The sequence below is a fragment of the Bacillus sp. 3103sda1 genome, assembly GCF_024159135.1.
GTDB classification, from domain to species: domain Bacteria; phylum Bacillota; class Bacilli; order Bacillales; family Bacillaceae_G; genus Bacillus_A; species Bacillus_A rhizoplanae.
The window spans coordinates 1261715-1492400 of the sequence record NZ_JAMYWS010000001.1 but is presented as its reverse complement, the minus strand read 5'-3'; the positions used below and the strand labels follow the sequence as shown (position 1 = coordinate 1492400).

The 230686-nt window shown below is 36.3% G+C and carries 231 protein-coding genes, 6 pseudogenes, 6 riboswitches and 2 other annotated features (1 of these 245 only partly in view); of the genes and pseudogenes, 58 read left to right on the top strand and 179 right to left on the bottom strand.

Annotated features, from left to right (window positions below):
• The 26 genes from NKR74_RS07510 to NKR74_RS07385 all read right to left on the bottom strand — a co-directional run.
• Nucleotides 1–347, bottom strand: partial view of a menaquinol-cytochrome c reductase cytochrome b/c subunit gene (locus tag NKR74_RS07510; RefSeq protein WP_098309398.1) — the 5' portion only. It extends 421 nt beyond the left edge of the window; 347 of the gene's 768 nt are visible here — the first part of the coding sequence; the start codon lies at nt 345–347; the stop codon falls past the left edge of the window.
• A 47-nt stretch (nt 348–394) separates the two neighbouring features.
• A complete protein-coding gene (qcrB, locus tag NKR74_RS07505) occupies nt 395–1069 on the bottom strand; it encodes a menaquinol-cytochrome c reductase cytochrome b subunit (protein ID WP_098309399.1) in 675 nt (224 codons plus the stop codon).
• On the bottom strand, nt 1070–1582 hold the full coding sequence (gene qcrA, locus NKR74_RS07500) for a menaquinol-cytochrome c reductase iron-sulfur subunit (protein ID WP_098309400.1): 513 nt from the start codon (nt 1580–1582) through the stop codon (nt 1070–1072).
• Nucleotides 1583–1723: 141 nt separating this feature from the next.
• Nucleotides 1724–2182: a YpiF family protein gene (locus tag NKR74_RS07495; RefSeq protein WP_098309401.1), complete on the bottom strand. Its 459-nt coding sequence runs from the start codon at nt 2180–2182 to the stop codon at nt 1724–1726.
• Nucleotides 2183–2780: 598 nt separating this feature from the next.
• Nucleotides 2781–3317 carry a ReoY family proteolytic degradation factor gene (locus NKR74_RS07490; RefSeq protein WP_098309402.1) on the bottom strand — a complete coding sequence of 179 codons (537 nt, stop codon included), beginning with the start codon at nt 3315–3317 and terminating at the stop codon, nt 2781–2783.
• Between the two features lie 72 nt (nt 3318–3389).
• Nucleotides 3390–4652: a tetratricopeptide repeat protein gene (locus NKR74_RS07485; protein ID WP_253629120.1), complete on the bottom strand. Its 1263-nt coding sequence runs from the start codon at nt 4650–4652 to the stop codon at nt 3390–3392.
• 109 nt (nt 4653–4761) lie between these two features.
• On the bottom strand, nt 4762–6045 hold the full coding sequence (aroA, locus tag NKR74_RS07480; RefSeq protein ID WP_309247626.1) for a 3-phosphoshikimate 1-carboxyvinyltransferase: 1284 nt from the start codon (nt 6043–6045) through the stop codon (nt 4762–4764).
• Between the two features lie 209 nt (nt 6046–6254).
• Entirely contained in the window at nt 6255–7367 is a 1113-nt protein-coding gene (hisC, locus tag NKR74_RS07475; RefSeq protein WP_098309405.1) for a histidinol-phosphate transaminase, read from the bottom strand.
• 14 nt (nt 7368–7381) lie between these two features.
• On the bottom strand, nt 7382–7744 hold the full coding sequence (aroH, locus tag NKR74_RS07470; RefSeq protein WP_098309406.1) for a chorismate mutase: 363 nt from the start codon (nt 7742–7744) through the stop codon (nt 7382–7384).
• Nucleotides 7741–8832 (bottom strand): 3-dehydroquinate synthase, encoded by a 1092-nt coding sequence (gene aroB / locus NKR74_RS07465; protein ID WP_253629119.1) that lies wholly within the window; start codon nt 8830–8832, stop codon nt 7741–7743. Before aroB ends, aroH begins: the two co-directional genes overlap by 4 nt.
• The gene (gene aroC / locus NKR74_RS07460; RefSeq protein ID WP_253629118.1) at nt 8832–10004 is read right to left on the bottom strand and encodes a chorismate synthase; all 1173 of its coding nucleotides are present in this window, start codon (nt 10002–10004) and stop codon (nt 8832–8834) included. Before aroC ends, aroB begins: the two co-directional genes overlap by 1 nt.
• A gap of 167 nt (nt 10005–10171) precedes the next feature.
• Complete coding sequence (gene ndk / locus NKR74_RS07455) at nt 10172–10618, bottom strand: nucleoside-diphosphate kinase (RefSeq protein ID WP_253629117.1); 447 nt, start codon at nt 10616–10618, stop codon at nt 10172–10174.
• Nucleotides 10619–10740: 122 nt separating this feature from the next.
• Nucleotides 10741–11703 carry a heptaprenyl diphosphate synthase component II gene (gene hepT, locus NKR74_RS07450; protein ID WP_253629116.1) on the bottom strand — a complete coding sequence of 321 codons (963 nt, stop codon included), beginning with the start codon at nt 11701–11703 and terminating at the stop codon, nt 10741–10743.
• A 178-nt stretch (nt 11704–11881) separates the two neighbouring features.
• On the bottom strand, nt 11882–12589 hold the full coding sequence (locus NKR74_RS07445) for a demethylmenaquinone methyltransferase (protein ID WP_253629115.1): 708 nt from the start codon (nt 12587–12589) through the stop codon (nt 11882–11884).
• Nucleotides 12590–12626: 37 nt separating this feature from the next.
• Entirely contained in the window at nt 12627–13370 is a 744-nt protein-coding gene (locus NKR74_RS07440) for a heptaprenyl diphosphate synthase component 1 (protein WP_253629114.1), read from the bottom strand.
• 319 nt (nt 13371–13689) lie between these two features.
• Nucleotides 13690–14259, bottom strand: a complete 570-nt coding sequence (gene folE, locus NKR74_RS07435; RefSeq protein ID WP_098309413.1) for a GTP cyclohydrolase I FolE — start codon at nt 14257–14259, stop codon at nt 13690–13692.
• 122 nt (nt 14260–14381) lie between these two features.
• On the bottom strand, nt 14382–14654 hold the full coding sequence (locus NKR74_RS07430) for an HU family DNA-binding protein (RefSeq protein WP_001043860.1): 273 nt from the start codon (nt 14652–14654) through the stop codon (nt 14382–14384).
• 288 nt (nt 14655–14942) lie between these two features.
• On the bottom strand, nt 14943–16421 hold the full coding sequence (spoIVA, locus tag NKR74_RS07425; protein ID WP_098309414.1) for a stage IV sporulation protein A: 1479 nt from the start codon (nt 16419–16421) through the stop codon (nt 14943–14945).
• A gap of 191 nt (nt 16422–16612) precedes the next feature.
• Entirely contained in the window at nt 16613–17323 is a 711-nt protein-coding gene (locus tag NKR74_RS07420; protein WP_253629113.1) for a hypothetical protein, read from the bottom strand.
• Nucleotides 17324–17344: 21 nt separating this feature from the next.
• Complete coding sequence (locus tag NKR74_RS07415; protein WP_098309416.1) at nt 17345–17548, bottom strand: DUF2768 domain-containing protein; 204 nt, start codon at nt 17546–17548, stop codon at nt 17345–17347.
• Between the two features lie 277 nt (nt 17549–17825).
• Nucleotides 17826–18077: a stage VI sporulation protein F gene (locus tag NKR74_RS07410; protein WP_141525043.1), complete on the bottom strand. Its 252-nt coding sequence runs from the start codon at nt 18075–18077 to the stop codon at nt 17826–17828.
• Between the two features lie 117 nt (nt 18078–18194).
• Complete coding sequence (locus NKR74_RS07405; protein WP_253629112.1) at nt 18195–19217, bottom strand: NAD(P)H-dependent glycerol-3-phosphate dehydrogenase; 1023 nt, start codon at nt 19215–19217, stop codon at nt 18195–18197.
• A gap of 18 nt (nt 19218–19235) precedes the next feature.
• Nucleotides 19236–20546, bottom strand: coding sequence for a ribosome biogenesis GTPase Der (gene der, locus NKR74_RS07400; protein ID WP_098309419.1), 1311 nt, complete (start codon nt 20544–20546; stop codon nt 19236–19238).
• Nucleotides 20547–20666: 120 nt separating this feature from the next.
• Complete coding sequence (locus tag NKR74_RS07395) at nt 20667–20855, bottom strand: capping complex subunit for YIEGIA (protein WP_098309420.1); 189 nt, start codon at nt 20853–20855, stop codon at nt 20667–20669.
• Nucleotides 20852–21745 carry a YIEGIA family protein gene (locus NKR74_RS07390; protein WP_253629111.1) on the bottom strand — a complete coding sequence of 298 codons (894 nt, stop codon included), beginning with the start codon at nt 21743–21745 and terminating at the stop codon, nt 20852–20854. The genes NKR74_RS07395 and NKR74_RS07390 overlap by 4 nt, the downstream gene beginning before the upstream one ends.
• Before the next feature lie 3 nt (nt 21746–21748).
• On the bottom strand, nt 21749–22348 hold the full coding sequence (locus NKR74_RS07385) for a YphA family membrane protein (protein WP_098309422.1): 600 nt from the start codon (nt 22346–22348) through the stop codon (nt 21749–21751).
• A gap of 116 nt (nt 22349–22464) precedes the next feature.
• Between NKR74_RS07385 and NKR74_RS07380 the strand changes: the two genes are divergently transcribed.
• A complete protein-coding gene (locus tag NKR74_RS07380) occupies nt 22465–22599 on the top strand; it encodes a YpzI family protein (RefSeq protein WP_098309423.1) in 135 nt (44 codons plus the stop codon).
• 388 nt (nt 22600–22987) lie between these two features.
• Here NKR74_RS07380 and fni read toward each other — a convergent pair whose 3' ends face one another.
• The 4 genes from fni to NKR74_RS07360 all read right to left on the bottom strand — a co-directional run bounded on the left by fni (nt 22988) and on the right by NKR74_RS07360 (nt 26491).
• The gene (fni, locus tag NKR74_RS07375) at nt 22988–24037 is read right to left on the bottom strand and encodes a type 2 isopentenyl-diphosphate Delta-isomerase (protein ID WP_253629110.1); all 1050 of its coding nucleotides are present in this window, start codon (nt 24035–24037) and stop codon (nt 22988–22990) included.
• Nucleotides 24038–24049: 12 nt separating this feature from the next.
• Nucleotides 24050–25198 carry a 30S ribosomal protein S1 gene (gene rpsA, locus NKR74_RS07370; RefSeq protein WP_098309425.1) on the bottom strand — a complete coding sequence of 383 codons (1149 nt, stop codon included), beginning with the start codon at nt 25196–25198 and terminating at the stop codon, nt 24050–24052.
• A 217-nt stretch (nt 25199–25415) separates the two neighbouring features.
• On the bottom strand, nt 25416–26093 hold the full coding sequence (gene cmk / locus NKR74_RS07365; protein ID WP_098309577.1) for a (d)CMP kinase: 678 nt from the start codon (nt 26091–26093) through the stop codon (nt 25416–25418).
• A gap of 224 nt (nt 26094–26317) precedes the next feature.
• Nucleotides 26318–26491, bottom strand: coding sequence for a DUF5359 family protein (locus NKR74_RS07360; RefSeq protein WP_098309426.1), 174 nt, complete (start codon nt 26489–26491; stop codon nt 26318–26320).
• Between the two features lie 281 nt (nt 26492–26772).
• On the opposite strand from NKR74_RS07360, the gene NKR74_RS07355 reads away from it, so the two are divergent.
• The gene (locus NKR74_RS07355) at nt 26773–27744 is read left to right on the top strand and encodes an asparaginase (RefSeq protein WP_098309427.1); all 972 of its coding nucleotides are present in this window, start codon (nt 26773–26775) and stop codon (nt 27742–27744) included.
• A 99-nt stretch (nt 27745–27843) separates the two neighbouring features.
• Here the strand turns inward: NKR74_RS07355 and NKR74_RS07350 are convergent, their stop codons facing one another.
• The 11 genes from NKR74_RS07350 to NKR74_RS07300 all read right to left on the bottom strand — a co-directional run bounded on the left by NKR74_RS07350 (nt 27844) and on the right by NKR74_RS07300 (nt 37798).
• Nucleotides 27844–28824, bottom strand: coding sequence for a YpdA family putative bacillithiol disulfide reductase (locus NKR74_RS07350; protein ID WP_098309428.1), 981 nt, complete (start codon nt 28822–28824; stop codon nt 27844–27846).
• 118 nt (nt 28825–28942) lie between these two features.
• Entirely contained in the window at nt 28943–29473 is a 531-nt protein-coding gene (locus NKR74_RS07345; protein WP_098309429.1) for a peptidoglycan recognition protein family protein, read from the bottom strand.
• 79 nt (nt 29474–29552) lie between these two features.
• Complete coding sequence (locus NKR74_RS07340) at nt 29553–29786, bottom strand: DUF3961 domain-containing protein (protein WP_253629109.1); 234 nt, start codon at nt 29784–29786, stop codon at nt 29553–29555.
• Nucleotides 29787–30072: 286 nt separating this feature from the next.
• Entirely contained in the window at nt 30073–31362 is a 1290-nt protein-coding gene (gene gudB / locus NKR74_RS07335; RefSeq protein ID WP_098309431.1) for an NAD-specific glutamate dehydrogenase, read from the bottom strand.
• 243 nt (nt 31363–31605) lie between these two features.
• Nucleotides 31606–32211: a genetic competence negative regulator gene (locus NKR74_RS07330; RefSeq protein WP_098309432.1), complete on the bottom strand. Its 606-nt coding sequence runs from the start codon at nt 32209–32211 to the stop codon at nt 31606–31608.
• A 77-nt stretch (nt 32212–32288) separates the two neighbouring features.
• Nucleotides 32289–33188: a MerR family transcriptional regulator gene (locus tag NKR74_RS07325; RefSeq protein ID WP_253629108.1), complete on the bottom strand. Its 900-nt coding sequence runs from the start codon at nt 33186–33188 to the stop codon at nt 32289–32291.
• A 27-nt stretch (nt 33189–33215) separates the two neighbouring features.
• Nucleotides 33216–33992, bottom strand: a complete 777-nt coding sequence (locus tag NKR74_RS07320) for a metallophosphoesterase (protein WP_253629107.1) — start codon at nt 33990–33992, stop codon at nt 33216–33218.
• A gap of 151 nt (nt 33993–34143) precedes the next feature.
• Nucleotides 34144–34635, bottom strand: coding sequence for a LysM peptidoglycan-binding domain-containing protein (locus tag NKR74_RS07315; protein WP_098309435.1), 492 nt, complete (start codon nt 34633–34635; stop codon nt 34144–34146).
• Nucleotides 34610–35224 (bottom strand): CPBP family intramembrane glutamic endopeptidase, encoded by a 615-nt coding sequence (locus NKR74_RS07310; RefSeq protein WP_375337656.1) that lies wholly within the window; start codon nt 35222–35224, stop codon nt 34610–34612. Before NKR74_RS07310 ends, NKR74_RS07315 begins: the two co-directional genes overlap by 26 nt.
• Entirely contained in the window at nt 35221–36747 is a 1527-nt protein-coding gene (locus tag NKR74_RS07305) for a RecQ family ATP-dependent DNA helicase (protein ID WP_253629106.1), read from the bottom strand. Before NKR74_RS07305 ends, NKR74_RS07310 begins: the two co-directional genes overlap by 4 nt.
• The gene (locus NKR74_RS07300; RefSeq protein ID WP_098309578.1) at nt 36737–37798 is read right to left on the bottom strand and encodes a YpbB family protein; all 1062 of its coding nucleotides are present in this window, start codon (nt 37796–37798) and stop codon (nt 36737–36739) included. The genes NKR74_RS07305 and NKR74_RS07300 overlap by 11 nt, the downstream gene beginning before the upstream one ends.
• A 233-nt stretch (nt 37799–38031) precedes the next feature.
• Between NKR74_RS07300 and NKR74_RS07295 the strand changes: the two genes are divergently transcribed.
• Nucleotides 38032–38280, top strand: a complete 249-nt coding sequence (locus NKR74_RS07295) for a ferredoxin (protein ID WP_098309437.1) — start codon at nt 38032–38034, stop codon at nt 38278–38280.
• Between the two features lie 302 nt (nt 38281–38582).
• Here the strand turns inward: NKR74_RS07295 and NKR74_RS07290 are convergent, their stop codons facing one another.
• A complete protein-coding gene (locus NKR74_RS07290) occupies nt 38583–39161 on the bottom strand; it encodes an ECF transporter S component (RefSeq protein ID WP_253629105.1) in 579 nt (192 codons plus the stop codon).
• Nucleotides 39162–39327: 166 nt separating this feature from the next.
• Nucleotides 39328–39464, bottom strand: a riboswitch (FMN riboswitch).
• 363 nt (nt 39465–39827) lie between these two features.
• On the opposite strand from NKR74_RS07290, the gene NKR74_RS07285 reads away from it, so the two are divergent.
• A complete protein-coding gene (locus tag NKR74_RS07285) occupies nt 39828–40511 on the top strand; it encodes a hypothetical protein (protein WP_253629104.1) in 684 nt (227 codons plus the stop codon).
• Between the two features lie 32 nt (nt 40512–40543).
• On the opposite strand, the gene NKR74_RS07280 is transcribed toward NKR74_RS07285, so the two are convergent.
• From NKR74_RS07280 to NKR74_RS07220, 13 genes are all read right to left on the bottom strand, one after another.
• Nucleotides 40544–41158, bottom strand: a complete 615-nt coding sequence (locus tag NKR74_RS07280; protein ID WP_098309440.1) for a peptidoglycan DD-metalloendopeptidase family protein — start codon at nt 41156–41158, stop codon at nt 40544–40546.
• 86 nt (nt 41159–41244) lie between these two features.
• Entirely contained in the window at nt 41245–41826 is a 582-nt protein-coding gene (locus NKR74_RS07275) for a cob(I)yrinic acid a,c-diamide adenosyltransferase (protein ID WP_098309441.1), read from the bottom strand.
• A gap of 119 nt (nt 41827–41945) precedes the next feature.
• Entirely contained in the window at nt 41946–43676 is a 1731-nt protein-coding gene (locus tag NKR74_RS07270) for an ATP-binding protein (RefSeq protein WP_301287781.1), read from the bottom strand.
• A 32-nt stretch (nt 43677–43708) separates the two neighbouring features.
• A complete protein-coding gene (resD, locus tag NKR74_RS07265) occupies nt 43709–44425 on the bottom strand; it encodes a DNA-binding response regulator ResD (RefSeq protein WP_253629103.1) in 717 nt (238 codons plus the stop codon).
• Between the two features lie 654 nt (nt 44426–45079).
• Entirely contained in the window at nt 45080–46237 is a 1158-nt protein-coding gene (ccsB, locus tag NKR74_RS07260; RefSeq protein WP_253629102.1) for a c-type cytochrome biogenesis protein CcsB, read from the bottom strand.
• 14 nt (nt 46238–46251) lie between these two features.
• Entirely contained in the window at nt 46252–47874 is a 1623-nt protein-coding gene (gene resB, locus NKR74_RS07255) for a cytochrome c biogenesis protein ResB (RefSeq protein WP_098309445.1), read from the bottom strand.
• Nucleotides 47875–48026: 152 nt separating this feature from the next.
• Nucleotides 48027–48548, bottom strand: coding sequence for a thiol-disulfide oxidoreductase ResA (resA, locus tag NKR74_RS07250; RefSeq protein WP_098309446.1), 522 nt, complete (start codon nt 48546–48548; stop codon nt 48027–48029).
• A 120-nt stretch (nt 48549–48668) separates the two neighbouring features.
• On the bottom strand, nt 48669–49397 hold the full coding sequence (gene rluB, locus NKR74_RS07245) for a 23S rRNA pseudouridine(2605) synthase RluB (protein WP_253629101.1): 729 nt from the start codon (nt 49395–49397) through the stop codon (nt 48669–48671).
• Between the two features lie 290 nt (nt 49398–49687).
• The gene (gene spmB / locus NKR74_RS07240; protein ID WP_253629100.1) at nt 49688–50218 is read right to left on the bottom strand and encodes a spore maturation protein SpmB; all 531 of its coding nucleotides are present in this window, start codon (nt 50216–50218) and stop codon (nt 49688–49690) included.
• Entirely contained in the window at nt 50215–50811 is a 597-nt protein-coding gene (locus tag NKR74_RS07235; protein WP_253629099.1) for a nucleoside recognition domain-containing protein, read from the bottom strand. Before NKR74_RS07235 ends, spmB begins: the two co-directional genes overlap by 4 nt.
• On the bottom strand, nt 50804–51925 hold the full coding sequence (locus tag NKR74_RS07230; protein ID WP_253629098.1) for a D-alanyl-D-alanine carboxypeptidase family protein: 1122 nt from the start codon (nt 51923–51925) through the stop codon (nt 50804–50806). Before NKR74_RS07230 ends, NKR74_RS07235 begins: the two co-directional genes overlap by 8 nt.
• Nucleotides 51926–52156: 231 nt before the next feature.
• On the bottom strand, nt 52157–53071 hold the full coding sequence (locus NKR74_RS07225; RefSeq protein ID WP_253629097.1) for a superoxide dismutase: 915 nt from the start codon (nt 53069–53071) through the stop codon (nt 52157–52159).
• Between the two features lie 108 nt (nt 53072–53179).
• A complete protein-coding gene (locus NKR74_RS07220; protein ID WP_098309452.1) occupies nt 53180–53671 on the bottom strand; it encodes a DUF3907 family protein in 492 nt (163 codons plus the stop codon).
• 465 nt (nt 53672–54136) lie between these two features.
• On the opposite strand from NKR74_RS07220, the gene mprF reads away from it, so the two are divergent.
• The gene (gene mprF, locus NKR74_RS07215) at nt 54137–56713 is read left to right on the top strand and encodes a bifunctional lysylphosphatidylglycerol flippase/synthetase MprF (protein ID WP_253629096.1); all 2577 of its coding nucleotides are present in this window, start codon (nt 54137–54139) and stop codon (nt 56711–56713) included.
• Nucleotides 56714–56718: 5 nt separating this feature from the next.
• Here mprF and NKR74_RS07210 read toward each other — a convergent pair whose 3' ends face one another.
• Nucleotides 56719–57489 carry a hypothetical protein gene (locus NKR74_RS07210; RefSeq protein WP_253629095.1) on the bottom strand — a complete coding sequence of 257 codons (771 nt, stop codon included), beginning with the start codon at nt 57487–57489 and terminating at the stop codon, nt 56719–56721.
• A gap of 307 nt (nt 57490–57796) precedes the next feature.
• On the opposite strand from NKR74_RS07210, the gene deoD reads away from it, so the two are divergent.
• From deoD to NKR74_RS07190, 4 genes are all read left to right on the top strand, one after another.
• Nucleotides 57797–58504, top strand: a complete 708-nt coding sequence (gene deoD / locus NKR74_RS07205) for a purine-nucleoside phosphorylase (protein WP_253629094.1) — start codon at nt 57797–57799, stop codon at nt 58502–58504.
• A gap of 309 nt (nt 58505–58813) precedes the next feature.
• Nucleotides 58814–60631, top strand: coding sequence for a HAMP domain-containing sensor histidine kinase (locus tag NKR74_RS07200; RefSeq protein ID WP_253629093.1), 1818 nt, complete (start codon nt 58814–58816; stop codon nt 60629–60631).
• Between the two features lie 106 nt (nt 60632–60737).
• A complete protein-coding gene (locus tag NKR74_RS07195) occupies nt 60738–61268 on the top strand; it encodes a tyrosine-type recombinase/integrase (RefSeq protein WP_098309457.1) in 531 nt (176 codons plus the stop codon).
• Nucleotides 61269–61431: 163 nt separating this feature from the next.
• Complete coding sequence (locus NKR74_RS07190; protein ID WP_098309458.1) at nt 61432–61626, top strand: DUF3924 family protein; 195 nt, start codon at nt 61432–61434, stop codon at nt 61624–61626.
• Nucleotides 61627–61769: 143 nt separating this feature from the next.
• On the opposite strand, the gene NKR74_RS07185 is transcribed toward NKR74_RS07190, so the two are convergent.
• The 3 genes from NKR74_RS07185 to NKR74_RS07175 all read right to left on the bottom strand — a co-directional run bounded on the left by NKR74_RS07185 (nt 61770) and on the right by NKR74_RS07175 (nt 67118).
• The gene (locus tag NKR74_RS07185; RefSeq protein ID WP_253629092.1) at nt 61770–63728 is read right to left on the bottom strand and encodes a beta-propeller fold lactonase family protein; all 1959 of its coding nucleotides are present in this window, start codon (nt 63726–63728) and stop codon (nt 61770–61772) included.
• A 140-nt stretch (nt 63729–63868) separates the two neighbouring features.
• On the bottom strand, nt 63869–65932 hold the full coding sequence (locus NKR74_RS07180; RefSeq protein ID WP_253629091.1) for a hypothetical protein: 2064 nt from the start codon (nt 65930–65932) through the stop codon (nt 63869–63871).
• 340 nt (nt 65933–66272) lie between these two features.
• Entirely contained in the window at nt 66273–67118 is an 846-nt protein-coding gene (locus tag NKR74_RS07175) for a DUF72 domain-containing protein (protein ID WP_098309461.1), read from the bottom strand.
• Nucleotides 67119–67466: 348 nt separating this feature from the next.
• Between NKR74_RS07175 and NKR74_RS07170 the strand changes: the two genes are divergently transcribed.
• Together NKR74_RS07170 and NKR74_RS07165 are read left to right on the top strand one after the other, a co-directional pair.
• Nucleotides 67467–67922, top strand: coding sequence for a hypothetical protein (locus tag NKR74_RS07170; protein ID WP_098309462.1), 456 nt, complete (start codon nt 67467–67469; stop codon nt 67920–67922).
• Nucleotides 67923–68063: 141 nt separating this feature from the next.
• Complete coding sequence (locus tag NKR74_RS07165; protein WP_098309463.1) at nt 68064–68681, top strand: hypothetical protein; 618 nt, start codon at nt 68064–68066, stop codon at nt 68679–68681.
• Nucleotides 68682–68761: 80 nt separating this feature from the next.
• On the opposite strand, the gene NKR74_RS07160 is transcribed toward NKR74_RS07165, so the two are convergent.
• The gene (locus NKR74_RS07160; RefSeq protein WP_098309464.1) at nt 68762–70801 is read right to left on the bottom strand and encodes a transglycosylase domain-containing protein; all 2040 of its coding nucleotides are present in this window, start codon (nt 70799–70801) and stop codon (nt 68762–68764) included.
• 306 nt (nt 70802–71107) lie between these two features.
• Between NKR74_RS07160 and NKR74_RS07155 the strand changes: the two genes are divergently transcribed.
• The 3 genes from NKR74_RS07155 (at nt 71108) to NKR74_RS07145 (ending at nt 73651) form a co-directional block, all read left to right on the top strand.
• Nucleotides 71108–71728 carry a DUF47 domain-containing protein gene (locus NKR74_RS07155; RefSeq protein WP_098309465.1) on the top strand — a complete coding sequence of 207 codons (621 nt, stop codon included), beginning with the start codon at nt 71108–71110 and terminating at the stop codon, nt 71726–71728.
• Between the two features lie 11 nt (nt 71729–71739).
• Nucleotides 71740–72738, top strand: a complete 999-nt coding sequence (locus tag NKR74_RS07150; protein ID WP_253629090.1) for an inorganic phosphate transporter — start codon at nt 71740–71742, stop codon at nt 72736–72738.
• A gap of 112 nt (nt 72739–72850) precedes the next feature.
• Nucleotides 72851–73651 carry a sulfite exporter TauE/SafE family protein gene (locus NKR74_RS07145; RefSeq protein ID WP_253629089.1) on the top strand — a complete coding sequence of 267 codons (801 nt, stop codon included), beginning with the start codon at nt 72851–72853 and terminating at the stop codon, nt 73649–73651.
• A gap of 465 nt (nt 73652–74116) precedes the next feature.
• On the opposite strand, the gene NKR74_RS07140 is transcribed toward NKR74_RS07145, so the two are convergent.
• Entirely contained in the window at nt 74117–74341 is a 225-nt protein-coding gene (locus NKR74_RS07140; RefSeq protein WP_098309467.1) for a hypothetical protein, read from the bottom strand.
• A 233-nt stretch (nt 74342–74574) separates the two neighbouring features.
• Between NKR74_RS07140 and NKR74_RS07135 the strand changes: the two genes are divergently transcribed.
• Nucleotides 74575–75087 (top strand): Crp/Fnr family transcriptional regulator, encoded by a 513-nt coding sequence (locus tag NKR74_RS07135; RefSeq protein ID WP_098309468.1) that lies wholly within the window; start codon nt 74575–74577, stop codon nt 75085–75087.
• Nucleotides 75088–75103: 16 nt separating this feature from the next.
• On the opposite strand, the gene hmpA is transcribed toward NKR74_RS07135, so the two are convergent.
• The 3 genes from hmpA to NKR74_RS07120 all read right to left on the bottom strand — a co-directional run bounded on the left by hmpA (nt 75104) and on the right by NKR74_RS07120 (nt 78508).
• On the bottom strand, nt 75104–76312 hold the full coding sequence (hmpA, locus tag NKR74_RS07130; protein ID WP_253629088.1) for an NO-inducible flavohemoprotein: 1209 nt from the start codon (nt 76310–76312) through the stop codon (nt 75104–75106).
• Between the two features lie 455 nt (nt 76313–76767).
• Entirely contained in the window at nt 76768–77286 is a 519-nt protein-coding gene (locus NKR74_RS07125; RefSeq protein ID WP_253629087.1) for a hypothetical protein, read from the bottom strand.
• A 124-nt stretch (nt 77287–77410) separates the two neighbouring features.
• Complete coding sequence (locus NKR74_RS07120; RefSeq protein ID WP_253629086.1) at nt 77411–78508, bottom strand: site-2 protease family protein; 1098 nt, start codon at nt 78506–78508, stop codon at nt 77411–77413.
• A 121-nt stretch (nt 78509–78629) separates the two neighbouring features.
• Between NKR74_RS07120 and NKR74_RS07115 the strand changes: the two genes are divergently transcribed.
• Nucleotides 78630–78827, top strand: coding sequence for a hypothetical protein (locus tag NKR74_RS07115; RefSeq protein WP_098309474.1), 198 nt, complete (start codon nt 78630–78632; stop codon nt 78825–78827).
• Nucleotides 78828–78879: 52 nt separating this feature from the next.
• Here NKR74_RS07115 and NKR74_RS07110 read toward each other — a convergent pair whose 3' ends face one another.
• Nucleotides 78880–79746: a YhfM domain-containing protein gene (locus NKR74_RS07110; RefSeq protein WP_098309475.1), complete on the bottom strand. Its 867-nt coding sequence runs from the start codon at nt 79744–79746 to the stop codon at nt 78880–78882.
• A gap of 111 nt (nt 79747–79857) precedes the next feature.
• Between NKR74_RS07110 and NKR74_RS07105 the strand changes: the two genes are divergently transcribed.
• Nucleotides 79858–80634: a class I SAM-dependent methyltransferase gene (locus NKR74_RS07105; RefSeq protein ID WP_253629085.1), complete on the top strand. Its 777-nt coding sequence runs from the start codon at nt 79858–79860 to the stop codon at nt 80632–80634.
• 33 nt (nt 80635–80667) lie between these two features.
• On the opposite strand, the gene NKR74_RS07100 is transcribed toward NKR74_RS07105, so the two are convergent.
• The gene (locus NKR74_RS07100; RefSeq protein WP_230573956.1) at nt 80668–80877 is read right to left on the bottom strand and encodes a hypothetical protein; all 210 of its coding nucleotides are present in this window, start codon (nt 80875–80877) and stop codon (nt 80668–80670) included.
• Nucleotides 80878–80962: 85 nt separating this feature from the next.
• On the bottom strand, nt 80963–81244 hold the full coding sequence (locus NKR74_RS07095; protein ID WP_253631211.1) for a hypothetical protein: 282 nt from the start codon (nt 81242–81244) through the stop codon (nt 80963–80965).
• Between NKR74_RS07095 and NKR74_RS07090 the strand changes: the two genes are divergently transcribed.
• Nucleotides 81180–82721, top strand: a complete 1542-nt coding sequence (locus NKR74_RS07090; RefSeq protein ID WP_253629084.1) for a bifunctional metallophosphatase/5'-nucleotidase — start codon at nt 81180–81182, stop codon at nt 82719–82721. The two genes, NKR74_RS07095 and NKR74_RS07090, sit on opposite strands and share 65 nt — an antisense overlap.
• A 153-nt stretch (nt 82722–82874) precedes the next feature.
• On the opposite strand, the gene NKR74_RS07085 is transcribed toward NKR74_RS07090, so the two are convergent.
• From NKR74_RS07085 to gltP, 7 genes are all read right to left on the bottom strand, one after another.
• On the bottom strand, nt 82875–83507 hold the full coding sequence (locus tag NKR74_RS07085) for a response regulator (RefSeq protein ID WP_098309479.1): 633 nt from the start codon (nt 83505–83507) through the stop codon (nt 82875–82877).
• Complete coding sequence (locus tag NKR74_RS07080) at nt 83500–84561, bottom strand: sensor histidine kinase (protein WP_098309480.1); 1062 nt, start codon at nt 84559–84561, stop codon at nt 83500–83502. Before NKR74_RS07080 ends, NKR74_RS07085 begins: the two co-directional genes overlap by 8 nt.
• Complete coding sequence (gene liaF / locus NKR74_RS07075; protein WP_098309481.1) at nt 84561–85301, bottom strand: cell wall-active antibiotics response protein LiaF; 741 nt, start codon at nt 85299–85301, stop codon at nt 84561–84563. The genes NKR74_RS07080 and liaF overlap by 1 nt, the downstream gene beginning before the upstream one ends.
• A 257-nt stretch (nt 85302–85558) precedes the next feature.
• Nucleotides 85559–86221: a PspA/IM30 family protein gene (locus tag NKR74_RS07070; RefSeq protein ID WP_098309482.1), complete on the bottom strand. Its 663-nt coding sequence runs from the start codon at nt 86219–86221 to the stop codon at nt 85559–85561.
• Between the two features lie 45 nt (nt 86222–86266).
• A complete protein-coding gene (locus NKR74_RS07065) occupies nt 86267–86623 on the bottom strand; it encodes a lmo0954 family membrane protein (RefSeq protein WP_098309483.1) in 357 nt (118 codons plus the stop codon).
• Between the two features lie 193 nt (nt 86624–86816).
• A complete protein-coding gene (locus tag NKR74_RS07060) occupies nt 86817–88133 on the bottom strand; it encodes a Na+/H+ antiporter NhaC family protein (RefSeq protein ID WP_253629083.1) in 1317 nt (438 codons plus the stop codon).
• 97 nt (nt 88134–88230) lie between these two features.
• Nucleotides 88231–88335, bottom strand: a riboswitch (SAM riboswitch).
• 495 nt (nt 88336–88830) lie between these two features.
• Nucleotides 88831–90102 (bottom strand): glutamate/aspartate:proton symporter GltP, encoded by a 1272-nt coding sequence (gene gltP / locus NKR74_RS07055; protein WP_098309485.1) that lies wholly within the window; start codon nt 90100–90102, stop codon nt 88831–88833.
• Between the two features lie 426 nt (nt 90103–90528).
• On the opposite strand from gltP, the gene NKR74_RS07050 reads away from it, so the two are divergent.
• Both NKR74_RS07050 and NKR74_RS07045 read left to right on the top strand, forming a co-directional pair.
• Complete coding sequence (locus NKR74_RS07050; protein ID WP_253629082.1) at nt 90529–91830, top strand: murein hydrolase activator EnvC family protein; 1302 nt, start codon at nt 90529–90531, stop codon at nt 91828–91830.
• Nucleotides 91831–91979: 149 nt separating this feature from the next.
• On the top strand, nt 91980–92147 hold the full coding sequence (locus tag NKR74_RS07045; protein WP_176524617.1) for a hypothetical protein: 168 nt from the start codon (nt 91980–91982) through the stop codon (nt 92145–92147).
• A 178-nt stretch (nt 92148–92325) separates the two neighbouring features.
• Here the strand turns inward: NKR74_RS07045 and NKR74_RS07040 are convergent, their stop codons facing one another.
• The 13 genes from NKR74_RS07040 to NKR74_RS06980 all read right to left on the bottom strand — a co-directional run bounded on the left by NKR74_RS07040 (nt 92326) and on the right by NKR74_RS06980 (nt 104009).
• Nucleotides 92326–93669 (bottom strand): sodium-dependent transporter, encoded by a 1344-nt coding sequence (locus NKR74_RS07040; protein ID WP_253629081.1) that lies wholly within the window; start codon nt 93667–93669, stop codon nt 92326–92328.
• A gap of 111 nt (nt 93670–93780) precedes the next feature.
• Nucleotides 93781–94025 (bottom strand) — a binding site (T-box leader).
• A 54-nt stretch (nt 94026–94079) separates the two neighbouring features.
• On the bottom strand, nt 94080–94544 hold the full coding sequence (locus NKR74_RS07035) for an NUDIX domain-containing protein (RefSeq protein ID WP_098309487.1): 465 nt from the start codon (nt 94542–94544) through the stop codon (nt 94080–94082).
• A 67-nt stretch (nt 94545–94611) separates the two neighbouring features.
• Entirely contained in the window at nt 94612–95226 is a 615-nt protein-coding gene (locus NKR74_RS07030) for an NAD(P)-binding protein (RefSeq protein WP_253629080.1), read from the bottom strand.
• Complete coding sequence (locus tag NKR74_RS07025; RefSeq protein WP_253629079.1) at nt 95195–95953, bottom strand: sirohydrochlorin chelatase; 759 nt, start codon at nt 95951–95953, stop codon at nt 95195–95197. Before NKR74_RS07025 ends, NKR74_RS07030 begins: the two co-directional genes overlap by 32 nt.
• Before the next feature lie 2 nt (nt 95954–95955).
• Nucleotides 95956–96732, bottom strand: coding sequence for a uroporphyrinogen-III C-methyltransferase (cobA, locus tag NKR74_RS07020; RefSeq protein WP_098309490.1), 777 nt, complete (start codon nt 96730–96732; stop codon nt 95956–95958).
• Between the two features lie 218 nt (nt 96733–96950).
• Entirely contained in the window at nt 96951–97163 is a 213-nt protein-coding gene (locus NKR74_RS07015; RefSeq protein ID WP_098309491.1) for a DUF3906 family protein, read from the bottom strand.
• Nucleotides 97164–97175: 12 nt separating this feature from the next.
• Nucleotides 97176–98798, bottom strand: coding sequence for a nitrite/sulfite reductase (locus tag NKR74_RS07010; protein ID WP_253631098.1), 1623 nt, complete (start codon nt 98796–98798; stop codon nt 97176–97178).
• Between the two features lie 13 nt (nt 98799–98811).
• Nucleotides 98812–99405 carry an adenylyl-sulfate kinase gene (gene cysC / locus NKR74_RS07005; RefSeq protein WP_253629078.1) on the bottom strand — a complete coding sequence of 198 codons (594 nt, stop codon included), beginning with the start codon at nt 99403–99405 and terminating at the stop codon, nt 98812–98814.
• 12 nt (nt 99406–99417) lie between these two features.
• A complete protein-coding gene (sat, locus tag NKR74_RS07000; protein WP_253629077.1) occupies nt 99418–100554 on the bottom strand; it encodes a sulfate adenylyltransferase in 1137 nt (378 codons plus the stop codon).
• A 44-nt stretch (nt 100555–100598) separates the two neighbouring features.
• The gene (locus NKR74_RS06995; RefSeq protein WP_253629076.1) at nt 100599–101303 is read right to left on the bottom strand and encodes a phosphoadenylyl-sulfate reductase; all 705 of its coding nucleotides are present in this window, start codon (nt 101301–101303) and stop codon (nt 100599–100601) included.
• A gap of 91 nt (nt 101304–101394) precedes the next feature.
• Entirely contained in the window at nt 101395–101538 is a 144-nt protein-coding gene (locus NKR74_RS06990) for a YezD family protein (RefSeq protein WP_098309583.1), read from the bottom strand.
• A gap of 69 nt (nt 101539–101607) precedes the next feature.
• Nucleotides 101608–101716, bottom strand: a riboswitch (SAM riboswitch).
• Nucleotides 101717–101842: 126 nt separating this feature from the next.
• Nucleotides 101843–103159 carry a diaminopimelate decarboxylase gene (lysA, locus tag NKR74_RS06985; RefSeq protein WP_253629075.1) on the bottom strand — a complete coding sequence of 439 codons (1317 nt, stop codon included), beginning with the start codon at nt 103157–103159 and terminating at the stop codon, nt 101843–101845.
• A gap of 181 nt (nt 103160–103340) precedes the next feature.
• Nucleotides 103341–103523, bottom strand: a riboswitch (Lysine riboswitch).
• A gap of 90 nt (nt 103524–103613) precedes the next feature.
• The gene (locus NKR74_RS06980; RefSeq protein ID WP_098309496.1) at nt 103614–104009 is read right to left on the bottom strand and encodes a DUF3888 domain-containing protein; all 396 of its coding nucleotides are present in this window, start codon (nt 104007–104009) and stop codon (nt 103614–103616) included.
• Between the two features lie 191 nt (nt 104010–104200).
• On the opposite strand from NKR74_RS06980, the gene NKR74_RS06975 reads away from it, so the two are divergent.
• Nucleotides 104201–106087: an LTA synthase family protein gene (locus NKR74_RS06975; protein ID WP_253629074.1), complete on the top strand. Its 1887-nt coding sequence runs from the start codon at nt 104201–104203 to the stop codon at nt 106085–106087.
• Nucleotides 106088–106473: 386 nt separating this feature from the next.
• Nucleotides 106474–107175, top strand: coding sequence for a CDP-diacylglycerol--serine O-phosphatidyltransferase (pssA, locus tag NKR74_RS06970; RefSeq protein WP_253629073.1), 702 nt, complete (start codon nt 106474–106476; stop codon nt 107173–107175).
• A gap of 299 nt (nt 107176–107474) precedes the next feature.
• Here pssA and NKR74_RS06965 read toward each other — a convergent pair.
• The 24 genes and pseudogenes from NKR74_RS06965 to ilvE all read right to left on the bottom strand — a co-directional run.
• Nucleotides 107475–107753 (bottom strand): annotated as a pseudogene (locus NKR74_RS06965) (DUF4256 domain-containing protein); the annotation flags it as partial.
• Entirely contained in the window at nt 107747–109153 is a 1407-nt protein-coding gene (locus NKR74_RS06960) for a DJ-1/PfpI family protein (RefSeq protein ID WP_253629072.1), read from the bottom strand. The gene NKR74_RS06960 and the pseudogene NKR74_RS06965, both read right to left, overlap by 7 nt.
• 37 nt (nt 109154–109190) lie before the next feature.
• A pseudogene (locus tag NKR74_RS23905) lies at nt 109191–109389 on the bottom strand (ATP-binding cassette domain-containing protein); the annotation flags it as partial.
• Nucleotides 109390–109976: 587 nt separating this feature from the next.
• Nucleotides 109977–110948, bottom strand: a complete 972-nt coding sequence (locus NKR74_RS06955) for an NAD(P)-dependent oxidoreductase (protein WP_253629071.1) — start codon at nt 110946–110948, stop codon at nt 109977–109979.
• Nucleotides 110949–111370: 422 nt separating this feature from the next.
• Nucleotides 111371–111529: a DUF4025 domain-containing protein gene (locus NKR74_RS06950; protein WP_253629070.1), complete on the bottom strand. Its 159-nt coding sequence runs from the start codon at nt 111527–111529 to the stop codon at nt 111371–111373.
• Nucleotides 111530–111726: 197 nt separating this feature from the next.
• Nucleotides 111727–112746 carry a histidinol phosphate phosphatase domain-containing protein gene (locus NKR74_RS06945; RefSeq protein ID WP_253629069.1) on the bottom strand — a complete coding sequence of 340 codons (1020 nt, stop codon included), beginning with the start codon at nt 112744–112746 and terminating at the stop codon, nt 111727–111729.
• 12 nt (nt 112747–112758) lie between these two features.
• Nucleotides 112759–113082, bottom strand: coding sequence for a phosphoribosyl-ATP diphosphatase (locus NKR74_RS06940; protein ID WP_253629068.1), 324 nt, complete (start codon nt 113080–113082; stop codon nt 112759–112761).
• 12 nt (nt 113083–113094) lie between these two features.
• Nucleotides 113095–113400, bottom strand: a complete 306-nt coding sequence (gene hisI / locus NKR74_RS06935; RefSeq protein WP_253629067.1) for a phosphoribosyl-AMP cyclohydrolase — start codon at nt 113398–113400, stop codon at nt 113095–113097.
• A complete protein-coding gene (gene hisF, locus NKR74_RS06930) occupies nt 113397–114155 on the bottom strand; it encodes an imidazole glycerol phosphate synthase subunit HisF (protein ID WP_253629066.1) in 759 nt (252 codons plus the stop codon). The genes hisI and hisF overlap by 4 nt, the downstream gene beginning before the upstream one ends.
• Nucleotides 114149–114868: a 1-(5-phosphoribosyl)-5-[(5-phosphoribosylamino)methylideneamino]imidazole-4-carboxamide isomerase gene (hisA, locus tag NKR74_RS06925; RefSeq protein ID WP_253629065.1), complete on the bottom strand. Its 720-nt coding sequence runs from the start codon at nt 114866–114868 to the stop codon at nt 114149–114151. The genes hisF and hisA overlap by 7 nt, the downstream gene beginning before the upstream one ends.
• The gene (gene hisH / locus NKR74_RS06920; protein WP_253629064.1) at nt 114841–115470 is read right to left on the bottom strand and encodes an imidazole glycerol phosphate synthase subunit HisH; all 630 of its coding nucleotides are present in this window, start codon (nt 115468–115470) and stop codon (nt 114841–114843) included. The genes hisA and hisH overlap by 28 nt, the downstream gene beginning before the upstream one ends.
• A 1-nt stretch (nt 115471) precedes the next feature.
• Nucleotides 115472–116056, bottom strand: coding sequence for an imidazoleglycerol-phosphate dehydratase HisB (hisB, locus tag NKR74_RS06915; RefSeq protein WP_098309508.1), 585 nt, complete (start codon nt 116054–116056; stop codon nt 115472–115474).
• Nucleotides 116056–117348 carry a histidinol dehydrogenase gene (hisD, locus tag NKR74_RS06910; RefSeq protein ID WP_253629063.1) on the bottom strand — a complete coding sequence of 431 codons (1293 nt, stop codon included), beginning with the start codon at nt 117346–117348 and terminating at the stop codon, nt 116056–116058. The genes hisB and hisD overlap by 1 nt, the downstream gene beginning before the upstream one ends.
• Before the next feature lie 12 nt (nt 117349–117360).
• Nucleotides 117361–117996 carry an ATP phosphoribosyltransferase gene (hisG, locus tag NKR74_RS06905; RefSeq protein WP_253629062.1) on the bottom strand — a complete coding sequence of 212 codons (636 nt, stop codon included), beginning with the start codon at nt 117994–117996 and terminating at the stop codon, nt 117361–117363.
• Nucleotides 117972–119234 carry an ATP phosphoribosyltransferase regulatory subunit gene (gene hisZ, locus NKR74_RS06900; protein ID WP_253629061.1) on the bottom strand — a complete coding sequence of 421 codons (1263 nt, stop codon included), beginning with the start codon at nt 119232–119234 and terminating at the stop codon, nt 117972–117974. The genes hisG and hisZ overlap by 25 nt, the downstream gene beginning before the upstream one ends.
• A 696-nt stretch (nt 119235–119930) precedes the next feature.
• Nucleotides 119931–120509, bottom strand: coding sequence for a 3-isopropylmalate dehydratase small subunit (gene leuD / locus NKR74_RS06895; RefSeq protein ID WP_253629060.1), 579 nt, complete (start codon nt 120507–120509; stop codon nt 119931–119933).
• A complete protein-coding gene (leuC, locus tag NKR74_RS06890) occupies nt 120487–121881 on the bottom strand; it encodes a 3-isopropylmalate dehydratase large subunit (RefSeq protein WP_253629059.1) in 1395 nt (464 codons plus the stop codon). Before leuC ends, leuD begins: the two co-directional genes overlap by 23 nt.
• Complete coding sequence (gene leuB, locus NKR74_RS06885; RefSeq protein ID WP_098309514.1) at nt 121881–122945, bottom strand: 3-isopropylmalate dehydrogenase; 1065 nt, start codon at nt 122943–122945, stop codon at nt 121881–121883. Before leuB ends, leuC begins: the two co-directional genes overlap by 1 nt.
• Before the next feature lie 14 nt (nt 122946–122959).
• Entirely contained in the window at nt 122960–124483 is a 1524-nt protein-coding gene (locus NKR74_RS06880) for a 2-isopropylmalate synthase (RefSeq protein ID WP_098309515.1), read from the bottom strand.
• Between the two features lies 1 nt (nt 124484).
• A complete protein-coding gene (gene ilvC, locus NKR74_RS06875; protein WP_098309516.1) occupies nt 124485–125495 on the bottom strand; it encodes a ketol-acid reductoisomerase in 1011 nt (336 codons plus the stop codon).
• A gap of 27 nt (nt 125496–125522) precedes the next feature.
• Nucleotides 125523–126038 carry an acetolactate synthase small subunit gene (gene ilvN / locus NKR74_RS06870; RefSeq protein WP_098309517.1) on the bottom strand — a complete coding sequence of 172 codons (516 nt, stop codon included), beginning with the start codon at nt 126036–126038 and terminating at the stop codon, nt 125523–125525.
• The gene (gene ilvB / locus NKR74_RS06865; RefSeq protein ID WP_098309518.1) at nt 126035–127732 is read right to left on the bottom strand and encodes an acetolactate synthase large subunit; all 1698 of its coding nucleotides are present in this window, start codon (nt 127730–127732) and stop codon (nt 126035–126037) included. Before ilvB ends, ilvN begins: the two co-directional genes overlap by 4 nt.
• A 73-nt stretch (nt 127733–127805) precedes the next feature.
• Nucleotides 127806–128033 (bottom strand) — a binding site (T-box leader).
• Between the two features lie 23 nt (nt 128034–128056).
• Nucleotides 128057–129724, bottom strand: a complete 1668-nt coding sequence (ilvD, locus tag NKR74_RS06860; RefSeq protein WP_098309519.1) for a dihydroxy-acid dehydratase — start codon at nt 129722–129724, stop codon at nt 128057–128059.
• 14 nt (nt 129725–129738) lie between these two features.
• Nucleotides 129739–130635, bottom strand: coding sequence for a branched-chain-amino-acid transaminase (ilvE, locus tag NKR74_RS06855; RefSeq protein ID WP_098309520.1), 897 nt, complete (start codon nt 130633–130635; stop codon nt 129739–129741).
• A gap of 408 nt (nt 130636–131043) precedes the next feature.
• On the opposite strand from ilvE, the gene NKR74_RS06850 reads away from it, so the two are divergent.
• Both NKR74_RS06850 and NKR74_RS06845 read left to right on the top strand, forming a co-directional pair.
• Nucleotides 131044–131298 carry a DUF3911 family protein gene (locus tag NKR74_RS06850; RefSeq protein WP_098309521.1) on the top strand — a complete coding sequence of 85 codons (255 nt, stop codon included), beginning with the start codon at nt 131044–131046 and terminating at the stop codon, nt 131296–131298.
• Between the two features lie 99 nt (nt 131299–131397).
• A complete protein-coding gene (locus NKR74_RS06845; protein WP_098309522.1) occupies nt 131398–131640 on the top strand; it encodes a YkuS family protein in 243 nt (80 codons plus the stop codon).
• 623 nt (nt 131641–132263) lie between these two features.
• Here NKR74_RS06845 and NKR74_RS06840 read toward each other — a convergent pair.
• Together NKR74_RS06840 and ytfJ are read right to left on the bottom strand one after the other, a co-directional pair.
• The gene (locus NKR74_RS06840; protein WP_098309523.1) at nt 132264–132353 is read right to left on the bottom strand and encodes a phosphoribosyl-ATP pyrophosphatase; all 90 of its coding nucleotides are present in this window, start codon (nt 132351–132353) and stop codon (nt 132264–132266) included.
• 124 nt (nt 132354–132477) lie between these two features.
• A complete protein-coding gene (gene ytfJ, locus NKR74_RS06835; RefSeq protein WP_098309524.1) occupies nt 132478–132852 on the bottom strand; it encodes a GerW family sporulation protein in 375 nt (124 codons plus the stop codon).
• A 299-nt stretch (nt 132853–133151) separates the two neighbouring features.
• Between ytfJ and NKR74_RS06830 the strand changes: the two genes are divergently transcribed.
• Nucleotides 133152–133499, top strand: coding sequence for an imidazole glycerol phosphate synthase (locus NKR74_RS06830; RefSeq protein ID WP_098309525.1), 348 nt, complete (start codon nt 133152–133154; stop codon nt 133497–133499).
• Between the two features lie 232 nt (nt 133500–133731).
• Here NKR74_RS06830 and NKR74_RS06825 read toward each other — a convergent pair whose 3' ends face one another.
• From NKR74_RS06825 to NKR74_RS06815, 3 genes are all read right to left on the bottom strand, one after another.
• Entirely contained in the window at nt 133732–135075 is a 1344-nt protein-coding gene (locus NKR74_RS06825; protein WP_098309526.1) for a TrkH family potassium uptake protein, read from the bottom strand.
• A 429-nt stretch (nt 135076–135504) separates the two neighbouring features.
• The gene (locus NKR74_RS06820) at nt 135505–135660 is read right to left on the bottom strand and encodes an imidazoleglycerol-phosphate dehydratase (RefSeq protein ID WP_098309527.1); all 156 of its coding nucleotides are present in this window, start codon (nt 135658–135660) and stop codon (nt 135505–135507) included.
• 310 nt (nt 135661–135970) lie between these two features.
• The gene (locus NKR74_RS06815; RefSeq protein ID WP_141525048.1) at nt 135971–136390 is read right to left on the bottom strand and encodes a MarR family winged helix-turn-helix transcriptional regulator; all 420 of its coding nucleotides are present in this window, start codon (nt 136388–136390) and stop codon (nt 135971–135973) included.
• A gap of 483 nt (nt 136391–136873) precedes the next feature.
• Between NKR74_RS06815 and NKR74_RS06810 the strand changes: the two genes are divergently transcribed.
• Entirely contained in the window at nt 136874–137428 is a 555-nt protein-coding gene (locus tag NKR74_RS06810; RefSeq protein WP_098309528.1) for a thioredoxin family protein, read from the top strand.
• Nucleotides 137429–137455: 27 nt separating this feature from the next.
• Here NKR74_RS06810 and bacA read toward each other — a convergent pair whose 3' ends face one another.
• Nucleotides 137456–138247 carry an undecaprenyl-diphosphate phosphatase gene (gene bacA / locus NKR74_RS06805; protein ID WP_098309529.1) on the bottom strand — a complete coding sequence of 264 codons (792 nt, stop codon included), beginning with the start codon at nt 138245–138247 and terminating at the stop codon, nt 137456–137458.
• 194 nt (nt 138248–138441) lie between these two features.
• On the opposite strand from bacA, the gene NKR74_RS06800 reads away from it, so the two are divergent.
• From NKR74_RS06800 to NKR74_RS06775, 6 genes are all read left to right on the top strand, one after another.
• Nucleotides 138442–139800 carry an MATE family efflux transporter gene (locus tag NKR74_RS06800; RefSeq protein WP_253629058.1) on the top strand — a complete coding sequence of 453 codons (1359 nt, stop codon included), beginning with the start codon at nt 138442–138444 and terminating at the stop codon, nt 139798–139800.
• 116 nt (nt 139801–139916) lie between these two features.
• Nucleotides 139917–140435, top strand: coding sequence for a L,D-transpeptidase (locus tag NKR74_RS06795; protein WP_098309531.1), 519 nt, complete (start codon nt 139917–139919; stop codon nt 140433–140435).
• A 214-nt stretch (nt 140436–140649) separates the two neighbouring features.
• On the top strand, nt 140650–141045 hold the full coding sequence (locus NKR74_RS06790; protein ID WP_098309532.1) for a DUF350 domain-containing protein: 396 nt from the start codon (nt 140650–140652) through the stop codon (nt 141043–141045).
• 179 nt (nt 141046–141224) lie between these two features.
• Complete coding sequence (locus NKR74_RS06785) at nt 141225–141401, top strand: 2-isopropylmalate synthase (RefSeq protein WP_098309585.1); 177 nt, start codon at nt 141225–141227, stop codon at nt 141399–141401.
• An 18-nt stretch (nt 141402–141419) separates the two neighbouring features.
• A complete protein-coding gene (locus NKR74_RS06780; RefSeq protein WP_195933936.1) occupies nt 141420–141569 on the top strand; it encodes a hypothetical protein in 150 nt (49 codons plus the stop codon).
• A gap of 194 nt (nt 141570–141763) precedes the next feature.
• Nucleotides 141764–142684 carry an aminoglycoside phosphotransferase family protein gene (locus NKR74_RS06775; RefSeq protein ID WP_253629057.1) on the top strand — a complete coding sequence of 307 codons (921 nt, stop codon included), beginning with the start codon at nt 141764–141766 and terminating at the stop codon, nt 142682–142684.
• Between the two features lie 34 nt (nt 142685–142718).
• On the opposite strand, the gene NKR74_RS06770 is transcribed toward NKR74_RS06775, so the two are convergent.
• Together NKR74_RS06770 and NKR74_RS06765 are read right to left on the bottom strand one after the other, a co-directional pair.
• Entirely contained in the window at nt 142719–143165 is a 447-nt protein-coding gene (locus tag NKR74_RS06770) for a flavodoxin (protein ID WP_098309535.1), read from the bottom strand.
• 322 nt (nt 143166–143487) lie between these two features.
• On the bottom strand, nt 143488–144666 hold the full coding sequence (locus NKR74_RS06765; RefSeq protein ID WP_253629056.1) for a M20 metallopeptidase family protein: 1179 nt from the start codon (nt 144664–144666) through the stop codon (nt 143488–143490).
• 319 nt (nt 144667–144985) lie between these two features.
• Between NKR74_RS06765 and NKR74_RS06760 the strand changes: the two genes are divergently transcribed.
• Genes NKR74_RS06760 through dltD form a run of 5 tightly spaced genes read left to right on the top strand, consistent with a single transcriptional unit; the run spans nt 144986 to nt 149316 of the window.
• The gene (locus NKR74_RS06760) at nt 144986–145132 is read left to right on the top strand and encodes a teichoic acid D-Ala incorporation-associated protein DltX (RefSeq protein ID WP_098309537.1); all 147 of its coding nucleotides are present in this window, start codon (nt 144986–144988) and stop codon (nt 145130–145132) included.
• A gap of 12 nt (nt 145133–145144) precedes the next feature.
• A complete protein-coding gene (gene dltA / locus NKR74_RS06755; protein WP_098309538.1) occupies nt 145145–146659 on the top strand; it encodes a D-alanine--poly(phosphoribitol) ligase subunit DltA in 1515 nt (504 codons plus the stop codon).
• Nucleotides 146656–147846 carry a D-alanyl-lipoteichoic acid biosynthesis protein DltB gene (dltB, locus tag NKR74_RS06750; protein ID WP_253629055.1) on the top strand — a complete coding sequence of 397 codons (1191 nt, stop codon included), beginning with the start codon at nt 146656–146658 and terminating at the stop codon, nt 147844–147846. Before dltA ends, dltB begins: the two co-directional genes overlap by 4 nt.
• A gap of 58 nt (nt 147847–147904) precedes the next feature.
• The gene (gene dltC / locus NKR74_RS06745; RefSeq protein ID WP_098309540.1) at nt 147905–148144 is read left to right on the top strand and encodes a D-alanine--poly(phosphoribitol) ligase subunit DltC; all 240 of its coding nucleotides are present in this window, start codon (nt 147905–147907) and stop codon (nt 148142–148144) included.
• Entirely contained in the window at nt 148141–149316 is a 1176-nt protein-coding gene (dltD, locus tag NKR74_RS06740; protein ID WP_098309541.1) for a D-alanyl-lipoteichoic acid biosynthesis protein DltD, read from the top strand. The genes dltC and dltD overlap by 4 nt, the downstream gene beginning before the upstream one ends.
• Nucleotides 149317–149348: 32 nt before the next feature.
• Here dltD and NKR74_RS06735 read toward each other — a convergent pair whose 3' ends face one another.
• Nucleotides 149349–150434 (bottom strand): NAD(P)H-dependent flavin oxidoreductase, encoded by a 1086-nt coding sequence (locus tag NKR74_RS06735; RefSeq protein WP_253629054.1) that lies wholly within the window; start codon nt 150432–150434, stop codon nt 149349–149351.
• 118 nt (nt 150435–150552) lie between these two features.
• On the opposite strand from NKR74_RS06735, the gene NKR74_RS06730 reads away from it, so the two are divergent.
• Both NKR74_RS06730 and NKR74_RS06725 read left to right on the top strand, forming a co-directional pair.
• Nucleotides 150553–151455, top strand: coding sequence for a S66 peptidase family protein (locus NKR74_RS06730; RefSeq protein WP_253631097.1), 903 nt, complete (start codon nt 150553–150555; stop codon nt 151453–151455).
• A gap of 101 nt (nt 151456–151556) precedes the next feature.
• Nucleotides 151557–151853 carry a hypothetical protein gene (locus tag NKR74_RS06725; protein ID WP_253629053.1) on the top strand — a complete coding sequence of 99 codons (297 nt, stop codon included), beginning with the start codon at nt 151557–151559 and terminating at the stop codon, nt 151851–151853.
• A 26-nt stretch (nt 151854–151879) separates the two neighbouring features.
• Here the strand turns inward: NKR74_RS06725 and NKR74_RS06720 are convergent, their stop codons facing one another.
• A complete protein-coding gene (locus NKR74_RS06720) occupies nt 151880–152278 on the bottom strand; it encodes an SseB family protein (RefSeq protein ID WP_098309544.1) in 399 nt (132 codons plus the stop codon).
• A gap of 338 nt (nt 152279–152616) precedes the next feature.
• Here NKR74_RS06720 and NKR74_RS06715 point away from each other — a divergent pair, with 338 nt between their 5' ends.
• Nucleotides 152617–152799: a DUF3913 family protein gene (locus NKR74_RS06715; protein WP_098309545.1), complete on the top strand. Its 183-nt coding sequence runs from the start codon at nt 152617–152619 to the stop codon at nt 152797–152799.
• Between the two features lie 24 nt (nt 152800–152823).
• Here the strand turns inward: NKR74_RS06715 and NKR74_RS06710 are convergent, their stop codons facing one another.
• The 3 genes and pseudogenes from NKR74_RS06710 to pdxR form a co-directional block, all read right to left on the bottom strand.
• Nucleotides 152824–153852 (bottom strand): CPBP family intramembrane glutamic endopeptidase, encoded by a 1029-nt coding sequence (locus NKR74_RS06710; protein WP_253631096.1) that lies wholly within the window; start codon nt 153850–153852, stop codon nt 152824–152826.
• A 158-nt stretch (nt 153853–154010) separates the two neighbouring features.
• Nucleotides 154011–154139, bottom strand: a pseudogene (locus tag NKR74_RS24000) (ABC transporter permease); the annotation flags it as partial.
• A gap of 150 nt (nt 154140–154289) precedes the next feature.
• Nucleotides 154290–155735, bottom strand: coding sequence for a MocR-like pyridoxine biosynthesis transcription factor PdxR (pdxR, locus tag NKR74_RS06705; protein WP_098309546.1), 1446 nt, complete (start codon nt 155733–155735; stop codon nt 154290–154292).
• 252 nt (nt 155736–155987) lie between these two features.
• Here pdxR and NKR74_RS06700 point away from each other — a divergent pair, with 252 nt between their 5' ends.
• Complete coding sequence (locus tag NKR74_RS06700; RefSeq protein ID WP_253629051.1) at nt 155988–156899, top strand: DMT family transporter; 912 nt, start codon at nt 155988–155990, stop codon at nt 156897–156899.
• Between the two features lie 77 nt (nt 156900–156976).
• Here NKR74_RS06700 and NKR74_RS06695 read toward each other — a convergent pair.
• From NKR74_RS06695 to NKR74_RS06620, 16 genes and pseudogenes are all read right to left on the bottom strand, one after another.
• Nucleotides 156977–157096, bottom strand: a pseudogene (locus tag NKR74_RS06695) (class 1b ribonucleoside-diphosphate reductase subunit beta); the annotation flags it as partial.
• Nucleotides 157097–157499: 403 nt separating this feature from the next.
• Nucleotides 157500–158717: an acyl-CoA dehydrogenase family protein gene (locus NKR74_RS06690; protein ID WP_098309548.1), complete on the bottom strand. Its 1218-nt coding sequence runs from the start codon at nt 158715–158717 to the stop codon at nt 157500–157502.
• Between the two features lie 12 nt (nt 158718–158729).
• A complete protein-coding gene (locus NKR74_RS06685; RefSeq protein ID WP_253629050.1) occupies nt 158730–159917 on the bottom strand; it encodes a CaiB/BaiF CoA transferase family protein in 1188 nt (395 codons plus the stop codon).
• Between the two features lie 100 nt (nt 159918–160017).
• Complete coding sequence (locus NKR74_RS06680) at nt 160018–161400, bottom strand: putrescine aminotransferase (RefSeq protein WP_098309550.1); 1383 nt, start codon at nt 161398–161400, stop codon at nt 160018–160020.
• Nucleotides 161401–162894 carry an aldehyde dehydrogenase family protein gene (locus tag NKR74_RS06675; protein ID WP_098309551.1) on the bottom strand — a complete coding sequence of 498 codons (1494 nt, stop codon included), beginning with the start codon at nt 162892–162894 and terminating at the stop codon, nt 161401–161403.
• Nucleotides 162895–163250: 356 nt separating this feature from the next.
• Entirely contained in the window at nt 163251–165380 is a 2130-nt protein-coding gene (locus NKR74_RS06670) for a sigma 54-interacting transcriptional regulator (protein WP_253629049.1), read from the bottom strand.
• Between the two features lie 144 nt (nt 165381–165524).
• Nucleotides 165525–165773, bottom strand: coding sequence for a biotin/lipoyl attachment domain-containing protein (locus NKR74_RS06665; RefSeq protein WP_253629048.1), 249 nt, complete (start codon nt 165771–165773; stop codon nt 165525–165527).
• 108 nt (nt 165774–165881) lie between these two features.
• On the bottom strand, nt 165882–166172 hold the full coding sequence (locus NKR74_RS06660; protein ID WP_098309554.1) for an SAV0927 family protein: 291 nt from the start codon (nt 166170–166172) through the stop codon (nt 165882–165884).
• Nucleotides 166173–166196: 24 nt separating this feature from the next.
• Nucleotides 166197–167492, bottom strand: coding sequence for a Glu/Leu/Phe/Val family dehydrogenase (locus NKR74_RS06655; protein ID WP_375337655.1), 1296 nt, complete (start codon nt 167490–167492; stop codon nt 166197–166199).
• Nucleotides 167493–167711: 219 nt separating this feature from the next.
• Complete coding sequence (locus NKR74_RS06650; protein ID WP_098309555.1) at nt 167712–169061, bottom strand: APC family permease; 1350 nt, start codon at nt 169059–169061, stop codon at nt 167712–167714.
• 510 nt (nt 169062–169571) lie between these two features.
• Nucleotides 169572–170540: a class 1b ribonucleoside-diphosphate reductase subunit beta gene (gene nrdF / locus NKR74_RS06645; RefSeq protein WP_253629047.1), complete on the bottom strand. Its 969-nt coding sequence runs from the start codon at nt 170538–170540 to the stop codon at nt 169572–169574.
• 198 nt (nt 170541–170738) lie between these two features.
• Nucleotides 170739–172124 (bottom strand): annotated as a pseudogene (locus NKR74_RS06640) (ribonucleoside-diphosphate reductase subunit alpha); the annotation flags it as partial.
• 330 nt (nt 172125–172454) lie between these two features.
• Nucleotides 172455–173153, bottom strand: a pseudogene (locus NKR74_RS06635) (ribonucleotide reductase N-terminal alpha domain-containing protein); the annotation flags it as partial.
• Nucleotides 173140–173499, bottom strand: a complete 360-nt coding sequence (gene nrdI / locus NKR74_RS06630) for a class Ib ribonucleoside-diphosphate reductase assembly flavoprotein NrdI (protein WP_242217049.1) — start codon at nt 173497–173499, stop codon at nt 173140–173142. The gene nrdI and the pseudogene NKR74_RS06635, both read right to left, overlap by 14 nt.
• A gap of 605 nt (nt 173500–174104) precedes the next feature.
• A complete protein-coding gene (locus NKR74_RS06625) occupies nt 174105–174422 on the bottom strand; it encodes a hypothetical protein (RefSeq protein WP_253629046.1) in 318 nt (105 codons plus the stop codon).
• A gap of 148 nt (nt 174423–174570) precedes the next feature.
• Nucleotides 174571–174765 carry an abortive phage infection protein gene (locus NKR74_RS06620; RefSeq protein WP_253629045.1) on the bottom strand — a complete coding sequence of 65 codons (195 nt, stop codon included), beginning with the start codon at nt 174763–174765 and terminating at the stop codon, nt 174571–174573.
• Nucleotides 174766–175041: 276 nt separating this feature from the next.
• Here NKR74_RS06620 and NKR74_RS06615 point away from each other — a divergent pair, with 276 nt between their 5' ends.
• A complete protein-coding gene (locus tag NKR74_RS06615) occupies nt 175042–175599 on the top strand; it encodes a GNAT family N-acetyltransferase (protein WP_253629044.1) in 558 nt (185 codons plus the stop codon).
• A 70-nt stretch (nt 175600–175669) separates the two neighbouring features.
• Here the strand turns inward: NKR74_RS06615 and NKR74_RS06610 are convergent, their stop codons facing one another.
• Nucleotides 175670–176269, bottom strand: a complete 600-nt coding sequence (locus NKR74_RS06610) for a histidine phosphatase family protein (RefSeq protein ID WP_253629043.1) — start codon at nt 176267–176269, stop codon at nt 175670–175672.
• A gap of 58 nt (nt 176270–176327) precedes the next feature.
• Nucleotides 176328–176486 carry a hypothetical protein gene (locus NKR74_RS06605; protein ID WP_098309562.1) on the bottom strand — a complete coding sequence of 53 codons (159 nt, stop codon included), beginning with the start codon at nt 176484–176486 and terminating at the stop codon, nt 176328–176330.
• Nucleotides 176487–176737: 251 nt separating this feature from the next.
• On the opposite strand from NKR74_RS06605, the gene NKR74_RS06600 reads away from it, so the two are divergent.
• Nucleotides 176738–176923, top strand: a complete 186-nt coding sequence (locus NKR74_RS06600) for a YkvS family protein (RefSeq protein ID WP_098309563.1) — start codon at nt 176738–176740, stop codon at nt 176921–176923.
• Between the two features lie 45 nt (nt 176924–176968).
• On the opposite strand, the gene queF is transcribed toward NKR74_RS06600, so the two are convergent.
• The 4 genes from queF to queC are packed head-to-tail and all read right to left on the bottom strand — an operon-like array spanning nt 176969 to nt 179361.
• Complete coding sequence (gene queF / locus NKR74_RS06595) at nt 176969–177466, bottom strand: preQ(1) synthase (protein WP_098309564.1); 498 nt, start codon at nt 177464–177466, stop codon at nt 176969–176971.
• 29 nt (nt 177467–177495) lie between these two features.
• Complete coding sequence (gene queE / locus NKR74_RS06590; RefSeq protein WP_253629042.1) at nt 177496–178212, bottom strand: 7-carboxy-7-deazaguanine synthase QueE; 717 nt, start codon at nt 178210–178212, stop codon at nt 177496–177498.
• Entirely contained in the window at nt 178205–178699 is a 495-nt protein-coding gene (gene queD, locus NKR74_RS06585; RefSeq protein ID WP_098309566.1) for a 6-carboxytetrahydropterin synthase QueD, read from the bottom strand. The genes queE and queD overlap by 8 nt, the downstream gene beginning before the upstream one ends.
• Nucleotides 178699–179361 (bottom strand): 7-cyano-7-deazaguanine synthase QueC, encoded by a 663-nt coding sequence (gene queC / locus NKR74_RS06580; RefSeq protein ID WP_098309567.1) that lies wholly within the window; start codon nt 179359–179361, stop codon nt 178699–178701. Before queC ends, queD begins: the two co-directional genes overlap by 1 nt.
• A 94-nt stretch (nt 179362–179455) precedes the next feature.
• Nucleotides 179456–179499: riboswitch (PreQ1 riboswitch) on the bottom strand.
• A 234-nt stretch (nt 179500–179733) separates the two neighbouring features.
• Here queC and NKR74_RS06575 point away from each other — a divergent pair.
• Nucleotides 179734–180942, top strand: a complete 1209-nt coding sequence (locus NKR74_RS06575; RefSeq protein WP_098309589.1) for an ATP-binding protein — start codon at nt 179734–179736, stop codon at nt 180940–180942.
• A 10-nt stretch (nt 180943–180952) separates the two neighbouring features.
• Here the strand turns inward: NKR74_RS06575 and NKR74_RS06570 are convergent, their stop codons facing one another.
• The 4 genes from NKR74_RS06570 to NKR74_RS06555 all read right to left on the bottom strand — a co-directional run bounded on the left by NKR74_RS06570 (nt 180953) and on the right by NKR74_RS06555 (nt 184266).
• Nucleotides 180953–181069 (bottom strand): DUF6254 family protein, encoded by a 117-nt coding sequence (locus tag NKR74_RS06570; protein WP_098309568.1) that lies wholly within the window; start codon nt 181067–181069, stop codon nt 180953–180955.
• A gap of 179 nt (nt 181070–181248) precedes the next feature.
• Nucleotides 181249–181782, bottom strand: a complete 534-nt coding sequence (locus NKR74_RS06565; RefSeq protein WP_253629041.1) for a DinB family protein — start codon at nt 181780–181782, stop codon at nt 181249–181251.
• Between the two features lie 140 nt (nt 181783–181922).
• Nucleotides 181923–183617 (bottom strand): M3 family oligoendopeptidase, encoded by a 1695-nt coding sequence (locus NKR74_RS06560; protein WP_253629040.1) that lies wholly within the window; start codon nt 183615–183617, stop codon nt 181923–181925.
• Between the two features lie 202 nt (nt 183618–183819).
• Nucleotides 183820–184266, bottom strand: a complete 447-nt coding sequence (locus NKR74_RS06555) for a MarR family winged helix-turn-helix transcriptional regulator (protein WP_253629039.1) — start codon at nt 184264–184266, stop codon at nt 183820–183822.
• A gap of 172 nt (nt 184267–184438) precedes the next feature.
• On the opposite strand from NKR74_RS06555, the gene NKR74_RS06550 reads away from it, so the two are divergent.
• Nucleotides 184439–185935: an ATP-binding protein gene (locus NKR74_RS06550; RefSeq protein WP_253629038.1), complete on the top strand. Its 1497-nt coding sequence runs from the start codon at nt 184439–184441 to the stop codon at nt 185933–185935.
• Nucleotides 185936–185961: 26 nt separating this feature from the next.
• On the opposite strand, the gene NKR74_RS06545 is transcribed toward NKR74_RS06550, so the two are convergent.
• Entirely contained in the window at nt 185962–186243 is a 282-nt protein-coding gene (locus NKR74_RS06545) for an aspartyl-phosphate phosphatase Spo0E family protein (protein ID WP_253629037.1), read from the bottom strand.
• A 495-nt stretch (nt 186244–186738) separates the two neighbouring features.
• Between NKR74_RS06545 and NKR74_RS06540 the strand changes: the two genes are divergently transcribed.
• Nucleotides 186739–187512, top strand: coding sequence for a divergent polysaccharide deacetylase family protein (locus NKR74_RS06540; protein ID WP_253629036.1), 774 nt, complete (start codon nt 186739–186741; stop codon nt 187510–187512).
• A gap of 26 nt (nt 187513–187538) precedes the next feature.
• Here the strand turns inward: NKR74_RS06540 and cbpA are convergent, their stop codons facing one another.
• Nucleotides 187539–188165: a cyclic di-AMP binding protein CbpA gene (gene cbpA, locus NKR74_RS06535; RefSeq protein ID WP_253629035.1), complete on the bottom strand. Its 627-nt coding sequence runs from the start codon at nt 188163–188165 to the stop codon at nt 187539–187541.
• A 160-nt stretch (nt 188166–188325) separates the two neighbouring features.
• The gene (locus NKR74_RS06530; protein ID WP_098309576.1) at nt 188326–188955 is read right to left on the bottom strand and encodes a class II aldolase/adducin family protein; all 630 of its coding nucleotides are present in this window, start codon (nt 188953–188955) and stop codon (nt 188326–188328) included.
• Between the two features lie 835 nt (nt 188956–189790).
• On the opposite strand from NKR74_RS06530, the gene NKR74_RS06525 reads away from it, so the two are divergent.
• On the top strand, nt 189791–191539 hold the full coding sequence (locus tag NKR74_RS06525) for a B12-binding domain-containing radical SAM protein (protein WP_253629034.1): 1749 nt from the start codon (nt 189791–189793) through the stop codon (nt 191537–191539).
• Between the two features lie 66 nt (nt 191540–191605).
• Here the strand turns inward: NKR74_RS06525 and NKR74_RS06520 are convergent, their stop codons facing one another.
• Together NKR74_RS06520 and NKR74_RS06515 are read right to left on the bottom strand one after the other, a co-directional pair.
• Nucleotides 191606–192388, bottom strand: a complete 783-nt coding sequence (locus tag NKR74_RS06520; protein ID WP_253629033.1) for a DeoR/GlpR family DNA-binding transcription regulator — start codon at nt 192386–192388, stop codon at nt 191606–191608.
• Nucleotides 192389–193004: 616 nt separating this feature from the next.
• The gene (locus tag NKR74_RS06515) at nt 193005–193157 is read right to left on the bottom strand and encodes a hypothetical protein (RefSeq protein WP_176524721.1); all 153 of its coding nucleotides are present in this window, start codon (nt 193155–193157) and stop codon (nt 193005–193007) included.
• Between the two features lie 141 nt (nt 193158–193298).
• On the opposite strand from NKR74_RS06515, the gene NKR74_RS06510 reads away from it, so the two are divergent.
• Nucleotides 193299–193670, top strand: a complete 372-nt coding sequence (locus NKR74_RS06510; protein ID WP_301287664.1) for a DUF3905 domain-containing protein — start codon at nt 193299–193301, stop codon at nt 193668–193670.
• Nucleotides 193671–193712: 42 nt separating this feature from the next.
• Here the strand turns inward: NKR74_RS06510 and NKR74_RS06505 are convergent, their stop codons facing one another.
• The 5 genes from NKR74_RS06505 to phaR all read right to left on the bottom strand — a co-directional run bounded on the left by NKR74_RS06505 (nt 193713) and on the right by phaR (nt 199026).
• Nucleotides 193713–195062 carry a TrkH family potassium uptake protein gene (locus tag NKR74_RS06505; protein WP_098310900.1) on the bottom strand — a complete coding sequence of 450 codons (1350 nt, stop codon included), beginning with the start codon at nt 195060–195062 and terminating at the stop codon, nt 193713–193715.
• Nucleotides 195059–196276 carry an NAD(P)/FAD-dependent oxidoreductase gene (locus NKR74_RS06500; protein ID WP_098310901.1) on the bottom strand — a complete coding sequence of 406 codons (1218 nt, stop codon included), beginning with the start codon at nt 196274–196276 and terminating at the stop codon, nt 195059–195061. Before NKR74_RS06500 ends, NKR74_RS06505 begins: the two co-directional genes overlap by 4 nt.
• 200 nt (nt 196277–196476) lie before the next feature.
• A complete protein-coding gene (phaC, locus tag NKR74_RS06495) occupies nt 196477–197562 on the bottom strand; it encodes a class III poly(R)-hydroxyalkanoic acid synthase subunit PhaC (RefSeq protein WP_098310902.1) in 1086 nt (361 codons plus the stop codon).
• Between the two features lie 82 nt (nt 197563–197644).
• On the bottom strand, nt 197645–198388 hold the full coding sequence (gene phbB / locus NKR74_RS06490; RefSeq protein WP_098310903.1) for an acetoacetyl-CoA reductase: 744 nt from the start codon (nt 198386–198388) through the stop codon (nt 197645–197647).
• Between the two features lie 152 nt (nt 198389–198540).
• On the bottom strand, nt 198541–199026 hold the full coding sequence (gene phaR / locus NKR74_RS06485; RefSeq protein WP_098310904.1) for a polyhydroxyalkanoic acid synthase subunit PhaR: 486 nt from the start codon (nt 199024–199026) through the stop codon (nt 198541–198543).
• Between the two features lie 194 nt (nt 199027–199220).
• Here phaR and phaQ point away from each other — a divergent pair, with 194 nt between their 5' ends.
• From phaQ to NKR74_RS06455, 6 genes are all read left to right on the top strand, one after another.
• Nucleotides 199221–199670, top strand: coding sequence for a poly-beta-hydroxybutyrate-responsive repressor (gene phaQ / locus NKR74_RS06480; RefSeq protein WP_098310905.1), 450 nt, complete (start codon nt 199221–199223; stop codon nt 199668–199670).
• A gap of 43 nt (nt 199671–199713) precedes the next feature.
• A complete protein-coding gene (gene phaP / locus NKR74_RS06475; protein WP_253629032.1) occupies nt 199714–200238 on the top strand; it encodes a polyhydroxyalkanoic acid inclusion protein PhaP in 525 nt (174 codons plus the stop codon).
• A 101-nt stretch (nt 200239–200339) separates the two neighbouring features.
• A complete protein-coding gene (locus tag NKR74_RS06470) occupies nt 200340–200783 on the top strand; it encodes a MaoC family dehydratase (RefSeq protein WP_098310907.1) in 444 nt (147 codons plus the stop codon).
• Between the two features lie 135 nt (nt 200784–200918).
• Entirely contained in the window at nt 200919–201104 is a 186-nt protein-coding gene (locus NKR74_RS06465; RefSeq protein WP_020061915.1) for an alpha/beta-type small acid-soluble spore protein, read from the top strand.
• A gap of 213 nt (nt 201105–201317) precedes the next feature.
• Nucleotides 201318–201490, top strand: a riboswitch (yybP-ykoY riboswitch).
• A gap of 86 nt (nt 201491–201576) precedes the next feature.
• Nucleotides 201577–202383 carry a TerC family protein gene (locus NKR74_RS06460; RefSeq protein ID WP_253629031.1) on the top strand — a complete coding sequence of 269 codons (807 nt, stop codon included), beginning with the start codon at nt 201577–201579 and terminating at the stop codon, nt 202381–202383.
• 214 nt (nt 202384–202597) lie between these two features.
• Nucleotides 202598–203446 (top strand): formate/nitrite transporter family protein, encoded by an 849-nt coding sequence (locus NKR74_RS06455; protein ID WP_098310909.1) that lies wholly within the window; start codon nt 202598–202600, stop codon nt 203444–203446.
• Between the two features lie 172 nt (nt 203447–203618).
• Here the strand turns inward: NKR74_RS06455 and NKR74_RS06450 are convergent, their stop codons facing one another.
• From NKR74_RS06450 to NKR74_RS06410, 9 genes are all read right to left on the bottom strand, one after another.
• Entirely contained in the window at nt 203619–203933 is a 315-nt protein-coding gene (locus NKR74_RS06450) for a cyclic-phosphate processing receiver domain-containing protein (RefSeq protein ID WP_098310910.1), read from the bottom strand.
• A 12-nt stretch (nt 203934–203945) separates the two neighbouring features.
• A complete protein-coding gene (locus NKR74_RS06445) occupies nt 203946–204662 on the bottom strand; it encodes a prepilin peptidase (protein WP_253629030.1) in 717 nt (238 codons plus the stop codon).
• Between the two features lie 111 nt (nt 204663–204773).
• Nucleotides 204774–205484, bottom strand: coding sequence for a LutC/YkgG family protein (locus NKR74_RS06440; protein WP_253629029.1), 711 nt, complete (start codon nt 205482–205484; stop codon nt 204774–204776).
• Entirely contained in the window at nt 205484–206905 is a 1422-nt protein-coding gene (locus NKR74_RS06435) for a LutB/LldF family L-lactate oxidation iron-sulfur protein (RefSeq protein WP_098310913.1), read from the bottom strand. Before NKR74_RS06435 ends, NKR74_RS06440 begins: the two co-directional genes overlap by 1 nt.
• 18 nt (nt 206906–206923) lie before the next feature.
• On the bottom strand, nt 206924–207640 hold the full coding sequence (locus NKR74_RS06430; protein WP_098310914.1) for a (Fe-S)-binding protein: 717 nt from the start codon (nt 207638–207640) through the stop codon (nt 206924–206926).
• Between the two features lie 174 nt (nt 207641–207814).
• Entirely contained in the window at nt 207815–208504 is a 690-nt protein-coding gene (locus tag NKR74_RS06425) for a FadR/GntR family transcriptional regulator (protein ID WP_255258176.1), read from the bottom strand.
• A 306-nt stretch (nt 208505–208810) separates the two neighbouring features.
• Complete coding sequence (locus NKR74_RS06420) at nt 208811–210202, bottom strand: sensor histidine kinase (protein ID WP_253629028.1); 1392 nt, start codon at nt 210200–210202, stop codon at nt 208811–208813.
• 1 nt (nt 210203) lies between these two features.
• A complete protein-coding gene (locus NKR74_RS06415) occupies nt 210204–210875 on the bottom strand; it encodes a response regulator transcription factor (RefSeq protein WP_098310917.1) in 672 nt (223 codons plus the stop codon).
• Nucleotides 210872–211843, bottom strand: coding sequence for a YncE family protein (locus NKR74_RS06410; protein ID WP_253629027.1), 972 nt, complete (start codon nt 211841–211843; stop codon nt 210872–210874). Before NKR74_RS06410 ends, NKR74_RS06415 begins: the two co-directional genes overlap by 4 nt.
• A gap of 138 nt (nt 211844–211981) precedes the next feature.
• On the opposite strand from NKR74_RS06410, the gene NKR74_RS06405 reads away from it, so the two are divergent.
• The 4 genes from NKR74_RS06405 (at nt 211982) to NKR74_RS06390 (ending at nt 217353) form a co-directional block, all read left to right on the top strand.
• The gene (locus NKR74_RS06405; RefSeq protein WP_253629026.1) at nt 211982–213097 is read left to right on the top strand and encodes a CdaR family transcriptional regulator; all 1116 of its coding nucleotides are present in this window, start codon (nt 211982–211984) and stop codon (nt 213095–213097) included.
• Between the two features lie 121 nt (nt 213098–213218).
• On the top strand, nt 213219–214631 hold the full coding sequence (glcD, locus tag NKR74_RS06400) for a glycolate oxidase subunit GlcD (protein WP_253629025.1): 1413 nt from the start codon (nt 213219–213221) through the stop codon (nt 214629–214631).
• The gene (locus NKR74_RS06395) at nt 214628–215959 is read left to right on the top strand and encodes a (Fe-S)-binding protein (protein WP_253629024.1); all 1332 of its coding nucleotides are present in this window, start codon (nt 214628–214630) and stop codon (nt 215957–215959) included. Before glcD ends, NKR74_RS06395 begins: the two co-directional genes overlap by 4 nt.
• Before the next feature lie 452 nt (nt 215960–216411).
• Entirely contained in the window at nt 216412–217353 is a 942-nt protein-coding gene (locus NKR74_RS06390) for a CAP domain-containing protein (protein WP_253629023.1), read from the top strand.
• A gap of 167 nt (nt 217354–217520) precedes the next feature.
• Here NKR74_RS06390 and NKR74_RS06385 read toward each other — a convergent pair whose 3' ends face one another.
• The 10 genes from NKR74_RS06385 to NKR74_RS06340 all read right to left on the bottom strand — a co-directional run bounded on the left by NKR74_RS06385 (nt 217521) and on the right by NKR74_RS06340 (nt 230474).
• Nucleotides 217521–218441 (bottom strand): RluA family pseudouridine synthase, encoded by a 921-nt coding sequence (locus NKR74_RS06385; RefSeq protein WP_253629022.1) that lies wholly within the window; start codon nt 218439–218441, stop codon nt 217521–217523.
• Nucleotides 218442–218722: 281 nt separating this feature from the next.
• A complete protein-coding gene (locus NKR74_RS06380; RefSeq protein ID WP_098310924.1) occupies nt 218723–219139 on the bottom strand; it encodes a histidinol dehydrogenase in 417 nt (138 codons plus the stop codon).
• A 108-nt stretch (nt 219140–219247) separates the two neighbouring features.
• A complete protein-coding gene (locus NKR74_RS06375; RefSeq protein WP_253629021.1) occupies nt 219248–221443 on the bottom strand; it encodes an MMPL family transporter in 2196 nt (731 codons plus the stop codon).
• Between the two features lie 209 nt (nt 221444–221652).
• On the bottom strand, nt 221653–222300 hold the full coding sequence (locus NKR74_RS06370) for a phosphatase PAP2 family protein (protein ID WP_253629020.1): 648 nt from the start codon (nt 222298–222300) through the stop codon (nt 221653–221655).
• Nucleotides 222301–222359: 59 nt separating this feature from the next.
• Entirely contained in the window at nt 222360–223412 is a 1053-nt protein-coding gene (locus NKR74_RS06365) for a polyamine ABC transporter substrate-binding protein (protein WP_098310927.1), read from the bottom strand.
• Nucleotides 223413–223467: 55 nt separating this feature from the next.
• On the bottom strand, nt 223468–224268 hold the full coding sequence (locus NKR74_RS06360) for an ABC transporter permease (protein ID WP_098310928.1): 801 nt from the start codon (nt 224266–224268) through the stop codon (nt 223468–223470).
• A gap of 6 nt (nt 224269–224274) precedes the next feature.
• A complete protein-coding gene (locus tag NKR74_RS06355) occupies nt 224275–225120 on the bottom strand; it encodes an ABC transporter permease (RefSeq protein ID WP_098310929.1) in 846 nt (281 codons plus the stop codon).
• Nucleotides 225117–226100: an ABC transporter ATP-binding protein gene (locus NKR74_RS06350; protein ID WP_253629019.1), complete on the bottom strand. Its 984-nt coding sequence runs from the start codon at nt 226098–226100 to the stop codon at nt 225117–225119. The genes NKR74_RS06355 and NKR74_RS06350 overlap by 4 nt, the downstream gene beginning before the upstream one ends.
• Before the next feature lie 303 nt (nt 226101–226403).
• Nucleotides 226404–227771 carry an aldehyde dehydrogenase gene (locus NKR74_RS06345; protein ID WP_253629018.1) on the bottom strand — a complete coding sequence of 456 codons (1368 nt, stop codon included), beginning with the start codon at nt 227769–227771 and terminating at the stop codon, nt 226404–226406.
• Between the two features lie 312 nt (nt 227772–228083).
• Nucleotides 228084–230474, bottom strand: coding sequence for an immune inhibitor A domain-containing protein (locus NKR74_RS06340; RefSeq protein ID WP_253629017.1), 2391 nt, complete (start codon nt 230472–230474; stop codon nt 228084–228086).
• Nucleotides 230475–230686: the final 212 nt, after the last annotated feature.

Sequence of the window (230686 nt, the reverse complement as noted above, 5' to 3'; positions counted from 1 at the left end):
CCAAATGCGATACCTGGCATAATAAATGCTCCTATGACAGTATATGGGCCAGATGCATAAGAATACTTTAACAATTGATACAGAAATAAGAAGTACCAGTCTGGAAGTGGGATATACCCTGTATCTGTAGGATCTGCAATTCTTTCAAGTGGTGATGGATGTGCCACTGTCAAACAAAGATAGCCAATTAAAAAGACTGCACCAACCATCCACTCTTTTAATAAAAAGTTTGGCCAAAATGCTTCTGTTTTCCCTGGATATTCGGAGTAATCTTTCGGAATATTCGGTTTTCTAACAGCGGGTACTCGCGAATCTCCGACAAACTTCATCCCTTTGCCACGATGCATAATCTCCCTCCTTTAATTATGTTCTTCCCTTATAATCTAGTAACATCTTATAGCGGACCGGAAATACCTTGTTTGCGAATCATGATGAAGTGAACTGCCATTAATCCGAGAAGTGCGGCTGGCAAGAAGAATACGTGAATAGCAAAGAAGCGAGTTAGTGTTTGGGCACCGACAATTTCGGAGTGGCCGGCAAGCAACGTTTTTAAATAAGATCCAATAAGCGGTGTTTGCTCCGCGATTTGAAGCCCTACTTTTGTTGCAAATAATGCTTTCATATCCCATGGTAATAAATATCCTGTAAAACCTAATCCTAGCATAACAAAGAAAATAAGTACTCCAACAATCCAGTTTAATTCACGAGGCTTTTTATAAGCACCTTGGAAGAAAACTCGAAGTGTATGTAAAAACATCATAACGATAACAAGACTTGCACCCCAGTGATGCATACCGCGAACAATTTGTCCATATGCCACTTCATTTTGTAAGTAATAGACAGATTCCCACGCATTTTTAATATCTGGTACATAGTACATTGTTAAAAACATACCTGACAAAATTTGAATAACTGTAACAAAAAACGTAAGTCCTCCAAAACAGTACACGAAAGCTGAAAAGTGATGCGCTGGATTTACATGTTCCGGTACTTCATGATCGGCAATATCGCGCCATAAAGGGGTAATATCTAACCGTTCATCTACCCAATCGTAAATTTTATTTAACATCTATTTCGCACCCCCTCTTGGCTTCGCTTTACCTAAATAAAGCGTTCCATCTTTCACCTGTGATTGAAACACATCAAGCGGAGCAAGAGGCGGTGTTCCTTTTACATTTATACCATCTTTTGTATAACGTCCTCCATGACACGGACAATAGAATTGATTTGGATGTGACTTGTCCGAATTCCAGTTCACCGTACACCCTAAATGTTTACAAATTGGAGAGAATGCTACAATGTCTCCGCTTTCATCTTTGTGAACCCACGCTGACTTTGGTTCTTCTGATTTATACCAGCCGTCAACTTGTTTTACTTTAAAGTCGAAACGCTTCGGTTCAGTCGTAATATCCTTTACCTGTGCAACTGCAACCATCTCTCCCCCTGCTTCTTTCCTTAAAACTGGATCAAGCGCAAAGCGCGTCATTGGCATTAGAATACCAGCTGCCATAAATCCCCCTACACCTGTAAGAGTGTAGTTTAAAAACTGTCTTCTTGACACCTTGTGTTCTTTCTCACTCACGAAAATTTCCCCCCTCTATCAGAAATTGTCCCCCGTGAAAAACTAATATATAAGATAAAAAACTAGGACACTATCATGATATAATACCCTACTACATTGGTCAATATCATACTAATCACAATTGTTAAAACTATCAATTTATTATTTATTTTCCCACTTTTCAGTTAATTTTTCCATAACATTTTTTATTTGCGCTTGAATTATTTCTCTTTTCGCTTGATCACTAAGCTGTTCTAGCGGTAGTGCTGGTAAACAAAATAGTTTTTCTGTCAATTCATGTTCACTTTCTTTCCAAGAAAAATCACTTGTGATCAACGCAATATGCCGCAAACCCTGTTCTTTCAAATAGTTCGTCCATTCTTGCAAACGATGCTTCTCACTTACATATGCCCCTTCTACATATGTAAATGGGGGTAATAAAAATACTCTACCTTTATACTCCCTCTCTAACTCTCTTGTTAAAGCAGAAATAAATTCTCCTTCTACAGCAGCCTCTTTCATCCCCTTTTCAAGCGAAATTGAAAGAAGTGGTATAATTCCTGTATCAATATATTCTCTAGCTTGTTCGTATTGCAATACATCTGCTACAGCCCATTTCACACTTAATAGCCCCCTTTTCCCCTTATTCCCACTCTAATGGACAGTATGACCTTCCTCCCCATACTACTTACCCATAAGAGCTTAATTAATTTAAATTATTTCTGAAAGAAGTCTCCATCTTCAAGCGCGTGAAGGGCAATAGCCCAGCGGTAAGATGGGGATGAAATCCGGTTAGGCACAGCCTAAAGTAACTCTTGGCAAATACACGCATGTTTTGCCCATCCATATAAGGATGTAGTTTCCCTTCGCCAATGTTTGTAGGTGTTGGCAGCTTCTTACGAAAGAGGGCCCTACCTTCCCAATCAGAACTGTTACAGAGCCACCATAGAGCCAAGAACTAGGGAATCATTCTTGGGTATGCAGCCTATGAACGGAGTCCACATAGGACTAAGGCTAGACAACCAAAGCTTTTTACAAGCCCTCACTTCAAAACGCATTAACATTTAAGTGGTCGGTAGTTGACCCAATCATAAAGAAAGTTTCACTCTATTTCTATTAAACCATACAGATAAAGGTAAAAAAAGAAAAACCATCTATAAAAGATGGTTTTTCTTCGTAATAGTCTAAAAATTTTCATAATTACTTTTCACAGATAAGTTTATAAGCATTTTAACTCGTCTGTTAACTTGCGGAACGTTTCTTCATCATGAGTATCAAGCGCTTCGTCAATTAATTTCAAAAGTCGTTCTTTTCGAAACGAATATACGCTTTCTTCTAAAAATCGCTCTGCTAATAAACGATCTTTTTCATTTACTTCGATATTCTTCGGTAAATATGGATTTTCTTCTAGCACTGCCACATAATTCGCATTTTGGAAAGATGATTTAAAATTGAGCTGAATATAAATATCTTCATCTCTGTTTAAGCGAATATCATGAAATGATTTTTCCGCATCAGTCGTCATTACATTTTGTTTATAAAAATGAAACGGTAAATCTTTCACGCAATTCGCTGACATTACCAACCCACGCGGACAATATTTCGCATGCTCTACAAAATGCACCTTATCCATTAATTGGTCATGACTCATTAAATAATTTAAAATCCAAACACATTCTCGCTGTTTCAGTTGATAATTATTTAAAAACCATTTTACAAAATCTTTCTTTTCATTCACAGAAACAGGGGTATTCATAGCGCTTGATCCCTCCTCTGTCCTTCTTTTTTCTTTTTACATTCAAGAAGTAGTATTCAGTTTCCTTCCAACTTATGAAAAATCCTCTAAATTATATAATAATTCTTCAATATGAGTTTGTGTCGGATCTAGCTGTAATAAACGTGTAAATACTTCTTTCGCCTCTTTTCGCAATCCCTCTTCTAACAAGAAGTAACCGTACTCCTCCAAGAAATCTGGATGATTCTTAAAAGAAGTATATGCGCTTTGGTAATGTTTTAATGCTTCCGAATACAATTCTAATTGTTTTTTCGCATGTGCAATATCCCAAAGTAATTGCGTGTCCGTTTCCCCATTATCAATGGCTTTTTCTACAACAGCAATCACCTCTTCATACCTTTCTTCTTCCTTTAAGATGTATGAATACTTTAAGGTAGCCCCTAAATGCGACGGATCAAGCTCTAATGCTTTCTTAAGAGAATCTTCTGCTTCATTTCTTTTCCCTAGCTTCGCTGCAACATTAGCAAGCTCTACATAAAATGGTATCGATAGTTCGTCAATTTTTATTCCTTCTTGAAGCGTTTCATAACTTTCTTGAAGCATACCTTCTTTTTCGTAGCATTTCGCCAAATACATATATAAAGATGCATATTCTGGATCTAACTCTTTTAATTCTTCCCATACACTGATTGCTCTTTGGTACTGTTCTCCTTGATACAACGTAAACGCAAATCCAAATAAAGAATGAATATCCTTCTGCTCCTCTAAACCTTCCTCATAATAAGAAATTGCTTCAGTCCATTGCCCAAGTGCGCTTAAATTTTCAGCCAATCGAAGCGGAACAACAACACCGCCCATCACTTTATGTTCTGGAAGTAATGATTCATAATATGGAATTGCTTTACTATCTTCTCCTTTACTGCTATACAATTCCCCAAGCCCGAAAGCAATTACCGGCTCATCTGGCATCATCGCTTTCGCTTTTAATAATTTTTGCTCTGCTACTTCGTCAAAACCTTGCATTTGATATAAATCAGATGCAAGGAGGAGAGATTGAACATATAATTCATCATTCTCTTGAATGTCGTGAAGTACTTCAATTGCTTCATCTTCTTTGTCTACATCAATATATAACTCTGCTAAAAATAACGTGAATTCACTTTCTTCTGGGTATAGCAACCGTAAATCTTCTACTATTTCTAGCGCCTGATCTACAAACCCTAGTGTATAATAATAACGAGCAACTTCATACTTTTCTTCATCCGTACCTTGTTTTACTTGCTCTGCTAATAGTTGTAATCCTTTCTCTGTTTCTCCGCTTTCAATATATGTAACAGCTTGTTCAAACTTTTGCATAACTAGCTCCTTTATATAAATACTTATGTAAATTCCATAATAAACAACTGTTTCCGTGTAAGCAACAGTGTGAAGAAGAAAAGAACCTTCTCAAAAAGAAAAGATTCTTTTAGTTTTGCAGCATATGTAACTGTTCAAAGAAGTTCGGATATGACACAGCTACTGCCTCGCTATTTTCAATCATAACTTCTCCATCTGCTATACACGATGCAATCCCTAACATCATACCAATACGATGATCACCATGACTATTTACCACATTTCCATCTAATTGCGTTTTACCATGCACAATCATACCATCTTCTGTTGCTTCAATATGTGCTCCTAGTTTTTTCAATTCATTTACAACTGTATCAATACGATTCGTTTCTTTTACTTTTAATTCTTCCGCATTTTTAATCACAGTTGTCCCTTCTGCTTGCGTTGCTAACAGTGCTAAAATTGGAATTTCATCAATTAATTTTGGGATGAGCGCACCGCTAATTTCTATTCCTCTTAATTGTGAGGTTTCAATTGTAATATCACCGCTTGGCTCAAATTCTTCATTGCGAATATTCTCTATTGACAAATTCGCACCCATTTGTGATAACACATCAAGAATTCCAGTTCTTGTCGGATTCAACCCAACGTTTTTTAATACAACTTTACTATTTGGTACAATTGCACCTGCAACTAAGAAAAAGGCAGCTGAAGAGATATCTCCTGGCACCTCAATATTCGCCGCAGAAAGCTTTTGTCCACCTTCTAATGAGACAGTTAATCCATCAACAGTAACACAGCACCCAAATGCACGTAACATACGCTCTGTATGATCACGAGACTGTAATGGTTCTGTCACAGTTGTCACGCCTTCTCCTTGTAGCCCTGCAAGTAAAACAGCTGATTTCACCTGTGCACTTGCCACGGGAGAACGATAATGTATGCCTTTCATATTTCCCCCTCGAATAGAAAGAGGCGTATATTGTCCATCTTCTCTTCCATCAATTTTAGCACCCATTTGACGAAGAGGTTCTGTAACACGTTTCATCGGACGCTTTCCAATTGAAGAATCTCCGATAACTGTACAATGAAACGATGCATTTGCTAGTATACCAAGCATTAACCGAATTGTCGTTCCTGAGTTTCCAACATCTAATACTTCCGTCGGTTCTACTAGTCTTTGTAATCCTTTTCCATATACAGTGACATCGTTACCCTTTTGCTCAATCTTAATTCCTAACTTTTGAAAACAAGCAATCGTACTTAAACAATCTTCACCCTGAAGAAAATTTGTAATCTTCGTTGTTCCTTCTGCAATTGCCCCAAACATAACTGCGCGGTGCGAAATAGACTTATCTCCAGGAACAAAAATCGTTCCGTTTAATCCATTCTTAAGCTTTGTTAATCGGTTCACCTCTATCACCTCTATTAATGTTCACGTATGTATTCTTTCTTTATCTCGCTATTTTTGGACAGTAAGAGCCCGATTGGTAAAATTCCCCCATTAGTGAGAGATGAAAAAAATTCAATGACGGTAGTTTCACTTTATTGTACTTCTTTCCTTCTTCTTTACGCAAATAGGATGAAAAGAAACGACTCCTAATAATGGAGCCGTTTCTTTTCTTATAAATATGTCTCTTCTTTTTTCAAATTCTCTTCTACAAGTTCAGTAAGCACCGCAATAATCTCCGCGTTCTCTTCTTTCGTTCCAACTGTAATCCGAATACCGTTCGGTAAACCAAGTGGACCACCGGAACGAACGATGTATCCTTTTTGTAGTAGCCTTTCAAATACTTCATCTCCTGGAAGACCAAGCTCTAAAAAGATAAAATTCGCCTGTGATGGATAATAAAACACTTGATACTTCTCACAAAAATCATAATATTGCTGTAATCCTTTATTATTCACGTTCACACACTCTTGTAAAAACGCTTGATCTTCTACCGCGGCTTGCGCAACTACTTGTGCAATTGATGACGTATTAAATGGTAATCTTGCTACCTCTAACGAACACATTAAGCTTTCATTTCCTACCGCATAACCAATACGAAATGATGCTAATCCGTATGCTTTTGAAAATGTACGTAATACCATAAGATTTTCATACTTCTCTAGAAGTGGTAATGTTTGCGGATAATCTTTAGCCCCAGCATACTCATAGTATGCTTCATCCATAATAACAAGTGTTGTTTTCGGAACTGCCTCTAAGAATGAAAGTAACCGCTCCATTGAAACGTACGTTCCTGTTGGATTATTAGGATTACAAATCCATACGATACGTGTATGCTCATCAACTTGTGCAAGCATTGCCTCTAAATCATGTGTCCCCTCTTTTAAAGGTACTTCACGTACTTCTGCTTTTTCAATTACTGCATGATGACGATATTGTGAAAATGTCGGCTTTGCCATGACAACATTTGTTCCTTCTTGTAACAGAGAACGGCTAATCATTTGAATCACTTCATCTAAGCCGCTACCAAATAAAATTTGTTCCTTTTTTACATGAAGGTGATCTGCTAATTTTTCACGAAGAGCATACGCTGCACCGTCTGGATAGAGCGCATATTGCCCATCTAACGATGCCAAAGCTTCAGCTACACGTTTTGAACATCCAAATGGATTTTCATTTGATGCTAGCTTTACAATTTTAGATAACCCATATTGTCTCTTTACTTCTTCAATATTTCTACCTGGCACATACGCTTTTAACGACAATAATTGCTCTTTTACTTTCACTGGAATTCCCCCTATTATTTTTGTAAATCGGGCCTTAGCTGCACCGCTTTTTCTAAATAGATATGATGAATTTCATGCTGTAGTTTATTGGTCATAACCGTCATCATAACGCGAATACATTTCTCAAGAGCATTTGGCACTTCTATTTCTTGCATGCACATGACCGGTACATAAGACCAACCCTCAATACGCCTTAATGCAGCTGCCGGAAAACATGCATTTATATCTGCTGTTGTGGAAATTAATACAGATACAATATCAACAGGAGAAACGCTATTATTACTTGCCATTTCTTTCACTAAACGCTCTGTTGCAGTCAATATTTCCTCTATTTCATTACAATTGACTGTAGTTGCGCCGCGAATCGCGCGAATCAAATAGACTCCTCCTCTCTTAGAAATGCTTCTAAAGCCGTTCGGACGGTCTCATCTGAAATAGATACGACATCCACTACCCCAATCTCCTGCATAACGACCATACGAATTGTTCCACCATTCGCTTTTTTATCTTGTTTCATCACTTGAACGAGGCGATTCACATCAAGTTTACTTGGCATGCTCGGATAGCCATATGCAGCAAACCACCGTTTAATCTCCTTATATTGAAGGTCTTTTTCATATATTTGTTCACTTAAAAAGATGGCAAATAACATGCCGATTGCAACACCATCACCATGTGTTATGTTTCCATATCCCATCTCTTTTTCCAGAGCATGTCCAAGTGTATGCCCAAAATTTAAGTGAGCACGAACACCTTTTTCAGTTTCATCCTCTGCAACAATTTTTGCTTTTACTGGAATCGCACGCTGCAGTGTATAAATTAACTTATCATCTCTTAAATCAGTTAACGTTTTCACTTCTTCGCGCAGCCAATGATATAATTCTATATCTCCGATAAACGAATGTTTAATTACTTCTGCAAAACCAGAGCGCCATTCTTTTTCTGGAAGAGAATTTAAAAACGGAGTATGGTAAATAACCGCCTCTGGCTGATGAAATGCACCAATCATATTTTTCCCAAGCGGATGATTGATTGCAACCTTACCTCCAACTGCACTATCATGCGCAAGTAACGTTGTTGGTACCTGTACAAAGCGAATACCTCTCATAAACGTCGCCGCAACAAATCCCGCTAAATCTCCAATCATTCCACCGCCAAGTGCAATAATAAGCGAATGGCGATCTAAACCTTTTTCAAGCGCAAACGTTTGAACCGCATAATAATTTTCAAACGATTTTTCCTTTTCACCACTCGGAATCACAAATGAAAATACATCTTTTTCTAATTGCAAAGTATCTTTCACTTCATCTAGATGAAATGAAGCTACCGTTTCATCAGAAATCAGTAGAATACTTGAAACGGCTGGTTTCATATTTTCTATAATCTTTGATAATTGTAACAATGCCTGGGTTCCAACATACACATTATATTGTTTGGAACCTGTTTGAATTTGTATTGTCCTCATCAAAATTCCCTCGCATATTCGTTATATTTCTCAATATTTTCACGAATTAAATCAATGCGATCCGTCCCAAATTGTTCAATCACGGCTGTAGCCAGTTCCCAAGCTACAACAGCTTCCGCTACAACACTTGCTGCTGGTACAGCACAGCTATCAGAACGCTCAATACTTGCTTGAAACGCTTCTTTCGTATCAATATCAATACTTTGCAGCGGTTTATATAAAGTTGGAATTGGTTTCATGACTCCGCGAACAACAACTGGCATACCTGTCGTCATACCGCCCTCTAATCCACCTGCATTGTTTGTACGTCTCGTATACCCATTAACTTTATCCCATAAAATCTCGTCATGAACAAGACTTCCTGGCTTACGAGCTACCTCAAAACCAATCCCAATTTCCACACCTTTAAATGCATTAATACTCATGATTGCAGCCGCAAGTTTTGCATCTAATTTACGATCATAATGCACATAACTTCCAACACCAACTGGCATACCCTCTACAACAACTTCGACGATCCCTCCGATAGAATCTCCGTTTGTTTTTGCATCATCAATTGCTTGCATCATTTTCTGCGCTGCTTCTTCATCTAAACAACGAACAGGAGATGCCTCTGTAATCGTTTGTAACTCTTCAATAGAGTTATACGACTGCTTCTCCGCTTTCACTCCTCCAATTTCAATTACATGCCCTGCTACTTTTATACCCAGTTCTTCTAAAATGCGCTTTGCAACAGCTCCAGCAGCTACACGAACCGTTGTTTCTCTAGCTGAAGAACGCTCTAATACATTGCGCATATCGCGATGACCATATTTAATCGCACCATTTAAATCTGCATGTCCTGGACGAGGTCGTGTAATTTGTCGTTTCATCTCTTTTGATTCTTCCTCTGTTAACGGCTCTGCTCCCATAATTTTTGTCCAATGTGTAAAATCACGATTTTCGACAACGAGCGTAATTGGTGCACCAATTGTATATCCATGACGCACACCACTTAAAATTTGAACTTGATCTTTTTCAATTTGCATGCGGCGTCCACGGCCATGCCCTTTTTGTCTTCTTGCTAATTCTGTATTAATATCATCCGCTACTAAAGGTAAACCTGCCGGAATCCCCTCTAATATTGTCGTTAGTTGTGGTCCGTGAGATTCACCAGCTGTTATATATCGCATCGGTTACTCCCCTTTACTTCAGTATTTATGTAACACTATATCATAACCTCTATTGTTTCGTAACTAATACGAAACAAAAAAGCGCAAGAAGGAATTTAAACATCCTTTCTTGCGCTTTTTCACTATAATCATTATTTTTAAAGCGTTTACAAATTATTTCGAAATAATTAGTAAATCCACTCATTCATTGATCTAGAATACTCAACTAGCTCTTCTTTGTTAAAGAAAATACCAATTTCACGTTCTGCACTTTCAAGAGAATCTGAACCGTGAATGATGTTTTTCGCAACAGTTACTCCAAAGTCACCGCGAATTGTACCAGGTGCAGCTTCATTTGGTCTTGTTTTCCCCATCATGTTACGAGCTGTCTCAACAACACCTTCACCTTGCCATACCATTGCAAAAACAGGTCCAGATGTAATGAAATCTACTAATTCACCGAAGAAAGGTCTCTCTTTATGTTCAGCATAATGCTGTCCAGCAATCTCTGGTGTTACTTGCATAAGCTTAGCACCAACTAATTGAAAGCCCTTTTTTTCAAATCTAGCAACAATCTCCCCAATGACTGCACGCTGTACACCATCTGGTTTTACCATTAAAAACGTTTTTTCCATAATAAATCTCTCCACTTCATATTATGTATGTAATTGTACATCCCCAAACACATAGTATCACCGTTATCAAAATTGTGCAACAGTTTTGAAATGGAGAGATTATTATTTTCCTCGAAAAACATTTAAAATTTACGTTTCCCTATATACTTTGCAACATTGTGCAATGCTAATTTCGCCTGTCCACGAGGCAATGGCTTAATAACTTCTAATGCTTTATGTAAATATCTTTCACTAAATGCAAAGGCTTGATCAATTGCATTACTGTTTTTGACCGCTTCAATAATTTCTTTCATTTCATTTGAAGGCGTATTTTCATTAACTTGAACAATTCTCTCGCGAAGTTTAGGATCTTCCATCGCATATAAAGCAGGAAGTGTAATATTACCTTGTAATAAATCTCCCCCTGCCGGTTTTCCAAGCTTTTCTTCTGTTGACACAAAATCTAAAATATCATCAATAATTTGATATGACATACCAACAAAGTAACCATACCAAAACAAACGATTGACTGTATCACGACATGCACCAGATGCAATTGCCCCTAATTGACAACTCGCAGCAATTAAAAGTGCTGTTTTTCGTTTAATACGACGTAAATACGTTCGTAAATTTTGTCCAAAATCATACTTATCTTTAATTTGTTCAATTTCTCCTTTGCACACTTCAAGAATTGTATATGATAATGCTTTATGCACTTCTGGACTTTCTAAATTTGTAATGCATTCTAGAGACTTTGCAAATAAATAATCACCTGTATACATTGCAATACGATCACCCCAGTTTGCATTTACAGTCGCACTCCCTCTTCTCAAAAGAGCAGCATCAATTACATCATCATGCACAAGAGAAGCCATATGAATAAGCTCTAATGCAACGGCAACATGTTTAATTACATCGAGCTTATAATCTCCAAATTTCCCCGCAAGCAGAACGAAAACAGGTCGGATTCGTTTTCCACCGGCCTCAATCAGTTGCAACGCAGCTTCTTCAAGCAATTGTTGCTCAGAAGCAACAACTACTTTTAGTTGTTTCTCAATTTTATCAATATCCGATCGTAAAAAAGAATACATAAGTTGTAACTTCATATCGTTCACCTTAACCTAAAACTTCTTTTCTATTTTTATCCCGCTTTAACGGGAAGTAAGACTCCTACCTCAAGATTATGAGGAAACAAAAAATAGAGATAGGCAGGAGAGAACCGCCTGTTTGAGCCCGATTGGCGATACCTTTCCATTAACAGTTCCTACTAATGATAATTTCACTTTATTCCGGCTTATAACCTAAGTGCATTGCTGCTACTCCAAAAGTAAACGGCTTTACTCTTACTTGTTCTAGTCCAGCTTTTTCAAACATACGAGCCAATTCTTTCATTCCTGGAAATGTGCTTGCTGATTCTTGTAACCACGAATATTCTTTAAAACTTTTAGCAAATAGCTTTCCGAATAAAGGCATAATGTATTTAAAATATAAAAGATAACCTTGTCGAATTCCAAACATTGTCGGCTGCGATGTTTCTAAGCAAATAACCTTCCCACCCGGTTTTACAACACGAGTCATCTCTTTTAACACTTGCATATAATCTGGAACATTTCGGAGTCCAAATCCAATTGTGACATAATCAAACGTATTATCCTCAAAAGGTAGTTCCATGGCGTTACCATGAATTAATTCTACTTGATCCAATTGTAAAGCTTCCACTTTCTCTTTTCCAACCGAAAGCATATTTTTACTAAAATCTAATCCATATACTTTTCCATTTGAACCGACCGCATCAGCAAGCGCAATTGTCCAGTCAGCCGTTCCACAACATACATCAAGCGCTTTGCTGCTAGGTTGAACATCCATAATTCGCATCGTTTCTTTGCGCCATGCTTTATGTCTTTGAAAGCTAATAACTGAATTCATTACATCGTATTTATTGTATATCTTCTCAAATACGTCATGTACTCTTTCTTCTTTTGATTGTTGCATGCTTTTACCCTTCTTCCAACTGTAAAATTCAAAATACTCAAGTCGCCTCTTTCAATGTGGAAAAAAATGTTTCAATCCCTGTATCATCTTGCATCAAAGTATCAATTTGACTTCGTATCTTTTTTATCGATTCGTTGTATACGTTTTCCACTTTCATTTTATCATCAGAAGATAAAATCCTTTGAAATGCCGTAAATACTGGCGACGATTCTTTCTTCAAGAATATTTGATACTCAGTTTGCAAACGAGCTATTGCAAATATATTGTTAATTGTTGACTTTACATGTTTCACTTGAAAATGATCACACGTTTTTTGTAAAAGAGCCGATTCAATTATTCCTACACTGCTTAACATTTCTTCTATCGTTTCATATGTTTGCTGATATAACATAATTTTGTGTTCATTAATCTCTTTAATACCTTCTGCCAACGCACGAATCAATACGATATCATGATTCATTGAAAGTAAATAATAATATAGCCCACTATAATAATCCCCTGCTAATACTGTTAGTTGGCGCCGCTTATGAGACCCATCCGTCTCCTCTTTACTTGATACTTTCTCATGTGTATCTAAAGCAATTTGTACAAGCATAATGGTTACTACGTAATGTTCAATTTGCTCTCTATGTAAGTTTGCACTTTTTAAAATGGAATATAAGAACGCTAATTTTTTTTCATCAACAACTGGTTCTTCAATGTATTTTATAAAATAAGGATGGCGTAGTTTTTTATATAGCTGCTCCTTTATATCCGTAAACCCTCCGTAGATGTTACCCACAAAAATCACCCTTGTTTTCTAATTCATAAAACTTATTATAACACATTCATTCATTTTTCTATAAAGAAAACTTGACGAAACGAAACAAAGTAAGAATTGATCTTTATTCACCCTTATCCTGGCCGTTAGATTGGCATAAAGTGAAACTTCCATCAGTAGTTTTTTTCATCCCCAACTGATGGTTAGTTGAACCAATCGGGCACACGCCAGCAGTTATCCTCCACCTATCTTCCTCGCTTCTCTCTGAATCTTGAGATGAGGGGTCTTACTGCCCACGAATAGCAGGATAAAAAAAGAAAAGCAGTTTCCTGCTTTCCTACTAATTCGTCTTAATAAAAGATAGAATCTCCGCACGTGCTGGTGCGTCTGTTTCTAACACACCACGCACTGCAGTTGTTACAGTTTTTGCACCAGGTTTTTTCACACCGCGCATTGTCATACACATATGCTCTGCTTCTACAACAACCATTACACCATGCGGCTCCAACACTTCCATAATAGAATCTGCTACTGTTGATGTAATTCGTTCTTGTAATTGTGGTCGACGCGCAACTGTATCTACTGTACGTGCCAATTTACTTAACCCTGTTACTTTTCCACCTCGTGGAATATATGCAACATGAGCAACGCCATAAAACGGAACGAGATGATGCTCACACATAGAAAAGAACGGAATATCTTTTACCAATACAAGTTCTTCATGATCTTCACCAAACACTTTATGTAAATGTTCTTTTGGATCTTCATGCATACCAGAAAATACTTCTGCATACATCTTCGCAACACGTTTTGGTGTATCTAATACTCCCTCACGATTTGGATCGTCCCCAATTGCTTCTAAAATAAGACGTACTGCATGTTCGATCTGTTCTAAGTTTACATTTGCCATCCGCTAGCCCTCCCGAATAAAACCTAAAAATACTACGAACACATTCTAGCATATATATGTTTTTAAAAGCAAAAAGAAGAGTTTCCGATAAGGAAACTCTTCTTCCCCGTAATATGTAAGGATTATTTAACCGCATCTTTTAGCGCTTTACCAGGTTTGAATGCAGGTACTTTGCTTGCCGCGATTTCAATTTCCTCACCAGTTTGTGGGTTGCGTCCTTTACGAGCCGCACGCTCACGAACTTCGAAGTTACCAAATCCGATAAGTTGTACTTTATCACCTTGCTTTAAAGCTTCTAAGATGGAATCAAAAACAGCGTCAACTGCTTTTGTTGCGTCCTTTTTAGAAAGGGAACTTGCTTCTGCAACAGCATTGATTAAATCTGTCTTGTTCATGCCATTCACCTCCTCCCAAAGATACGACTGTATAATGATCATAAAATGAGTCTTACCTTCATTTGTAGGCAATTTTTACAAATTCTATACTACAAAGATGTAGATAAAATCATTATCAAGGCCTATATTATACGATTCTCCTTTATAATTCAATATTTTTAAAGAAAATGTTACCACGAAAATGTGAAAAACTGATGAAACTTGACAATCAACTATAAAGTATTAGATAATGACATTTTGTTTTTCTATGAAAAACAAAAAAAGACTCCCCAATAAGGAGTCTTTCAATTATAAAATAATTGCTATTAAGCCGCCAGATCCTTCATTTATAATTCGTTCTAGCGTTTCTTTTAATTTATAACGAGCATTTTCTGGCATTAATGATAATTTTGCCTGAATCCCTTCTCGAACGATAGAGCTAAGTGATCGCCCAAAAATGTCCGAATTCCAAATTGAAAGTGGGTCATCTTCAAAATCTTGCATTAAATAGCGAACAAGCTCTTCACTTTGCTTTTCTGTTCCAATAATTGGTTCAAATGTTGATTCCACATCAACCTTAATCATATGAATAGATGGGGCAACAGCTTTTAATTTCACACCAAAGCGCGATCCATGTCGAATAATTTCCGGCTCATCTAAGCTCATATCTGCTAGTGCCGGCGCTGCAACACCATATCCTGTTTGTTTTACCATTTTTAGTGCATCTGCAACTTGATCATATTCCGTTTTCGCATGAGCAAAGTCAAGCATTAACTTTAACAAATGATCTCTACCACGAATTTCAACGCCTACCACTTCTTTTAAAATTTGATCGTACAATTCATCTGGTGCATATAAGTCTATCTCAGCAACACCCTGCCCCATATCAATTCCTGCCAGACTTGCACGATCGATAAATTCATATTGACTAAATTGCCATACAACGCGATCAACATCGCGAAGACGCTTAATATCTTTTACTGTTTCTTGGACAGCCTCTTGATAGCTTTGACGAAGCCAGTGGTTGTCATTTAACACCATTACCCAACTCGGAAGATTTACATTCACTTCTAAAACCGGGAACTCGTATAGTGCCTCGCGCAGTACATTATATACATCCCCTTCTCTTAACCCTTCTACGCTCATTGCTAACACTGGAATATCATATTCTTCTACTAAACTTTGACGAAGTTGTTCTGTATCAGGATGATATGGCTGTACTGTATTAATAATCATAATGAAAGGTTTTCCTACTTCTTTTAATTCATTTACGACCCGGCCTTCCGCTTCAATGTAATCACGGCGGGGGATTTCTCCAATTGTTCCATCGGTTGTAATAACTACACCGATTGTAGAATGTTCTTGAATTACTTTCCGTGTCCCAATTTCCGCTGCTTCATGAAATGGAATCGGTTCTTCATACCATGGTGTATTAATCATACGTGGTCCATTTTCATCTTCATATCCTTTCGCTCCTGGGACAGTGTAACCTACACAATCTACTAAGCGGATATTCACATCGAGTCCATCATCAACATGGATAGAAACCGCTTGGTTTGGAACAAATTTGGGCTCTGTTGTCATTATTGTACGTCCTGCTGCACTTTGCGGCAGTTCGTCTTGTGCGCGCTGACGATCCGAATCGTTTTCGATATTAGGAATAACGACTAGCTCCATAAACTTCTTAATAAAAGTAGATTTTCCCGTTCGAACAGCTCCTACAACCCCTAGATAAATATCACCGCCTGTACGCTCAGCGATATCTTTAAAAATATCAACCTTTTCCAAGTGATTCCCTCCCTCAACATTTTTGGGAATAAATCATGATTATTCTTGTAGTTTGGACTGTACAGCATATGATTTTGTCCCAATTTCATATGACTATTTAAAAAGAACTTTTTGTATACGATGCAAATGTTTCAAGAAGTAAAAAACCCTTCTTCTAGAACTTATTCGTTAGAAGAAAGGTTCATGACTTATCACTTAAAAAAAATTGGTTCTTTGTTCTTTACTGTATACGGTAAGGAATACACCGGTACAAATGGAGTATGTTTCACAAGCAACTGGCGAATATCTTCTCCTTCTTTCACTTCATCACCATATTTTTGTAGCATGTCGTATAAGTCAACGCGATAATCAATATATACTTCACCTTTCTCATCAATAACAAAAGGTAGATTCTTACCAGAATATGGACTTTCCACTTGAGGAATTTCTTTATATCCCATTTTTTTATAATCAAGCTCATACACACCATCTGTAATTATTTTTTTAAACGGTGGATATTTATGCTCATCACGATAGATTTGTAGTTTCAACTTTAAATTTTGAATCTGTTCAGCCGTTCGAACATCAATTAATTTCACAGTTGGATTTGTTTCTACATCAACTAATACATACTGATAAATGCCTCCGCTTTCAAAAGCATTTCCAGGTGGTTCTTGCATAAGCCCAGGCGTAAGCTTTTGAAAATCAATTGGATATTTTTGATAGATTGGTGTATTCATATCGCGTGTTTTAATAGGCAATATATTACCATTTTGTTCTCTATATGTATTAACTGCTGTTTGCACCGCTTGTAATTGATCTTCATATGGTACTACATTTTGTTGTACCTTTTCTTTCGGATATAGACACCCAGATAGCATGCTGGTGCAACACAATACGAAAATTATTAGTGTTTTCTTCATCAGAACTCCGTCCTTTAGTTTCTATTGTTCAATTGGCCCACTAAATACAACAAGAAAAATAATAAGTCCAGATACAATCATACATGCATATGCAAACAAAGCTGTAAACCCTTTCAAAAACGTATTCTTTATTTTATGGCGACTTAACAAAATAAAAATAACAGCAATAAACATGAGAGCCATCGCTCCCAAAGAAAACCACATCTTTATAAGTCCAACAGACATATATACACCCCTTTATTTTAGCATATTTTCCTACTATTTTAACAAATTATAACTTTTAAACAAATAGAAACAATCTATTTATTCCATTCAAACTGAAAATAAAACGAAACTTCGCTACTGAAGGACTAACGGTATACATTCACATATAATGAAACCAATAAAAAACCGAAGCGAACGAGACTTCTTCGCTTCGGTTGACCAAATACTCCCACAAACAGCTCATATTCATTCCTTCATCATATCGTATGCAATATATATAACAATGGTTTCTCGTACTTTATTTTTTAAACATTTTACTTAATGAGCTAAAATCGGTTGGCATGTTATTATTAATAATCGCATTTACAATTTGATCTTCTTTCTCTTTTGATACATCTCTTCCTGCCATCGTTGCAACTTGATGAATTAACTGACGTAACACTTGCTCATCTCGCAAATTTGCATTTTGGACAGAAGAAGCTAATTTAAAAATATCATCTTTATTTACTTTCGATTCCTTTTCAATATTGTTGAATAAATTATTATCCACCTTGTTCACCCTCTCTTGTAATCTACACTTCATCGTATGCAGAAAAAAAAGAATGGTGAAAAGACCCAAAATAAGAAAAAGCTGTACAAATGTATCTTTACACTTGTACAGCTTTTCTTACAACAAATCTGGAATTTCTTCTACTTCGTGTTTACGCACACGCCCCATCAGCGTTCCTACAGCATCTTTTACATTTTTCTCATTAAATAATACATCATATAAGGCAGCTGTAATTGGCATTTCTACATTCATTTTTTTTGCCATCTCATGTGCAGCTTTTGTTGTCCGCACACCTTCAACAACCATCCCCATATTATCTAACACTTCGTTTAACGAGCAACCTTTACCAAGCAAGTTACCAGCACGCCAATTTCGGCTATGGACACTCGTACACGTTACAATTAAATCTCCCATACCTGTCAAGCCAGCAAACGTTAAGGGATTACCACCCATTTTACGACCCAAACGAGCAATTTCTGTTAAACCACGCGTCATAAGTGCCGCCTTTGCATTATCACCTAAACCAAGTCCATCAGTAATACCAGCAGCAAGGGCAATAATATTTTTTAACGCTCCGCCAAGTTCAACTCCAACAATATCTGGGTTTGTATATACACGAAAATAACTATTCATAAATAAGTCCTGAACTTCTTCCGCTGCTTCCATACGCTTTGCAGCTGATGTAACTGTTGTAGCTTGACGCAATCCAACTTCTTCTGCATGACTCGGTCCCGATAAGACAACAACATCTCGAATGAGATGTGCCGGAATTTCTTCTTCAATCACTTCCGAAATACGCTTTGAAGTTCCTGGTTCAATTCCTTTACTCGCATGAATCCATGTAATTGGCTGCGAAACAAGTTCTTTCATATTTTGCAATACTTCTCTGTATGCTTTTGTAGGTACAACGAGAAGTACTGTATCTACCCCCGCTAATGCTTCTTCTAAGGAAGAATAGGCAACGATACTGGCTGGCAATGTAATCCCCGGTAGATAACGACTATTTTCATGTTTTTCATTAATTTCATTCATGAGTTCTACTCGGTTTCCCCAAAGACGTACATCATGGCCGTTGTCAGCTAATACCATTGCTAACGCCGTTCCCCAGCTACCTGCTCCTACTACTGTGATTTTTTTCATAAAATCACACCCTCTCCATTAGTCTCGTGCTCTTGCAATAACTTTAATCGGCGTTCCTACGAAACCAAACGCATCACGCAGACGATTTTTCAAGAAACGCTCATATGAGAAGTGCAGTAACTCTGGATCATTTACGAATACAACAAATGTCGGTGGTTTCACCGCGACTTGTGTTGCGTAGAAGATTTTCAAACGTTGTCCATTATGTGTTGGTGTTGGATTCATTGCAACAGCATCCATAATTACGTCGTTTAATACGTTTGTTTGTACACGAATACTATGACTTGCATTTACCTCATTAATAACAGGAAGCAATGTATGTGTACGTTTTCTCGTTTTTGCAGATAAAAATACGATTGGTGCATAATCTAAAAATTGGAAGTGAGCACGAATATTCTCTTCGAATTCCTTCATCGTTTTCTCATCTTTTTCAACCGCATCCCATTTATTTACAACGATAATAACAGCACGACCTGAATCATGCGCATATCCAGCGATTTTTTTATCTTGTTCAATAATTCCTTCTTCACCATCTAAAACAACTAAAACAACGTCAGAGCGTTCAATTGCTCGAAGTGCGCGAAGTACACTATATTTTTCAGTACTTTCATATACTTTTCCTTTTTTACGCATTCCTGCAGTATCAATGATAACGTAATCTTGTCCATCTTTACTGTACGGAGTATCAACTGCATCACGTGTTGTACCTGCTACATTACTAACGATTACACGTTCTTGACCAAGCAATGCATTTACCATTGATGATTTCCCAACATTCGGACGGCCAATTAAACAGAATTTAATTGTTTCATCATCGTATGCTTCTTCTTCAATTTTCGGGAAATGTTTTGCTGCTTCATCTAATAAGTCCCCTAGCCCTAAACCATGTGTACCAGAAATCGGAAATGGTTCTCCAAATCCTAACGCATAAAAATCATAAATATCGCTGCGCATCTCTGGGTTATCTATTTTGTTGACCGCTAATACAACCGGCTTTTTAGAACGATATAAAATCTTTGCAACCTCTTCATCCGCAGCTGTTACACCGTCGCGACCATTCGTCATAAAAATAATAACATCAGCTTCATCAATCGCAACTTCTGCTTGTTGACGAATTTGTGTCAAAAATGGCTCGTCCCCAATATCAATTCCACCTGTATCAATAATGTTAAACTCATGATTTAACCATTCTCCTGCACTATAAATACGATCTCGTGTTACACCAGGAATATCTTCTACAATCGACACTCTTTCCCCAACAATTCTATTGAAAATAGTAGATTTTCCAACGTTTGGGCGTCCTACTATTGCCACTACCGGTTTTGGCATATACTTTCATCCTTTCTATTTGCTTCTGTTATTATGTAAAAAACCCTTCTTTGTGCAAGAAGGGATTTGCATTCCAGAATATTTCTCTTTATATCAAAACATCTCATATTATAGCACATTTCAAGAATGTTTCACAATAATATATAGGTTCTCTTGTAAGCGGTGTGCAATTCCATCTAAAATCGCTTCTAAATTATTAGCAACAAATTCCATTTCTTCCACTGTCTCACATACAAATAATGGAGCGCCGCCAGCGAATTTTTCTGGAATTGTTGTAATGACAGCAAGAATACATTTTTCTAATATCACCCTTTATCTCCCCTTCCGTTAGGAGCCTCAGAAGCCATATGAACAGCACTTTCTAACGTCGGAACATTTCCAATGACTTGAATAGCTTTCTTCACATCTTGATCTTGCGGTAAAACAAACACGCCTATTCTTCCATCATTTAAATCTCGTTTTGCAAGCGGTACAAGTGCTGGTGTTCCAGAATCTCGATAAACACCAAGCGAAACAGACACTTCATGTAAAATGGCTTGCCTTTGACCTAAATTCGCTAATGTTATTCGTGCATCAATAGACTTCGGTTTCAAAATAAACCCCATGCCATACTTCATAATTTCTTTTTGTCTCGCTGGTAAACCAATATTCATAATATAAATATTATCTACATAAAGACCAGCGCCTTCAAAATGTGGTGGCACATGTTCAATTTCCACAAGATCACGCAGTCGTTTACCGGACATTAACATTTTCGCAACAAAGAAACTTATTATTCCAGCAAAAATACCGGCATACCAAGATTTAAACCCTAAATACGCAAAGCTGGTTACAAAAGATGTTAACATCGCTAAATAGTTACGGCTCTCAAACACAAGTGCAATTCCTTCAATATATGTATTCCCCCGCGGGACAAGCTCATATCCATCTAATTGCTGCAGTGTATTACGCTCCATATTACGCACATCACGAAATTGCGATGCCGCTAATGTCAAAAATGTAATAGCGGAGAAATCTTTCTTCATAATAGATGGGATCGCAACTGCCCCAAGAGCAGACGCAGTAATTCCCATTGCAATATGAATAATCTTGCCATGCAAGCGAGTTGGATACTGCCTTGTATCAGTTTGAAGCATTAAAATTCGTGTAACTGTCCCCACAATTACCCCAAGTAAAATCGCTGATGTATATGAATTCATAAACTACCCTTGCCCCTCCTTCACTTGTTTTTGCTTAAATTGCCCTGTGTATGTCATTATTTTTCCAACGCTATATAGAAGGCTAAAGAACATTGTGGACACAGCAACCATATTAAAAAACTGCAAGCTACCGAGTTGATACGGAAAATTGAAGCTCTTTAAGACAAAAGCTACAAACAACTCACCTTGCAAAGCCCCTACATATAATCCCCATATACGTAATAGACGGTCTCGATGCAATAAAATAGATATATAAACGAGAATACCACTCAGCATCCATGTACGATTTATGACAATCCAAATCGGATCGTATAATTCTATTAAAGAAAAACTTGTATATAGCATTGCGATTATAAGCGCACAAAGTAAAGTATAGATTTTTTTCCATACTGAATATGCTGCAATTCCAACAAATGAAATTCCGCCCAGCAAAAGAGCATTTACTGAGATTGTGAAAGAAGAAATTGAAATCACTGTTTGCGAACAACTAATAAATAATAAAATGGCAGCACTAACACAAAGTCTAAACGTATCTTTTTTCAAAAAAAACGTTGCAATAATCCATCCCATCCACGCTAAAAAATAAAAATAACTTCCTTCCACGTTATCACCTCCTATTATTTCCATTATGGGGATTTTTCATGAAAAATAATCCTGTTCTACAGCTGCATATTTTTAAAAATAACAGCAACACTTTGTACTAAGGAGGTGGGGACACTATGGGTAAAGATCGTCAAGAAAAAAAATTGAAACAATCGCGACGTGTGGAATCTGATCGCAGTCAGTCACTACAATATCCGGGCGCAACAGGATTCGATACACCGGAGCAAGCGCGAAAACAAAATCAACATTAAAACAAAAACAGCCAACGTGTCGTTGGCTGTTACTTTGTTACTCGGTATTAATAAGCAGTAAGATTTCTGCCTCGAAATTCCAAGATGTATCTTAATAAACAAAAAAACAACCGAACGGTTGATTTTTTCCTTGCTCTATCAAACAATAAAATGAAACTCCCATCAGTGGATGTTTTCTTCATCCCCCACTGATGGAAAGCCCGCTTGAGCGGGCTTTTATGGACAGTAAGACCCCCACGCCTCAAAGATAGGTGGGGGTCTTACTATCCGTTAATGCGGGATAAAAAACCAATTAACAGAGCTGACTACCAGTGCAGAATGCAACAAATACAGCGTTAAGGATTCACTTTAGTTTTACTTCGCCAAAAACCCCCTAGATAGAGTTCGTTCAGCGCTTGCCATATATTGTTGTATCAATCCCACGCTGGATAAGCCAATGGTATGTATCACCATTAATAACAATCGGCACTCGTTGAAGCTCCGCGATTGTTCGCGCCCCCAGCGCTGTCATTATAAACTGCAAATCTCTATGTAGTAATTCTATTTCTTCCATTAATTTCTCAATACCTTCATTTATCAGTATTCGTAAAAAATGGCCAGCAAACGCCGCAGCCGATGCTCCTAATGCTAATGCTTTCGCTACATCAAGGGCTGTTTGAATACCACCCGATGCAATAATAGAGAGGTTTTTTTGTATAGAGGATGCTTCAATTAAAGACGAAACAGTCGGAATGCCCCACTCATTGAAATAAGGAAGCACTCTCTGCCTTCTTTCATTTTCAACCGCAGCAAAGTTTGTGCCGCCATAACCGCCAATATCTATAATAGAAACACCAACATTGGCTAAATTCTCTACCGTTTCTTTACTCATACCAAAACCAACTTCTTTTACTATAACAGGAACAGAAGAATATTTTACAATTTGTTCAATTCTCTCTAGTGCACCTGTAAAATCTCTATCGCCTTCTGGCATTGTCAACTCTTGAATGACGTTCAAATGAATTTGCAATGCGTTTGCTTCAAGCATATCAACAGCTCGCTGTGCTTGTTCTACTGTTGCTTCGCTTCCTAAGTTTGCAATAACAATTCCATTCGGATTCGTTTTTCTCACAATTTTATAAGATGCAGCTTCTTGAGGATCTTTTAACGCTGCCATTTGCGAACCGACAGCCATCGCAAGCTGATGCTGATGCGCTGCCCAGGCTAGTTGTTCGTTAATATGTAGTGTATGCTCTCCGCCCCCACCAGTCATCGCATTGATAAAAATCGGCGAACTTAAAGAAAGTTCGCCGATTCCTGTTTGAAATGATATACTTTCATAACTTATATTTGGTAAGCTTTGATGAACAAAGACAATGTCACGAAAGCCATGTGTACGAGACTGTCCGATAGAAAGAGCATACTCAATATGTTCTAATTTACGCTTTGCTCTTACCACACATATCCCTCATTATTTCTTTAATTTTTTTAGCTGTTCTCCAATAATATCACTTAATTGGAATGTAGCAGAATCAGAAGATGGTTCATATTTACTGTAATCTTCTGTTACATTATTTTCTTCAAGCGCTTCTTTTATACTTAAGGAAATACGTTTTTCTTCTGAATGAACTTCTAACACCTTTACTTTTACGTCTTGTCCGATTTCTAATACTTCATTCGGATTTTTCACATGACGATTTGCAATTTGAGAGACATGTACAAGTCCTTCTACACCAGGAAGAATCTCAACGAATGCCCCGAAAGTAACAAGACGTTTTACTTTCCCATCTAATATATCGCCTGCTTTTACTTGATTTGCAACATTTCCCCAAGGTCCTGGCTGTGCTGCTTTAATAGATAAAGAAATACGCTGTGTATCAGCATCAACAGATAAAACTTTTACTTTTACAGTTTCTCCCTGTGATAATACATCAGATGGTTGTTCTACACGATCGTGAGAGATTTGTGAAATATGAACTAAACCATCCACACCACCAACATTTACAAATGCTCCAAAATCAGTTAAACGTTGTACTGTTCCTTCTACAATATCACCTTCTTTTAAAGAAGAAACAGCTGCTTTTTTCTTCGTTTCCAACTCTTGTTCTACAACTGCCTTATGAGAAAGAATAACACGATTTTTCTCACGATCTAATTCTACAATTTTTACTGCTAATGTTTTCCCTTTATAATCAGTAAAATCTTCGACGTAATGCACTTCTACAAGTGAAGCAGGAATAAAACCACGCACACCAAGGTCAACTACTAGACCTCCGTTAACGATATCTTTGATTGTTACATCAAATACTTCACCTGATGTAAATTTCCCTTGTAATACTTCCCATGCTTTTTCTGCATCTACAGCACGTTTAGATAACACTAGATCATCATCTTCTAATTTAATTACTTTTAATTCAAGAGTTTGTTCTACTTCTACAACATCGCCCGCTTTTTCAATATGGACATTCGCCAATTCACTAATTGGAATGACACCATCAGTTTTGTACCCAACATTCACAAATACTTGCTTTTCTTCGACTTTTGTTACTTTACCTGTAACAATGTCACCTACTTGTAATGCCTTTGTGTCGACAACTTCTTCATTCATTTTTTCTACCATGGAAATACCTCCCTACTGAAATGGCAAAGCATCTTTATGTATATACGAAATGGAAACAATAGCTTCCATTTGCATGTATGTAAAATATTTAGAAAATACCCTCTTTTACTAACTTCTAACAAATCGACGGATTTGTCAAGGAAATTGTCTCATTAATTAACAGGAAGAATCGTATGTTTCAAGAAACAAAAATAAGGAAAGAGGCTAACCTCTTCCCTTATTCTGCGAACGTTACCGATACAATATCCATAATCTTTTGAACTACTTCTTCAATAGATAAAGATGTTGTATCTAATTCAACTGCATCCTCGGCTTTCTTTAACGGAGACACTTCACGTTCAGAATCTAATTTATCACGGCGCGCAATTTCTTCTTTTAGTTGTTCTAAATTAGATGGAAATCCTTTTTGAGTATTTTCTAAATGTCTTCTCTCTGCTCGTTCCTCAACAGAAGCTAACATGAAAATTTTCACTTCCGCATTCGGCAATACGTGCGTTCCAATATCGCGGCCATCCATAACAACGCCGCCTTTTTCTGCTAACCCTTGCTGACGGCGTACCATTTCTTCACGAACGAGACGATGTCTTGCCACAATTGATACACGATTTGTTACTTCTGGTGTGCGAATCACTTCTGACACATCTTGTCCATTTAAAAAAACAAGTTGTACATTTTCTCTATGTTGAAATTTAATATCTATATTTTTTATGACTTCCATTAACTTTTCTTCATTTTCAATATCAACACTTTGCTGCAGCGCCGCATACGTTACTGCGCGATACATTGCACCCGTATCAATATAAACATAAGAAAGTTTTTTAGCAACAATTTTGGCAACCGTACTTTTCCCTGCAGCTGCAGGGCCATCAATTGCAATCGAAATTCGTTTATCCATTGTAACACCCCATTTTTCACTTATAAAAACAGAAGGAAAAGCAGGTACGTCCCCCCTGCTTCTCTCATGATTGTTTCACTTTGCATTAACAGGCAGTAAGAGCCTGATTAATTAAATTACGATCGACGTGGAGAAAAATTCTCCTACTAATAATCGTTTCACTTTATTCCGTTTCAAGTCCTCAACTATTGTAGCATAATCCTTCTTAGAAGCAAATGAAAAAGCTATTGATTAACCTCTAAAATATTCGTCATAACCCCTTTTGTTACTCCTTCATAATATACAACTTTTGATACATATTTCGCTATATGCTCTTGGGTTAAAAGTAATTGGACAATACATAGACAAAGACATTGTCCAATAAGTAAACGAATTAAAATCTTCTCTATTTTCTTCAAACTCCACATCTCCTTTTACTTATTACCTCGCTACTTTTTGTCAGTAAAACTCCCGCTTCAAGATTCTGAGGAAACAAAGCAGATAAATTGTAAATAACTGTTGGCATGCGTCCGATTGGTTCAACTAACCTACAGTGAGGATGAAGCCCCCACTGTTGGAAGTTTCACTTTATTTTCATTGTGATAATCTCTTATAAGTTTTATACTTTTTCATTGTCGAATCCAGGCAAATCATGTTATGTTCTTAATGTATTTTCATTGATTGGAGAGGGGTAAAGGCATTGAAAAAAATTCTTGTTTTACACACAGGTGGAACAATTGCGATGGAAGAAGATAAAGAAACTGGGGTTGTTCAACCTGGCGCGCAAAATCCACTTTTAAAATTCATTCCAAATTTAGAAGAAGATATCGATTTAATTGTTGAAGATGTCTTTCATCTTCCATCTCCTCACATGACACCAAATGAAATGCTGCAATTGCAAGTCATGATTGATGAGAAGGTTAAGAACGATAACGTGCAAGGAATTGTTATTACACACGGAACAGACACGTTGGAAGAAACAGCTTATTTCCTTGACTTAACTGTACAAGCTGATGTACCAATTGTTGTGACAGGAGCAATGCGCTCAAGTAATGAGTTAGGTGCTGATGGTTTATATAACTTTTTGTCAGCTGTTAAAGTTGCTAGTAGTGAAGAAGCAAAAGGAAAAGGTGTCCTTGTTGTATTAAACGATGAAATTCACTGTGCAACGAATGTAACAAAAACACATACAAGTAACGTAGCAACATTCCAAAGTCCGCAATATGGTCCAGTTGGAATGGTAACGAAGCGCGGCGTTGTCTTTCACCAAGCATTAGTGCATCACGAAAAATATGCCGTTACACAAATTACAAAAAATGTTGTCGTATTAAAGGCATATGCAGGTATGGACGATACATTATTAGCTGCAATTGAACAACTACCGGTTGATGGAATTATCATCGAAGCACTTGGACAAGGCAACTTACCGCCACGCACACTTCCTGCACTGCAACGTTTAATAGATAAAGATATTCCAGTTGTTCTTGTTTCTCGCTGCTTCAACGGTATTGTTCAAGATGTATATTCTTATGAGGGCGGCGGCAAACAATTGAAAAACATGGGCGTTATCTTCACATATGGTTTAAATGCTCAAAAAGCACGTATTAAGCTGCTTGTTGGGCTAGAAGTAACAAAAGAACAAATAGAGATTCAAGCTATGTTTAAACATTAATATACGATTGTAACAAAAAAACACCTCCTTAATTCGCATTTCTAAAGCTACGAATTAGACGGAGGTGTTTTTCATTTGTCACCATTCATTAATAAATTTTTATTGTTCTCGCTCTGCAATGGTTTTCGCAATTGCGTCTCCATGAAATCTACCATTTTCTATAAAAATTTCATTCGCATTATTACCAGCAGCAATTACACCAGCAATAAAAATCCCTTCCACATTCGTTTCCATCGTTTCCTCTTTATACAGTGGTCTTCCTGTTTCAGAATCAATTTCTACGCCCATTTTCGTTAAAAAACCATGATCTGGATGATAGCCTGTCATGGCAAAGACATAATCATTTGAAATTGTATACTCTTCGTTTCCTACTGTATACGTGGCTGTATGTTCTGTAATTTCTTTTACATGTGCACCAAATTCCATTTTTATCGTACCTTGACGAACTAACGCTTCAAATTCTGGCAAAATCCATGGTTTAATACTTGGAGAATATACTTGTCCTCGATATAAAACCGTCACACGCGCTCCGCATTTTACAAGTTCTAATGCCGCATCTACACTTGAGTTCTTTCCTCCGATTACCACAACATCACGATCAAAATACGGATGACCTTCTTTGAAATAATGCGCAACCTTTTCTAACTCTTCTCCCGGAACATTCATATAATTAGGGTTATCATAATACCCAGTTGCAATAATAATGTATTTTGCTTTATATTTCTCTTGTTTCCCGTCATTCTTTACTGTTTGAACAAGAAAAAAATCCTCTTCTTGCTGTACTTTTTCCACTCGTTCAAAAGCGTTTACACGTACATGCTTCCGTTTCACTACTTCTCGATAATATGCTAATGCTTGATTCCGAACAGGCTTACGGTTTTCTGTAATAAAAGCAACTCCACCAATCTCTAGTTTTTCACTAGAAGAAAAAAATGTTTGGTGTGTTGGATAATTATAAATTGCATTAACAATATTTCCTTTTTCAATGACAAGTGGATTAATCCCGACATTTTGCATTGCAATCGCTGCTGCTAATCCGCATGGTCCGCCTCCGATAATAATCGCTGTTTCTTTTTGCATGTAAAACTCATCTCCTAGTCTTCTGCTCTCTATTCAAATAAAAAAATTACAAAACAAGAAAAAACCTACTTTCAGCAGTAGGCACCTATCTTTATTGTATTCATTTTTCATATATTTGTCATCTATACGATACGTACATGCGATAGACGTCCGCTAAAAATTGTCGAAAAGGTATACCTTGATTATTTAATACATGTTCCGGATCAATTTTACGAGCAGGATCAAGCTTTTTATGCGAGACAATAGCTTTCTTTGGATTTAAACCAAATTTGTGACACAAATACGCATGATACCAAGTAAAACGTGTATATGCATCCCAAAAATTTATATTCCCACCGTAGCAAAGTTCAACACCGATCGCTGCGCTGTTAGCATTGTGACCAAATATTTCATTATCTGTCGGAACGTTGTACCGAACATGGTAGGCTACCTCATTGATTGGAATAATCTCTAATATAGTTTTATCATCAATAAATGTATGAGCTGAAGCTTTTGGTTGCACTTCATTAAAATAATCTCGATTCCCAACCGCATTGCTGCCGGGATTTCCAGTATCATGACTGACAATAAAACGAACTTTTGAAAGTCGAATTCCAGATCGAGAGCCTCCGTGTTTAATATAATTTCGCTGTATAGGAAACTTCGCCATTCACATCATCTCCGCTCTTATAAAATTACCTTCCTAATCTTATATGTATTCAGACGATGTGTCTCTAACGCAAACATTATTATGAAAGCAGAAAATCCATCATATTCGAAGCAAATATCATAAACAATAACACACTTACTGCCACCGTATAAAAACCATAAAACCAAATTTCATCTTGCTTCGTTTCTAATCCAAAAAAACAATTCACTGTATGTAGGAAGGAAGAGCGTTGCACATGCTTTTTGCGTAAATTTTCAACTCGTTCCATTACATGTGTTGGCATCATAAAACGTTGTTCTGCAGTCGTTTTCATTAGAATCTCTCCTTTATAATTGGTGAATACTTCCCATCAGTGAGTACTGAACAAACTCCTTACCAATGGAATTTTCACTTTATTTCCGTTTTTCTATCTAAGGAGAGTATAGCACAAATGTTCTATTAGAACAAGTGTTCTTTTTTGTTTTTTACTAATTCATATAACTCATAAGCCATACAACTAATGCCCATGCAACTGCAATAACCGACCCAACAATATTATTACAACAAAAAACCGCAACTCCCTTTACAGGAAATTGCGGTTTGCATAATCAATAAGCGGTTTATACCCAACCTCTGAAGCGGCTTGCTTCTGCCATTTTACGAACACCAACCATATAAGCTGCTAAACGCATATTCACTTTGCGAACTTGCGCCGTTTCGTAAATAGAATTAAATGAGCTTACCATTACTTTTTCTAAACGAGCTTCTACTTCTTCTTCTGTCCAATAGTAACCTTGGTTATTTTGTACCCATTCAAAGTAAGAAACTGTTACGCCACCAGCACTCGCTAATACGTCTGGAACAAGTAAAATACCACGTTCTGTTAAAATTTTTGTTGCTTCTAACGTTGTAGGGCCATTCGCTGCCTCTACAACAATTTTCGCTTTAATATCCGCTGCATTTTCTTCTGTAATTTGATTTTCAATTGCAGCTGGTACTAGAATATCACATTCTAGTTCTAATAATTCTTTATTTGAAATTGTATTATTAAACAATTTCGTTACTGTACCAAAGCTATCGCGACGGTCTAATAAGTAATCAATATCTAAGCCGTTTGGATCATGAAGTGCACCGTAAGCATCGGAAATCGCAATTACTTTTGCTCCCGCATCGTGCATAAACTTCGCTAAGAAACTACCTGCATTTCCGAAGCCTTGTACAACAACTCGTGCACCTTTAATGTCAATACCACGTTTTTTCGCCGCTTCACCAATACAGATTGTTACGCCTTTTGCAGTTGCTGTCTCACGGCCATGAGACCCACCTAATACAAGCGGCTTACCTGTAATAAATCCAGGTGAGTTAAATTCGTCAATACGGCTATATTCATCCATCATCCATGCCATAATTTGTGAATTTGTAAATACATCTGGAGCTGGAATATCTTTCGTTGGACCTACGATTTGGCTAATTGCTCTTACATAGCCACGGCTTAATCTTTCTAGCTCACGGAAAGACATTTCACGTGGGTCACAAATGATACCACCTTTACCTCCACCATACGGCAGATCAACAATACCACATTTTAAACTCATCCAAATCGAAAGTGCCTTTACTTCGTTTTCCGTTACATTTGGATGGAAGCGGATACCGCCTTTTGTTGGACCAACAGCATCATTATGCTGAGCACGATATCCTGTAAATATTTTAACAGTTCCATCATCCATACGAACTGGAATCTTTACTGTCATCATACGAATCGGTTCTTTAAGTAACTCATATACCTCGTTTGGATAACCCAATTTCTCTAGGGCTTCTTTAATAACAATTTGTGTCGAATTCAACAGTTCGAAGTGTTGTTCTCTTTGTTGTGTTTGTGTTTGTGTTTGAGCTCCCTTTTCGGCTACCATAGTAAGTAAACCCCCTGTAATTTCACTTGTTTAGTAAACCTTCATTGCCTAGTATACACTCTTAAAATAGGAATGCAAGAGAAAACGCTAACAAATATATACAAACCTTTTTATTTTTTGCAAACGTTTTCAATATCATTATAGTCTTTTTATTCTTTTTAGAAAAGCGAAATACGTTAAAAACTAATATTTTTTATATAATGATTAAATATTTCACATAAAGAAAAACCTCAACTGTATCACTTAGCTGAGGTTTTCTTTTGTGATAAAATACTTATATATTTGCTCAATTGCTTCATTCGCCATAAGTTCTTTTCCATATTCCATCATTCGATAAATTGTAATTGTAGAAGAGTTACCAAACTCTGCTAAAATGGCAATCATATCTTCTTTCAATAACATAGTAGAATCTTCTTCTAACCATAGATAAAAACGATTTTGCCACGCATAAAGCTTTCCACCTGTTACTCCAAGATTATATAAACGACCTGCTAATGCAATTACATCCTCCAATGAAGCAAATTCGTATAGTATATGTTCGCTCTCATCAAGAGTAACTTGCATTTCAATATATTCATCTTGAAATTCTTCTTCCGTATCTGACTCTTGATTTTCTTTCGTAACAATAACAACCATACCTTGTGCTTGCAACGAAAACACCTCTACCGCAATTGGACCATCCGCTTCAAAGCCGAGCTCTTTATTCGCTTCTTGCATCATATCTCGAAACAGTTGTTGTACTTTCGGCGCATTTTTCCATAAATCTTCTTTTGTAAGTCCACGTTCTGACAAATCGTCGAACGTCAGAAAGATTTTAATTTTATTGTAATTTAAACGCTCCAACCTCATCCCGTAACCTCCTTACGCAACCGTTGCATCTAATTTTTATTATATGAAACAGAAAATAGATGGTTCTTTCCGAACAACTATTCTGACATTTTTAACCATTCATCCCATTCTTCTTTCGTATCCCCAACAAACCAGTTACGAGTCTCTTCGTTTTCTTCATCAGAAGTAAACTCAAAGGCAAAACCGCTAAGCCCAACACAAAGGTTTGCATATTGTTCATGTAATCTCTTTGCAAGCTGAACACTTGTCATTACATTTTCTTTTATTGTACAAGAAATAAACAAGATTTTAGGATTTACTTGTTTGATTACATCATCAATATCAGCTTCTTCTATGCCTGTCCCAATATAGATTACTGGATAACCTTTTCGACGCAAATATGTTGTAAAAATAAATAATCCAAGTTCACATAATTCCCCTGGAGCGCATATAGAAAGCACCTTTGGTAGTCCTGTATTAATAGGCATACTATGATGCATCATTCCGATACGCGAGCGTAAAAACGAAGTCGCATACCGTTCTTCTGCACTTGTTATTTTTTCATTCAAGCGCATATCTTTTAACCTTACAAGCAATTTTATTAACACATCTGCAATTACTTTATCTATAGAAAAAATACTAAAAGCTTCATCCAGTAACTCGAGAGCTTGCATTTCATCAAATTTTAACAAAGAAGAAAGGATATCGTCTACTAAAAGTTCTACTTTATTATATTCTATTTCTGATAAATTGTGATTTTGTAATTGATTATTTTCTAATAAACTAACCGCTTGTCCAATGGTAAACCCTTGATTCACTTTGTTAATAAGCCACTTTAATATTTGAACATGTTCTTCTGTATATAATCGATGTCCAGCATTATTACGCTTCGGTGCAATGATTTGATACCGTCTTTCCCAAGCTCGCAATGTTCCTGGATGTATACCGAGCATATTTGACACCACTTTAATATTATATTTACCTATTGAACTTGGCATATCTCTTCCCACCTTAAAAAAACAACGTCAATCTTTTCTTTGTAATGTAATCAAATGTGTTTGTGCAGGAGCACGAAAACGCAATGGTACAAGTGTTGTTCCATAACCATTACTTACAAACAAAGTCGTATGTGGATATTCATAAATTCCACCTTTCAAAAAACGTGTAAAATGAAATAACCGAATTTGTCCACCATGCGTGTGACCACTTAATACACAGGAGATATTTTCCGTTCCATTTAATTTATATACGATATCAGGATTATGACTCACAAGGATACGAAATCCCTCTTCTTCACAATCTGCTAGTGCTAAATCTAAACGATCACGTTTCAAACTTACATCGTCAACACCTAGTAACCATATCTTTTCTCCAAACTCTGATTCAAATAAGGTCCCTGTATTGTCTAAAATTTTCACTCCATTTTGAAGAAGCAACGCGTCTAATTCGTGAAAATCAATTTCATAGTCATTATTCCCCCAAACAAAATACACTTGTCCCATTTCATTTAACCGTTTAATATTATCAACTACTCGTGTTAGCGGTACCCCTTGTTCAGCTAAATCTCCACCTATAATAACGAGATCTACTTTCCCTTTCACTTGCTGTATTAAAGTTTGAGAAATCGTTCTTCTGTGAATATCCGAAATAAAAAAAATTCGTACTTCTCCAAAACTAATTGGAAACTCCGCAAACGATACGGTGTGTTCTAACAATGTATCACGCATCGCTTCTCTATACATCATAACAAAGCAAACAATCACAACGCATAATATGAAACAACCTAGTAATCCCCATGTCATACACTTTCCTCATCTTTCCTCTTAACAAAATCTAACCACATAATAACACATCACCCCAGCAAGTGAAGAAAAACCCTCTACTTCTGTAGAAGGTTTTTCTTCATCTCGTCATTCGCGGGCAGTAAGGTCTCCCGCTGACGGAAGGTTCACTTTATTTTTTCGGTTCTGGTTCTGACTTCTTCGGAATTTTTAACACTTGCCCTGGTTCTAAGTCTTCTGCTACTTCATTATATTTCTTTATAATCGCTATCCCATCTTCATTCGGAAAATATTTCTTTGCAATATCTTCGAGCGTTTCTCCCTCTTGTACTGTATGAAACTGAAATGTCTCTGATGGTGATGACTTTGATTCATTATCGGTTTTCTTTTTTGAATCAAAAAAAATAACTTCAAATGCACTTTTTTCAGAATTGGCACTCGATTCCGCCGCTTGCTTCTCCTCCATGTAACGCTCTGTATACCATAAAATACTTATTGGAAGAAGAATAAATAATAATGTTAAAATCCGAACAAAAAAGTGCTTTATTTTAAATTTTGATTTTTTCTTGTCTTTATGGACTTCACTACGAGGCGGTAAACCCTCTCCTTCTTTTTCCGTTGACTCTTTCATGTTCTCTTCAAACTCTGTTGTCTGCTTCGCCATATCGGTCACCACCATCTTCCGTTTGCTTTCTTAATTGCAATCCCATTATGAAATCGACTAAAAAATGCGCAAAAATCGTGATCAGTAAATTACCAGTCCATTGAAATACAAAACCAAATACACTACTAATCATCAATACAAAACAAAATAAAAACGGCTTAGTAATATAACGAATATGTAAAACTGCAAATACAACACTCGCAAAAATTAAGCCAAAATACGTTTGTATCACGCCACGAAATAAAAACTCTTCTGCTATTCCAATTAAAAGGGTAACAGCGAACACGCGGAAAACAGACATTCCTTGAAACATACGATCATTAATCCCGCCATCATCAAACCACGATTCAGGAAAAAAATGCATCGCAATATAATCAAATAAAACAATCACACAAGCTACTCCGCCACCTATTAGAAAAATAGATGAAAAATCCCATTTCCACAAAGCTAGAAATGCGTCCATACTCGGAAATAATATATACGCTAACAAGATTCCAATACATATAATGATCGCTTGCGTAATATATAAATTAAGTCGGATTTCTTTTAGACTCATGTCTTCAATACTTGTCTTGCGTATATCCATCATTCCTCCATTCTGAATCCGAAGAGCAATTGTAACTCTGTTTCCCAATTATAGTCGAAAACAGGTTGCCTTGCTTGTCTTTTTTTATAATCTTCTATATGAATCCCGCAATAGTCACAGCAATTTTCCGGCTGCGTTTCCTTTACATATCCAAACTGGGAAAGAATCGCTTCTCTTTTACAATCCGTTCGTCGCATCCATTCTTTCATCGTTTCTAGTTGACCGTATTTATTATAAAGCCGAGTTTTCACTTCTGCAATTAACTTCCGCTCTGCTTCATCTGACAAGGATTCAATCATCAATTCTCTATGTTGTATGATTTTCATCTTTTCAAAATGATACCGAATAAATCGCCAATGTTGTTCACTCAATCCTGCTGTATTGTAGCAAATTTCTTCTACACCTTCTAACGGTAATACTTGGGCTTGAAACATTGTTTCTCGTAATAAAGAAAATAAAAAGCGTATTTGTTGTTCATTTGGTAATTCTTCTTCAATAATGGAGATTGGCAACTCATGATCAAGGGGACTACATAACAAAATGGCAATGCTTGGCTTTCCATCTCTACCTGCCCGTCCAATCTCTTGCAAATAAGACTCTATATTTGTCGGATAATGAAAATGAATAATATAGCGTGTGTTTTGCTTATTTACTCCCATACCAAATGCACTTGTACACACAACGAGCTGGAGTTGATTATTCATAAATTGTTGCTGAATTAACATCCGTTCTTCATGTTCCATCCCACCATGATAATGCGCAACATCTTCAATCCCTTCACTTCTTAAATACGCTGCAAGACGTTCAGTCCAAGCTCTACTCGAACAATAAATAATGCCAGGACTTTGTAAATATTTCACATGAGATAACAGCACTTCTTTTTTCTCTTGAATGGTTTGTACAAATTCTACTTTCATAGCAATATTAGGGCGATCAATCGAATATAAATGCTGCCTCACATCTTTCAAATTTAAACTTTCAATAATATCTTGTAATACTTCTTTCGTAGCAGTAGCTGTTAAAGCAAGAACCTTAGGATAGCCCATCGATGCAATAACTTGATCTAGCTTTTTATAATCTGTTCGAAAATCATATCCCCATTGAGAAATACAATGTGCTTCGTCCACAACAAATAAAGAGATATGAATTTTCCTTAATTCTTTTAGCAACACATCTGATTGCAGCATTTCAGGAGACACGAATACAAATTTATAGGAATGCAACCGCCGCATAGCTTCTTTTTTCTCTGCCATTGTTCGAAAGCTGTTAAAAGCAATAACTTGATTTTTCACAATGTATTTTAACTGTGTAACTTGATCTTCCATTAATGACAATAGCGGTGAAACAATGAGTACCGTTCCATCTTGTATAAATCCTGGAAGCTGATAACAGAGCGATTTCCCCCCTCCAGTCGGCAGCATCGCTACAACAGAATTTCCATTTAATAAGTCTGCAATAACTTCCTTTTGTCCTGGCCGAAATGTCCGGTACCCAAACCACTGATATAAAATATCTTCAAGTTTCATGTAATCCCCCTACTCGCGCTAATACAAGCCGAATTTCAAAATAGGAAACATGCTCTCCAGCAGCTTGTTTCAAGACTCGCAGCTTCCGCGTTTGTAACTTCTCAATCATTTTCTGTATTTGTTTCATTTTTTCTTTTTCTACAAATTGCTCCACCTGAAATTCTTTTTCACGCAATGCAATTTCCACAATATGATCCTCAATTGTCGCCACTTTTAATTTTCTTATCCTAGCAATTTCCTCCATAGTTCGTCCTTGCTTCCATAGTTGATATGTTTTTTGTGTTGATATACTAAATAAATCTGCTTTTTCATTCGGATACGCAATAATTTGTGCCAATAACGGAAAATTCTGCTGATGATTTTGTACATGTTGAATGATGAAATGAGTCGTTCCCCAAAATAAAAGATATACTCGAAACGCATCTTGCTTCATCATATTTCCAAGTTGATCTGTTGTATAACCAATACGATGGTATCCTGTTAGACGATATACGAAAATGGTTGCTTCTAGAGAGGTAACATACACTAATATTGAATTTATTTCTTTATATAACTGTTCCGCTAATTGTCCTCTTGAAACAGGAGAGTTCATAATAAATTGTTTTACCCACATCGTGATTTCTGTATCTTGCTGAATTGGAAGGAATTTCACATATTTTTGTTGCAAATTAGATACAGTTTGCACAATTAAGGATAACCTTTTCCAAAAGCTCTCTCCAAGTTCGCCGTATTGCAAACCGTGTAAATATTTCGGGAAAGAAAAGAATTTTTCCCATTCGTTTACTTGTTTCTCTCCCATTTCAGATAAAATGTAAGTATTTTCATGCACACATGTAATAAGTTGCTTGTTTAATAATGCTTCAATCTGTTTATCATAATCATGACGTCTTAAAGATTTATATACACTAAACAAAAAGGAAAGATGAAACATATTCCCATCTTGCAATGTTTGTGAAGAACGTTTCCCTTTTAAAAGGTGATAAATAGAAGAAACCGTTCGTTCACCTTTTAATTGTTTCAAACAGTATAGTACGGTATATTGTAGCTGCAACGCTTCTTCCACCCTTTCAGTCTACTTCTACTTTCATTGTAACAAAATGCATCTTATTTAGATATTTTTAAAATTTTATGTACAACTATAGAAATTAGTTGACACACTCAATTGATAAGAATTATCATTATAATTTTATATTGAAAAGTTTCAAAAACCGTTTTACAATAAGGTTATAATTTTTCATCAGTGTTCTTATATACATATACATATTATTTAGGGGGTATACAAAAATGGCAAAATATACAATCGTTGACAAAGATACTTGCATTGCATGCGGAGCTTGCGGAGCAGCTGCACCGGACATTTATGATTACGATGATGAAGGCATTGCATTCGTAACACTTGACGATAACCAAGGTATCGTTGAAATTCCAGATGTATTAATCGATGATATGATGGATGCATTCGAAGGTTGCCCAACTGACTCTATTAAAGTGGCAGAGGAAGCATTCGACGGTGACGCATTAAAATTTGAATAGTCTTATTGTTGACTTCAAAAAATACCCCTCAAATAATGAGGGGTATTTTTTTACACTTTATTTTCTTCTATGAAGCACAACTTTCACTAGTCACTCATCCTAAATTTAGTGGTCAGCCCCATCAAACAGACTCTTACTACTCCTTACGCGAGATAAAGTGAAACTTCCATCAGTGGTTTTTTTCATCCCCTACCTATCTCCTTCGAGTTCCTCACAATCTTGAAGCGGAGGGCTTACTGCCTGTTAATGCGGGATAAAAAACATCAGCAGAAAAAACTTCCACTGATGCAAAACCTTCTATATTATGCATTTTTCATTTTCGCAAATACCCATACTTTTAATCGAGAAAATAAAGGAACAAAAATAATTGTTACTATAATCCCTTTAATTATATTAAAAGGTAAAATTCCCGCTACAATTATTTGACGCATTGCATCGTTAGACATAGCAGGTTGACCTAAGAACCAAGTGTAAGCTGGAAAAATGATGAAATAATTTAATACACTCATAATTACTGTCATCATAATTGTTCCGAACATTAATCCTGTTGTTAAACTTTTTACTGTGCGATGTTTACGGAATAAAAGAGATGCCGGAAGAATAAAGAGACATCCAGCAACAAAATTCGCCACTTCTCCTACAGGTACGCCCGTTAAATCGCCTTGAATACCATAATACAGGACATTTTTTATCCCTTCTACAATTACACCTGAAATTGGTCCAAAAGTAATGGCTGCAATTAATGCTGGGACATCACTAAAATCAATTTGCAAAAACGGTGGCAGCCCTGGAAGTGGAAAATCCAGCATCATTAATAAATACGCAATGCTGCTTAGCATCGCAACGCTCATCATTTGTACTACACTCTTCTGTTGTTTCATGTTTCTCTCTCCTTTTCCATCGATCATCTCATGGAAAGTGGAAAGGCTCTGCTATGCCTAAATATATTCCTGCATGAAAAAACCCTTCGCGTCCGAAACGCAAAGGGAGAAATTTTAGGCACATCAAACAAACGTTCAAACATATATCTTTTTTGAACGCTCGAACCTCCATCTTCTCCCATCCAGACTGTACTGTCGGCTTTGGAATCGCACCAAATCCTGCCTTAACGGCTCGCGGGCTTAGAACAAAAATACACGTTCATCACCGCCGGTCGGGATTTTCACCCTGCCCCGAAGATAGACCGATATTCTATTTTCCTCATCATTATACAACAATTTTAAAACAATGTGAATGAAAATGCTTCTTTTTCACTCACATTGTACAACACCTTCCTATACTTAGCAGTCCCCCACCTCAAGATGCAGAGAAAAGCGAAGAAGATAGGCCGGGGATAAAGAAAACTTCCACTGAGGGAAATTTTCTTTATCCAGTCACATCCTCATAATTGCATGCTATTCTAACAATAAGTAAATAATACGACAAAAAGGAACAAATTTTCGTGTTTGTTCTTTTTTGTCCACAATTCTCTAGCCATTTATACGTGAAAGTGATAAGATATGATATTGTTAAGAAAAACAGCATTTTCTTACAATGGAGGAAATGTCATGAGTAAAGAAAAGAAACAGCCTATTCGAGAAATTATGAAAAAAAATCTTCGCAAAGAATACTTTTATTTAAAAAAGGAATTGCTGTTCTATTGTCCTCTTGACTCAGGTAACTTTTCAAGAGATACATATTATGTTGCTTTTGATGAAGATGGCATTAGTGTATATCAATATGATAAAAATTCAGACAGTAAACTAAAACTTCGCGAACGACATCCATGGAAAAGCTGGAGAAAAGTCAAAATTGATCATTATTTAACAAAAACTCATTTTGTCTTTCAAGGAGAACGAAATTGGATTCTTTCTCTTTTTCATCAAGGAAAAAAGGCAGAAAAAATCATTCAAACTTATACATCCTTAGAAACAGAAATTGTTTCCAGATCATTTTTTAAAAAACTGCCTGGTTATCGATCTAATACAACATTGAACGTGTATATTGGGAGTATTTGCTATACTGTACTTATTGCATTTTTATTAAAATTGATTCTCCCATCTCAAATTCAAATTGCTTTGTATTCGCTGTCTCTCGGCTGTATGCTGCTCGGTCTTCTTTGTTTCGTTATCGGTCTTATTGAACCTACTCTTGTCTTATTTAGAACAGAAGAAAAAACACGAGCTAAAGTGTTTTATTATTATAGCTATTTAATAATTGCTGGATTTGTATGTATCTTTATTTTTTGGTAACAAGAAAAAGAGCTAGTCTTCCTAGCTCTTTTTCAATTAATATGTAATTTTTGTGACGGATAAATAGTATCTTTTTGCAAATAATTTTTCACTTTTAATTCTTCAACAGTTGTACCGAACTTCCTAGCAATACTGACCAATGTATCACCTTTTTGCACGACATATACAGAAGCAGATGCTACCGTATTAGGCTTTTCTTGAATCATTTGCAGCGGATTTACTGCATTTGTTTTCGCTATCGTCCAAGCCCCTTTATGAATTTCTAAATGTAAGTGAGCACCATTCGATTGTCCTGTATTTCCCACTTGACCAATTTTTTGCCCTTTTAAAACTGCATCTCCCTCTCTCACAAGTCGTTTATTCATATGAGCATATACAGCTTCATAATCTTCATGTTTAATAAACACAACATGCCCGTAACTATCAGAAAAATAAGATCTTGTTACAACACCATCTTGCATAGCTGCTATTGAAGTGCCGATCGGTGCAGCAATATCAATCCCAAAATGTTTTCCATTTCTCGTTCCAAAATAATCGCTAATTCTCCCCTCTACCGGCCATGCCCACCGCTTTTCTTCAGCAGCACCTTCTGTTTGTGCTATAAAAAAAACACAAAAGAAAAGCAAAATGATTTTTAAAGCTTTCATTATAAATCCTCCGTTTTCTAAATAACAATCACACTTTCTCTATTTTGGTTGATTATAGCAAAAAGTATACCAAAAAAAGAAAGAGCCTATTTCTCTTTCTTCTCCTCCTTATCTCGAAATACAATCGCGCTTCTTTCATATTCTATATCTTTCACATTAGAACGAGCATTCACAACTCTTGCAACTGCAAATAAATAATCCGATAAGCGATTTACGTATTGCAAAACATATTCATTAATCTCATCTTGTTTCTTTAAAGCAACAATACAACGTTCTGCTCTTCGTGTAACAGTACGAGCAATGTGAATAATAGCCGCCCCTTGACTTCCTCCTGGTAAAATAAAGCGCTCAAGCGGCGGTGCTTCTTGTATATATACATCAATCCTTTCCTCTAGAAAAGTAATGATGTCTTCTGTTACTTTATACGGAATTTTTCTCTTCACAATCGCTAAATCCCCGCCACAATCAAACAACTCATGCTGAATTTTTTCAAGTTCTTGATAAATATCTTGAAACAATTCCCCCTCTAGCAATGTCATCGCATGTCCAATAAACGAATTCGCCTCATCAATTGTTCCATATGCCTCTACACGCAAATTGTCTTTATCTACGCGTCCTCCAATAAGACTTGTTTGTCCCTTATCTCCTGTTTTTGTATATAGCTTCATGTTTTCCCTCCTTATTTCTCTTTTTCATTCTTCTCTTATACTAACATTCCTTTTCTTTTTCAAAAAAAAAAGCTTATCAAAAAGATAAGCTTAAAAATTCGCATATAATTTCATCATACTTATGTTGGCAAATATACAGAGAATGTCGTCCCCTTATCTACTACACTCGACACTGTAATCTTACCATCATGTCCTCGCACAATATTTTTTGCAATCGCAAGTCCTAACCCTGTACCACCTGTTTTCCCACGTGTACGAGCCTTATCCGCTTTATAAAAACGTTCAAATAAGAATGGAATATCATCCTCTGGAATACCAACCCCAGAATCTTCAACTTCGAATACAATTCCATTATTTTTCTCATCGATAATAAGCGATACTCTACCACCCGCATTTGTATGTCTTAAAGCATTATCAATTAAATTTGTTAACACTTGTTCCATACGATCTGGATCAAAAGAATGCTGCTCTATGGAAGTGCGAAAATCAACTACTAACTGCACTTCTTTTTCCTTTGCTATCCCTTGGAATTTTCGTGCAATCTTTTCAACAAATGGAACAATATCTACTTCTGATATATGTAATTCTACGTGACCGCTCTCCATTCGAGCTAAATCTAACAATTCATTCACAAGACGACCTAAGCGTACAGATTCATCATAGATAATTTGCACAAATTCATGCACTTCTTCTTTCGTTTGAACAATGTCATCTAAAATTGCTTCACTATATCCTTGCAGCATAACCATTGGTGTACGTAATTCATGCGATACGTTTGCAATAAAATCTTTACGCATTTTTTCAAGACGGCGTTCTTCCGTCATATCACGAAGTACCGCAACAGCACCACGAATCTTCGTCTGATTGTACAGCGGTGTCATCAGTACAACATAATTACCTTTTTCTAAATTAACTTCTATAACTTGTTGCTGTTCACTTTCTACAACGAGATGAAACAGTTCAACAAGCTCCGATGGCAAACTCACACTTAACTCTATCTCTTTTTCTTCATACCATACTTGTAAGAAACGTTCTGCTGGCGGATTAATTACAACAACTTCTCCTTCTTGATTTAACGTAATAACACCATCAGCCATACTACTTAAAATACTAGAAAGCTGTTCTTTCTCTTGTTGCAGCGCATTAATATTAAACTTCAATTGTTTTCCCATTTGATTTAAAGCTGTTGCAAGTTCACCAATCTCATCTTGCGAAACCGCTGGTACCTTCGCATCAAATTTCCCGCGTGCTACTTCAAAAGCTACTTCGCGCATTTTACGAAGTGGGGCTGTAATTCGAGTTGATAAGAAAAAGGCAAAGAACGTTGTTAAAATAATCGCAATCCCCGCAGATAAAAAGATAAAATCTGTCGATTTTTCTATTCCTTGTTTTGGTACTTGTAACGATTGATATACAAAGACCGCACCATCTTTTGACGACTTTAACGGAACACCGACAATCATAATATCATTGTCAGGATTTTTCTTATTGTTTTCATCTGGGACGGTCTTAATTTTTTGTACCTTTTTACGTTCTGTAAATACCGCTTGTAACTCTTTGTCATTTTTCAAATCAGTTAGTGTTAGCGTTGCCAATCCTTGTTGTGCCGGAGAAGCAGATATTTCATTATTATCTTTCACAATAATAATACGCGAAAGGGGGTCAGCGAATTTATATGCGATATGTTCTATCGTCTGCTCATCCGTCCCCTCTTCTATTAATTCAGAAACACTCGTTGCAACATTCGTAAGCCTTGTTTCTCCCATTGTTACATAATAATTATCAAAAAACTGCGAAAGTAAAATGGCAACAAAACCAAGCACGAAGGAAACAAGGAGTAGAATCGTCATCCATAATTTCCCTACTACACTTTTCCAAAGCATTAATCGTTCACAACCTCAAACTTGTAACCAACACCCCATACAGTTACAATCATTTTCGCTGCATCTGCTGACTTTTTACTTAACTTCTCACGCAGGCGCTTTACATGTGTATCAACTGTGCGTAAATCACCGAAAAATTCATACTGCCATACTTCTTTTAATAACTGCTCTCGGTCAAATACTTTATCAGGTGCCTTCGCTAAAAATAGTAATAATTCATATTCTTTTGGTGTTAAATTCACTTCTTCTCCATCAGCTGTAACACGATGTGCGTCATTATCAATTGTGAGATGAGGAAATACAATAACATCTTTTGTTGTCGTATCTTGCGTAAAGAATGTCGTTGTTACTGAGCGACGTAAAACAGCTTTTACACGTAGCACAACCTCGCGTGGGCTAAACGGTTTTACAATATAATCATCTGTACCAACTTCAAATCCTTGTACGCGATTCACTTCTTCTCCCTTTGCCGTTAGCATAATAATCGGTGTGGCTTTTTTCTCACGAATACCTTTACACACTTCAATGCCATCTTTTCCAGGCATCATAATATCTAAAAGAATTAGATCATAATCATTTTGCAACGCTTTTTCTAACGCCGTCTCACCGTTGTCAGCCTCATCAATAATGTACTGCTCTCTCTCTAAATACATTTTTAACAAACGACGAATACGATCTTCATCATCTACAATTAAAATCTTTAATTCATTTTCCATCGCAACCCGCTGTACATGTAAATGTCACAACGGTTCACACCTACCTTTCTCCAATAAAGTAAAACTTTCCTCAAATTTGGTTTCCACTGAGGGTTCGTTGAACTACTCAAGTGCATATTAGTAGTTATCTCCCACTTGCCTTCTATTCCTCTGAATCTAGTGAGGGGGATATCCTAATTACTAATTAGAACAGAATAGAGCCCTAAACTTACCCTTATCTCATTTTCATAGACAAAACCTTTCATGATTGAAAGTTCACCTTTGCATTATGTTTCACAAAAAAAATAAAATTTGTTCATAGTTTTTCCAAAAATATGTATGTTTCCTGAACAATATAATTTGTCCTCGACATCATTTTACAAAATTCTCTTATGCTTTGTCATGTTTTTCTCAAAAAAGAAAAGAAATTGACAAAAATAAAATAGGAAAGTGACGGTTACCTTCCTATTTTATCCCGCATTAATGGGCAGTAAGCCCTCCACCTCAAGATTGTGAAGAATCCGAAGAAGATAGGTGGGGGGTAACTGCCCGTAAAAGCCCGATTGGTGAGAGCTTTCCATCAGTGGGAGATGAAAAAACTCTCCACTGATGGAAGTTTCACTTTATCCTGCAATAATGAATCGTACGACTTGACTCGTTGAACTTCAATTATTGTTATGCATATGAATGCAGGCCTGCAATTACTAAGTTTACCACAACAAAGTTAAACATAATAATTGCAAATCCGATTACTGCAAGCCATGCTGATTTTTCACCGTGCCACCCTTTAGACAAGCGTAAATGTAAAAAGGCTGCATAAAAGAGCCAGGTAATGAGTGCCCAAACCTCTTTTGGATCCCATCCCCAAAAACGTGTCCATGCAATTTGCGCCCAAATCATCGCAAAGATTAATGCACCTAACGTAAAGACTGGGAATCCAATTGCAACAGAGCGATATCCAATTTCATCAAGCAAATCACTATCCACTTTTTGTACTACTGGTTGAATCGCCGCTGCCACTCGTTTACGTAAAATCAATCTTAATAAGATATACAGTCCTGTTCCTATAAATATCGACCAAATCACTGTATTTAATTTTTTCGCATTAATAATAGCAGGTGTTTCTATAACAGGCTCAAGTTTGTCAGTTGTGACTAACTTTCCTTCATGAGGTCCTACTAAAGCAGGTAGATTGTACACCATTTCTGCTTGCTGCTCATTTTTATCAATCCATTGGAATTTCGCTTCATACTTTACACTTGAAAAAGCAGTTGTCGCTGCTATAAATCCAATTACACAAACAAGCGAAAAAATAACTGCTTCCAGCCAAAATGTTTGCTTACTTTTTTTTGACTGATCCACATTTTTCAGTAAATATATAACCCCCGCAATAAAACTAATTGCTAAAATAGCTTGGCCAGCAGCTGCTGTTGTTACATGAATCTGTAGCCAGTAACTTTTTAATGAAGGGATAAGCGGTGTAATTTCCCTCGGAAACATACTTGCATAGGCAATGAGTAAAATAGCAACTGGAAGTGCAAATAAACCAAGGATGCTTGTCTTATATATAAAATACATAATAATAAATGCACCAACCATCATCATGCCGAAAAATGTCCCAAATTCAAAAAAATTACTAACTGGTGCATGTCCTGATGCAATCCATCTCGTAACAAAGTATACCGATTGCGCAGCAAAACCTAGAATAGTAATACTTATCCCAATGTTTGCCCACTTCCGCCCTTTTTCTTTAATCGCACCTCCAAAAAACAACGTTGCAATTAAATACAATACGAAAGCAGCAAATAAGAAATTACTACTTATTTCTACCATACTCTCTCCCCACCTTAACTAATTTTCTTCTCATTGACTTTATCATTTGGCTGTGGAATGCTTGTCCCTTCTAAGACTTTTTCTATCTCTTTTCGCAAACCATACCAATTTTTATTTGTATGCCCAGCAATCCACCATTCATTGTTAACACGTTGTATCCAAATGCGTCGATGATTCCAATACATACCTTGAATAACACCGACCATGAAAATAAAGCCTCCCAGAGCTATAATCCAAAGTGTCAAATCTTTTCGTACAGTAAGCGCTGTAACGTTACGCGTTTCTACACCTGCAAAAGACATTTTGTATAAATTGTTTCCTTCTGGCTCTATATTTTGTCGAATTCCAACAAAGCTCACTTCTCCCTTTGGTGTTTCGGGTGTAAACATTTTAAAAACAAACGCTGGATTATTAGGTAGCTTCGTTTTTGTATTCGGTTTTCCACTTTCATCAAAGTAAAAATCCGGAAAATAACTTAACAACTGCAGAGAGTATCCATTTCCTAAATCGTATGTTTCTTTTGGATTTGCTAGGTCAACTGTAATTGGGCCCCATTTTTGGCCACTTTCTTTCTTTTGTAAAGCAAAAGACATTTTACTAAATTCGCCCTCTTTAAAATCTACTTGATAAAGAGCATAATGATCAAATTTAAGAGGTTCATTCACTCGAATGTTATACTCTTCCACTTTCTCAAGCTTTGGCTTTTGACCAGCAATATTTTTTCCAACCGCTTTATATAATACGGCATTTGTTTGATAGTTTTTCGGAATTACCTTATTCCCAACTCGATCAATCGCATCATCAAAGACTTCATTTTCTTTTCCTTTATCATAGACTTCTTTAATGAATTTTTCATTCTTCAAATAATACTTTCCGTCTGTTCCTGGGATTTCTTTCATTTCACCTTCACGAAGCCAAAGCGATTCATCTACATACATACCAGGGACAAAACGCAGCATCGTTCCAAATAAGAAAATAATAAGACCAATATGATTGACATATGGACCCCAACGAGAAAAACGTCCTTTTTCTGCTAGAATGTTATCATTTTCCACTCGTACATTGTATTTTCTCTTTTTCAAGTTTTCCTTAACACATTCAATTTCTTCTTTTGTTGCTAGTGCTACTCCGTATAATCGCTGCCTCTTTAAAAAACTCGGATGCCTTGTTACTCCTTGTTTTTTCAGCGCTTTATACAAAGGAACAACTCGGTCTAAACTACATATAACGAGAGAAATCCCGATAGATGCAATTAACATCATATACCACCAAGAGCTATATAGATTGTCAAATCCTAATTGGTAATACAATTTTCCAAGAAAACCATACTGCTGTTCATAGTATTCCCCCGGCGTGACATTTGGTGGGAGATACATTTCTTGTGGAAAAATCGTCCCCACTCCAGATGCGATAAGTGTAATAACAATGAGCCATACTCCAACTTTTACGGAAGAGAAAAAACTCCAAATTTTATCCACAACTGTTTTTGTATGTGTAAGAGACCGCCGTGCACTTCCTTCATATCGCATATCTAATAATTTCGTATCTTTCTCATCTTCAAAAGGCTTTCCGCAAGCTTCGCAAAAGATTGTACCAATTGGGTTTACATGACCGCAAACACACTTTATTTGTTCCAAATCCCTCACCGCCGTTTCTTTTCTCTATGTATCTATGTTTCATAACACTTTCACTGAATAATCAGAATTTTATTGTTAGGTACTGAAATTACAAACAGTACCTCAATTGACCAATACTACCTGTACAAATATATTTTCTATACATTTCTCATTTATGGAGTAATTTTCTTTAAATATTCTTCCATTTGTTCTTTAGATTGTGTACCTGTAATTTTTTCGACAATCTTTCCGTCCTTATCAATTAAAAACGTTGTTGGTAACGGTCCTACATCATATGTATTTAAAATTTCTTGTCCTTTATCAATCGCTACTGGAAATTTCAGTCCATATTGATTCACAAAGTTTTTCACAGCAAGTTCTGTTTCATCTGCATCTAATGCCACTATTTCGACACCTTTTTCTTTATATTTCGGATATAATTCATTCATATATGGCATTTCTTTCTCACAAGGTCCACACCATGTTCCCCAGAAATTTAAGAAAACACCTTTTCCTTTTAAATCTTTTAACGTAATTTTGTTACCTTCTAAATCAGTAGCAACAAAGTTTGGCGCTTCCTTTCCAACTTGCGCTTTCTCCTTATCAACAAAAAAGTTTTGATATAACGTAAACCCTACTGCCCCTCCTAATATGAGCAAAATGATTACACGAAATAACAGCCTATTTTTCTTCACGGTGTCTCTCCTCTCTTAACGAAATAAATAAGTTTAGCACATACTAAACTTTTCTATGTATTCACTTCTATCAGTAAAGATTTCTTTACTGATAGAAGCTTTTATTCCTGTTACTAAATACTATCTTGGTTTCGTTGAAGCAAGGGCACGAAGTTGCTTTACTTCATGAGGAGAAAGTTCTCTTGCATCTCCTGGGCGTAAATTACCTAGCTCTAAAAAGGCGTAACGCTCGCGCTTTAATTTCATAACTTTACAGCCAATTGCTTCAAACATTCTGCGTACTTGGCGATTTCTTCCTTCATGAATTGTCAATTGTACAATTGCAACCTCTTTACGTTTATCCCAAGAAAGGATTTTCACATGCGCAGGCGCTGTTTTCCCTTCTTCAAGCATAACACCTTTTTCTAACATACGGATTTTTTCACCAGTTAACGGACCTTTTACCTTTGCCACATATGTTTTTTCAACCTTATACTTTGGATGCATTAAAATATTCGCAAAGTCTCCGTCATTTGTCATCAATATTAAACCAGATGTATCATAATCTAAGCGACCGATTGGAAAAAGGCGCTGTGGAATTTCTGGAAAGAAATCTGTGACCACTTTTCTTCCTTTATCATCCGTTACACTCGAAATAACGCCAGTTGGTTTATATAATAAAAAGTAAGCAGGTGTTTCTTTTTCAAGAGGAATGTTGTTTACTTCAACTTTATCTTGCGCACTCACTTTCGTTCCTAGTTCGGTCACGACTTTTCCGTTAACCTTAACTTTCCCTTGTTGAATAAGTTCCTCTGCTTTTCTTCTTGATGCGATACCTGCTTGTGCTATTACCTTTTGTAATCGTTCCATTTCGTTTCTTCACCTCAAATTCATCTTACCTTCATTAGAAGGACTTGGCAACTGTCTAACCTACTCGACAATTCCCCTTACTTACCATAAACAACATTGCCAACTTTGTAAGCTAATAAAGGAATGCGGTATGATTCTCTTCTTTATTATGGTCCACATCCTTCCATTTGCTTACGGCAAATGTTCACGTTTTTGTCAAAAACAATCCATAAAAAAGCCACTATTAAGCGCATTCTTAATAGTGGCTGTATTCGTATTATAGTCCAATTTGAATGAAAAATGAATCATTATTACTGAAACATAAGTGAAACAAATACAATTGAACACACGATACCAATTAAATCAGCAAATAAACCAACTTTTAATGCATCGCCCATTTTCCGAATCCCAACCGCCCCAAAATAAACTGTTAAAATATAAAAAGTCGTATCTGTACTTCCCTGCATCGTGGAAGCAAGTCTCCCAATAAACGAATCTGGTCCGTATGTGGCAATTAAGTCCGTTGTAATACTTAACCCTGCTGATCCAGAAATAGGACGAATAAGTGCAAGCGGAACAATTTCTGCTGGCACATGAATCATATCTAGCATTGGTTTTATCACATGAATCATTGCATCTAGCGCTCCTGAAGCTCGAAAAATGGCAATAGAAACGAGCATACCAACCATAAATGGTAAAATGGATACAGCAATTTGAATCCCTTCTTTTCCCCCTTCTACAAACGACTCATATGTCGGTACTTTTTTTATCGTCCCATATAATAGAATAAATCCAATCACGCATGGAATCACCCATAGAGAAATCATATTGACGATACTCATTTTTTCTTCCCCTTTCTACTTCTTCTTCGGTAAAAATAACGGTCAATCCAAATGGCACCAATCATAGATAGTACTTGGGCGATAAACGTTACCCCTACAATTTCAGTAGGGTTTGCAGAATGATATGTCATCCGAATTGAAATAACCGTAGTGGGAATAAGCGTGATAGCCGATGTATTTAAGGCAAGAAATGTTATCATAGAACGACTCGCAAAGTCTTTTCCCCCATTTAACTCTTTTAAATGTTCCATTGCTTTAATCCCAAGTGGTGTAGCTGCATTTCCTAAACCGAAAAAATTTGCCCACATATTGGATAAAATGAAACCCATCGCTGGATGATCCTTCGGAACTTCTGGAAATAATTTTTTTACAACAGGCATACACAATGCAACAAGCTTCTTTAATAGTCCCGCTTCTTCTGCAATTTTCATTAAACCAAGCCAAAAAACAAGAACACTAATAAGTCCAATACAAATAGTTACAGCACTTTTTGAACCTTCAAAAACCGCTTTATTCACTTCTTCCATCGTTCCGTTAAACATTGCATACACAATACCAATTAACGCCATCGCAGCCCAGACAAGATTAACCATCTGTTTTCACACCTAACATTTGTGAAAATACTTCTTTAAAATCACTCCAAAACAAACCTGTTGTCGCAATAAGCTTTCGTTTACTATAAAATAAATTACGCTCTCCAATCTCTTCTCCATTTAGATAAGCAATGGCGCGACCTACTTTCTCTCCATCTGTTACCTTGGCTGTTTTATCAAATTCAATGTTTAATGTGACCTTTTTTAACTCCTCTTTTGTTAGCGGCACTAGCAAATCATTTTTCGTATATATATGATTTGTATACTTTTTGTCTTGAATTTCCGAAAGTACTCCCTTTTTTAGTACTGTAGTTGGTATATACTGTTTAAAACCTTCATTAAATAAATACTTATGGTCATCCCAATCACTCGAAGCCTGCAATGTTACAACAATCAAATCTAGCCCATCTTTTGAGGCAGTTGTTACAAGTGTTCGTCCTGCCTTTTTCGTAAATCCAGTTTTTCCTCCTGTTGCATACTCGTACATAGAGGTAACAAGCTTATGTTTATTTTTCCATGGATAATCCCACGCTTGTGATTGATACGTTTTCGTTCCAAAAATTTTACGAAATGTCTCATTGTTCATGGCGTACCGTGTTAACTGTGCCATATCATATGCTGAAGAATAATGTGTCCCATCCCCATCTAAACCGTGCGGATTAGAAAAATGTGTATCCTTCATTCCAATTTGGGCGGCCTTTTCATTCATTAAATAGACGAACCCATCCGTACTTCCACCAACATATTCTGCAATTGCCTGAGCTGCATCATTTCCAGAACGCAGCATTAAACCGTATACTAAATCTTCTAACGGTACTTTTTGTCCTGGCTTTAAATAAATAGCCGATCCTTCTACACGAACAGCCGTATTGCTAATTGATACCTTTTCTTTCATTTTTCCTGATTCAATTGCCAAAAGCGCGGTCATAATTTTTGTAATGCTTGCAATTTTTTCAGATTCATGCTCTAACTTTCCATATAATACCCGCCCCGAATGCTGCTCCATCAACACGGCATTACGAGCACTAACATTATTCATTTGTGCATATGTATCATTTGGTAACATACTTGCACATATTATAATAAGTGCAATCATGATCCATCTCCCTCGCATACATTCACGTCCTTTTTGGCACTTTTTGTACAAGTGTATGCTTGGACTTTTAAAATATGAATGGAAGTTGAGGTAGAGGACTTACTGCCCGCAAATAGCGGGATAAAGTGAAACTTCCATCAGTGGGATTTTTTTATCTCCCACCTATCTTCCTCGCTTCTCTCTAAATCTTGAGATGGGAATTTTACTACCCACAAATAACGGGACAAAAAAAGACGCATCACGATGCGTCTAATATGGTATCCACTGAAGTTCTTTTACACTTTCAAATCTTTTCTCTACATCACCCCAGTTGACAATATTCCACCAATTCTTAATATATTCTTCCTTTCGGTTTTGATATTGTAAATAATACGCATGTTCCCATACATCAAGTACTAATAGAGGGATTGTGTCCCATTGCGTAAATAATTGATGAAGTGTACTTTGTAAAATTTCTAATCGCCCGGAACGAGGTGCCCAAACGAGAATCGCCCATCCAGAACCTTCCACCTTTGCTCCTGCTTCTGTAAAATGTTTTTGAAAACGTAAAAAGCTCCCGAAATCTTTTTCAATTTGCCTCGATAAGTCTCCATGTGGGCTACCACCACCATCTTTTTTCATATTGTTCCAAAAAATAGTGTGTAAGTAATGTCCGGAACCATGGAAAGCAGCTTCTCTCTCCCAATGCTTTATTAAATCAAATTGATTTGTTTTTCGTGCTTCTGCCATCATTTTCTCTGCTTTATTCAATCCTTCTACATAACTACGATGATGCTTATCATGATGAAGCATCATAATTTCCCTTGAAATATACGGTTCAAGTGCATTATACGGATATGGAAGTGGCGGAAGAGTATGTCCCCCAATCGGTACAGAAGTTTCTACATAATTTCTTTCGTATAATACATATTGTTCTGAATCAGACATTAACGCCTCTTGTAAGTAGTGTTGAATATGTTCAACATCATCACTAATTTCATAAACAAACTCCGCATCATAATCATATTCATTTTCTTTAATACGATCTAATAACATTTGAATTTTATATGCAAGCATATGGACATCATACACTTCCGTTGCCCGGTTATCTAATACGTGGAGAACACTTTCGCACCAACTTTCAACTTCATGAAAGTAATCGGTAAACACTTCTTGCTGACTCATATGTCACCTCCATCAATGCTATCCTTTTTAAATGTATTCGAAAGTATGAGCGTATATGACGTTTCAAAAAGCAAAAGAAGCTAGGGATCACCTAGCTTCTTTCAGTAGTTAATATTTTTGTATCATTTTCGTTTGATAGTCTGTCTCATAATATTCTAGTTCTTCACGCAACATTTGAAATTTCCCTTCTAACTCTTGCATCATTCGTTCAATAGAAAAAGGAGGTTGTTTTTGAAAGGCAATTGAATTCTTCCCTGTATAAGCTGATCGGCTATTTTCATACCAATAATCATTTTTCGGTGAAAAAAACTCTGCAATCACTTGATGATAGATTTTATATAACGTTCTTTGCGCTGCATTTTTTCGAAACGGCTCATTATTCATTACTACGCAGCAAGCATCTAACCCTTCTTCACAAAATACAAGTAAACGTCGAATTGAAGCTAACAATCCAGCAAAATACTGTTCATCGCCTTCAGGTGTTTCTTCTAATAATAAAGGTAATGTGTGATTATTTACATATTTTGTGATCACTTCAATTACTTCTTCCAAAAAAACAGTTACTTGCCGCGTTTGATTTTCAACCATTAAATTCGACATGCTAGTTTCTCCCCTCACCATTTTAACGGATTTTCGAAAATTACTTATGCTGCTATTATTGTTTCTTCATCAAAATATACGCGATATTCTTCTATCGTATTAATATGAAAACGCTCTAGCTGTTTCTATTTTTATCACATAAGCTAGCGCAACATATATGTTTTGATTTTCGATTTTAAAAAGCAGATTTCCTTCAAAAGGAGTAAATTCTTGCAAAATTTCTTCAAAATAAAGTGAAACTTCCATCAGTGGGGGTCTTACTGCCCGTTAATGCGGGATAAAACATGAAGCTTCTTTTCTATTCTATCTTATATATTAATTCTTAAATGTAAAAAAATTTGTAATATGCTAAATTACATTTTTTAGTTTATAGCTTTTGTAACTGAATTTTCCTTTTTATTTTCACTGAAGTTTGTCATAATAAAAATATTGCCTCAGTTTTCTTATATAAGGAGAGTTGTCTTTATGTCGTTTTCATGGAAACGTATGCTACAAATCGGAAAATTTATTTTCCCCTTTGTCATACTAACAATTGTGTTTTTTCAAGCACGAAAAGAACTATCAGGTATCTCATTTCGAGAAGCAGTTGAAACGATTAAAAACATTCCATCTGGTGGTTTTTTCTTAGCCGTTACACTTGGCGCATTGGCTATTGCTACAATGTTCTTTTATGACTTTGTAATGCTGCGGCATTTGCAAGCTGATATACCAGTTAAAAAGATTTTCCGCATTTCTTGGATTGCTAATACATTAAATGGATTTATAGGATTTGGTGGTCTTATGGGGGCAGGTATACGTACAATGTTATATCGTCCTTATGTACAGGAGAACGGTAAACTTCTTAAAAGTATCGCTTGGATGACAACGGCTTTTATTAATGGGTTAGCATTACTATCCTTTCTTGGCCTCATCGGCGTATTAGATACAAGATTTATTTTACAAGAAAAACCTTGGCTATGGCCAGTTCTCATCTTTTTCGCCCTTTTTGTCCCATTATACATAGGTGTTTCAAAAATAAAAAATCGCAAGCGAAAAACAGAAGAAGCAGAACAAGTAGAACAAAATCCAACTGTCCTCTATTCACTTGTTTCATTATTAGAATGGGTATCGGCAAGTATTGTTATGTATGTCATCCTACTTCTATTTGGGATTGAAGTAGATTTCCGTCAATTTCTCGGTGTATATGTCATTGCAGCCCTGGCTGGCGTTGTTAGCCTTGTACCAGGAGGACTTGGCTCCTTTGACCTTGTTTTCTTAACAGGACTAGAACAGTATGGATTTGATACAAGCGTATTGCTTCCTGCTATGTTATTATATCGCTTTGTATATTATATTTTACCATTTGGACTCGGATTGGTTTTTGCAGCGATTGAAATGACAGGAGCTGCTCTAAAGAAATTTGAAGATAAACCATTTATTGCACCTGCCCTCGAAACAACTGGAGTCCTTTGGACGTTGCAACGTGATTTTCTAAGAAAGCTCGGTTCTTGGGCATCTGCTGCGTTAACAAGCTTTGCAGGAATCATGGTGATTTTCTCCACTATCTTTCCAACAAGTATTGAACGCGCCCATGTACTTCATATTTTAGTCCCTAAATACCTAGTACAGATTTCTTTTAGTTTATCGCTAACATTTGGTATTTTGCTCGTTATTTTATCAAGCGGCATTTATCATGGAACGAAGCGATCCTACTATATGACGATTGCAACCCTAATCGGAGCCGCGATTTTTAATACATTAAAAGGAATTGATTTAGAAGAAACCTTTATCTTACTCATTGTACTCGCTGTACTATATATGATTCGTAAACGATTTATACGTGAAAAAGTGGAGGTTTTATTCTCAGATGTAGTAAAAGTATTCCTTTTTTTACTTATTACATTGTATCTATACAAAAACTTAGGGGTACTATTTGCGGAAGCAAAGGAAGTGTTTAAACCTGATTTTGTTGTTCGTAATATTAAACAAGTACAACGAAGTGCATTTGCCGCAGCCTTTTTTGTACCAAGCTTTTTACTAATTGGTTCCATTATCGCAAATCGCTATCGAAGTAAATTTCCCGGGCAACCTTTCAATCCGAAACGGCTGCAACATTTTTTAGATGAACATGGTGGGAACGTGTTAAGCCATCTTGGTTTTTTAGGAGATAAGCAGTTCTTTTTCAGTAGCGATGGCAAAGCGATGATTCAGTTTTCTCCTACAGGTAAACGTCTTATTGTACTCGGGGATCCAATCGGACAGCAATCTTCTTTTCGTAAAGTATTAGAAGAATTTCTAACAGAAGCGGATCGTTTCGGATATATTTGCGTATTTTATCAAATTGAAAGTAAATGGATGAGTTTATATCATGATTTCGGTTACAACTTCTTCAAACTGGGTGAAGAAGCGGTTGTCGATTTAAACACTTTTACAATATCCGGAAAAAAAAGAGCTGGATTGCGTGCAACTTTTAATCGTTTCGAACGAGAAGGTTATACCTTTGCGATTCACGAACCTCCATTTGCAGATGAATTGTATGATGAACTCAAAAAAGTATCAGATGCATGGCTTGGTGGAAAAAAGGAAAAGGGCTTCTCTCTTGGCTATTTAGATCGTGATTATGTGAACCGTGCGCCGGTTGCAACACTTTCTGATGCTGATGGTCAAATCATTGCCTTCACAACATTGATGCCTGTATATCAAGATGGTGAGTTATCTGTTGATTTAATGCGTTATTACCCTAATGCACCAGGTGGAATTATGGATGCTATTTTCATTCATTTATTCCAATGGGCAAAAGAAAATGGCTATCACTGCTTTAATATCGGAATGGCTCCCCTTTCTAACGTTGGGTTATCGGCACAATCATTTTGGTCAGAGCGCGTCGCAGCAGCCATTTTCAACAATGTTCGCTATACATATAGCTTTAGCGGCCTGAGACATTTCAAAGAGAAATATAAACCAGCATGGAGCGGGAAGTATTTAGCATTTCGGAAAAATCATTCATTGCCAATTACGATGCTCGCTGTAACAAAATTAATCGGAAAACGAAAAGACAGCTAAACTTCTTAGCTGTCTTTTCGTTTCTGAACTTGTAATACAAACTGCTCCTCATATTTCTCTCCGTTTATATAAAAAGTACCCCATATTTTATAAATCCCTTCACTCGGAAACGTAACGCGAAATTGCAATTGTCCTTCATCATTAACAGGAACAACGTACAAGAAATGTTGTTTTTTTTCATCTACTATGCGCAGTGCAGCACGTTCTCCTGTATTTGAGCGAAATTTTAGTTTTTTCCCTTTTTCTATTTGAAATTGAAACGTTAATGTTTCCTCTTCATTCGGATGTAACGTACGAAATAAAAGCGATGTTTTGTAAGTACCAATATTTTTTGTTAATACACTATCTACAGCAATTGGCTTTTGTTTTTTTTCTTCTTTATTGCCTACTATAATATTTTTTTCAGCAAACTGTTTTGTTGTCTCTCCTATTTCTTCATATAAGAAAATTGTATATTCCCCTGCTTTTTTAAATTGATACGTGGCTTTATATGAACCATTACCAGTAAACATTGGTCTCACCTGATACGACTGCGCTAACTGCTTGTCCACAATAAATAATCGAATGTGGTCGTTTACACCATGAATCTCATTCCCTTTTTTATCTTGTAATTGAAATGTAATATGTGCATTTTTATTTACATCGATATCATCAAGTTGCCACTTCACTTGTTGTACTTGTCCCGTTGTTTCTTCGCTGCTTTTGTATTTTTTCATATAAAATCCGCCAAGAACAATAAGAAGCAAAGCGATAATTCCTATTATAAGATTTTTCACGAAATCACCTATCTACTTTTTGATAAATTGTAACACAATTCAGACTATTTTATATATAAAAACATCTAATCTATATTCTTTTTTGTGCAATTATTTTATCTTACACTCTCTCCACCTACCTTCCTTGTCTTTTCATAATCTTGAGGTGGGATTTTACCGCCCATAAATAGCAATATAAATAGAAACACACGTTTGAAAACACACTATTGAAAACGCTCTACTTCGTGTATACTACAAAGAGAAAACTGCTTAATCGATATTATAATCACTATATAATATCGATTGCTACATAACGAGGAGGATATATATGAGCGTTCATATCGGAGCCAAAGAAGGCGAAATTGCTGAATCTATTTTATTACCCGGAGACCCTTTACGTGCAAAGTATATTGCAGAAAATTTTTTAGAAGATGTAACATGCTACAACAATGTACGAGGTATGCTAGGATTTACAGGAACATATAAAGGCAAACGTGTCTCTGTTCAAGGAACAGGTATGGGCGTTCCTTCTATTTCTATTTATGTAAACGAATTGATTCAAAGTTATGGTGTAAAAAACTTGATTCGTGTAGGGACATGCGGTGCGATTCAAAAAGACGTAAAAGTACGTGATATTATTATTGCAATGACTGCTTGTACCGATTCTAACATCAATCGTTTGACATTCCCTGGATTTGATTTTGCGCCGTGTGCAGACTTTGAGTTATTAAAGAAAGCATATGATGCTGGTGTAGAAAAAGGTTTACATATTCGCGTTGGTAACATACTAACAGCTGATGTATTTTACCGTGAAAGTATGGACATGGTGAAAAAACTTGGCGATTACGGTGTTTTAGCTGTTGAAATGGAAACAACTGCACTATATACATTAGCAGCAAAATACGGTGTAAATGCATTATCTGTTTTAACAGTAAGTGACCATATCTTTACCGGTGAAGAAACCACAGCTGAAGAGCGTCAAACGACATTTAATGAGATGATTGAAATTGCATTAGATGCAGCAATTCAATCGTAATTTTCACAAGAACTTGTCATACGTCTGGCGAGTTCTTTTTTATCCCGCATTAACGGGCAGTAAGCCCCCCACCTCAAGATTGAGAGAGAAACAAATAAGATAGGTTTGGGATAACTGCTGGCATGCGCCCGATTGATTCAACTAACCATCAGGGGGGATGAAAAAATCCCCACTGATGGAAGTTTCACTTTATATGACTTTTTGAAAAAAAACTGTCTCAACAAGCGACAGATTTCCTCTCCTACTCTCTTTATTCGTTTGCTATAATAAGAAGACTACTATGGAATTTACAATTTATGAGGTGAAGAAGTGAAAAAAAGAAGCATTGTGTTTAAGCTTTTTCTATTAACATCAGCATTGTTTACTGCTACATTTTTACTCTTTTTCCTTGGACAATCACTGTTTTTAGAAAAATTTTATATAAAGAAAAAAATTCATACGGTCCAAACATCTTTCGAAAAATTTGTAAGTAAATATGAAAAAAGCGATCAGTCAGTTGAAGAACTTTCAAAGTTAAAACAAGAGTTTTATGAAAAAACAAATGCTGAACTCGTCTTACTAGATCGTAATGGCATTATTCAGGATGACAAAAATTATCACATTGAACTTGTTGATAAGTCTAATAAAACATTTTTTATTCCACTCAATAACATTTTCACAAACGATGAATATTCTTCGTTTATAAAATTAGGATTAAACCTTAATGATCCAATCCGTGTACAAGGGATCTTAAAACAAGATATGATTATTCCTATTACAATTACTACTGCCGACAACAGGATATGGCAAAATGATAATATCATTTCAGACTTGAAGCAATTTGGTATACAACTTCAAGACGTGAAAAAAACTTTATATACAAAGGATTTCGGTGTTGGTGTTAGTACATTTGACGGTACTATTTCAAAACTGCACATTCCTTCCTCAAGTGATATTCGTCTTGCAAATAAAGATACATTAATCCAGGGCATTCAGCACTGGGAGCTTTCTGTCGCATTAGGAAAAACAAATACAAATGAAATGACGACGTATACAATGGGCGGGGAAAATGAAGTGAAATATCAGATTTTTGTTAAACCCGTTGTTAAAAATGGTGAAATAAAAGAATTTGCATTTGCAATGACATCACTGCAGCCCGTTGATGAAGCTATGCTTGTTTTGAAAGATTATTATGTTTATGCATTAATTATCGTCTTTATTGTCATTATTTTATTGTCATTCTATTACTCAAAAATTATTGCAAAGCCGCTTATTAAAATGAATCGTGTTACAAAGAAAATGGCGAACTTTGATTTTTCTGAAAAACTTCCAATATCAACAGACGATGAAATTGGAAGCTTATCAGGTAGTATTAACAGCCTTTCTGTAAATTTAAAAGATCGAATTGACAAATTGCATGTAGCAAATACAAAACTACAGCAAGATATTGAAAAAGAGAGACAGCTAGAGAAAACAAGAAAAGAATTTATCTCTGGCGTATCTCATGAATTAAAAACACCGCTAAGTGTAATCCGTAGTTTCGCTGAAGGCATTAAAGATGGTGTAAGTAAAGATACTACGTATTATACCGACGTTATTTTAGAAGAAACTGATAATATGAACCGCCTTATTGTCGAAATGCTAGAACTTGCAAAACTTGAATCTGGCACATATAAATTAGAAATTGAAGCTTTTTCAATTGGAGAATTAATCCAACAAGTTTATACAAAGCTATTATTTAGTATCGAAGAAAAAAATTTACACGTAGAGCTTGCATTAAATCCAACTATTTATGTACAAGCAAATCGCAATCGCATTGAACAAGTTGTCGTCAATCTATTAAGTAATGCAATTCGTTACACACCAAATGGGAAACAAGTAAAGCTATCTGTCATTGAGTATGAAGAAATGGTAAAAGTAGAAATTGAAAATAACGGTACGCCGATTCCTGAAGAAAGTTTAGATAAAATATGGGACCGTTTCTATCGATTAGACGCATCCCGTAGCCGTCATACAGGTGGAACAGGTCTAGGCTTATCCATTGTAAAAAATATTTTAGAACTTCATCATGCCGATTACGGTGTGTATAATAAAGAAAATGGTGTTGCCTTTTATTTCGAATTACAAAAAGCAAAAGAAGTCAAATAATTTGTTCTAATTTCACGAGGAGTTCACATGAAATTCACATACTCCCTTTATAGTAATAACTAGTTAATCCTTTCCTTTACACATATAAAAGAGGAGAGTGCGTGAAATGAAACAAGTAGGACAACCAATTCAAAATGAAAAACAATTAGAAAAAATCAAAGATATACTATTACAATCATCGAAGCGTGATGCTTTATTATTCGTGTTAGCTGTGAATTCAGGATTAAAAGTAAGCGAGATTTTACAATTAAAAGTTGGCGATGTTATTGATGAAAATGAACATGTTCGTCATTCTATTTTGTTCTATAATGACAAAATGAAAAAACATAAATGGTTCGCTGTAAATGAAGAATTGCAACATACTATCGAACAATACATGAAAGAGCGAAAAGTATGGAAACGAAATGAACCATTATTAAAATCTCAAAAGGGAACAAAGTCTATTACAAGACAACACGCTTGGTACATTTTAAATAAAGCGGCAAAAGAAGTTGGTTTAGAAGGGATTAGCTCACATACACTTCGCAAGACATGGGGATATTGTGCTTACAAATCTGGTGTAGATATTGCATTTTTACAACACTTTTTTGATCATAACACCCCATCCAAAACTTTAAAATACATCGGTATTGCTTAGTCATAATTACTGTAAATAGATTTTTAAAAAGGTAACTATTTTGTCAATAGTTACCTTTTTTAATCCAATAAACTCTATTACTTTCTTTACCATATTAATATATCTTTCTCTTTTCTTGTTTCTCCTATCTTCTAGTGATACTCTAGTAGTAGGGGGGAGAAATATGAACACATTAACAATTGAATTACCTAAAGAAACATTAGAAAAACTGCAATTATTACAACAAGCTCACAAACAGAAAACAGGTGCTGTCGTTACCGAAAGCACACTCATTCAATCTCTTATATCAAGAGAATTTATTCAAGAAATTACACCGTTTGATTTACAGAAATATGTACAACAAAAAGAACAGCGATAAAGTTCAACTTTGATTAGTAAGCGTTTTCACTACTGATTATTAGTTGAATCAAATTTGCCATTATAGGCAGTAAGACTCCCACCTCTTTTCTTGATGGTGGGAGTCTTACTGTTCGCAAATAGCGGGATAAACACCGCTATTTTCTATTGAATTGATTTTACATATTCCGCAATTGCATGAACTTCCTGTTTTGACAGTTGTGGCTTTTCTTCATATTGATGCTTCTCTACTGCCTCTTCAACGGTTTTCGCACTACCATCGTGTAAGTACGGGGCTGTTGCCCATACACCACGAAGTGTCGGAGGATCAAAGTATCCTTTTAGTCTTTTATTTTGGAATCCCCCACGTGCATCACCATCATAATTTGTATCTATTTCATTAGCAGTCCCAATGTTATAAAGGAAGTTTGTATTGTTCGTCGTTAATTTACCATTTTCATCAACAGCTTTTGTGCTATTTGTGAAATTATCTCCGCCGTGACATGTTAAACAATTTGCCTTGCCTTTAAACAGCTGCTCTCCATCCTTCGCAGTAGGTGTTAATTCTCCATTCCCTTGACGATATGGACTTTTTGGGACAGGAAACGAATTCGGATCATCCAAAAAGGCTTGCAAAGCATCATACATATGCTGCACATCTTTTGGAAGTTCTTTTCCAGGATCAATTTCCATCATACCGCCCATTTCACCTTGTACGGTATGAATATAATCTGTAAAATCATCACGTGATCCATCCCACATAAATAAACCTGTTTTTGTCGTTAAAACGTTGCTTGGTACATTTCGCTTCCCTTTTGGTGTCATTAATGATAAACCATTAATTTCTCCATCACTATGACATGTTGCACAGCTCATCCAGTTGTTTCCTGTAATCCCTGCTGCATATTTATCGCTATTTGCACTGTAGAATATTTCTTTTCCTTCACGTACAAGTTTCGATAAGGAATCTTTTGCAATTAATTTAACTGTCTTCTTATCAGCTTGCACTTTTGCATATGAATCATTACCACCTGTTTCTAAGAAAGCAAGATCATGACTCATCGCATTATGAACTACTAATGTGTTTTCTTTTGGAAGCAACATAATACCGCGCGGATTACTTCCTGGAATACGCCTTACAATTTGCGTTGCATTCCCTCCACGTGTTAAATCAAATACCATAAGATCTTCACTACCAGACATCACAACAAATGCCTTTGTTCCTTTTTCGTTAAAGGCTACATCGTATGGGTTTGATACAATCATCGTTTCATTTTTTGTATTCTTCACATTCATTGCTTCGAATAATTGTTTACGCTGATCTATAATTTCCTCATCTTTTTCTAAATCAATAATCGACACAGCTGGGAAAACTGTTTCTTCAAACTGAATTGGTGTATCTACATTTGTAAGCATATGTGGAACCCAGGCTGTTTTTCCATCTGGTGCAATAACAAATTGCTCTAATGTGTTTGGAATTCCTTGACTCTTTTTACGGTCTTCTTTATCTGGTGAAGATGCAAGTGTAATCACTTTCTTCACTTTATTACTCCCTGTATCTACAACACTAATTTTCCCCTCTAAATAGTGCGGTACATACAATTTCTTTCCGTCTTTTGTCATTGCAAGCGTACGTGGGCGATCACCAATTTCAATCTTTTGCACTGTTTTCTTCTTTTCAAGATCAATAACTGATACATTACCAGAGCGAAAATTCGATACATATAACTTCGTTCCATTTGGATTTGTAACAACACCAAATGGCTCAATTTCAGTTGGAATTCGATCAATGACTTTCTTCTTATCAAGTGAAACAACATCAACTTTATTATCGTACATACAAGAAACATATAATTTCGTTCCATCCGGACTGATTGTTAATTGTCTCGGTTCTTTACCAACTGCGATCTCTGACACTACTTTTCTACTTTTTGCATCCATAACTGTCACTGTATTAATATCAATATTCGCTGTATAAATCCATTTCCCATCAGCACTCGTTACAATGTTATCACTATGAACAGCGGTGCTGCGCTTCTCTTCTTTTCCTGATGTTTTCATCCCACAACTAGCAAAAATCCCTATACTTAGGAGTAATACAACCGCCATAAACAATCGCTTCATTATCTAACCCTTCTTTCTCACTCTACCGAGCATCCCCTGTTATCTATATCTCCTACTGATGGAAATTTACTTTGTTACACCCTTTTTTCATAAAAACCGAACAAGTTTATCAACTTGTTCGGTTTATTAATATCATAAACTTATTTTTCTTTCTTCACTTCAACATTGACAAGCACTGGAGCAATACCATTCTTACCATGACCTGCTTGAATTTGTGGTACATTATCCTTATCTGCATTTCCAAGCTTCCCTTTTATATAAACATCGCCTGTATCCCAGAACTCACTTGTTTGCATCCCTTCTTTTAATGAAGGCCCATTGATTACTTGATCATAAAAATCAACATAACGAGAAGTAATCGTTTTTTGTTCTAATGAATCATATTTCGTTTTATCTGCATCTGTATTACTTAAATTTTGCAATGCAACACGCAACACTGCTGATACACTTCCAGCTGTATAAGGCGTATATTTCATTTCACCTTTTTTCGTTTCATATGCATGTGCTTCTTTGTTCCACATTTTACGATCTACTAAATCATATAGTTTACGCGCTTCTTCGCGATACGTTTCATCTTTCGTTGCTAAAAAGGCCGCTGTTAATCCTCGGATTGCTCCAAGCTGTGCTTCTAATGTAACAGGTTCAGTATCTTGTCCTTTTCCAATTGTATAACTATTTGCCATAAAACCATCTTTTGTTTTCATATTCTTTAATAAGAAATCTGCTTGCGTCTTAATCATATTTAGAGCACGTTTTCCTTCTTCTGTTTGTAAGCCTTGTGCCTCTGCCCCGCTTGCATATCCAACCGGCATACCATCAATGGCACGCTGGAATATACGAAGTGCCTCTACCATATAACCTGCATCAAACGTATCAATACGTTTGCCTTGTTCTGTTCCGCTATGCTCTGTAACAAATGCACCTGTTTCTTTGTTATAATGCATTGCTTCAATATTTTTAAAGACTTGTAACATGACATCACGATTCAATGAATAAGGGTCATCTGCTTTTACATCGTTAGACGTGTCACCATCTACATTTTCTACTGCTGCTTTAGCAAATGGTGCTCCATCAAATGCTGCTTGGAATGCTGGATTCACATTTTTATTATTAGGACGCTGATCTGCCATTCCAAAAAATTCAGCAGTTGGCCATAACATCATCCATTGATCGCGAAGCACACTGCGTGCATCTTTCACTTCTAATTGGCCAGCTTTAGCAATGCCATTCTTTTCATCTTCATTTACTTTAATCTCATGAGGTAAGTAAACAAGACCGCCCTCAGGGCTATATTTACTTCCTGCTCCGTTCGTTAATTGCTTTGTATTTGCATCATAAAATAGACCATCACGAATATATGAAAGTTTATTCCAAATTTCTTCTGTTAAAATAACACCTTGCATACCATCAGCACTACTTTTTCCAAGGCGAATATTCGGATCTTGATCTTGCGTATTTGATGTAGCTTCTAATTCTTCGTCCTTATCTACTGTATGGAAACCACCTAAAAAATCTCCCGCCCATAATGCTTGTTTTAAAAATGCTGAACCGTATGCGGCTGGTGTTAACGTTTTATTCATTTTCGAACGATCCCAGCGCAATGTTTTAAAATCCATTTGGAAGGCTGGTACATACGTCTTATCATCATTTTCTGCATATATAGACGTATCTACTTTTTGCATATAATGAGGGTCACCGCCAGCATATTCCATAAATGTCGGATACATATTTGCAAAAATTTCTTTACGTGGATATCCTACACTATCTGCTAGTGTATAAAACCGCTCTTCTAGCCAAGATGGAGCTTCTTTATTTGTTTCTTTTGTCATTTTCTGTACAATTGGGGCATGAAGTAAATGGAAACCAAGCCCTGATTTTTCTACTACCTCATACATTCCTTCTTCTGAGTACTCATAAGACTCGATTCCAGCCATATAATCAAATTTCGTTGGTTTATTTTGTTTTTGTGCATCTAAAAGATCTAAATCTAATCCTAAGCTTTCTGCTAACGGTTCCCCAGCTAATTCAAATTCTGCATATGCAAACATGTTTGCAGCTGTATCAAATGTATAGTCCGTTACTGGTACACCATATGTACTTTTTTCTTTTGCCGTCGTCTCTTCCTTTTTACCTGTACACCCTACTGAAAGTAACAGTGAGGAAACAACAGCAACTGTTGTCATCACTTTCCATGGCTTTTTCATCTATTCCCGCCCCTTTTAACGATACTGATAATTATTATCATGTAAACGCTGTTATTATATTATTAAATCAATCTTTTGTAAACTTTAAATTTTTCAAAACAAAAGATACAAAAACTATTGACAATGATAATGATAACCATTATCATTTATTATGAAGCCAACAATTGATGAATCAACCAAACGCTCAGTAACATTGTTACCCCTCTTTTTTCATAAAGAAAAACACTGTACATTCCCCCTGTTTGTACAGTGTTTTTCTTTTTATCCTAATTAGCGCTTTCAATCAATGAAGGTGAAGTCCCTTGATAAAAATACTACTTTATCCTACTACTATTTCACTTCATTCAAATAAATTTAGTTGTTCAGGTCTAGGTTCGCCATACGTAACACCAAGCATATCCATCATTTGTTTTGCATTATCTGCCGCATCTCCGCCAGAGTTATTGTTAAATAAAAGGTAAATTTCCTTTGTTTTTGATTTTAATTCTTGTAACCTCTCTATCCATTCTTCTAATTCCTGTTTGTTATAGCGATATAAACAGCGGACTGCTCTCCAATTCTCTCCCGTATTCAGCCACCCATGTACATTGCGCCCGTGAAATCGAACTAAGGTCATCTGTTCATGCGTTGCTTCTAGTACAATTGGAATAGAACCAATTCCTGCTTGTGGTTCATCACAAATAGTATGAATCCAACCTTCTTGTTTCATAAATTGCAATGTTTGATTACGAAATTGTGGATAAAACCACGTTTGATTACGAAACTCTAATGAACATGGTATATCTCTCATCTTTTCTTTCGTATAGCGTAATAAATCCACATTTTTCTTTTGACAGTCGAACCAAGGTGGATACTGGAATAAAACCATTTTTAACTTATTTGCTTTTTGGAGAGGAACTATCGATTCTTTAAATGCCTGAAACATATCTTCAATATTTGCAAAAGGGGTCTCTCCGCGCATATGCCCTGTCATTCCTTGATAAGCTTTCACAATAAATGAAAAATTTGGCGGTGTTTCTAAAACCCATTTCTCATAATTTCTTGCAGGCTGTATGGCATAAAAAGAACTATCTACTTCTACGATTGGAAAATACTCACTATATGTTTGTAGTTTATGCTTCATTTCATAGGCATCTTTATATAAAGCGTTATGATCTCCCCATCCTGTTAACCCAATAGAAATCATCCGAACACCATCTCCTATCCACCTCTAAATCTCAAAAACATATTATGATATATGGAAAAAATCCAAATTACAGAGTCATTTAATTGTCTCACATTAACGGGAAGTCCCACACACATACTAATGTAAGTTTCACTTTATAAATAATTCATCACAAAGTTACAATCTTAACAATTTCTATTCCATTGTTATCCTATGGCTTCTTAATCTACTATAACAAACCAAAAAAAAGTTTTGCTATACAAAAAACTCTCTTTCTTTACTTTTCTTTACCTCAGCTTAACGTTAATTTAACGCTTATTTTGTATAATTCATAGTGAAAGAACTTATACGAAACGAGGGTGAATGCAGATGAAAGTATTATCATCTATCCGCTTTTGGATTATTTTCATGTCATGTATAACGTTATGTTTTGCACTCTTTGTAATTGGAGAATACAATAAACCAAAAGCAGCCTCAAACGAAGGCACCATACCCTATGACGTCCTATATACAAAACAAAATCATATACCCCTGGTGCATGATGCGCAAAAAGAAAAGGTTGTTCTGAAGGGGATGGTGATAACCGACGCCACTTCGTATAAACAATTAGAAATAATTGCCAAACAAATCAAAGAAAAATATGCACATGAAAAACTCGATTCAATTGAACTTACAATCCATAATAAAAATAACAGTCAATATTATGATGATCTTGCTTTTGAGCCAACCGCTAAAGGAAACATTGTCATCTCCTATACACCGGTAACTAAAACCGCGCACAGTATGAATACAAATATAAATATTCAACTCAACAAGCACCCTTAATCTAAAAGGGTGCTTGTTTCTATGTATACGCACATTTTTTATAAATTAGTCAAGTATCCTAGGTCTTGTCCTGCAAAGATGAATATCATATATCGACAAATGATTTAAAGAGAGAGAACTTACATTAAGGAGGAATTATGTATGATGTATCCATACAATCAGTTCAATCAGTCGTATTATTCTAGAAATGCGATGAGAAATTACAAAAATTTAATTGGCACAAACGTTCAGGTTAATTTAGGAGGTCCAGAAAAAGCAGAGGGAACATTATTAAAAGTTCAAAGTGATTTTTGTGTCGTACAAAATGACGATGGTGTTGTTTACTATCCGTTACATCATATTAATGGCTTTGCCGAGCAATATGAAGATGACTCTGAAGAATCAGATGATAATGAACAAAACAACAATCAAAATAACCAATATGAGGCCCCTATCATTGTAAGCGGAAACCGTTTTGGAAGTGTTATTAACCGTCTAAAAGGAGAAACAGTTCAATTTAATCAAGGTCCGAAACAAATAGAAGGAACTGTTGTCGGCCGTACTAGAGATCATATTCTTCTTGAGGTTGATGGTCAGGTTACGTATGTACCGACGTTCCATGTTCAAAGTATGCGTTGGAACTATAATAATGATAATAATGACAACAATAACGATAATAACAATAACGATAACAACAATAATAACAATGATGATAACGAAACACGTAATCAAGATAACAGCGAAAAAAAGAGATGCAAACGATGCAAAAAACGCCGTTAAGACAATAACGGCTCATGTACTAGAAAATAAAAACATAAGTAAATCCCAGATTACTCATTTCATAATCTGGGATTTACTTCTTAAAAGAATGGAATCCATTCTTTTATTTTATTCATCCAATTTTCTTGCTGTTCTTTTCTCTGCTTTTCTTCCTCTTGTCGTTTTTTCTCTTCTTCTTTTCGCTTTTTTTCCTCTTCAATGGTTTGTAAATGTTTTGTATACTCAGCTTCTGGTATAAGCGACAAATCAAAGTTTTTTTGACTTGGCTGCCCAACTGCTTTTTTCATAATATCTTGAAACATCGTTGTCGTTATTTGACTACCACCAGGAACAAAATGTTCACTATCTGTTTTATCATAGCCAACCCAAATGGATGCAACTAATTCTGGTGTATAGCCAACAAACCATGAATCTTTTGCACCGCTGCTCGGGCCATCTACAAGTTGTGTTGTACCCGTTTTCCCAGCAGTCTCTACAGATTTAAGTTTTGCTTTTTCTCCCGTTCCTTTCTCTACAACCCCTTGTAATAAATACGTCATCTTTTGTGCCGTTTTTTCATCCGTAACACGAGTTTCTTTTTTATACCATTTCCCTACTACATTCCCTTCACTATCTTGCAGTTCCCGAATCGCATGTGCTTCCATTTGTACACCATCATTCGCAAAGGTCGCATACGCTTGTGCCATGACAAGTGGAGACGTTCCTTCACTCATCCCTCCTAGCGCTAACGCATAAGATTGATCATCATCTTGAAGCGGAATACCAAAACGTTCTAAAGACTTCACACCCTTTTCCAGACCAATTTGTTCCAGTAGCCAAACGGCTGATACATTATAGGAATTAGCAAGTGCTTCATACATCGTTACATTACCATGGTATACATTCCCGCTATTTTTCGGTGTATATCCATTAATGTCTAGTGGTTCATCTTTTAATACATCATATACCTCATATCCTTGTTCCAATGCTGGTGTATACACTGCCAATGGTTTTAATGTTGAACCTGGCTGGCGTTTTAATTGCGATGCATGGTTAAACTGTAAAAATTGATACGGCCCTCTTCCTCCTACAAGAGCTGGAACATCACCCGTTTTGGGATTCATGAGTACAACACCTGTTTGCATAATTTGATCAGAAGTAGTCTTTGGAAAATAATGATCATTATTCACAACATCTTCTACCGCTTGTTGCATCTTTGGGTCTAATTCTGTGTAAATTTGATAACCACCTGATAAAATTTCATTTTGTGTCAAGTCGTATTTATTCATTGCCTCACGAACAACATAGTCAACATAGTAAGGATATTTTCCCTCATATTGCTTTTCGACACCACGGTGAAGTGAAAGCCCTTCATCTTTCGCTATTTGAAATTGTTTGTCTGTAATATAGCCTTGTTCCTTCATTAAAGAAAGAACAACATTTCTTCTTGTAATTGATTTATTAAAGTCTTTAAACGGTGAATACGTAGAAGGCGCTTTAATTAATCCAGCTAAAGTGGCAGCTTCAGGAATCGTTAATTCCTTCACTTCTTTATCAAAATACGTCTTAGCAGCATTTTTAATCCCCCATGCTCCCTCACCAAAATAAATTTGATTCAAATACATTTCTATAATTTCATCTTTTGTATATGTGCGTTCAATTTTCTTTGTAATAAAATACTCTTTGAATTTTCTTGTAAACGTCCGATCTTGTGTTAAAAATACGTTTTTAGCAAGCTGTTGTGTAATTGTACTTCCTCCGGCAACAACTTCTCCTGCTGTTATATTTTTAATGATAGCATTAAAAATTCCGCTATAAGATATACCGCGATGCTCATAAAATTTTTGGTCTTCTACTGCAACAACAGCTTGAATCATAACGTCTGGAATATCTTTACGCTTAATTCCTTCTATTTTCGAAGAAGACAATTTTGCTGCTACCTGCTTATTTGCATCGTAAATCACTGTTGGCTGAGGTACTGCATGTTTTAATGCCGATATATCTTGGATTGTAATCATAATGTTCACAAAGATAAACAAAGATAAGCCAAAACTTCCTAAAATCAACAAAAATATCCGCAATTTTTTTCTTGTTTTGAACCACTCTCTTATCCTTTGTAATTGAGTGCTGTTCCACTTCATTCATTCACTTCCTCTACCTTACTTTCAAATGTATATATATGGGTAACATCTTTATCTTTACAAATTTTCTATGATATCGTTATAATTCGTCAAGTCTAAGCTACCCTTTTCATACTTTTTGTATGAAAAGGACATTCTATAAGTACGAGTATTACTAAAAAAGTGTTAACATTACTAATTTTTCAACTTGTCTAATGTTAAGTTTTTGTAAACTTTTCGATAAAATGTTTTAAAAACCGACAACTTTTTGGTAGAATGAACTAGCCAATATGCTTTACATAACTATTTTTTGGTGGGGGTAACAATATGGTTTTCAAATCGAGAAAAGATAAATTTTCAGAAATGCTAACGAATATTTCTGAAAATTTAAAAGAAGGCGCACAATTTTTTGTGGAGTATAAAATTAAAAACGCAAGTGATTTAAAAGAATTCTCCATGCGCATGAAAGAATATGAGTCAAAGGGTGATTCATTTATTCACGAAATCATTATGGAATTAAACAAAGCATTTATCACTCCAATTGAACGTGAAGACATTTTGCAACTTGCAATGAGTATGGATGATGTATTAGACGGATTAGATCATAGTGCTGGTCTATTTGAAATGTATTCTATTACAGAAGCAGACGAATACATGATTAAATTCGTTGATGCAATTAATCAATGTGCGATTGAAATTGCGTCGTCTATTGAATTGATGTCCAATAAAAAGCTACTCGATATTCGTACAAATGCAATCAAAATTAAAGACTACGAATCAAAATGTGATGATATTCGTAGACATGCTATTAAGCATCTATTCTCTCGTGAGAAAGATCCAATCAAGATTATTCAATACAAAGAAATTTACGAAGAATTAGAAGAAGTTGCTGACAGCTGTCAAAGCGTAGCAAATGTTTTAGAAACAATTATTATGAAGAACGCATAAGGAGTTTGACCATGGATACACTCTTGATTTTAACCGTTTTAGTTGTCATTTGTGCTTTGGCTTTCGACTTTATTAACGGATTCCATGATACAGCAAATGCCATCGCAACAGCTGTTTCAACAAAGGCTTTAAAGCCAAGACAAGCCATTATTATGGCAGCCCTTATGAACTTTTTAGGTGCAATGGCATTTACGGGTGTAGCAAAGACTATTACAAAAGATATTGTCGATCCATTTACATTACCAAATGGTAGTGTCGTTATTTTAGCAGCGCTGCTTGCTGCTATCGCATGGAATTTAATTACTTGGTACTATGCAATTCCAAGTAGTTCATCTCATGCAATTATCGGTGCTATTGCTGGGGCAGCTATCGCTGCTGCTGGTTTTGGTGCATTAAATTATAAAGGCTTCATTAAAATCATTGAAGCTTTAGTTATTTCACCGATTATCGCTTTCGTCATCGGTTACATCGTATATAGTATTTTTAAAATTGCCTTTAAAAATTTTAACTTGACGAAAACAAACAAAAATTTCCGTATATTCCAAATATTCACAGCGGCATTGCAATCTTTTACACATGGCACAAATGATGCTCAAAAAGCGATGGGTATTATTACAATGGCCCTTATCGCAAATAATTATCACACTTCAACAGATATCCCTTTGTGGGTACAATTCGCGTGTGCAACTGCAATGGGTCTTGGTACCTCTGTCGGTGGATGGAAAATTATCAAAACTGTCGGTGGACAAATTATGAAAATCCGCCCTGTAAATGGCGTAGCTGCTGATTTATCATCATCAATTGTTATTTTCGGTGCAACTTTCATTCATTTACCAGTAAGTACAACACACGTTATTTCATCTTCTATTTTAGGTGTTGGTGCTTCACATCGCGTAAAAGGCGTAAAGTGGGGAACAGCAAAACGCATGTTAATTACATGGGTTATCACACTCCCTATTTCAGCTTCATTAGCTGCTTTATTCTATTACGTATTAAACCTTATTCTCTAAAGAAAAGTCGTCTTCTTATGCAGAAGACGACTTTTTTGTGAACACACATCATTCTGATTCAAAACATTGTATAATAAATGATGTATTTGTTACAAAAGAGGAGATGTTACAGTTGGAATATATTATGCTATTACTTGTTGGATTATTAGCAGGTACAATTGGAAGTCTAGTTGGTCTTGGCGGAGGAATCATTATCGTTCCGTTACTGATTAACTTACATAGCCTTTCTCCCCAATTGGCTGTTGGTACTTCAATTGTTACCGTCGTATTTACAGGTTTAGCTTCTACCCTCACATACATGAAGCATAAGCGGATTGATTACAAAAGTGGCCTTATTTTATTTATTGGGAGTGGTCCTGGAGGAATTATCGGATCGTGGGCAAATAAATTTTTAAATCAAGATTCTTTCTCTTTATATTTCGGGGTTTTTCTGATTTTAGTATCCATTTTACTCATGATACGAGATAAAATGAAACCTCTATCGCTTTCGAACGGTTCTATTATTAAACGCTCCTTTACAACTTCTGAAGGAGAAACCATAACTTATCAGTTCTCACCTTTTCTTGCTATCATTATTTCATTTGGTGTAGGTTTTATTTCTGGTTTATTCGGGATTGGCGGGGGTGTCTTATTAGTTCCAGCAATGATGATTCTTTTCGCTTTTCCAGCACAAATCGCTGTCGCTACATCAATGTTTATCGTTTTTTTATCCGCAATTGTAAATTCAGCAACTCATATTTCACTTGGTAATGTAAGCTGGCTCTATGCCCTTGTTTTAATCCCCGGAGCATGGATTGGCGGGAAAATTGGAGCTTATATTAATACAAAACTAAGTGGTAACGCTATTATCAATTTATTACGCATTACCTTAATTATTCTCGGTACACGTATGATTATTAGTTCCATTTTGTAACGCATTCTTTTAGAATGCGTTACTTTTATATACATGTATAAAGAAACACTCCTAAAATAATACATAATAATGAGCAGACACATAATAAGAGAAAGTTAGAAATATGGAAATTCCTCATGATAATCACTCCTATGTTCATTACATTTTTGGTATTTCATTCCACTCTAACATGTAGTAATGCTTTCCTAAATTCAATAGGTAAACATAAAACTTTCATAAGAGCTTGCTTGGTTCAACTAATCATCTGTAGAGGATGAAGAATTCCCATTGACCATATCATACCGAAAAAAAGCAACATTTACATTTACAATGCCCTAACAATATAGAAGTGAGTGTTACAAATCATATGTAATTATTACATTATATATACAATCTTATTGTTTTCTATTTATAAACAAAAAAACAAGCCGAGAAATGCTTCTCTTTACCTATAAGAGAAGCATTTCTCAGCTTGTTAAGCTTTCCTTAGTGTACAAGCGACCATCCCATAAAATCTTCATGGACTTGTCTTGCTCGTCTATCGTTTCTATCATATAACTCTGCATAACTATCTGTTTCTTCATCATAAGCCATCGTATAAATGATTTGTCCATCTATTTCGACCGATAGAACAACTCCACCCTTCATTTCTTCCACATGTATCACTGCATCTGTTGAAATCTTCACATCAGTCATTTTTTCATCTAACATGGTATGCCCCCTAAAAAAATATTCCTTTCTAGTACCGTCCTTACACATACACACTAAACAGTATACTACTGTAATATGATATATTTCGTCAATAAATTAAAATTCCCATTAGCAGGAGACTACTAAATTGCAGAATAAAACTATAAGGTTTCTTCTGCAATTCACAAGTATAGTCTTATGCAAACAATTCCTCTATAATAAAATGAATAGCAATATATAAAGAGGTGCTTACATTGATTTTACATAAAGGAGAAATACTATTTCGTCAAGGAGAGGAAGGCCCTCTATATTTTGTAAAAAGCGGTCTATTAAAAGTAGTTCGCCTCCAAGAGGACGGCACGCCTTTTTTATTTAATATTATTGTTCCAGGTGAAACGATTCCTCACCACTCTTTAATCTCTCCAAAAGAATATCACGGCACTGCAATCGCTTTAATTAAGACAGAAGTAGAGCCAATTTTACGCAACGCATGGTATGAACAATTACATGCAAATCCCGAATCTTATGCCGATCTCGCCCTTCAGCTGCAAACAAAATTACGAATGATGCAAGAGCGTATCGATCAGCTTACAACCGTTTCTCCAAAAGAGAGGCTACTTCGTTTACAAAAATGGTTTACAACATATTTAGGAGACATTCCGGTCTATGAAATTTTAAACCAAACAGAAATTGGTCAACTCATTGGCATCCGTCGTGAAACAGTAAATCGGCTACTTCGAGAACAAACAAAAAACGAGGTGAATTAACACCTCGTTTTTTTAATTATTGCAAGCTAGCTGCTGGACCAAAGAATTCAAAGTGAATATTCTCTGGTACCACACCCCATTCTGTCAAATCTGCATGAATATGTTTCATAAACGGTACCGGTCCGCAGAAGTAGAAATCTGCTTCATTGGAAGGAATAATAGTTTGTAACCACGCTAAATCTATGAAGCCTTCTTTATCATAATTTTTTACTTTCTTATCTTGCTCAGTTGGATTAGAGTAGCAAGTATATACTTTTACTTGTTCATGCTCTTTTGCTACATTTGTAACATAGTCTTTCATTGCGTGTACATCACTGTTTAACGCGCCGTGAATAAAGTATACATTACGGTTTAGCGATTGCTCAATTAATGTATTTAACATACTCATCATTGGTGTAATTCCTACACCACCACTAATCAATACAACTGGTAACTGTGAATCCATATTCAGTACAAAATCTCCTGCTGGTGCGCTTAACGGTAAAATATCTCCTTCATTTACATGATCATGTAAATAATTCGATACCATTCCCTCTAGACCTTCTGCACTTTTCTCGCGTTTCACACTAATGCGATAGTAATCCTTTCCAGGTGCATCTGATAAACTATACTGACGGTTATGTGTATATGTTTCTCCTTCAATATTTAACTGTACACTTACATATTGTCCTGGCAAGAATGAAGATAGCGCTCCCCCATCTTCTGGTTTTAAATAAAAGGATGTAATCACATCACTCTCTTTTTCTTTTTTCACAACGATAAAATTGCGGAAATCTTTCCAGCCGCCCGCTTTTTCAGCAGCTTCTTCATACATTTCTGCTTCTATACTAATAAATGCGTCAGCTATCACACCATAAGCTTCTCCCCAAGCATCTAATACTTCTTGCGGAGCATCAGCTACTTCTTTAATAGCTTGTAACAAGCATTTACCAACAATCGGGTAATGTTCTGCTTTAATACCTAAGCTACGATGTTTGTGTCCAATTTGTTTCACAACTGGAATAATCACTGCTAAGTTATCAATATAATTAGCAGCTGCGTATACTGCATTTGCTAATGCTTGTTGCTGTCTTCCTTGTTTTTGATTTGTATGGTTAAAAATATTTAATAGTTCCGGATGCTCAGAAAACATAATTTGATAAAAACGTGTTGTAATCTCCACACCTTTTTCTTGTAATAACGGTACAGTTGATTTTACAATTTCAATTGTTTTTGGACTTAACATACTATCCACTCCTCTATTTCCTTAGCTATTTCCTTAACTATTTCCATTGTATACGATATCAAAGATATAAGTTGTGATTTTAATCACTATAAACATGATGGTTTTGTGAAAAACGTTATTAAGTGAAACTTTAATCAGTGTCCCCCTATTTTCTGTACTTGTCTCTCCATCTTAAGATGGGTTCTTACTACTCGATAAAGTGAAACTTCCATCAGTGGGGGTTTTCTTCATTCCCCATTGATGGTTAGTTGAACCAATCGGGCTTTTACGGGCAGTTATCCCCCAACTATCTTCTTTGTTTCCCTCTGCATCTTGAGGTGGGGGTCTTACTGCCCTTAATGCGGGATAAATGACACCCTCTATCTTCGTTAAGAAATTCCTCGTGAGATCGAGAAGAATGTTACTGTATATTAAAGTAACATCAATAATAAAAAGACATACTAAGTATGCCTTTTTTACTGTGCTTGTAATGCCTGTTCTATTACTTTTACATCTTTCCCATTTCCAAACTCTGTATACCCCCAAATATTCGTTTCACCTGTATATTTATTTACAAGAATATCAAGATCATGATATACACGATGTGCATAAATAACATATTCAATATTACGATCTTCTACCCCTTTTTTCAAAATTTCATAACTTCGTTTCACATCTCGTTTTATTTGCTTGTTTTTCACTTTTGTCTCAACATCTTTTAAAGCATGTTCCTGTTCTTGAAACCATTTCATTAAATGGTTCCAGTCTCCATCTGTGTATTTTTCTGCTTTTCCATAATTTAAAAAGCCATTGTAGCTTTCATGTGTCGTGCGGATGAATTGCAGCACTTCTTTTGTCTCATCAACCTCTTCTACTTTCGGCATTGCCGTTACACCAACAGGCTTACTTGCATAGTGTACAAAAACTTTGCTTAAGCCGTAACTAGCGATTCCCATTACTATAAGAATTCCAAGTATACTGCACACCTTTTTCATACACCCGACTCCTTTTCTATACATAAACATTACATTTATTTCTAAAAAACGTAATATTTGTAATGTTCTATAAAAAAGAGAGAATTCCTGTTCAAATCATTCTTTCCATTTCGACAACGTTTTTCTACAAATTATTTGTAGGAAGTTGATTTTGTAAGATTGCATTTCCTTGATATGTAGCATATCCGAGTATTGCGAGTAAGAATACGTATAAAATGAACATACCCATACGTGTTTTCATATTTGCAGAGTAGTACTTTTCATACTGTTCTTTTTCTTCTTCCCACTTATGTAATTTTCGCTCTGACACTGCTACTGCATCTTGCATCAATAGAAGATGCTGCTCTTTTTCCTCTTCATACGGCACGTAATCAAGTGGTTCAAATTTAGGAAACAAGTACTCTAATGCTATTTTTCTTTGACGCTCTTCTTTTGTTAATGATTTACCTCGCTCTTTCTGGCGAAGCATCGTTACTTCTTGGTGCATCATATAGATGGTACGATGTAGTGCTCCTGTTTCTCGTAATTCTTCTTTCAAACGTATCATATATTCTTTTACAATATCTATTTTCCAACCAAGCTCTTGAATTGGTTGATTTCGTTTCGATACTCTGCGCCATTCTAAACAGCCTAATAGAAAAATAAACCCAAGAAAAATACTTTTTTGTACAATTGCATAACCAAGCAATATAACAAGGCCTACCGCCCAAATTTTTGTACTTACAACAGAAACAATTCGTCCCCCATCAAGTGGTGATACGGGAATTAAGTTAAAGAAATTAATCATACTACCAAGCATAATAACAAGTGCCCAAAACGGTTCTTTTGTTGTCATATACAGCGGAATTGCTGGTAAAAAAGAGAGTAAACCAAATAGCGGTCCCATATATGCAATGTATGCCTCGTCTTTTGCGTTTTTAGGCAATTCTTTCATTCCTATAACCGCTCCCATAAATGGGATAAAAATAGCAGGTGAGGTTGCAATTCCTTTTCGTCTTGCTGCCCACAAATGACCCATTTCATGAATTAGTAATAAGTATACGAGTGCAACACCAAATTTCCATCCGTATATCGCTGCATAAGCGCCAAGAGATAACAGCATACTAAATATAGTAGAAAACTTTGCTAGTTTGACAATCGCAAATACAAACTTTAATTTAGACAACAGAAAAAGACCAACTGCTACAATAATCCCCCATAATCCTTTTGTATTTTGTTTCATATTCCTCTCCCTACCAATAATCTTTTTCTTCTTATTATGCCATATATTTTAAGTTTATTGGAAATCACTGTTTAATTGATCCATTTTTGGCCAATACTATACATGCAAGGAGGTGAAAACGGTGACATTACAATCTGTTATGATCGGTGCCTTATCTTTTCTAGCTTCTATGCTTATTTTTTATACTGTTGGACACGTATTACTATTAGATTGGCTACCAAACAATATTTTCATTAGCTCCATTATCCTTTCTGCACTTATTATCGCTTATTTTATTACGCGAAAATCTATGAGTGAACCGTCAACAAAAACAAAATAAAAGAGTGATGATATCTATCACTCTTTTTCTCATCTCCTAAAAGAAAGCCTCTTTATCTTTCTAACTCCATCTTTTCTCCATATTCTTTCACTATTTGAATAATATTTTGAAACGCACCAATCTCTTCTTTTTTATGATTAAACATTTTTAAATCATATTGATCATAATACGCTTCTAACATTTTTAGTTGAGACGATGATAAATTGTTAGCAGGAACAAAAAAGTTCACTTCATATTGTTTATATCCTTCTTTCACTATTTCACCTTGAATTGAATCACTTTTTTCTTTATTTATTATCTTTTGCACTTTCGGAGGAAAATGTAATTGAAAATAATAATTTTTTTCTTTTTCTAACTTTTTATATAATGCATCTGAAATCGTGTAATACACCGTATAATGAACTGCATTTTCCTTTGTTTTAATGTGAAAACGCGTAATTTGTAAATCCTTTTTCGTAATTTCAGTTATAGTTGATTGTTGTTCATCCTCATTTTGTGTTGAGGGTGCTGTCGGAAACAAAGAAAGCAGCTTTTCTGTATCCACCTTTGATATAAGGTAAAAATTCTTTGTATCGGTTTCTTTTTGTAACCAACCTGTTCTCGCTTCTGTACGAAGCCAAACTTTATACTTTTCTTCTTGTCCGTTTTTCTTAATTTTAATTACATATTCCGGTTCACCTAATTCACCTATTACGTTTTGTTTCTCCGCTTTATTTATAATATTTGCAACAATTTTTGCTTTCTCGTCCTTCAATATTTTTTCCTCTTGTCCTGTTTGGGATACAATTATTTGTATGCTCTCTTCCATAACACTCCCCGCTTCTTTTGCTGATTTCTCACCTTGTTCTATTTTCTTACCCATTTGGTTACATCCGACTAATAAGAAAAGAACAAACATGAATAACCATTTTTTTCGCATAGCTCCCATCCTCATTTCTCAAAATAAGAAAAGCTTATTGTTCTCAAAAGAAAACAAAATCAACCTAACAAACAAAATCGGATATAATATACATGAAAGGGGGCTTACAGCATGCCAATAGATTTTCACAGCCCAAACAATAAATATACGTATACAAATCGTCAAGCAACGGATTCATGGACGTCTATGATTCAAAATATTGTAGACGTCAAAGAAAAGAGAGTGATTGATATTGGATGCGGTGGTGGTATTTATACAAAACAACTCGCTATGATGGGGGCAGCTGAAGCAATTGGTTTTGATTTTTCAAATGAGATGCTCGAAGCTGCCAAGGAAAATTGCGCTCACATACAACACGTTTCATTTGTACAAGGTGACGCTCATAACCTTCCTTTTGCAGATGCAACCTTTGATATCGTTATATCACGAGCTGTTATTCATCATCTAGAGCATATTCCACAATTTTTACAAGAAGCATATCGTATTTTAAAGCGAAACGGTCTACTTATTCTCCAAGATCGAACAATTGAAGACTGCACGATTCCAGGAAGTTCAGAACATATTCGCGGCTATTTCTTTTCTTGCTATCCAAAATTACTCCATACAGAAGCTAAACGAAGACCTAAAACAAATCAAATACTATATTGGTTACACAACAGCGGCTTCCATACAAATCCTATTGAAACTCTTTGGGAAGTTCGTAAAGTCCATCCTTCAATTGAAAATTTACTTCAAGATTTATCACCTCGGACAGGTCGTTCTATTTTACATGAATTATCCGATGATGAACTCTCTCAATTATTAGAGCATCTTTACTCTAAACTTCATAACAAATCTCCTATTATAGAACAGGATCGCTGGACTATTTGGACAGCCTTGAAAGAGTAGCAAGCCTCACAATGTGTGAGGCTTGCTACTCTTTCATAACCTTGTTCGGCAACACTCTTGATATCCACCGCTTCTTGCCTGTGCTCTTCCACACTTCGAGCATACTAAAAATCTGGATTGATTTCCAAACAAACTACCTTTATCAAAAAGTAACACTCCTGCTTGTTTAAACGAACGAGAATAATATAACCATATAAAACCACAAATTGCAGTAATACATATCAATACACCCATTACAAGCATCTTCGTCACCTCTGCTTTGTCTGTTCTTTCCAGCAAGTGGATGATTACATTATTCTCTACATTGAGCAATAAATCCTTCTTTTTCTCATGAAAACTCCCCGCACTTATCTTCCTCTAATCTTACAGTGGCAGATTTTCTCCTATTTTGATAAAGTGAAACTTCCATCAGTAGGGGGATTACTGCCTGTTCATATGGGATAAAAAACCTTACAATTTCCACAAAAAATTTACGATTTTTTAATAAAGTAAAAAGTTGTCCTTCTATTACAATAAAAACACCAGTATATGTAAGGAGTGACAACATGATTAATTTTCTTTTATGTATCCCTTTTCTCATTTCTATAACTCTTTCTTCATTGTTTCCCACTTCAAAACCTTCCGAAATACATGTGCAAATAATCGGATTAAATGATTTGCACGGACAAATCAATACAACTACAATGCTACACGGACAACCTGCTGGCCGCGCCGATTATATAGCCTCTTATATCAAATCATATAAAGAACAATTCCCTCATACCTTACTTGTTCATGCCGGTGATATGGTTGGTGGAAGTCCTCCCATTTCTGCTCTCTTTCAAGATGAGCCAACAATAGAATTTTTAAATATGCTGAAATTTGATGTCGGAACAGTTGGTAATCATGAATTTGACGAAGGTATAGACGAACTAAAGCGACTTATTGATGGGGGTTTTCATCCAAAAACAGGTATGTTTCCAGGTAGCTCTTTTCCTTACGTTTGTGCAAATGTAGTAGATACTAACACAAATGAACCTCTATTTCCACCATATGCGATTAAGTGGATTAATGGTATTCCCATTGCTTTTATTGGCATCGTTACAAAAGATACACCTTTTCTTACTATGCACAATGATATTTCAGCGGTCACTTTTTTAGATGAAGCTACTGCTGTTCAAAAGTACGTACGAGAATTACAGCAAAAAGACATCCATGCAATTATCGTTCTTGCTCATGTAGCTGGCAAGACAACAGGCGGAATTACCTACGGGCCACTTGCTGATTTAGCAAGCAAAGTTGACGATGATGTAGATGTATTATTTGGTGGACATAATCATTCCTATATGAATGGATATGTTAATGGAAAACTACTCGTTGAAGGGTATTCTTACGGAAGAGCTTTTGCAAATGTGCAGCTCACAATTAATCGCAAAACGAAAGATATTACAAAAAAATCAGCAAAGATTATTCCTACTTATCATAATCAAATACAACCTAATCCAATCATCCAAACATGGCTACAGAGCTATCAAACAAAGATAGCCCCATTAACCGAGCAAATACTTGGAAAAAGCGTACACAAGCTGACACGAGATCAAAATAGAAACGGGGAAACAGACCTTGGTGCTCTTCTTGCTGCATCTCAACGTCAAGCTATGCAGGCTGACATTGCATTCGTCAATCCAGGTAGTATCCGTCATGATTTACCAGCTGGTTCCATTACATGGGAAAATACCTTTCTCATTCAACCTTTTGAAAATAAACTCATTAAAATGGATCTAACGGGTAGAGAAATTCGAAGTGCACTGCATGGACAATGGACTGATGAAATACGTATGTTACAAGTATCTGGAATTCGTTACACATGGAAAGAAAATAAGTTAATATCAATTACACTAGAAAATGGGGAACCACTCGAAGATGATGCAACATACTCTGTCGTAGTAAATTCTTTTCTGGCAAACGGAGGCGATAAGTTTACAATTTTCCAAAAGGGACGAAATCGCGTTGAAGGCCCGACAGATCAAGAAGCATTCGCAAATTACATTCGTTCTACTCCATCTTTAGAAAGCATTCAAGCCAATCATATTCAAAAATTGGATTAACATCATGAAAAATATGTTAAAAATATCTACCTTTATATACAGAAAGAATTGAATAATCCTTACTATATATTGGATATTTTTTCACGGAATCTTCCAAACAAGTAAACATAACACTAAACAATGCAAAATAAAAAGGCGTTTCTACGGCCTTTTTTATTTTGTAAGCTGGTGGCGAAACGCATAAATAACCGCTTGCGTACGATCACTTACATGTAATTTATTTAAAATATTACTTACATGCGTCTTTACTGTTTTTAAAGCAATGAATAGCTCATCTGCAATTTCTTGATTACTCTTTCCTTGTGCAATTAATAATAAGATTTCAAACTCTCGCTCTGTTAATTCTTCGTGTAGCGGCTGTTCTTTCTTTTGACGCATACGTGACATCATTTTCCCGGTAACTTTCGGTTCAAGCACTGTTTCTCCATCGTACGTTGCCCGCACTGCATCTGCTATATCACTTGCTCTTGATGTTTTTAATAAATAACTAGTTGCACCGGCTTCAATGACTGGATACAGTTTTTCATCGTCTAAGAAACTTGTTACAACAACAATTTTCGCTTCCGGCCATTCTTGAATAATCGCACGCGTTGCCTCGACACCATCCATTTCATCCATAACAAGATCCATTAAAATAATATCTGGTTTTAATGATAATGCTAATTCTGAACCTTTTCTTCCGTTTTCTGCTTCTCCTACAACTTCAATATCCGGCTGAGTTGATAAATAAGCAGATACACCCATCCGAACCATTTCATGATCATCAACGAGCAATACTTTAATCATGCTGTTCCTCCTCTCTATCTATAAGAATCGGCACTTTTACCTCAATTTGCGTTCCTTTATTCGGGAAGCTTAATACCTTTAAAGTTCCGCCAATTTCATGGACACGTTCTTGCATGGAACGAAGACCGTATGATCCAGCTTTATTGACGCCTACTTCAAAACCTACGCCGTCATCAATAATTTTTAAAATTGCATATTCATCAATTTGACGCAGCCTTACTTCTGTTTTCTTTGCTTGTGCATGTCGCAGTGTATTTGACAACGCTTCCTGTACAATACGGAATAAGTGATCTTCTACACCTTTTTTCAATTGAATTGGCTCAATCAACCATTCAATCTTCATATGTTGTTTTCTTGAAAGCTCCGTTAATAATTCTTCAATACCTTCTGTTAATTTTTTACCTTCTAATTGAACAGGACGTAAATGAAGGAGCAATGCTCTCATTTCTGATTGTGCATTTACAACCATATTTTCAACAAGTTGTAATTGTTTTTGAGTAGTTTCTGATATATTAGCAGTTTGCTCATTAATTGCTGCCATCATCATTGACATAGCGAAGAGTTGTTGACTTACAGAATCATGAAGCTCCCTAGCTAAACGATGCCTCTCTTCTGAAATAACCTTTTGTCTCATTTCTTCATTCCAATGCGCTCGTTCATTCGTTACTTTTTGAAATAATCCTGCTTGCTCCTCTAATCTCCTAGCAAGTACAATTACCTTTCGCTCCACTTCATGAAATTCATCTTCTGCAGTAAACGAAGCATCTTTCGGGAAATTCCCTCGTTCTACTTCAAATAAAAAAGTCGTTAAACCTTGAATACGCTGCTGCATATAATAACCAATCGCATACCCAACAACTCCACCAATGAGAAGACTCATGCAGATAAGAAACAATCCAACTGGAACAGAAGCAATCGATTCTTTCCATAATAAATCATATACAGATTGCCCACTTTTCCATACATATACGATGGTACAAATGAATGCAATACTACTAGCAGATAACATAGAGTAGCGAATATACATCCATGAAATATTCTTTTGCCTTTTCATTATACTTTCCTCACTTCCGTATCGCCTACGATAAGCGAAGAAATAATTTTAATACGCCTAGGAGCCTCATTATAGTGTTCTGTTTTGAATGTTACATTGCGATTAAAACCTGTTTCTTCATGATTAGGAAGCAAAACTTTTCCAATAATAACAGAATGATTTAAAGATAGTTCAATATCGTATGGAACATACAAACGAATATTACCAATAACACCACGAATAACAATGACGGTTTCTCCTTCTGGAATCATAGCTGTTGTTAAATCAATTTCAACATCACCGATTCCATACTGGACATTAATATCTTCTAACTCATAAATATGATCCATTATTCGTACGTTACCAACCATTATATTCTTAAGATACGGTTCTGTTCGATAGATTTGTTTTTCTTCATTTATATATCCTTTTTCCTTAATTTCGACCTGTACCATTTTTGACTTCTGCTGACCTTGCACAAGCTGATAACCAACGAAAGCTAAACAAGCAAATAGAACAAGCACGAAGGCTGCTGATGAAAACAGGAAAAATACGAAAATGAGTCCTCCGACAAATAAAAGCACATTTCCTCTCACATATCGGTTCTTTTTTCGATAATTCCTTCCAAACATAATCATAATAAAAGCAAAAATAAGGGCACCCGGCTCAAAATGTCCGAGAATCATATCAAGAACAAGACCAAATCCAAATATAATGAGGAGCATTCCTACAAATTGTGTTTTCGAAAATTGTTTCTTCATCTCAGCTCCCCTTTCTTTGTCATATGTAAAGTGAAACTTCCACCAGTGGAGGTTTTTTCATCCCCCACTGATAGTTATTTGAACCAATCGGGCTTTTACGGGCAGTTATCCCCACCTATCTTCCTCGTCTCTCTTTGAATCTTGAGGTAGGGGTTTTACTGCCCGTTAATGCGGGATAAACAGAAGAAAAAGGTATTGCATTCCAACACCTTTTCTTCTATCACTATATCATAAGCTTGTTTTATAATGTACTACAATTATTTTACTGATTCTTTTGTTATAGATACTTCTTTTTTCTCCTTCATTTCGCGCTCAAGCTTTGCAATCTTCATATCAAATGTGTCACGTTCATGATCTTCATTGATGCGAAGCTCTAAATCAAGAATGTGATTTTCAATTTCTTCAAAGCGTAAAAATGGGTTATTTTCATCCATTTTATGCAGAGCCGTATTCATGCGACGGTTCGCATGTGCCATATTTTCACGTGCCATTAATTCCATACGTTTTGCATTCATTTCTTTTAATTTATTTTTCATTTCAGAAAGGCGACGCTCTAATTCATCAATTTGTTCCATAACACCTGCATACATTTCTTCTAAGCGAGCTACTCGCCCTTCGTAATATGCGACTTCTTCTAATGCACGTTCTTGCAGTTGCATTTCTCCTGCTTCTTGCGCAATTACAGCTTGCTTGGATCTCTTATTTACGAAATAACGCGCCTGCTCAAGCTCACGAGCAAAATTAGATTTTAATGTTTTATGACGCTCAATTAACTTTTCAATTTTTGTTACCTCACGTTCGCTATCACGTAAATATTGATTTAACATCGCAATTGGGTTTTTTCTTTCTTTCTCGTCTAACACATTATGAAGATCTGCAAGTATTGCCTCGCGTACACGTCCGAATAATGATTGTTTCATTTTAAATCTTCCTCTCTTCTACTTTATTATTTTAGTTGTTTAATATTAGTTATTTTTCATTAATTTGTTCCATTCATCTTCAAAATTGCTATATGGTTTAGAACCTTCTGAAGCAGACTCTACTACAACTTTTTCTTTTTTCCATTCGCGGTATCCATAATATAGAACGACTAATGCTACGATACCGATTAATGCTGGTGAATTAGAAAGGCCGATTGACAAGCCAACTAAACCGACAATACCCCAAGCTAACTTTCCAAAAAATGATCGTGCTCGCACAAATGACTTGTAGCTCCAATACACAATCCCTGCTCCAATTGCAAATCCTATAATACCAGCAAGACTTCCAAGAGCAATTAAAGCTAAAATACCGGCTGCGATAAACGCTAGAAACTGTTTCATCTTGTGCTTGCCTCCCTTCGATTTGATACTCTTATCTTAACTATTTTTTCATTTTTCTATAACGAGCTTAAGAACCGTTTTCTTCTCAGACTTAAGTCCTATTCATCATCAGACCTATATTTAAAGTGAGATGAAATTAGTCGTTATATTCAAAACAAAAGAGGATGCCTTATACAAGACATCCTCTTTTTCATTATGCTGTTTTTTCATATTCCTTTTTCTTAGCTATAGGTGAAAGACGCGGAAAATTAATTACAATTGAAATAATACCGCAAACCGCAACTAACATTGGATAAAATGAATACGGTAATAACTCAACTGGTGAAAGCGAAGCAAATCCTGCCGCTGTTAACATTTGTGCACCGTACGGGATTAACCCTTGCACGCTACAAGAAAATAAATCTAACAGGCTCGCAGATTTTTTCGGATCAATATTGTATTGATCTGCAACATTCTTTGCTAGTGGACCCGTGAAAATAATAGAAATTGTATTATTTGCTGTGCACATATTTGTCATACTTACAAGACCAGCAATTCCAAATTCTGCACCTTTTTTCGAACGAATATTACGCGTTAGTATATTCATTAAATACTGAATACCGCCGTTATATTGGATAATTTCAACCATTCCACCGATTAAAATCGCTAATAATACCATCTCCATCATACCATTAATCCCTACTGTAATACTTTTAAAGAAACTTGCTAATGTGTAGCTTCCATCTAACATGCCAATGATACCAGCAAACACTGTTCCTCCAGTTAATACAACTAGTACGTTACATCCAAGCAGAGCTGTAATTAACACCCCTGCATACGGCAAAATTTTCACCCAGTTAAACGCATGTGCCGTCATATTTGTATGAGTTCCTAACGTAAGAACGATTAAAAGTATAGTCGTAATAATGGCAGCCGGTAATACAATCAAGAAGTTTGTTTTAAATTTATCTTTCATTTCCGTTCCTTGTGTACGCACCGCAGCAATTGTCGTATCTGAAATAAAAGATAAATTGTCACCAAACATTGCTCCGCCAACAACTGTCGCCATAGCAAGTGCCATAGAAATATCCGTTTGCCCACTAATTCCTACTGCAATTGGCCCCAATGCTGCAATTGTACCCATTGACGTTCCCATCGCTAATGAAATAAACGCACCAATAATAAACAGTCCAGCAACTAACAGGCTTTGCGGAAAAATAGTAAGGGCTAAGTTTACGGTTGCTTCAACAGCGCCCATACCTTTTGCTGTTTCAGAAAATGCACCTGCTAATACAAAGATTAATACCATAATCATGATATCTGGATTGCCAGCCCCTTTAGCAAAACGTTCAACCTTTGTCGTAAAGTTTTCTTTTCTATTCATTACTAACGCGATAGCAACTGCAATTAAAATAGCAACTACGATTGGTAACTTATAAAAATCTCCTGTAATCACACCAGAACCAATAAATAGTGCTAAAAATATACCAAGTGGCAATAATGCCCATCCATTTCCTTTTGTTTGTTCCAAAGTAATATCCTCTCCTATTTCTAAACCTTTCCTTCACAAGAGCGAAAAAGACCTCTTCTAAAGAGAAGAGGTCTTATATATCATATAAGAAACACTCTTCTCATCTATCAAGCATTCCGCTTGCTGGATTTGGCACAGCACTCTATATGAGTCCGCTGCCGAGGCATCGTAGGGCCAGTCCCTCCGCCTCTCTTGATAAGAAGGTTTCATATTATATTTTGTGTAAATCAATCCTTTATTACTTTACTCGCTGCAAAAGAAAATGTCAAACATTATTTCTATCAAAATAGTTGGTATTTTTTTGATATTTATAAAAAATTACGAATGAATCAAACATTCCATGCAATTAAATAATATCTTTTATTTTCAAAATTTCTGTTTCTAAAATTGAAAACCATGAAAACTCCCGCCACTTATCTCCTTCTGATCTTGAAGTGGGGGTTTCTCGTGTATCACCTTCAAAAGATGCTTAACACGAGTGGAGTTGACACAGCTGCCTGATGGCACAACCCCTCTATTCCATCGGCAAACGCCTTTGGAACTGCTTTTTTTAAGATGTTATAGGAACCATTCACATCTGTGTTTAATAATTTGTTTTCTTCCGTTCGATACAGGCCACGCCTAATTCGTTTACCACTAAATACAGTAATTTCATATAGAAAAGCCCTCACGTATAACGTGAGGGCTTTGTTGTAATTTAAGCTGCTTGCTTCTCTGAAATCTCCTTCAAATAAGCTTGTCCTTTTTCTTCGTCATATTGACCTTCCCATTTAGACATAACAACTGCAGCTAATGAGTTACCTACTACGTTTACTGCTGTACGTGCCATATCTAAAATACGGTCAATACCAGCGATAAACGCTAAACCTTCAGCCGGAATACCTACTGTATGAAGCGTTGCTAATAATACAACGAATGATACGCCTGGTACACCTGCAATACCTTTTGAAGTAACCATTAATACAAGAAGCAATGTAATTTGCTCTGAAATTGATAAGTGAATACCATACATTTGCGCTAAGAAAAGAGCGGCAATTGCTTGGTATAATGTTGAACCATCTAAGTTAAATGAATAACCTGTTGGAATAACGAAAGATGTAATGGCTTTCGGACAACCGAAACGCTCCATCTTTTCCATAATCTTTGGTAGAACCGTCTCTGAGCTTGCTGTAGAATACGCTAAAATAAGCTCGTCTTTTAAAATCTTAAAGAATTGAAAAATATTAATTCCAAATATTTTTGCTGTAATACCTAATACAACAACAACGAAGAAAATCATTGCTCCATAAACAACAATAACTAACTTACCTAATGGGATTAATGACGCTACACCAAACTTAGAAACCGTTACGCCAATTAACGCAAATACACCAAACGGCGCAAATTTCATTACTTGATTTGTCACCCAAAACATTGAATCTGCTACACCCTGGAAGAAATTCAGAACTGGCTTCCCTCTTTCTCCAATGGCAGCTACTCCTAAACCAAATAATACAGAGAAGAAAATAATTGGAAGCATATCACCTTTTGCCAATGACTCCATAATATTCGTTGGAACAATATTTACGAATGTATCAGCAAATGAATGGTGCTGTACTTGTTCTGTTGTCGCTGTATACTTAGAAATATCTGTTTTTTGTAACTGTGACATATCCACGCCTTTTCCTGGTTGGAAAATGTTCGCTACTAATAAACCAACAATAATCGCAATTGTTGTAATGATTTCAAAATAAAGGATTGTTTTTCCGCCCAAACGTCCAAGCTTTTTGACATCACCAACGCCTGCCACCCCAACAATAAGACTGGCAACAACGATTGGTACGACGATCATTTTAATTAAGCGGATAAAAATATCACCAATCGGTTGTAAAATTTTAGCAACCATCGGATCACCATAAAAAATTGCTCCTACGGCAATACCGAGAGCAAGACCTATTAAAATTTGCCATGCAAGTCCAATTCTTTTCATACTTGCTGCGACCCCCTTCTTAGATGTTCTAAATTTCCATATTCTATTTTTCTATAAAATACAAAAATCACAGTATTAAATATTATAAGACTATTCAATACTTTCGCCCCTATTAAAATGATAAGACAAAAATAGAAATCTGACAACTAAATAAATTTTCCTCTATGCAAATTTTTTTCTTGACAAAAATAAATCCAATGTCAGAAAACCTCACATGAGAACGATTCCTTCCTTTCTTATTTCTCGATATATGTTAGTTCCTAATATAAGCAAATTTTTATAGTAGAGACAAACGATTTATACAAGATTTCTTGTGTTTTTCGACATTTAATAACAATTACTTAAATTTTTTTTACATTATCATTACAACAATAGACATTTTTCTCCTTCCTGTGATTATATAGAATAGGGAAAGGGGATAGACAGATGAACAAAAAAATAACAGCGTTTAGTTTACTGACAGCCGGCTCTATTTTCGTTTCTCCATTGCTTTCACCAGTATATGCGGAGACGAGTCAAGATAAATTATCTAATATTCAATCACAATTAGAAGGTAAACAACAAGAAATACATACGAAATCAACTGAAAAAGAACAAATCGAAAAAGAAATACAAGATTTACAGAAAAAAATCGATGAATTAACTGCTTCTATTAATAAAAATGAAGCAGATTTAAACGCAACAAAAGCTGAAATCGAAAAAACACAAAACAGTATTGATGAGAAAAAGAAACATATTGAAGAACTACAGAAAAAAATCGATACACGTCAAGAAGTAATTAAGCAGAGATTACAGTCCATGCAAGAGCAACCACGTACAAATTTAATTACAGAAGTATTAATTAACACGAACAATATCGCTGAACTAATAGAAAATATGTATTCTGTAAGTGTAATTTTAAATAATGATACAGATATCGTAAAACAGCAAACTCAAGATCAAGAAACTGTTAAAAAAGAAAAAGAAGCGATTGAAAAAAAAGAAACACAACTTAAGGAATCTGAACAAACATTACAGAAACAACAGCAAGAACTACAAGCAAATCAGCAACAACAGCAAGCATTAATTACCGATTTACACGAAAAAGCTTCAAAGATAGATTCTGAGATGGAAAGTTTAGAAGAATCAAAGACTATTTTAGAAAACCAACGTCAAGCTGTTCAAAATGCAGTTGAAGAGGAAAAACGTGCAGAAGAAGCGAAAAAGGCTGAAGAAGCGAAAAAGGCTGAAGAAGCAAAAAAAGCTGAAGAACAAAAACGATCTCAGCAATCCGCTCCTTCAGTGCAATCCGCTCCTTCAGCGCAAAGCCAACCTGCACCTCAAGCGAAAAATACTGGCGGTTTTATTAAACCAGCAGCTGGTAGATTTTCTTCTGGATTTAATGATCCATCACGTGATCGTCATAAAGGACTTGATATTGCAGCTCCTGGAACCGTACCAATCGTCGCTGCAGCCGATGGAGTTGTTATTCGCTCCGATTTCTCTAGTAGCTACGGAAATGTTGTATACTTATCGCATCGTATGAACGGTCAAACATATACAACTGTTTATGCTCATATGAGTAGCCGCTCTGTTTCAGTTGGACAAAAAGTAACACAAGGCCAGCAACTCGGTTTTATGGGAAATACAGGTGATTCACAAGGACAACACTTGCACTTCGAACTACACATCGGTGAGTGGAATCAAGCAAAATCAAATGCTGTAGATCCAGCTCCTTATATTAAATAAAAAACTCGGCAATTGCCGAGTTTTTTATTTATGGAAAACAAGTGAATCTCATCTTTCACATGCACTTCTTATATATATTTTATGATTTTTAACACCTTCTAGGCATTACACATACAATAACATAAAAGCTTTTTTGAGGAGGTCTACACATGAATCAAGAATCACAAGCAGTTGCAGTATTACAAGAAGCCAAAGAGACATTTATAGGCCGAATATTTTCAGTAGTTGGATCCGGTATCTTTTTTATTGGTTCCTTCATCGCAGCGGTTGTAGCTTTTAAAACATATACTCGTCTATTACAAACTTCTACATCATAATAAAGTGAAACTTCCATCAGTGACGCTTTTCTCACTGATAGAAAGCTCTCACCAATCGGGCGAATCCCAGCAGTTATCCCCCACCTCTCTTCTTTGTTTTTTCTGAATCTTGCGGTGGGGTCTTACTGCCCACGAATAGCGGGATAAAAAACGGAGAATATTCTCCGTTTTTTATTAACTAAAGTACACCAATAACGTTTAAAAAGACAAGAAGAACCGTAATCGGAATAACGTAACGAAGCAAGAAAAACCATACATGAAATAATAGTTTCCCTCTTGTTTCTTTGACTTCTAATTCTTGCATTATCAACTCTTTCTTCATTTTATTTGGTACAAAGAGCGAAATTGCTAGCACACCAAGTGGAAGTAATACGTTACTCACCGAAAAATCTAATAGATCAAAAACTGTCTTTCCAAATAGCTTTACATCGCTCATAATCCCAAAAGATAATGCCGCTGGAATTCCAACTACAAAAATAAGTAATCCAATTAAGAGCGATGCTGATGGACGCTTCTTTTCATCCTCTTTGGCCACGGAAGCAACAACAATTTCGAGCATAGAAATTGCTGATGTAAGCGTTGCAAAGAAAAACAAAATTAAGAATAAAACAAAGAAAAAATGCCCGAAAGGAATTTTTCCAAACACAGCTGGAAGAACGATAAATAGTAATCCCGGTCCTTCTGTTGGACTGACACCTAACGCAAAAATCGCTGGAAAAATTGCTAACCCTGCAAGTACAGTAATAAAAACTGTTAAGCTTGTAATCGATATTGCTGATTTTGCTAAATGTTCTTCTTTTTTCAAATAGGAGCTGTATGTAACCATAACAGAAGCTCCAACTGTTAATGAAAAGAATGATTGCCCCATCGCATATAAAATTGTTTTTGCTGTTAATTTCGAGAAATCTGGTTTTAAGAAAAATTTAACCCCTTCCCATGCTCCGTCCAGTGTAAGAGAACGAACAATAATTGCAAGAAACAGAACAAATAATAGCGGCATCATATACTTACTTGCTTTTTCAATTCCTTTTTCTACACCTTTACTTACTATAAAAATTGTGCAAAGCATAAAAATAAATTGTGCTCCAATCGCACTTACTGGATTTGAGATTGTTTCTCCAAACAATTTTGCGTAATCAACGGCATTCCCCCATAATCCACCTGTTACACTATAAAACAAATAAAGTAAAATCCAGCCCCCTACAACGCTATAAAATGCTAAAACACAAAAACATGTCACAACCCCCATGCGGCCGATCCATGGATATAATTTATTATTTGGTACTAATACTTTATATGCTGTCACTGCTTCTTTTTGCGTACTGCGACCGATCACAAATTCCGCCACTAAAAGCGGCAGACCGATAAAAACTGTCATGAATAAAAAGACAAGGAAAAAGGCTCCTCCTCCACTATTTCCGGCAACATACGGAAACTTCCAAATTGCCCCAAGTCCAACTGCTGCCCCGGCTGCTGCGAGTATAAAACCAATTTTCGACGTCCATTGCTGTGTTTCTTTCATTTTCACTTCTCCTGATCTGAATATTTCCATTTTTTTCATTCATATGCTTTCAGTTCATACTCGCCCACCTCCTTTAGAAAATAAAAAAGTCCCCTACACGCTATGATGCATGTAGAGGACGATATATGTAATATAATACCGTGGTACCACCTCAATTGGATAAATTATCCCACTTTTCAGGTACAGGAATGCTTCCGATACCTTATCCTTGTAACGGCGGAACCCGGGTTGCCTACTATCAATTCAACATACCTCTCGCAAGCCCATTCTGTATATTTTATCGTACCGGGCTCACACCTTTTCCCAGCTCTCTGAACGCTTCAAATATACGTACTCTTCTTGCTCATTGATTTCATGTATTGAAGTCAACTGTGATTATAGAGGAGATTTCTGTATTTGTAAAGGACAAATTAATTTACATCTCCTAAATATACTTCCGTCTTTTCACGATGAATAAAATGTTGTTGCAATCGCACACGTAGTATTTGCGGATAGAGGCGATACTGTGTAATGTTACGTAGCGGCAACCACTCTATTCCAATTTGATTTGTATCTAACTCTGTTGCTCGTTCTACATTCGGTTCACTAAGAAGTGTACATGAGAACATATATTCAATTTGATGAATATCAAAATCAAACACGGCATATTCATGATTTTTACCTATATATTCTCTAATAAACAATAACTCATTTGGTTTAACTTCCGCACCGATCTCCTCTATACACTCTCGTTTTACCGTTTCCGTAAATGTTTCACCCGGTTCTTGACCACCGCCAGCCAGTGTATAATATTCCCCATATTGGTCACGCTTTTTAATTGCCAAAAAATGATCATCCCGTACAATTAATGCTTTTACTGAATTTCTGATTTTCATATCTCTTCTCCCCCTTTTCAGTAATGCATTCTTTATTTTATTCAAAAGAGGGAAATGTTACAAACTATCAAAATACTAGCTTTTCATCTAACGAATAGAAAAATTTTTCTCGTTGCTGTGCATTTTGTACATAAACAGACTTAAGTACTTCCTGTAACACAGCATTCTGCGTCTTCTTATCTACTTGTAACTGCTTCACTTTCATACGTACTTCATATAAGAAATTCACATATTCCTCATAACTATCATCATATTTCCCTGCAATTTCATCACGAACTTTTTTTGCAAGCTTTGGGCTTGCCCCCCCAGTAGATACAGCAATATTTAATTTCCCACGATGAATAGCTGCCGGAAAATGAACATTACCACTCTCAGGATTTGTAATTACATTTACAAGTTGATTTGGCGCTGCGTCATTTGCAATTCTCTCATTTAATAGTGCATCACTCGTTGCAGCAACGACTAAAAATGCATCTGCAAGATCACTTGCTTCATATTCTTTTTGAAACCAGCGAATTTTTTCTTCTTCTACAAGCTGAACTAAACTTTTATCAAGTTTTCTACTAATTACAATAATACTGGCTTCTTCTTGCAATAAAGGTGCAATCTTAAATGCTGCGACTCGTCCACCGCCAATGAAAACAACACGTTTATTCTTGATTCGCACTGTTAATGGGTACATATACACTCCCCCTTATCATTTCTTCTGTACATTTTATTAGCATGTCTTGAAAAGCCTGGTTTTTGCTTAAATACGGACATAATACAATGTGAGAATGGTTGTTTTTCCGAACCGCTTTTTCAATTCTCTTCATTAACAATCCTGTGAACAAAAGATACGGAAGGATAACAATAGGGGCGTTCGTTGTTTGGACAAGTTCATGTAACTTCTCTTCAAATTGTGGCTTGGCCGCTGCTAAATAACATACTTCGACCTTTGCTACTTCATCTGCCGTTTCAAATAATGACGCAATGTCCCTTACATCTCTTAACGTTTCTTCATCACTACTCCCTCTTGCTACAAGTAAAAGGGTAACTCGTTTGCCAATCGCTTTCATTCCGCTACCATTTAGAACTGCCGTAACAAGTTCACGAGAAACGCCAAACGGATTTCCATATAAAAATGACACATGAGGATACTGATTTTGTAACCGTTCTAACTCCTCAGGAATATCTTTTTTCACATGAACCGCCGCCAATAAAAAGACAGGGACAATCACAATTTCAGTTGCCCCTTTTTGCACACAAGTTGTAATCCCCTCAGCGATAGAAGGTGGTGCTAATTCTAAAAAACATATTTGTTGAATAGGAGCCGATACACGTTCCATACACGATGTAACAAAAGCAGCCGCTTCTTCACGTGCTTCCTGCAAACGACTGCCATGACAAATATATAATACTGCTTTCATAATTAAAGTACTCCGCTGAGTGGATATGAATGTTCAAGCGTTTGTTCAAACCAATGAATTTTCTCACGGAAGCGTACAACTTCACCAATTACAATCATACTTGGATTTTGAATTTGCTCATTTTCTGCTACAGATACAATACTTCCTAATGTTCCTGTAATTGTACGCTGAGATACTGTTGTCCCCCACTCGATCATCGCCACTGGTGTATGTTCACTTTTTCCATATTTTAAAAGCTGTTCACATATATAAGAAAGGTTGCTTACCCCCATATAAACAGCAAGCGTATCCACACCTTTCGCTAAGTTTTCCCACTTCACTTCTTCCTCTGCACCTTCTTTCCGGTGCCCTGTTACAACCGCAAAACTTGTACTAGCGTCTCGGTGTGTAACAGGGATTCCTGCATACGCAGAAGCTGCAATACCAGCTGTAATGCCTGGAACAACTTCAAATGGAATACCATGTTTCACCAATGCTTCCGCTTCTTCTCCACCTCTTCCAAACACAAAAGGATCTCCGCCTTTTAGACGCGTCACAATCTTTCCTTTCTTTGCATATTTCACTAGAAAAGCATGAATCGTTTCTTGCTTCATTGTGTGATAGTTCGGAAGTTTCCCGCAGTAAATTAAATCCGCTTCTGGCTTTGCATAAGAAAGTAACTCTTTATTCACAAGACGATCATATAAAATGACATCTGCTCGTTGAATACATTTTACTCCTTTAACAGAAATTAAATCTGGATCCCCAGGTCCTGCACCAACAATGTACACCTTTCCCATACTTTCTCCCCATTTCTTTTATAATGTGAACCTTCTATAAATGGATTTTTCCCCCACATCCCATTAACCGGACCGATCAGGATTTTATGAGCATTTTTTCTTTATGACATGCTTAACATCAACCAAATAATAAAGTGAAACTTCCATCAGTGAGGGGGGCTTCATCCCCATCTAATGGAAGTCTACAAATCTTCATCTTACTGCCTGTTAGCATTGTATTAAGTCGTTTCCTGTTCATGCAAAACAAAGGCTGCACCCTTTCGAATTTTCTTTTTTTCATATAAAGAAATCTCTTTCACTTCCGGTAAAGGTAAAAAATATTTTTCAAGTTCTATTTCAACGAGACGAAATGCTTGCTCTTCACTTTGTGCAACAACGACTACAGGAACAACGCCATTTGCTAAAACAGCTTCAAAACGATATAAGTCCATATTGTTCCCCTCCTAAGATGCAATCACTTCTTCTAAAATCGTATTTAATGCTTCTTGTAAATCCGTTATTCCAATACGACCAACAAACTCATAAAATGTTTCACTAGGAAGTTTATTTTCTTTAAAATATGTTAAAAACGCAACGAGAACATGCGGCAAATCTTCACCATCAATTTTCCCTTTTAGCTTTTCATTATAAGTACCGCCGTCTAGTAACGTTCCACCTACATAAATTTCAAAAGCTTCAACAATTCCTTTTTCTTTCGTTTTCATTTTGACACCTTGCAACCCAATATCAGCAATTTGTCTTTGTCCGCAAGAATTTGGACAACCGATCATATGAATACGAACTGGTACATCTAATACAAGCTGTGTATCTAAATAATCCGCAATATTGCGTAATCTTTCTTTTGTTTCCACTAATGCCAAGTTACAGTATTCAATACCTGTGCAAGAAACTGCATAGCCGATAAATGACTTTGGTTTTGCAGAGATTGCTTCCAATAACGGTTCTTGCAATAGGACATCAATATTTTCTTTCGGTACATTCGGAATAATAAAGTTTTGCGAATTACATGTACGAATTTCACCGTTTCCATACTGTTTTGCAATTCTAGCAATCTCATACATTTCTTCTGCATGCAGGCGACCAACTGGTACATTAAAACCAACATAGTATAAATCATCTTGCTTTTGCTTATGAACACCGTAAAAATAACCAGCATTCCAACCCTTTAGGGCACTTTCTCCTCTATCATGTAAAGTTCCTGTGTATTGTAATAACTGTTCTCTAAATTTTTCTGGTCCCCAATCTGCAACAAGAAATTTTAGACGAGCAAGATGACGCTTTTCACGATATCCAAAATCACGGAAAATGGTTGCGACGGCAATTGCTACATCTTTCACTTGCTCCGGTAAAATAAATACATCTAGTTCTTCTGCTAAATATGGACGTGCTGATAAACCGCCACCTACTTTTAGATGAAAACCAATGACTGTTTCTCCGTTAATTTCTTTCGTTGCAGGTGTAAATGCTACGCAGTTAATCTCAGCATTTGCTGAATTGTACACATTCGAACTAATCGACATTTTAAATTTGCGAGGTAAATTTGAAAACTCTTCATTATGCTGAAAATATTCATATACTTCCTGTACAATTACTTGTGTATCAAACAATTCATTTTCATCAATTCCAGCAAGTGGATTCCCTGTAATATTACGTGTAATATCACCGCATGCACCGGCTGTGGATAACCCTACTTTCTCTAGCCGCTGCAGAATATCTGGAATTTGCTCAATTTGCAGCCAATGAAACTGAATAGCTTGACGCGTTGTAATATCAAGCACATCACGGCCGTAATCTTCAGCGATAGAAGCAAGAGTTTCCACCTGTTCGTTTGTTATAATTCCAGATGGTATATTTACACGCATCATGAAATATCCCGCCTCTTTTGGGCGCTGCAAATATAAACCTGCCCACTTAAAAGAATCCCATTCTTCTTTCGGAATAGACGAAAATCCATGCTCAGCATAATACGGAATATCTTTAAAAACTTCTAAACCGTCTTTTTCCAATTTCTTTTTTTCAGTTGCATTTAGCTTTTCATTGTTTGCCCATGCTTTTTCATAACTCATCATGTATCTCCTCCTAGATAAAGCTTCGTTCTTGCAAATAAGCAATAATTTGATCTGCACATTGTTCAATAGAATAGCGATGCGTTTCCACAATAACTTCAGCTTGAATGGGCTCTTCATAAGGAGAATCAATTCCCGTAAACTGCTTAATCTCCCCGCTTCTTGCTTTTTTATAAAGTCCTTTCGGATCACGCTTTTCACACTCTTCAATCGGACACTTTACGAACACTTCAACAAACTCACCTTGTTCTAATATGTCACGCACTTGCTGACGATCTTCACGAAACGGTGAAATAAACGCTGTTAATACAATTGTTCCATTATCAACAAATAATTTCGCTACTTCACCGATGCGGCGAATATTTTCTGTGCGATCACCTTCCGAAAATCCTAAATCTTTATTTAAACCGTGACGGATATTATCTCCGTCTAACACATAATTACTAATTTTCTTATCAAATAACTTGCGAGCTACTACATTTGCCACCGTTGATTTACCAGAAGCCGACAATCCTGTAAACCAAAGAACAAAGCTATGATTTTTGTTTTGCTTTCGGCGTTCTTCCTTTGAAACAGATGCTGTATGCCAAGTAATATTTGTTCCCATCTTTTTCTCCCCTTACTTTGTCACAACTTCTTTTTGCAAACCACGAATTAAGACTTCTACGACTTCTTTACGGCTAAATGTACTTGGTGGCAGTTCTCCATTTCGCAAGAGCTCTCTTACCTTTGTACCTGATAAAATGACATGATCTTCTTTTCCGTGCGGACATGTTTTCGTTGATGCCATTCCCTCACATTTCGCACAATAAAAACTATGTTCAAAAAAGAGGGGTGTAATTCCTAATTCTTCTATTGTAAAGTTCGTAAAAATTTCCTGCGCTTCATACGTACCATAATAATTTCCAACACCAGCGTGATCACGGCCAACAATAAAATGCGTACACCCAAAGTTTCTTCTTACAAGTGCATGGAAAATTGCTTCACGCGGCCCAGCATATCGCATCGCTGCTGGAAATACTGCTAAAAAGACACGATCTTTTGGATAGTAGTTTTCTAGAAGTACTTCGTAACTTTCCATTCGAACATCAGCTGGAATATCATCTGACTTCGTTTCTCCAACAAGCGGGTTTAAAAACAGGCCGTCAACAATTTCAAGCGCCGCTTTTTGAATATATTCATGTGCGCGATGAACTGGATTTCTTGTTTGAAAACCAACGATTGTTTTCCAATCACGCCGTGCAAACTCTGCTCGCGTTTCATTTGGATCTAAATGATAAGCGGCAAATTTTTCTTTTCCAATCCGTTTCACAAGCGTAATTGGTCCTCCCACGTATATATCCGGACGATCGTATAATTTTTTAACACCCGGATGTGCTTCTTCTACCGTTTTATAGACAAGCAACGCCTCCTTTTCTTTATCAGGCGCATAAATCTCTTGAACTTGAATCACGCCGTAAGTTACACCTTCTTTTACAAGTCGAACTTCTTCCCCCACTTTTAATTCCTTCGCTTTTTCTTCTGTTATAGGTAATGTAATTGGAATGCTCCATACATCTCCATCTGCTAATCGCATTGTTTCTACTACTGATACATAATCATTCTTTCCTAAAAAGCCAGTAAGTGGACTATATCCACCGATCGCAATGAGTTCTAAATCACTTAATGCAATTCCATCTAACTCAATTTCTTTTACAATATGTGCTGTTTCATATGTTTCATCAATTCGATTGACTAATATTTTTGTATCACTCATTTTCTTTTTCTCCTTCTTTATCAAGTATTAACGAATAGTAGTCTTCATTGATAATGAAGACCACATTCTGTTTTCAAATTCCCGGCCCAGCGCCCATCTCTCGAATCTCCACCCTCTTGTACCTGCACGGTACATGTTTCACATCCGATGCTCGGATACCCAATATCATGGAGTGGGTTGTACGGCAAATTATGCTTGTATACATAGCGCCATACTTCTTTCCAAGTCCAATGAATAAGCGGACAAATTTTAACAGATTGAAAGCGATGATCTCGATTGACAAACTGCGTATGTTTTCGCGTTTCAGACTGTTCTCTTCTTAAACCTGATATCCATGCTTTCCTACCTGTTAGCGCTTCTTCTAACGGCTTAATTTTCCTTAATTGACAACAAAGATTTGGATTATGTTTCCATAATTGATCACCATGCTCTTTTGCTTGTTCCTCAAGTGTAAGTGCCGGCTGCTTTTCAATAATATTCAACTTAGGAAATCGTTCTCGAACTTTTTTGATCAAATCATATGTTTCTTGAAAATGAACATTTGTATCTAAAAATACAACCTTTGCAGATGGATTTACTTGGTTAATTACGTGCAATAAAACCATTCCTTCTATCCCAAAGCTGCATGCATAAACAATATCGTCCTCATAATGTTCATACGCCCAGCGTACTGCTGCCAAAGCGCCTTTCGTTTCGTCGTCTTCCTGAAATGAAACAAAATTATCTTGCCAAGTTTCATACGTTAACATCGTTTTCTCCCTTCACGACGCCCATACAAAAAGGCGACCTTAACCTATAGAAATAGATTAAGACCGCCTCTAGTTTTTCTAGTCAGCGTGCTTATTTTAAGCGTACTTTTTCACTTTTTTCAAGCTGAATCACTTTGCCATCTTGCACAACAATTGTAATAGAACCATATTTCATATCAGCAAGCATAGATTGAATCTTACTTGCTACTTCTTCAAATTGTCCGCGTACTCCCACGAACAGCCCCCCTTTTTTTCATAAAAAAAATCTTTCCCATTTCGAAAAGACTGTTCCGGTAACGTATCTACCTTATCTTCCAAAATGGATGCCATTTTGCTGGAAGTAGCACCTTACTCCTATAAAGTAGGTTGCCGGGCTTCTTCGGGCCAGTTCCCTCCGCCACTCTTGATAAGAATTATATTTGTATTTTATCACAATTCTGATTTTTTTCAATCCTAGTTTTCCGATAAATTTTATTTTTTTTGACAAAGAAGGAGCTGTTCACCTAAACAACTCCCACTTCAACTAAACGAGGACGTATTTATACAAGTTCCTTCACACGTATGCGATCGTTCTCAATAATATTTTCATACGATTCTCTCTCTACAACAACTTGTGATTTTCCGTTTTTTGCAAACACAACTGCTGGACGACGAATACGGTTATAATTATTTGCCATCGAATAACCATATGCCCCTGTACAAGAAATAGCTAAGAGATCACAAGAAACAACTTTTGGAAGCTCTACATCCCAAATGAGCATATCCCCACTTTCACAACATTTTCCCGCAATTGAAACAACCTCTTCGGCAGATTCATTCGCACGATTTGCTAGCAATGCTTCATAACGAGCTCCATAAAGTGCTGGACGAAGATTATCTGTCATACCTCCATCAACCGATACATATTTACGGATACCTGGAATATCTTTAATCGCTCCAACTGTATACAGCGTTGTTCCTGCATCTCCAACAATACTACGGCCTGGTTCTACCCAAATTTCTGGAAGGGGGTATTCGCATACTGTAAACTGCTCACGTACCGCAGCTGTCACAGCTTTCACATATTCACCAAGAGCAAGAGGTGTGTCCCCTTCCGTATAGCGAATTCCAAAACCGCCTCCTACATTTAATACTGGGGCTACATAGTTCATTTCTTTTCTCACTGTTTCCAAGAAGTTGCGAAGCACTTCAATTGCACGAATAAACCCTGCCGTCTCAAAAATTTGCGATCCGATATGAGAATGAATTCCTAATACACGATAGTTTGATTTTTCTAATGCACTTTTTACCGCTTGTGATGCATGCCCTGTTGAAATACCGAAACCAAACTTAGAATCATCTTGACCTGTTGTAATATATTCATGTGTATGCGCTTCTACTCCCGGCGTCACACGCAGCAAGATATTCACAACTTGCCCGTATTCTTTCGCTAAATCATGCAATACCTCTAGTTCAAAAAAATTATCTACAACAAAGCAGCCAATATTAGCTTCTAATGCCATTCTTATTTCTTCTTCTGTTTTATTATTACCATGAAAATGGATGCGCTCTGCTGGAAATCCCGCTTGCATCGCCGTATATAGCTCTCCGCTAGACACAACATCTAGCGACATATTTTCTTCGGCAGCTAACCTGCACATTTCCATGCACAAGAACGCTTTGCTTGCATATGCTACTTGATAAGAGAACCCACTTTCTCTAAAAGCACGATGAAATGCACGACATTTCTCACGAATTGCTGCTTCATCGTAAACATAAAGTGGTGTCCCATATGCTCTTGTAAGTTCAGTAGCATCGCATCCTCCAATTTCTAAGTGTCCTTGCTCATTAATGCGGCTTGTGCCGTGTAAATACATGTGAATTCCTCCCTTGTTTTCGCAAAACCCTCTATTACATTTCTTATTTATTACTATTATTCCTAATTTAGATAAACAAAAAACGCGCGGAACAATGTTCACACGCGTTTCTTATTAGAAGAATTTATGCCGAAAAAATAAACGTATTGTTATTTTCTCAAATAAGAAACCGCATCAAACATCTCCTAATAGCTCTCCATAAGCAAAATACTTATGACAGTACTACATTTATTCAATGCAGTCCCAATATATGAATGAAGTGGTGATTCATATATTTCGGCGATAACCCCTTTCAACCTATGATCATGAATACCACTTTATTTCCCATAGTTTACTTTTGATTACCGCGGCCTCTACCTTCGAGTGTAGATGAGGTAAGTCTATTTAATTTTCAAGCATCTTTTTGTTGCTATTAACAATATCAAATGATTAATTTATTTGTCAAACACTTTTTTCAAATCGGTTTACGGCAATTAATTTTCGTATCATCTGGTAAGCGCTTTACATCTATATTTTTCACAGTCCATTCACCACTATCATTTTCAAATGTAATCGTTACTTTTTCAAATGGCGGAAGCTTTCTCCCACCTGTTCCTGGCTCATATTTAATCATTTCGATAGATGTCCGAAACAAATATGTACCGCTGTACATTTTTTTCATACTAACAATTTTAGGGCACTCATACGGCTTTTGTTTTCCATAATGTTTTTGAATTGCTTCATTTATTCTCGGAAACAGCACGGAATAAAGTGCATCTTCTAGTAATAATGGCTCATGCTCAGCAGAGAAAGAAGCTGGATTTCCAAGTAAAATGAAACAACTTAATATAAAACAACATATTTTCTTCATAGTACTCCTCCATCTATCAATCAATGTCTTTATTTTATCCTTCTCTTCTTTTTCTATCCAATTGTTAGAAAATCATCCACAATTCCGCTATGTTTTTATATAATAGTACACATAGTAAAAAACATATAAATATGTAGCCTGTCATATACATAAAAGAGGCGGTTACTTGTAGGTAGTAGGAGGAGCCCGTTATGATACAACGTTTGTTTCCAAAAGTACGATTTGCTCTCGTGGCTGTCGTCTTATTGTGGATTAAAACATATATTGTATACAAATTAGCTTTTGATATGAAAATTGATAACGCTTTCGAACAAATTATGTTGTTCTTTAATCCATTAGCTTCATTATTATTATTTTTCGGTTTCGCTTTATTAGCAACAAAACATCGAAACCGAATCATTATCAGTATTAGTATCGTGCTATCCTTTATTTTATTTGGCAATGCTATGTTTTACGGATTTTACGATGATTTTGTAACATTCCCTGTATTATTTCAAACAAATAATATGGCTGATTTAGGGACAAGTATTAAAGAACTATTTACATATAAAACACTTCTTTTATTTGCTGATGTAATTATTTTAGCCATTTTATCTCGTAAATTCCCTAATTTTTGTGATACTACTCCTCTATCTCGGCAAGAGAAACGAACGTTTTTTAGTGGTGTAACAGCAGCATTAGCTTTGCAAATGGTTGTTTCAGTTATTTATAAACCACAACTTTTTTCACATTCATTTGATCGCCAAACGGTTGTGAAAAATCTTGGTTTGTATACTTATCATGTTTATGATATTGCACTGCAATCGAAATCTTCTGCTCAGCGTGTTTTTGCAAGCGGAGATAGCTTTTCTGAAATTGATAACTACGTAAAAACAAAGGATAGACAAAAAAACAAAGAGTTGTTCGGCGTGGCAAAAGGTAAAAATGTTATTTTAATTTCAATGGAGTCCACACAAAGTTTTGTCATCAATCAAAAAATAAATGGAAAAGAAATTACACCATTTTTAAATGACTTCATTAAAGACAGCTATTATTTCGATAACTTTTATCATCAAACTGGACAAGGGAAAACATCGGATGCCGAGTTTATTATTGAAAACTCCTTATACCCGCTTGATCGTGGCTCTGTTTTCTTTACACATGCTAATAATGAATATACAGCCACACCAGAGCAACTCAAAAAATATGGATATTACTCTGCTGTATTTCATTCAAATGATAAAACATTTTGGAATCGTGATTTGATGTATCCTGCACTCGGATATGATCGTTATTTTAATTTACAAGACTATACAGGTACAGAACAAATGTCTGTTGGTTGGGGATTAAAAGATAAAGAATTCTTTGAACAATCTATTTCAAAATTAAAATCTTTACCACAGCCGTTCTATACGAAATTCATTACATTAACAAATCATTTTCCTTTTTTGCTACAACCGGAGGATCAATCCATTGATGAATACAATTCAGAAAGCGACGTTGTAAATCGTTATTTTCCAACTGTACGTTATACAGATGAAGCACTGAAACATTTTATTGAACAATTAAAAAAAGAAGGCTTATACGACAATTCTATTATCATGATCTACGGAGATCATTATGGTATTTCTGAAAATCATAATGCTGCTATGGCACAATTTGTTGGAAAAGAAACACTTACTCCTTTTGATATGATGCAGTTGCAAAGGGTACCGCTCATCATACATATTCCTGGTCAGAAAGGAAAAATCATTTCAAAAGTTTCTGGACAAATTGATGTAAAACCGACGCTTCTTCATTTACTCGGTGTGAAAACAAACAACTCTATTGAATTTGGCACAGATTTATTTGAAACAAACGATGAACCACTTGTGGTTATGCGTGACGGTAGTTTCGTAACAAATGATTATATGTATACAAAAAATGTATGCTATAACAAAAAAACTGGTGAGCCAACTGATATTAACATTTGTCAACCATATATCGAAAAGGCAAAAACAGAATTGAATTACTCTGATAAACTCATTTACGGTGATTTGTTACGATTTGACCCGCATAATAAATATAAGACTGGTACGATGATAACGAAATTTGAATAAGGTGAAATTTTAATCAGATAGGGGTTTTCCATCCTCCACCTAGCTTCTTTGTTTTCTCTAAATATTGATGTGGTTGTAGGTTTTACTTCCTATTGATACAGAATAACGAACTAACCTCGAATTATGACAATTCGAGGTTTATTTTTAACGTAATATGTCCTTTATTTCTCCAAAAAGCAGGTTGTATTATATACTTTATTCATTCCAACAACATAATGGATTTCCTTGATTAATACTTCCGGTTTTACAACAAATGAAAATCCAATGAAATCTTTCTCAAAACGAAGAATTTTTTCATACTAGCACAGGAAATTTATGTTATGATAAAAAGGATAAACTTCCATAAACTAATCAAGAATCTATAAAAGAAAGCAAGGGATCAGATTTTGTACAGAGCAGCCATTCCAAACTTATTTACGCTCGGAAATTTATATAGTGGATTTCTATCCATCGGCTACGCTTCATTAGGATACTACAAATCAGCGGCAATTTTAGTTTTAATCGGAATGATGCTAGATAGCCTTGATGGAAGAATCGCACGCTTACTTCGTGTCGATTCACAACTCGGAAAAGAACTTGATTCATTAGCAGACGTAGTTACATTTGGTGCTGCACCCGCTGTATTGATGTATTACACATCCTTCTCTAATTACGGTATTATCGGATTATACATAGCAGGACTTTTCCCTCTATTTGGAGCATACAGATTAGCTCGCTTCAATGTCACACCATCATCAACATCAATGAAATACTTTACTGGTGTACCAATTACAGCTGCAGGCGGTATCGTTGCCTTCTTAACGTTATTTTCACATGTGATTCCAAAAATAGTACTTATTACAGTATTCGTGGCATTTGCATTTCTTATGGTTAGTCGTATTCGTATTCCAAGCATGAAAGATGTACCCATTCCAAAATATAGTATTATCGTAACACTCTTTTTAATTGGGATTATTTATACGATGTATAAAACGAGCTTTGGTAATATTTCAATTTTTCTATTCATTGCTATTCCGCTCTATATTTTGTTTATGCTGTCACAATTTCTGAGACAACGACCGGCACAAAAGAAGCGAGCAAACAAATAGCAAAAAAGAATCCTTCCTGTCATAAGGAAGGATTCTTTTTTTATCCCGCATTAACAGCTGTAAGAGCCCGATTCGATTGGGCGGGCTGTACACAAATAATAAAGTTGTTATAAAAATTTTCAAGACTTAAATCGTAAAAAGTCATAAAAAATAAGGGGTGATACATATTATACATGACTAATATGTATCATCCCTTTTACTTTTTGTTTCATAATCGCGCCCGATAGTTGAAGAATGAAATTAAAACTTTTCCCTAGGTGATCCGTTCTCAAATTCAAATTTAGCTGTCTGTGCAAAATTTAGACCATTAGCGAGCCACGAAAACCCCTGGCAGCATAGTAGGATTCTGCTCCATTGTGATACACGAAGACGTGACCGAAGCGACGATCGCAAAAAAGTGCACCGCCGAGTTCTCTAATATCAGTGGGTGTTTGCACCCAACTCAACGTTTTCATATCAAAATTTTCAAGTTTCTGCAACGCTCGATATTGTTCTTCAGTCAAAAGTTCTATGCCCATAAAAGTTGCCATATCAATAGCGTTATTTTCAGGTTTATGTTTTTCTCTTGACTCTAGCGCTTAGGAAATTCCATTGAGGTATTAATTACTTTGGGAGTTCTCTTCTTCATAATGAATCGTCTGTCTATATAGAAAGCTACCAAAAGAGCCAGTAAACCGGTTAAAATCATATCGCTGTATGTTCCAAGCGGAAGCGGTTTGCCTTCAAGATGGATACCATTTGCACGATATTCAAATCGTTTTACAGCGTGCTTGGCAGTTAAAAGGTCTTCTTGTTTAGCTAAGTCTTCCAATGGCGCTTCGAATACATATCTGTTTGGTGAATCACTATGAATAAAGAGGGTCTCTTTAGCATTACCCTTTTCACCCCAAAGTTTTACATCTGTTGCCGTTAGTGACTTTGCGTCGCCACCTGGTATGATCATTTTGTCTAATTTTGGAGCATTAGATATTTGATGCCTAGCCAGTATATTAAGATGATGTTTCGTAGTAATTGGTGTATCCGAACTAGAAACGGTGAAGACTTGTGTCGTTCCGGTGTCTCCATAAGAATCAAATATAGAAGATAAAGCTATTTCATCCATATCTTTATACAGAAGTACCCCCATTTGTTTCTTATTCCAATGGAATCCAAGATTTAGCCAATATGTTGCAAGTTTTATATCCACGTAAAAAGGGTGGTCCACCTTTGGATTTTGAACGAAGTGATAAGAAGGATAACTAATTTCCTTAGATATTTTTGCAGCCACGGGTTCTCCTAGTTTCTGAGATATTAGGTGAAGTACTGCATCGATACCTGCGCTTTGACCGGCTGAAGTTAAGGTATTTCCTTCGTGAACATACCTCACATCCTCTTTCCAATGTGTATCAGGATATTGCTTCATTAATATGGGTAGGAATTGCCAGTGTGAGGTGGCTGACTTCCCTTTTAATAAACCTGCATCGGCAAGATTCTTTGACCCACCACAAATGCTGAAAAAAGTGGTGGTTTTACTGCTGGAATGTTGTTGAATCCATTCGCGAGTTGGTTGATATTTCTGTTCATTTACTCCGGGCATATAAGGGACCACAATAATATCTGGACTTTTATTTAATAGGTTATTCAGTTCTTTATAAGAGTAATGTGGTATTACATCCAGTCCGCCTGATAAGGACTTCACGTTTTTGTCCGGTGCAACGGCGTATACATTGTAGGCATCCGTCATAGAAAACAGTGTGTATGGAATGAGAAAATCGAAATCTTCAGTTGGTATTGATGAATCGGCCATCACAACTGCCACAGTAGGTTTATTGGGGTCATACTCAGGGACTTTCACTCCTTGTAGCGAAGGAACTGGCTCATGGCGGACGTTTGAGTAAAAATCTTTTTGATGACGATTAAAGCCATAGAACCAGATCCCCCCAAAAAACATAATAAAAATTAATACATAAACAGCTAAACGTAAGAATAACTTCTTCATTTTTTTCCTCCTCGTAATTTTATACACACTACCATCCGCCATCAATCAAAATCTTGCCAGGCTTCGGCAAATCAAGCCCTCCTAGTAGTTGCAGCAAGGTGCTCTATCCCGCCCCCGCTCGGACCCATAATCGCAACGAATTAACCTTTCCGGATGCGAACGTTGTTATTCTTTAACGCAACTTAATCTCCCGATTCCAATGAATAGACTTTTGATACATTCTGAACAAAAGTCATGTATTTCACTTCCAAAATGTGCTACTTGTTATCTCCCCTCACATTGTACTGAATTTGAATTGGTAAAAACCGCACACTTTGCGGAGTATCACGCAAAATTTCGTGATACCCCTGTAAGGTATATGTTCTATCTTGGTTTCATATTACTTTTTTCCAAGGATTTCATAATTGTGCTAGAGCTTAATTTTTATATTAGACTTCAGACTTAGCTGGTTTCAAACCACAAAAATGGCAGAGACTGAAATAGTCTCTGCCAAATATATTTCTTTAAAAACCGATATTAAGTTAAAAGAAATAGACAGTAAACTTGAATAATAAATAATTACTTCGCTTTTTGTGTCAAATATGACTTAAAGTGGGAGAATTTTCTCCTCCCCCTTCAACTAAACTGCCCGTTAGTTTGAGTGAAACCTTCACAATCTCTACTCTATATTTCAACATAAATATCCAGTTTTATTGAAAACGTTCCTCAACAATCTGGCCCGATTGTTGACTTCTAAGAATAAAATTTGACAATTTTATTCTCTTTACACACCAGCTCTCCATCAGTGGGGACGAAGAAAATTCCCACTGATGGAAGTTTCACTTTATTTCATTATAAGTTCTTTTTTATACACTGGAGTTAATGGCTCATTTCCTTCTAACACCGCTAAAATATTACGTACGGCCATTTCTGCCATTGCATCACGTGTTTCAATCGTTGCATTTCCAATATGAGGTGTTAACACAACGTTTGTTAATCCTTTTAATTTTTCTGTAATTTTCGGTTCAAACTCGAACACATCAAGTGCTGCTCCTTCAATTTCCTTTGTTTCTAAAGCATAAGCAAGCGCGGATTCATTCATAATGGGACCACGTGCCGCATTAATAATATAAGCAGTTTGTTTCATCATTCTAAACTGTTCTTCATCAATCATATGATGCAACTTTGGATTATACGCACAGTTAATCGTAATAAAATCTGCTGTTTGTAATAGTTCTTCTAGCGTTACATATGTTGCCTCTAATTCTTGCTCCGCCTCATACTTACGACTTGGCCCTGTATACACGATATTCATACCAAATGCTTTTGCTCGTTTTGCTACTGCTTTTCCAATTTCTCCAAGACCAATAATACCAATTGTTTTACCGTATACTTCACGCCCTAAGAAAAAGAGCGGTGCCCAGCCATTAAAACCAACTGTACGACATAGCGTATCGCCTTCTGGAATACGGCGCGCTGCCGCTAATAAGATAGCAAACGTTAGCTCTGCTGTTGCCTCTGTTGAAACTTTTGGCGTGTTTGTTACCGCTATGTCTTTTTCCACTGCATATTTATAATCAATATTGTCATACCCAGCACCGTAGTTTGCAATAATTTTCAAATTCGGTGCTGCATCGATGACTTCTTTCGGAACTTTTGTTGAAAGTAAGCTTAATAATGCCTCCTTATCTTGTACACGTTTCACTAGTTCTTCTGTGCCAATTAACTCTTCCTTATCATACATTTCCACTTCATGACCTCGTAACAACTGTAGTCCGATTTTTGGAATTTGTCCTGCTACTAAAATTTTCGCCATAATTAAGCATCCTTTCCTTTTAACATAAAATGAAACTTCTATTAGTGAAAGCTTTATCATCTTGGTCTTCTCTGAATCTTGAAGTGAGAGGTCTTACTGCCCGCGAATAGTAAAATAAACGCTTTCAATATTATTGTAAGAAATTCCATCGAAAAAAGACAAGGAATTTAATTGTTCTTGTAATCTTTCTTTACAAAATCATGAAAAAGAGACTGAACACATTCAGCCTCTTCCTTACTATAGTTTAATTGTGCACTAATAGGCAGTAAAAGCTCGATTGGTGTGACTAGCCATAAACGAGGCTTTATCCTCCACTTATGAAAGTTTCACTTTATCCCGCATTAACGGGAAGTAAAAGCTCGATTGATGAGAGCTTTCCATCAGTGGGGGATGAAAAAGCCCCCACTGATGGAAATTTCACTTTATTTATCGCTTCCTTGTTCTAACTTTACATCAATCGTTCCTTCAGCTAATGTATCACTAACTTGTTCGTGTGTAATTGATTGCTCTGATTGGTCTTTTTTTGCAACATTGCTCTGATTCGTTAACTTCCCAGTATCTTTATATTGTTGTTTCTCCATAAGAAAATCCTCCTTTTTTGTTCAACGTTAGTGTAAACAAAAAAGGAGGTTTTCATCCTGCATTAACGGACAGTAAGCCTCCACCAATTCAAGATGCAAAGAGAAGCGAAGAAAATAAGCGGGGGACAAGGTCCGATTGGTTCAACTAACCATCAGTAGGAAATAAAGCCTCCCCCACTGATGGAAGTTTCACTTTATCACAAAACATTTTCTTCTACATATTCAATCGGCTTCATGTTCCGGATTCGTTTTTCAAATGTTGCAATGTGCGTCACACCATGATTACGAAGTGTCTCTATATTTTCTTTTACGTAGCTACCTAAATCATTCGGGAAATGCGCATCTGAAGAAATCGTAATTGGAACACCATAATGCACTAAGCGTTGTAAAAACAAAGGGCTCGGACACATTTCTCTTACAGGATATCGATAATACAAGCCAGCATTCACTTCCGTAGCTGTATTTGTTTCAATTAAAGCCTTAGCAATTTTCTCATAATACGGTAATTGCTGATTTTCATCTATGCGATAGTTAAACACTTTAATATTATCTAAATGTGCAACAATATCAAATAGGCCAGAACGTATCGATTTTTCTAAAGTACGGAAAAATTCAGGATATAACACATGTAAATCATGCTGTCTAAAATAAGCGTCTGTATCTGGATTATCAAATCCCCATCCATTGATAAAATGAACAGAACCAATGACATAATCCCAATTTCCTAACGTTAATAACTTCGCTAGTTCCTCTTCCCCGCCAATAAAATAATCGGCTTCTATTCCAAGCCGTAATATCACGCCTCGTTTGCTCCATCTTTCTTTCGCATCTTCAATTGCTTTAGTAAAATTTGTAATTGACTCTACTCTCACCTGATCCAGCCATTCTTTTTGCAAATGCCCAAGTTCTGTATCACTAATATCGACATAGCGCTCATAGTATTCCTTTGCTTCGTAAAAACGATATAAGTGGTCAACTATTCCAACTTCCCGTATTCCCTTACGCACTGCTTCCTCTAAATATAAATCAATCCAATCCGGTGAAAATGCGCCTTCCTTTACACGCTTTTGCAAACGTTCCCCAGCTTTTAAGATCCATTCCATTGAATGTTTCTCTTCCTCAATCGGTGCAAAATACTCAAGCGCTTCATTTGTGCGAGATAACCACCGCATTGAATACGGACCTTCTTCTAAATGAAGGTGATAATCTACTCTCATCTTTCTCCCCTCCTATAATGTATCAATTTCTTTTCGTTCGCCCACTCTCGATAATTGTCCTTGGCGTTTGTTTAATTCTTCTACTATCTCTTGTAATGATACATTTTTTTCTACTAGTAACACTAAGCAATGATACGTAAAATCAACAACTTCTTTTATAAGCTCGTCTTTCTCATTATTTTTTGCTGCAATCACAACTTCAGTACATTCTTCTCCTAATTTCTTTAATATTTTGTCTTCTCCTTTTGTAAATAAGTAATTCGTATACGACTCAGAGATAGGATTCTCTTTTCGCTGTTGAATCGTTTCATATAACTGTTGCAACACATCGCTCATTTCCTTATCCCCCTATAACACCTTATTATGAAAACATGACTTTTCCCCTGTATGGCAAGCTACACCTACTTGCTGGACAACTACCATAATAGAATCTTGATCGCAATCTAAATATAATGATTTCACATGTTGAACATGTCCTGATGTTTCCCCCTTATTCCACAAACCTCTTCGTGAACGAGAATAAAACCAGGTCGTTTTTGTGTCTAATGTTTTTTCGTACGCTTCTTCATTCATATAAGCTAGCATCAAAACTTCTTTTGTACCCTCTTCTATCACAACAGCTGGCAATAATCCTTTTGAAAAATCCGGTTTCACAATCTCACCTCAATTTGCGCTTCTTGTAATTTTTGTTTCGTCTCTTGAATGGTTGCGGTACCGTAATGAAAAATAGAAGCTGCTAACGCCGCATTTGCTGATGTTTGCTGAAAAACTTCTGCAATATGTTCAATTGACCCACATCCACCTGAAGCAATTACCGGAATACCAACAGCTTTTGAAACTGTTTCTGTTAAAAATAAATCATAGCCATCTTTTGTTCCATCTGCATCCATACTCGTTAAAAGTAATTCCCCAGCGCCTAAACTTTCCACGCGTTTTGCCCATTCGATTACATCTATTCCTGTATCAATGCGGCCTCCATTTACATATACATTCCACTTGTTTTCTCCGATCCTTCTTGCATCGATTGCAACAACTATACATTGAGAACCAAATTGCTCCGCTCCTTCTTGTATTAACTCCGGTCTTTGTACTGCTGCTGAATTTAATGAAACTTTATCTGCACCAGCTCGAAGTAACGCATACATATCTTGGACAGACGAGATTCCACCTCCAACTGTTAGGGGAATAAATACTTGAGATGCTGTACGTTCTACGACATCAATCATTGTTTTTCGTTCTTCGTACGTTGCTGTGATATCTAAAAACACAAGTTCATCGGCACCTGCCTCATTGTATGCAGCGGCAATTGCAACAGGATCACCAACATCTTGTAACCCGACAAAATTTACTCCTTTTACAACACGGCCATTTTTCACATCTAAACATGGAACTATTCGCTTTGTTAACATATGCCTGTCACCTGCAATGCTTCTTCTAAAATAACTTTTTTATCATATAATGCTTTCCCGATAATTACGCCATATAAGTTCATATCCTGTAATTTTTCAACATCAGCAAGCGAGCTCACACCGCCGGAAGCAACAATTTGAAGCGAAACCTCATCTTGTAATTTTTGTAATTGTTCAAAATTTGGACCTGCAAGCGTTCCATCTCTAGAAATGTCAGTAAAAATAAGCGTCTGCACACCCACTTTTTCCATTTCCTTTGCTAGTTGTACATAAGACGTTTCAGACACATCTAACCATCCTCGCGTTGCTACATAACCGTTTTTAGCATCGATTCCAACAATAATTTTATCTCCATATAATTGAACTGCCTCTTCTAAAAATGAGCGATCATACAACGCTGCTGTTCCAAGAATTACTTTCATTACTCCAGTTGCCAAAAGTGTTTCAATTGCAGCAATTGAACGAATCCCTCCTCCCACTTGCACTGGAATTCGCACTGCCTTGCAAATGTCTTCAATGACAGAAAGGTTTTCTGAACGCCCTGCAACAGCTCCATCTAAATCGACAATGTGCAGTACACGTGCACCAAGTTGTTCGAATAACAATGCCTGTGCAACTGGGTTTTCATTCATTACTGTTTCTTGTTGAAATTGCCCTTGATACAAACGAACGCAACGACCATTCTTTAAATCGATAGCTGGGAAGATTTCCATGTTTCTATAACCTCCTTAAAATTTCGTAATATTTGAATTCCTATTTCACCACTTTTTTCAGGATGGAACTGAGCCCCAAATACATTTCCTCTTGAAACAATTCCTGGTACGAAAACACCATACTCACTAGCGCCTACTACAACATCATTTGGACATTGCGCATAATAAGAATGAACATAATAGACGAAAGCACCATCCTCTATTTCATTCCATAAAGGATGCTCCTTTTTCTTTTGTAACTTATTCCATCCCATATGAGGAATTTTATATGGTACGTCTAATTTTCTTACCGTTCCTGGAAGCAATCCTAACCCTTTCGTTCTTTCAATCTCTTCACTTTCTTCAAATAAAAGCTGCATCCCCAAACAAATTCCAAACAGTGGTTTTCCTGCAATAGCAACTTGCTTCAAAACAGAAATTAGCCCTTTCTCTTCTAAACAACGCATCGCGCTTGGAAACGCACCAACTCCCGGCAAAATAACGCCGTCGCTATTCAGAAATACTTCTGCTTCATCCGTTACAATATACTCTGCTCCAATATGTCTTAACGCTTGCTCTACACTTCGAATGTTGCCCATTCCATAATCTACAATCGCAATCATATTACAACATTCCTTTCGTGGAATTTACTCCTATAATTTTTTCATTTGTCTCGACGGCATCACGCAGTGCACGTCCAAATGCTTTAAAAAGCGCTTCAATTTTGTGATGCGTGTTACTTCCATATAAAACTCGTGCATGTAAAGTTATATTTGCTGCATGAGCCACCGCACGAAAAAATTCTTCAGCTAGTTCCGTGTCAAAATCACCAAGTTTTGGATTTGTAAATTCACCATCAAACACGAGATAGGACCTTCCACTTATATCAACTGTAACAAATCCTAACGCTTCATCCATCGGTACATAAGCTGTACCGTAACGATTAATTCCTGCTTTATCACCAAGTGCTTCTTTTAAACAATTCCCAAGAACAATTCCAACATCTTCTACCGTATGATGAGCATCAATATGCACATCGCCATCAGCTTCAATTTGCAACCCGAAGCGGCCGTGCTTTGCAAATAATGTCAACATATGATCAAAAAAACCAACCCCCGTTTGAATTGAAACTTCTTGATTACCATCTAGTTGCAGTGCTACAGAAATCTTTGTTTCGGTTGTAATTCTCGTTTGTTTTGCAGCGCGCATTACTTTTCCCCTCCTTTAAAACGAATCTCAATTGCTCTTGCATGAGCTTGTAATCCTTCTTTTTCTGCTAGATTGACAATATGCTGTTGCACTTGTCCTAAAGCTTCTTTTGTATAAAATAAAAAGCTCGATTTTTTCATAAAATCATCAACAGACAATGGAGAAAAAAACCTTGCTGTTCCACTCGTTGGTAACACGTGATTCGGACCCGCCATATAATCACCCAGTGGTTCCGGCGCATACGGACCTAAAAAGATAGAACCTGCATGTTGAATATTCGAAAGAGCTGTCATCGGTTCTTTTATGTGCAATTCTAAATGCTCCGGCGCAATTTCATTTGAGAGCTGAAACGCTTGTTCTAATGAATCTACAACAAGAATCGCTCCGTTTCTGTTAATGGATTCACGAGCTATTTCACTTCTCGGAAGGCTCATCAATTGTTTTTCTATTTCTCTATTCACTTCCTGCGCTAATTCTAAACAAGTTGTGATACAAATAGCTGTTGCACGTATATCGTGCTCTGCTTGTGATAATAAATCGGCAGCAATATACGCTGCATTTCCCGTTTCATCAGAAATAACAACAATTTCGGACGGGCCAGCAATCATATCGATATGAACTGAACCAAATACTTCTCGCTTCGCTAATGCAACATATATATTTCCCGGTCCTACAATCTTATCAACACGCGGAATCGATTCTGTTCCGTATGCTAACGCAGCAACTGCTTGTGCTCCCCCTACTGTATATACTTCATCAACTCCAGCAACTTTTGCCGCTGCTAAAATATGTGGATCTACCCCTTCACAATTCGGCGGTGTTACCATGACGATCTTATTGACGCCTGCGATTTTTGCTGGTAAGACATTCATGAGAACTGATGATGGATACGCTGCCGTTCCTCCGGGTACATATACACCAACAGTTTGCAATGGCCGAACAAGCTGCCCCCGAATAACTCCCTCTTTTTCTGTATCAATAAAAGCTTGTCTCTTTTGCTTTTCATGATAGGAAATGATATTCTTTTTTGCTTCTTCCAATGCTGCTAAAAATGCTGGTTCGACACATTTATATGCTAATTCCAGTTCTTCTTCCGAAACTTGAAATTTGGTCAACTCTACTTTGTCAAAAGCCTTCGTATACGAAAATAGCGCTTCATCTTTCTTTTCTTTTACACTTACAACAATTTTCCTCACATCTTGTTGAATCGTTTCTTCTATTGTATTTGCCTGTTCTCTTAGCTGTTTTACCTTCCATAAAATATTAGAATAATCCTCATACACAATTTCCATATTTCCCCTCCTCTATTTCTTCTCTACTAGGACATTTTCCATTTTATTTATAATATTGAATATTTCGTCTTTTTTCATTTTTAAAGATGCCTTGTTTACAATTAAACGTGCTGAAATGTCGCAAATTTCTTCAAATACTAGTAATCCATTTTCTTTCAATGTTTGTCCTGTTTCTACAATATCAACGATTGCATCTGCTAATCCTAATAAGGGGGCAATCTCTACAGAACCTTCTATTTTAATAAGCTCTACATCTTCTCCCTTCTTATGGAAATATGCAGAAGTAATATTCGGATACTTTGTTGCAATCCTCTTTTTGTTATAACCGTTTGGGCTATACGACGAAACGGAAGCAACGCAAAATTTACAACGCCCTACCCCTAAATCAATCATTTCATACACATCGTTTTCATTTTCAAGCAAAATATCTTTGCCGACAACACCAATATCAGCTATACCATGTTCTACATACGTTACAACATCAACTGCTTTTACAAGGATGAATGAAACTTGTGAGTTTTTACTTTGAAATACAAGCTTCCTTCCTTTATCCTTTAGCTCTGAGCAATCAATACCGATTCGTTCAAATAACGGAACTACATGTTTTTCTAATCTTCCTTTCGTTAACGCAATTTGAATGTTACGCATGAGGATTCTCCTTTTTTCTGCATGATCCATTTCCCTTTCCAAACATACTCAACTAAAGTATCTCCTGATACATCAATTACAGTTTTCACATCGCGCGCTCTTGCAAATTGAAATGTATCTTGTAAATTTCCCAACATTGACAGTTCTACCTTTATACCATCTTTGCCGAGTAAAATACGTAATTTTTCTGCTTCTGAAATCATATCTAACGAATAATATATGAGAGCATCTATTTGTTTTTGGTATGAATTTTCTTTATGTTCTTGTAAAGTACGTACAATTTGATTTACTTGTATCGCTAAGCCTACCGCAGGTAAAGACTCACCAAAATTCCCAATCAGTTCATCATATCTTCCACCGCTCACAATCTCTTCTCCAACATCACATATATATCCTCGAAAGATTACACCGGTATAATAATTAAGATGTTGAATCATCCCTAAATCAATAGATATATATTGACCATAACCAAGACGATTAATGTTTTCATATATGTTTTTTATCCTCGCAATTGCTCTTTTCATTTCTTTACTCACAGCAAGTTTTTCAGCTTCTTCAACTACTTCTAATCCACCAAATAAACGAGGTAATTTTTGTAATAATCGCACTGTTTCATCTTGCATATCTAACTGCTTTTCTTGTAAAAAACGGGACAAAGCGGCAAAATTTTTACTCTCAATATATTCTCGCAATGCGTATTCATCTTCTTCTCGTAAAGACAATTTCTTCACAATGGATTTATAGAGTTCCACTTGGCCAATTTCAATTTTAAATGATTGAATGCCAGCTGACTGCAAAGCTGCAATCGCGCTTACAATACACTCAATTTCAGCGCGTATATTATCAATACCAATAATTTCAATTCCAGTTTGTGTAATTTCATTATATTTCCCTGTTAAAGATTCATTTGCTCTGAAAACATTTCCACTATATGTTAATTTTAAAGGCGTTTTCATCTTTTTTGTTCCAATTACACGTGCTAGCGGAATTGTCATATCCGGTCTAAGAACAAGGATGCGTCCCTCAGAATCAAAAAACTTATACATTTTCTCCTCGTCAATAGGACGGTTTTGAAATGCAAACACATCATAAAATTCAATCATAGGTGTCCGTATTTCTTCGTATCCTCTCTCAATAAATGTACGTCTTAATCTTTGTTCAATCTCTTCCATTAATGTACATTCTTGAAACAAAAAATCCTTTGTTCCATTTGGATTGGCTCGTTTCCATTTTTTCATCATTACACCCCTACTTTCTTGGCACATATATACAAAAAATCTACAATGATAACATGTTTAATATGCTTCTCTTATATGTCCATTATTAATTTCTTGAACTTCTCCAACTCACCACTCAACTATCCCTTGTACCACATTAGAAGCGGGAATCTTCTGACAGAATTTTGATACATGATTTGTTACGAGTTCATCTTCGCCAATACTCATACATTCATAACATAGCGCTTAAAAACGAAAAAAGAGCTATGTAGATAAAAATACCTACATAGCTCTTTGGAGAATGTAGGTACAACAGGAATAACCCTTGTACCTACACGTTTTTTCACGCTAGGTTCAAGGGTTTATGTATGATGATGTTGTGTAAATGAAATGACTGATTGTAAAGTGAACATTGTCATTACTCCCTTTCTCCTCTTTGTTTGAAGTCAGTATACTACCAATTAAATCAAAAGTAAATAATTTTCTTTTATTTTTTTGAAACAATATACGATTTTTTCTCATATAAATACATTTTTAAAAACTGAAATAATATCTTTCTTTTTAGATAGAAGAGAGCATCTAGCCATGCACAGAAACGACCAGACCCTATCCCTTCCCATACAGCGCTAAAAAAAAGAGAGAAAACAAGTACAAGCCACTTTTTCTGATGCATAGCATCGACTTATATACCAAAAAACCAAAATGAATATATATACATTAACGACCTATTTTTATCTCGTATTCTGTAATCGCACTCTCATACTGAAATGTAACTCCAATATCATCTAAACCACTGAGCAACTTTTCTTTCCACATGGGTTCAATGGAGAAAGAAAAGCTTTCCTCAGGAGTTATTACCACTTCATTCTCTAAATCTATTTCTATCATCGCCTGGGGCGCTATAGATGCAAGCTGCTTACGAATTTCCTTTCCCATTACAATTGGAAGAATCCCATTTTTTGTACAATTCATATAAAAAATATCGGCAAAACTTCCTGCAATAATAGCACGAAATCCATAATCCGCAAGAGCCCACGGTGCATGTTCTCTAGAAGAACCGCAACCGAAGTTTTCTCCTGTAATTAGAATCGTAGCACCTTTTCGCTCGGGAGCGTTCAATGGAAACGCAGGATCTTCTTGACGATTATCTAAATAGCGCCATTCATCAAATAAAAACTCTCCAAATCCTGTTCTTTCAATCCGCTTTAAATACTGCTTCGGAATAATTTGATCCGTATCAATATTATCACGCATCAATACTGCAGTCGTACCTTTATGAATATGAAATGGCTCCATCGTAGTTCTCCTTTCTCACATCAACAAAATGACCGTAAATTGCAGCTGCAGCAGCCATAGCTGGACTAACGAGATGCGTTCTTGCTCCTTTTCCTTGTCTTCCTTCAAAATTACGATTTGAAGTAGAAGCACAATGTTCACTTTCTGGCACTTGATCTGGATTCATCCCAAGACACATCGAACACCCTGGTTCCCTCCACTCAAATCCCGCCTCTTCAAATATAAGATGTAATCCTTTTTTCATCGCTGCATCTCTCACTTGCTTTGACCCAGGGACAACAAGAGCCCTTACTCCTTCTTTTACCTTCTTTCCTTTCACAACCGCAGCGGCAATTTCTAAATCAGATAAGCGGGAATTTGTGCAAGAACCGATAAACACGTGGTGAATTGGAATATCCGCTGTACTTTGTCCTGGTTGAAGTCCCATATAAGCATACGCTCTTTCATCATTGATATCATTTGCCTGCGGAAGAACTTCATCAACGCGCAGCCCCATCCCTGGATTTGTTCCCCACGTAATATACGGTGCTAAACTTGCAACATCAACCGTAATAACCATGTCATACACTGCATCTGTATCCGTGTATAATTCACTCCACTTTGTAACTGCCTGTCCAAACTCTTTTGGTGCGTATTGTCGCCCTTTTACATAATCAAACGTCACTTCATCCGGTGCAATAATCCCAGCCTTTGCACCGCCCTCAATCGCCATATTACAAAGCGTCATCCGCTCTTCCATCGTCATTTCTTTTACGGTTTCACCATAAAACTCTATGACATGCCCCGTACCAACGGCTACTCCATATGTAGCAAGTACATGTAAAATAATGTCCTTTGCATATACTCCTTTTGACAATAATCCTTTCAGTTCAATTCCCATCGCTTTTGGTTTGCGTTGCCATAATGTTTGCGTTGCTAAAACGTGTTCTACTTCACTTGTACCAATTCCAAATGCTAATGCACCAAATGCTCCATGTGTTGATGTATGACTATCACCACATACAATTGTTTTTCCTGGCTGTGTAAGTCCAAGTTCTGGACCAATAACATGTACAATCCCTTGTTCCTCATCACCCATATCAGCTAACAGTACTCCAAATTCCTGACAATTTTTGCGAAGTGTATCCATTTGCTGTTTCGCAATTTTATCTGTAATATTCCAAACATCTTTTGTTGGAACATTATGGTCCATCGTCGCAAATGTTAAATCAGGCCGTCTAACTGTTCGATTCGCAAGCCGCAAGCCTTCAAACGCTTGCGGCGATGTCACCTCATGAACAAGATGCAGATCAATATATAGTAAATCCAGGCCGTTTTCATTCGTTGCTACAACATGTCGCTCCCAGAGTTTATCTAATAATGTTTTCCCCATTATCTCCCTCTCCCTACCAGTGCCTGTTCTTCCATCGTTTGTAATACATACTTTGTAAACGAAGTTGTCGTTTCATTCCCGCCTAAATCTGCTGTACATTTTCCAGAACGAAGGACTGTAGAAATTGCTTCTTCAATTGCTTCTCCTTCTTTTCTTAATCCAAATGATTGCCCAAGCATCATTGCAACGGAGCGAAGCATTGCGATTGGATTCACTTTGTTTTTCCCAGCAATATCCGGCGCTGATCCATGAATTGGTTCATAAAGAGATGGACCATTCTCCGCATGACTTGCAGACGGTAACATACCTAATGACCCCGCTAATACAGATGCTTCATCACTTAAAATATCGCCAAATAAATTTTCTGTAACGATAACATCAAATCGTCTTGGATTACGAATGAGTTCCATTGCTGCAACATCTACTAATAAATGCTCTAACTCTACTTCTGGATAGCGAATTGCTACTTCTTCTGTTACTTGTCGCCATAGTTTACTAGATTCTAAAACATTTGCTTTGTCGATAGACGTTACTTTTTTACGACGTTTTTTTGCTAATTGAAATGCATATGAAACAATTCGTTCTACCTCACGGCGATGATAAGTAAGTGTATCTGTTGCCACTTCTTCTGTCCGCTCTTTCGGAAATGAGAAATAGATACCGCCTGTTAACTCACGAACAACGACAAAATCAACTTGCTCTGCCGCCTTTAGTGGTGATAAATGCGCTGTTGCCTCTTCAACGGAAACCGGTCGAACATTTGCAAATACCCCTAAGCCTTTTCGAAGTGTAAGAAGTCCTTGTTCAGGACGCTCTTTTGCATGATCCCAATATGGTCCTCCAACCGCACCAAGCAATACTGCATCACTTGCTAAACACGCTGTTAATGTGCGAGGCGGAAGGGGCTGACCGAATCCATCAATTGCTGCTCCCCCAAACAATTCATCCTGCAAATAAAAATGGTGACCGTATAACCTTTCTACCATCTCTAACACTTGTTTTGCGCTAGCCATAATTTCTGGCCCAACTCCATCACCAGCTAAACAAACGATTCGTTTTTCCATCTTCAAGCACTCCTTTACGATTTTGTAAGTGATCGTAATGTTTTTAATTTCCCTGCTGCATATACGTAAGCACGAGCTGAAGCTTCCAGTACATCTTGCGCTACACCAAAACCTGAAACTTGGTGTCCGTCTTCTTTCAACTCAACATGAACATGAGCTAACGCATCTTGTCCTTGTGTAATCGATTGAATACGATAGTCAGCAAGCTCACATTTTAAATGAAGAATTCTTTGAATCGCATTATAAATTGCTTCAATGCTACCGGCCCCAGTCGCGGCATCCTCCAGCACATTTCCATCAGTATCTTCTAAACAGACGGTTGCACTTTGAATGCTGCTTGATACAAAATGAACTTGCAATTGTTTAATATCGTACTGCTGTTTAGCAAATGCAGTTTCTCCCAATACAAGCGCCTGTAAATCTTCTTCTGTAATTTCTTTCTTTCGATCAGCTAACCGTTTAAAAGCATGGAACGCTAAGTCCCGCTCTTCTTCTGTAAATTCATAGCCTAACTCTTTCATTTTTTCTGTAAAGGCATGGCGGCCAGAATGTTTTCCAAGTACAAATTTATTTTGTTCTTCCCCTACAAGAGAAGGTGAAATAATTTCATAAGTAGATGCTTCTTTTAAAACCCCATCTTGATGAATACCAGATTCATGGGCAAACGCATTTGCACCAACGATTGCTTTATTTTTCGGAACAACCATGCCTGTTAAACGGCTTACAAGTGTACTTGTTGCTTTAATTTCTTTTAATTGCATGGAAGATGACGCCCCGTAATAATCGTTTCGAATATGGAGAGCAACTGCAACTTCTTCGAGAGCAGCATTACCAGCACGTTCTCCAATTCCATTAATCGTTCCTTCTACTTGAAGTGCACCGCCTTCAATTGCTGCTAATGAGTTGGCTACTGCCATGCCAAGATCATCGTGACAATGGCAGGAGAAAATAGCTTTCTCAAAAGATGAAACATGCTCTTTTAAATATCGGAAAAGAGAAAAATATTCCTCTGGATTGGTATATCCTACTGTATCGGGAATGTTAATTACATCCGCTCCAGCGCGAATTGCAACCTCTGCAGCTTCTGCTAAAAAAGAAGGTGTTGTTCGCGTTGCATCTTCTGCAGAAAACTGTACCGTTGAAAATAATGATTTTCCAAGCTTTACAGAACGATGAATTGTATCTAATACTTCATCCTTCGACATACGGAGCTTATATTTCATATGAATATCGCTCGTTGCCAGAAATACATGTAATCGAGGAGATACGCCTCCTTTTAACGCTTCATATGCAGTACGAATATCACTTTCCTTCGCACGGGCCAGACTCATAACAGAAGCATTTTGAATTGTTTCAGCTATACGTTTCACTGACCGAAAATCACCTTCAGAAGCGGACGCAAAGCCCGCCTCCATTACATTAATTCCAAGCCTCTCTAACTGCCGTGCAATTTGTAATTTTTCTTGTTCATTTAAATTTACTCCAGGCGATTGCTCCCCATCGCGAAGCGTCGTATCCATGAACAAAATTTGCTTCATATTACTTAACCTCCATTTTCACTCTCGGCTTTACAAATGGCATCATCTCACGTAATTTACGACCTACCACTTCAATTTGATGCGCATTCTCCTCTGCATTAATTGCATGGAATTTTTGTCTTCCTGCTTTATGTTCAGCAATCCATCCTCTAGCAAACGTTCCATCTTGAATATCTTTTAATACTTCTTGCATCGCTTGTTTCGTATGCTCTGTTACAACGCGCGGCCCTGATACGAAATCCCCCCACTGTGCTGTGTCCGAAACTGAGTAGCGCATATTTTCTAATCCACCTTCATACATAAGATCGACAATAAGCTTTAGTTCATGTAAACATTCAAAATATGCAAGTTCCGGTTGATAGCCAGCTTCTACTAATGTTTCAAAACCCGCTTTCACAAGAGCAGTTGCTCCTCCGCAAAGTACTGCTTGCTCTCCAAATAAATCTGTTTCTGTTTCTTCTTTAAATGTCGTTTGGAGTACACCGGCGCGAGTTGCTCCGATTCCATCTGCATACGATAGTGCCTTTTCATAAGCTGTTCCTGTTGCATCTTGATAAACCGCAAATAATGCTGGTACCGCTGCGCCTTCTACAAATGTTCGGCGTACAAGATGCCCCGGTCCTTTTGGCGCTACAAGAAATACATCCACATCTTCCGGCGGTGTAATTTGATCAAAATGAACGTTAAACCCATGAGCAAACACGAGTGCATTTCCTTCTTGTAAATTCGGTGCAATTTCTGTTTCATAAACTTCCGGCTGTTGTTCATCTGGAAGCAATACCATTACAACATCTGCTAGTTTTGTAGCTTCAGCAACCTTATATACAGAAAATCCATCTTCTTTTGCCTTTTCCCAAGACTTCCCTTGACGAAGACCTACAACAACGTCAAAACCGTTATCACGTAAATTTTGCGCATGAGCATGACCTTGAGACCCATATCCAACAATCGCTACTTTCTTTCCTTTTAATACATTTACTGTTACATCCTTTTCATAATAAACTTTTGCCATTTTCTTTCTCCTCCTATATTTTAAAAATTAATTAATTAACATTACTTGTTGTTTGTCTTGCTTTTTCATACTTCTTGTAAAGGCTGTTACTCCTGTTCTTGCAATTTCTTTTAAACCATATGGACGCAATAATTCAATAAGCGCTTCTACTTTTTCTTGTGCCCCTGTTACTTGAACGACGATGGAATCCTTTCCAACATCTATAACAGCTGCGCGAAACGGTTCAATTAAACTATATAATTCAGATCTAGAAGCAATTGTCGTAGACACTTTAATAAGTGCAAGTTCTCTTGCAATCATTGCTTCTTCTGTAATATCAGATACTTTTAATACATCAATTTGTTTATGAAGTTGCTTAATAAGCTGCTCCACTTGCTGGACATCTTCAACGTGAACAACAAATGTCATTCTTGAAATATGTGATGATTCTGTATGCCCCACTGAAATACTTTCAATATTAAAATGCCTCCTCGTCATCACACCTGTAATACGGTTTAAAACTCCACTTTGATTTCGAACCGTTGCTGTAACAATCCGTTTCACTCTTCCACCCCCTCCATTTGGTGAACACCTTTTCCAGGAGCAACCATAGGCATAACTTTTTCAGATTGTAAAACACGGCAATCAATAAGAACAGGTTCTTGTAAATTCATCGCTTCTCGCAATTGCTCTTTTGCCGTTAGCGGATTTTCAATACGGATCCCTTTAATTCCATAAGCGTGGGCTAACATAGCAAAGTCTGGTTGACAAGAAAGCACAGAATGAGAATAACGCTGATTATAAAACTCATCTTGCCATTGTCTTACCATGCCGAGTGCTTCATTATTTAAAATCAGCACTTTAACGGGAAGGTGATGTTCCTTTAAAACACTTAATTCTTGCAATGTCATTTGAAAACCGGCATCACCTACGATTGCTACAACGAGTTCATTAGGCTCGGCAATTTGTGCTCCAATCGCAGCTGGCAGACCAAACCCCATCGTTCCTAGTCCTCCTGATGTAACCCATTTATCAGGCTGTTTCAATGCATAGTATTGTGCTGTCCACATTTGATGCTGTCCAACATCTGTCGTTATAATTGCATTTCCATTTGTAACTTCATAAAGCATTTGAATTACAGCCTGCGGTTTTAACATTTGTGAATCGTCTTTATAGCAAAATGGGTAACGATTCTTTCTTCTTCGTAAAAGCTGTAGCCATTCTTTATGATTTTGTTTCTCTCCTTTACACTCTAATAACGCTTCTAGAGCATGTTTAGCACTGGCTACAATTGGAATTTCCGTCACAACGTTTTTTCCAATTTCTGCAGGATCAATATCAATATGCGCTACCGTTGCTCCCTTTGCAAAGTAAGCTAAATTTCCAGTCAGACGATCATCAAAACGTGCCCCTATATTTATTAACAAGTCACATTCATACAAAGCCATATTTGCTGCGTAAGAACCATGCATACCACCCATTCCTAAAAACAATGTATCATCGGATGGAAACCCTCCAAGACCAAGTAATGTATGAACGACCGGAAGATGATACATGCGAGCAAATGCGGTTAATTCATTTGCTGCTTTTGCATGCAATACGCCAGCACCCGCTAAAATAAGCGGTTTCTTTGCTACTTCAATTGCTTGTAGCAGTTTGTTAATTTGTAGTTGATTCGGATGATAATTCGGCTGGTACCCAGGTAAATCCATCTCTACATTGCTACATCGCTCTCCCATTTCTACAACCATATTTTTCGGAAGATCAATGACGACTGGACCTGGTCTACCTGTTGCTGCAATATGGAATGCTTCTTTTATAATCCTTGGTAAATCCGAAACATTTCGTACTTGATAGTTGTGCTTTGTGACAGGCATTGTAAGTCCGATGATATCCGCTTCTTGAAAGGCATCACTTCCTATAAGCGTTGTTGAAACTTGCCCAGTAAATACGACAAGCGGTAAGGAATCCATCATTGCATCCGCTAAACCAGTAATCACATTTGTCGCCCCTGGCCCACTTGTAGCAATAACAACACCTGGCTTTCCAGTAATTCTTGCATATCCTTCTGCTGCATGAATTGCTCCTTGTTCATGCCTTGTTAAGATATGAGGAATTTCACAATCGTAAAGCGCATCATATAGCGGCAAAACAGCTCCTCCTGGATAGCCAAAAATGACTTCTACCTTTTCCTTTCTAAGCGCATTTAACAATAACTGTGCACCGGTTGCCATTTTCTCTTCCGTTTTTGAAGACATCGTTTCTACAAACCTCCTTTATGAAATACGCGTATAAATAAAAAAGTCTTTCGCCCACACTCCAGCTATGTGCTGAAGGGACGAAAGACTTCGTGGTACCACCCTTCTTTGCAAGAAAAATTCTTGCCTCAGTGACTCTAATAGAGTCAAGCTAATAACGGAGCTACCGTCCAAACCTAAGCAAGTGCTTCAGCTTGACACTCAAGGGCGATGTTCGTCAACGTGAACCATCGGTTTCCACCAACCACCGACTCTCTGTGAGGCTTCACAATCAACTACTCCTCCCTATCAACGCTTTATCCCTCCGCGAACGGAAGTTTTACTTTATACTTTCATAATTCCTCCTGTATTTGCCGAAGTAACAAGCTTTGCATATCGTGCTAAATATCCAGTTTTTACTTTCGGCTCTGGAGAAATAAATTGTTTTTTCCGTTGTTCTAATGCTTCTTTAGAAATTTCCCAATGAATAATACCATCTTTTAAATTAATAATGATTGGATCACCGTCTGCCACATATGCAATTGGTCCTCCTTCAGCCGCTTCTGGTGATACATGACCAATCGCAATCCCCCTTGTTGCTCCGGAGAAGCGTCCATCGGTAATCAATGCAACCTTTGTTCCCAGTCCTCTTCCAACAATCGCTGATGTTGGAGCTAACATTTCCGGCATACCAGGTCCTCCTTTTGGACCTTCATATCGGATGACAACAACATGCCCTTCTTTCACAACACCACTATCAATCGCAGCAACCGCTTCATCATGAGAATCAAAACAAATCGCTTCACCAACAAATGATGTAACAGATTCATCGATAGCTCCAATTTTTAGGACAGAACCATCTGGTGCTAAATTTCCAAAGAGAATGGAAAGACCACCTGTTTTACGATATGGTCGTTCTTTCGGACGAATTACTTTTTCATCTAAGATTTTTCCTTCTTCTACTGTTTCATAAATGCTTTTCCCTGAAATTGTAATGCGCTCTGGATGAATTGCCCCTGGAATTTGTGAAAGCTCTTTAATAATAGCTGCTACTCCACCTGCTTCATGCACATCATGCATGGAATAATGAGAAGCTGGGCTAATTTTCGCTAAGTATGGAACACGCTTTGCAATATCATTAATACGCTGCAAGTCATATTCAATACCTGCTTCATTCGCGATGGCTAACATATGTAAAACTGTATTTGTCGATCCCCCCATCGCCATATCTAATGCAAAAGCATCATCAATTGCTTCTTTTGTAATAATGTCGCGCGGCTTTATATCACGCTCAATTAAATCCATTAAATGAAAAGCAGCCTGACGAATTAAGTTATGTCGTTCTTCACTTGTTGCAACAACCGTTCCATTTCCAGGAAGCGCAACACCAAGCATTTCCATGATGGTATTCATAGAATTTGCTGTAAACATCCCTGAGCAGGAACCGCACGTTGGGCATGCTGATTTTTCCATATCAATCAGCTGCTCTAAAGTTAATTTCCCTGACTTATGAGCGCCAACTCCTTCAAATACAGATGCTAATGAAAGCGGAGTGCCATCTTTTGATTTCCCTGCTTCCATTGGTCCTCCAGATACAAAAACAGAAGGAACATTCGTCCGAACAGATGCCATCAGCATTCCTGGTGTAATTTTGTCACAATTTGGCATAAACATAACTCCGTCAAACCAATGAGCTTGAATTACTGTTTCTGCTGCATCTGCAATGATTTCTCGACTTGGGAGTGAATATCGCATTCCGATATGTCCCATTGCAATTCCATCATCAACACCAATCGTATTAAATTCAAAAGGAACACCTCCTGCTTCACGAATGGCAGCTTTCGCTACATCAGCAAGATCTCTTAAATGAATATGCCCTGGAACAATATCGATATATGAATTACAAATTGCAATAAATGGTTTATGAAAATCTTCTTCTTTAACGCCTGCTGCATGAAGCAAACTTCGATGCGGCGCTCGGTCAATACCTTGTTTAATCATATTGCTTCGCATCGGTTACTCTCCTATCAACTTACTTTATTTTCTTCATAAATTTTTTCGCCATCTTCTACAACAAGCTTACGAAATTCTTCTAACAAACGATTTGTATGCGCTCCTGGTTTCCCAGCTCCAATTTCTCTGCCATCAACCATTGTTACCGCAATAACTTCAGCTGCTGTACCTGTTAAAAATACCTCATCTGCTACATATACATCATGACGTGTAAATAATTCTTCCCTTACGTCATAGCCAAGCTTCTCACCAATTTCCATAATCGCATTTCGCGTAATTCCTTCTAGTGCTCCAGCAGAACTTGGCGGTGTAATTAACTTATTACCTTTTACAATAAATACGTTATCACCAGAACCTTCTGCAACATACCCTTGTTCATTTAACATTAACGCTTCCTGCACACCGGCAAGTTTCGCTTCAATTCTCACTAAAATATTATTTAAGTAATTTAGTGATTTCACTTGTGGCGTTAATACATCTGGACGATTCCGTCTTGTTGCAACTGTTACAACCGGAATTCCTTTCTCGTAATATTCTGCCGGGAATAACGCTAATTGTTCAGCGATTACAACAACATTTGGCTTTAAACACGAATCAGGATCTAAGCCAAGATTTCCAACTCCGCGTGATACAACTAAACGAATATATCCATTAGATAATTGATTACGTCGAATTGTTTCAACAACAATATTGGTCACTTCTTCCAACGTATATGGAATTTCTAATAAAATGGATTTTGCAGATTCGTACAGACGAATGAGATGCTCTTTTAAGCGGAAAACATTTCCACTATAGACACGAATGCCTTCGAATACCCCATCACCATATAAATATCCATGATCATAGACAGAAACCTTTGCTTCATTTTTTGGAACAAATTCTCCATTTAAGAAAATCCATTGCTCGTTCACTTGAAAGCGCCCCCTATATCCTTGAATTTTTTTATTGGTTCCTAGTTTACGCCCCCTTTTCAAATAAATCAAAGAAATTTTTTGAAAATTTTAAATTTTAAAATTTATGAACAACCCTCTTTATATTGATATATCAACATTGTTAACGTTTACAAAATGTCAAAAAATTTTTTTCGACATTTTTCTTACAAAAAAATATTTGTTTAGGAGAAGGAATTTTGTCAAAAGATGCGAATCTATTGTATTCAATAAACGGACGTTCTATCACATATTTTTAGAAAAAGACTAGTAATAAAGCGAGGTGAAAAAATAAAAAATAAAATTTGAGGATAACACTCATATTTTTTTCTTATTACTCATAATCCTATTTTCAAAAATCATTTTGACAAATTTAAGGGGGCTAATAATATGGCATGTTTACAAATTAAAGGAACAAGACAAGAAGTAATGGAAATGCTTCAGTTATTTGATTTAATGAATACAAAAGGACTGTGTAAATTAGAAGATTATGTAGAATTACTTCCATATGCAGAGCAAAATAGAACAACGCAAAATCCTATGTACATTGCCTCAGTTGATGTACTATCAAATGATTATACGATGCACGATGTACAAAACGATCGTTTTGTAAGCGACATGTTGACTGGGGTTTATAACGACTAACTCTTTCCTACTCCTGCCAAACGTGTGAAACCTCTTTGTTAATTAGTGAATATTCTTCCGAAAAAGGAACATATTACTAGATGGCAGGAGGTGAATGACATGGCGAAAATTGGAGTAGAAGACTCTTTAACGAACGTAAAACAAGCATTAGAACAAAAAGGGCATGAAGTAGTCTCATTGCAATCTGAAAGTGACGTTCAAGGATGTAACTGCTGCGTTGTAACCGGGCTGGATTCTAACGTAGCGGGGATTAGCAACGCTGCGATAAAGGGATCTGTTATCGATGCAAGCGGCTTAACAGCTGAAGAAGTTTGTCAACAAGTTGAAAGTAGAATTCAATAAAGTGAAATTTTAATCAGCGGGGGTCTTCCTCATCCCTGCTGATTAAAAGCCCCACTAATCGGGCTCTTACGGGCTGTTTCATATTACAAGACTTCCTTAACATGTCCGTTTCGTTTAAGATAAAGTGAAACTTCCATCAGTGTTTTTTCATCCCCCACTGATGGTTAGTTGAACCAATCGGGCACATGCCAGCAGTTATCCCCTACCTTTCTTTCTGATTTCTCTCTGCATCTTGAGGTGGGGGTCTTACTGCCCGCAAATAGCGGATAAAATAAAAAGAAGGCTACCTTTTACAAAAAGGCGCCTTCTTTTTTATATTTAATTAACGGGAAAGTAACATATACTGGATGAAAGCCCTGCCTCTCTTTCATCATTGCGGTTCCAACGACCGCTCCTTATACACTAGTACGTGTACAGCTTACAAATACAATTCATCATATACACGATCACTAAAGTTGTTGGCATCATTGCCCGATCTTTAGCAAACTAGAGACTTGTATAAGTAAGGAATAACCAATATATACTAGCTGTAACCGAGACACGAATATCAATTATACTTCTTTTCGATAAAAATGTCAATACTTTTGTCAAAATAAAAACAGACCGCTTAGTAAGCCTGTTTGTTAAAATTGTGCTTTTTCCTTTAATACATATATAACAAATCCGCTCACTAACATACATAAACCGACAACAAAATTCTTGATGTTAATCATTTATACCTCTCCCTTGTTCTTCTTAAATCCTAATTCTTTATATAGTCATTTACTTTATATTCGTATAATTTTTAAACACACTTCATCCACTATATCATAATTTCCTTAAAATGCAAGCGTTCCGCTATCTCTTATTTACTAACCGCTGCACTGCATTAGGTACTGCTTCCAATGCTTTTTCTACAAGATGTGTACCGCTATGTAAGTGCATAACCTGAATTCCTTTTGCCCCAACTACTAAAAACGCAACAGGGTTAATCGAAACCCCTGCACCACTTCCACCACCAAATGGATGTAAGTTCTGCCCCTCTTGTGGTTGTCCACTTCCTTTAAAATCACTTCCACCTGCACCAAAACCAAAAGCAACTTTTGAAACGGTTAAAATAACATTCCCATCAGCTGTTGATACTGGCTTTCCAACAATCGTATTTACATCCACCATTTCTTTTAAGTTTGTCATTGCTGTTTTCATTAAGTTTTCAATTGGATGTTGTGTCATACAAAACCACCTCTTTTTCCTATCAATTCCTTTTTATCGTTTCCAAAAACGCGGAAGACATACCAACTTTTGTAATTTAACTATCTCATGAAATGAAACTTTCATCAGGGGGAATTTTCTTCATCCCCCACTGCTGGAAAGCTCTTACCAATCGCACTCTTACGACAGTTATCTTCCATGTTTCTTCTTTATTTTCTCAAAATCTTGACGTGAGGATTTTATTGCCCGCGAAATGGAGGATAAAAAAATAAAAGCAGTTCATACTAAACATGAAGCTCTTTATGAAAGGAGATATTATAATGACTGATAAACATGAAGAACGTTATAGAGAAAACGAAGACCATTTTGAAGAAGAATACGCAGCTGAAATTGCACCTAATGGTGTGCCTTACGATGGAAGAGAAGAAGGAACAACAAAAACAGGGGGAGCAACAGCAGGATTTATCGCTCTTGCCCTTGCAGTCTTAGCTTTATTCGTTTTCCCAGTACTCTTTGGACTTCTTGCTGTCCTAATTGGCATATATGCCTATAACCGTGGTGCCACTGTTACAGGTGGAATTGCAGCAGTAATGGGCGGCATAACTGCGATTGTTGCACTAATATTTCGAGCAGCTATTATCAGCTTGCTGTACTCTCTTTTTACGTAATAAAGTGAACCTTCCATCAGTAGAGGAAGGTTTATCTTCTACTGATGGTTAGTTGAACCAATCGAGCTTTTATGGGCAGTTGTTCCCATCTCTCTGCTTTTTTTTGAATATTGAGGTGGGATCTTACTGCCCGTTAGTGCGGTATAAAGTGAAACTTCCATCAATTAGGATCTTCCAGACAATTTTTCATCACGGAACATAATAAAAGGTATCTCGCTTTTCGCGAGATACCTTATCCTGTAAACACATCCTCAGATGGATAACGAATTTTTTGTTTTGCTGGCCGTGCAAGTGAAAACACAAGTGTTAATGGTCCAATTAACCCACAAAACATAACAAACATAATCACACATTTCCCAAAAGCTGATAAATCAGCTGTAATTCCCATTGATAATCCAACTGTTCCAAAGGCTGAAACCGTTTCAAACAACAATTCAATAAAGCTAAAGTTTTCAGTAAGCATAAGTACAAATACTGCTACAAAAATTAAAAATTGACTTGCAATTACAATCGACAAAGCTCTCATCACTGTTGACATTTTAATTGTACGACGAAATAAAATAACATCTTCTTTTTTCTTAAAAAATGAAATAACAGATGTAATTAAAATAACAAAAGTCGTAAGCTTAATACCGCCTCCAGTTGAAACACTTCCGGCTCCAATAAACATAAGTACCATCGTAAAAAACAACGTTGATTCATTCATACTTCCATAATCAATTGTATTAAACCCAGCTGTACGAGGGGTAATCCCTTGGAAGAATGATGCCCACAATTTTTCATTTAACGATAAAGAACCTAATGTTTTAACATTACTATACTCTAATATAAAGATGACAGTCATTGAAAAAATAATCAACGCAATTGTACCAACAATCATGATTTTCGAATGCAGTGTTAATTTTCGAAAACTTCGACTGTACCATATATCAATTAGTACTGTAAAACCTAAACCACCTATTACAATTAAAGAACAAATACCAATATTAATGATAGGATCTCCAACATATCTCGTTAAATTATCTGGCCATAAAGCAAATCCTGCATTATTATAAGCAGCTACGACGTGAAACAAGCTGTAATATAGCCCTTTTCCCAATCCGAATTCAGGAACAAAACGAATGGATAAAAATAATACTCCAACGAATTCAATACAAAGCGAGAAGAAAAACACTCGTTTTACTAATTTTACAAGTCCGCCAATATTCGTTTGATTTAATGCTTCTCCAATAAGAAGTCGATGACGTAATCCTATTTTCTTTCCGAGCACCCAAACTATTAAAATAGCAATTGTCATTAACCCTAAACCGCCTGTTTGTATAAGAAGCATGATGACAACTTGTCCAAATATGGTAAATGTACTATTTACATCTACTACACCTAAGCCCGTTACAGTCGCAGCTGATGTTGCTGTGAAAAAAGCATCAACCCAACTAATAGACGTTTTCGTCGCAATCGGTAATTTCAATAATATGCCGCCAACAATAATTAAAGCAAAAAATCCAATCGCTAAAATTTGTGGTGGACTTAATCGTATAAAACGATCATTCAAGTCACGTTTTTCTATCATTTCCATAATACTAACTCCCTTAATCCGTCCTCCATACTCCATACATAGTTGAGCATAATCTTTTTTCTTTTGAATTTCAACTTTTATTTTCGTATAAAAAATAGAAAATTCCTTATTCTTTCACGCCAAATTCACATTGAATTCACATCAATCTTTTATAGTATAACTATCGAAGCTGTTCCTCCCTAATAATGAGACATCCCCTAATGTCTCGAACAGCTTTCTATCCCTAGCTTAAATTGACAGAAATTGTCCCCCCTTCCTAAGCCATCTTGCAATGACAAGATGGCTTTTTTTTATCCCTCTACATGTGGAGCATTAAAATTACGTAGCAAAATCCTAAAAAAAGCAGTTAAGCGAGGAATATTTGCTGGCATACACCCGTTTAGTGAAAACTTTCACTTTATTTAATAATAAAGAAGAAGTGAATATGCTTCACTCCTTCCTTGATTTGCTCCCTTTTTTCGAGCGATATTCTTTCCCTTTATTATCATCACCAGTAACAAACTCTGTGCCGAACTCCTGTTGATATTGCCCTACTTTGGGTGCTCCTTGATTCCCGCTTCCTTTACTACCATTACGACTTGACATACTTCTTTCTTCCCTTCTGTATAATGATATTGTTAGTATGCTCCATTCCATTCTAAATACACATGAAAAGCCTTCGCATTGATTGCGAAGGCTTTTGCATAGTAAGGCCGCTTCTTAGTTTGGAATTTATCCCGCTATTCGCGGGTAGTAAGACCCCCATCTCAAGATGCAGAGAAAAGCGAAGAAGCTAGATGGGGGATGAAGCCCCCCCACTGATGGGAGTTTCACTTCACTATCTTCAATGCATCATATGATTCCCTAACTTTTCCACCATTTATTTAACAATATGAAATATGAATGCTATTTCTTACTAAATTAGCTTTTGTAAAATAGAAATCATGACTTGCATTTCATCTTCAGACAAAGTAGAAAATCGCTCTTTGAAATATTCCTTCTTTCGCATTTCCATCTCAGCCACTAATTCTTTCCCTTTATCAAGAATCTCCAAATACACAACACGACGGTCTGATGTACAGCGCGAACGCGTTACAAGTTCTTTTTTAATTAATTTTTCTGCAACAGCCGTAATGTGGCTATTCGATACGTTCAGCTCATTCGCAACATGGGAAACCATTTCTTTTTGGACCCGATTTAAAATACGCAACACGATAAATTCATTCCATGGAATATAATCACCGAAAATTTTGCCCATATCATTACGTAATGTACGAAACATAGCAAAAAAATTCGTAGACAGATCTTCCATTAGCAACTCGCGATTATTAGACATTTTGTACAGCACCTCTATTTATTTAATATGATTAAATAAAAACATTATGAACTATATTAACGTACTTTTTGGAATTTGTCATCCATTTTATTGGGAAAATCATGTATCTTTTTTTAGTTACTTGGTAATAGATGATAAAGGTTGCTTTCATAAAATGCTGTAAATTTTATCAGCAAGAAAACAGGGTGCACAGAAGCACCCTGTTTTCATTTTATCCCGCATTAACGGGCAGTAACCCCCCCACCTCAAGATGCACAGAGAAACGAGGAAGATAGGTGGGAGATAACTGCCCGTAAAAGCTCGATTGGTGAGAGCTTTCCATCAGTAGGGAGGATGAAGAAAATCTCCACTGATGGAAGTTTCAATTTATTGTTCTAGCTTTTTACACTCGACAAAATATGGATTACCAATAAAAGTAACTTTACCAGCTTTCCCGTAAAATATTTGGTACAATATGAACAAATAGAGAAAGAGGTGTAGTACATGACATTACTTCAATGGTTTAAAAAAGGCATGTCCTTTGAGGCATATGTAAATGATATGACGGTGAATCAACACGAATTACTACATATTTATAATAATTTCTTAATTCCGAATGAACTTCTTCCTGTTTTAGAGCAACATCAAAACGATCGTTTAAACGTTATCGTTTTAACAGCAGATTGGTGTGGTGATGCCCTTCTTTGCGTACCAATTATGAAACGCATTTGCGAAGTTGCCAATATCGAGATGAGCCTACTCATTCGTGATGATAACTTAGAATTGATGGATCAATATTTAACAAATGGTACCGCACGCGCGATTCCAATTTTCATTTTTATGGACGCAGCAGGAAATGAAAAATATATTTGGGGGCCACGCGCTCCAAAAGTTCAAGAGTTCGTTACTTCTATGCGCGCTACATTACCAGAAAAAGATGATCCACAGTTTGAAGAAAAGCAAAAAGAAATGTATGCTGCATTTCGTAAAACATTAACTTCTGATACTTCCATTTGGGAGCACGTAATGGAAAATATGATTGAAAAAATAGCAAAATAAAAAAACTGCCAAATGGCAGTTTTTTTATTATAAAACAAAGAAGTAAAACACCGCGGCAATAATAAAACGATAATATGCAAATGGTGTTAATTTCACACGAGATAATAATTTTAAGAATGAAACAATTGCTAACATAGCAACCACAAATGCAGTAATAAATCCAGTTGCAAATAATGGGATATCTGCTGCGCTTAATTCATTCCAACTCTTAATTAAATCAAGACCTGTTGCAGCTACCATCATTGGTACCGCAAGAATAAATGTATATTCAGCAGCTGCTGTATGAGATACACGCGCTAACAAACCGCCACTAATTGTAGACCCTGAACGAGAAAAACCAGGCCATAATGCTAAACATTGAAACATCCCAATCGTAAACGCTTGTTTATACGTAATGTCATCAAGTGTTTTCGCTGTGCTTGGCTTTGAGAATTTCTCAGCAATAATCATTAAGATACCACCAGCAATTAAACTAATAACAACTGGACCTGGTCCAAATAAAACCTCTTTAATTTTGTCATGTAATAAAACACCAAGTAATCCAGCTGGAATCATACCGATAATAATATGTAATAAGTTTAACGATGGCCCTTGCTTTACTCGTCCAATTCCAACTAACGACCATAATCGCTTCCAAAATACAACAACAACCGCTAAAATAGATCCTAATTGAACAACAATTTCAAACGTTTTTGCTTTATCGCCTTCAAATCCAATTAAATGCCCTGTTAAAATCATATGCCCTGTTGATGATACAGGTAAAAACTCCGTTAACCCTTCAACAGCACCCATGATTAATCCAATTAACCAATCAGCCACGACCGTGCCTCCTTAATACCTTATAATACTTTTTTCATACTTTATCATAATACCTCATCTTCACTAAACACGCATCGTTTTTTTCATATTCATTCAAAATGCACCAATGTTGTTATAGATACATATTACTTTTCTAAATTCCTATTCAATAGTATGATTGAAACGGCCTATTCGTATTTTAGAAAGGAGTATATATGAAAGAAACTACATCGATTTCACAAAAAATTAAGCAATTTATCTTATTATTTTCCCCCATATTTGTTACACAAATGTCATTATTTTCAATGAGTTTTTTCGATACGACGATGTCAGGACATGCAAGTGCCACTGATTTAGCTGGAGTTGCAATTGGAACAAGTATATGGCTTCCAATTAGTACAGGATTAACAGGTATTTTAATGGCAACAACTCCTATTGTTGCTCACCTTATCGGCTCCAAACAAAAAGAAAATGTAGCTTACGTTGTGACACAAGCCGTATACTTAGCAATCTTGGTCAGTGTTATTGTTATAATCATTGGATTTTTTGTGGTTTCACCAATTTTACATGCCATGCATTTAGAGAAACAAGTAGCCCAAATTGCTGCTCAATTTTTAAGCATTATCGCATTTGGTATCATTCCGCTATTTGTATATACAGTACTCCGCTGTTTTATTGATGCCTTAGGAAAAACCCGCACAACAATGATTATCACTTTACTATCTTTACCGATTAATATCATTTTGAACTATATATTCATTTTTGGTCATTTCGGTTTCCCAAAACTCGGTGGAGTTGGAGCTGCCATCGCTTCAACATCGACATATTGGTGTATTTTACTTATCACTATTGTCATTATCCGTACGAAAGAGCCTTTCTCTTCTTATGGTGTCTTTCAACGTTTGTATCGCCTCTCTATATCAAGCTGGAAAGAATTATTAAAACTTGGTGTACCAATTGGATTTGCAATCTTTTTTGAAACAAGTATTTTTGCTGCTGTTACATTATTTATGAGTAATTTTGACACAACAACCATTGCTGCTCACCAAGCTGCGATGAACTTCGCATCTCTTTTATATATGACACCACTCAGTTTATCCATGGCAATGACAATTTCTGTCGGGTTTGAAGTCGGTGCTTCCCGATATAAAGATGCCAAGCATTATAGCTTTATTGGTATAGGATTAGCACTAGCTTTCGCACTGTTATATTCTATCTTACTGTTTTTATTTGATGACAATATTGCCTCTATTTATACAAATGATTCTGCAGTACACGACTTAGCAAAACAATTTCTCGTGTTTGCAATTTTATTCCAATTTTCTGATGCCATTGCAACACCAGTACAAGGTGCACTTCGCGGTTATAAAGATGTGAATGTAGCACTTGTTATGACACTAGTTGCATATTGGATAATAGGTCTCCCGCTCGGTTATACACTTGCAACATATACAACTTTGGCTGCAAAAGGTTATTGGATTGGTCTCATTTTAGGACTAGCTTTTGGTGCAATCTTTTTACTCGCTCGTCTATTTCAAGTACAGCAAAAATATATTACATTAAAAAGCCGCTAAATAGCGGTTTTTTATATATCCTTAATATTTTGTATATAAATAAAAAAGTAATAGGATTCTTTATAAAAGAAAGCTATAATAAATTTTGATATTTACATAAAGGAGACTAATTTAATATGAGGAAGATTGCGATTGCACTATTATTATTCTTTTCTTCTATGCTTCCTGTTAAGGCAGCTGATGCAGAGACATATCAGCAAGAACATTTGTTAATTGTCAATGTAGCGACAAATAAGATGGCATATTATGAAAAAGGTAAATTTGTAAAAGAGTTTACAGTTGCTACTGGAAAAAGCAGCACACCAACACCCCTAGGAAAATATAATATTGTCAACAAAATTAAGAATCGTCCCTACTATGCCAAAAATATTCCTGGCGGTGATTCACGCAACCCATTAGGGGATCGATGGCTCGGTCTGAATCTCAAAGGAACAAAAGGAACAACATATGCCATTCACGGAACTAATAATGCAAGCGCCATTGGAAAATGGACAACACTCGGTTGCATTCGCATGTATAATAGTGACGTACATTGGTTATTTGATCGAGTTCCTGTCGAAACAACTGTAATCATCACAAATAAAAAAACAACATATAAAGCAATTGCTGCTACATATGGATTCAAACTCACATAATGTTTTTCGGGAGAAAAGGTTCTTTAAGTAAGAACACCTTTTTTCCTACAAATCATATATATAAATTATAATAATAGGATACAAATATATAAACAACTATTTTTATAATATCTCCCAAAAATAATTTCCCCACTATTTTTATAGAAGCATTTTTTTCATTTCATGTATAATACGAGGTAAATATTGGATTTTTAACAAAAGAAAGGAGAACAATGTGAATTTATTCCTAAATTTTTTTATATATGCTGGAACAGGGCTTGCTTTACTATGTATCGGTTTTCTTCTATTTGATTGGACGACAAAAGTAAAGGAATTTCAATTAATTGCAAAAGGAAATGTATCTGCAGCTATGTCAATTGGCGGAAAATTACTTGGCCTTACGTTTATAGTGGGGGCAACCATCGCTCAGTCTGTTTCACTCATCGATATGATCATTTGGAGTGCTATCGGTATCGTAACGCAAATTATTGCTTTTTACATTGCAGAACTTGTTACAATGAGCTTCAGTATTAAGCAAGCAATTGAAGAAGATAATCGTGCTGTCGGACTTATGATTCTCCTATTATCCATATCTATCGGCTGGGTTCTCGCCCAGTGCTTAACATACTAAGAGTATATTTCTTCCTTATAACGTGCAACATATCAATAAAGTGAAACTTCCATCAGTGGAGGTTTAGTTGAACCAATCGGGCACATGCCAGCAGTTATCCCTCATCTATCTTCCTCGCTTCCCTCTGAATCTTGAGGTGGCCGTTAATGCGGGATAAAAAACATAAAGGAGTTGCAACAGTGGACGAAAAGGAAGAACAACAATCTTATCAAGAAGAGTTTGCACCGGAAATTTCACCCGGTTATCGTCAAGATGTACATAAATCACCTCGTTATTCTAACATGACGTTTTTAGTCGGCATTGTCATTTTTGGAGCTGTACTACTATTACTTATTACTTTCGTATATTTTAAGTAAAAGAAAGGACGAATTCATATGAATAATAACTCAGCAAGTTCAAGTAAAAGGGTTATAAAAACACAAAAAGGATACGCTGGAGATTCTTTAGACAAACATAGAGCTATCGAAAATGCAAATCTTGATTTGAGTAAAAAGGAGATACAGCAGCAAAACGAGAATTTATAAAGTTCAACTTCCATCAGTGCGGGTTCTTCATCCTCCACTGATAGTTAATTGAACCAATCTTTACGTAAAATTGTCTCACCTCTCAATCAACCCTACATCTTGAGGTGAGATTATCCGTTAAATACGGGATAAGAAAAGAAATCCCTAGCTAGGGATTTCTTTTCTATTTATAACTAAACGAAAGAGGCGAAAAAATGACAGACTTAGACTATATACAATATATTCAAAAAACACTCCCGAACTTGCCTATCCATTCCTTTCATCAAGATGAAAGCGGTTGGGATAATGTTGCTATTCTCATAAATGATGAATGGTTATTTCGATTCCCTAGAAAAGTTGAATACGCGAAAAAAATTCCTCGTGAAAAACAATTATATGAAGTACTGTCTCCTATGCTGCAAACACAACAAATAGAAGTACCGAACTATCATATTCTATATGAAAATAAAGCAGATACAATTCCTGTTTGCAGTTACTATAAAATAATTCATGGTAAACCATTTAAACCATCTTACTTACATAACCTCTCAATTAATGAAAAAACGAAAATTGTTACACAACTTGCATCATTTCTTGCTGCTTTTCATACAGTTCCTATTACACTTGCAAAAGAGTGGGGATTTCAGGTTGAGCAAACAACTGAATATTGGAAGAAGCTATATATGAAACTAAAACATTACCTGTTTACTACATTTACAATAGAAGAAACTAAACGATTGAATACACTATTTCAAACATTTTTTGAGCAATTATATACAAGCTCCTCTCCACAAACAGTTATTCATGCTGACTTAACACATAATCATATTTTATTTCATCCTCTCCTGAGGCACATTGCTGGTATCATTGATATAGGAGATGCACAAATTGGTGATCCCGCATTTGATTTTGCTGGATTATACGCTGATTACGGCCATGCCTTTACACTAGAAGTATACGAGGAATATACTGCTTTAACGAATAGAACGGATACAACATTTTTTGAACGGATTATCTCTTTTTATCAATATAATCCTATACTGCACGACCTTGTATATGGTTTTGAAACAAATGATTCAAAAATGATTGAAAACAATACAAAACGACTGCTACATGTTTTAAGGGGAATACGCTAAACGTCTTCCCTTAATTTCTTTTCTTCAAACGCCATTAAGAAAGGTGGTTTGTATATTCTGTACCAAAACGAAGGCACGCTTCAACATCTTCGTCTTCTGGTGTTAATTCTACTTTTAATCCTTCAAGTACAACGTTAGCTCCGCGCTCCTGTAACTTTTCTATTAAAATATCAACAGCTGCCCCGTATTTCGGATATGCAGAATCACAAGAACCAAACACCGCTGCTTTTTTCCCCGTTAAATCCAACTTATCCATTTCATCATAAAAATCTAAGAAATCATCTGGTAAATCACCATCTCCCCATGTGTATGCACCTAATACAATCCCCTCATAATCTTCTAAAACAGACGCCTCTGGTGATGTCATAATATCGATTACTTCAATCTCTTTTCCAGCCTTGCGAATTGCCCCGGCAATATGATCTGCCATCTCTTCTGTATTTCCACTCATACTTGCAAAAATCATTACTAACTTACTCATTTTACTCTCTCCCCTTATTATGTATCTCATTCTCTTATTTTTTATATTTCCTTTAGTACGGAATGAATGAAAATGATAATTATTATCAATAAAAAAGATAACATTAGATTAATTGATAATAATTATCAAAGTCAATATTTTTTTTTTTTTAAAATTAATGAAAAGATACAAGCTTGTCCGTAAGACATACATATATTATAAATGAGCATAGTTCTTTCTTAACCCTCTCTAACGGAAAGAAATAGAAGCAACTGCGATATTCGCAGTTGCCTTTTTTTATCTCGTAATATAATTTCAACTATCCACTGTTTGTTAATTTACTTTATCCTTTTAATAGCTTCATTGCCGCTTGCAAAAATAATTGTGCACCACGAATTAATGCCGTTTCATCCACATCAAATTTCGGATGATGATGTGGATAACAAGTATCTTTATTTACATTTCCCGTCCCTAACTTTACAAAACAACCTGGAGCCTTTTGTAAGTATGCAGAAAAGTCCTCGCCTCCCATAGAAGGGGAAAGTGAGATAATACTTTCTTTTCCAAACAGTTCAATGGCACTATCTTCTACTACCTTTGTTACATAGGAATCATTTATTACCGGATTGTATCCGTAACGATACGTATATGAGTACGTTGCATCATGCGCTGCTGTAATCCCCTTCACAATTTGTTCAATAATTTCTTTAGATTCTTGTCGTAATGTGTTCTCAAAGCAACGCACCGTTCCTACAATCGTTGCTGTCTCAGGAATGATATTATCAGCTGTTCCTGCATGAAATTGCGTGACCGATACCACTCGTTGTTCAAACGCATCCGTCCGTCTTGACACAAGATGTTGCAAATTCGTAATAATTTGTGCCCCTATTGCAATCGGATCCACTGTTTGTTTCGGATGAGCAGCATGTCCTCCTCTTCCTTTAACTTCAATTGTAAATACATCCGGTGCTGCCATCATTGGTCCGTAGGAAATTCCTATTTGTCCACTTCCTAGCCCTGACATTACATGAAGACCGATGACATAATCTACTCCATCCATAACTCCCGCTTCCACCATCTCTTGTCCTCCACCAGGGTATTGTTCTTCAGCATGTTGAAACAAAAGACGAATTTCTCCACCCCACTCTTCATCATATTTCACTAAGGCCTCGGCTACACCTAACAAAATTGCCGTATGTGCATCATGACCGCAAGCATGCATAACTCCTGGTACACTAGATGCATACGGCTTCATCGTTTGTTCCTGAATCGGAAGTGCATCTATATCTGCTCGAATCGCAATAATATTGCCTGAACCTTTTCCTTTTCGTCTTGCCATTACACTACATGCTGTTGGTCTTGTTAAGTTAAAATAAGAAAATGAGTGTAATGTATCATATATAAACTGTGCTGTATGCTTCTCCTGAAATGACAATTCAGGGTGCTGATGTAAATAACGTCGCCACATTCGAATATTTTCTTCAGAAAGATATAATAACCAATCTACTTGAGATGATTTCATTCGTTTCAACCCCTTATTCTATTTTTAACAATCTTATTCCATCATAATGACCGTATCCCTTTGTATAACAAGAGTTTATGTGCGATTTTAGTTAAAGGGAATATAACCTTACCTCTTTCAATTGTAATGGAATTACAATTCTATCTAGAATGTAATATAATTGTTAAGTTAGGGATTTTCTTTTTTAACATTTAGTGCTACTATCAGAAAAGAGCCTTTTTGCCTTACACTTCCCTAAAGTGTGGGATTTCTGTGTTTTTCAAAGTGATGTAGGATATGATACTTACATACGGATACTATTTTATAGAGGGGGAAAGACATGAAAATATTAAAAGAAATATGGTCTCAACCACTCACGCAATGGGTTGCAAAAACTTGTTACTACCTTGCGATTTTACTTGCTTTACTATGGTTGTATGGGTTCCAAGATACAAACACAAGTACATTTATTTACAATGAATTTTAGGGTGGGAGCGTTATGAAGTTATTAGAACAAATCGAAAAGTGGGCGGTTGAAACGCCTGACCAAACCGCTTTCGTTTGGCGAGATGCGAAAATTACATACAGACAATTAAAAGAAGATTCTGATGCATTAGCATATTGGATTTCTTCCCAATATGGAGATGATCGTTCACCAATTATGGTATACGGGCATATGCAGCCAGAAATGATAGTCTGTTTCTTAGGATGTGTCAAAGCTGGACATGCGTATATTCCAGTAGACGTGTCAATTCCGACTGATCGTGTGCTGCGCATTGCAGAAAGTTCTGGTGCAAAGCTACTTTTATCTCCAACAGATGTTACAGTGGCTGATTTACCAGTTCAGATTGTTGATGGAAAGAAATTAGAAGATATTCTTCTTACTCATAAAGGAAACATTGCAAATCCTGAATATGCAGTACAGGGTGAAGACAACTTCTACATCATTTACACATCAGGGAGTACAGGAAACCCAAAAGGTGTACAAATTACGTATAATTGTCTTGTAAGTTTCACAAAATGGACAGTTGAAGATTTCAACTTACAAACTGGACAAGTCTTTTTAAACCAAGCGCCATTCTCATTTGACTTATCTGTTATGGACATTTATCCGTCATTAGTAACAGGTGGTACACTATGGGCAATTGATAAAGATATGATTGCACGTCCAAAAGATTTATTTGCTTCTTTAGAACAATCAGATGTACAAGTTTGGACGTCTACACCATCCTTTGCAGAAATGTGTTTAATGGAGCCATCTTTCTCAGAAGGTATGCTTCCAAACATGAAAACATTCTTATTCTGTGGTGAAGTACTGTCTAATGATGTTGCAAGAAAACTGTTAGAGCGCTTCCCAAAAGCTACTATTATGAATACGTATGGACCAACAGAAGCGACTGTTGCTGTAACTGGTATTCATGTAACAAATGAAGTAGTAGACAAATATCAATCTCTTCCAGTCGGTTACTGTAAATCAGATTGCCGTATCATCATTATGAAAGAAGATGGTACTGTTGCAGCTGATGGTGAGAAGGGTGAAATCGTAATCGTTGGTCCGAGTGTAAGTATTGGATACTTAGGAAGCCCTGAATTAACAGAAAAAGCATTCACAGTTATTGACGGCGAACGTGCTTATAAAACTGGTGACGCTGGTTATTTAGAAAATGGACTTCTTTTCTATAATGGTCGTCTTGATTTCCAAATTAAGCTACACGGTTATCGTATGGAATTAGAAGAAATTGAACATCACCTTCGTTCATGTTCGTATGTGGAAGCTGCTGTGGTACTTCCAATTAAAAAGGGTGAAAAATACGACTACTTATTAGCGGTTGTTGTTCCAGGTGAACATTCTTTTGAAAAAGAGTTCAAATTAACATCAGCTATAAAAAAGGAACTCAATGAACGATTACCAAATTACATGATTCCACGAAAATTCATGTATCAATCTTCTATTCCAATGACACCCAATGGAAAAGTAGACCGTAAAAAATTATTGAGTGAGGTTACAGCATGATCCCATATGCATCATTTTATTTTTTCGTGATTGTGGGCATTTTGCTTATCCCTACCATCATTGCTGGGTTACAAGGGAAAATGCTGCGCAAATATAATGCAGTTGTAACACTTATTATGTTGGCAATTATCTTTTCTGATAAACCAACACAAGCTGTTGCATTGGCAATATTTGCAATTTGGCAATTTGTTTTAATTAAAGGATATTTAACGTTGCGACAGCGTGATAACAAAACAAGTATCTTTTGCACTGCTATTATTTTATCGATCTTACCGCTTATCTTAGTAAAAATTACACCTGTTGTACCAGCTTTAAAATCAATCGTATTTTTTGATATACCAGCTATGAAATTAGTCGTATTTCTTGGTATATCATACGTAACATTTAGAGCAGTACAAATGATATTTGAAATTCGCGATGGACTTATTAAAGAAATATCACTATTTAAGTTCTGGGAGTTTCTTCTGTTCTTCCCTGCAATTTCAACAGGTCCAATTGATCGATATCGTCGCTTCCAAAAAGATGTAGAGAACCCACCATCAGCTGATGAGTATAAGGTAATGCTTTATACGGGAATCAATCGTATTTTCCAGGGCTTTCTTTACAAATTTATTATTGCGTACTTAATTAAAAATCATTTTTGGGATGCAGCAATTTCTAAACAAGCTACATTTATTTCATTTATGACTGATATGTACTCTTATAGTTTATATCTATTCTTTGACTTTGCAGGATATAGCGCATTCGTAATTGGTGTAAGTTATATGATGGGTATTAAAACGCCTGAAAACTTTAACAAGCCTTTTTTAAGTCGTAATATTAAGGACTTCTGGAACCGCTGGCACATGAGCTTATCATTTTGGTTCCGCGACTTTATTTATATGCGCTTTGTCTTTTTTGCGACAAAGAAAAAACTAATTAAAAACCGTTATACAATTTCTTATATCGGTGCATTTTTAAACTTTGGAATTATGGGAATTTGGCATGGACTAACGTGGTATTATATTACGTATGGCTTATATCATGCAATTTTGTTTATTGCATTTGATATTTTTGAACGAAAAAACAAAAAACATAAGTTTTGGCCAAATAATAAATTCACACATGCCCTTGGAATTATCATTACATTCCACTTCGTTTGTCTCGGTCTCCTACTCTTCTCAGGTAACCTAGGTAGACACTTTTAGTTAAAAACTTCTTAGGAAGTTACACATCATACATTATGGATATAAAGGAGAATACACAATGGCTGAATTTAAAGATCAAGTATTAGATATTTTAGAAGAAGTATGTGAAAATGATATTGTAAAAGAAAATACAGATGTACAATTATTTGAAGAAGGTATTCTTGATTCTTTCGGTACAGTATCTTTATTAGTAGAATTTCAAGAACGTTTAGGTATTGAAGTGCCTATTTCTGACTTTGATCGTGACGAATGGGCAACGCCAAACATGATTGTTAAGAAACTGGAAGATATGCGATGAAAAAACCAACGTTTGGCCCGATGCTTCTAGCATTTGCTCTTTTTTGCGTGGTGTTACTTATTCCATCACGCTTCCTCTTACCACTTATCGGGGAGCAAAAGGTCAACGATGCCTCAACATCTTTAAACAAAGAAATGTTCCAGGGCATTGCACTGCAACAAAAAGCGCTAGAAGATCCAAAATACCTTCCGATGTACGGTTCATCGGAATTTTCTCGGTTAGATGTATATCATCCATCTAACTACTTTAAAGTGAAAAATGAAGAATTTACTCCGTTTCTTATCGGTCGCGGTGGAACACAAAGTCTTACTCATGTGTTAAATCTAGCATCGTCAATGGATCAGTTAAAAGATCGCAAAATTGTCTTCGTCCTTTCACCGCAATGGTTTGTAAAACAAGGGCTAGACGAAGTTCATTTTGCGCCAAACTTTTCATCTCAGCAAGCGTACCATCTCATCTTTAATGATGAATTAAAGCCTGAGACGAAAAAAGAAATCGCAAACCGCTTATTAAGTTTTGAAATTGTTCGTAAAGATACACTCCTAAAAACTTCTTTAGAAGGAATCGTATATGACGATACAAAACATAAAGTGAAAGCAGCGGCGGCAAAACCATTTGCGTATGTATATCGTAACATTTTAGATCGTAAAGATTTAGTTACATCAATGTTTGATATTAAACCGCGAAAAACACATACAGATGCTGAATTAAAATCCCTTGCATGGAACGATATTCGTAACCATGCAGAAAAAACTGGCGAAGTAGAATCTCAAACGAATCCATTCGGCATTGAAGATCGCTACTATGACCAAAAGATTAAGGATAAATTAAAACGTCTAAAAGGATATCGAGCAAATGAATCATTCGATGAATCGCCAGAATATGACGATTTCCAATTAGTTTTAGACATTTTAAAACAACAGCATGCAAAACCATTATTCATTTCTGTTCCAGTTAATGGCCCATGGTATGATTATGCTGGATTCCCGAAAGAACGACGTGATGTATACTATAAAAAAATAAATGAACAAATTGAAAAAGCTGGATTCCCAGTTGCAGATTTTTCAAGCCATGAATATGATAAGTATTTCTTAAAAGATACTATGCATTTGGGTTGGAAAGGCTGGGTATATGTCGATGAGGCAATTCAGCAATTTTATGAGAGTAACTAAAAAAGAACGCTTGAATTTTCAAGCGTTCTTTTTTATATATAGATTGTACTTTGTAATCTTTCTAATGTCTCTTTCGCTTCTTTAATCACTCGCATTATAACTTGCTGCGCCTCTTCTGTTCTGGCTAAAGCAGAAGCTTGTCCTGCCCAAAGCGACATATATTGGCGATTATTTTGTATCGCTGCTGCTTGGCGAATTTCTGTTGTTAATACATTTTGAATTGGATATACAGGAAATTTTCCTTCTTTACTTTCCAATTGTTCAATAAAAGTATTTCGAATCCCTCTCGCATATTTACCCGAAAATGCACGAGTCATTGTCGTGCTTTGGTCTGTACTCATTATAATTGCTTCTTTATGCGCCTCATGGGCTATACTTTCATAACATGTTAAAAATGCTGTACCCATTTGTACCCCTTCTGCACCAAGTGCATAGGCTGCCACTACTCCCCGTCCATCCATAATCCCACCTGCCGCCACAATTGGAATATGCGGAACAGCATCAACAAGCTGTGGAATAAGCGCAGTTGTTCCAATCATAGAATCTTGTTCTTTTCCTACAAATGTTCCACGATGTCCCCCTGCTTCACTTCCTTGCCCAACAATAATATCTACTCCTAAATGAGCCAATATCTTCCCTTCTGCTACATTCGTTGCCGTGCCAATTACTTTTATGCCATTTCTTTTTAATAATTCTATCTCCTCCTGTTCTGGTGTATCAAAAGTAAAACTAAAAACAGGAACATTCTCCTCAATAAGAACTTGTAGCTGCTCTTTGTAACTTTTCGACAGCTGTAACGTTTGCTTTGCTATTCCCAATTGCAATTTTTCTCGAATGGGCTTTAACAGATTTTGTGCCTCTTCTACTTGTTTTTCGTCAACTTCCATTTCTTTTGTAATAAATAAGTTCACCGCAAACGGATTATCAGTTAACTGACGAATAGTACGTACAGCTAAACGGATTTGTTCAGGGCTCATATATCCTGCACCTAATGTACCTAACCCTCCACTATTAGATACAGCTGCTACTAGCTCTGGGGTTACAATTGTTCCTGCCATCCCAGCTTGAATAATAGGGTATGTAATTTCCAATTTCTCGCATACTCGACTATGGAACATTTTTTCTTCTCCCCTTTCTCTTATACTTTCTTGTCATGCCAAATGATTTCCTTCTTTTCACAAGGATTGAATATCCTATAAGCGAATATAGTGAAAGAAAGGGGGGTGGGGAAATTTGATGCAGTATCCCAAACCATTAAAATACGGAGATACCGTTATGATCATTGCTCCAGCAGGTCCACCATCTATAGAGCATATTCTTCAAGCAAAGCAGAAATTAGAGGAAATAGGATTGGTCGTTATAATTGGACAGAGCGTACAAGAAAAACGAGGCTATTTAGCCGGAGATGATGCGATTCGTGTTCATGACTTACACAAAGCCTTTGCAGATCCATATGTAAAAGCTATTTTTTGCGCAAGAGGTGGATATGGTACTGGTCGCCTTTTATCTTATATTAATTATGCACTAATTCGAGATAATCCAAAAATCTTTTGGGGGTATAGCGATATTACTGCCCTACATATTGCTTTTGGACAATTCTCACAACTCGTTACTTTCCATGGTCCCATGATGGAGGAAGTTGGAAAGGGTCTTGATTCTCTCTCTTTCTCCTTTTTCAAACAACTCTTCCATCCGTACTCTATTATTTTGGAAGGAGTAGAATTTATTCATTCTTTCTCTTGTTCTATCACAGCTCCTCTTGTAGGGGGCAATTTAGCTGTAATTACAAGCACACTCGGTACACCTTACGAAATCGATACAAAAAATAAACTACTTTTATTAGAAGAAATTGCAGAAGAACCGTATCGTATTGATCGCATGTTAAATCAATTACGCTTAGGAAAAAAATTTGAACAGTGTGCTGGCGTTATCTTTGCAAGTTGTCACAACTGTACATCTACAAAGCCATCTTTATCTATTTCTGACATTCTGCATGATCACATTACATCTTATAATATCCCTCTTTTAAGCGGCTTACCAATTGGGCATATAAAGTCAAACATAGGAGTGCCTCTTGGCGTTCCTGCTACAATAAATGGACAACAAAAAATACTTTCCATATCATCTGGTATTAAGTGAAACTTCCATCAGTGTGGGCTTCTTCATCCTCCACCAATCTTCTTCGGTTTCTCTGAATCTTGAAGGGGGAATCTCATATTTCTCGTTAATGCGAGGGAAATTTGTATAGAAATAATAAAGGAGAAGCTTTTTGCTTCTCCTTTTTCCATTCAGTTATTGTTGTTATTGTTGTTATTTCTGTAATTCCAGTAATTCCAGTGATTCCAGCAACAGTTGTATTTGTTTTTGTTATTATTATTATTGTTGTTATTATTGTTATTATTGTTATTATTATTGTTGTTATTACGGTTTTTCCAATTGTACAAGTTATCCCAGCAGCAGTTGTTGTTATTATTATTGTTATTATTGTCAGCCATCTATGTCCATCCCCCCTTGGTCAAGCTACTAATACTATATGACGCAAAGGAAAAATGGTAACGGTACTTTATAGATAATAATTAAAAATTCTTCTTGAAGCAATATCAGCAATTTCTGGAGGTGTAAATGTTTTATCAAGATCTGTACCAATGTTTAAGACTGCCGTTGCTTCAGCATCAATGTTCTCAAATAATTCTTTTCCACGAATCGTAATAACAGGCACATCTTCAGGCAGTACGGCTTGTAAAAATTCAAGCTGTGTAAAGAATGGTAAAATCCATCTTCCATCACCTTGGAAATAACGTAAATGCACTGTTCCTTGTGAATCTCCTTCTTCAATATCAACTGTCCCTGCAACATAAACGTATGTTGTTAACAATGTTTCGTAAAATTCTTTTTGTTTTTGTTTATCATGATCAGCTAATGCTAATAATGTTTCTAGTTTTTTTTCTGGAATATGTGCCATACGTTGCCACCCCTGTTTTCAAAATTATTGTAATGTAATTATACAAAATATTCTTATTTTTTTCTATAAAATTATTCTTTATTTTCTTACTATAATATTAAAGTGAAACTTTACTACAACCTTTATATAAGCAATTTAAAACTTCTTCAGCTGTAACAAGTGTTGCAGACTTATTGTGACGGTCCAGAAATGTCATTAACACCTAATATTAAACATGGCTTTCCCGAATGAAATTTTTTTTTGTTAAATTCATTCAAAAAATACGTAAAAACCCCTTACAAAAAGAATAAAAATGTATTATCATGTATTAAAATACAAAATAAGAAAGGGGCATCACGGTGAAAATTTGGTTTTACGAAAAAACAAAGACAATGGATGATTTGCTTGGTATCTGGGACAATGTTCCAACTATTCCGAGAATCGGTGAAAAAGTAGAAATTTTAAAGCAAGTACGTACTGTAACAGATATTAAATATATAAAAAACGGAAACAATTTCCACGTAGAAATACTTATTTACTAAAGAGAAAAGCTCTCCGTATTCCCTTTAGGAGAGCCTTTCTCTTTCATCTGCTTTTTTGATCACAATCATATCATCAACTAGTTCCACTTTTACGTAATCACGTTCTTCTAAACACAAATGATTGACAGCCTCATCAGGCAATTCGACAGCCATATAGCGCTCTGTTAATACAACTTGGCTATATGCGGCTTGCTGTGCAATCCAATTAGCTTGTTTTTCCTCTTGAATCACTCGTAGTGATGGCAATCCAACTTCTTTTACTGTGCGCCAATTGTTACGAATAAAGGGAACAAGCCATAATAAACTAATGATAATAATAGCTAAACCAATCCATAAATTACTTTGCGCTTGTAGATCAGCAATTTTCACTGTTTCTTGTGCACTACTACTATCACTAAATTGAATGATGCTAACAACACTATTGTTTAAAGCATGCACAATGATATTGGTCCATAAGCTTTTCGTCTTAATATATAACAGGCACATGATTACGCCAAATAAAAACGCACCAATCACATCTATATGCCCGAATCCAAAAATAAGTGAAGAAACGATAATAGCACGTTTCAGCCCCCATTTATACGCCATTCGATTTAAGAAAAAGCCTCGAAAAATCACTTCCTCCATAATTGGTGCAAATATACAAGCTGAAATTACACTAAAAATCTTTGTAAAAGTAGTGCTCATATCAATAACATTGCCATCATTCAATAAATCAACTAGAAAATCAGGAATCAGCTGAGCTAATATGTAAAACTGAATAAAAGACATACCAAATGCAAAAATCATTCCCATAGCCGTAGCAATCAAAATTAACGCCCATGGAATTGATGCTGGTTTATCAAAAAAACTTCTAAATACTGCGTTATGTTTTCTCATCTTATAAAATAACCAAAGTAATGGAAAAACAAAGAAAACCAATGTTTCTGAAACAAACTCAAATGAACTACTTTCAGCACCTATTATGCCTAATGGAAGATATGTAGCCACCGCACCTAAAATCATCCATCCAAAAAAACTGCGAAGTCGAATACGCGAAAATGCAAGATTAATAGAAAACACCTCCACCATGATATGTTTATATTATAGTATCAATATGCTGTAATCTCTTCTTTTATTTATCAATTTGTTTTTATCTCATCCGATAACCGCAGAAAATAAATTCCCGTTCTTGAAACGATGCACTTGAAGCAATAAGTAAAACAGCTAGAAGACAATACTACTGTAAGCCGCTTCCTTGGATAAATTAATAATTGTTTAATTGCCCTTTTAGGAAATTCTTCTGTAATTGTGTGAGGTGCTAACCCACTTCCAAAGATTGTTGTAAATGTAACAATCATTTACATATTTTACTCCGCGAACATAATAAAGTCTTCCATTTTTATTTCACGTGGAGCGCATTTTTTATAATAACTACCCCTGTAATAGCCCCCAAATTCATCTTCTAACGATTTAATAAGGTTTTTCATATAAAAAAACAATATATAAAATTATATTAACCTCTTAACAATTTGAGAAATACGGTAAATTCCCTGTTTTATATCTGCCAAAGATGCATAAGAGTAGGAGAATCGCAAATATTGATTGCATACTGAGCTATATATATTTCCTGGATAAAATAATACGCCCTCGTCAAGCGCTGCTTCAAAAAGTTTTTGCATTGATATAGATGGAAGAATTTTTACCCAAATAAAAAAGCCCCCTTTAGGAATATTCCAGGTTGCAATTCCTCGTAAATATTTCTCTAATGCTTCTAACATTGTACGGAGACGAATAGTGAGGTTTACTCTAACCGTTTCAAGATGTTGAGTATATAAACCACTTGACAGCCATTCAGTAGCTGCCCATTGTGATAATGAACTGGACCCATAATCAATTTGCATTTTAATATCAGCTAAACGATCGATAACAGGCTCAGGACCAACAAGCCATCCTATTCTTAATCCAGGGCTCAATGTTTTAGAAAAACTACCAATATATAAAACTTGTCCATGTCTATCATTTGCTTTTAGTGGTAAAGGCGGAGCAGTATCGATCCATAATTCTCGATAAACATCATCTTCTATAATGGGAAGATTCTCTTTTTCACATACTTGCAAAAGCTCTTTTCGTCTCTTCTCTGACATGACAATACCTGTTGGATTATGAAAAGAAGGAATTGTATATATAATCGACTGATTTCGTTGTTTTTTTGCAGCAATATTAGTTGGTATTAATCCTTGATTATCTACTGAAAGACTAGAAAATTTCATTCCTGCTGATTGAAAAATATGTAGAGAATACAAATAGGATGGTTCTTCAAGAAGAATAGTTGATCCTTGTCGTAAAAGTCCAACTGAAATGAGTTGCAGTGCTTGTAAAGCACCTGAAACAATTAAAATGGAGTCAGGAGAACAAGTTATCCCGATTGTACTTAAATATTTGCTTAATTCTTGACGTAATGGTAAAAGCCCTTTCGGCACTTCATATCCTAAAGAGTCAATACGGTTTATACAACGGTGCATAACCGTATTTAAATTTTCTACAGAAAATAATTCAGAAGAAAGCTCCCCTTTCCCTAATTGGATTATATTTAAATCTGAATCTGCTTTATTAATTTCTTGTACGATCGATTGATTCGGCTTATAAAACCCTGTTTTTACAAACTTATTCCAATCAGGAGGAGCAGTATTTGCTAGTAATGTCCATGTATTATTGACTACTTTTGTACTAGCACCCATTTTTCCCTCAATTAAACCTTCCGCTTTTAATTCTTCTAAAGCTGTAACAACTGTACTTCGATTTACTCCAAACCATTTAGCTAGCTCACGTTGTGTCGGAAGTTTGCTTCCTATTGGCCATTCCCCGCTCATAATTTTATTTTTTATATAAACAACAACTTGTTGATATAACGGGAGGTGTGATGATTTACTTAACTTCCTATTTTCCTTCTCCATCAAAATCACCTACAATTGGTTGGTTTTTAAAACAATACAATTGGTTGAAGACATTTTACTAAATCCTTATTAACATAAAGTGAAACTTCCATCAGTGGTGACTTTTTTCATCCCACATTGATGGAAAGCTCTCACCAATCGGGCGCATTCCCCCACCTATCTTCCTCGCTTCTCTCTAAATCTTGAGGTGTGGGTCTTACTGCCCACGAATAGCTGGATAATAATCAATTAACATGATAAGGATGTGAAAATATGAAGAAACAATGGGATTTTCGAATCATAGCTGCTTATGGATCTACAATTTTTCTTTGGGCTTCCGCTTTTCCAGCCATACGAGTCGGATTAGAATCCTATAATCCTGAGCATTTAGTTTTGCTTCGCCTATTAATCGCTTCGCTAGCACTTATCTTCTTCGCTATATTGACTCGCATGCAACTACCAGAATGGAGGGATATCCCTATTATTCTCGTATTAGGTTTGCTAGGATTTACTGTTTACCATGTAGCCCTAAGTGCCGGAGAGGCAACTATTAACGCAGGTACCGCAAGCCTGCTCGTTTCTACCTCTCCCATTTTTTCATCCATATTAGCTGCTTTATTCCTGCATGAACGATTTGGGCTTCGTGGTTGGATTGGATCTATTATTAGCTTTTGTGGTGTCGCTATTCTTTCATTAGGAAAAGATGGTCATTTTACGCTCAATAGCGAGGTTTTGTTAATTCTTCTAGCATCCTTTTCAGAAAGCATATACTTTGTATTTCAAAATCGATATTTAAATAAATACGGGTTTCTTGCATTTACTTCCTATACAATTTGGTCTGGTACATTTTTCATGCTTTTCTTTCTCCCAGGGTTAGGAGAAAGAATTATGCATTCATCTATAGAAACAACACTTAGTGTTGTCTATTTAGGTCTCTTTCCTACTATGATTCCTTATTTTGCTCTAGCTTATATCATATCACGTATAGGGACATCCGAAGCAACAACTTCTTTATACTTAACACCCGCTCTAGCAATTATTATTTCTTGGATATGGATTGGAGAAATTCCCACTGTTTTATCAATAATAGGAGGGATAATAACTATATTCGGCGTTATTATAACAAATATAAAAGTTGATAAAAAAGAAACCCAAATAATGAAATTTGATAAAAATATTATGTAAACTATACATTTTACTTACTAAATGAAGAACAAGGCTATCTCCTTCTTTGAGACAACCTTGTTCTTCAACTTACTATATTAAAACTCAAAAATAATATCATCAGATAATTTTTCAACACTCGTTGCTTTTACAGAGAAGAAATCATGGTTTTTCGTATCTGTACGTAAATCGTTTAATACGATTAAGTTAATTTCTTCTTAACTTTATCCCGCTATTCGCGGGCAATACTACTCCCACCTCAAAATTCGGTGAAAGCATTGTCCAGCTCCAGTGGCTAGAATGTTCGGTGGCTTCGCTTCTTCCTACGAGGTAAAAAACACCCCTACGTCAGAAGCTCCATCCCCCTCACATTCTGAACGAGCCACTTCTGCTTTTCTTCGTTGTCCAGCTCTAGCGGCTAGAATCTCCGGTCGTTTCGCCCCCTCAGACGAGGCAAAAAGCACCTCTCCGCCTTAGGCTCCAACGTCCTGCGATTCTGAGCGAGCCGCTTCCGCTTTTCTAAAGAAGTTAGGTGGGAGATAAACTGCCCGTAAAAGCCCGATTGGTGAGGGCTAATAATCAGTGGGGGATGAAGAAACTCCCACTGATTAAAGTTTCACTTTATTTCGTTACCATTTCTGCTTCATTTTCTTCAAAAGGCCACTTCGGTAACATGTTACGAAGCTCCTTATCAGAACGATATCCAAGTGCGTATTCCGCTTGCATAATCGTATGAATTTCACGTGTTCCTTCGTAAATAACTGGAGCTTTTGCATTTCGTAAATATCGTTCTACTGGGAATTCATTCGAATATCCATAGGCACCGTGCACCTGCACTGCATCATTTGCAGCTTCAAATGCAGCATCACAAGCAATCCATTTTGCTAAAGATGTTTCCTGTGTGTTACGTTTCCCTTCATTTTTTAACCATCCTGCTTTGTAGACCAATAAACGTGATATTTCAAGATTCGCAGACATTTTCGCAATCATTTGCTGTACAAGCTGATGTTTTCCAATTTCTTTTCCAAATGTTTTACGCTCTTCACAATACTTTACACTTGCTTCTAAACTTGCTTGAATGAGCCCACACGCCCCTGCCGCTACTGTAAAACGGCCATTGTCTAATGATGCCATTGCAATTTTAAATCCTTCTCCCTCTTCTCCAAGAAGATTTTCCACCGGCACTTTCACATCATCTAGAAATACCTCTCCTGTATTACCCGCTCTAATACCAAGCTTTCCTTTTATCGCTTTTGTCGATACCCCAGGAAATGTTCGTTCTACGATAAAACAAGAAATACCGCGGTGCTTTAATTCTGGATTTGTTTTTGCAAAAATTAAGAAGTGGTCTGCAACATCACATAAAGAAATCCATGTTTTAGATCCATTTAATACGTAGTAATCGCCTTGTTTTACCGCTGTTGTTTGCATAGCAACAACATCTGATCCTGCATTTGGTTCAGTTAAACCGAACGCCCCAATTTTTTCACCTTTCGCTTGTGGAACAAGGTACTTTTGTTTTTGTTCTTCTGTTCCCCATTGAAGAAGTGTCATGCTATTTAATCCCGTATGTACAGATACAGCTGTACGGAAAGCTGTGTCACCACGTTCTAATTCTTCACAAACAATAGCGAGCGTATTATAATCCATACCAACACCGCCATATTGCTCTGGAATACAAACGCCCATAAACTGTAACTCAGCTAAACGCTTCAAGATCTTTTCTTCAAAATGTCCTTTTTCATCCCATTCTTTAATGTATGGAATAATTTCATTATCTACAAATGATCTCACTACTTTTCTGACACTTTGTTGTTCTTCTGTTAAAGAAAAATTCATTTGTACTGCCTCCTATATCCATTGGTTTTTTTTCATTTCCGTAATGCTTTCCTGCGAATACCCCAGGTTTTTCAAAATCTGTTCTGTATGTTCCCCGTGAAGTGGCGGATGTTTCTGCATCCGCACTGGTGTCTTTGCAAGTTTTAATGGTGAACCTACAAGTGTAAGATTTTCAATAGTTGGATGTTCCATATGAATTGTCATATCTCTCGAAACTGCCTGCTCTGTTTCTAATGCTTCCTTCACGTTGAGAATTGGTCCATTTGGAATCCCTGCTTCATCCAAAAGTTGTTTCCAGTCCTCTTTCTTTTTCTTTTTCATTTCTTTTGCAATAATATCTACAAGTTCTTCCCTATGCAAAAGACGATTTGCATTTGTTTTATAGCGATCTAAACGAGATAAATCTTGTCTACCAAGTAACAAACAAAACTTATGAAACTGTTCATCATTTCCAACTGCAACAACAAGATCTCCATCCTCCGCCTGAAATACTTGATACGGAACAATATTCGGATGCTGGTTTCCAAGTCTCTCTGGCAATTCTCCTGTACACAAATAATTACTTGCTACATTTACTAATGCCGCTAATTGTGAATCAAATAAAGAAATATCAATTTCTTGCCCTTCTCCTGTTCTATTTCGGTGCTGCAAAGCGGCTAAAATCCCAATACACGTAAAAAGACCTGTCAGCACATCTGCAATCGCAACTCCTACTTTTGCAGGCTCTTCATCCTTTCCTCCTGTTATACTCATAAGCCCACTCATAGCTTGAATCATATAATCATAACCAGGAAGAGGTGAAGCAGGACCATTTTGGCCAAAACCGCTAATAGAAGCTAGAATAATATCTTCCTTCACCTCTTGTAACACGTCATAACCAAGTCCCATTCTCTCAAGTGTTCCAGGCTTGAAATTTTGTACAACGATATCAGCATGAGAAACAAGTTTTTTCAAAACATCCTTTCCCATTTGTGATTTTAAATTTAATGTAAGCGACTCTTTATTACGATTCGCACAAAGAAAGTAAGCGCTTTCTCCTCCTGCGAAAGGCGGTCCCCATCCTCTCGTATCATCGCCATTTCCAGTATTCTCAATTTTTATTACCTCCGCTCCCAAATCACCGAGAATCATCGTACAAAAAGGACCGGCAAGAACCCGAGATAAATCAATAATTTTGATTCCGTGTAATGCTCCCTCCAACCCCTTCTCCTCCTATAGTAAAAACCAGTAAAACCAATTAGAGCGAACATAAGCATGGTGGTTTTACTGGTTTGTTTTTACACATTATTATATGGAATGATTATTGTACTTTTACTTGTGCTAACACTGATTCGAAAGTATTGATTACCATATCTACTTCTTCATAACTAATTGTAAGAGACGGTTCAATACGAATTGTTTTTGAATTAATTAACGTTCCTGCAACAAGGATGCCTCGGTCAAACATTGCCTTCGATACCTCATAACCAATTTCATCTTTATGGAATTCGATACCAATCATTAAACCCTGACCACGAATTTCAAATACTTTGTCTTCGTGTCCTTCCGCAGCCCTTTTCAGCCCGTTTAAGAAATACTCCCCAACTTCCGCAGCTCGTTCTGGTAATTTGTCTTCCAATAATACATGGATTGTTGCAATTGCAGCAGCACATGCAAGTGGATTTCCACCAAATGTTGTTGTATGCATGAATGGGTTCTCAAACCAACTTTTAAATACTTTTTCTTTAGCAACAATTGCACCTGCTGGCATTACACCACCGCCAAATGCCTTCGCAAGACAAATAATATCTGGTACTACATCATATAATTCTGCAGCAAACATTTTCCCTGTACGTCCCATTCCAGTTTGCACTTCATCAAAAATGAGTAGTGATCCAAATTCATCACAGAGTTCTCTTACTTGTTTTAAATAATTTTCTGGAGGTAAAATAATACCGCCTTCTCCTTGAATTGGTTCTAAAATAACAGCTGCAACATCTTCCCCTACTAATGCACATGTTTCAAATGTTTTTCTCATCATCTCGATATCGCCAAATGGAACGTGACGGAAACCTGGAATTAATGGTAAAAATGGTTTACGGAACATTCCTTTTGCTGTTCCAGATAAAGATCCAAGACTCTTACCGTGGAAGGCACGTGTTGTTGAAATGAAAGTTGTTCGTTCACTATACATTTTTGCTAGTTTTAATGCCGCCTCCACACTTTCTGTACCACTATTTGTAAAGAAAGCATATTTCAAATCACCAGGTGTAATATCTGCTAAAATCTTTGCAAGAATCGCACGAAGTGGATCTAGTAAATCCTGACTATGCAATGCTTGACGCTTTAATTGATCCGTTACAGCTTTTACCACTTTCGGATTACGGTGTCCAACATTATAAATTCCGAATCCACCTAAACAATCAATATATTTTTTACCATTGATATCCATAAAACAAGATCCTTCATCAGACCATTCTACTGCTGCAAATTGCCCATCTTTTGTTACTGTTTTTCTATATGCAAGAAAACCAGGATTGACATGCTCTCTAAATCCATCTACTGTTTCTTTTTGAATCCAGTTAGCCTCTTCTTCGGAGACCTTTTCTTTTTCAATTAATTGCAGTACTTTCGTAATATAATCATTTACATTTGAATTGTTTACATCCTGCTCATTGAATTTACTTTCTACATTCGTCACCATTTATTTCACTCCTATAGTCTTTTTATTTGCAAACCAACCAATTGGTTCTACTTCTAGATTTATATTAATCTGCTTAATTTCTTGGAATTCTTCTAAACCAAACGTTCCTAAACTACGACCGATACCACTTTGCTTATATCCGCCCCAAGGCGCCTCGTTGTATGTTGGATGATAACTATTAATCCACGTAATCCCTGCGCGAAGCTTGCGGATTACGCGCATCGCTTTTGCGCCATCAACTGTAAATACACCTCCAGCTAAACCGTAATCTGTACCGTTTGCTAGCTCAATTGCTTCCTGTTCATCCTTAAACTTTTGGATAACTACAACAGGACCAAAAATTTCTTCCTGCACAATACGCATATCAGGTTTTACATTGACAAAGACTGTTGGTTCAATAAAGAAACCATCACCTTTTCCATCCGTTGTAATACGATTTCCTCCGCAAGCAATTTCTGCTCCTTCGTCTTTCCCAATCTCAATATATCGTAATACTTTTTCCATATGCTCTTGACTTACAAGTGGTCCCATCTCTGATTCTGGGTTATCACCAGGTCCAACATTAATTTGCTTTGCACGTTCTACGAAACGAGTAACAAATTTATCGTAAACGCTTTCTTGTACAAGAATTCTTGATCCTGCTGAACACACTTGTCCAGTACCCGCATAAATACCAAACAACGCATAATCGACCGCTGTTTCAAAATCTGCATCTGCAAAAATAATATTTGGAGATTTTCCGCCAAGTTCTAGCGAAATCTTTTTCATATTATCTGCCGCTGTTCTCATAATGTGCTTTCCAGTTTTCGTTCCACCTGTAAAAGAAACCATATCCACTTTACCGCTCGCCGCAATTTCATTTCCTACTGTTGGTCCGGCACCCATTACCATATTTGCAACACCTTTTGGTAATTCTATTTCCTCAAAAATTTCAAATAACTTCGTTGCAGTGATTGGTGTAACCTCAGACGGTTTAAATACAATCGTATTTCCAGCCGCTAAAGCAGGTGCAATTTTCCATACACTCATTAATAACGGATAATTCCAAGGAACAATTAATCCACAAACACCAACTGGTTCTCTGACTACCATAGCTTGCATTGGATCAGCTACATGATATGTTTGTCCATCTGGTTTTGTAATAAGCCCAGCATAATAACGGAAGCAAGCTGCCGCATCCCCAATATCACCTTCTGCCTCGCGATGTGTTTTTCCATTATCCATTGTTTCAAGACGTGTAAGTTCTTCCTTATTTTTATCAATTTCATCTGCTATTTTAAATAAATAAGATGCTCTTTCAGCCGCGGATGTTTCTGACCAAATTCCGCTATCAAAAGTCGCTCTTGCCACTTCTATTGCTTCTTTTGCATCCTCGATCGTTCCTTCAGGCGCATATGCGATAACCTTGCCATTCGCAGGGTTAATAATAGGTCGTTTCTCTTGATTACTAGACTCTCTCCATTCACCATTTAGATACATTTTTAAATCTAGCATTTTATATAATCCCCCTTTGTCGATCGTTCATATATTATATAAGCAATAATTGTGCCAACATTTAAAATACCAAGTAATCATACAAAAACTGACTATTTCTTCAAATAAAACATATGAACTTATGCGTTTTTGCATAAGTTATTACATTTTGCATAATTACAACAAAAATAAAGTGAAACTTCCTTTTGGAGCGCTCTTCTCCAAAAGGTTAGTTGAACCAATCGGGCTTTTACGGGCAGTTATCCCCCACCTATCTTCTTCGCTTCTCTCTCAATCTTGAGGTGGGGGACTTACTGCCCGTTAATGCGGGATAACAAAGAGAAAGGAGTAGTTCATGTAAACTTCCCCTTTCTCTTTTAGAAATATGAAATTGTATCAACTGCTATTTCCTTTTCATTCATGATTTTTTGATATTTACGACTAACCGAAGATTGACTAATTCCAAGAGCTTTTGCGGCCTTCGTCGTTGTTTTATACTGCTTCATCGCAAGTAAGATTAATTGCTCTTCTACAGAATGTAATGCTTCTTGTAATGGTAAGACCCTTGTAATAACTGGCTTTGATTTTTTAAAGTCATAACCAAGGGTTAAAAATTTGCTAACAAATTCAGCTTCAATAACTGGCTCATCTGCTGATACTACTAAACGTTCAATCATATTTTGTAATTCTCGTACATTTCCAGGCCATGAATAAAATTCTAGTAAATTCATTGCATCTGGAGTTAAATGGTAGTTTTTATTATATTTTTCATTTAATTGTTGTAAGAAATGAAATGCGAGTACTGGAACATCTTCCATTCGTTCCCTTAACGAGGGAACATGCAGTGGAATTACATTTAAGCGATAAAATAAATCTTCACGGAACGTACCAGCTTCCACCATTTTTTCGAGACTTTTATTTGTGGCCGCAATAATTTGAACGTTTATTTTCGTAGGTACTGTGCTTCCGATTGGAATTACTTCTTGCTCCTGTAACACCCTAAGTAATTTCACTTGCAAATGTAAAGGCATTTCTCCAATCTCATCCAAAAATAAAATTCCTTGATCCGCTCGCTTAAAATATCCTTCCTTTCCATTTTTATCAGCACCGGTAAAAGCACCTTTCGTATATCCGAACAGTTCACTTTCCAATAATGATTCTGGAATTGCACCGCAATTTAATTTTAAAAACGGCTTTGAAGATCGATTTCCCAGTTGATGAATTGCTTGGGCAATTACTTCTTTTCCAACACCCGATTCTCCAGAAATAAGAACATTAGAAGAAAAATCAGCTATTTTTTTAGCTTGATTAATAATTTGTTCCATTTTCGGACTACAATAAATAAGTTTCTTAAGAAAACGATCTTTATTTTTATAATTGTCCAATTCCTTCTTATATTGTTCAGATATCTTTTTCATCTCATGTAATTCCGTCTTTAATCTCGTTGCCTCTGTAATGTCCCTTGATGCAATAATAATACGATGCAGTTCACCGGTTTCACTAAACACAGGGTTTCCAACCGCTAATATTTTTCTGCCACTTTTTGTTTCTTGTACAATCGATACCTTTTTCTTTTGTTCGAGTACCAAACGAGTAACAGATGGACTAAATAAACCTTTTCGCTCTAAATCTAAAAGATTTTCCCCTAAAAGATCCTTTAAATCTCCTCCCCAGAAATCATTGATAATGGTTTCACTATAACGAATTAATTCTCCTTTAGGATTAACTACTAATATTTCATCATAAATACTAGATAAGATTGCGTTTAAATCTTTATTTAAATCCTTTATATATTCAATTTCCATGGCCATTTCCTCAACCATTGGTAAATCTTGTACAATAATAACCAGTCCTTCAATACTTTGATCGAGACTAGGAATCGGACTGTAATCAACTAATACTCCCATCTCATTTGTTATTTGTAACTGATTTAAAATCGTTTTTCCCGTTGCATATACATTGTTAATATGTTCCCCACTAAAAATCTGTTCTGCTGGTACATTCAGTACTTTTTCAGAAGTAGACTTGATCATCTTTAAACCAGATTCATTACAATTTACAATTTTCTTTTCCCGGTCTACCACAAAAATCCCCATAGGAATAGACATTAAAATGATTTTTAGTATATCTACACTTTTATTTTCTTGCTTAAATAATTCTGCAAAAACATCCTCTCTTCTTATATATCCTTTTAACTCTCCTATTTCATTTTTCACAATTGCAATAGGCGCCCCAATAATTTGAAAGAGAGCTGTTAAGGAAATAATTTTGCTAAGGTGACAGATTGTATCTAGTGAAACAGCATTTGAAAGTAATACTTGGGCAGTTAATCCCTCATTTCTTGATAGCAGATCCTTCACATGGACGTATGCAAATAATTGATCTTCCCTTTTTAAAAACAGAAAAGGTTCTGTTATATTTTTAACATCTATATTCCATTCCTTTTCAGGTTGATCAATAGGTAGAGAAACAATCTGCCTAATTTTTTTATGAGCAATGGAAAACATTCCGCTACCCCTCCTTTGAACTACTTAACTTGTATTGTATCACTAAAAACAGATTTTTTTAATTAATCCGATAATAAACTTTTTTCCTTTAAATTTATTAAAAAAAGGAAGATGAATGCTTCCATCTTCCTTTTTGTTCTCTAATTAATCACTACCACTAATTAAAATATCTTCTTGAATATAAGCTAATACCATCCCTGGAATTACCTTATCTCCTGCTTCTACTTCTAAAGATTGTACTTCTCCACTACATCCCATTTTAATTACTTCCAGCTGCCCATTCATATCTTTAATAGCAAACAGTGGTTCCCATTCGTAAATTCGGGAGTCCTTATCAATAGACACTTTTTCAACCGTTCCATAGCACGGGCTCGTAACGATCTCATAATACAAAATGAATCATTCCCTTCTTTTATTCTATTAATATTGTTCTGCCAATGTTTGTGACTGAGGAATCATATGGAAAAAACCCCTAAAATATCATTCCCTTCTTTTATTCTATTAATATTGTTCTGCCAATGTTTGTGACTGAAGAACCATATGGAAAAAATTTCGAAAATCTTCTACATCTTCTCCTTCAATCCCTAACTTAGGTGCCCAATATTGTTCCTGTTCAATATCTTCTTGACTTAATAAAATCATTCTTCCATTCTGAATAGAAGTAACCATTGCTTTTCCCAAAAATTGCTGTGAATACGTAACGGCTATATCATATCGATGACAATTCGACACGATACAATAATAACCGATTGGTTGTCTTTCAATTTCTTCTAATAAAATATCAAGCTTCATTTTATTCCTCCCTTTGTTAAAAGGTTAAAAATGCAACCAACCTCTTAGGCGTGATGCCTCTACAATCTTACGAACTCCCTCTATATAAGCAGCAATTTTCATATTTACTCCAAAATGTTTTGAAGTATTGAATACATCAGAAAAGCTAGATGTGATTTTCTCCTTTAAGCATTGGTCGACATATTGCTCTGTCCAATAATACCCTTGGTTATTTTGACACCATTCAAAATAAGAAACAATAACACCTCCAGAGTTTGCTAGAATATCTGGAACAACCAAAATGTCTCTCTCTTCTAACATTGTGATCGCCTCTTTTGTTGTTGGACCATTTGCGGCCTCAATTACAATCTTACATCCAAGCCTTTCTGCATTATGTTTCGTAATCACTCCTCCAATTGCTGCTGGAATGAGTACATCACATTCTTTTTCTAACAACTCTTGGTTAGAGATTGTTTTACTAAAGAGGTTTGATACTACTCCAAACGAATCTCGATTTTCTAGTAAATAAGGAACATCCAAACCATCTGGGTTGTAAATGCCACCTAAAGCATCAGATACTCCTACCACTTTCACACCAATATCATATAAATATTTTGCTAAATGACTTCCAACGTTTCCAAACCCTTGAATGATTACTCGCATATTTTGAAGTGAAATATGTTTCAGCTCACTCACTAGCTGAAGTGTATACAATACCCCTTTAGAAGTAGCTGTTTCTCGCCCTTGTGATCCTCCTAGCATCAATGGTTTTCCAGTTATAAAGCCTGGGGAATCAAATTCTCTAATATGATCATATTCATCTAGCATCCAAGCCATAATTTGAGCATTTGTATACATATCAGGGGCTGGAATATCTTTAGTAGGCCCAACAATTTGGCTCACTGCTCTTACATAACCGCGACTAAGTAACTCTAGTTCTCTAGAACTCATCTCCTGCGGATTACAAATAATCCCGCCCTTTGCCCCTCCATATGGAAGGCCCGTTACTCCACATTTCAAACTCATCCAACCAGCAAGCGCTTTTACTTCCTCAGCTGTAACATCTGGATGAAACCGAATACCACCTTTTGTTGGCCCTGCTGCATCGTTATGCTGGGCACGATACCCTTGAAATACTTTTGTGCTTCCATCATCCATTCGAACAGGAATGCTTACTTCTAAAAAGCGCATCGGCTTTTTAAGAAATTCGAATACTTCCTCTGGATAACGTAAAACCTGGAGTGCCTCTTTTAATATAGACTGAAATTCCTCTAAAGGATTTTCAATCTCAACTTTCCCCTGCATAGATTGAGTTATATTTTTTTCTGACTGAATTGCCACGATAACACCTCATTTATATATTTTTACTAGTTTTATAAAGCAATAAGCGTGCCAAGTAAAAATATAATGTTTATATTCTCTTTTCATCCTTCCCTCTGGAACTGATTTACAAATTTTCTCTTGTTCCTTATGAATTGTTGAATGACTTATGCAATATTGCATGATTTTAAAATCCCCAAAATAAAAAACATCGGAAAAATTCCGATGTTTTTTGTTATTCTATATTTCCTGTACTTCTTCAAAATGCATTTGCGGCGGAGCTGCCCGAAACATGTTCGTAATATATAAAAGGTAACCGATTCCAACTGCAGCCCAGCTAAGTCCAAGAATAAGCGAATGAATATTGAGGTTAAACCATAACACAGCTACTGTACCTGCTCCTAAAATAGGAAGAACTAAGAAATTTAAAAAGTCTTTTACTGTTTTATATCTTTTTTGCTTTATAACATAGTAAGCAATTACAGATAAATTAACAAATGTAAATGCAATAAGCGCTCCGAAGTTAATAAGAGATGCTGCTGTTTCTAAATCGATAAATATAGCGGAAAGTGAAATAATTCCCACAATAATAATGTTATATACGGGAGTTCGCAAGCGCGGATGAATGTATCCGAATATCTTCTGCGGGATTACATTATCTCGCCCCATTACGTATAATAATCGCGACACACTTGTATGAGAAGCTAAACCTGATGCCAATGTTCCCATAAATGTTCCTACTAAAAAGAATGTTTGAAATAATTTTCCTCCAACGAATAGCGCGATTTCCGGTGCCGCTGATTCTTGATCTTTAAATACGGATGCATCTGGGAAAAAGGATTGTGTGAAGTACGTAGTAACAATAAATAAAATTCCGCCAATTAAAGCGGTAAGAAAAATAGCCCGAGGAATTGTCTTCTTCGCGTTTGGTGTTTCTTCTGAAAATGTAGTTACAGCATCGAAACCTAAAAATGAAAAACAAAGAATTGTGGCCCCTGCAACTAACGGCGATATTTGTATATCTGATTGAAAAAACGGCTGAATGGAAAAAACTTCTCCAGTTCCTTCTCCTGCTATCAATCCTTTTATAACAAGAACTACAAACACAACCATTACTAATATTTGAAACACTACTAAGAATGTATTGAAATTGGCAGTAACATTTATACTAATAATATTTATCAGTGTAATCAGTAGGACAAATCCAACGACCCATAACCAAGAAGGAACACTTGGAAAAAGTGCGGACATATAAATCCTCGTTAATAGCGCGTTTACCATTGGTAAAAACAAATAATCCAATAACGCTGACCATCCAACAAGAAATCCAAGCCTTGTACTAATTGTCTTCTGTGTATAAGTATAAGCAGATCCCGCAGTAGGAAAAACCTTTACCATTTTGCCGTAGCTTGCAGCTGTAAATAACATTCCTGCTAATGCAATAAGATAAGCTCCTGGAACATGCCCGCCCGTTTTTTCAGAAACGATTCCAAATGTATCAAACCCCACCATCGGCGTCATATACCCGACACCTAGCATGACAATTGACCAAAGTCCTAATGAACGTTTTAAACCAACTACTTTTCCCACCTATCATTCCTCCTACTTTCTCTATCTAATTTCCATGTAAAGTTTGATAATTAAACAGAAAACGCTTTCAATAAACCGTGTATATTATATATCGCATTCCAAAACCCCTCCTTTTATTTTTTAAATATTCATGCAATTTTTGAGCCAAAATTTTCTTGTTCAAAAAATTGAGAGGATAAGCCAATTTTCACGCTTCAAAGATACAACAGGTGAGATTATTTTCTTTAAATTTTTTGTTGGTTTTTTATTCATTTTGACATAACCTATTCAGTCTCTCATACCACTACATACACGTGAAGTAAAACTTTAATCAGTCGAAAAATAACAAATTTATCAAGAAATAAAGTGAAACTTCCGTCAGTGGGGGCCTCATCCCCCCACCTATCTTCTTTGCTTCTCTCTGAATCTTGAGGTGGGGGTCTTACTGCCCGCGAATAGCAGGATAATAACATTATGTAAAGCCAAAAAAGCTGCCTTTATATGAAAGACAGCTTTTTTCAATCCTATCTATTAAAAATCAAATACGAAATCATCATCTGATAATTTTTCAACATTTGTTGCTTTTACATAACCATTCCCTTTTACAGAGAAGAAATCATGGTTTTTCGTATCTGTACGTAAACCGTTTAATACAATAGGGTTAATTTCTTCTTCTTCAAAGTGTGGTTCTAATCCTAAGTTCATAAGCCCTTTATTTGCATTGTAACGAACAAAACGATTCACATCTTCCACAAGACCAATAGATGTATAAATTTCTTCTGTGTATGCTGTTTCAATTTCATACAGTTCCACTAATAAATCCATTGTTTCTTTTTGTACTTCTTGTTGTTCTTCAGCAGAAAGCTCGGCAAAAACTTGCTGTGCTAAAATACCGACGAATACGCCGTGGATGGACTCATCCCTGATTATCAAGTTGATAATTTCACCACTCGCCGTTAATTTTCCTTGCCCTGCTAAATACAACGGATAGAAGAATCCACTATAGAACAAGTAACTTTCTAAGAACACACTTGCTACCATTGCCATGTATAGTTCTTTTTTCGTTACTTGAGGTTTTAATAGACGGCGGTAGTAATTTGTAATAATTCCTGCTTTTTTCACAAGTAACGGATGAGTATCTACCCATTCAAAAATCTCATCAATTTCTTCTTCACTTGCCAATGTCGTAAAAATGTGACTGTAGCTCTTCGCATGTACTTCTTCCATTGCTCCCATGAAAGCTAATACACTTTTTGCCTGTAAGTTCTCAAGATGTACAAGAATAAGAGGCATTCCCTCGCCGCCTTGCTTCGTATCAAGGAGCGTTAAACCACCTAGTACGCGCTTATACGCTTGTTGTTCTTCCTTTGATAACTGCACCCATGCATTTTTGTCAGAAGAAACTGCGATCTCCTCTTCTGTCCAAAACTGAGCGATGTTTTGCTTCCAAAACATTAAACTAAAATCGTCTTCTTTCTTGTTCCAGTTTACCGCGCGCATTGAATCGCCCCTTCTTTATATTGTTACATTGTCCTAACGTACGGTAAAATTTCCATTTCATAATGAAAATCTAACCGTGCGTTAGAACGTGAATTTAATAACTAAGCATGAGCAGGGTGTTTCTGCCCCTGCTCATGATGATACTTTATAGTAAATACTACTTGTACAATTTGTTTCTTCTCTTTCAAAAGCAACTCATCATACCGTGCAAGCTACACACTCTTCGACACTTAACTTGCGTGTTCTTGTGTAATACAAGCTCTTTAATCCTTTTTTATGAGCATAAATATAGTAACGTGCTAATTCACGTGTAGAAATATCACTATTTACATAAAGAATTGTACTAATCCCTTGGTCAACATGCTCTTGAATTTCTGCGATTAAATCAATCAATTTAAACTGATTCATATCGTAAGAAGATTTATAATACCAGAACGTATCTTTTGATAAATACGGCATTGGATAATATGTTGTTGCATTCGCATACGTTCTTGATTCAATTTGACTTACGATCGGCATTACACTTGAAGTCGCATTTTGAACGTAACTGATTGATTGTGTAGGAGCAATAGCTAATCGATATGAGTTATATAAACCATGCTTCTGCACTTGTTCTTTTAAGTTTGTCCAGTCTTCTTTTGTTGGAATGTGGATTCCTTCGAATAACTGTTGTACTTTCTCAGTTACTGGACTGTAATCTGTTGTTTCATACTTCTCAAAGTATGTTCCTTTAGCATAATCTGATTTATCGAAGTCTTTAAATGTTTCGCCTTTCTCTTTCGCAATTTCCATACTCTTTTCGATAGAGTAGTAATTAAGCATCATAAAGAATGTACGAGCAAATTCTTTCGCCTCTACACTTTCATAAGCGATTTTATTTTTCGCTAAATAACCGTGTAAGTTCATCGCTCCAAGACCAACAGAATGAAGTTCATCATTTGCTTTTTTCACAGTCGGTGCGTTCGGAATAATTGTCATATCAGAAACAGCTGTTAAAGCTTCCATACCTGCATGAACTGCTTCACGCATTTCTTTATTCTCCATCACGTTCACGATATTTAATGATCCTAAGTTACAGTTAATGTCACGGCGGATAATGTCATCTGTACCATAGTCATTAATTTCAGATGTTTCTTGTAACTGGAAGATTTCTGTGCAGAGGTTCGACATCTTCACAGTTCCAATATCCTTTAACGGATGCTGTTTATTTGCATTTGATTTAAACATTAAGTAAGGGTAACCAGACTCAAGCTGAATCATTGCAATTTTAATGAGCATATCGCGTGCGCTAATATCAAGTGGTTTCTTTTTGATATTCGGATTGCTCATCAGTTCATCATACATTTCATCAATATCGATATCATCTAAATGTTTTCCGTACTCTTTATACACTGTATAAGGTGCGAAAACATGGAATGGTTCATTTTTCTCAGCAAGCTCAAAAAACTTACTTGGAACGATAACTCCGATTGAAAGAGATTGAATACGGCTCTTCTCGTCGGCATTTATTTTTTTTGTATCGAGGAACTCAATAATATCCCAATGGAAAATATTTAAATATACCGCTCCGGCACCTTTTCTTTGCATATTGTTACTCCACACACTTAAAACGTATGGGGGATAGCCATTTCTGCTACCCTCTCTATATCGCTATAGAGTTCAGACCATATCTTCTTCTCAATATATACACCCTTTAAGTTTGGTTTGAGAAGCCAGGTTCGAGCTATACAGTCACCTACATAGCTACTTGGTCGTTGAACCTTCTCCTTATCTAACAGACTTAGGAGCTCGGCTGCTGATTTCCTGCAATCTTGGATTTTTAGGGGGCGCTACGTAATTTCTCCGTAGTATCCTACCTCGATATACTCAGGCGTTCCAGCAATTGACCCGGTTTTATAGTTGAGCCATAAGTTAACCCAACTGATTCGCATACGAAAACGAATCTTCAAGTAATTTCATAACTGGTACAACACCGCTTGCCGCGTTCTCGATACCTTTAATTTGTTCACCGCGCGCGCGCAGCTTGCTCAAGTTAAGCGCTACACCGCCGCCGATTTTTGATAACTGCATCGCTGTATTAATATTAAATCCAATTGAGTTTAAGCTATCATCCATCTCTAACAAGAAACAAGACACCATTTCTCCTCTTCTGCTTCTTCCCGCATTTAAAAAGGTTGGTGTCGCTGGTTGATAGTTTTGTTTTACAATCATACTTGCGAATTGCTTTGCTTTCTCGACGTTTCCTCGTCCTAAGTATAACGATACGATTGCTACGCGATCTGGATAGCTTTCTAAGTATCGTTTTTGATCATTCGTTTTTAACGCATAATCTTTATAAAACTTAGATGCTGCCATATAAGATTGAAACTCGAAGTTTTCGCCATATGTGATATCATATACAGCTTCTATCTCGTCCATCTTATATTCGCTTAACACATCATAGTAGTAATCGTTCTCCAACATATACTTGATGCGTTCTGCCACGCTATCAAAATGAACGGTATTCTCTTTCGCCTCTTCCATAAAGGCTGCTAATGCTTCTTTATCTTTGTGCAGCTGATAGAATCCGTCCTGCATTTGCGTAAGCTCATTATTCAATTCAATGTGTCGCAATCTCCAGCACCCTCTCTTTAAAAAATTCTACATCTTTATTTGTTCCAGATAACTCAAATTTCGATACAATCGGCACCTCATATCTCGTTGCAATCTTGTCTGCGCTTGCCCCAAACATATCTCCCCAATTGCGATTCCCGCTTGCAGATACTCCTTTTAAGCGTTCGTGATTACGTTCTAAAAATTTCAAAACACGTTCCGGTACATTTCCAAAACCTGTTGTATACGTAATAAGGACAAATTCTTCATCTAATACGAGATTTTCATTAATTTGAACGGCCGGCATATTTAATTTGTGGATGAAACGCTTCACGTTTCCTGTCATAGAATCATATGCAACTAACATCTCCGACCCCCCTCTTACATCTTTTCACATCATGTTCGTTCGTGATGAATTCTCCATATATTGTATTACTTTTTAAAAAAGGACACAAGATATATGTATAATTTCTTTTTATTTTAAAATTTATTTTTTCGACAAAAAAGGCCGATCTTTTTACAATACAAAGAATATGAAACAACATTCTAAAACGCATGTCAATAAAGTGTATTTCAAAAAAGTTGTCAACGGATTTACCTACATTTCCAAAAAAGTTAACAGTATAACATTGTCAAAAAAAGAAACATACCTCCGAAATCTATCGGTCATTTGTCATAAAAAAACGAACAATTTCCTTATTAGAAACTGTTCGAAACCGGTTACACATTTTCTATATGATGCACCTCTTACTTTTTTTAAAAGAGGCAGTTACATTCAAATAAGAGATTTTCTTTTTAATATTCATTACTAAAAAACTCACAATCTATCCTTTTTTGTATATTTCTGGGTCATTTACAGCAAAAAGGAGAAAAATAATGAAATGACATTCTATTTACTGATGCTATGAAAAAGAAAAATGCGCAACATATTGTAAATATATGTACGCGCAAAAAAAACACAAAAAACGACTCCTATTCATTATTTTTTACGTACACGATGTCCTTCACAAATATATGATAGAAATTTTCATCTTTACATTGCATCGTAAAAATAGGTGATTCGTCATCGAAATACGCAATCGTACCTTTAACTTTTTGAATAGAATTTTGAAGTTTAGCTGCTACAAGTACAGTTTGTTCTTGTTCATATGCTGTTCTTAGTTGTTGAATGATCTCCTTCATTCGCTTTCGCTTTTCAGGAAACATAACCATCCCAACAAATTTTCTTCCTTTCTCATCTTTCCAAAAATAATCCCAATGCGGAAGTATTCCTTGCTTAAACTCTCCCATATAAGCTTCCCTCCTTATCTTTATCTCACCCTTTTTGGCAGTTATCGCATACCTATCTTCTTTAGGTAGACAATAACTTTCAAAAAAAGAATTTACTTGTTTTAATTAGCAAACAAATACATTAGCGTTTAAGTAGCAGGTAATTGACTTACGAACGAGGCATTTCCATATATGTATAGATAATTTCTCCCCCGCCCTGTGCGTTACCGCGAAAATGTTTAAAATCTTGGCGTTCTACTAAAACTTCACGAAACGTATAAAAGACTTCTTTTGTTACAACATATTCTTCTATTTCTTTATTTTTAAGTTGATCTAAGATCATATTTACTTGTTGTTTATCCATGCTAATCACCTCTCTGTAGTATTTTTATCCCGCTATTCGCGGGCAGTAAGACCCCCTCCTCAAGATTTAGAGAGAAGCGAGGAAGATAGGTGGGGACAACTGCCCGTAAAAGCCCGATTGGTTCAACTAAGCATCAGTGGGGCTGAAAAAAACCTACTGATGGAAGTTTCACTTTATCTGACTGCTACTTCTGAATATATCCTTCTAATATAGCAAATCATTTCTTATCATGCTAACTCTTATGATACAATAAAACGGACAACCAGGAGGGATAACATGATTCGGAAAGCAAAACAAACAGATACTAAAGCAATATCTCCTTTATTGTACAACGCACTGCATGAAGTTGCTGAAAAATTAACAGGTGGTACAACTGAAACCGAAGTTCTAGAAGGTTTAGAGTATTGGTTTACAAAAAAACAAAACCGACTCAGTTATGAAAATTGTTTCGTTGAAGAGCGTAATGGAAATGCAGTTGGTGTTATTGTAACCTACCACGGAAGTGAAGCAACAAAGCTAGATGCCCCAATTGTAAAACGATTACGAAAAGTGAAACAAGATTCTTCTATTATATTAGAAAAAGAAGCCGAAGAAGATGAATATTATATTGATACCTTGTCTGTTTCATCTACCCATGGCGGACAAGGTATCGGTTCAAATTTAATCCTTGCAGCTGAAACACACGCTCGAGAAAAAGGACATAAAAAAATTTCATTGTTAGTAAACTTAGAAAATAAGCCTGCATTTTCTCTCTATAAAAAGCTTGGTTATAAACAAGATAACACAATTACGCTCGTAGGCGAACCATATGCTCATTTAATTAAGCGTGTATAATACAAAGGCACAATCATGAAATAATGATTGTGCCTTTGTATTATACACGAGGCATTACGCCTATTTTGCTTCATGTATACGTTACAAATACATTTCCTTCTCTTACTTCGTGAAAAGTATAAATTGTACACCCCCACGGTTTCGTCTGAAACAGCAGCGGTCCATGCCATCCTCGAGCACGCAGCTCCTTACCAATCATCGTATTAAAATAACTATGTCCAATAAGAGCAACTCGCTGATATACATTTGCATATCCGATCAATACATCCGCTGCTTGCTTCGCTCTTTTTTGTACTTCTAAGTATGATTCAACATTCTTCGAATAACCGACCATCCAAAATGCGCGACCTAAAAACATCCATACATTCGGTTTATATTTCATCCATCTTGGTACAGGTAAAATAGAAGGAATAGCAGCTTCGCGAAAAAGTGGATTCTGAATAAAAGTAATATTGTTAGTCAACATTGTTGCTGATTGAACAGCTCTTTTTTGATCACTTGCCACTATAAACTTGGAGGCTTCAATCACTTCGAGCGTTTTACTTGGAATGTCTGTATCTCTCATAATATCTTCATCTTCATATCTTTGCAGCCATTCTTGAAATTCTCGTACTGTAATCGCTTTTTTGTGAACACTAGAGCGTCCATGACTTATGAAAGAAATTTGCATCTTTCTCACTCTCCGTTCAACATGCTTCACATTATATTATTACAAATCCATACAGGTCTCATTCAGTGCTCCCATCTTCATGACTAGAAAAAGAAGATACACTATCAACTCCCTCATAGTATATGTATGTTTCATGTTCTCGAATCATTTTTAATTTCGTATATGCAAACAGAAATAAAAGAATAGCTATCAAGCTCCCCACAATCTCAAGTGCCATTTTATCGCCCCCCGTTTCATTATACTCCCATATACTCATGTTACAATTATGAATATGAGTTTCTTACATACATGTTACAATTATGAATATGAGTTTCCTACTATGAATTTCTTGTGAAAAATTAGTATTTTTTTCAAAAAATTTTCATGGAAACATTTACAAAAGATGAAATATCGTTCAAAATAAAGAAAAATACAAAAAGAACGAATCTTGTTCTCTTTTTCGTAAAAATGTAACAAGGAGAGTTGCTTATGAAAATCGCAGAAGCTGGAGATATCATTGAATTCAAAGACGGTTTACAAGGGCGAGTTCAAAAAGTAAATAAAAACTCTGTTATTGTAGATATAACAATTATGGATAATTTTAGAGAGTTAGATATGGAACCGCTTACTGTTGTCAATCATAAAAACTATACAATTATTACGCAACATGCATAGAATACTAGAAAAAAGAGGCAGCCTACAAAGCTGCCTCTTCTTTCTTTAGCGATTATCTACTGTTTCAGGATATAAATCATGATTCATTAAACGATATTCAGCCATTTTTTCATATTTTGTACCAGGACGTCCATAGTTACAATATGGATCAATAGAAATACCACCACGTGGTGTAAATTTACCCCATACTTCAATATAGCGAGGATCCATTAGTTTAATTAAGTCATTCATAATTACATTCATACAATCTTCATGAAAGTCTCCATGATTGCGGAAACTAAATAAATATAACTTTAACGATTTACTCTCCACCATTTTTTGCTCTGGAATGTAGCTAATGTAAATTGTCGCAAAATCTGGTTGTCCCGTTTTCGGGCATAAGCTTGTGAACTCCGGACAATTAAATTTTACAAAATAATCACGGTTCGGGTGATTATTATCAAACGTTTCTAAAATTTCCGGGCTATATTCAAATAAATATTTTGTATTTTGATTTCCCAGTAATGTTACATCTTTCAAATCTTCATCTTGTCTTCCAGCCATCTTAAAATCTCCCTTCATTCATACAGTAATTATACACCGCGTTTATTGCCCCACACTAAAGCGTGAAGTTGCGGCAATACTTTCGCGTCATTCATTTCCTTACATTGTACTGCTTTGTCAATGAGCCATTCATATTTTGTAAGCAGACGTTGAATTAACGATGCATCGTCTGTCGTCTGCGTATCATCATTTCCAACTTGTAAGAAGAACGGAACGTGCGGATAACGTTCATGCACCTCTTTTGCATATACAAAATCTCGATCGTCAAATACAACCACTTTTAAACTAAATTCCTTTCCTTCTAGCTTATCAATGATTGAATCCAACATAACAAAATCCGTTGTCATCTTTGAACTCGGTGGCTTTGGTGAAATTGTTACCTCATCTATATAAAGTAACCAATCTTGCCATTTACTTCCTTGCGTTTCAATTGCTGTACGAATCCCTTTCTTTTTTAGTAAAGAAATCAATTCTCCTAAATGTTTCAACAACGCTGGATTCCCACCTGAAATCGTTACATGCGAGAAATTTTCACCACCAATTTGCACCAGTTCAGAAAAAATTTCTTCTGGCGGCATTTGACGAATTTGCTCTTTCGCAGAACCATCCCATGTAAACGCAGAATCACACCATGCGCAGCTATAATCACAACCAGCTGTGCGAACAAACATTGTTTTTTGTCCAACAACCATTCCTTCTCCTTGAATTGTCGGCCCGAAAATCTCTAACACAGGAATGTTACTCACCGATCATCCACTCCCGTCTTACTTCTGCATAACTTGTTGGTGTTTCAAATAAGCGCACAAACTCAACACGCGCTCCTTTATATTCATTTTGTCGATCACCTTTTGTTAGCGCCTCTTCCATTTTCTCAAAAATCCATACAACCATATTTTCAGCAGTTGTATTCATTGCTGGAAGTGTTTCATTTAAGTAACGATGATCTAAATATATTTCAATTTCATTTTTCCAAATTTCTTTTATATCACCAAAATCAATCGCTAGGCCAATTTCATTGACATAACCACTAATTCCGAAAATTACTTTATACGTATGTCCATGAAGGTTTTTACATTTCCCTTCATAACAGTGTAGATGATGTGCAGCATCAAACGTAAATTCTTTACTAACCATAACGCGCTTATTATGATACTTTAGTTGCTTACGATCAATGTCTTGATCGATTTTTTGTAGATTTTCAACAATGCGAAATCCAAAGAAGTCTTGTGTCATTATGCTTTCGCTCCTTTACGCTCTTGTACATATTTATCAAGTCCTGCTTTACGAAGCTGACACGCTGGACATTCACCGCAACCATCACCAATAATCCCGTTATAACACGTTAACGTTTTTTCACGAACAAACTCAAATGCCCCAAGTTCATCTGCCAATTTCCACGTTTCTGCTTTATCAATCCACATAAGCGGTGTATGAATAACAAATGGATAATCCATTGATAAATTTAATGTAACATTTAACGATTTCACAAACACATCACGGCAATCTGGATACCCGCTAAAATCTGTTTCACACACGCCTGTTACGATATGACGCGCTCCTACTTGTTTAGCTAACACAGCTGCAAACGATAAGAACAATAAGTTACGTCCATCCACAAATGTCGACGGCAACTCACCATCTTCATGTGTAATTTCCATATCTGTACGTGTTAACGCATTAGGAGCAAGCTGATTTAACAAGCTCATATCAAGTACGGTATGCTTCACACCTAATTCTTTTGCAATTTCAGCCGCACAGTCAATTTCAAGTTTATGGCGCTGATTATAATTAAACGTTACTGTTTCTACTTCTTCAAACTGTTCAAGCGCCCAAAATAAACATGTTGTACTATCTTGACCGCCGCTAAAAACAACAACTGCTTTTTCCTTTTTCATTTCACTCATTCTCCTCTTTTTTCGATTACAAGAAGAAAGAGCGTTCTTGAACTGTCATACTAAAAAAACAAAACAATATATAAAGAATATTGTTCTCTCCTTAGTTTTTTATAGAGGGAGTTCGCGAACCTCTCCCATGCTATGCATGGACTGTCTTCTTCAATTTGCATCTTTCATTGTAACATAGCGGGTGTATGAGTGGAAAACGTCTGTTTTTTCTTTTTTTTCTAAAAATAATATTTCATTTTCTTTCATATTAATAGTATGATAATTTTAGATGTCGCATCTTTCACTTCTCACAACAAGGAGGTTTTATAGCTGAAGGTTTTTATTATGTACCTCTTCTTAAATATATTGTTTATTCTGGTTACAATGTTAATTTATCATTTATTTTGGAGCGAAAAAGGAAATCACTCTCCGAAGCTCAATTCGTTTGTATTTGTCCTCTCTTGCAGCATTACCACTATTCTCTGTATGTCATTTGCTGCAAAAGTTGACTTTGGATTTCAATTCGACTTCCGGCATATCGTGCTAATTGTCGGAACATTATCTGGTGGCCCAGTAGCAGGTGGTATAATTTTTAGTGTTATGAATCTTTATCGTTTTTTTATTGGCGGGAGCGGTGCCCTGCCTTCTTTCATAGCATCTATCGCTTTGTACATTTCTCTTATTGCAACATACAAAACATATGTAAAAGGAAAAATAAGACCAAAAATGTATTTAGCTTTTTTTTACTGCCTGATTTTTGGCATCGTTTGGATTCCTTATTTTCTATCTATGGCTCCAAATCCAACGAACTATATACCTTATATCATTACATACGAATTATGCGCAATCATAGGAACTATTTTAATTTTATACTTAATGGACGTATTACAATCGCAAGTTCGTCTTGCAAAAGAACTTGTAAATGCTGAGAAATTTCAATTAATTGGTGAGATGGCTGCTTCAATCTCCCATGAAATCCGAAACCCTCTTACATCAACGAGAGGATTTCTTCAATTGCTACAATCAAAAAACTATTCAGAACAAGACAAACTGTTGTACTTAGACATCGCTATACACGGTATTGACCAAGCCAACCATGTATTAACAGACTATTTAACATTCGCAAAACCAAGTATTGAAAAAATACAAACGTTACAGTTAGAAGAAGAATTACTTCATGCTCTTACGCTCATGACACCATTAGCGAACCTTTCTAACGTTCGTATTCATTATACGAAACAAAGTAAAATATTTTACATAACGGGAGAAAAACAAAAGCTGAATCAATGTCTTTTAAACATTGTAAAAAATTGCATTGAAGCGATGCCAAACGGCGGAGACCTTACATTTACCTTAACACCCGCTCATAAACACATCCAATTACATATTCAAGATACCGGAATTGGTATGAACAACGAACAAGTAAAACGCCTCGGTTCTCCTTTTTACTCTACAAAAGAAAAGGGCACAGGTCTTGGAATGATGGTTGTGTTTAGCGTTATAAAAGCAATGAACGGAAAAATTGATATCTCTAGCAAGAAAAATGTTGGAACCTCTTTCCTTCTTACATTTCCTTTAACAGAAAAACCGTGATGCAACTGCATCACGGTTTTTTCGTTTCATCCACAAGTTCTGCAAAAGTCTTCACTTTCCCATGTGGCTGCTGATGTTCTTTTCGCGCTTTCCATTGTCGTTCTTGCTCCTTCTTTTTATTTCCCATTATCTCAACTCCTTTTAAGATGTCCTTATATATGTTCCAACATATAAAGTAGGAATATACATACGTGAAGTGATAGAAAATTCATGGAGATTGAAACAACAGTGGTGCATGTCGCCTGCAAGTACTCTAAATCATTTATAAAAAAATTCCATCAGGACACCACTGATGGAATTTTCACTTTATCTTTGCAAAATTGAATGTTTCGCTTCTTTTAACTGTGTAAGATGACGTTGTTCATGTAAATCTAAAAATTGTACCCATTGATATAAATTAAGCTCATCAAATATAGGGTGTTTGAGCGATTTTTCAAATAGTTCTTTTTCATTAACAATGCTATGAAGAACATGTAAAAGCTTTTCCCTTGAACTTTGCAGCAATTGAATCATTTGTGCTTTTTTCATTAACGTTTCTGTTGGTTGCATTTGCTGAGGGGCTTCTCTCTTTCTTGTTCGATCGAGTGTAACTTGAAGGTCTTGTAGTGGAACAACTTTTCTTTCGTTTTTATGAAGTGCATATACAATTGCGGATGTAACAGATTGTTCACTAAGGTGAAGGTGATGTAAAACTTGCATAATGCTCCATTTATCACGGCGCGGTTTCGTGTTAATTTCTGTATCTGTTAACATTTCAATTTCTGATAAAAGCATCTGTCTTGTAGACGACATTCCTCGTAACAACGTCTCCATGTTCATATTTGCATAAGATTGCATCATATTTCTCCCTCCTATTTGGTTAAAAAGAGGCGCTTCTTCTAAAGAAACACCTCTTTTTAAATTATTCTAAATTTTCTTTTATTATCTCATTTTTCCAAACATGTGTCGATTGCAAATTCATAAAAAACAGTGTATATTTTTTACAATTTTGTGTCATCTATTCCATCTAACCACGCATGAATTTCATCGATAACGCCCTTCACACATCCATCAGCAAATGGAGAAGTTAAATTTGCCGTTTCAACTAATTGTAAGAATGATTTACTTCCGCCTTGACGGCAAAGATGAACATAATCTCCCCATGCTTCTTGACGATTCTCTCTAGAGCGTTTCCAAAATTGAAGCGCACAAATTTGTGCTAACGTATAATCAATATAATAAAATGGTGAATTGTAAATATGCGCTTGACGTTGCCAAAAGCCTCCGCGCTCTAAATAATCATTTTCTTCATAATCACGGTGCGGTAAGTACTTTCTTTCAATCTCACGCCAAGCTGCTTTACGCTCAGTTGGTGATGCTTCTGGATGTTCATATACAAAATGCTGGAATTCATCAACAGATACACCATATGGTAAAAATAGTAAAGCTGAACTTAAGTGCGAGAAGTAATATTTCTCCGTATCTTCTTCAAAGAATAATTTCATCCACGGCCATGTGAAAAACTCCATGCTCATCGAATGAATTTCACATGCCTCATATGTCGGCCAATTATACTCTGGAATTTCATAACGGCGGCTTTCATATACTTGGAAAGCATGTCCTGCTTCGTGCGTTAACACATCAATATCACCAGACGTTCCGTTAAAATTTGAGAAAATAAAAGGTGCTTTATAGTTTTCAATATATGTACAATAGCCTCCGCCAGCTTTTCCTTTTTTTGCAACAAGATCAAGTAAATTATTTTCTAACATAAAATTAAAAAATTCATTTGTTTCTTCTGATAGTTCTCTATACATGGTTTTGCCGTGGTTCACAATCCAATCCGCATCACCTTTCGGTACAGCGTTACCAGATGCGTATTCAAAATTCTCATCATAATACGCAAGTTTCTCTACCCCAATGCGCGCCTGTTGCCTTTGTCTAAGTTCCGTTGCAACAGGAACAATATAATCAAGCACTTGCTTACGGAAATTTGCAACCATCTCTGCATTATAGTCTGTGCGATACATTCTTGCATATCCAAGCTCTACAAAATTGTTAAAGCCCAGTTTCTTCGCAATTGCCGTTCTTACGTTTACAAGTTCATCATAAATACGGTCTAACTCTTCCTCATGTCCTGCTAAAAAACCATAATATGCCTCACTTGCTTGTTTACGCATATTACGATCTGTGTGCTCCATAAACGGAACAAGTTGTGATAATGTTCGCTCTTCTCCTTCAAACAAAATTTTAGCTGCCGCTAATAACTGTGTATATTGAGAAGATAATTTATTTTCTAACTGTAAATCTGCTAACACGTCATCAGAATATGTCTTCATTTCAGCCTCTGCAAGTGCAAAGAGCTGCGTACCATAATATTCTTCTAATTGTTTTCGAAATGGGGATTGTGTTAATGCCTCGTAATACTTTGTCACATATCCTTTCACAATTGGAGAATACTCATCAAAGAAATCTTGTTCTTCTTTATAGAATTCATCTGTCGTATCTATACTGTGACGAATATAACATACGTTATACATAGTGCTGAAGTCATTGCGAATTGCATTAATATGTGCAATCACTGCCTTTTGTTCTGCCGCTGTTTTTGCATTCTTGAATTGCTGCAAAGTTTCGGTAAATCTTTCTTTCACTTCGTCCATATTTGGACGTTTGTATTCATAACTCTCAAATGACATACAAATAGCTCCTTTCTCTTCTTAAAAGCATTCTCGTACTATTATTCCATATATTTTGCAAATCCCCTTTATTCATCAGCAAAATTCATCCTACACGCATTTTAAAATTCATACATTTTAATTTCCAACTTGAGATACAGTGAAAACTCCACAATACTGTCCGCGAAATAAAAAAACTTTGAACTGTGCATTCAAAGTTTTTTTATTTCTCATATTTCCCTATCTTCTTTAACAACATTAATAGTTGATCTTTCTCATCCTTTTTTAACATATGAAATGATTCATGTATGACTTTTTCATGATTCGGAAAAATATTGGAAATCAATTGTATCCCTGATTCTGTTAAATGAGCATAAATTACACGCCGATCATTCGGACAAGGCTTTCGCTCTACAAGTCCTTTTTTCTCTAATTTATCAACAACATACGTAATACTACCGCTTGCAATTAAAATTCTTTCTCCAATTTGTTGCAACGGTTGATCTCCCTTATGATATAACAGTTCTAGCACTGCAAACTCTGTTGGATTTAATCCGTTATTTTGAATAGATTTATTAGCAATATCCATAACCGAACGGTGTACGCGCGATAAAGCGATAAATACTTTCAATGATTTAGAAATATCTTCCTTTTCATACTGAGACGTCATAACTCTTCAATCCTTTACTAAATTTCTTTTCAAATAGTGATATTATATCGAATTTCAAAAACACTGCCTTGTTTCAATATATTGCAATAAAAAATAATAAAAACATATAAAAGCACTGCATATTTAAGAGTGTTTATATATAATAAAAATAAAAACAGAAGGGGTAGCAATTTTGAACGTAAATTTACGCAACACATTTTTATATATTTTGTTTGTTATATTGCCAACTCTTTGTATTAGCGCTCTCTTTTTTTCATACCACAAATATACAATGCAGCGCGAAAATGAACAGGCAGCTCATACAGTCGTATTTTTATATAGAGACTATTTAGATCGTTATCTAGGAGAAGCAACATCTGCATTAGAAATGCTTGCCATGGTTATTAGCGCAACAGCGAACGATAATAATCAAATACAACAAGTCCTACAGAATGCAGATGAAAGAGACCCTCGCTTTTCTGGTCTGTATTATGCGAATACAGATTTTAAAATTACAGTTGCGTCATCCAGTTTAAAAACAAATATTGATATCGCCGATCGTTCTTATGCACAAGAAGCTTTGAAAAATAAACAGACAACGGTTTCATCTGCACTTACTGATCGTGTTTCTGGGCATCAAGTCATTGTGATTTCTACTCCTGTTCTCGATAAGAACAAAGATGTTTCTGGACTCCTCGTAGCAAGTTTACGATTTGACTATATTGCAGCATCTTTAAATGCAATCAAACCAAAATACCATTTTGAAGTGCTTGATAAGCAGGGAATTTCATTTTTACAAGATGATGATCACAAATTTGCTCAAAAAAACACAAAAAAAATTACTGTTCCATTAACAAGATTACCGTGGAGCGTTACTATTTATCCGTTACCTATTCAACAAACCGTTCTATATCGGAACGTCTTTACGGAATTTTTAATAACATTATTTCTTATGAATATTTTATTTTTAGTGATAAAGTATATGCTTCTGAAAAGACAAACAAAATTGGAAAGAAAACAAAATGAAGTACAAAAACTGGAATTAGTTGGCTCTTTTGCTGCAAGTACAGCTCACGAAATCCGCAATCCTCTTACAGGCATTAAAGGACTTGTTGCTCTTTTAAAAGAAAAACATACAAATGAACAAGACCAATTTTATTTCTCGGTTATTGAACAAGAAATTGAGAGGATTAATGAAATTTCCAGTGAATTCCTTATCCTTGGCAAACCAACTGCTATTATTGAAAAAACATACGATTTAAGAGACATTGTAAAAGAAGTTTCGTTAATTATTCAATCTGAGGCAAATTTACATAATGTTCAAATTTCCATACATATGCCAGAACATCCAATTCTTATTCGTTGCTCAAATGATCATATCAAACAAGTTATTTTAAATATTACAAAAAATGCTTTTGAGGCAATGTCATTAGGTGATACATTGTCAATTACAGCCGAAGCAAATGGAAATATAGCTCAATTACGTATTATAGACACAGGGAAAGGAATTCCAGAACACATCCAAAAACATATTTTCCATCCATTTTTTACAAACAAAGATACAGGAACAGGACTAGGACTTGTCGTATGTAAAAGAATCGTTGAAATGTATAATGGTCAAATTACGATTAAAAGTAAAGAACATACAGGAACAACTGTGTGCATTATACTCCCGCTCCATTCACCGTAATCATCCCTTTTTTTATACGGGGATGATTATTTCATAAATGATGTAATAAACATTCTCCAAAACACATTCGATTTCACATTATATGACGTTTTTAAAAATGGCGTTTTTAACATTAAAAGCCACTTCGATACTTTACTCTCTTTGTAACGTTGATATTTCATAATAAGCATGTCCAATTCCTGACTTACTTGAATTGTCTCTATGCTATTAAGTCCATTTGTAAGCCCTAAATGAATCATTTCTTCTCTCTTCACATTAATATCGTACAAAAGCTTGTCCATTGTAGATTTCCGTTTTGCTACAAACATACGTATCCCCCTCGATATTCTTCCGTAATCTGTATTCCTTTCTTATTAAAAATGGAATTTTCTGTTTCTTCACCTAGCAAACACGAACATTCAGAAAATTAAACATTTTATCCCTGTAATTTACAAATCTTTATCCTCACCTTGAGAATTATTACAAATTATTCTATCTTTGTAAATACATTCGCAATAATAGACATTTTTTTTGTTTTATTTTAGCTAAAATCTCTCTTAATTATAGTTTTTCCTTTTTTTCACAATTATATTTTCGACATTTTGTGCGATTAAATTACTTCAAAACGCAAACGATAACAGTAGATTATCATTTTATCTCGCATTAACAAACAATCACCCCATCTCAAGATTATGAGGAATTAAAGAATATAGATGGGTCTACCATCTACTAATGGTAGTTTCATTCTATTCATTTAAACCGAAAATGGACAATCTCTCGTCTATTGATGGGTGTTTTGTATTATTAGGAAGGGAGAATCTTACATGCGAAAATATGTTGTTATCTTTTTACTTACGGCACTACTGCCAATCATAACTTTTTCTGTACCGACCTACGCTCATACAAATAAAGTAGCGATTGTCATTGATGACTTTGGAAATAATATGAAGGGAACAGAAAAAATGTTAGCTCTTCCCATCCCGTTAACTGTTGCAGTTATGCCATTTCTTCCATCTACAAAACAAGATGCAACGTCAGCTCATCAAAAAGGACACGAAATTATTATCCATATGCCAATGGAGCCTGTAAAAGGAAAAAAAGAGTGGCTTGGTCCAAAAGCTATTACAACAGACTTAAGTGATGATGAAATTAGAAGTCGTGTCAAACAAGCAATTGAAGAAGTTCCATTTGCAATTGGAATGAATAATCATATGGGGTCAAAAGCAACTGCTGATGAAAGGGTCATGCGTATTATACTATCAGTTTGTAAAGAACATGGTCTCTTTTATTTAGATAGTAAGACAAGTCCGAACAGCGTTGTAAAAAAAATTGCTGAAGAAATTGGTGTACCTACTGTAGAAAACAAACTATTTTTTGATGATGTATATACTTCTGCTCACGTAACAAAACAAGCAAATTCTCTATTAAAAAAAGTGGAAAAAGAACCTGTTATGATAGCTATTGGTCATGTTGGACCACCAGGTGAAATTACCTCTTCCGTCATCCGGTCTTATATTCCGAAAATCCAAGAAAAGGCTGATTTCATCTTCTTATCTGATCTTGTATCACCAGCACCACCTGTTTCTTCACAAAAATAGAGAGAGGCTTCTGCCTCTCTCTATTTCTAAATACGGTCTACATGACTAACTCGAAAACCTTTTTTCTCTAATCTCGCCACTAATGTTTCTAGCTCTTTTTCATTCAAATCCTCTGTAAGATTAACAATAACACGCCTTATATATTGATCACCATTATCTAACGTAAATAAACCACCGATATTATAAGACTTTAATAATGTGCCAAGCTCTTTAATGATTCCTTTAGATTCATGCGTCGCTAACGTTAATATATACCCACCTGTATTCATTCCAAATGAATCTTCAATCACATCAAAAATATTAGAATGTGTTAAAATACCAACAAACTCATGGTAATCATTTAGTACAGCTAGAAATGGCAGTCTACGAATTGTATAAAAAGCTCGAAAGAAAGAATCACGTTCAAAAATAAATGCTTGCTCATTTTCCATTAGCTCAGAAACATTTTCTTTTCTTCCCTCTTTCTTCCTACATTTATTCTCTAGCATATCTACTTTATAAACAATACCCTTGAAAGTCTTACTATCTTCTGTTAAAACAGGAATCGCTCTATATCCGCTACAATCCATTATCTCTAACGCCCGCTCCGCATCTTCACTCTCAGGGCAAGTCACAACTTGTTGCTTCGGAAGAAAATGATATTTAACTCGCAAAATACGTTCCTCCCCACATGACGACATGTAATCTATATATAATAAGGAGAGCCGTATTTTATGAGTAAAACTTCATTTATAAAAACGCTTTCATTTTTAAAGTTACTTTGTACCTTATCCCATCACTCTTTAGGCATTTCTACCTAAAGAGGACTTTCAATTAAATAACTGAGCTTTTTGTTCCTTTAATCATTAACAGCTTCACATGATAATTCATTAAATACTCTAATCCTTCTAACCATTTTTTCGTTTCTTCTGGCGTTGTTCCCCATACAATTAATCCGTAATTATGAACAAGCACGGCTCCGCCACCCTCGGTAAAGCAAGGTACACTCTCTTCTAGCAAATTCGCAAATTTACTTTCATTTTCTACAATTGGAATTGTAATACCTGTAATACCTTCCTTACCAAAAACACGTTCTACATTTCTTTGTTCAAATGTTACTTCTCCTTCTTTTCCATATAACTCAGACATTAAATGGCTATCAACTGTTTGTACTTGTAAAATGCATTCTGCCTGACTTTTCTTATAAATATCTGCGTGCATAAATGATTCAGAAGCTGGTTTCTCATCGATCGCAAATACTGGTTCACACGTACTATTGACTACAATAAAATCATCCTCGACAAATAGTCCTTTATCTTTTCCTTCTATATTAACTAAAAACGTAAGCGGATCTTTAGACGTACGCATTGATAAGCTAATTTTTGTCCCATAAAACCAATCACGAAGAGCTAATTCCATCTTAATATCCCGTAGTTCTTTCCATTTCTTTAAAAATAATAACATATTGTCACCCCCGTATTGTTATCTTCTGTTTCTATGTAAAAGGCAATATTTTTTGATAATTCGCAAAATTTAATTGAATTATCACATGAGAAACCCTTTTTGTCAATACGCTTTTGCCATGTTCCATAAACTTTATCCAAATAAAAAGAGCCCTTTATAAGGCTCTTTTGTTCATTATAATTTGCAACATTGTATTCTTCTCTTGTTCATTAATAATGCGTAGTTTTTGTAATATATGTGCATATATAATTATCTTCTTACGCATTCTTTTACTCACCTCTTCCCCTTCTTTCCCCTAACCAACTTTTTTTCTGTTGGTAAATTATATGACAATCTAGGGAAAATGTGTCCTTTTTTTATGCAAAAACAACATCTTGCGAATGTTGTTTTTTTCCATATATATGCCTATACTATACTCAACAATGTAATTCTAAAGTCAACTACCCACCACTGAAACGCTAACGTGTTTTGATGTGGGGGTTTGCAAAAAGCTCTGGTTGTCTAGCCTTAGTCCTATGTGGACTCCGTTCGTAGATTGCATACCCAAGAATGATTCCCTAGTTCTTGGCTCTATGGTGGCTCTGTAACAGTTCTGATTGGGAAGAAACGGTCAACCACATGCCTTCTTGTATAAGAAGTTGCCAACACCTACAAACATTGGCGAAGGGAAACTACATCCTTATTTGGATGGGCAAAACACGCGTGTATTTGCCATGACTTGCTTTAGGCTGTGCCTAACCGAAATTCATCCCCATCTTATCGCTAGGCTATTGCCCGTCACGCGTTCGAAGATGGGGATGAATTTCGGAAATACGTTAAAGTTGAGGGAAAAAATATGAACGTTGTTATTAGTACATTAAACGCAAAGTACATTCACACAAATCTAGCAATTCGTTATATTAAAGCATATGCCCAGCCTGAATTTGATTTAGAAATGGCTGAATATACGATTAACGATCCTGTCATGAATATTGTTACTGATTTACATAGGCGCAAACCCGATGTAATAGGATTTAGCTGTTATATTTGGAACATCGAAGAAACAATTGAAGTCATTCAAATGCTTAAGAAGATTAATCCAAACCTTATCATTTTTATCGGTGGTCCAGAAGTTACATATGATGTGACATATTGGCTAAAACGTGTTCCTAAAATCGATTTTATTATTATTGGTGAAGGAGAAATTGCTGTAAAAAATCTTCTATTTGAAATACAAGGTGCACAGCAATTTGAAAATCTTGACGGTATCGGATTTATAAAAGCTGATGGTACCCATGTAATAAAACCGCAACGTGAGAAACTAAACTTAAAAGAATTACCATCCCCTTATCGTTTCCCGGAAGATATTCCACATTTAAGTAAACGTATTACCTATATTGAGACAAGTCGCGGTTGTCCGTTTAGTTGTCAATTTTGTTTATCTTCTATTGAAGTTGGCGTTCGTTACTTTGATCGCGAACGTATTAAAGAGGATATTCGCTACTTAATGAAGAATGGTGCACGTATTATTAAATTCGTCGATCGTACTTTTAACATTAGCCGCAGCTATGCTATGGAGATGTTTCAATTTTTAATTGATGAACATGTACCTGGAACCGTATTTCAATTTGAAATTACAGCCGATATTATGAGGCCTGAAGTCATTGAATTTTTAAATACACATGCCCCTGCTGGTTTGTTCCGGTTTGAAATTGGTGTACAATCTACAAACGACCAAACAAACGACCTCGTAAAAAGACGTCAAAACTTCGAAAAATTGACGAGAACAGTTACAATGGTTCGTGATGGACAAAAAATCGCACAGCATTTAGACTTGATTGCCGGATTGCCTGAAGAAGACTATCAATCCTTCAGAAAAACATTTAATGATGTCTTTGCTTTAGGACCAGAGGAATTACAACTTGGCTTTTTAAAACTGCTGCGTGGTACGGGCCTTCGAATTCGAGCAAATGATCATCAATATATATACATGGATCAGGCACCATATGAAATGCTCGGAAATAATGTACTATCCTTTGATGATATTATTCAAATTAAACAAGTTGAAGATGTATTAGAAAAATATTGGAATGCTCATCGTATAGATAATACCGTGTCATACGTCATATCTCATACATTTGATACACCTTTTGATTTCTTCCAAGAGTTTGGAACTTATTGGGATACACAAGGATGGAGCCGAATTGGACACCAACTAGAAGATTTATTCCAACGTCTGTATCAATTTTTACAATCAAGAAAAACTGCACACCTTCATATGATTAAGGCCTTATTGACAATTGATTATTTACAAAATCATAAATATCGTCCTCGTAAATCATGGATAGCGGAACAAAGGAAAAAAGAGGAGGTAGATTCCTACTATAAAATGATTATGGAACGGCCTAACATACTAGGAGACGCATTTGCTGATCTTCAATTGGTAGAAAAGGACTTGTATAAACACACAATTGTAGAGCATATACCATTTGACTACCACCATTACATGAAGCATGGTGAAATAATTTCCAAACCGTCCATCCTTGTTGCCTACTACGATCCAAAAACAACACAATGTGAATTATTTGCAGCAAATATAAGCTGATTAATAAAGATGACATGATATTACAATTAACAGAGGCTTTCATTCATACCAAAAGCCTCTGTTATTCTAACTAATAGTCCAGCGAATCCCCGCTTTTTTTACTTCTTCTTCAAAGCTATGTGGCATGCTTTTATCACAAATAACATGATGTATATCTGAAAATCCAGAAATGCGATAATTTCCTTTTATACCAAGCTTCGTATGATCACATAAAATAAATGTTTCTTCTGCCTGTCGAACCATAGATTCTGATAACTTCGCTTTCTCCAATTCAAAGCTCGAAACTCCGAAATTAGGTAAAAGTCCATCAATTGAAATGAATGCTTTGTCAAAGTGAAATTGCTGAATGAGTTGCTGAGAAATAGAACCTGATACCCGGCAGTGCTTTGGAGCCACTTTTCCACCAATAAACATCACTTGACCATCAATCATTTTCTTATTAATAAAAGAAATTAATTGCATTGCAACAGGAAACGAGCTTGTAATAACAGTCAAATTTTTTCGGTAAATGAGATATGGTACCATTTGAAGTGGCGTACTACCATCATCAATAACAATGACATCACCATCTTCTACAAAAGTTGCTGCTTTATAGCCGATACGTTTTTTTTCTTCTAAACATAACATTTCTCTTTCTAGCATTGGAGGGTCCACTTTAGTCCCTGACAATCCGACTGCTCCCCCATATACTTTCTTCAATTTCTTCTCGCGATCCAGGTCTCCTAAATACCTACGAATTGTCTCTGTTGATACCGAAAATTCTTTTGCAAGCTCTGATACCTTTACTTTTCCTTTTAACTCTACTTTCTCAATAATAATCCGCTTACGCTCTTCTCCAACAACAGACATGACTTCACCTCCAGTTATACAAAGTCATATTTCTCTTCTATCACTACTACTTCCTCATGCATATAAATTCTTCGTTTTTTCATCAAAAATGATTTTTAGATTTTGGAATACCGCTTCTAGAGTTGCAACATTTTTCTACTTCTCGGTTCGTAATAAGCTCTATTTTTCATCTTTCGCTTTTATCCCGCTATTCGCGGGCACCTCAAGATGCAGAGAGAAGCAAAGAAGATAGGTGGAGGATAACTGCTGACATGCGCCCGATTGGTGAGAGCTTTCCATCAGGACACCACTAATGGAAGTTTCACTTTATTGCCACTGCTTCTTCTTTCTTTGGACTGCATCCTATAAAGTGAAACTTCCATCCCTATTATTAAAATTCCCCTTCATGCTTTGTCCTCTCCTTTGTTTTCATATGTATAATTTCAATATAAACGTAAAATGTAAAACCCACATTAAACAAAGATTAATCTTTTGTTTAATGTGGGTTTTTGTGTAATACGTTGGTACTTCTACGTTTTCTCCCTCTTTTTCGCCTACGACATAACAATAAATTTACAAACAATTAAAAAAATCTATAAAAAGTCCCACAAAAAAAGAGACGTTTATAAAAAACGCCTCAGTTTTTCTTTCCTTTTTTTGAGTTACGATTTGCATATTTTGCAACATCTTCATTTTCGTACTCTACTGCAAATTCCGCATCCGGCAAGCTTTCTTTTGGAGTTTGATTGTTCTTTGCAGCTGCGTTACGACTTACCTTTCGTTTTACCATACGAAACACTCCTCAATCCTTTATATAAAACCAATGCTTACAGTACTAATATGGACATTGAAACTCCACTCTATAGATGGTAACTGTTAACAAGTTGCGAATACGCAATGTGAGGAAATGCTATAAAATAGGGAGGTACATATGCCTTTCTACTTTTATAAACAAGGAGCGGTAAATGTGAAGAGAAATCAACCAATCGACTCTCCTATTCTTGACGAAACAATTCCGCATCAAATGAATTTTCCTTCTTTTAAAGGAACTGGCATCACGATGCAACCACCATTCACCAATGAGTATGGCGTAATTATTGGTGACAGCCAGTATAATTCAGAAAATAGCCCCCTGAACAATTGGAGTGATAATATTGATCCTGCTATGATGGCCGGAGACCAATGGATACATCCAACAAATGATATCGGCTGGATTGCTGAAGAAAATCAAGACTTACTGCAAAAAAACAATACGGATTCAGAAGAAACTTTTATGCATCCGCAGTTTGGTATTAACGATTAATATAGAAAAGCGATTGTATTTTATAAAATACAATCGCTTTTTTTATCCAACAATAATCCGTTCTTTTGGATACTTATATCGAAGTGGTCTCTCTTTTCCCCCAATTACAAATATGAACGTTAAAATACCAATTCGCCCGATAAACATGAGCACAATTAATACGAGTTTTCCAACTGTTGTGAGTTCTGCTGTAATTCCGGTCGATAAACCAACTGTTCCAAATGCTGAACATACTTCTACAAACAGATCCATTAATGGAAATGGTTCCGTTATACATAACACAAATAGTGCTGCGGCACATAGCAAAGCACCCATCAATGCAACAACAAATGCTTTTATAATATCTTCTTCGTGTAATTGTCTCCCAAATACCCGTACACTTCTACCACCTTTTGCAAAGGTATACAATACGAGGATACAAACTGCAAAAGTTGTTGTACGAATACCACCACCGACAGAGCTTGGAGAAGCGCCAATAAACATTAATATACTCATAAAGAACAGTGTTGGGGGCGAAAATTCTTGAATATCCATCGTTGCTAAGCCACCACTTCTTGTTGTAACAGATTGAAACAATGTATAAAACAACATTTCATGCCATGATTTCCCACGTAAAAAATGATTCCACTCTAACAAAAAAATAACGATTGTTCCAACAACCACTAAAGTAAAGAACGTTGTCGTTGTGAGTTTTGTAAATAATGAAAACCGAAATAATTCATGTTTCTTTTTACCTATATATTGTCTCACTTCAATCAATACTGGAAAACCAATTGCCCCTAAAATAATAAGAAGCATATGAATAATTTGTACGATATAATCGTTTTGGTACGGTACAAGCGATTGTCCCGTCAAATCAAATCCGCCATTCGTTGTAGCACTAACAGCTGCAAAAAAGCCATGAAAATATGCTTCCTTCCAATTAGGGAAGTAACGTAAAAATCTTGTTCCTAATAACAGTGCACCAATTACTTCAATTGAAATGATTAATATTAAAATAGAGCGCATTAAATGAACAAGTCCCGCTAAATTTCTTTGATTTTGATCTGCCATAATTAAACGTCGCTGCTGTAAACCTATTTTCTTTCCTGTAATCATCCAAACAAACGTACCAAGCGCCATAATGCCCAGTCCACCTAATTGTAAAACAAGCGCTAAAATAACAATACCTGCTGTAGTAAATGTATCTGGAATCGATACAACAGATAAACCTGTTACACTTACTGCACTAACAGATGTAAATAAAGCATCAATAAATGTCCACTCGACTCCTGGTTTTATAACAAATGGCATGCTTAATAATATAACAGACACAATAACAGCAAGACCATAAAATAAAACGATGAGCTGTACCGGTCTTAAATGTTGTAACCATTTCCTAATACCTTTCATTCCATCACTTCTTTAACTTTTTTACGACGAAATATTTCGAAATCCGAACTACTGCCATGTGCAAATAATTCCTGAAATATTTTTGCAAATACCATACTATAGACGGTGCCATTCCCGCCATAACTTAATGCATAATAGAGGTTTGCAATCGATTCGTCCTCTTTCAGAATGGGCATTCCATCATGTGTTCCGCCAAATATTGCTGCCCAATAATATTCTGCTTGTACGTGTTTCAACTGTGGGAATAATTTTGATGTTATCTGAACAAGAAGATTTCTTTTATGTAGTAGATGTGTGTCACCATATTTTTGTAACATACTCGGTTCATCTAGGCCACCGATTATAATTCGATTCTTATACGTGCGGCAATATAAATACGGACGCGCAGTTTCCCAAATTAACGATTGCTCGTACCATCCCTCAAAATTTGGTTGTTCGTTTGTGACAATTGCATAAGAAGTCGCCAAAGTTGCATTTGCTTCTTTTTTTATCTGTTGCGTTTCGTATCCTGTAGCTATAATAACAGCTTTAGATATAATTTTCTTTCCATTTTTAGTATAACAGATTGTATCTTTATGAACAGATTTAATATGAATAATCTCTGTATCTTCAAAAATAGCCGTTCCATTCTCTTTTGCTTTATGAATAAGAGCATGTGCTAACACATACGGATTCACTTCCGCATCTCCTCTTGTGTACAAAGCAGCTGGTTTTGTAAATGAATAACGTTTCGCTATATCTTCTTCTGTAAAAAACTCAACAGGAAAATCATAATATCTTAAGGTCTCATATTCTTTTCTTAGAAATGAAACATCATCTTTATTACTTGCATAATATAAGCTTCCTCTACGAATAAATTCAGGATCTATATCGAGTTTTGTTACCACTTGCTCCATAGTATCGAGCGCATCATAACATAATCGATATGCTCGAACCCCTTTTTCTTCACCAAATGTATGCACAAACGAAGTTAATGATTTATCTTGAGTGTATTGTAACAACCCTGTATTCGCAAGCGTACTTCCGCTTGCAACTTTCCCTTTATCTACAACTGCCACTTGTAGTCCAATTGCCGATAACATATATGCAAGTTGAGCACCCGCTTGACCACTTCCAATAATAAGCACATCACATATCATATCATTTTCCAACTTTTCATAACAAGGTATAGAAATCCCTTCATCCCAAAACAATTTTCCAAGTAGCAGTTCCATCAAATCTCTCCTAAAATAAATTTATCTTTCTTTATCCCATTATTTTTCGTTATTTCCCATAAAAAAATCCAGCTAGTTTTCACTAGCTGGATTATACTATCATGCTTTAGAAGTGGTATTTTCCACTTCTCTCAATGCAAAATCACCCGTACTCAACTAACTATTAGTGGGAAAAATCACCCACTAATAGAAGTTTCGTTTTACTTTGAACGCTCTTCAAGCCAATTACCAATTGTCGGATATGTTTGTTTCACTGCCGTTCCTCCATATACAATTGACATATGCCCTGTCGGAATACACACATATTGTTTATCTACACTAGAAATATGATCTAACAATGCTTCCACTTGACATGGAAGTGCAATATGATCACGTTGAGCAGAGATATTCAATACATTTGCTTTAATATTTTCTAATTTCACTTGTTGGCCGCGAATGATAAGTTCCCCTTTTACTAACTTATTCTTTTGGTAGAACTCACGAATCCATTGACGATATGCTTCTCCTGGAAACGGAATTCCATCCGCAACCCATTTTTGAACTAATCTCCAACTTTCTACAAACCGTTCGTTTTCTGAGCGATCAAGGAGCGCTACGTACGGACCTACAAAATTCGAAAGTGGTTTCAACATTTTATTTCCAAAGTCAATCATTTCTGGAGGGATATTTCCAAATGTATCAACTGCTTTATCTAAATTAAAATATTTTTCATCTAATAATGGTCCATATAAACCTGTATCAGAAAAGTCAAATGGGCTCGTCATGAAAATTAAATTACGAATTGGCATATGCGGATGAAGCGCAGCATAAATAGAAGTTAAGGTTCCACCCATGCAATAACCAAGAAGAGAAATTTCTTCCGCATTTGCTGTACGCAATACTTTTTTCACAGCTTTTGCAATGTAATCAAGAACAAAATCATCAAATTTCAAATGACTATCTTCTAAACCAAATGTTCCCCAATCTAGCATATACACATCAAAGCCACGGTCTACTAAGTATTCCACTAAACTATTCCCTGGCGTTAAATCCATAATATACGGCTTATTAATAAGAGCATAAATTAACAAAATAGGAACAGAATGTGTTTTTTCTTGTTTTGGAATGTAACGATATAACTTCGTTTTGTTTTTCGTCCAAATAACCTCTTTCGGTGTTAAGCCTACTTGCGGCTCTGGTTCACGAAGTAACACCTCACTTGCTCGTCTAAAGCGTTTATATGCTTTTTGATATTCCTCTGGATATAACTCTAATTGTTTTTCCCATTCCGTTCTTAATGTTGTCATTTTCACAACTCCTTTATTTTCATTTCTTTTAGAAAGAAAGAAGTGCATACCTATCATAGACATGCACTTCTTTGTTGTTAGATTACATATATAAACCGCCGTTAATATTTAATTGCTGTCCTGTAATGTACGCACCATCACGGCATAAATATACAACACCTTTTGCAATTTCATCTGCTTGACCGAAACGTTTCTTCGGAATTTTCGCTACGATTTGCTCACGAACGTTTTCCGGAACTTCTGCTACCATTTCCGTATCGATAAACCCTGGGCAAATTGCATTTACTGTTACATTCGTTCTTGCATACTCTAACGCTAAAGATTTTGTAAACCCAATCATACCAGCTTTTGCAGCTGAATAGTTCGTCTGCCCAAATCCACCAGCTTGTCCAATAATAGAAGAAATACTAATAATTCGTCCTTCTTCAGCTTCTGTTATGTATGGAAGTGCAGCACTTGTTGTATTGAATACGCTGCTTAAATTCACATCGATAACGCGATCCCAATCTTCACGGTTTAACTTTTTAAATGTACGATCTCTCGTAATACCAGCATTGTTAACTAAAATATCTACTTTTCCAAAATGCTGTACTGTTTCTTCTACAAGACGCTTTGCATCCTCTAATTTAGAAACATCCGCTTGACAAGCATATACATCATGTCCTTCTTTCGCTAGCTCATTCACAAGGTTCTCAGCAGCATCTTTACTGCTATTGTAATTAATCACTACTTTTGCACCTTCTGCTGCTAGTGCTACTGTAATTGCTTTTCCAATCCCCTTTGCTCCACCTGTTACGATTGCTACTTTTCCATGTAATTGAGCCATTTTTGCTCCCCCTTTGTTATAATTCGCGGCCACATGATGGATGAGCTTTGCCTAGATGAACACCGCAATGCATACATACATTTATAAATGATATACCGCCCTAGAAAGAGGTGCTCCCCGCCTCTTTCAGAACGAATATATATTTAACGAAATTATTTTTTATTATCGTTTTTAGCTTGTACCGCTGGTGCTGCTAGTACTGCTGGTACTTGTAACTTTGCTAATACTTCGTTTTGTTTTTCAAGCAGTTCAAAAATTTTATCTAATTTATTTTCTAATGTACGAATATCTTGTTTCACTTTTGTGACATCACGCTTTATTGTAGGAGATTGTCCAAGAGACTCTACCTTTTCTTCCAAAAACTCTTCGATATTGTCAACTTTGTTTTCTAAATTAATAACAAGAGAAGCAACTCTGGCAATATCTTCTTGCGTTGGGATATTCACTTTCTCTAAATATCCCTTTGTTGCATCATTCATCATCTTTTGATAAAACAAGTTCAAATCTAGAACGCTTCCCATCCATGCAGAATACTCTTCTGTCTTGACTGTTTCATTAAGCGTTTTTCCCCAAAACTTTTCTGTCTGTTCGTAAACTTCTTTCCAAGCTTGTAGTGGATCGAGTTTTTGTTCAATCACTTCTCCTACACTCCTTTATTTAGTTATTGGAACAATTCAATCTATTCATTATTTTCTAATATTCCGACTAAAAGTTCAAGTGTGTATTTATTTTTTATTTTCCAAAAATACATTGACAAAAAATACAGATAGGTGTAAATTGCACATATAAGAAAAAAATTCCATCTAACTGATTCATGAGGTGATGCACAATCATGCTACAAAATGAACCAGAAAAAAAAGAAAGTTTGGACACAACCCAAACGAAACAACCAAACTCCATGCCAAAAAACTTCTTAGTTCCATTCTTACTTCTCTGTCTTAAAGACTGGAGTCTTCACGGTTACAAACTCATTCAGATGCTAATGGATATTGGCTTTTCTTCTATTGATCAAGGTAATGTATATAGGACTTTACGCAAACTAGAAAAAGAAAACCTCATATCTTCTACTTGGGATACAAGTGAAGGAGGTCCAGCAAAACGAATTTATTCTTTAACGGAATATGGAGAGGAATATTTAACATCTTGCGCTACGTCATTTGAGCAATATCAAAAAATGCTTCGTACGTTTTTTAACCTGTACACAAGTGCATTCTTTCCATTTTCCAATGTTCCAACAAAGGATGAGAAATCTTCATCGTCTTTTGGTGACATAGCAGATTAATCTGCGTTCACAATATGTAAAAAATTTATTTGGGGGTCAAGTCATGGAAACGAAACCACACGAACTTGTTGATGCATTCTGGAAAAACTGGTCACACTCTCTTTCCCTTTTTTCTTCAGCGGGAAAACAAATGGAACAACTTACATTAGAAACATTGAAACATCAGCAGGAAGCTTTGCATAAATTAACAGAAAGTACAGAAGAAATCGAAAAAGAAATCCAGCAATTTTCAGCACAAGCAAACACGCAATATACTGAATATGTAAAGCAATTTGCTGGTAACTCCTTTAATGAACAAATTGACGGATGGCAAGAAAAATGGAATGAACTTTCTAGTCATATGCACCAACTTACTGTTTCTCCAACAAAAGCATCTTTGTCTTTACTTTCACAAACAAGCGGACAATTCGAAGAAGCAGTGAAACAACTGATTAGCCAACAACAACAACAACGTCAAGAGGTTCAAAAACAAATGGAGAGTTTTTTAGAAGAATTCAAATCCATGCAACTAGACCTCGTAAAAAAGTTCGAGGAAAACTCAAACAATCTATTCACTTCCATGAAATAAGAAAAATGTGGCAACTTACTGCAAAAAATACTCGTCTCTTTCTTTCTCCCCTTACATCGGGATGGCTCACATTTTTCAACATGGAAAAGAAGGAGGAAGAAATGAATCTTTTTCAAGAAGCAGAATCTGTCCATGAGCTTTATTATGATGAGATTCACATTGGTGATCAAGCTTCTTTAACAAAAACGATTACAGACGAAGATATTGTTACTTTTGCAAAACTTACCGGTGACGTAAATCCAATTCATTTGCTTGATTCTTTTGCAAAAACAACGATGTTTAAAGAACGTATTGCTCACGGTATGCTCGTATCTAGCTTTATTTCAACAATACTCGGAACAAAGCTTCCAGGGAAAAATACCATTTATTTATCTCAAAATATGGCATTCCGTGCTCCTGTAAAAATTGGGGATACGTTACGTGTTGTGGCTGAAGTAATTGAAAAACGCGATGACAAAAGAATTATTACGTTACAAACAAATGTATATAATCAATACGATAAAGTTGTTGTTGAAGGTACAGCAACTGTCCTGAAAAAAGAGTAGCGCTGCTACTCTTTTTCATTTCATCCAAGAACTGTTAGTATGACCGATTACTTCCGCGTATGAGTGAAAACAGAACACATACAATAACATTATCAGCTATCATAAGCTGAAAATAGAAAAAGGGGTATATCTAACATGGCGAAAACAAATAAACTACTTGTCCCTGGCGCTGAACAAGCACTAGAACAATTTAAGTATGAAATTGCTCAAGAATTTGGCGTGAATTTAGGCTCTAACACAGCTTCTCGCTCTAACGGATCTGTTGGCGGTGAAGTAACAAAACGTCTCGTTTCACTTGCACAACAACAATTACGCGGATAATTAATCAAATAAATAATGGATTTGAGGCAGATATTCTCTGCCTCTTTTCTTTTGCCTGTAGAAAGTATGTAAAGTTCAACTTCCATCAGTGGGGGTTTTTTCATCCCCCCTGATGGTTAGTTGAACCAATCCCGCATAAACGTTAAATATCTGAGCAAAAATTTTTTAACTGGTTGACAAACATTAACAGTTCTTATATATTATACATAACAGCATATTTCCAAAGGGGAGTAGCGTCAGAGAAAATATTCTCTGAAACAAAGTCGTCATTACGTGGAACTATGTTCCTCCGGCTTTGTTGGCATATTTTATTACATATGTCTAGCAAGACCTTTGCCTATTAACGGCAGAGGTCTTTTTTGTGTTCTTTTTGAAATTTCTCTGCCATTGGTAGAGCTTATTTTGGGGAAGCTAAACAATGGGGAATTTTCTTCTTTTGTTTAGCACATATACAAACGAGAGGAGAATGTAAATGGATCTATCTTTATTATTGGAGTATGGTTGGGTATTACTTATTTTAGTTGTTTTGGAGGGAATTTTAGCAGCAGATAACGCACTCGTCCTTGCTATTATGGTAAAACATTTACCTGAAGAAAGACGTAAAAAAGCCTTATTTTATGGGCTTGCAGGAGCCTTTGTATTTCGCTTTGGATCGCTGTTTATAATTTCATTTCTTGTCGATGTATGGCAAGTACAAGCGATTGGTGCCATCTATTTAATGTTTATTGCTGGTAACCATCTTGTAAAAACTTATGTAAAAAAGAATGCAGCGCACGAAGAAACAGAGAAAAAAGAGACAGAGAAAAAACAAGAAAACTTTTGGTGGACTGTATTTAAAGTAGAGGTTGCTGATATTGCGTTTGCTATTGACTCTATTTTAGCGGCTGTTGCATTAGCTGTGACATTACCGAAAACAAATCTTGGTACGATCGGTAGCCTCGATACAGCACAGTTTTTCGTTATTTTCACAGGTGGTATGATTGGATTAATCATTATGCGCTTTGCCGCATCTGCTTTCGTAAACTTACTGAAACGTAAACCTGGGTTGGAAACTGCTGCATTCACGATTGTAGGTTGGGTTGGTGTGAAATTAGCAGTTCATACGTTGGCTCACCCTGCATTAGGTGTGATTCCACATGAATTCCCAGAATCAGCTACTTGGAAAATTATATTTTGGACTGTATTGCTTGGAATTGGTGCATGTGGCTGGTTCTTATCAAAAGAAACAACGCCAAATGTACAACAAGATTCGAAAAAATATAACGAAAAAGCGCTGTAATTTCAGCGCTTTTTCCTTTTTCTTTGAAAATGACCGAACTTTCTTAATCATTGAAAACACACTATATTATATAACATAAATGTTAACGTTTTCATTAAAATCATGTCCTTTTTGTGAAATATTGCACAAACTTATTGAAAGTATGAACAAATACGTGTACTTTATTCATATCAAGAGTATTTATAAACGATGGATTAAAGGAGCGTAATGACTTATGCTAGAACAAGGAGTAGCTTACCTTGTGCAGCTTGCAAAGAAGAAAAAACAAATGCTAGATAACAATCCAATGCAATATTTTCTTCGTGCTGCACTTGCTGGTATCTATATTGGTTTTGTTATTGTACTATGTTTTAAATTAGGGAATTTCTTTCATGATGCACATTCACCCGCAACTTATTTAGCATCTTCTATGTTTTTTGGAATCGCACTCATTTTAATTCTTTATGGCGGTGCTGAATTATTTACAGGAAATACAATGTATTTCACAGTTGCAACTTTGCGAAAAGAGACAACGATTGGTGATACATTACGTAACTGGGGTGCTTGTTATGCAGGTAACTTAGTAGGGGCAATATTTTTTGCAGCACTCTTCTATGCGACTGGTATTTTTGAAACGATTAGTCACAATCACTTATTAAATGAAGTTGTCGGAGGAAAGATGGGCGCATCAACAATGCATCTATTTTTTAAAGGTATTTTATGTAACTGGCTCGTTTGTCTTGCATGTTTCCTTCCTTCTCAAGTAAAGGGAGATACAGCAAAAATACTTACGATAATGCTTATTGTCTTTACATTTTTCTTATCTGGATATGAACATAGCATCGCAAATCTATCACTATTTACAATTGCTTTAGTATCACCACACCCTGATACAATTTCTTTTGCGGGTGCAATTCATAACTTAATTCCAGTTACAATTGGGAATATTATTGGCGGATCGGTGTTTGTCGGCATGGTGTATCATTATTTGACTATAACAAAAAGTAACCCAGAATCTACAGAAGATGGAATAATTTCCACACAAACTGAAGAAATTATTCCATTACAAGTACATGTAAAATAAAATTTTAATCAGTGGAGGGTCTTCATTCTCCACTGATTATTAGCTGAACTACTCAAGCACATACCAGCAGTTATCCCCTACTACCTTCTTTACTTTCGCTGAATTTTGAGGTAGGGGTATTACTGATGAACATCAAAAATATGCATTCCAATCAACTTGGAATGCATATTTTTTAATAACTCCCGACGCATTTTATTATAATAGACGCAGAAATTTCTCCTGATTCTTTTCCTTTTTGTATTCGATTTAACATATAATGTTGTCCAATCGTATCATTCGTATGTAAATGAATTTTCTCTACATGTAAGCCTTCCTTACAAAATATATCTATGAAATACAATCCGTTTTTTTGCCGCAATCCCATATTATAATCGAGCGATAACGTATGTACCCTATTATTCCGAACAAAATCCAGCGCCTGCTCGACTGTGGTAGCTAGCATAAAGCCAGCTGGACACGGCCTTTGATCATCCATATATACGTTCATCTAATCCCTCCTCTACATACACATACTATATGAACATACTGTTCCAAGCGCAATAAATGGTGCAAAAGGAAGCGGTTCTTTATAAGTCATGCGCCGAATAATAACAGAAATAGTAAGAAAGCAAAGACCAAATAATGAAGAGAAACAAAGTGACAGTAGTATTGCTTTTGTTCCAACTACAAATCCAAGTAAAATGAACAATTTGACATCTCCACCGCCAATACCTGCTGGATGAATTACTTGAATAATATATAAGAACACAAACATAACCGCTGCTCCCAGTAATCCATCCCACCATGGGGAAAGCGGTATAAAAAAACGCTCTATTACAAATAGCCCTGCAAAAAAGAATAAAATACGATTTGGAATTACCATATAGAGAAGATCTGTGATGGTAACAATGAAAAGAAGTGATAATAGAGTCCAAACAATAATAAGCTGCTCACTAGGACCGATAAAAAACGCTGTAAAGAAAAACGATATACCTGCAATACCCTCAAATAGCGGATGAAAAGGTGAGATTTTTATATCACAATGTGTGCACCGTCCTTTTTGTATACAAAATGATACAATAGGAATCAACTCTTTTACTTGTAATACATAATGACAATGCGAACAGTGTGAGCGCGGTTTTATAATGGAATAACCGAGTGGAATACGATAGGCAATGACTTGATAAAAAGAACCTAGTATCAAGCCAGCGAAAAAAGCATATACATAAAATAGCATTTCGCCATCTCCTTTCGCACCTAATATAGCAAAAAAGTTGAACATGTTGTATTTTCAAAAACTTATCTTTATCTATAAAAAAACAGACCTTTACTAGGCCTGTTTTTCCATTTATACAACAAAATAAAATGCTTTTAATGGTCCATGTACACCAACGACAAGGTTCATTTCAATGTCAGCAGAGTTACTTGGTCCTGTAATAAAGTTAATACAAGAAGCTGGTGCTTCTCCATTTTCTACACGTGTATTTAAATCATGTACCGCTTGTGTAATACGCGGTACTAATGTTTCACGTGGAATAATAGCTACGTAAATAGTTGGTAAGAAGTGTAGTGAACGTCCTCTTCCTTTATGACTTTGCACTACAATTGTACCAGATTCCGCTAACGTATAATCACTAAACGAAATTCCGATATTTGCTTTTTCCGCTAGCTTCATGTTTTCATCTTTCTTCTCGGGATCCCAAGTATTCACTTCTACGTTTTCGCCTGGAAGTTCCGCTCCAAACAGTTGTTGTAATCCATACTCTTCAAAACGATCATCTTGAGATAACATAATTGGCCCGCCGCCATTTTCTGTGATAACTTTCTTGATCGCTGCACTTAATTCATCTCTATTCGTTTCAATGACAGTCGTATGAATGTTGTTACATTGTTTCTTAAATACTTCTAATAGTTCTCCTTGTGAGTAATCGTTTAACGTCTCTAAATTCACATTATTTTTCCATTTAGGGCGCTGTACACCTTCTGTTTTACGCTCACGTCCAAGTTGTTTTGCGACATTCTCTAAAAATGAATCACGATTTTGAATCGTTCCTGCCATTAGTTATTCCCGCCTTTCTTATGCTCTTTATACCAATCACGGAATCTTTCTTTGCTTGGAGCTGGGAATTCGCGAATCTCCGTCCAATTTTTAAGCGGTCCCACACCTTTAGAAACGCGGTTTCCAGATGTGAATGGGCTCATTGCAGCCGGCGCCATTTTAGATCCCATTTTGTATAAAGCAGCAGAAGAAGCACCCATACTAAACATCTTCATCGCAAGCTTTTCTGCAAGCGGTGCACGTCCTTCTTTTTCCACAATTACTTGACGATGTTTTAATAACAAGTCATGTAATGGAATTTTTACCGGACAAGCTTCTGTACATGCTCCGCATAAACTAGACGCATATGGAAGTTCTTTATAATCATCATATCCACCTAAAAGCGGTGTTAATACCGCACCAATTGGACCTGAATAAATTGATCCGTAAGAGTGACCACCAACATGACGATATACAGGACATACATTCACACACGCCGCACAGCGAATACATTGCAGCACTTGACGAAATTCAGAACCTAAAATTTCAGAACGACCATTATCTACAACAACTAAATGGAACTCTTCAGGTCCATCTACTTCGTCTTCTTGAATTGGTCCTGCTACTGTTACATAACTTGTTAGCTTTTGACCAACAGCACTACGGCAAAGTAAACCAACAAGAACATCAAGCTCTTCCATTGTTGGAACCATACGTTCCATACCCATTACTGCAATTTGCGTTTTCGGGATAGACATCACAAGGTCTGCGTTACCTTCATTTGTTACTAAACAAAGAGAACCTGTGTTAGCAACTGCAAAGTTACATCCTGTTACGCCAATTTCTGCATCCATAAATTTTTCACGAAGAATTTTACGAACGAATTTCGTCATTTCATATGGATCATCAGAGTTTTCATATCCTAATTTTTCTTTAAACACACCTTGAATTTGCGTTCTATTTTTATGAAGTGCTGGTGCAACAATGTGAGATGGTGGATCATTGTCTACTTGTAAAATGTATTCCCCTAAGTCACTCTCAACGACCTCACAGCCGATTTCTTGAAGTACATGGTTCATACCGATTTCTTCTGTTACCATTGATTTTGATTTAACTACTTTTTTCGCTTGTTTCTTTTCAGCTACTTGTTTAATATACTCAGCTGCTTCTTCCTTCGTTTTCGCAAAGAAAACATGGCCGCCTCGTTTTGATACATTTTCACTCAGCTGCATTAAATAATAATCTAAATTTTCTAGCGTATGCTGACGAATTTGTTCACCAAGGTCACGCCACTCTTCCCAGTTTCCTAATTCATCAGCTGCCTCTAAACGTTTTGTGTATAGACGCGTTTGTGCAGACGATACTGCTCCGCGCATAAATGAATCTTGAAGATTTTCGCCAACACGATCATTAAATTTTTTATCACTAGTTTTCATAGACATAGCTTACTTCCCCCTCCATCAGCGGCTATTCAATACTTCAGCAATATGCATCACTTTTACATTTTTTCCTAAACGCTCGATACGCCCGCCAATGTTTAACAAACACCCACAGTCTGCTCCAATTAAATAATCTGCTCCAGTTTCCATGACACTGTCGACTTTTTCATCTACCATTTGCTCAGAAATTGGTGTCATTTTTACTGAGAACGTTCCCCCAAAACCGCAACAATTTTGTACATTTGGTAGTTCTTTCACTTCTAGACCTTTCACATTTGATAGTAAAATGCCTGGAGCTTCTTTTACTCCTAGTAAACGTGTCATATGACAAGATTTATGAACCGTTGCTACGCCATCCAAGCGGGCACCAACGTCAGTAACTTTTAACACATCAACAATAAATTGTGTCAGTTCATATGTTTTTTCAGCTACTTTTTTCGCACGTGGTCCCCATTCTGGATCATCTTTAAATACGTGTGGATACTCGTGAAACATTGTCGCACAAGAACCAGAAGGTGTAACGATATACTCAGCGTTTTCAAATGTGCTAATCATATGCTTCATTGCTTCTTTTGCTGCTTCTACGTGGCCGCTATTGTAAGCTGGTTGTCCACAACAAACTTGCGCTTCTGGAAATTCAATTTCACAACCTAATCGCTCTAAAATTTCAACCGTTGCTTTGCCGACATTTGTTTCAAACATATCGACTAAGCATGTAACAAATAATGTAACTTTCATATTATAGTTCCCCCTCATTTCAACTCAGCCAACAATCATATGGTCATCAGATGACTTAGTAAAAAGAAAGAAGCGAAACATAAACTGCTCATGTTCATTCTTTCTTCTATTTAGAAAACGCTTACTTATTCTTTCTCTATTTTATCAAAAAAATAAAATTTTGAAAGTATAATATTACGAATTTGTTTTCTCGATGCCTGTGACCATACATTCCACATTCGTTAGGTGATCTTGCATCGCTTGCTGCGCTGCTTCAATATCATTCTCTAACACTGCTTCATAAATTTTCCGATGCTCTTCTAGAAGTCTTTCTGCTGTTGTTTGTTCACCATATAAAATAATTCGTCTTGTTTCACCAATTGCTTCAGCGATCATTTCAGAAACATGGTTCATCAATTCTAACAAAATATTGTTGTGTGAAGCTTCTGCAATTGCCATATGGAAATGAAAATCTGCTTTTTCACCAGCATTTTCATCTCCTACGCTTTTTTGCATCTCATCTAACCAATGCTGCATATTGTGTAAATTTTCTTCTGTACGTTTTACTGCCGCCGCACGAGCCGCTCCTACTTCAAGCACTTTCCGTACTTCCAATAAATTCACAATATCCTCTTGTTTCATTAATAGAGTTGTATTTAATGACGCTGTTAAAGAAGATGGATCGAAATTCTTCACATACGTGCCTTCCCCTTGTTTCATCTCAATTAAGCCCATTGCTCGCAAGGCACTTAACGCTTCGCGCACAGCAGATCTGCCAACTTGAAACTGCTCTGCCAATTGATGAACAGGAAGAAGTTTGTCACCAGGCTTTAGTGTACCATTTTTAATCATTGCTAAAATGGCTTCCGATACTTCTTCGTAAATTTTTTTCGGCTTAATAGATTTGTATTCCAGTTGTATCACCCCAGTATCATCCAAACAACAATGACAACAATTTATCCTGCGCTAACGGGCAGTAGGACTCCCACCTCAAGATTCTGAGAAGTCAAAGAAGATAGGCGAGAGATAACTGCTAGCATGCGCCGGATTCGTTCAACTAACCATCGGCAGGAAGATAAACCGTCTCCCCACTGCTGTAAGTTTCACTTTATATAGAAAATAGCATCCATATCTATTTTAGAACTAAATACACAGAAGTACAAACATTTTGTTCATAAAATGGACAAAAATTTATTCCGAAGAGATAATTGGTAAATAAATCGAAATTTTCGTTCCTCTGCCTTCTTCACTTTCAATATGCCACGTTCCGCCGTGAATGTGCACAATTTGTTTTACAATCGCAAGTCCTAGTCCCGTTCCACCATTATGGCGGCTTCTTGCTTTATCGACTCGGTAAAAACGTTCACCCAGTTTTTCAAGATGTTCCGGACCAATGCCAATCCCGGTATCTATGATTTGCAATTTACATTGCCCTGCCTGTTGTTCTACTTGCACATAAATAGCACCTTTTTCACCTGTATAGCGAATAGCATTATCTAATACATTATGAAGCACTTGTTGCATCCTATCTTCATCAATATTGACAATAATATCTGGATCAAGAGTTGTATGCAGTACAATTTGTTTTTCAATCACTTGTAATTCATACGTCTCTAGTACATCTTCAATTAACTGCGCAAATACAATAGGCTGCTTTTTAAGAGGAAAACGCTCTCCTTCAAGCTGTGCTAAATCCAGCAAGTCATGAACAAGCCGTTGCATGCGCCCTGCTTCTTTATGAACAAGCTGGGTGAATTTTAATTGCTGCTCTCCTTTTGCTACTCCATCAATAATCGCTTCACTATATCCTTTAATATAACTAAGCGGAGTTCGAAGCTCATGTGACACATTTGCTAAAAATTCTTTTCGCTGCACATCCTCTTCTTCTAATGAACTTGCCATCTTATTGAACGCTTTGCCAAGTTTTCCAATTTCATCTTCTGATGAAATCGTAATCCGCTGCGAAAAATCTCCTTTTGCCATATGATGTGCGACCCGTTCCATTTGTGAAAGCGGCTTTGTAATTGTAATGACAATCTTTCGTCCAATCCATACAGTTAGCACAATCATTACAAGGGCAAGAGGAGCTAAAATGAGTCCCATTTCATAAATTAAATCTTTAATGCTCTTTAAAGGAAGATAAGAATATACAATGCCAACTAGCTTTTTATTGTCTAACACAGGAATAACGACACCCATAATGTTACGATGAAAGTGTTCTTCATACCCAATCTTCGTAATCGTATTTCCTTCTAGTAATGTTTGTCGGTCATTCTCACTAATAATTGAATTGTAATGAACATCAAATGGAAGACATGCACTTAAATCACGCGGATTGCTAACAAACAGTACATCTGCGCTCGCAATTTTATCGAATGATTTTACCTTTTCTTCAAATACATCTACGGGCTCATCTGCTCTATATTGCGCCACAAGACGATTTCCCTCTGCTTTTAATGTCTCTTCAATATTTTGAACATATAATTTCTCATACGAATACAGCGAGACAAAATATAAAAACGAAACTGTTACACACACAGCACATGCAACTGTAAGCCATAACTTTTGTACCATCGTAAGCATCTTACACCTCAAATTTATAGCCTACGCCCCAAACAGTTTGAATACAATTCCCCTGTTCTTTAAGCTTTAAGCGCATTGTTTTCACATGTGTATCAACTGTTCGAGTGCTGCCAGCGTAATCATAGCCCCAAACTTTTTCAAGCAATTGCTCTCGGCTAAATACTTGGCCATTATGTTGACAAAGAAAATAAAGTAAATCAAATTCTTTAACAGTTAATGAAATACTCTCATTTTCTATTTCAACGCGGCGACTTTTTTCATTAACTACAATCGGTCCAAATTCCATCTCTTCTTGCTCTTCATATTTCGTATATCTCCTTAATACCGCTTCCATACGTGCAATTAACTCTCCTGGGCTAAATGGTTTCACAATATAATCATCTGCCCCCGTCCGCAGTCCATTTACACGATTCCACTCTTCCCCTTTTGCTGTCAAAAAGATAATTGGAATATCTGATGTTTTTCGGATTTCTTTACATACCGCAATCCCATCCATTTCTGGCATCATGATATCTAAAATAACAAAATCAAAGTCTTCTGTTTCCAGTATGTGCAGTGCCTGTTTTCCATTCTGGGCTTCTTTCCACTCATAACCAAAGTTATCTAAATACATACCAACAAGCTGCCTCATATCACTTTCATCATCAACAAGTAATACTTTATACTTACTCATTTCTTCTCCCCTACTCTTTGCACAAATTGAAATGGCCCTTTACCAACCGAAATCGTCTGTTTTATTTTCATTTCGTTTAAATCTACAACGTACACTTCATCACTATCATAGCTCGCAACATACCCTTCATTGCCGATTTGCCAAAATGCAAATGGATTCGACCCTACTTCAAGAGAATCTACTTCTTTATACGTTTTTCCATCGAACTTTCTCAGCGTGCTAGATCCGTGGCTAAGTACATAAATAAATTGTTGATCTGCAGACAAGTTAATTGGCATAAATGGTGCATCTAACGATTGAAGCATTTCGCCATCTTCGAGAGAATACTCAAGTACTTTTTCATTTACTTGTTTACCGTCACCGTGTCCACCAATAAAGATGTCCTTTCCATCTTTGCTAAGAACCGCACCAGTTGAAGCCGGCGGAATCATAAAAGAGTTCACAACCTTTTTTTGTTTCACATCAATGCTAGACAATTTCGTATCATAAAAATTGAGAACATATAACATCTTATTATGTTGCACCATGGTAAGCGGGCCTTTCCCCACCGAAATACTTTCTTTTTCTTTTCCATCGGTTGTGAAAATACGAATTTTTTGCTGATTTTGATCCGCTAGGAACAATTCTTTTCCATTTTCAGATAATAAGATGTTTGCTATTCCTTTTCCTGTATTCCATTTCTCAAGCTGCTTTCCATCTTTTAAAGAATACACATATATATAATCTAGTTGCTTACCATACACAAGCAAACGATTCCCGTCTGGTAACAACGTTGTTCCCATAATAGGTTCATTTAAATGCCACGTTGTAATTGTTTTTTTCGTATCAGTATCAATAAAGCTAATACTTCCTTCTTTTATATTTGTCGTAATGAGAAGATCCCTTTTTGGATCAATAGACTGATAAGCCCCTCCCTTACACCCTGTAAGTAATAGTACGATACAAAGTGAAATAAACCACTTTTTCAAAAGATTACCTCCATTATGGACAGTTTCGATATACTTGTAAAATAGCAAATAATTGTGAGGAAAGTGTGAAATCTTTTTTCTTTATCATAATCACTATATAATGGTAAAACAAATTTAAAAATAGTGGGTGTTAAAAGTATGCTATTTCCCGATCTAGCAAATAAAATTGTCCGTGAAGTACGAAGACTCATTACCGAAAATATTATCATTATTGACATAAACGGAACAATTATCGCAAGTACAGACCAGGAAAGGCTTGGAAGCTTTCACGAAGGAGCTCTTCGCTGTGCGGAGCAAAAAAGGACGGTAATTATTACAAATGAAGATGAACAGAGCTTATGCGGCGTAAAAGCAGGCATCAACCTCCCTCTCCTCTTTCACGATGAAGTGATTGGTGTAATTGGAATTACAGGAGATCCTGAAAATATTTCACAGTACGGAGAAATATTACGGAAAATGACTGAGCTATTAATTCACGAAAACTATTTTGTAGAACAATTAGAGCTTGAACAGCGCTCATACGAAGCATTCGTATTTGATTGGCTCCAAGGTACTGATTGGTCCTCTAGCTTCTTAGACCGCGCCAAAACCCTTGGAATTGATTTACAAAAAAAGCAACAACTCATTTTACTTTCATATAATCAAGATGATTCGATGCTCCAGCGGAAAATTTGGCAACATATACGCAACCTTTTACCAAAACAAGACTTGTTTGTACGCTGGGGCAACGACCGCTTTATTTTATTTCAGTCGTCTAAAACAAAAAAAGAAACATTTCAATTTTTAAAGCGATTAAAATATGAATGTGAAACATTATTTCCTATTATATTAAGCATCGGTATTGGACAAGCAGTTGCACCAAGTGAGATGCACCACTCTTATGAACAAGCACTCCGAGCACTTACTGTTTCTCAAAAAACGACAGACATTGTTTTTAATGAAGATTTGCGCTTAGAAATGTGTCTTCAGGATATTACTCCCCGTACGCGTGAAGCATTTTTACAACGCACCATTCATAAACTTCATACAGAAACTGAATTGCTTGAAACATTGCGTTTATTTATCGAAAACAATCAATCGTATAAACAAACAGCGGAAATACTTCATATTCATATCAATACATTGCATTACCGCTTAAAAAAAATTGAAGAACACACCGAATTAGATCCAAAGCAAATAAAGGATTTAGTCATTTTATATTTCGCCCTACTCTTATTAGATAATCATCCAAAAAAAGAAGGGAAAATAGGATAATATTTGTTTATTCACACATAGCGGGAGCCCCCGCTTTTTTTTATCATAAAAATAGAAAAACACTATGACAAAGTTTGTATTCGAAAAAACTTTGCATAACAGTTTGAGGGGGATTTTCAGTATGTTAAAACAACAAATTGTTGATGCACTCGTATCCATTGTTGGTAAAGAGAATGTAGATACGTCTAACACGGGACGTTTAACGTATAGTTACGATGCGACTCCAAACTTTCAGGCAATGCCAGATGCCGTTGTCGCACCTCGTAATACGCAAGAAGTAGCAGAAGTTTTAAAAATATGTAACGAACATAAGATTCCTGTATACGTACGCGGCTCTGGAACGAATCTTTGCGCAGGAACTTGTCCGCTAGAAGGTGGAATCGTCCTTATTTTCCGCCATATGAATCGCATTTTAGAAATTGATGAAGAAAATTTAACAATTACAGTGCAAGCTGGTGTCATTACATTAGATATTATTAAAGCTGCTGAGGAAAAAGGATTATTTTATCCACCAGATCCAAGCTCGATGAAAATTTCAACAATCGGGGGAAACATTAATGAAAATTCTGGTGGTTTACGCGGTTTAAAATACGGGGTAACGCGTGATTATGTTATGGGACTTGAAACAGTTCTACCAAATGGTGATATTATTCGCACAGGTGGAAAATTAGCAAAAGATGTAGCTGGCTATGATTTAACACGTTTATTTATTGGATCTGAAGGAACACTTGGCGTCGTAACAGAAGCAATTTTAAAACTTGTCCCAATGCCAGAAACGAAAAAAACAATGCTAGCTTTATATCAAGATATTAATGAAGCTGCACGTGCTGTTTCTGCGATTATTGCAAACAAAATTATTCCCGCAACATTAGAATTTTTAGATCAACCGACCATTGAAGTCGTAGAAGAATTTGCTCAAATCGGCTTACCAACAGATGTAAAAGCCGTTCTGCTCATTGAACAAGATGGTTCTCCGGAAGTAGTAAACCGTGATATTGAAAAGATGGCAAACATTTGCCGTTCTCTTCATGCTGTTGATGTTCGCGTTGCAAAAGATGAAATAGAAGCAGATGCACTTCGCACAGCACGCCGCAGTGCGCTATCTGCATTAGCACGATTAAAACCAACAACAATTTTAGAAGATGCAACAGTGCCTCGTTCGCAAATTGCACCGATGGTCGAAGCAATTAATGAAATTGCAAAAAAATATAACATTCCCATTTGTACATTTGGTCATGCTGGTGACGGTAACCTCCACCCTACTTGTATGACAGATGCTCGTAATGAAGAAGAAATGCACCGTGCGGAACAAGCCTTTGCAGAGATCTTCGCAAAAGCGATTGAACTTGGCGGCACCATTACAGGTGAACATGGCGTTGGTGCGATGAAGGCTCCTTACTTGGAGCTAAAGCTTGGTAAAGAAGGCATTGCTGCGATGAAAGCTATTAAGCAAGCATTTGATCCAAACAATATTATGAATCCTGGTAAAATATTTGCAAAAGACTCTCGTAAAAGAGTGGTGGCTCAGCAATGACTACATTAAATACAGAACAAATTCAAAAAGAATTTAAAGAACGTTTAAATGAAGATGAACTGCTGAACTGTATGCGCTGCGGCTTTTGTTTACCAACATGTCCAACCTACATTCAATCTGGGTTTCAAGAATCACACTCTCCGCGCGGACGCATTGCGTTAATGAAAGCAGTCGTTGATGGCTTAATTGAACCAGATGAAGACATAGAAAACACGCTAAATGTTTGTCTTGGCTGCCGCGCTTGTGAACCCGTTTGTCCATCGGGCGTTAATTATGGACATTTATTAGAAGAAGCACGTGATATTATAAATCAAAACAAAACATTCTCTATCCCAGTCAAAGCTGTTCGTAAAATTGTCTTTGAAGGGTTATTCCCTCATCAAAATCGTATGCGGACATTAACAGGACTGATTGGGTTTTATCAGCGTTCCGGCTTACAAACATTCACACATAAAACAGGGATTATGAAGTTATTCCCTCAAACATTAGCAACAATGGATCTCGTTCTTCCAAAAGTACCAAAAATGAAAGAAATGAAAAATCGGCCTGAATTTTTACCAGCAAAAGCAATAACGAAAAAACGTGTTGCTTTCTTTACTGGCTGTTTAATGGATACAATGTTCTTAGAAACAAATAATGCGACAATGAAACTATTGCAAATTGCAGGTTGTGATGTCGTCATTCCAAAAGATCAAAATTGCTGCGGGGCCCTGCACGGCCATGCTGGTGAAAAGAGCGGTGCAAAAGAGCTTGCGAAGAAAAACATTCAAGCATTTGAAGACTTAAAAATTGATTATATTATTACAAATGCTGGTGGCTGCGGAGCCTATTTAGTTGATTACGACTATTTATTAAAAGATGATCCAGAATGGGCAGACCGTGCAAAACAATTTGTTGCGAACATTAAAGATATTTCTTCTATATTAGTAGAATTAGATTTTCATAAACGCACCGACTTACGTCTGCCACCGCAAGTCATTACGTATCAAGATTCTTGTCATTTACGAAACGTGATGCGTACATCTTCTGAACCTCGCAAGCTATTACAAGCGATTCAAGGCGTAACTTATAAAGAAATGAAAGATGCCGATCGTTGCTGTGGTTCAGCTGGTATTTATAATATTGTACATTCTGAACTATCAATGGAGTTTTTAGACTACAAAATGGAACGAGTTCATGAAACCGAAGCAACAACAATTGTAACAGCAAATCCTGGCTGTTTATTACAAATGAAACTTGGTATTGAACGTGAGGGTCTTTCTCATAAAATGCAAGGAGTTCATATTGTAGACTTATTACTTGAAGCAGTAACACAAAAAGAACGATAATTTTAAATGAAAGACGGACGTACCTTTCTCTATTAAAGATACGCCCGTCTTTTTTATCGTCTACAACATTAAAAGTATGTTACTGTATCGTAAAAAAGAACGACAAAAAGATTACAATTACGTAAAAAAGCATCCATAATATTCCTCGTTACTCCTCTATAAATGCTGATGTTATCCCTTTTCTCTTCCTCTTCACCGGAAGTTATATCCAATTTATCTTTTATTTCTCCTCAGAAAAAATACTGTCTATTCCTTATACCATCTAGTATTTCGGCATTTGTTCTTTCTCTAAAATCTAGGATAAAAAAGGAAATCTCATAACCTATGAATTTTTTTCCAACCTTTTTTCGACAAAATCTGTGCTACGATGAATTTGTCAGTCAAACAGGCCGACAAAAATAAAATCTGTGTGATAACAGTTTCATAAACTTTTACATAGGGGGACAATTATAATGAAAAAACGTGTTTTACTATCTGTAGCAGCAGCAACTGCTCTTACATTTGGATTAGGAACAAATGGTGCGAAAGCAGAAACAGTGCAACCATCACCAATTAAAGTTCAAAATATTTCGCAATCTCCATTTTTCATGCAACATATGAATCAACAAGACTTCCAATCTTTCTTAACATCTCTTTTAAACTCATATGCAAAATGGAATCCAGGTGCTTTTCAACCAGGTAACTGTGTAATTCCTGGACAACCAACTAACGTAACTATTACAACTCCTTGGGGAGATGTTGTAATTACAAACCCAATTAATAACAACGAAACAAATACACCTGCTGATAAACCAGCTGATAACAACCAAGCTAATAAGCCTGCTGATAAACCAGCTGAGAAGCCTGCTGAGAAGCCTGTTGAGAAGCCTGTTGAGAAGCCTGCTGAGAAGCCTGCTGAGAAGCCTGTTGATAAACCAGCTGATAACAACCAAGCAACTAAACCTGCTGATAAACCAGCTGATAACAACCAAGCTAATAAGCCTGCTGATAAACCAGCTGAAGACTCAAAAGGTTCATTAAGCGCATTTGAACAAAAAGTTGTTGATTTAACAAATGCTGAACGTGCAAAACAAGGTTTACCAGCATTAAAAGTAGACACTGAGTTAAGCAAAGTGGCACGTATTAAATCAGAAGATATGCAAAAAAATCATTACTTCGACCACACTAGCCCAACATACGGTTCTCCGTTTGATATGATGAAACAGTTTGGTATTTCATACAGATCTGCTGGTGAAAATATTGCACAGGGACAACAAACTCCAGAAGAAGTTGTACAAGCTTGGATGAATAGTGCAGGTCACCGTGCAAATATTTTAAATAGCGGATACACACATATCGGTGTTGGCTATGTGGAAAACGGCAACTACTGGACACAGGAATTTATTTCAAAGTAAGCATAAAATGAAACAAATAATCAGTGGGGGTTCTCCCCACTGATTATTTGTTCAACCAATTAGCAGTTTATCTCCTATCTAACTTCTTTGCTTTCTGCTGAATTTGGAGTTTTAGGATTACTGCCTGCAAATAGCGGAATAAATAGAGCCTTCTAAAAAGGCTCTATTTATTTTGTATACATATAAGAATGTAATATATGAGAAAAGTCATGAGGAAGAGGTATATCTACGTCAATTTGACGTTTTGTAATCGGATGTAACATTGAAATGTGAGCAGCATGTAATGCTTGGCGAGAAAGTAGCTTTGTCTTACCTCCATACAATACATCGCCGACCAGTGGATGACCGAGATAACTCATATGAACACGTATTTGATGTGTTCTTCCCGTTTCTAATTGAACTTTAACGAGTGTTACATTGCTCTCTTTTGAATATTGCACGACCTCATAATGCGTTACAGCACGGTCACCTTTTGGAGAAACACGGCGCCTCGATGCATGGTGACGATCTCGTCCAATTGCAGCATTGATTGTGCCCCGCTTCTTTTGTACTTTCCCTTCAACAAGTGCCATATATGTTCTCTTAATTTTGCGTTCCATCAATAATCGATCCATAATCACACCAGCTAATGCATGCTTTGCAAAGACGACCCCGCCTGTTGTATCCTTATCTAGCCGGTGAATGTGACGTACCTTTGTTTCAATTCCTTGCATTTGCAAATGAAATGCTACATAGTTTGCTAATGTCCCTGTCCCGCCTTTACTTGCAGGATGCGTATCTACTTGTATTGGCTTGTTAACAATCAATACATGATCATCTTCATATATGATTTCTATATCATAAAACTCTGGTTCCACGTCATACTCCTCTTGCATGAACATATGAACTTGCAATTTATCTCCTTCTTGCAGTTGTTCACTCCAGCGTTTTCCTTCTCCATTAACAAGAATGCTTTTTTCCATACGATAGTGATGTAATAATTTTTTCGGAACTTGCCATTCTTCTTTCAAAATAGAATCAATCGTTCGTCCCTCCCATACAGAAGGAACCGTAATCTCACACCATTCTCCCATTTTCTTTACTTTCATATAATCACCTTATTTCTATTAATCCTCTTATTGTAACGGAAAATCCCTACTAACGCATAGTTAAAAAGACAGTTCAACAACTAATGAACTGTCCTTAATAGCCCGGATCCGGCAAGTGAAACTTCCCCACTGATGGAAGTTTCACTTTATCCCGCTCTAACGTGCAGTAAAGCTACTACTCCAATGTTATGTAAAAACTAAGAAAATAAGCGAGAATAACTGCCCGTAAGAGCCCGATTGGTTCAACTAACCATCAGAACATCACTGATGGAAGTTTCACTTTATGCACGAAGTTTTTTTATCTCCTGCAACATTTCTTCGGCTTTTCTTTCATATGATAAGTCCTTAAAAAATTCAGCTAGTTTCTTGTAATCATTATAAGCATCTAATAATTGATCTATCGTTTCATGATTACATTTTTTCCGCGGTGTTTTCATTTTAACAGGATAACGATATTCACCTATATCATGAATTTTATAATACTCCTCCTCTACTTGAATAACTTTCACAAGCTCATCTTCTTCCGCATCTAGTGTGTACCCATCAAACTCTCGCAGTAGTTCATAAATAATATGTGTCCATTCATCCTTTGGATAAAAACCTTTTTCTAACCGATAGCCGACAATGCGATACATATGCCCATCATTTTCTGCAAATTGTACAGTATCATTCAATTTAAATTTAAAATAACGAAACATTGTCTTCACCCACTCTTATATGTAATTTCCTTATCTCATACTATTCGCTAAAAGGGTGGGGGGCTATTCATACAAATAGCTCTCACCATATAAGATGAGAGCTATTTTTCAATGCATTTCTTTCTGTTTCTTCTTCCTAAATGGGAGCCACCAGTTCCACTCACCAAACATTTTCATTAAACTCGGTACAAGGATTAATCGAATAATTGTTGCATCAAGAAATATCGCTAGCGCAACGCCAAGTCCCATTTGTTTCACTGGCAAAATATCAGTAAAAGCAAATGCACCTGTAACAACAATCATAATTAGTGCGGCTGATGTAATAATTCGGCTCGTTGACACTAATCCCTCTAATGTTGCATAATCATTATCTCTTGTCTCCTCGTATAATTCATGAATACGTGAAATAAGAAATACTTCATAGTCCATACTTAATCCAAATACTAACCCGAAAATAAAGATCGGTAATACAAATAATACTGAGCTCTGTTCTAATCCAAAATGGCCTCCTTCAAAGAGCCAAATGACAATTCCAATTGTCGCACTTAAACTAAGCACATTCATCACAATTGCTTTAATCGGTATAAGCAACGAACGAAATGCTAGCAATAAAATCAGAAATGTTGAAGCGAAAATAACAGACATACCAACAACAACTTTATTTTTAATCTCATCTTCTAGTTCTTGTTGAAATGTTGTCATTCCACCTAAATAATACGTTATACCTTCCGTTTTATAGTTTTCTTTAAAATCTCGCACCCATTGCTTTGCCTCTTCTGTTCTTGGCTTTGTATCTAAAACAATTTCAATTGTTGTCTTATTATCTTTCACATACGCCTCTAATACTGGCTCTACTTGCGCACGACTTGGCGATTGCAGCATTGCTGACAGTTGTTCTGCAGACATATTTCCAAGCTGCTCATATAGACTCTTTACTTCATATACATTTTTATCATTCTTTAACTTCTGCACAACCTTTTGCAACGTTTGTAAATTTTCTTTTTCTGTTACATTTCCTTTTGTCTCAACAACAAGTGTTACATCTGCATGAGTTTTTACCATTTTATTAAACGCGTCTTCATAACGTTCATAGGCAATGCGCGCTTCACTTTTCTCAGGTAATGATTCTACACCAGGGAACTGTAAATCTGCACTGCGCAGCGGTAATAAACAAATAATAATAAATGTAAATACAACAACTGTCATCACAATCGGATACTTCATTACAAACTGTGCAAATTTACGCCACATTGGTGCTGTGCGATGAACATTTTGGTTCTTTCCTATTAAACGTTTCCCCATTAATGCTAACAACGCTGGGAGCATCGTTAAAGAAAATAAAATACTCATTACTACAACAATCATCCCACTAATTGCGACAGATTGAATATAATCAATTTTGAAAAAGAATAAACCAGATAAACCGACAAATACACATAAACCTGAGAAAATAATTGCACGACCAGCCGTTTGATATGTAACTATAATTGCTTCTTTAACAGAACGATGTGCAAGCTCTTCTCGAAAACGATTAACAAATAAAAGAGCAAAATCAATGGATAAAGCAAGCCCAATCATCGGCGCCACGTTTAGTACAAAAATAGAAAGTTCCTTTTGTTCTCCGATAAAATATAAAATCCCCATCGTACTAATAACACTTAGCGCTCCGTTTAAAATAGGCAAAATAGATGCAAACAAGCTACCAAAAGAAAGCAATAATACAAGAAAAGCAATCGGCAAACCAATCATCTCTGCTACTTTCAAATCATTTTGTGTTCTTGTATTTATTTCATCATTAATGACTGGATATCCAGTTGGAGACACTTTTACTTCCCCGTTACTTTCTTTTTGAATCTCCTTTGCAAAGGCTAATGTTTTATCTTTCCGCTCTTTACTTGTTTTCCCGGAAAATAAAATGGTTGCATAAGCAATATCATCCTGTAACATTGCTTTGTTTTCTATAGGATGATGAAAAGAATCATATGTTTCTTCTTTTTGAATTTTTTTTACAATCTCATCAATTCTCTCTGTAAATCTTTGCTGAGACACACCTTGTTCTTTTTGAAAGACAAGCAGAAGCGTATCTTGTGACTGTTTAAAGTCTTTCTCTAATATCCCTTTTGTCGTTTGATAATCGCCTTCCGTTTGAAATCCATCCCCGCCTAATACCCCTGGAAGCTTCGGTGCAAATATGCCAAGTGTCACAGCTAGCAATACTAATAGAGCAATCGTTGTATAGCGAAATCGATATAAGAACGCTCCAACCTTTCCCCATGCATCTACTTTATGTACAGTTGTTTTCACCAAATATCACCTATCCCTCTTCTCCATTCTATGTCTTAGTGTATCATATCCATTCTCCAGCTCGTAAAGTGAAACTTCCATCAGTAGGGGCTTTTTTCATCCCCCATCTAGCTTCTTCGATTCTCTCTCAATCTTGAGGTGGGGGTCTTACTGCACGCGAATAGCGGGATAAAAAAAGCTACCCTTTTACCCAAAAGGATAGCCTTATTTTAACGTTCCTGATTCGTTTGAAAACGAGCTGAAAATAAGCGATGTAAGTAAATCGTGATAATAAGTAATATACCACCCATACAATAACCAGCTAAAACATCAGTCGGATAATGTACAGATAAAATGATGCGACTTAGTCCAATTAAGACAATGACTACAATTGCCAATATCGTTACAAAGCATTTCGCTACTGCACTTTTTACGTTTGCTGCGATGATATAAGCAAGAAATCCATACGTAACAATCACTAACATCGCATGTCCACTCGGAAAGCTATATCCAAGTGCATCTAGCGCCTCATTTATATTTGGACGATCTCTTTTTACAATGGATTTGATAAGCTTATTAATAAGATTCGTACTAATAATAGAAAGAGGATATATTACCATCGCTACGTAATAACGCTTCTTCCAAAAAAAGAAAAGACTTACTACTAGCACACTTACAATTCCAATTTCAGAACCGAGTTTTGTAAAATAACGAAAAAATGAAAGCGATGCTTCTGTTTGAAATCCCTTTACCATCATTCTCACATATTCATCAACTATCGTTACTCCGCCTGAACGTACTTTCCATGCAATGATACTAAATAATCCAAGCAAAAGTATGATGCACATCATCTCATACATATGTAATTTCTTTTTCAACCTTCAGTTCCCCCTGCTATAAAAAAACGCGATTTCCGCTAAGAAATCGCGTTTTTTTATTATTTCCCTTTTCCTGTCTTTAGTTCTGTCCAGTAACGATCATAATCTTTTAATTTCCCATCCACATCGACAAGCCATTCTGTACGACTTAACTCTTCTGGCGTTAAGAAAATCATACGATTCTCTTGATATTCTTTACTATGAAGAGAACGAGCTTTTTCATTTGGATTACTATATCCAATGGATTCATAGTTTTTCACACTGACTTTTGGATCCATTAAGTAGTTAATAAACTTCTCTGCAAGCTCTTTATGTTTTGCACCCTTTGGAATCGCTAATGTATCTGCCCAAATTGTTCCGCCTTCTTTTGGAACTACGTAACCAACATCTTTATTCTCTTTTGCAATAAACGCTGCATCTCCAGACCATACTGTACCAATCCATGCTTCTTCTGTAATGAAATTTTGCTTAATATTATCTGTATCAAACGCTAATACATTTGGTAATAATTTTTGAATATCCGTGAAAGCTGTTTTTAATTCAGCATCATTTTGCGTACTATTTGAAAATCCATTTTTCTTAAGTCCCATACCAAGCACTTCACGAGAATCATTTAATAACTCTACGTGACCTTTATATTTTTCATCCCAAAGATCACTCCAACTTGTTGGCGTTTCTTTCACATATTTTTTATTATAAGCAATTCCTGTTACGCCCCATGTATAAACAATGGAATACTTATTTTCCGGATCAAACGGAGGCGTTTTAAAGTTCGAAACAAGATTTTCTACATTCGGAATGTTCTTTTTATCTAACGGCTCTAACAAATTCATGTTTACCATTGTTTTTACCATATAATCAGACGGTTGAATTAAATCATACTGCGCACCGCCTGCTTGTAATTTCGCAAGCATTTCTTCATTACTTGCATACTTATCATAGTTCACTTTAACGTTATACTTTTTTTCAAAGTCTTTAATAACTTGCTCATCAAAGTTATCAGCCCAGCTGTAAATATTTAATTCCTCTTTCTTTTCACCGCATCCTGCTAACACTCCAGCGGTAATTCCGAAAGTAAGTACTGTACTGGCAGCTACTTTCATCCATTTCATTTGCATTCCCTCCTGAATTTGAGCTTAATAGATGCAACCTGTATTCGTTCATCTATTATAATGGCAAATGGCCTCCTGAATTTTCTTCTCCATCCGCACCTTTTTTACGGAACATTTCAGAAGCAATCATTAATCCAACAATCACAACAATCAAAATTGTAGAAAGCGCATTGATTTCTGGCGTTACACCATGTTTTACCATACTGTAAATATACAGCGGTAATGTTGTTGATCCTGGTCCTGATACGAAGAAGCTAATAACGAAATCATCAATAGATAATGTAAATGTTAATAATGCCGCTGAAATAATACCTGGTGTGAGTCCTGGTAGCGTCACATAACGAAACGTTTGCCACGGAGTCGCACCTAAATCATTCGCCGCTTCTTCTAAATCACGTCCCATACCTGAAAGTCGTGCCGATAAAATAATAACAACAAATGAAACACTAAATGTAATATGAGCAATAATAATTGTCATTTTCCCAAGTTCAATCCCAAGCTGACTAAACAAAATTAGAAGTGATAATCCCATTAAAATATCTGGAATTAAAATTGGTAAATATACAAGTCCGTTAATTGCACCTTCAAAACGATATTTATAACGATGCAGAGCAACTGCAAACAAAACACCAAGCAGCGTAGAAACAATTGTCGTAACAACAGCAATTGTTAAACTGTTTACAAACGCATCCAGTACATCCTGTTTTTGAAATAAATCTGTATACCAATGAAGTGTAAAGCCTTGCCACTCCGCATTAATACGCGAGTCATTAAACGAATACACCATGAGTACCATCATTGGTAAATAAAGAAACAATAAAATCAACCAAGAATAGGTGACTAAAAACTTTTTCATATTCGTTTATTCCCCTCCGTTTCCATAGTTATATACTTTCGTAGCACGATAATATAAATAAATTAACAGAACGGAGAATAACACAACAATGATAGATAATGCTGATCCAAACGGCCAATCACGTGCACCTAAAAACTGATTTTGAATAACATTTCCGATTAATGCAACTTTCGAACCACCCATGATATCTGATACAACGAACATACCAATAGATGACACAAATACTAAAATCGAACCCGTCGCTATCCCTGACATCGTCATTGGAATTGTTACATGCCAAAACGCTTTAAGCGGTGTGGCTCCTAGATCGTATGCAGCTTCTAATTTTCTCTTATCAAGCTGTGCAATTGCTGCATATACAGGTAAAATCATAAACGGTAATAGTGAATATACCATTCCTAAAATAACAGATGGCGTATTATATAATAAATTTAAAGGTTCACTAATAACACCTAACTTCATCAATACTGTATTAACAAGTCCTTGTGAACGTAAAATAATAATCCAAGCATACGAACGTATTAAAAAGTTAATCCAAAACGGAATTGTTGCAAGAAGTAGTAAAATAGATTGCCATTTACGATCCACAATTGTTATCGTATAAGCAAATGGATATCCAATCAATAAACAAAGTACTGTTGTAATAACCGCAATTTTCACTGTTTCCCATAACGTCTCCATATAGAGCGGATCAAACACACGTCTCATATTCTCTAACGTAAAGCTCATCTCAACTGTCCCATACGCCCCGCGCTGCATAAATGCAAAAGCTAATACAAACAAGAGAGGGACTAAGAAGAAGGCACACAACCAAATAGCTGTAGGTAATGCAAGTAATTTTCCTTTTTTCAATTTAAGGTCACCTCATCCGCTTGCTCCCAGCCTACATATACATTATCACCAATGTCCCACTGCATTACTTCTTCTGCACTTTGATATGCCATCCATAGTTCTGCCGTCTTCTCATCGCGAATATATAATTTCTCCATATTTCCAACAAATTCAATATCTTCAATATGACCAAGGTGGTATCCAGGGACAGCTTGCTCTTCCACTGAACGTACTTTTACATTTTCTGGACGTACTGCCACATAAGTTTCCCCTGTTTGAATAATATTGTTTTCCCCAATAAATTTTGCAACGAACAGCGTTTTTGGTTTATGATAAATTTCTTTTGGTGTTCCGATTTGTTCAATGTGACCTTTGTTCATAACCACGATGCGATCGCTCATGCTCATCGCTTCTTCTTGATCATGCGTCACATAAATGAACGTAATACCAAGATTACGTTGTAAGTTTTTCAATTCACGTTGCAAATCTTTTCTAAGCTTAAAGTCTAGCGCTCCTAGTGGCTCATCTAATAACAACACACGAGGATTATTTACAATTGCACGCGCAATCGCCACACGCTGCTGTTGCCCACCAGAAAGTTTAGCCGGCTTACGATTACGGAATTCTGTTAACTGTGTTAAACGCATCGCTTCCTCAACACGCTCTTTTTGTTCTGCTTCAGCAACCTTTTGCATCTTCAGTCCAAAACGAATATTTTTCTCAACGGTCATATGCGGGAATAGCGCATAATGCTGGAATACTAAATTCATATGACGTTTATAAGGAGGCAAGTCATTAATCTTTTCTTCATCAAGTGCAATCGTACCTTTTGTTGGTGTCTCAAAGCCAGCAATCATACGAAGTAACGTTGTTTTCCCACAACCACTCGGACCAAGAATTGTTACAAACTCTCCTTCTTTAATATCTAAAGAAAGCGGTGGAATAATAACTTGGTCCCCAAAATATTTTTCTACTGCTTCGACCTTAATAATATTTTTCATTTCCTCATCCTATCTATCTCATATTTTCTATATCAATCTAAACAAAAAATCATGTTTTATACCACGCTAACAGACAGTAAAAATTTGAATAGTTACAGAAGTTTCACTCTATGTAGTATGTTTTATTCCGCTATTCATGTGCCATAAGCCTCCACCTCAAAATTCCGAGGAATCAAAAAATAGATGTGGAGAACCCCTATCAATAAAAATTTCACTTTATATGATACACACCCTGAATAGAAAAACCCCTTCAATTATGAAGGGGTTTTATCATACAGCTACGCTAACTGATAAATACCATCACTATTTTAACAATTTTCGGATGAATTTTAAAGCACTTTTTGTAGAAGAATAGCGGATTTTCATGTCAAACACTGTCGATTGAGATAAAATACTTTTATAATGCGAAAAGGTTTGAAAGCTAGACTCTCCATGATAACTACCCAATCCGCTTGGACCAACACCACCAAATGGTAAATATGGAGTCGCTAAATGATACACAGCGTCATTAATACAACCACCTCCATAAGAAATGGATTGCGTCACTTGCTTTTGTATATCTCGTTCCTCAGCAAAAACATATAATGCTAATGGCTTCGGATGACGTTGAACAGTTGCAATCACATCTTCTATATGTTCATATTCTAACAGTGGTAAGATTGGCCCAAAAATCTCATCTTCCATTACCGCATGATTCCACGTCACACCTGTAAGCACTGTAGGTTCAATAAGTAGTTTATCATTATCATAATTACCGCCTATCACAGCCTTCCCATCTTCCAAAAATGAACACAATCTTTCAAAATGACGCTGACTCACAATACGAACATATTTTTCATTTTGCAAAGGCTGCTCTCCGTATTGTTCACGCACAGCCTTTCTCATTTCTTCTATAAACTGTTCTTTAATAGAGGAATGAACATATACATAATCCGGCGCAACACACGTTTGTCCTGCATTTAAAAATTTCCCCCATACAATCCGACGCGCTGCAACATCAAGCTTTGCATCTTTATGAACAATACAAGGGCTTTTGCCACCAAGTTCAAGTGTAAGAGGTGTTAATTGTTTTGCAGCTGCCTCCATAACAATTTTCCCAACTCCGACACTCCCGGTAAAGAAAATATAATCAAACGGCTCCTTTAATAAAGCTGTACTCGTCTCAACGCCACCCTCCACTACAGCGACAAGCTCTGACGGGAATAGTTCCGTTAACATTTTCGCAATAATCTTAGAGACATTTGGTGTTAACTCTGAAGGTTTTAATATAACTGTGTTTCCGGCTGCCAATGCTCCAATTAACGGGGCAAGCGCAAGTTGAAACGGATAATTCCACGGGGCAATCACCAACGTTACACCATAGGGCTCAGGAATAATTTTTCCCTTCGATCCAATATGAGTCATTGCTGTTTTAGCACGCCTCGGTTTACTCCACTTCGAAAGATTCTTTGTCGTAAACGAAATTTCTTTTAACGTATACCCAATCTCTGTTGTATACGATTCATGCTCTGATTTATTTAAATCAAGCTTTAGCGCTTGAAAAATTTCAGACTCATAACGCTGAATACTTGCATATAGCGCTTGTAGCTGTTTCTTTCTCTCATCGATTGCTCTTGTTTTCCCGCTATAAAAGTGCGTTTTTTGTCGTTCTATAATTGATGCAATCTCCATAAATATTCACCTCTCTATTTCATCGTATATCATAATACATTCTTGTTTCTTCCTATTTAAAATAAAACTTCTATGAGTGATTTTTGCATTCTCGACTAATGAAAAGCTCGCATCAATCAAGTGCATGCTAGTAGTTATCCCCCACCTAGCTTCTTTGCTTCTCTCTGAATCTTGAGATGGAGTTCTTACTGCCCGTTAATGCGGGATAAAACGATATGTAGAATTTAATTATATATTACTTTACAAATGACTTGAAACATATTTGCCCATGAAAAAAGCTGTTGAAAGGAATCCCTTTCAACAGCTTCTCCATTATTTGCGGTATACGCGAATTGCACCTGCAGAATTATCGTCTGCTTCTCCAACTACTTCAAACTTTAGTCCAAGCTGCGGCACTTTACGTCCTGCATCTGGAATTGCGTTGTTCATATACGCTTTAGAGTCATCAAACTTCGTTACACCCGGTAATCCTTTGTAATCAAACGTTCCGCGTGTTGGAGAGACAACTTTCCAAGCCGGTGTTTGATCAAATGAGAACGCAGCATCTACAACTTGGTATCTTGTGCTATTCGCAACACTCGGTTTACCATCTAATGTTCCCCAAATTGCTTCTGGGTGAGAGTCAACAACACCAAGGAACCCTTCACCTGGATGAACACCAACCCAGTTATCTGTAAAGCTAGAGTCTGCATACCATACAACAAGACCTGTATTGTACACTGGACCGCGGCCATATTGTAACGCCTCATCTGCACCAGCATAGTTTCTCCACTCTAAATAGTAGTTATGTTGCTTCTTATCAACACCGTTTGATACAACGAAGCCGTTTAATGTAAATTGTGGTGTACCTTCTGCATCATCAGAGAACACAACCTTGCCATCTACAGTTAATGTAGCATTGTCTAACGTAAAGCCGTTTGGAGCTAAACCACCATCTGTAATATATTCGAATACTAATTTTACTTTTTGACCTTTAAATTGGCTTAAGTCATATGACTTATCTACCCATTTACCATCAGTTGTATCCATGCCGCCTTTAACTTTTTCATCACCGATTGTGTCAACTAACGTTTTCGTTCCATCTTCCGCTACTGCATGTACTTCAAGGAAATCATAATCTGCTTCAACTTCATACAATGATTTGTAATCAAATTTCGCATTTGTTGCATTTGTTAAATCAAATACGGGCGTTTCTAATGTTGTATGAAGATCATCGCCTTTTGTACTATAGTAGTATTTTTGACCGAATGCAGGCTGAATACCTTTTACATCTTTATCAGGTAAATTCACACGAATCAGGCCAGGACGAGCTGATTTCGTTACACTTTGATCTAAGAATGTTGCAAAACCAATCCCTTTATTTAACTTATCATAATCTACTTCAACAATATTTGCCCAGTTACCGCCAATGTTCTTTTGGAAGAACTCTTTGTTTTGCGGAGAGAAGCTTGTTGGTGCTGTGCCCGCAATGTTACCAGCCCAGCTGCCGCCACTCATAATAGACCAAGCTTGAACCGGCTCACCTGCACCAGTATACTGTGTATCATACTCATCAGGAAGACCTAAATCATGGCCATATTCATGTGCGAATACACCAACTGCTCCGTCTTCTGGCTCAATTGTGTAATCAAATGCTGCCATCTTACCGCCCCAATATGGAACCTTTGCTTGTGTGCCTTCAACTGGATATGGTTTTGGTCCAATCGTCCAGCGATGAGACCAAATTGCATCGTTACCTAGTTTACCGCCGCCAGCTTCTTGTCCTACACCAGCATGAAGTACCATTAAATGGTCAACAAGTCCATCTGGTTCATTTTTATTACCGTCGCCATCTATATCATATTGATCAAACTCATCATAGTCGGCTAAGTTTACACCACTATCCACTGCAGCTTTTAATGCATCTTTTACAAGATCACGTGGACCTAGAGGACCTTTATTATCGTGACCACTTTCAGCATCACCACCATAATCAGCAGCTTTCCCTGGAACAGTTAACCAATTTGTTACTGTTCCGTCTACTGTATAGCTGCCGCCTGATTGCTCTTCATAGTAATTCTTAAATGTTTCAATTTTTGAACCATCGAATAATGTAAACGGCTCATCACCAAATAACATCTTTTCATAGTGTTCTTTATTAAAGTCATCAGAGTACATGTAACCAGGTTCTTGATCAATGTTGTTATGCTTAAAGTCAGCATATTCTACAAGTAATACAAGAACTTTATCTTCGCGAACAGGCCCGTTATACTCCTTTTGCTTCGCTGAAGTAGTTGGTACTTTACCGTTTAGTCCCGCTTTACCAACAGCTTGTCCAGCTACCGGACCGCCGACATGTTCATTTGCCTTTTCTTTTGTGTCAGCCTTTTCATCTTTAACTTTTTTCAGAAAGTCAGAAGCTTCTTTCGTAACACTATCCCCCGCTGCTGGTTCTTTTCCAGGATTTTCACCTTTTTTCTTTTCTACATATTTTTCAACAGCTTTTAACGTGTCTTCTTTCGACGCTGATTCACTAATTACGCCACGCTTCTTTAGTGCATCAGCCAATCTGTCCTCTGGAATTAAATGATCATCGATTGGACTAGAAGTTGTTACATTAGATGGTGTTGCCGCATAAGCAGATTGGCTTCCAAACCCAAATGTGCAGCTAAGCACAGCTGTCACCGCAAGCGTAGACAGCACCTTAAAAGGCTTTTTCTTCATCCCTATTTCCTCCCTAAGCTCAAATATGTACTAATATTTTGATAATATTAAAAATTCAATCTTTTTACAATATATTGTCTTAATTTGTAATATTTTTGAAAAAATCCTTCATTTTATATACATACATATACAGATTTATATATATTTTCAGAAAATATTGATAAATTACAATGAACATATTAAAATTCTATATAGAATCACAAACTTCAGTT

Bases quoted from the DNA above. Each gene is read 5' to 3' on its own strand.
- qcrB (WP_098309399.1), bottom strand. From the start codon at position 1,069: ATGTTAAATAAAATTTACGATTGGGTAGATGAACGGTTAGATATTACC.
- NKR74_RS07490 (WP_098309402.1), bottom strand. From the start codon at position 3,317: ATGAATACCCCTGTTTCTGTGAATGAAAAGAAAGATTTTGTAAAATGG.
- NKR74_RS07485 (WP_253629120.1), bottom strand. From the start codon at position 4,652: ATGCAAAAGTTTGAACAAGCTGTTACATATATTGAAAGCGGAGAAACA.
- aroB (WP_253629119.1), bottom strand. From the start codon at position 8,832: ATGAGGACAATACAAATTCAAACAGGTTCCAAACAATATAATGTGTAT.
- aroC (WP_253629118.1), bottom strand. From the start codon at position 10,004: ATGCGATATATAACAGCTGGTGAATCTCACGGACCACAACTAACGACA.
- ndk (WP_253629117.1), bottom strand. From the start codon at position 10,618: ATGGAAAAAACGTTTTTAATGGTAAAACCAGATGGTGTACAGCGTGCA.
- hepT (WP_253629116.1), bottom strand. From the start codon at position 11,703: ATGAAGTTACAACTTATGTATTCTTTTTTACGATCGGATATTGATAAA.
- NKR74_RS07445 (WP_253629115.1), bottom strand. From the start codon at position 12,589: ATGCAACAATCAAAAGAAGAAAGAGTACATGACGTATTTGAGAAGATA.
- folE (WP_098309413.1), bottom strand. From the start codon at position 14,259: ATGGCAAATGTAAACTTAGAACAGATCGAACATGCAGTACGTCTTATT.
- NKR74_RS07430 (WP_001043860.1), bottom strand. From the start codon at position 14,654: ATGAACAAGACAGATTTAATCAATGCTGTTGCAGAAGCAAGTTCCCTT.
- NKR74_RS07420 (WP_253629113.1), bottom strand. From the start codon at position 17,323: ATGAAGAAAACACTAATAATTTTCGTATTGTGTTGCACCAGCATGCTA.
- NKR74_RS07415 (WP_098309416.1), bottom strand. From the start codon at position 17,548: ATGTCTGTTGGACTTATAAAGATGTGGTTTTCTTTGGGAGCGATGGCT.
- NKR74_RS07405 (WP_253629112.1), bottom strand. From the start codon at position 19,217: ATGAAAAAAATCACAGTAGTAGGAGCAGGTAGCTGGGGAACGGCGTTA.
- der (WP_098309419.1), bottom strand. From the start codon at position 20,546: ATGCCAAAACCGGTAGTGGCAATAGTAGGACGCCCAAACGTTGGAAAA.
- NKR74_RS07390 (WP_253629111.1), bottom strand. From the start codon at position 21,745: ATGAATTCATATACATCAGCGATTTTACTTGGGGTAATTGTGGGGACA.
- NKR74_RS07380 (WP_098309423.1), top strand. From the start codon at position 22,465: ATGGGTAAAGATCGTCAAGAAAAAAAATTGAAACAATCGCGACGTGTG.
- rpsA (WP_098309425.1), bottom strand. From the start codon at position 25,198: ATGGTAGAAAAAATGAATGAAGAAGTTGTCGACACAAAGGCATTACAA.
- cmk (WP_098309577.1), bottom strand. From the start codon at position 26,093: ATGGATAAACGAATTTCGATTGCAATTGATGGCCCTGCAGCTGCAGGG.
- NKR74_RS07350 (WP_098309428.1), bottom strand. From the start codon at position 28,824: ATGCAAAAAGAAACAGCGATTATTATCGGAGGCGGACCATGCGGATTA.
- NKR74_RS07345 (WP_098309429.1), bottom strand. From the start codon at position 29,473: ATGGCGAAGTTTCCTATACAGCGAAATTATATTAAACACGGAGGCTCT.
- NKR74_RS07340 (WP_253629109.1), bottom strand. From the start codon at position 29,786: ATGAAAACGACTGCAGAACAACGTTTTATGATGCCAACACATGTAATG.
- gudB (WP_098309431.1), bottom strand. From the start codon at position 31,362: ATGGTAGCCGAAAAGGGAGCTCAAACACAAACACAAACACAACAAAGA.
- NKR74_RS07330 (WP_098309432.1), bottom strand. From the start codon at position 32,211: ATGAGGTTGGAGCGTTTAAATTACAATAAAATTAAAATCTTTCTGACG.
- NKR74_RS07325 (WP_253629108.1), bottom strand. From the start codon at position 33,188: ATGCCAAGTTCAATAGGTAAATATAATATTAAAGTGGTGTCAAATATG.
- NKR74_RS07320 (WP_253629107.1), bottom strand. From the start codon at position 33,992: ATGACATGGGGATTACTAGGTTGTTTCATATTATGCGTTGTGATTGTT.
- NKR74_RS07315 (WP_098309435.1), bottom strand. From the start codon at position 34,635: ATGGCGAAGCAGACAACAGAGTTTGAAGAGAACATGAAAGAGTCAACG.
- NKR74_RS07310 (WP_375337656.1), bottom strand. From the start codon at position 35,224: ATGATGGATATACGCAAGACAAGTATTGAAGACATGAGTCTAAAAGAA.
- NKR74_RS07305 (WP_253629106.1), bottom strand. From the start codon at position 36,747: ATGAAACTTGAAGATATTTTATATCAGTGGTTTGGGTACCGGACATTT.
- NKR74_RS07295 (WP_098309437.1), top strand. From the start codon at position 38,032: ATGGCAAAATATACAATCGTTGACAAAGATACTTGCATTGCATGCGGA.
- NKR74_RS07290 (WP_253629105.1), bottom strand. From the start codon at position 39,161: ATGAAACAACAGAAGAGTGTAGTACAAATGATGAGCGTTGCGATGCTA.
- NKR74_RS07285 (WP_253629104.1), top strand. From the start codon at position 39,828: ATGAGTAAAGAAAAGAAACAGCCTATTCGAGAAATTATGAAAAAAAAT.
- NKR74_RS07280 (WP_098309440.1), bottom strand. From the start codon at position 41,158: ATGAAAGCTTTAAAAATCATTTTGCTTTTCTTTTGTGTTTTTTTTATA.
- NKR74_RS07275 (WP_098309441.1), bottom strand. From the start codon at position 41,826: ATGAAGCTATATACAAAAACAGGAGATAAGGGACAAACAAGTCTTATT.
- NKR74_RS07270 (WP_301287781.1), bottom strand. From the start codon at position 43,676: ATGACGATTCTACTCCTTGTTTCCTTCGTGCTTGGTTTTGTTGCCATT.
- resD (WP_253629103.1), bottom strand. From the start codon at position 44,425: ATGGAAAATGAATTAAAGATTTTAATTGTAGATGATGAAGATCGTATT.
- ccsB (WP_253629102.1), bottom strand. From the start codon at position 46,237: ATGGTAGAAATAAGTAGTAATTTCTTATTTGCTGCTTTCGTATTGTAT.
- rluB (WP_253629101.1), bottom strand. From the start codon at position 49,397: ATGGAACGATTACAAAAGGTAATAGCACAAGCAGGTATCGCATCAAGA.
- spmB (WP_253629100.1), bottom strand. From the start codon at position 50,218: ATGAGTATCGTCAATATGATTTCTCTATGGGTGATTCCATGCGTGATT.
- NKR74_RS07235 (WP_253629099.1), bottom strand. From the start codon at position 50,811: ATGGTTAATCTTGTCTGGGCTGCGATGGCGTTAATTGGTATTGTGTAT.
- NKR74_RS07230 (WP_253629098.1), bottom strand. From the start codon at position 51,925: ATGCGAGGGAGATGGATCATGATTGCACTTATTATAATATGTGCAAGT.
- NKR74_RS07225 (WP_253629097.1), bottom strand. From the start codon at position 53,071: ATGAGTCAGCAAGAAGTGTTTACCGATTACTTTCATGAAGTTGAAAGT.
- NKR74_RS07220 (WP_098309452.1), bottom strand. From the start codon at position 53,671: ATGTCGAATTTAATGGTTGAAAATCAAACGCGGCAAGTAACTGTTTTT.
- mprF (WP_253629096.1), top strand. From the start codon at position 54,137: ATGTCGTTTTCATGGAAACGTATGCTACAAATCGGAAAATTTATTTTC.
- deoD (WP_253629094.1), top strand. From the start codon at position 57,797: ATGAGCGTTCATATCGGAGCCAAAGAAGGCGAAATTGCTGAATCTATT.
- NKR74_RS07195 (WP_098309457.1), top strand. From the start codon at position 60,738: ATGAAACAAGTAGGACAACCAATTCAAAATGAAAAACAATTAGAAAAA.
- NKR74_RS07190 (WP_098309458.1), top strand. From the start codon at position 61,432: ATGAACACATTAACAATTGAATTACCTAAAGAAACATTAGAAAAACTG.
- NKR74_RS07185 (WP_253629092.1), bottom strand. From the start codon at position 63,728: ATGAAGCGATTGTTTATGGCGGTTGTATTACTCCTAAGTATAGGGATT.
- NKR74_RS07180 (WP_253629091.1), bottom strand. From the start codon at position 65,932: ATGAAAAAGCCATGGAAAGTGATGACAACAGTTGCTGTTGTTTCCTCA.
- NKR74_RS07175 (WP_098309461.1), bottom strand. From the start codon at position 67,118: ATGATTTCTATTGGGTTAACAGGATGGGGAGATCATAACGCTTTATAT.
- NKR74_RS07170 (WP_098309462.1), top strand. From the start codon at position 67,467: ATGAAAGTATTATCATCTATCCGCTTTTGGATTATTTTCATGTCATGT.
- NKR74_RS07165 (WP_098309463.1), top strand. From the start codon at position 68,064: ATGATGTATCCATACAATCAGTTCAATCAGTCGTATTATTCTAGAAAT.
- NKR74_RS07160 (WP_098309464.1), bottom strand. From the start codon at position 70,801: ATGAAGTGGAACAGCACTCAATTACAAAGGATAAGAGAGTGGTTCAAA.
- NKR74_RS07155 (WP_098309465.1), top strand. From the start codon at position 71,108: ATGGTTTTCAAATCGAGAAAAGATAAATTTTCAGAAATGCTAACGAAT.
- NKR74_RS07150 (WP_253629090.1), top strand. From the start codon at position 71,740: ATGGATACACTCTTGATTTTAACCGTTTTAGTTGTCATTTGTGCTTTG.
- NKR74_RS07140 (WP_098309467.1), bottom strand. From the start codon at position 74,341: ATGTTAGATGAAAAAATGACTGATGTGAAGATTTCAACAGATGCAGTG.
- hmpA (WP_253629088.1), bottom strand. From the start codon at position 76,312: ATGTTAAGTCCAAAAACAATTGAAATTGTAAAATCAACTGTACCGTTA.
- NKR74_RS07125 (WP_253629087.1), bottom strand. From the start codon at position 77,286: ATGAAAAAGGTGTGCAGTATACTTGGAATTCTTATAGTAATGGGAATC.
- NKR74_RS07120 (WP_253629086.1), bottom strand. From the start codon at position 78,508: ATGAAACAAAATACAAAAGGATTATGGGGGATTATTGTAGCAGTTGGT.
- NKR74_RS07110 (WP_098309475.1), bottom strand. From the start codon at position 79,746: ATGCGAAAAAAATGGTTATTCATGTTTGTTCTTTTCTTATTAGTCGGA.
- NKR74_RS07105 (WP_253629085.1), top strand. From the start codon at position 79,858: ATGCCAATAGATTTTCACAGCCCAAACAATAAATATACGTATACAAAT.
- NKR74_RS07100 (WP_230573956.1), bottom strand. From the start codon at position 80,877: ATGCTTGTAATGGGTGTATTGATATGTATTACTGCAATTTGTGGTTTT.
- NKR74_RS07090 (WP_253629084.1), top strand. From the start codon at position 81,180: ATGATTAATTTTCTTTTATGTATCCCTTTTCTCATTTCTATAACTCTT.
- NKR74_RS07085 (WP_098309479.1), bottom strand. From the start codon at position 83,507: ATGATTAAAGTATTGCTCGTTGATGATCATGAAATGGTTCGGATGGGT.
- NKR74_RS07080 (WP_098309480.1), bottom strand. From the start codon at position 84,561: ATGAAAAGGCAAAAGAATATTTCATGGATGTATATTCGCTACTCTATG.
- liaF (WP_098309481.1), bottom strand. From the start codon at position 85,301: ATGAAGAAACAATTTTCGAAAACACAATTTGTAGGAATGCTCCTCATT.
- NKR74_RS07070 (WP_098309482.1), bottom strand. From the start codon at position 86,221: ATGAAACAATCATTATTCGGACGTGTACGCGAGGCAATACTTGCAGAT.
- NKR74_RS07065 (WP_098309483.1), bottom strand. From the start codon at position 86,623: ATGAAACAGTTTCTAGCGTTTATCGCAGCCGGTATTTTAGCTTTAATT.
- gltP (WP_098309485.1), bottom strand. From the start codon at position 90,102: ATGAAAAGAATTGGACTTGCATGGCAAATTTTAATAGGTCTTGCTCTC.
- NKR74_RS07050 (WP_253629082.1), top strand. From the start codon at position 90,529: ATGAACAAAAAAATAACAGCGTTTAGTTTACTGACAGCCGGCTCTATT.
- NKR74_RS07045 (WP_176524617.1), top strand. From the start codon at position 91,980: ATGAATCAAGAATCACAAGCAGTTGCAGTATTACAAGAAGCCAAAGAG.
- NKR74_RS07040 (WP_253629081.1), bottom strand. From the start codon at position 93,669: ATGAAAGAAACACAGCAATGGACGTCGAAAATTGGTTTTATACTCGCA.
- NKR74_RS07035 (WP_098309487.1), bottom strand. From the start codon at position 94,544: ATGAAAATCAGAAATTCAGTAAAAGCATTAATTGTACGGGATGATCAT.
- NKR74_RS07030 (WP_253629080.1), bottom strand. From the start codon at position 95,226: ATGTACCCATTAACAGTGCGAATCAAGAATAAACGTGTTGTTTTCATT.
- NKR74_RS07025 (WP_253629079.1), bottom strand. From the start codon at position 95,953: ATGAAAGCAGTATTATATATTTGTCATGGCAGTCGTTTGCAGGAAGCA.
- cobA (WP_098309490.1), bottom strand. From the start codon at position 96,732: ATGGGAAAGGTGTACATTGTTGGTGCAGGACCTGGGGATCCAGATTTA.
- NKR74_RS07015 (WP_098309491.1), bottom strand. From the start codon at position 97,163: ATGGACTTATATCGTTTTGAAGCTGTTTTAGCAAATGGCGTTGTTCCT.
- NKR74_RS07010 (WP_253631098.1), bottom strand. From the start codon at position 98,798: ATGAGTTATGAAAAAGCATGGGCAAACAATGAAAAGCTAAATGCAACT.
- cysC (WP_253629078.1), bottom strand. From the start codon at position 99,405: ATGGGAACAAATATTACTTGGCATACAGCATCTGTTTCAAAGGAAGAA.
- sat (WP_253629077.1), bottom strand. From the start codon at position 100,554: ATGAGTGATACAAAAATATTAGTCAATCGAATTGATGAAACATATGAA.
- NKR74_RS06995 (WP_253629076.1), bottom strand. From the start codon at position 101,303: ATGTTAACGTATGAAACTTGGCAAGATAATTTTGTTTCATTTCAGGAA.
- lysA (WP_253629075.1), bottom strand. From the start codon at position 103,159: ATGTATTTACACGGCACAAGCCGCATTAATGAGCAAGGACACTTAGAA.
- NKR74_RS06980 (WP_098309496.1), bottom strand. From the start codon at position 104,009: ATGAAGAAAATATGTTGTTTTATATTAAGTTGTTTCATTTTACTTGGA.
- NKR74_RS06975 (WP_253629074.1), top strand. From the start codon at position 104,201: ATGATACAACGTTTGTTTCCAAAAGTACGATTTGCTCTCGTGGCTGTC.
- NKR74_RS06960 (WP_253629072.1), bottom strand. From the start codon at position 109,153: ATGAAGAAGTTATTCTTACGTTTAGCTGTTTATGTATTAATTTTTATT.
- NKR74_RS06955 (WP_253629071.1), bottom strand. From the start codon at position 110,948: ATGGCGAAAATTTTAGTAGCAGGACAAATTCCAAAAATCGGACTACAG.
- NKR74_RS06950 (WP_253629070.1), bottom strand. From the start codon at position 111,529: ATGGAGAAACAACAATATAAAGATACTGGGAAGTTAACGAATCAGAGC.
- NKR74_RS06945 (WP_253629069.1), bottom strand. From the start codon at position 112,746: ATGAGAGTAGATTATCACCTTCATTTAGAAGAAGGTCCGTATTCAATG.
- NKR74_RS06940 (WP_253629068.1), bottom strand. From the start codon at position 113,082: ATGAGCGATGTGTTGCAACAGTTATATGAAACGATTCAACAGCGAAAA.
- hisF (WP_253629066.1), bottom strand. From the start codon at position 114,155: ATGTTAACAAAGCGAATAGTTCCATGTTTAGATGTGAAAAATGGCCGT.
- hisA (WP_253629065.1), bottom strand. From the start codon at position 114,868: ATGGAAATCTTCCCAGCTATCGATTTAAAGAATGGTCGTTGCGTTCGT.
- hisH (WP_253629064.1), bottom strand. From the start codon at position 115,470: ATGATTGCGATTGTAGATTATGGAATGGGCAACATTCGAAGTGTAGAG.
- hisB (WP_098309508.1), bottom strand. From the start codon at position 116,056: ATGCGCGCTGCAAAACAAACGAGAATTACAACCGAAACAAAGATTTCT.
- hisD (WP_253629063.1), bottom strand. From the start codon at position 117,348: ATGGAAATTGTGTATGAGGATTATTCTAATATTTTATGGAAGGTAAAA.
- hisG (WP_253629062.1), bottom strand. From the start codon at position 117,996: ATGCGTAACATTCAAATTGCGTTAACGAAAGGAAGATTAGAAAAACAT.
- hisZ (WP_253629061.1), bottom strand. From the start codon at position 119,234: ATGAAAAAATGGAAACGAGCCAATCCAAATGGAACAAAGGATTTTTTG.
- leuD (WP_253629060.1), bottom strand. From the start codon at position 120,509: ATGGAGCCATTTCATATTCATAAAGGTACGACTGCAGTATTGATGCGT.
- leuC (WP_253629059.1), bottom strand. From the start codon at position 121,881: ATGGGGAAAACATTATTAGATAAACTCTGGGAGCGACATGTTGTAGCA.
- leuB (WP_098309514.1), bottom strand. From the start codon at position 122,945: ATGGAAAAACGAATCGTTTGTTTAGCTGGTGATGGAGTTGGGCCAGAA.
- NKR74_RS06880 (WP_098309515.1), bottom strand. From the start codon at position 124,483: ATGAAGCAAATTTTGTTCATGGATACGACGCTTCGCGATGGGGAGCAA.
- ilvC (WP_098309516.1), bottom strand. From the start codon at position 125,495: ATGGCAAAAGTTTATTATGAAAAGGATGTAACAGTAAATGTATTAAAA.
- ilvB (WP_098309518.1), bottom strand. From the start codon at position 127,732: ATGTCTTCAAAAACGGAAGAGAAAATGGCAACCGGTGCACAGTTATTG.
- ilvD (WP_098309519.1), bottom strand. From the start codon at position 129,724: ATGCGAAGCAATATGATTAAACAAGGTATTGACCGAGCGCCGCATCGA.
- NKR74_RS06850 (WP_098309521.1), top strand. From the start codon at position 131,044: ATGGCATGTTTACAAATTAAAGGAACAAGACAAGAAGTAATGGAAATG.
- NKR74_RS06845 (WP_098309522.1), top strand. From the start codon at position 131,398: ATGGCGAAAATTGGAGTAGAAGACTCTTTAACGAACGTAAAACAAGCA.
- NKR74_RS06840 (WP_098309523.1), bottom strand. From the start codon at position 132,353: ATGATTAACATCAAGAATTTTGTTGTCGGTTTATGTATGTTAGTGAGC.
- ytfJ (WP_098309524.1), bottom strand. From the start codon at position 132,852: ATGACACAACATCCAATTGAAAACTTAATGAAAACAGCAATGACAAAC.
- NKR74_RS06830 (WP_098309525.1), top strand. From the start codon at position 133,152: ATGACTGATAAACATGAAGAACGTTATAGAGAAAACGAAGACCATTTT.
- NKR74_RS06825 (WP_098309526.1), bottom strand. From the start codon at position 135,075: ATGGAAATGATAGAAAAACGTGACTTGAATGATCGTTTTATACGATTA.
- NKR74_RS06820 (WP_098309527.1), bottom strand. From the start codon at position 135,660: ATGTCAAGTCGTAATGGTAGTAAAGGAAGCGGGAATCAAGGAGCACCC.
- NKR74_RS06815 (WP_141525048.1), bottom strand. From the start codon at position 136,390: ATGTCTAATAATCGCGAGTTGCTAATGGAAGATCTGTCTACGAATTTT.
- NKR74_RS06810 (WP_098309528.1), top strand. From the start codon at position 136,874: ATGACATTACTTCAATGGTTTAAAAAAGGCATGTCCTTTGAGGCATAT.
- NKR74_RS06800 (WP_253629058.1), top strand. From the start codon at position 138,442: ATGAAAGAAACTACATCGATTTCACAAAAAATTAAGCAATTTATCTTA.
- NKR74_RS06795 (WP_098309531.1), top strand. From the start codon at position 139,917: ATGAGGAAGATTGCGATTGCACTATTATTATTCTTTTCTTCTATGCTT.
- NKR74_RS06780 (WP_195933936.1), top strand. From the start codon at position 141,420: ATGAATAATAACTCAGCAAGTTCAAGTAAAAGGGTTATAAAAACACAA.
- NKR74_RS06775 (WP_253629057.1), top strand. From the start codon at position 141,764: ATGACAGACTTAGACTATATACAATATATTCAAAAAACACTCCCGAAC.
- NKR74_RS06770 (WP_098309535.1), bottom strand. From the start codon at position 143,165: ATGAGTAAGTTAGTAATGATTTTTGCAAGTATGAGTGGAAATACAGAA.
- NKR74_RS06765 (WP_253629056.1), bottom strand. From the start codon at position 144,666: ATGAAATCATCTCAAGTAGATTGGTTATTATATCTTTCTGAAGAAAAT.
- NKR74_RS06760 (WP_098309537.1), top strand. From the start codon at position 144,986: ATGAAAATATTAAAAGAAATATGGTCTCAACCACTCACGCAATGGGTT.
- dltA (WP_098309538.1), top strand. From the start codon at position 145,145: ATGAAGTTATTAGAACAAATCGAAAAGTGGGCGGTTGAAACGCCTGAC.
- dltB (WP_253629055.1), top strand. From the start codon at position 146,656: ATGATCCCATATGCATCATTTTATTTTTTCGTGATTGTGGGCATTTTG.
- dltC (WP_098309540.1), top strand. From the start codon at position 147,905: ATGGCTGAATTTAAAGATCAAGTATTAGATATTTTAGAAGAAGTATGT.
- dltD (WP_098309541.1), top strand. From the start codon at position 148,141: ATGAAAAAACCAACGTTTGGCCCGATGCTTCTAGCATTTGCTCTTTTT.
- NKR74_RS06735 (WP_253629054.1), bottom strand. From the start codon at position 150,434: ATGTTCCATAGTCGAGTATGCGAGAAATTGGAAATTACATACCCTATT.
- NKR74_RS06730 (WP_253631097.1), top strand. From the start codon at position 150,553: ATGCAGTATCCCAAACCATTAAAATACGGAGATACCGTTATGATCATT.
- NKR74_RS06720 (WP_098309544.1), bottom strand. From the start codon at position 152,278: ATGGCACATATTCCAGAAAAAAAACTAGAAACATTATTAGCATTAGCT.
- pdxR (WP_098309546.1), bottom strand. From the start codon at position 155,735: ATGGAGAAGGAAAATAGGAAGTTAAGTAAATCATCACACCTCCCGTTA.
- NKR74_RS06700 (WP_253629051.1), top strand. From the start codon at position 155,988: ATGAAGAAACAATGGGATTTTCGAATCATAGCTGCTTATGGATCTACA.
- NKR74_RS06690 (WP_098309548.1), bottom strand. From the start codon at position 158,717: ATGAATTTTTCTTTAACAGAAGAACAACAAAGTGTCAGAAAAGTAGTG.
- NKR74_RS06680 (WP_098309550.1), bottom strand. From the start codon at position 161,400: ATGGTGACGAATGTAGAAAGTAAATTCAATGAGCAGGATGTAAACAAT.
- NKR74_RS06675 (WP_098309551.1), bottom strand. From the start codon at position 162,894: ATGCTAGATTTAAAAATGTATCTAAATGGTGAATGGAGAGAGTCTAGT.
- NKR74_RS06670 (WP_253629049.1), bottom strand. From the start codon at position 165,380: ATGTTTTCCATTGCTCATAAAAAAATTAGGCAGATTGTTTCTCTACCT.
- NKR74_RS06660 (WP_098309554.1), bottom strand. From the start codon at position 166,172: ATGAAGCTTGATATTTTATTAGAAGAAATTGAAAGACAACCAATCGGT.
- nrdF (WP_253629047.1), bottom strand. From the start codon at position 170,540: ATGCGCGCGGTAAACTGGAACAAGAAAGAAGACGATTTTAGTTTAATG.
- nrdI (WP_242217049.1), bottom strand. From the start codon at position 173,499: ATGTTAGTTGCATATGATTCTATGACAGGAAACGTGAAGCGTTTCATC.
- NKR74_RS06625 (WP_253629046.1), bottom strand. From the start codon at position 174,422: ATGGGAGAGTTTAAGCAAGGAATACTTCCGCATTGGGATTATTTTTGG.
- NKR74_RS06620 (WP_253629045.1), bottom strand. From the start codon at position 174,765: ATGGATAAACAACAAGTAAATATGATCTTAGATCAACTTAAAAATAAA.
- NKR74_RS06615 (WP_253629044.1), top strand. From the start codon at position 175,042: ATGATTCGGAAAGCAAAACAAACAGATACTAAAGCAATATCTCCTTTA.
- NKR74_RS06610 (WP_253629043.1), bottom strand. From the start codon at position 176,269: ATGCAAATTTCTTTCATAAGTCATGGACGCTCTAGTGTTCACAAAAAA.
- NKR74_RS06605 (WP_098309562.1), bottom strand. From the start codon at position 176,486: ATGGCACTTGAGATTGTGGGGAGCTTGATAGCTATTCTTTTATTTCTG.
- NKR74_RS06600 (WP_098309563.1), top strand. From the start codon at position 176,738: ATGAAAATCGCAGAAGCTGGAGATATCATTGAATTCAAAGACGGTTTA.
- queF (WP_098309564.1), bottom strand. From the start codon at position 177,466: ATGGCTGGAAGACAAGATGAAGATTTGAAAGATGTAACATTACTGGGA.
- queD (WP_098309566.1), bottom strand. From the start codon at position 178,699: ATGACACAAGACTTCTTTGGATTTCGCATTGTTGAAAATCTACAAAAA.
- queC (WP_098309567.1), bottom strand. From the start codon at position 179,361: ATGAAAAAGGAAAAAGCAGTTGTTGTTTTTAGCGGCGGTCAAGATAGT.
- NKR74_RS06575 (WP_098309589.1), top strand. From the start codon at position 179,734: ATGTTAATTTATCATTTATTTTGGAGCGAAAAAGGAAATCACTCTCCG.
- NKR74_RS06570 (WP_098309568.1), bottom strand. From the start codon at position 181,069: ATGGGAAATAAAAAGAAGGAGCAAGAACGACAATGGAAAGCGCGAAAA.
- NKR74_RS06565 (WP_253629041.1), bottom strand. From the start codon at position 181,782: ATGATGCAATCTTATGCAAATATGAACATGGAGACGTTGTTACGAGGA.
- NKR74_RS06560 (WP_253629040.1), bottom strand. From the start codon at position 183,617: ATGTCATTTGAGAGTTATGAATACAAACGTCCAAATATGGACGAAGTG.
- NKR74_RS06555 (WP_253629039.1), bottom strand. From the start codon at position 184,266: ATGACGTCTCAGTATGAAAAGGAAGATATTTCTAAATCATTGAAAGTA.
- NKR74_RS06545 (WP_253629037.1), bottom strand. From the start codon at position 186,243: ATGTTTGTAGCAAAACGGAAATCTACAATGGACAAGCTTTTGTACGAT.
- NKR74_RS06540 (WP_253629036.1), top strand. From the start codon at position 186,739: ATGCGAAAATATGTTGTTATCTTTTTACTTACGGCACTACTGCCAATC.
- NKR74_RS06530 (WP_098309576.1), bottom strand. From the start codon at position 188,955: ATGTTATTATTTTTAAAGAAATGGAAAGAACTACGGGATATTAAGATG.
- NKR74_RS06525 (WP_253629034.1), top strand. From the start codon at position 189,791: ATGAACGTTGTTATTAGTACATTAAACGCAAAGTACATTCACACAAAT.
- NKR74_RS06520 (WP_253629033.1), bottom strand. From the start codon at position 192,388: ATGTCTGTTGTTGGAGAAGAGCGTAAGCGGATTATTATTGAGAAAGTA.
- NKR74_RS06515 (WP_176524721.1), bottom strand. From the start codon at position 193,157: ATGGTAAAACGAAAGGTAAGTCGTAACGCAGCTGCAAAGAACAATCAA.
- NKR74_RS06510 (WP_301287664.1), top strand. From the start codon at position 193,299: ATGCCTTTCTACTTTTATAAACAAGGAGCGGTAAATGTGAAGAGAAAT.
- NKR74_RS06505 (WP_098310900.1), bottom strand. From the start codon at position 195,062: ATGAAAGGTATTAGGAAATGGTTACAACATTTAAGACCGGTACAGCTC.
- NKR74_RS06500 (WP_098310901.1), bottom strand. From the start codon at position 196,276: ATGGAACTGCTACTTGGAAAATTGTTTTGGGATGAAGGGATTTCTATA.
- phaC (WP_098310902.1), bottom strand. From the start codon at position 197,562: ATGACAACATTAAGAACGGAATGGGAAAAACAATTAGAGTTATATCCA.
- phbB (WP_098310903.1), bottom strand. From the start codon at position 198,388: ATGGCTCAATTACATGGAAAAGTAGCAATCGTAACAGGTGGAGCAAAG.
- phaQ (WP_098310905.1), top strand. From the start codon at position 199,221: ATGCTACAAAATGAACCAGAAAAAAAAGAAAGTTTGGACACAACCCAA.
- phaP (WP_253629032.1), top strand. From the start codon at position 199,714: ATGGAAACGAAACCACACGAACTTGTTGATGCATTCTGGAAAAACTGG.
- NKR74_RS06470 (WP_098310907.1), top strand. From the start codon at position 200,340: ATGAATCTTTTTCAAGAAGCAGAATCTGTCCATGAGCTTTATTATGAT.
- NKR74_RS06465 (WP_020061915.1), top strand. From the start codon at position 200,919: ATGGCGAAAACAAATAAACTACTTGTCCCTGGCGCTGAACAAGCACTA.
- NKR74_RS06460 (WP_253629031.1), top strand. From the start codon at position 201,577: ATGGATCTATCTTTATTATTGGAGTATGGTTGGGTATTACTTATTTTA.
- NKR74_RS06455 (WP_098310909.1), top strand. From the start codon at position 202,598: ATGCTAGAACAAGGAGTAGCTTACCTTGTGCAGCTTGCAAAGAAGAAA.
- NKR74_RS06450 (WP_098310910.1), bottom strand. From the start codon at position 203,933: ATGAACGTATATATGGATGATCAAAGGCCGTGTCCAGCTGGCTTTATG.
- NKR74_RS06445 (WP_253629030.1), bottom strand. From the start codon at position 204,662: ATGCTATTTTATGTATATGCTTTTTTCGCTGGCTTGATACTAGGTTCT.
- NKR74_RS06440 (WP_253629029.1), bottom strand. From the start codon at position 205,484: ATGGCAGGAACGATTCAAAATCGTGATTCATTTTTAGAGAATGTCGCA.
- NKR74_RS06435 (WP_098310913.1), bottom strand. From the start codon at position 206,905: ATGTCTATGAAAACTAGTGATAAAAAATTTAATGATCGTGTTGGCGAA.
- NKR74_RS06430 (WP_098310914.1), bottom strand. From the start codon at position 207,640: ATGAAAGTTACATTATTTGTTACATGCTTAGTCGATATGTTTGAAACA.
- NKR74_RS06420 (WP_253629028.1), bottom strand. From the start codon at position 210,202: ATGCTTACGATGGTACAAAAGTTATGGCTTACAGTTGCATGTGCTGTG.
- NKR74_RS06415 (WP_098310917.1), bottom strand. From the start codon at position 210,875: ATGAGTAAGTATAAAGTATTACTTGTTGATGATGAAAGTGATATGAGG.
- NKR74_RS06405 (WP_253629026.1), top strand. From the start codon at position 211,982: ATGCTATTTCCCGATCTAGCAAATAAAATTGTCCGTGAAGTACGAAGA.
- glcD (WP_253629025.1), top strand. From the start codon at position 213,219: ATGTTAAAACAACAAATTGTTGATGCACTCGTATCCATTGTTGGTAAA.
- NKR74_RS06395 (WP_253629024.1), top strand. From the start codon at position 214,628: ATGACTACATTAAATACAGAACAAATTCAAAAAGAATTTAAAGAACGT.
- NKR74_RS06390 (WP_253629023.1), top strand. From the start codon at position 216,412: ATGAAAAAACGTGTTTTACTATCTGTAGCAGCAGCAACTGCTCTTACA.
- NKR74_RS06385 (WP_253629022.1), bottom strand. From the start codon at position 218,441: ATGAAAGTAAAGAAAATGGGAGAATGGTGTGAGATTACGGTTCCTTCT.
- NKR74_RS06380 (WP_098310924.1), bottom strand. From the start codon at position 219,139: ATGTTTCGTTATTTTAAATTTAAATTGAATGATACTGTACAATTTGCA.
- NKR74_RS06365 (WP_098310927.1), bottom strand. From the start codon at position 223,412: ATGAAATGGATGAAAGTAGCTGCCAGTACAGTACTTACTTTCGGAATT.
- NKR74_RS06360 (WP_098310928.1), bottom strand. From the start codon at position 224,268: ATGAAAAAGTTTTTAGTCACCTATTCTTGGTTGATTTTATTGTTTCTT.
- NKR74_RS06350 (WP_253629019.1), bottom strand. From the start codon at position 226,100: ATGAAAAATATTATTAAGGTCGAAGCAGTAGAAAAATATTTTGGGGAC.
- NKR74_RS06345 (WP_253629018.1), bottom strand. From the start codon at position 227,771: ATGGAGATTGCATCAATTATAGAACGACAAAAAACGCACTTTTATAGC.
- NKR74_RS06340 (WP_253629017.1), bottom strand. From the start codon at position 230,474: ATGAAGAAAAAGCCTTTTAAGGTGCTGTCTACGCTTGCGGTGACAGCT.